This is a genomic window from Mycobacterium sp. NGS63, assembly GCF_059812295.1.
Map to the genome: position 1 here is coordinate 514,056 of NZ_JCALCJ010000002.1, position 230,686 is coordinate 744,741.

Consider the following 230,686-nt stretch of genomic DNA (forward strand, 5'->3'; position numbering starts at 1 on the left):
GGCCCGCCACCGCCACCACGCCCAGCGCCAGGCGACCAGCGTGGCGTGGGGCTACTGGCAGGCGCCCAGCGGCATGACCGCACACCTCAGCACCGCCGACCTGACCCGCCTCACCGGCGCGGGGCTGACGCCGATCACCAGCGCGCAAGGCCTGGCCCTCTTCGACGCCGCGCTCGCCGGCCAGCGGCCGAACGTGCTGGCCAGCCCGATCAACGCCGCCGCGTTGGCCCGCCACGCGCGGCAAAACCGGCTGGACCCGATCCTGTCGGCGCTGACGCATGTCCGGCGCCAGGCCGCGGCCGGCAGCCCCCGCACGCTGGCCGCCCGGTTGGCCGGCCAGAGCCCCGAACAGCGGCTGGACACCCTGACCAAGATGGTCACCGCGACCACCGCGGCCGTGCTGGCGCACCCCGACCCGGCGGCCCTCGATCCCGACCGCCCCTTCAAGGACCTCGGCATCGATTCGCTGACCGCCCTGGAGCTGCGCAACAGCGTCAACCAGCACACCGGGCTGGCCCTGCCGGCGACCCTGGCCTTCGACCACCCCACCCCGGCCAAGCTCGCCACCCACCTGGCCGGCCTACTCACCGACAGCGCCGCGCCGGCCGTCCCGACCGGGGCCGCGGTGACCGCCCGCGAGCCGGTGGACAACACGCTCGCCTACCTCGACCAGGCGGCGTTCCTCGCGCTGCGGGCGGTGCACGGCGCGCTGATTCAGGTCACCTGGATCTACGACCGCGCCGTCAACCTCGACGGGTTGCGGCGCTTCCAGCGCAACCTCGGGCGCGGGCTGCTGGGCCGCCGGATCGAGCGGTCGCCGGTGCCGTTCGCGCGCGATCACTGGGTGTCGGCCCCGGCACCGGAGGATATCGACATCGCCGCGCCGCGGCCACGCGCCGAGGTGAACGCCTGGGCCGACGAGCGGGCCCGGCTACCCATCGACCCCGAGTGGGGGCCCGGCTGGCATCTCGGGGTGCTGCCGCTGCAGGACGGCGGGACCGCGGTGAGCCTGGTGGCGTCGCACATGATCGTCGACGCCATCGCGTTCGGCCAGGCGATCTCCGATGCCGCCGAGGGCAGGACGCCCGATCTGGGCTACCTGCCGGCGGGATCGCGCGCCCTCGGGCGCGCGGTGCGTGAGGACCTCCGGCAGACCGCCAGGGACCTGCCCGACGTGGCGCACGCGTTGCGGGCCGTGGCGCGACGGGCCCGGCGCGACCGCGCGGAACTCAGATCGTCGATCAAGGCGGCGCCGCCCGCCCCGAGGGCCGCCGGCGACGATCAGGTCGTCGAGGTGCCCGCCCTGACCGCGTATATCGATCTGGCGGAATGGGATGCCCGCGCGAAAAGCCTTGGCGCAAGCAGCAACTCGCTGGTCGCGGGAATCGCCTGCCGGCTCGCGGTGCGGGTGGGGCGCGTGCAGGACGACGGGAAGGTCACGCTGCGCTTCCTGGTCTCGCTGCGCACCGAGGGCGACACCCGAGGCAACGCGCTCACCAGTGTCGACGTCGCGGTGGACCCGACGCACGCGGCGACCGAGCTGGGAGACATGCAGGGCACGATCACCCAGGCGATCCTCGCGGCGATGGAGGACCCCGACAACGAGTGGCTGGCGCCGCTGCCCCTGGCGGCGATGACGCCGGTGTGGGCGGCCAGGAAGGTCGCCGGGATGGCGGCCGGCGGCGGCAGCCTGCCCGTCACGTGCTCCAACGTGGGCGACCTGTCGCCGGCGGCGAACCGGCCCGACGGCACTGACGCCGACTACGCCTACCTGAGGAACCTCGAGCCCGACATCAAGAGGAGCACGCTCGAGGCCATGGGCGGGCAGCTGTTCCTGGGTTCGGGGCGCGGCCGCGACAAGATGTTCATCCGGATCTCCGGCTATTTCCTCGGCCGGGCCAACACCAAAGACGAACTGCGGGAAGATGTTTCGCGCACCTTCGCCGAATTCGACCTGAACGCGGAGATCGACTGCTGACGGCGGTTCTCCTGACCGAAGTGCCGTGCTAGATTCCCGGACTATCGGACTCGGGGGTTGTGCGGAGGCGCACCATGGTTGTCGCTAGGCGCTGGAACGAGTCGGACGACGCCAAGGCCGGCTACGTCAAGGATCTGTTTTCGGCGCTGGCCAAGCGCTACAACGTGATGACCGATGTGTGGACGCTTGGGCTGCATCGCCTGTGGAAGCGTCAGGCCATGAAGCTTGCCGCTCTTTCGCCGGGCGAACGGGTGCTCGACGTCGCCACCGGGACGGGCGATCTGGCGTTCATGGAGGAGGCGGCCGTCGGGCCGCAGGGCCAGGTCGTGGGCGTCGACTCTTGCGTGCCGATGCTGGAGGTGGCCCGGCGGCGGCAGCACGGGACCGTCGACTTCCGCGAGGGCGACGCGATGAACCTGCGGTTCCCGGACGCGTCGTTCGACGTGGTCACGATCGGCTTCGGGTTGCGCAACGTCGCCGACCGTGTTCAGGCGCTGCGAGAGTTCCGGCGCGTCCTGCGGCCGGGCGGCCGCCTGATGGTGCTGGATTTCAGCAGGCCGACCTCGAAGGCGCTGGCAAGGTTGCACGATCTGCTCTACTTCGGCGTGATGCCGGTCGCGGGCCGGGCGGTGGCCTGGCATCGCGACGCCCATCACTACACCGCCGATTCGATCCGCACCTGGCTGTCGCGCGACGAGCTGCGCGAGGCGATGGCGGAGGCGGGCTTCGCCGATGCCCGCTACACCTCGCTGAGCACCGGGTTCGCGACGGTCCATTGCGGTTCCCGGGCGGCCGGCGAATAACTGGGCTCGCGTCAGAGATGGCTCGCCACGAAAGTGGCTGCCTGACCGGGCATTCCGGACTGCGCGTAGGACTGGTGCGCCGGGGAAAGCATCTCGTCGTGCGTGGGCAGCGTCAGCAGCGCGCCCGGAGCGCACACCGGATCACCGGGCGCGCACAGGTCGACGGCCTTTGCCCCGTACCACGGGCTGAGCTCAGGTATCGGCGCTCCGAGAAACCGGCCGGACGGATTGCCGAAGGTGGCCAGCGCCGCGACGTGGTCGGCCTCGTCGGCGGTGAGAATGTCGGGGACCATGCCCGCAATCGGTGCCCGGGCGATGGTGGTCATGTCGATCACGCCCGCCCCTTGGGAATATCCACCGAGCACGAGCTTGGTGTTCGGGCAATTCGCGATCGTGGACCGCACGTGGGCGTGCGCATCGTTGGCGCCGGCGGATACGGACGGGCCGATGTCGTCGCCGGCGGGGTAGTTGACCGGATACACCGCGAGGGAGCGGCCGCCCAGCTGCGAGCGCAGTAAATCGACAAACGCCGTGCCGACCCCGCCGACGCCCGGCGCCTCGGAGGTGCCGCGCGCGAACGTCACTTCGACGTCGGGGCAAGGGGCGGCCGAGGCGGGCGGGGCAAACAGGTTCGGCGCGCTCATCAGGACCGTCGAGGTCGTCACCGCCGCGGCAGCCAGTGAACGAGCGAACAGTCGTGCGTTCACGCCCCAATGCTGACACATCGCGCGCGAAACGCACCCGCCGGATTTGGGCGACTATGCGGCCGAGCGCTTGCCTTATATACATGCAGCCTGTATCTTCATACATACCGCATGTATCTATAGGAGGGTTGAATCGTGAACAGCGCATTGAGGGCCATCGAAGAGGACCGCGCAGCGTTCTTGTCGTTGTGCCGGCAGATTCCAGAGCCGATGTGGGCCAAGGAAAGTGGCTGCCCGGGCTGGTCGGTGAAGGACCTCGTGTCGCACATGGCGTGCAGCTTCTGGCTGGCCGTCGACCCGAGTGCGCTGCCCGATCCGGCGGGCTTGCCGGCCGAGCGCGCGGCGGATCTCTACGTCGACTCCCGTCGCTCGATGACGCCCGCAGAGGTGGTGGCCGACTATGAACAGGTCAGCCGCAAGGGTCTTGAGATGCTGGCTGCGGTCGCGGACCAAGACTTCGAAGTCCCGCTGGGCGATGTCGGCACCTATCCCGCGTCAGTGGTGCCGGCGGCGTTCGCCTTCGAATCCTTCATCCACATTCGGTACGACCTGTTTTCCCCGGACGGGCCGTTGGAGGGGGATCCGCCGCCCGCCGACGAGGTACGGCTCGGCCCGACGCTCGACTGGATCGAGGCGGCGCTGCCGCAGCAGAACGCGAGCCTGCTCGACGCGATGGGGAAGCCCGTCGAGGTGCGTGTCGACGGACTGTGCGCGCGAACGCTGCGCATCGGCGGCGGCGCGGACGTGGCCGCTCACGTCACGACCGACTCCGTGGCGTTCGTGCGGTGGGTGACGCAGCGAGGCACCTGGGAGGACTTGGGTGTGCGCGCCGAAGGGGACCCGTCGACGCTGGAAATGGTCCGCAAGCTCAAGGTGTTTTGACGGGCGACGCGACGGGTCGCGATCTGCCGATGCGCCGTTTCCGTTCGCGGCATGCGGTATGTATGAACCCGTGGCTCCGATGCCGGATAAGCGGCGCACGCAGGCCGAACGTGCGGCCGAGACGCGCGACGCGCTCATCGCCGCCGCGCGCCCCTTGTTCGCGTCGCCCGGCTTCGCCGACGTGGCCATGGAGACGATCGTGCGCGACGCGGGGGTGACCCGCGGCGCGCTCTACCACCATTTCGCCGACAAGACGGAGTTGTTCGCCGCGGTGTTCGAGCAGGTCGAGGGCGAGATGGCCACACGAATGGGCGAGGCGATCGCCGCCGCCGGGGAGACGGACCCGGTGGAAATCATGCGCCTGGGCTCGGCGTTTTGGCTGGACGCGTGCGCCGATCCCGAGGTCCGGCGCATCGTGCTGATGGACGCCCCCGCGGTGCTGGGGTGGGAACGCTGGAGCGAGATCGGCCAGCGCTACAACATCGGCCTGGTGAAGGGGCTGATCAGCGCCGCCATCGAGTCGGGAAGCATTCCGCCGCAGCCGGTCGAGGCGACGGCGCTGACCATGCTGGGAGCGCTGCGCGAGGCGACGCTCTACATCGCCCGCGCGGAGGATCGGCAGCAAGCCCGCGACGACGCCGGCGCGGTGATCGACCGGCTGGTCGATGCCCTGCGCGCCACCTGAGCAAGCGGTCGGCGCGCTCAGTTCGCGGCGGCGAGCGAGCGGGCGTAATTCACTTGCTGCGTAACGCTGAACAGCGCCTGGGGTCCGCCCGCTGGAACCAGTGCCGAGTGGAAGAACCCGCTGCCCTGCACGGTGACTTGGATGTAGCCCCCGTACCGGCGTTCCTTCATCAGCAGGAAGAGCAGACCCAGCAGGCAAAACCAGACGAAGATGATGCAGAGGACCACGCCGGTGGTGGAGATGCCTTCCGAATAGTGCGACATGTCGGTCACGGTCCACACCGTGCCCTTCAGCGGGTGCACGCCGGTCGGCGTCGCCACCCAATGCTGCGAGAAAGAAATGTCGCCGATGGTCGCCAGCCACTGTTCAGGCTCGCCGGCTTGGTAGTTAACAGGTTGCCCCACTGCGCGATTAAAGCACCGATGCGCGCCGAAGCACGGATGGTTGCCGAGATCAGCGGGGTTGCGTGGGGCTGGTGTCAAGGATCAGCCGAAGTAACTGTCAAGGATCAGCCGAGGCAATACAACGGTGTCACACTTACGTCATGGCCGACAGCGCAGAAAACCGCTGGGGGGGGGCTGGTGCCCAGCAGCGAGCGGACGAACTCGCCGCGCGACTGAAAGAGCTGACGGCCCGCGGGCGTTCGTCGGCAGATTCCGCCAAGGCGGCTCGCCGGCACGCACATGAATCGCGGCAACGGTCCGCGAAGGCACATCGTTCAGCCGCAAACCTGCATCGGAAAGCGATCTCGGTCCACGAGGAAGCCGCCCGCCTTCACGAACAGGCGGCAGCGGAAGGCATCGGCGATATTGCCGAGCACGAACGAGCCGCCGCACGGCACCGCTGTGCTGCCGAAGCCGACCGTCAGGCAGCGCTAAAGGCCGATGCGGCCGCCGAGATGGACGAGCAGCACCAAGTGGTCTTTGGCCGCCCCGGCGCCGAAAGTGCGTCGGAACAGTGAGCTCGAACGCCTGAGCGAAGCCGCCGCCTGTGGAGACGGCGTTGGCGTGGAATCTCGGTCAGTGCCCCCGGCACGACTCGAACGTGCGACCTAGGGATTAGAAGGCGGTCCTACCTGGGCTTTTGCAAAAATGGGCAATTTTGGAGAGGTGTGGGTAAATCCGGGTAATCGCTTGTGCTGCAGCAGATTCGACCGTTGGTGATAGTGGGCATGCATGGGGTCCGGCGTAGCGCGCTGCGGACTGGCTGCGGACTGGCTGCGGACTGGTGGCATTGCGAACCGTCGCCATCATCTAGAGTCCCATTGCGTGAGCATGCCAGACGTGACGCACGTCTTTGTGCAGCGTTTCGTTGACACAGCGTATTTCTACACGGCGGCATCAATAACCGCGCATTTCGCGATCCCCGGACCAGGTGGCTTCGAGCTTGAGGAGCTGGGCCCCAAGAGCGGTACAGCCTTCATCGTGCGCAGGCGAGACGCTATCTACTTCGTCACCAACCGGCACGTACTCGACTGGAACTACGGACAGAGGAGTGAGGACGTTAGACCGGGGGCACAGCTTCAGTCAGTGGAAATTCGCGGCTACACGCAGCCAGACGATCTGACTCAGGCTCCGATCCCGTGGACCTATGCCCACGGAGCGTCAGGCATCAATTTTGACACCGACCCGTCGACTGACCTTGCCGCAATTGGTCTCGTATCAGACACATTCCAAGTCCCAATTGTTGATGGCCAGGCGCGGCTCAACTTCTACGAATTTGACTTACTTGCAACGAGATCCGAAATTGACCTGCTGATGCCAGGCGAGGAAGTTTTCATTGTCGGATACCCCGGCATCACGGTGGCAAGCGAACGTCCAGTCCTTGTCACTGGGATCATCTCTAGTGATCCCCGGTACCCAGCAAGCTTTGGCCGAACCGAGCTGGGAGATTCTGTGCTTTGCCAGTCCTTCAGTTGGGAAGGCATGTCAGGCGCTCCGGTGTTGTGTTTCTCGGAAGTGCTCGGCAGGGGCAAGCTTGTCGGCATCAACGCTGGGCACGTGAAGGACTCGACTTACTACGCAGGTGGAGTCATTTCCCACTTCGTACGGTCAAGCGCGCTAATCGCTCTCCTCGAACGGCTCTAGGGCACAAGCGAAAGCCCCCCGGCAACGGCTGACGAAACCACCGGGGGGCCTTCTGGTGGTGCGCGGAGAACGCACCCGCTGAGACGCGCTGGCTGGGGCCTTCAAATCCCATCGACCCGTCGCAGCGTTGCTCTATGAAGTTGTTGGGGTGGCCTACCGCCAGGAGAGACACCCCCGCCAGTGCAGCAGGTTCCTACGCTGCTCCGCTGGCGTTGCTCCTATTGCGCCCGAACGCGATAGCGGTTCAACACAGCCAGCTCGGCCAGCGTCCACCCGCTAAATCCATCGAAGAACGCCACTGACTCCGGGCCCCTGGTTTCGCTGTAGCGGACCTGTCCGGGGTGGGCGTGTAGTCGGGCCGTAGCCATCAGGATCGCTGCCCGGACGTCCGGCTCAGGAGTGCCATCGCTGGCGAATCCCTGACCGCGTGTGTAGCTGCGGGCCATCGCGGTCACGATCTCCACCTCGGCGGCTCCACGCTCCGGCTCAACCGTGTAGCGGCCATCCAGCAGAGCCGCGAGGTCTGCATAGGTTGGCGCTGGCATGATTACGCCTCGGTCAGCAGCGTGACAGCCTGCGGCGCAAGCAAACCGACGTCGAATCGGGCAGTGACGCGAATTCCGACCGTGTCGTAGTCGCCAAACGTCTGGTCGAGCACGGCCACGGTGGGGTTCTGGTCGCGTGCGACTACAACCTTGCTGAAGTCGACGAGGGCCACGCGTGCCTTACCGGGTGCGGTGCCGGTGTTGGTGATGTAGTCGGTGATGATGACCGGGAGGCCGAAGAGATGGAACGAAACGCCATCTTGGATGGTCGTCGGCTCGATGACGTAACGCTTGTCATCCGAACCGACCTTCACCTTGCGGATGGCGGCGAAGCTGGCCGGAGTCATCACCCAATGGGTTGGGGCTACATGGTTGCCCTGTGCAGCGGCCAGGCCGTCAATGAGGCTGTCGGGGTCGGTCAGATCCAGTGCGCCGGTGGTGATCCCGGGCTGACGGAGGATTCCCTTGATGGTGTCGCTGGTGCCGGTGCCGTCGTAGAGGGCGGCGTCCAGCACGTTCGACACGTCGGTCACCAGGCGAGTGGATACCACCTGATCCAAAGCGCCCACGGTGTGGCTCGCCTCGCGAATCAGCTCATTGCTGAGCTTGGTCAATGACTTGATGCCCTTCAATGTGCTTGGCAGCAAGCTGATTTCATCAAAGGAAACGTTTCCCTCGGAAATCTGGGCACCTGCGGCGACGAAGGCGGCGGATGCTCCCGACGCGATACGCGGCACGCGCAAAGGGCCAGCGGTGTCGATGATCTGGGGGCCCGCCGACAAAAACGAACTCTGCTGCTCCAGTGGAGCCACGAGCAGACTCGCTACCTCGGCGGCGGTAAGGGTCGGCTGGGTTGCCGGGGTCTGAATGGTCATGACGAATGTCCTTAAATAGCAACGGATTACCGCTGTCATCAGGACAGAAGTCAGGAATGGGCATCAGGCCCGGAAAAGCTGAGATAGGTTGCGAATCAATCGCTTTCCTACCTTCGATTCTACTAGACGGATCGCTGCAAACGGCCTAGAAGAGAGAACGGTTCCTCGCGGGTGCCGGTCACGCCCTGCCCGATGGAACCGCCGACACGACGGCTGGCGAGATGGGGCTTGCGGGACAGGAGATCATCAATCGCGGCTGTAAGGGCCTCAGAATCGTCCAGATGCTGCGGGGTGAACGGAAGGTCATCGGAGTCCTGAAGACGTCCTGTTGCGGCAACGAGCGCCGAATGGAGCCGCTTGCTGAGGTCTTCCACCCGACTCTCAGCCGTCTTGGCCCTGTCGCGGTAGCCCGCCGATTCACGGCGTAGCTTCTCGACGTACTCGCGTGGGAATGTTTGCGCGTCGTCGTCCGGTTCGGTTGTCGGCTCGTCGTCGGGCTGCTCAAAGTCGTCGGGCTGCTCGTCGGTGTCGTTGGTGATTACTTCGGTCACGTCGGCGTCTGGCACGGCGGACTCCTCTCGGATAGATGTTTAGGCGGCGGGCCGCAGGTCACGCATGACCCTTCCAAGCCGAATATCGGAGCCGAGCTGAGCTTCCCTCTCGGAGGCGGCCATCTCGGCAGCGATCTCGTCCTCACTGAAGCCCAATCGCTTCAAAGTTCCTTCACGGGACAAGATCCCAGCGGAGTAGAGCTTTACCGCGTAGTCGGCTTCCTGGGCCTGACTCCTCGTATCGGCGGGACTCCACACCACGCGGGCGGTCACGCTGCCCGGGTCAACTCCATCACGGATGGCAACCAGGAGGCGGGCCACCGCTTCCCAGCCGACGCCGTACTCCCGCTGCTTCGCTTCGGCCCTGCTGACGAGGGCTGCCTCAGCGGCCCTTAGTGCATCAGCCGAAGTGACCGAATCCTGTAGCAAGCCAACGTAATGCGCCGGAAGTCCGCTGACCATCATCGCTTGGCTGATCAGTACCCGAATGCCGGACTCGAATGTCTTGAGGTCTGCGGCTGGCAGGGCACCGAAGCGACTGTTGGCGTCCTCGGACACCATCATTCGGTTTTCCTCGGGGAAGGGATTGACAGCCTCAGTCACCACTTCGCCGGTATCGGGGTCCGTGACCGGCTCGCCCGTCTCCTCGTCAATGACAGGTACCTCTCGGAGTTCGATGCCGCTGGCATACCTCCTGGGGCGGCCAGCGTATTCGCTGCTGATGAGGGCGTCCAAAAGGAGCTTGTTGATTCCGTCTTGCAAGCTGAGGAGATCGGCAATCACGCTCTGCTCGTCTTCATCACCGATAGCCACCACAGGAACGACACCCAGGCTATGTGGAATCGTCTGCACCAGTGCATATCCCGCGTTGCCCGAGCGAGGCGAATTACTGCGCCAATGCTCAACACGGTCCGCGAAGTAAGCCCACGCTTCAGTGGTGGTCTTGGTCCTCACTCGCTTGACTGCCGAGATAATCTCCCGGGTAACGGGGTCGCGCAAGACAGTCACTTGCTTGGGGCTTTCCACCGTCGCTCGCGGCTTCCCGGTAGCGTCAGTCCAGCACAGCACGTAGCCGACGCCGTACAGCAACGCATCCCTATGCACCCGTGCGGCGAGCAAGTCCAGGTCGGAGTACTCGAACAGCGGCCATGCGTCGGCACCGGTCACGCCCGAAAGCCGAAGACGTTCCTGCAGCGAAACCACGGCAGTGCGGCACAGGTTAGAGCTGATCTGGTCGAATTTCTGCAGCGCAATCTTCGCCTCACGGCTCAGGAAGCTGAGCGGACTTGCGCCGTCGAAGTAGCGGTCCAGAAGCCCGTAGCGGTGCTGAGGTGCATCCAGTGCCTCTAGCAGTGCGATGAGTTCATCAGTCATGTTTGTCCTATGCGAATGATGCTGCGCGGTAACGCTTCTTACGGTGTGTTGCGCGCCAGTAGGCCCTTGAGTAGCCCATCACTGCTGTCACGGCAGCGTCGATCCTGCCTGCGTGCCTGCTCCTCGACGCCTTCACTATGCGGCCTCCCCGGTTGTCTTCCGTGAGGACCGCATTGTTGAGATGGTCGCGGAGGATCGGGTGCCCGCTGTGGCTGAGCTGCCCATTACGGCAGGCAGTCAGAAACTCTGACGTCGCCGCCGACATACGCGAAATCGACTGCGGGAATTCCACAACCGGCAATCCCTCAGCCTGCAAAACGGCCAGCGACCTTTGCCACCTATACGGGTCGGCGGCAATCTCTGCGACTCGCCATCGCTGACACGCAAGCCGGATCTCGTCCTCGACCTCAAGAATCGGTACCCGCCACTCCGTGTCCCTCGGGTCGGGCCGCTGCCACACCCGCACGACGTCAAGGTGAGGCGTCGGGCTAACCGATGCCGCCATCAGCACCGTTGCGTCGGTACCGCTGTAGCTGCCGTCGAACGCCAGAACCACATCAGCGCCACCCGGGATCCCCTCACCGGTTGACAAGCCATCCCACACGCCCGGAGGCAGAACAGGCTCCGTGTTTCCCGTCACCCACTGCACCAAACGGGCACGCCTGAAATGACTTTCGCTCATCTTCGGCGGCTGCAATGCCGTCAATGCGTCACGGAACAAGAAGTCATCAAGCGCAGGGTTGGCGAGGGACCAGCAGTGCTCACAGTCCGTTGGGTGATCTTCAAACCCCGCCGCGCTGAACTCCCGGTAGACCTGGCTGCGGTCTTCAGGGAACTCCAACGCATGCTGCCGAAACTGCGCCAGGACGTTCCCAGGGTCCGGCCCTGGCGTGCCAATGAGAAGGACTAGGCTCCGTGCCTTCTTCCCGCTCGCGAGGGCTACAACCTCGTATACCTCAGGGGAGATCCTTCCCCCCTCATCGCAGATACACAGATCAGGGTTGCGTCCCTCAAGGGCCGCCGCACTCGCCGGTAGACATGCCAATTCAGCTCCCCGACTGGGAATTACGAGCCGATCCTTGAACACCTGTACGCGGCTACTCAGCGCAGGGCTGCGCTCAACGAACCGAGCGCACATCCCGAACACAATGCCCGCCTGACGCTCATCAACGGCCACCACATCCACCGACGTGTCAGCACCGCCCGTGGCGAACACATACACGGCCATAGCGGCGGCAAGTGTGGATTTCGCGTTGCCCCTCGCCAAGGCCCACGCCGCCAAACGCGGACGCTGATCACCCCACACCGACGCAACCAAGTCGCGCTGCCAACCCCGCAGAATCAGCGGCTTGCCGTTCCCCAGGCGAAGGAAGGTCCGACAGAACTGAGCGAACCTCTCGACCTCCGAGCCACGCGGACGCCACGGCAAAGGCGACGGGTCAACCGCCTTCTTTGGACCGGCGTGCAAGTTAAGCTCCTGAGGTGGCAAGTTTTGAAGTCATCGCCGCATATGTCGGCTTTGGACTGGGAATTTTGAATTCCGCTGTCGGACTGGGCAACTTATGGCGTGACGCGAGAAAAGCGTTTCGCGAAGATCAGCGGAAGCTCCGCCAGCGGTTACGCGAAATATTGATGGATGTCCACCAAGAATGCGACGATGCCTTCTGGGAACTATCGCGTGGACTAGGCGTCCAGCGGTTCCCGCCCCCCGAGCTACGCGAGGGCATGAAGAAGATTCAGTCCCTCCGCAGAGAGCACATGTTGATCTCGCCTAACGACACTCATCTGGAGCTTATGCACAACACTATCCGGCAGCTTTGGAGTGCTTGGTACGACATCAAAGAAGCGCACGAGGCCGGGGATGATGGGAAGCTCCAGCTTGCCGAGCGTTCCCTCAAAGATCCACTCACCGATGTGATCGAGCTGATCGACATCTATTTGCTTGGCTTGGCTGCAATTGACAACAACTCGTACCTGACATATCGCCGCTTCAAGCGCATCAGCTTCACCGACGATAGGCCCCTAATCTACGAAAGCCGCTGGCGAAAGCTCCGGCAATCTGGCGGCGAGGAGTAATCGCCCCCGCGCTGTTGCCTGGGTGTCCGGCAGCGCCGCAGGTGGGGGCTACCCCCCGGGTCATACAGACGTCAAGAATGCAAGCCTGTGACCTGCGTAAACGCGAGCCGGCCACGGGCCGACTCGCGCGACCCCGGCAAGCCGCGCCTTCCGTGCCGCGATGGCAGCCACGACCGCCTGATACTCGGCCTCCGTGCAGCGGTCCTGACGTAGCCCGTTGTGATACCGGCACAGCACGCGACAATTCAAGGGTTCTAGCGCCAGCTCCGGGGCCACTGACAGCGGCACGATGTGGTCGACAGTCAGATCCGTTTGGTTGCCGCACTGTTCGCAGAACGGTGAAGCCTTGCGGAGTCGCGCCGAGAGGCGGTCCCATGCGCTCGTGCGGTGGCGTTCTCTGCGGCTGGGCTGCGCCCTGTCCGGCTTGCGCTTGTGGTCGGCACAGCGGCTCTGGGGGCTTAGTTCGCCGCATTCGATGCATGGCTTGAGAAGCCCAGCGGTCATACCCCGAAGTGGTGCTCTAGGGCTGCGTGCTGACGGGTTCGCATGTCCTCAAGCAGGTTTGCGTACTGGCCTGCAGTGAAGGCAAGCCACGGCGAGTGCGTGCCATCGGGCAGGGAGACGCGGAGTAGCTGGACCGTCTCGGCACCGTCGCCTTGGTTCGCCACCGTGGCTAGGTCGTAGTCCTGAATGCGGGCGACGCGGAGCTTTACGTCACTAGTCATGCTTCTGTCCTTGCGTGGCGGGCATAGTACCGGTGGGCATTCAACAGATCAGCCCAGTGTTCGGGCACTTCGAAGCACACCGAGTCACTGAGGTCCCCGGCGCACTGGGCGTGGTTGCAGTGCCAGACTCCGACCTTCTTGGAGTGCAGGTAGCCCGTACCGGGACGCACTGGCTTTCGGCACGTCTCACAGATGTAGGTGCTCACTGTCTTGCTCCTTGTCCTAAGCCCGGGGAGCGAAGCGACCCAACAGGCTTCGCACTTCCCGCCCACCCCATCGCGTACTTCGTTGAGTAACGCCTTGGGCGGGAGCTTCCTTGCCCCCCATGGGCCTGCGGCGGGCACTTGATCACAAACTCTTGCGACTCCTCAGGCTGCAGGTTGGAGAGTCATTGTGTATCAATCTGATTCAGTATCCAGGTGCCTCACTCGCCCTGGCCGTGCCCTCACTCGTCCGGTTCCCGGATTGACCCCGATCCAACGGGGGGCAGCAACACCACTGCTCTTCAGGGCACAGGGAATTTTCCCCCTCTGCCTTCTTCAAGCTCGCCGTCTTTGTGCGGTCTAGCTCCCGCCGTCTACGTGACCGACGTTCGCGCTCTTCAGGATCTCCGGATGTATCAGCAGGGCTGGCTTCTGTCATCCCGACGATGCTCAGTACTCCTGCTCAGGGTTGGGTACCTGACCCCGGGTGCTAGCCGTGGGTATTCCCCTGTATCCGCGACGGCGGCGTCTATGCACCTGGTTGCGGTTCGGGGTGAGGAATGGCGGGCGGCAAATGCGTCACCGTAAGATCCGCCCATCGGATGAGGCATATCGCCTCGCGCTTTCACCTACATTGTCCCACGCGTCCAGGACGCATAACCGGGCCAGCGACCTGTGAATTTTTTCACTCTCTGAAATACGTTGTGCAAGATACTAATTCATTTTGCAGCATGCCTAGCGGCATCAAGTACGCCTTCGGCAAACGTGATTGCATCATTGGGGCTGAGTTCAAGCCAGACGTTCTCGTCTTCGCATTGGGCGACGATAACTACGCACTTGGAGGCCACGATTCCGCTGCCGTCGTTTGCGGCGATAAGGCCGCAGGCCCCGTTTGGGGACTCGAAGCTGACACCGAGATAGGTGAATGAAACGTTCACTTCACACCACCTCGCGCAGTCTCGTCCTCCTGTGCCGCAAGCCATTCCAGTACGTCCGACTCGCGGTATCGCACGCGGCGACCCACCTTGAAGCTCTTGGGGCCGCGTCCCATTGCGCGGTACCACTGCAGCGTCGGCTCAGGTATTTGCGTCAATCGGGACACTTCCGGCGTGAAGTAGATCCGGTCGCGTGTCGTTGGGGGCGCTTCGGTTTCGCTTGGCATGAACGGAAATTCTAGCGGCGATTATCGGTCAGACTGATAATGAGTTGGCGCCAGCGGCGGCCCGTGCCGCTGCATCCATCGCAGTGGCGAGAACGTCGAAATCGTCAGGCAGGATATGCGAGTACACGTCCAAGGTGGTGCTGGCCTTCTGGTGCCCAAGCAACTGTTGCGCAACCGGCACCGTGGCACCCGCCTTGAGGGCTAGCGAACCGGCTGTATGCCGCAAAGTCTTGATGCTCACGCCCGTCACACCCGCTGCCTTGCAAGCGTTCTCGAATCGCCAGCGGAAGTAACTGTTACGCATGGGCCCGCCATCCGGGGACGGAAACAAGTACTCCGCGGCCTCACGGCCATCGGTAATCGCCTTGAGGGTGTTGGAGAGCTGGGTGGTGAGTATCGGAACCTTGCGTATCTGGTGGGTCTTGGGCAGATCCTCAACCAGGCCCTTGCCGGTCACTTGGCTGATGGCCTTGTCGATGTTGATCCGCCGCGCTGTGAGGTCGACATCACCGACACGCAGAGCGGCGCACTCACCGAACCTCAGCCCGGTATAGGCCAGCGTCAGCAGCATGGGTCCGGCGTCCCCGGCTGCGTTGACCATCGCGGCAACCTGATCGTGGTCGAGTGCCTGATCCCGCTTGTGGATGACGCGAGGTCTGGCGATGCCGTCAGCCGGGTTAGCCGCGAGGCGTCTAGTACGGACCGCGTACGCCAGGATCTGCTTCACGATTCCGTGCGCCTGCACGGCCCGACGCGGCGACAGAGGCTTGCGGCTCGCGTTCTTGACCTTGTCCGTGGTCCTGGGCTGCCGCGCCTCTTTGTTCGTCGTCAGCCATACCACCCATGACTGAACGTCGGCGTGCGTGATTTCCGCCAGCCTCACATCACCCCAGCGGGGAAGCACGGTGTTGCGAAGAATGCTCTCGTCCCCGGCGAAGGTGGAAGCCTTGACGCCGGTACGCCGCGATGCCATCCACTCGTCGGCGATGGTGCGGAACGTCGCCCCGGACTTGCGGCTGTCCACATAAGTGTTGGTCACCATGTCGGCGGTGACCTGATTGACGCGGGCCTGAGCGTCGGCTTTGCGTTCGAACGCTTGTGTGCGTTCCTGGCCGTCGCCGTCGACCCACCTGGCTAGCCACCGCCTGCCCGTGCCGTGGCGTCCCGTCGTCACGAGGGTGCCGGGTGTGCCGTGTTTCGGATCCACGCACCACACGCCGGTCAGAGTGTCGGGTAGATCGGCAGGGTAGGGCACCTGCTCGCCTTTGCGGGCTGACCTGTGCCAACGGTCCTCTACACCCGCCCTTTGTCCGCGTTTCATAGCGAGTGATTCTAGCGGTCTGCGGACTGGCTGCGGACTGGAAGCCCGCCGTGTCATCAAAAATACCTTCTGACCAGTGCCCCCGGCACGACTCGAACGTGCGACCTAGGGATTAGAAGGCCCTTGCTCTATCCACCTGAGCTACGGAGGCAATGTGCAGGTCAGTCTATCGAACGAGGCTCACAGGACGACTCGCCGAGCGCGACGCGCCCGAAAAGCCTTCCCGCGCCGCGCAAATCGGTTATCGTGTGGACCTCGACACACGTACAACATCGGTTGGTAAACAACCGTTAACCGCAACGACGCGTGTGCCTACCGTCGAGGGGTGGCGTTTTCATGAGCGTGGCCTTGAACCTGACTTCGCGGTGCTCGCAGGCCGGTGCCCACGCGCTGCGTCTGGCCGCCGACGCCCGGGACACCTACCGGGCCGGTGCCCTCCTGCTGCGCGGCTCGCCGTTCGCGCTCGGCTGGGTTGCCGGCTGGCTCACCACCGAATTTCCCCCGCACGTGCTCACCGGGCACGCGTTGTCCCGCGTGTCGCCACCCGCCATCGGGCGCGTCGGTACCTCATGGGCCGCGCAGAAGGCCGATCACGCCCTCACCGCCGCACTCGAGGACGCCTTCGGCCCCGACTTCCGCGACCAGGTGCGCCACCCGGCCTGCGCCGAGACGCCGTGTGCCCCGCGCGGCGGGCTGCTGCGCCGGCCCGGCCCGCACAAGCGCTACGCCGCGCAGACCTCCGACATTCCCTACGGCCCGGGCGGCGTCGCACACCTGCTGGACATCTGGCGGCGCCACGACATGACGCCCGGCCGGCGCGCGCCGGTGCTCATCCAGGTGCCCGGCGGGGCGTGGGCCGTCGGCGACAAGCGCGTGCAGGCCTACACGCTGATGAGCCGGATGGCCGAACTCGGCTGGATCTGCGTGTCGATCAACTACAGCAAGAGCCCCCGCTGCACGTTTCCCACCCACCTCATCGACGTGAAGCGGGCCATCGCCTGGGTCCGCGAGAACATCGCCGACTACGGCGGCGACCCCGACTTCATCGCGATCACCGGCGGCTCGGCCGGCGGGCACCTGGCGTCGCTGGCCGCGCTCACCCCGAACCAACCGGCGTTCCAGCCCGGCTTCGAGGACGCCGACACCACCGTGCAGGCCGTCGCGCCGTATTACGGCGTGTACGACTTCACCGACTTCGAGAACATGCACGAGCTGATGCTGCCGTTCCTCGAGCAATTCGTCCTCAAGAGCCGCTACGCCGAAAACCCCGAGCGGTTCCGGGCGGCCTCACCGATCGCCTACACGCACCGCGACGCCCCGCCGTTCTTCGTGCTGCACGGCGAGAAGGACGAGCTGGTGCCCAGCGGCCAGGCGCGGGCGTTCTGCGCGGCGCTCAAGGAGGCCGGCGCCGCCACGGTGGCTTACGCCGAACTCGCCAACGCGCACCACGCTTTCGACATCACCCCGACGGTCCGGTCGCGGTTGGCCGCCGACGCCGTCTCCGACTTCCTGGGCGTCGTCTACGGGCGCCGCGCCGGCTTCCTGGCGGATTCGCTGCCCCTGCCGGCGACTTCGGCCAGCTGAACACGCGCCTTTCACCAGCGCGGCAACCCGACTAGCGTTGGGTGGGCAATCAGTTTCGCGGGGTCCGAAGCAGGAGGCTTGGTCGACGGTGACAACGTTGGCGCGTCGAGTTCACGATCATGGCTGAGTCAACCGAGGCCGTTAAATTGTCCGACGAGCTTGGACCGGTCGACTACCTCATGCATCGGGGGGAGGCGAACCCCCGGACCCGCTCGGGGATCATGGCGCTCGAACTCCTCGACGCGACGCCGGACTGGGAACGCTTTCGCACCCGCTTCGAAAACGCGTCCCGACGGGTGCGGCGGCTGCGGCAGAAGGTCGTCGTCCCGACGCTGCCGACTGCGGCGCCGCGCTGGGTGGTCGACCCCGACTTCAACCTGGACTTCCACGTGCGCCGGGTGCGCGTCTCCGGCTCCGGCACGCTGCGCGAGGTGTTCGACCTCGCCGAGGTGATGCTGCAGTCGCCCATGGACATCTCGCGGCCGCTGTGGACGGCCACCCTGGTCGAGGGCCTGGCCGACGGCAAGGCCGCGACGCTGCTGCACGTCAGCCACGCGGTCACCGACGGCGTCGGCGGCGTCGAGATGTTCGCCGAGATCTACGACCTGGAACGCGACCCGCCGCCCAGGTCCACGCCGCCGCAACCGGTTCCGCAGGACCTGAGCCCCAACGACCTCATGCGCCAGGGCCTCAACCGGCTGCCGCTCGCCCTCGTCAGCGGCGCCGTGGGCGCGGTGTCCGGGGCGGTGTCGGCGGCCGGGCGGGCGATGCTCGACCCCGTCTCCGCCGTCGGGGGAGCCGTCGGCTACGCCATGTCGGGCATGCGGGTGATGAACCGCGCCGCCGAGCCATCGCCGCTGCTGCGCCGGCGCAGCCTGGCCACCCGCACCGAGGCGATCGACATCCCGCTCTCCGATTTGCACCGCGCCGCCAAGGCCGGCGGCGGATCGATCAACGACGCCTACCTGGCCGGACTCTCGGGCGCCCTGCGCCGCTATCACGAGGCCTTCGGCGTGCCCATCAGCACCCTGCCGATGGCGGTGCCGGTGAACCTGCGGGCCGACGCCGACACCGCCGGTGGCAACCGGTTCACCGGCGTCAACCTGGCGGCGCCGCTGGGCACCGCCGATCCCGTCGCCCGCATGCGCAAAATCCGCGCCCAGATGACGCAGCGCCGCGACGAGCCCGCGATGAACATCATCGGTTCCATCGCGCCGGTGCTTTCCGTGTTGCCCACCCCGGTGCTGGAGGGGCTCACCGGCTCGGTGATCGGTTCGGACGTGCAGGCCAGCAATGTCCCGGTCTATCCCGGCGACACCTACATCGCCGGCGCAAAAGTCTTGCGGCAGTACGGCATTGGTCCTTTGCCCGGTGTGGCGATGATGGTGGTGCTGATCTCCCGCGGTGGCTGGTGCACCATCACCGTGCGCTACGACCGGGCCGCCGTGCGCAACGAACCGCTGTTCGCGCAGTGCCTGCTGGAGGGTTTCGACGAGATTCTGGCGCTGGCCGGCGACCCGGCGCCCCGCGCGGTGCCCGCCTCGTTCACCGAGCCGGCCGTCTCGTCGCGATCGGCGTCGGGCTCGTGAGCGCCTCGGAGGAGCGCGGCGCGCCAAAGCCCGCGGCCGACATGCGGCTGCCCGGGTCGGTCGCCGAGATCATGGCCAGCCCACCCGGGCCCAAGATCGGCGCGTTCTTCGACCTGGACGGAACGCTGGTCGCCGGCTTCACCGCCGTGATCCTGACCCAGGAACGGCTGCTGCGCCGCGACATGGGCGTGGGGGAGCTGCTCAGCATGGTGCAGGCCGGCCTGAGCCACACCCTGGGACGCATCGAGTTCGAGGACCTCATCGGCAAGGCGGCCGCGGCGCTGACGGGGCGGCTGCTCGACGACCTGGAGGAGATCGGCGAGCGGCTGTTCGTCCAGCGCATCGAGTCGCGGATCTACCCGGAAATGCGCGAGCTGGTGCGCGCCCACGTGGCCCGGGGCCACACCGTGGTGCTCAGCTCGTCGGCGCTGACCATCCAGGTCAACCCGGTGGCGCGCTTCCTCGGGATCTCCAACATGCTGACCAACAAGTTCGAGACCAACGAGGACGGCATGCTCACCGGCGGGGTGCAGAAGCCGATCCTGTGGGGGCCGGGCAAAGCCGCTGCGGTGCAACGGTTTGCCGCCGAGAACGGCATCGATCTCAAGGACAGCTACTTCTACGCCGACGGCGACGAGGACGTCGCGCTGATGTATCTGGTCGGCAACCCCCGCCCGACCAACCCCGAGGGCAAGATGGCCGCCGTCGCCAAGCGCCGCGGCTGGCCGATCCTGCGCTTCGACAGCCGCGGGCGCGTCGGCCTGCGCCGGCAGCTGCGGACGCTGGCCGGGTTCGGTTCGCTGTTCCCCGTCGCGGCCGGCGCGGTGGGCATCGGTGTGTTGACCCGCAGCCGGCGGCGGGGCGTCAACTTCTTCACCTCTACCTTCTCCCAGTCGTTGCTGGCGATCGCCGGCGTGCAGCTCAACGTCGTCGGTGAGGAGAACCTGACTGCGCAGCGCCCGGCGGTGTTTATCTTCAACCACCGCAACCAGGTTGACCCGGTCATCACCGGCGCGCTGGTGCGCGACAACTGGACGGCGGTGGGCAAGAAGGAACTGGCCAAAGATCCGATCATGGGCACCATCGGCAAGGCGATGGACGCCGCGTTCATCGACCGCGACGATCCTGTCGCCGCCGTGGAGTCGCTGCATCAGGTCGAGGAGCTCGCCCGAAAAGGCCTGTCGATCGTGATCGCCCCGGAGGGCACCCGGATGGACACCACCGAGGTCGGGCCGTTCAAGAAGGGCGCGTTCCGCATCGCGATGGCCGTGGGCATCCCCATCGTGCCGATCGTGATTCGCAACGCCGAGCTCGTCGCCGCCCGGAATTCCAGCACCATCAATCCGGGAACCGTCGACGTCGCGGTGTTCCCGCCGATCTCGGTGCAGGACTGGACGATTGAGACGCTGCCCGAGCGCATCGCCGAGGTCCGCCAGCTGTATTTGGACACGCTGGCCAACTGGCCCCAAGAACCGGGCGAACTGCCCAAGCTCGGCCTGTACGCGGCGGCCAAAGCGAAGAGGGCCCCCGCCAAGAAGGCGGCTGCGAAGAAGGCCCCCGCCAAGAAGGCCCCCGCCAAGAAGGCGGCTCCGAAGAAGGCGGCGAAAAAAGCCGCGAAGAAACCACCACCGCCCCGAGGGCGGCCGTGACCAAACCGGCCGCGGATGTCAGCGCAGTCCTCGCCGCGCAAGACGCGCTGATATTGGCGTCCATGACCTCACCCGTCGAGCGGGAGTTGGTCATGGCCTGGGTCGACGAGCAGCGAGCCGGCAACTCCGCATCGAAGTTCGAAGTGCTGACGCTGCCGGAACGCCACGCGCCCGCGGCGGCGCTGACCGCGCTGGCCGAACAGCTCGAGTCCGAATCCAACGAGGAATTCGGGGGAGACCGTTCGATCGTGCCGGTGCGGGTGTTCTGGCTGCCGCCGGCCAACCGCGGCCGCGTCGCCAAGCTGGCGGGGCTGATCCCCGGCCGGGATCCCTACCACCCCAACCCCCGTCAGCAACGACAGATCGTGCACGGCGACCCGCAACGCGCCCGGGTGGTGGCCGGCGAACCCGCCAAGGTCTCCGAACTGCGCCAGCAGTGGCGCGACACCACCGTCGGAGAGGACAAGCGCGACTTCGCGCAGTTCGTCACCCGTCGCGCCATCCTGGCGATGGAGCGGGCCGAATACCGGATGCTCGGCCCGCAGTACAAGTCGCCGCGGCTGGTGAAGCCGGAGATCCTGGCCTCCACGCGTTTTCGCGCCGGTCTCGACAAGATCCCGGGCGCCACCGTCGAGGAAGCGGCCAAGATGCTCGACGAGCTGGCCACCGGGTGGAGCCGGGTGTCCGTCGACCTGGTCGGCGTCCTGGGCCGGGCGCTGAGCCGTGGCTTCGAACCGGAGATCGACTACGACGGGTATCAGGTCGCGGCCATGCGGACCGCGCTGGAGGCCCACCCGGCGGTGCTGCTGTTCTCGCACCGGTCCTACATCGACGGCGCGGTGGTGCCGGTGGCGATGCAGGAGAACCGCTTACCGCCGGTGCACGTGTTCGCCGGGATCAACCTGTCGTTCGGGGTGATGGGCCCGCTGCTGCGCCGTTCCGGGGTGATCTTCATCCGCCGCAACATCGGCGGCGACCCGCTCTACAAGTACGTGCTGCGCGAATTCGTCGGCTACATCGTCGAAAAGCGGTTCAACCTGAGCTGGTCCATCGAGGGCACCCGCTCGCGCACCGGAAAGATGTTGCCGCCCAAGCTCGGCCTGCTGGCCTACGTCGCCGACGCCTATCTGGACGGCCGCAGCGAGGACATCCTGCTGCAGCCGGTGTCGATCAGTTTCGACCAGCTGCACGAGACCGCCGAATACGCCGCCTACGCCCGCGGCGGCGAGAAGACCCCCGAGGGCATCGGCTGGCTGTACAACTTCATTCGGGCACAGGGCGAACGCAACTACGGCAAGATCTACGTGCGCTTCCCCGAGGCGGTGTCGATGCGGCAGTACCTCGGCCCGTCGCATGGCCCCCTGGTGCAGGACCAGGACGCCAAACGCCTTGCGCTGCAAAAGATGTCGTTCGAAGTTGCGTGGCGGATCCTGCAGTCGACGCCGGTGACCGCCACGGGTTTGGTGTGCGCGCTGTTGCTGACCACCCGCGGCGCGGCGTTGACGCTCGACCAGCTGCACCACACGTTGCAGGATTCGCTGGACTACCTCGAACGCAAAAACATCCCGGTGTCGACCAGCGCGTTGCGGCTGCGCACCCGCGACGGCGTGCGCGCCGCGGTCGACGCGCTGTCCAACGGGCACCCGATCACCCGGGTCGACGGCGGCCGCGAGCCGGTCTGGCTGATCGGGCCCGACGAGGAACACGCGGCGGCGTTCTACCGCAACTCGGTGATCCACGCCTTTTTGGAGACCTCGATCGTCGAGCTCGCGCTGGCGCACGCCAGGCGGGCCAAAGGCGATCGCATGGAGGCCTTTTGGGCCCAGGCGATGCGGCTGCGCGACCTGCTGAAGTTCGACTTCTACTTCGCCGACTCGGCGGCGTTCCGCGACAACATCGCCGAAGAGATGGCCTGGCACGACGATTGGGAAGCCCACGTCGCCGCCGGGGGCGCCGAGATCGACGCGATGCTGTTCGCCAAGCGTCCGTTGATGGCCGACGCGATGCTGCGGGTGTTCTTCGAGGCGTACGAGATCGTCGCCGACGTGCTGCGCGACGCACCCGCCGACGTCGGGCAGAAGGAACTCACGGAGTCGGCGCTGGGCGTCGGCCGCCAGTACGTGGCGCAGACCCGGATCCGCAGCAGCGAATCGGTGTCGACCCTGCTGTTCGCGACCGCCTACCAGGTCGCCGTCGATCAGGACCTGGTCGCGCCCGTCGCCGACAACCTCGCCGAACGGCGCAACGCGTTTCGGCGCGAGCTGCGCGACATCCTGCGGGACTCCGATCACGTCGGGCGGATCGCCCGCGAGCAGTTCGTCGCGCGCGAGTCCGAGGCCCGTCGGGGCCGGCTGGACAGCCGAACTCGGTAGTCGCCCGTCGGGCTCATACGCTGGACGCATGACAGTTGCCCAGCCGGTACGCGCGCGCCGCGTGTGGGTGTGGCCGCTGCTGATCGCCGTCGCGGCGCTGGCAGGCTGCACGGCCGCGGGGATCGGCGCACTGTCGCTGGCGGGCGCGCTGACCGCCACCGGTCTGCCCGATCCCGGGCCCGCGACCACGCTGGGGCTGCCGTTCGTCCGGGCCGCGGGGGAGATCGCGGCGGTGCTGGCCGTCGGTTCGTTCCTGTTCGCCGCGTTTTTGGTGCCGCCGCAAGACAGCGGCGTCCTCGACGCGGCCGGCTACCGCGCGCTGCGGGTGGGCACGGTGGCGTCGGGGGCGTGGGCGGTGTGTGCGGCGCTGCTGGTCCCGCTGACCATCTCCGACGTGTCCGGCCAGCCCGTGGTCAACCACCTCAACCCGGTCACGCTGTGGTCGTTGGCCGGGGTGATCAACACCGCCTCCGCCTGGCGCTGGACGGCGATCCTGGCCGCGGTGGTCACCCTGGCCAGCGCGTCGGTGCTGCGGTGGTCGTGGACGCCGCTGCTGCTCGCCGGATCGCTGGTGACGCTGATTCCGCTCGGGCTGACCGGTCACTCGTCGGCCGGCGGTTCCCACGACCTGGCGACCAACAGCCTGCTGATCCACCTCGTCGCGGCCGGCCTGTGGGCCGGTGGCCTGCTGGCCCTGCTCGCCCACGCGCTGCGCAGCGACGACCACACCGCCCTGGCCGCGCGACGGTTCTCCGTGGTGGCGCTGTGGTGCTGGGTCGCGATGGCGCTCAGCGGGGTGGTGAACGCGTTGGTGCGCGTCTTGCCGTTGGACCTGCTGACCACCGGCTACGGGCGGCTGGTGGTCGCCAAGTTCGTCGCGCTATGCGCGCTGGGCGTCCTCGGCTGGCGTCAGCGGCGCTCCGGAGTGGTTGCGCTGCAAGCGAATCCGGGCGGGCGCCGGGTGCTGGTCAAGCTGGCGTTGGCCGAGGCCGCGGTGTTCGGGCTCACCTTTGGCATCGCCGTCGGGCTGGGCCGCACCGCGCCGCCCCCGCCCCCGGCACGGCTGCCGTCGATCGCCGAGGCCGAGATCGGCTACGACTTCGACGGCCCGCCCACCGTGGCGCGCATCCTGTTCGACTGGCGGTTCGACCTGATCTTCGGCACCGCCGCCATCGTCCTGGCCGGGCTGTACGTGGCGGGGGTGGTGCGGCTGCGCCGCCGCGGCGACAGCTGGCCCCCGGGGCGGACCCTGGCCTGGCTGCTGGGCTGCGTGGCGATGCTGTTCGTGACGTCGTCGGGCGTCGGCCGCTACATGCCGGCGATGTTCAGCATGCACATGGTCGCCCACATGGGCCTGTCCATGCTGGTGCCGATCCTGCTAGTGCTGGGCGCCCCGGTCACCCTGGCGCTGCGGGCGCTGCCGGCCGCCGGCCGCGACGATCCGCCCGGCCTGCGCGAATGGCTATTGGCCGCGCTGCACAGCCACGTGTCGCGGTTCCTGACCAACCCCGTGGTCGCGACCGTGCTGTTCGTCGCCGGGTTCTACGGGCTGTATCTGTCCGACCTCTTCGACACCACGGTGAGCAGCCACGCCGGGCACCTGGCGATGAACCTGCACTTCTTGCTCAGCGGCTACCTGTTCTATTGGGTCGTCATCGGGGTGGACCCCACGCCGCGGCCGATCCCGCCGCTGGCCAAGGTGGCGGTGGTGTTCGCGTCGCTGCCGCTGCACGCCTTCTTCGGGGTGGTGCTGATGGGCACCAAAACCGTGCTGGGCGCCGACTTCTACCGCTCGCTGGGGCTGAGCTGGCACACCGACCTGATGGGCGACCAGCACCTGGGCGGCGGGATCGCCTGGGCGGCGGGCGAAGTGCCGCTGGTGATCGTGATGCTCGCGCTGCTGGTGCAGTGGGCGCGAAGCGATCGGCGCACCGCCCGGCGGCTGGACCGCGCGGCCGAACGCGACGACGACGCCGAGCTGGCCGCCTACAACGCGATGCTGGCTCAGCTGGCGCGGCGCGAGAGGTCGCTTGGCGTTGATTCTGCGTCCACGGCGGAAAAGTACGAGTAAGCCCCGCCCTGGACGCAGAGTCAATGCCCCGCGGGCGCGCGTCCCGCGTCCGACGTGATCTCGACCGACGTCGGCTCGTACCTGCTTGATGAGACGAAGCAGGTTCTTGCGCGCCTCAGCGCGGTCACCGCCACCAGGACATCCTTGCTGGTTGTTCAAGAAACGGTACCGCCCGCTCGCTCCGACCGGCGCTCTTATCCACAGTCACGCTTGTGTCCACAGGACAGCGAGCGAGACCCGTCTTGAGCCTCTTTTTGCGCGGATCCCGTCGGTACCGCCGGGCTAAATGCAGCCAGATAGGGCGGTGACGCGGTCACCAGCCAGAGAAATGCAACAGAGAAGGGATCAACCCATGTTCGAAACACCGCTTACCGTCGTCGGCCACATCGTCAACAACCCGGAGCGCCGCCAGGTCGGCAATCAGGAAGTCATGAAGTTCCGCGTCGCCAGCAACTCGCGCCGCCGGACCGCCGACGGCGGCTGGGAGCCGGGCAACTCGCTGTTCATCAACGTCAACTGCTGGGGCAGGTTGGTCACCGGCGTCGGCGCGGCCCTGGGCAAGGGCGCGCCGGTGATCGTGGTCGGCCACGTCTACACCAGCGAGTACGAGGACCGCGACGGCAACCGCCGCTCGTCGCTGGAGATGCGGGCGACGTCGGTCGGACCGGACGTGTCGCGGGCGATCGTCCGGATCGAGAAGCCCGGCTACACCGGCCCCGACACCGACCAGAGCACCGCCGCCACGCCGGCGGGCACCGAGGAGGCCACCGCGGCCGCCGAGGACGCGTCGGCCGAGGCCGACGCCGAACCCGCGGGGCTGCCGCTGTCGGCTTAGCTGCGGGAAAGGGGCCGCCGCGCGGTGCCTAGGATGGTCCGGGGGATACCCCCGACAACTCCGTAACACCAGAAAGGCAACACCGCGGCAATGGCTGAGTTCATCTACACGATGAAGAAGGTCCGCAAGGCGCACGGCGACAAGGTCATCCTGGACGACGTCACGTTGAGCTTCTTCCCGGGCGCCAAGATCGGCGTCGTGGGCCCCAACGGCGCCGGCAAGTCGAGCGTCTTGCGGATCATGGCCGGCCTGGACAAGCCCAACAACGGTGACGCCTTCCTGGCGACCGACGCCACCGTCGGCATCCTGCAACAGGAGCCGCCGCTGAACGAGGAGAAGACCGTTCGCGGCAACGTCGAAGAGGGGCTGGGCGACATCAAGGTCAAGCTCGACCGCTTCAACGAGGTCGCCGAGCTGATGGCCACCGACTACTCCGACGAGCTGATGGAGGAGATGGGCCGGCTGCAAGAGGAGCTGGATCACGCCGACGCGTGGGACCTCGACTCGCAGCTGGAGCAGGCCATGGACGCGCTGCGCTGCCCGCCGCCGGACGAGCCGGTGACCAACCTGTCCGGCGGCGAGCGCCGCCGCGTGGCGCTGTGCAAGCTGTTGCTGTCCAAGCCGGATCTGCTGCTGCTCGACGAGCCGACCAACCACCTCGACGCCGAAAGCGTGCAGTGGCTCGAACAGCACCTGGCCGCCTACCCGGGGGCGATCCTGGCCGTGACCCACGACCGCTACTTCTTGGACAACGTCGCCGAGTGGATCCTCGAACTCGACCGCGGCCGCGCCTACCCCTACGAGGGCAACTACTCGACCTACCTGGAGAAGAAGGCCGAGCGGCTCGCGGTGCAGGGCCGCAAGGACGCCAAGCTGCAGAAGCGGTTGACCGAGGAGCTGGCCTGGGTGCGGTCGGGAGCCAAGGCGCGGCAGGCCAAGAGCAAGGCCCGCCTGCAGCGCTACGAGGAGATGGCCGCCGAGGCCGAGAAGACGCGCAAGCTCGACTTCGAGGAGATCCAGATCCCGGTCGGGCCGCGGCTGGGCAACGTCGTCGTCGAGGTGGAGCACCTCGACAAGGGCTACGACGGGCGCACCCTGATCAAGGACCTGTCGTTCACGCTGCCGCGCAACGGAATCGTCGGTGTCATCGGCCCCAACGGCGTGGGCAAGACCACGCTGTTCAAGACCATCGTCGGCCTCGAGCAGCCCGACAGCGGCAGCGTCAAGGTCGGCGAGACCGTCAAGCTCAGCTACGTCGACCAGGCCCGCGCCGGCATCGATCCGAAAAAGACCGTGTGGGAAGTGGTTTCCGACGGCCTGGACCACATCGTCGTCGGCCAGAGCGAGGTGCCGTCGCGGGCCTACGTGTCGGCGTTCGGCTTCAAGGGGCCCGATCAGCAGAAGCCGGCCGGTGTGCTGTCGGGCGGTGAACGCAACAGGCTGAACCTGGCGCTGACGCTCAAGCAGGGCGGCAACCTGATCCTGCTCGACGAACCGACCAACGACCTCGACGTCGAGACGCTCAGCTCGCTGGAGAACGCGCTGGAAAAGTTCCCCGGCTGCGCGGTGGTCATCTCGCACGACCGCTGGTTCCTCGACCGCACGTGCACGCACATCCTCGCCTGGGAGGGCGACGAGGACAACGAGGCCAAGTGGTTCTGGTTCGAGGGCAACTTCGGGGCGTACGAGGAAAACAAGGTGGAACGGCTCGGCGAAGAAGCCGCCAGACCGCACCGAGTGACCCACCGCAAGCTGACGCGCGACTAGTGTCGGATTAGCCGCGCCCGGTGACGGGCGAGGCGATCGGCGCAGCTGGCAACCGTCGCGAGTTGGGAGCAATCGGCATGACGATCGATCCCGGTGCTAAGCCTGATTCCCAGCCAGATTTCAAGCCCTGGACCGCGTTCGCCACCAGTGACGACATTCCCGACTGGATCGCCGACGCCTACGTCGAGAGCTATCGCGGCCCGCGCGGCGACGAGCCCGGCGCCACCAAAGCCGGGGCGGCCGACCCCGGGGACATGGTGACCCCCGCCATGTTGCGCGCGCACTATCGGCTCGGCCAGTGCCGCCCGGAATGCCGAAGCTGCGTCTGTGTGCACCCCGCCGACGATCCCGACGGATTCGGGCCCGCGCTGCAGGTCGTCACCGACCACGGCGGCATGCTGCTGGACTCCGTCACCGTGCTGCTGCATCGGCTCGGCGTCGGTTACGCCGGCGTCATGACCCCGGTGTTCGACGTGCGCCGCAACGCCGACGGCGAGCTGCTCAGCATCGAGCCGAAAGCGCCCGGGTCGTCGCAATACGACGGCGAGGCATGGATCTACGTCCCGCTGTCCCCGTCCGTCGACGGCGCGACCCTCGCCGAGGTGGAGCGGCTGCTGCCCAAGGTGCTCGCCGACGTCGAACAGGTCGGCACCGACGCCGCGGAGATGATCACCACGCTGAGCGATCTGGCCGCGGCCGTCCAGGATAACGCCGACGACCACTTCTCCGCGCCGGACCGCGAGGACGTCGCCGGGCTGCTGCGCTGGCTGGGCAACGGCAATTTCCTGCTGCTGGGCTATCACCGTTGCCTGGTGCACGACAACCTGGTCTCCGGCGAAGCGGCGACCAGCCTCGGCGTCCTGCGCACGCGCACCGGTTCGCGCCCGCGGCTGACCGACGGCGACCATCTGCTGGTCCTGGCCCAGTCCGTTGTCGGCAGCTACCTGCGCTACGGCGCCTACCCGTACGTGATCGCGGTCCGCGAATACAGCGACGACGGCCTCGTGGAGCACCGCTTCGTCGGGCTGTTCACGGTCGCGGCCATGAACGCCGACGTCCTGGACATCCCGATGATCTCGCGGCGGGTCCGCGAGGTGCTCGCGATGGCCGAGACCGACCCCATCCACCCCGGCCAGCTGCTGCTCGACGTCATCCAAACCGTCCCGCGCTCCGAGCTTTTCACGCTGAGCGCCGAGCGACTCCTGACGTTGGCCAAAGCGGTGGTCGACCTGGGATCGCAGCGCCGCGCGCTGTTGTTCCTGCGCGCCGACAGCCTCCAGTACTTCGTCTCGTGCCTGGTCTATGTGCCCCGCGACCGCTACACCACGGCGGTGCGGCTGCAGATCGAGGACATCCTAGTCCGCGAATTCGGCGGGACGCGACTGGAATTCACCGCCCGGGTCAGCGAATCACCTTGGGCACTCATGCATTTCATGGTCCGGCTGCCGCAGGAGGAGGGGGCCGTCCCCGCCGCCGCCCCGGTCGACACGTCGGAAGCCAACCGGATCCGGATCCAGGGGCTACTGAGCGAGGCCGCGCGCACCTGGGGCGATCGCCTGATCGCCGCCACCGCGGCGGGCACCCCCGCGCACGCCGACGCCGAGCACTACGCCGCCGCGTTCAACGAGGTCTACAAGCAGGCGGTCACGCCCGCCGACGCGATCGAACACATCGCGATCATCAACGAACTGTCCGAGGGTTCGGTCAAGTTGGTGTTCTCCGATCGCGGCGAGGACGGCGCCGCCCAGCTGACCTGGTTTCTGGGCGGTCACGCCGCCTCGCTGAGCCAGCTGCTGCCGATGCTGCAAAGCATGGGGGTCGTGGTGCTCGAGGAGCGGCCGTTCACCGTCGCCCGCCCCGACGGGCTGCCGGTGTGGATCTACCAGTTCAAGATCCAGCCGCACCCCACGATCCCGTTCGCGACGACCGCGGCCGAACGCGATTCCACCGCAGAGCGATTCGCCGACGCGGTGACCGCGATCTGGCAGGGCCGCGTCGAGATCGACCGGTTCAACGAGCTGGTGATGCGCGCGCGGCTGACCTGGCAGCAGGTCGTGCTCCTGCGCGCCTACGCGAAATACCTGCGGCAGGCCGGGTTTCCGTACAGCCAATCGCACATCGAGTCGGTGCTCAACGAACACCCCTCGACGGTGCGGTCACTGGTCACGCTGTTCGAAGCGCTCTTCGACCCCCGGGAGTCGGGGCCGTCCAGTCGCGACGCGCAGGCGGCCGCGGCCGCGGTCGCCGCGGACATCGACGCCCTGGTGAGCCTGGACACCGACCGCATCCTGCGCGCGTTCGCGTCGCTGGTGCAGGCCACGCTGCGGACCAATTACTTTGTGACGCGCGAGGGTTCGGCCCGGGCCCGCGATGCGCTGGTGCTCAAGCTGGACGCGCAGCTGGTCGACGAGCTTCCCCTGCCGCGGCCCAAGTTCGAGATCTTCGTCTATTCGCCGCGCGTCGAGGGCGTGCACCTGCGGTTCGGCCCGGTGGCGCGCGGCGGCCTGCGCTGGTCGGACCGGCGCGACGACTTCCGCACCGAGATCCTCGGCCTGGTCAAGGCGCAGGCGGTGAAGAACGCCGTCATCGTGCCCGTCGGCGCCAAGGGCGGCTTCGTCGTCAAGCGGCCGCCGCTGCCCTCGGGTGAGGCCGCCGCCGACCGCGACGCCAGCCGCGCCGAGGGCGTCGCCTGCTATCAGCTGTTCATCTCCGGGCTGCTCGACGTCACCGACAACGTCGACCACGCCACCGGAAAGGTCAGCCCGCCGCCGCAGGTGATCCGGCGCGACGGCGACGACGCCTACCTGGTGGTGGCCGCCGACAAGGGCACCGCCACCTTCTCCGACATCGCCAACGACGTCGCCAAGTCCTACGGGTTCTGGCTGGGCGACGCGTTCGCGTCCGGCGGGTCGGTCGGCTACGACCACAAGGCCATGGGCATCACCGCCAAGGGCGCGTGGGAGGCCGTCAAGCGCCACTTCCGCGAGATGGGCGTCGACACCCAGTCCGAGGACTTCACCGTCGTCGGCATCGGCGACATGAGCGGCGACGTCTTCGGCAACGGCATGCTGCTGTCCAAGCACATCAGGCTGCTGGCCGCCTTCGACCACCGGCACATCTTCCTCGACCCCAACCCCGACGCCGCGGCCTCCTGGGAGGAACGCCGGCGCATGTTCGAGCTGCCGCGGTCGAGCTGGGACGACTACGACGCCTCGCTGATCAGCGAGGGCGGCGGGATCTACAGCCGCGAGCACAAGGCCATCCCGGTCAGCCCGCAGGTCCGCGACGCGCTCGGCATCGCCGGCGAGGTCACCGAGATGTCCCCGCCGGAGCTGATCAAGGCGATCCTGCAGGCCCCGGTCGACCTGTTGTTCAACGGCGGGATCGGCACCTACGTCAAGGCGGAATCCGAGTCCGACGCCGACGTGGGCGACCGCGCCAACGACCCGGTGCGCGTCAACGGAAATCAGGTGCGCGCCAAGGTGATCGGCGAGGGCGGCAACCTCGGCGTGACGGCGCTGGGCCGCGTCGAGTTCGACCTGTCGGGCGGGCGGATCAACACCGACGCGATGGACAACTCCGCCGGCGTGGACTGCTCGGACCACGAGGTGAACATCAAGATCCTGATCGACTCGCTGGTCACCGCGGGCAAGGTCGAGGCCGACGAGCGCAAGGAGCTGCTGGAGTCGATGACCGACGAGGTCGCGCAACTGGTGCTCACCGACAACGAGGACCAGAACGACCTGATCGGCACCAGCCGCGCCAACGCGGCCAGTCTGCTGCCGGTGCACGCGATGCAGATCAAGTACCTCGAAAGCCGCGGGCTCAACCGGGAATTGGAGGCGCTGCCGTCGGAGAAGGAAATCCAGCGGCGCACCGACGCCGGGATGGGGCTGACGTCCCCCGAGCTGTGCACGTTGATGGCCCACGTCAAGCTGACGCTCAAAGAGGACATGCTGACCACCGAGCTGCCCGAGCAGGACGTGTTCGCATCCCGGTTGCCGCAATACTTTCCGGCCCCGCTGCGCGAGCGGTTCACCCCGGAAATCCGCACGCACCAGCTGCGCCGGGAGATCGTCACCACCATCCTGATCAACGACCTGGTGGACGCCGCGGGCATCAGCTACGCGTTCCGGATCACCGAGGACGTCGGCGTCGGGCCGATCGACGCGGTACGCACCTACGTCGCCACCGACGCCATCTTTGGTGTGAGCCAGATCTGGCGGCAGACCCGCGCCGCGAACCTGCCCGTCGCGCTGTCGGACCGGCTCACCCTGGACACCCGCCGGCTGATCGACCGCGCCGGGCGCTGGCTGCTCAACTACCGCCCCCAACCGCTGGCCGTCGGCGCCGAAATCAACCGATTCGCCGCCAAGGTCAAGGAACTGACGCCGCGTATGTCGGAGTGGCTGCGCGGCGACGACAAGGCCATCGTGGAAAAGGAAGCCGCCGAATTCGCGTCGCAGGGCGCGCCGAAGGACCTGGCCTACATCGTCGCCGCCGGCCTGTACCGCTACAGCTTGCTGGACATCATCGACGTCGCCGACATCACCGAGATCGACACCGCAGAGGTAGCCGACACCTACTTCGCCCTGATGGATCGGCTGGGCACCGACAGCCTGCTGACCGCGGTCTCCGAGCTGCCCCGCCATGACCGCTGGCAGTCGTTGGCGCGCTTGGCGATTCGCGACGACATCTACGCCTCGCTGCGGTCGCTGTGCTTCGATGTGCTCGCCGTGGGAGAGCCCGACGAAAGCGGCGAAGAGAAGATCGGCGAGTGGGAGCACATCAGCGCATCGCGCGTCGAGCGGGCGCGCCGGACGCTCACCGAGATACAGGAAAGCGGCGCAAAGGATCTCGCGACGCTGTCGGTGGCAGCGCGGCAGATCCGTCGGATGACACGCACCAGCGGGAGAGGATCGTCGAGTTGAGCGTCGGGTACGTCGCGCCGGTGCCGGTGCGCTGGTCGGACATCGACATGTACCAGCACATCAACCACGCCACCATGGTCACGATCCTCGAAGAGGCGCGGGTGCTGTTCCTCAAGGAACCGTTCGAGGCCGACATCACCACCATCGGGCTGCTGATCGCCGACGTCCGGGTCACCTACAAGGGTCAACTGCGGCTCACCGATTCGCCACTGCAGGTGACGATGTGGACCAAGCGGTTGCGGGCCGTCGACTTCACGCTCGGATACGAGGTGCGGTCGGTCAACGCCGATCCCGGGTCGAGGCCCGCCGTCATCGCCGAGACGCAGCTGGCCGCGGTCCACATCGAGGAGCAGCGGCTGGTCCGCCTGTCGCCACAGCATCGGGAGTACCTGCAACGGTGGATCCGGGACTAGACACGGCGACCGAGCGCGGGCTGTGGGTCCGCGAAGTCGCACACCGCAAGGACCTGGCCGCGTTCGTCGATCACGCGATGCGGCTGGACGACGCGGCGGTCATCCGGCTTCGCGCCCGCTCCGCGGGGCAGCTGAGCGCCTGGGTGGCAACGGGTTTCGACGTGCTGGCCAGCCGGGTGGTGGTCGGCACGGTGCGGCCCGACGACCTGACCGTGGCCGCGGACGCCCTGGCGCGCGGCCTGCCCGCCGCCGACGCCTCCGGCTACGTCGAGCCGGGCTTCGCGATGGACTCCGCGTGGCGGGCGGCGTTGCCGCCGGAATCAGGCTTCACCCACCTCGACGACGTGCCCGCCCGGGTGATGCTGGACCTGGCGCAGCAGGGCGCGCGAATCGCCAAGGAACACGGCAGCGCACACGGCCCGCCGGCCTCGCTGCTAGACCAGGAGGTCGTCCGGGTCAGCTCCGGAGACGTCAGCGTCGGGCTGCCCATGCGCTGCGTGTTCGCCCTGTCCGCCATGGGTTTCCTGCCGCAGTCGCCCGAGGCGATCGGCGCCGACGAGACGGTGCGGGTCCGGATCCTGCCGTCCTGGCTGCGGATCGACGCCAAGTTCGGCTCGGTGTACCGCCGCCGCGGCCACGCCGCGCTCGTGCTGCGCTGAGCTCGGGTCAGACCAGCCAGGCCGCCGCGTCCGGCGGCAGCTTGCCGTCGACCAACGGCGCGCTGGCCAGGATCGGTTCGCCCGGCGGCAGGGCCATCGCGCGGCGGCCGGCGTTCAGCGCACACACCAGGCCCCCGCCCCGCCGGAACACGACGGCGCCGCGTGGCGCGCTCTGCCACTCGATGTCCGAACCCGCGAATTCGGCTCGCTCCCTGCGGATCTCGAGCGCTCGGCGAAAGAACGACAGCGTCGAGTCGGGGTCGTCGCGCTGCTTTTCGACCGTCAGCGCGGCCCACTCGGCGGGCATCGGCAGCCAGGTGTCCGCGTTGGTGGAGAACCCGAACGGCGGTTCGGCGCCCGACCACGGAAGCGGAACCCGGCACCGGTCGCGGCCGCGTTCGGTGTGCCCGGATCGTTCCCACGTCGGATCCTGGAGCACCTCGTCGGGCAGGTCGACGTCGGGCAGGCCGAGTTCCTCGCCGTTGTAGATGAACACCGCGCCGGGCAGGGCCAGCAGCACCATCGCCATGGCCCGCGCCCGGCGCAGCCCGGCCTCGCCGCCGCCGTAGCGGCTGACCTCGCGGCCCACGTCGTGGTTGGACAGTGTCCACGTCGGGGTGGCGTCCTCGATGGCGGTGGCCGCCAGCGAGTTGGTGATCGCGTCGCGGATTTCGCTTGCGCTGAAGCCGATTTGGGCGAGCCGGAAGTTGAAGCCGAGATGCAGCTCGTCGGGCCGCAGGTACTCCGCCCAGCGGGCGTTGTCGGTGACCCACACCTCGCCGACGGTCACCGCCCCGGGGTAGTCGTCGATCACCGCGCGGATGCCGCGGTGGATCTCGTGCACGCCCGGGTCGTTGAAGCGCGGGTCGTCGTCGTCGTGGCGCAAGATCTTGGCCAGGCCCTGCGGTGCGTCGGGCAGGTCGGCCGGCTTGGCCATCCCGTGCGCCACGTCGATGCGGAAGCCGTCCACCCCGCGCTCCAGCCAGAACCGCAGCGTCTTCTCGAAGTCGTCGAAGACGTCGGGGTGTTCCCAGTTCAGGTCCGGTTGCTCGGCATCGAACAGGTGCAGGTACCACTGCCCGGGAGTGCCGTCCGGTTCGACCACCCGGGTCCAGGCCGGCCCGCCGAACACCGACAGCCAGTTGTTGGGGGGCCGCTCCCCGCCGGGGCCGCGGCCGTCGCGGAAGTAGTAGCGCCCGCGCGCGTCGCTGCCCGGCCCGGCGGCCAGCGCCGCCGCAAACCACGGGTGCTGCGAACTGGTGTGGTTGGGCACCACGTCCATCGTGACCCTGATGCCCCGTTGGTGTGCCGCGTCGACCAGCCGCTCGAACGCGGCCAGCCCGCCGAACAACGGGTCGATGTCGCGGGGATCGGCGACGTCGTAGCCGTGGTCGGCCATGGGCGAGACGGTGACCGGATTGAGCCAGATGGCGTCGACGCCCAGGTCTTGCAGGTGGTCCAGCCGGGCCGTCAGGCCGTCCAGGTCGCCGACCCCGTCGCCGTCGCTGTCGGCGTAGGACCGCGGATACACCTGGTAGAAGACCGCGTTCGCCCACCACGGCCCGGGGCTCCTGCTGCTCGGCATCAAAACGCCGCGTTGACCAGCGAGTCCGCGGCCATCTCGAGGTAGTCGAGCAGCTCGCGACGATGTTCGTCGTCCAGGGTGCGCGCGTCGATGGAGGCGACGGCGGTGTGCATGCACCGCAGCCAGGCGTCGCGCTCGATGGGGGTGATGCGGAACGGCGCGTGCCGCATCCGCAGCCGCGGATGCCCGCGCCGCTCGGAGTAGGTGCGCGGGCCGCCCCAGTACTGCTCGAGGAACATGCGCAGCCGCTCCTCGGCGCCGGCCAGGTCGTCCTCGGGATACAGCTGGCTCAAAACCTCGTCCTCGGGGACCTGCTCGTAAAAGCGGGACACGATCGCGTCGAAGGTCTCGGCGCCGCCGACGGCCTCGTAGAAGCTCACCTGATTCATCGCCTCCATTGTGGTGCATCGGTCTGTTCACCCGATCGACACGCCTCGCACCAGCAATAAGGGTGCGATCGGCGCCGAATCATGGTGGACTATCCGCGGAGGATCCATGGCGCATGGCAAGAGACGCCGCAGCCACCGCAGTTCCGGTGCCGCGGCAGGGTTGACCGGTCCCGCAACCGCGTCACCACTGCATAGCGTCGACATCCATCCCCCCACCCGCCACGACAGCGCATCGATCTGGAGCCGGCGGCGGGTGTTGCTGCTCAATTCCACCTACGAGCCGCTGACCGCGCTGCCGATGCGGCGCGCCATCGTCATGGTGATCTGCGGCAAGGCCGACGTGGTGCACGACGACCCTGCCGGACCGGTCATCCACTCGGCGACCAGGTCGATCGTGGTGCCGTCGGTCATCCAGCTGCGGTCCTACGTGCGGGTCCCGTACCGGGCGCGCGTGCCGATGACCCGCGCCGCGCTCATGCACCGCGACCGGTTCTGCTGCGCCTACTGCGGGGCGAAGGCCGACACCGTCGACCACGTGGTGCCCCGCAGCCGCGGCGGCGACCACAGCTGGGAGAACTGCGTCGCCTGCTGTTCGACCTGCAACCACCGCAAGGGCGACAAGCTGCTCGCCGAGCTCGGCTGGGCGCTGCGCCGCGCGCCGCTGCCGCCGACGGGACAGCACTGGCGGCTGCTGTCGACGGTCAAGGAACTCGACCCGGCCTGGGCGCGATACCTCGGCGAAGGCGCGGCCTGAGTCTGGGATACGGTTTGCGTCGTGAGCCTTCTGCAGATTCACCTGTTCTTCATCGGGATCCCGCTGCTGATCGTCGCCGTGCTGTCGACACTCATCTGGTCGCACAAGGGCCCCCACCCCGCCACCTACAAGATGTCGGAGAAGTGGACGCACCCGCCGATCCTGTGGGCCGCCACCGACGAGGACGTCGGCGGCGCGCACGGACATGGCACGTCGGAGTTCTCGGTGGGAGGTGGCGCCAGTGGCACGTGGTGAGGTCGCGACGATCGAGCCCAGCGAGCTGCCCAAGGGTTCGGTGATCACCACCAGCGGACGCATCTCGGGGGTCACCGAGCCCGGCGAGCTGTCGGTGCACTACCCGTTCCCCACCAGCGACCTCGTCGCCATCGACGACGCGCTGAAATACGGCTCGCGGCAGTCGCGGGCGCGCTTCGCCATCTATCTCGGGGACCTGGGTGGCGACAGCGCCGCGCGGGCCCGCGCGATCCTGGCCAACGTGCCGACGCCCGACAATGCCGTGCTGCTCGCGGTCTCGCCGGACCAGAACGTCATCGAGGTGGTCTACGGGTCGGCGGTGCGGGGCCGCGGCGCCGAGTCGGCCGCGCCGTTGGGGGTGGCCGCCGCCGCGTCGGCGTTCGAGCAGGGCCATCTGGTCGACGGGCTGGTGAGCGCGATCCGCGTGCTCAGCTCGGGAATCTCCCCGGCCTAGCCTCGCAGCTCGTCGAGACTGCGCCCAGAGCGCCGATCGGCGCGATTTCGCGCGCTGAGCGCAGGATCGATCAGGCCGCGTCGAACGCGCGGGCCCGCAAAGCCCGCTTCACGCCGGCCTGGCCCTCCACCACCAGCCGCCGCAGCGCCGGCGGAACCGCCGGGTCGCTCAAAAACGCGTCCGCCGCCGCGATGCCGGCCTCGCTGATGTCCCAGTGCGGGTACAGCCCGATCACCACGGTCTGGGCGACCTCGCTGGACCGCCGCTCCCACACCCCGGGGATCGCCGCGAAGTAGCGCGCGGTGAACGGCGTGAGCAGCTCGTGCTGTCCCGGCGGCGCGATGCCGGCGATGATCGAGCGGGCCGTGATGTTGGCCAGGGTGTCGTCCTCGACCACGGTGGTCCAGGCCTCCTCCTTGACCCGCAGTTGGGGCCGTGCCGCGGCCGCTTGGGCGCCGTGGCGTTGGCCGGCGGCGGTCGGGTCGCGCCGCACCTCGGCGTCGATGGCCGGTGTCGCGGTCCCGTCGGCGTCGATCTTGCCGGCGGCGGCCAGCGCGGTCACGATGCGCCAGCGCAGGTCGGTGTCGATCTGAAGGCCCGCCAGCCCCAGGTCGGCCGGCTCGCCGCCGAGCAGCGCCGCCAGGGTCGTCACGTGCGGCGGCGACAGCACCGACGAGCACAGCGTGTTGACGAACGCGAGCTGGTGATCCGATCCGGGCTCCGCGGCGCGCGCCAATTCCAGCAGCCGGTCGGCGAATTGCGGCCAGCCGGTCTCACGCGCCCAGCCGGGCTCGGCGTAGGACGTCAGCGCGATCTGGGCCTGCAGCAGCAGCCGTTGGGCCACCCCGACCTCGGTTTCGGCCTGCACACCCGCGGACACCAGTGCGACGAAGTCGCGGGCGCGCAGCTCGGCCTCGCGGGTCATCTCCCACGCCGCCGACCACACCAGCGAGCGCGGCAGCGGCTCGGCGATGTCGGCGATGCGCTCCAGGGCGGTCTGCAGCGACTGCCCGTCCAGCCGCAGCGAGCAGTAGGTCAGGTCGTCGTCGTTGACCAGGATCAGCTTTCCGCGCGAAACCCCAACCAATGCAGGCACTTCGGTGACCGGTCCTTCGACGTCGAGCTCCTCGCGGTGCACCCGGACCAGCTTGCCGGAGCGGTCCTCGTCGTAGATGCCCACCGCCAGCCGGTGCACCCGGGTTTCGCCCGCGCCGGGCTCGGCGCCGCTCTGGGTCACCGCGAACCGGGTGAACGTGCCGTCCGCGTCGACCTCGAAATCGGGTCGCAGTGTGTTCAGCCCGGTGGTCTTCAGCCACTGCTGGCCCCAGTCGGACAGGTCGCGGCCGGACGCCTGCTCCAGCGCGGCGATCAGGTCGCCGAAGGTGGCGTTGCCGTACGCGTGCGCGCGGAAGTAGTCGCGCAGCCCGGCCAGGAAGTGCTCCAGCCCGACGTAGGCGACGAGCTGCTTGAGCACCGAAGCGCCCTTGGCGTAGGTGATTCCGTCGAAGTTCACCTCGACGGCGGCCAGGTCGGGGATCTCGGCGGCGATCGGGTGCGTCGACGGCAACTGGTCCTGGCGGTACGCCCACGACTTCTCGACGGTGGCGAACGTGGTCCACGCCTCGGTGAATTCGGTTGCCTCGCTTTGGCACAACACCGACGCGAACGTCGCGAACGATTCGTTGAGCCACAGGTCGTCCCACCACTGCATGGTGACCAGGTCCCCGAACCACATGTGGGCCATCTCGTGCAGCACCGTCTCGGCGCGCCGCTCGTAGGAGGCGCGGGTGACCTTGCTGCGAAAGACGTAGTCCTCGAGGAACGTCACCGCACCGGCGTTTTCCATTGCGCCGGCGTTGAACTCGGGGACGAACAGCTGGTCGTACTTGCCGAACGCGTAGGGCAGGCCGAAGTGCTTGTGGTAGAAGCCGAATCCCTGCTTGGTCTGGGTGAACAACCGATCGGCGTCCATGTGTTGGGCCAGCGAGGCGCGGCAGTAGATGCCCAGCGGGATCTCGCCGTGCTCGTCGGAGTAGGAGTCCTTCCACTCGGCGTACGGCCCGGCGATCAGGGCCACCAGGTAGGTGCTCATCCGCGGGGTGGTCGCGAAGGTGTGCGCGCCATCTTCGACAGACACCGTCGCGCCGTTGGAGATCACCTTCCAGTGCTCGGGGGCGACCACCCGCACGTCAAACGTCGCCTTGAGGTCGGGTTGGTCGAAGCAGGCGAACATCCGCTTGGCGTCGGCGGTTTCGAATTGCGAATACAGGTAGGCCTCGTCGTCCACCGGGTCGACGAAGCGGTGCAGGCCCTCGCCGGTGTTGGAGTAGCGGCAGTCGGCGTCGACGACCAGGACGTTGCGCTTCGCCAGCCCGCGCAGCGGGATGCCCGTCGATTCGTCGTAGCCGGACACGTCCAGTTCGCGGCCGTTGAGGGTGGCGCCGCGGACGGCGTCGGCGGCGATGTCGATGACCGTGTCGGCACCGGGCAGCGCCTCGAAGGTCACGGTGGTGACGGACCGGAAGGTCCGCTCGCCGGCCGTGACATCGAGGTTGATCTGGTAGCTGTCGACGGTGACCAGGGCGGCGCGTTCGACGGCCTGGTCCCGGGTCAGGTTAGGAAGGGCCACGCGTCCAACTTAAAGCGTGCCGGGCCCGCCGCGCAGGGCGGGAACACGCGGCCGGTGACTACGGTTGTGCACAGCGGTGTTGTGACCGTTTGTGACTCTGCAGGAGAGGACTGCGCTATGCCCGAGAAGGCCGCCGTGCGAAACCAAGCCGATTTCTGGTTCGACCCGCTGTGTCCGTGGTGCTGGATCACGTCGCGCTGGATCCTCGAGGTGGAGAAGGTCCGCGACATCGACGTGCACTTCCACGTCATGAGCCTGGCGATCCTCAACGAGAACCGCGAAGGCCTGCCCGAGAAGTACCGGGAGAACATGAAGAAGGCGTGGGGTCCGGTGCGGGTGGCGATCGCCGCCGAGCAGGCACACGGCGCCGACGCGCTGGCCTCCCTGTACACGGCGATGGGCACCCGGATTCACAACGAGGGCAACAAGGAGCTCGAGGAGGTCATCAAGCTGTCGCTGGCCGACGCGGGCCTGCCGGCGGAGCTGGCCAAGGCCGCCGACAGCGAGGCCTACGACGACGCGCTGCGCAAGAGCCACCACGCCGGGATGGACGCGGTCGGCGACGACGTCGGCACGCCGACCATCCACGTCAACGGGGTGGCGTTCTTCGGGCCGGTGCTCTCGAAGATCCCGCGCGGCGAGGAGGCGGGCAAGCTGTGGGACGCGTCGGTGACGTTCGCGGCCTACCCGCACTTCTTCGAGCTCAAGCGGACGCGCACGGAGGCGCCCGAGTTCGACTGAACGTGTCGGGCAGAATATCCGGCATGCGCGTCTACCTGGGTTCCGACCACGCCGGCTACGAGCTCAAGCAGCAGATCATCGATCACCTCAAGGAATCCGGGCACGAGCCGATCGACTGCGGCGCCTTCGGTTACGACCCCGACGACGACTATCCGGCCTTCTGCATCGCCACCGCCACGCGCACGGTGGCCGACCCGGACAGCCTGGGCATCGTGCTGGGCGGGTCGGGCAACGGCGAGCAGATCGCGGCCAACAAGGTGCCGGGCGCGCGCTGCGCGCTGGGGTGGAGCGTCGAGACCGCGACCCTGGCGCGCGAACACAACAACGCCCAGTTGATCGGCATCGGCGGGCGCATGCACACCACCGCCGAGGCGCTGGCGATCGTCGACGCCTTCCTGAGCACGCCGTGGTCGAAAGCCGAACGCCACCAACGGCGCATCGACATCCTCGCCGAATACGAACGCACCCACCAGGCACCGCCGGTGCCCGGCGGCGCGCAGTAAGGGCCGCGCGTGCCCGAAGGGCATACCCTGCACCGGCTGGCCCGGCTGCACCAACGCCGCTTCGGCGGGGCGCCGGTGCGCGTGTCCAGCCCGCAGGGCCGGTTCGCCGAACCGGCGGCCGTGGTGGACGGCCGGGTGCTGCGGCGCACCAGCGTGTGGGGCAAGCACCTGTTTCACCACTACGCCGGCGGCCCGATCGTGCACGTGCACCTCGGGCTCTACGGCGCCTTCACCGAGTGGCCCGTCCCCGCAGGCCCGGACGGCGTGGTGCTGCCCGAACCGGTCGGGCAGGTGCGGATGCGCATGGTGGGCGCCGACTACGGCACCGACCTGCGCGGCCCGACGGTCTGCGAAGTCATCGACGAGGGGCAGGTCAGCGACGTGCTGGCCAGGCTCGGCCCCGACCCGCTGCGCAGCGACGCCGACCCCTCGTGGGCGTGGGCCCGAATCACCAAGTCGCGCAGGCCGATTGGCGCCCTGCTGATGGACCAGACCGTCATCGCCGGGGTGGGCAACGTCTACCGCAGCGAGTTGCTGTTCCGCCACCGCATCGACCCGTTCCGGCCCGGCCGGGGGATCGTCGAGGCCGAGTTCGACGCGGCGTGGACCGATCTGGTGGCGTTGATGAAGGTCGGCCTGCGCGGCGGGAAGATCGTCGTGGTGCTGCCCGAGCACGACCACGGCGGCCCGTCGTACCGGCCCGACCGGCCGCGAACCTACGTCTACCGCCGCGCGGGCGAGGCGTGCCGCCTGTGCGGGGAGCCGATCCTGACCCAGGTGCTCGAGGGCCGCAACGTGTTCTGGTGCCCAAGCTGCCAGCGGTGACCGCGGAGACGTTTGAATTCAACTCGCGTGGGCATTGTTAGCGAGATGAAGCATTTCACTCGCGTAGCAGCAACGGTTTCGGCCGTCGCGGGTCTCGGGCTGGCCGGTCTGGGCGTTGCGACCGCCGCGCAGGCACAACCCGGTCCGTTCCCACAATGGTGTCCGGGTGAGCGATGGGATCCCGGCTGGGGCAATAACTGGGACTGGAACAACTGCCACGACTGGCACCGAGATGGCTGGGGGCCCGGCGGTCCGGGTGGCCCGGGCGGACCGGGTGGACCCGGTGGGCCCGCCGGTCCCGGTGGTCCGGGTGGCCCCGGCGGCGGTGGACCTGGCGGCGGCGGTGGAGCCGGCGGCGGGGGCGGCGGGGGCCACTAACCCCGCGGCGCCACGCTGACGCCCAGCGCCGCGTAGACCTCGTCGCTCAGCGCGACGCTGCGCGGGTCGGCGTTGGCCTTGGTGGCGTCGAAGCGGTTCGCGACGTACGCGTAGCCGATCCGGTGCTCGAGGTCGACGAACCCGAACGAGCCGCCCAAACCGCCGTGCCCGAAGATGCGGCGGTTGGGCCCGTTGACGCCGCGCTGGTTGAGCATGTAGCCCAACCCCCAGCCATGGTCGGCGACCCGCGGTCCCAGGACCAGATCGGTGTCGAAGCCGCCCTGCGACACCCGGACCAGATCCATGTGCTCGCGGCTCAGCAGTTTTTCCTGCGCGAGCGCGTTGTAGAAGGTCGCCAACCCCAGCGCCGACACCTGGCCGTTGGTGCCCGGGAACTCGAGTTCGCGCCACAGCTCGAGGTCGTGGGAGCCCAGCTCGTCGTCCGGGGCGAACCCCATCGAAATCGACAGCGCCGCCTTGGGGTGCTCGCTCAGGCTGGTGGGGTAGCCGGGGGCGTTGACCTCGGCGAGCAGGTCGCGTGCGTGCGGCTTGTTGACCCGCTCGGCGCAGCGGCGCTGCTCGGCCCGGGACAGCCCGATGTGGACGTCGGCGCCGAGCGGTTCGGCGATCTCGGTGCGCAGGTACTGGCCGATGGTGCGGCCGGTGACGCGGCGGAACACCTCGCCGAGGATGAAGCCGAACGTGGTCATGTGGTAGCCCTGGGCGGTGCCCGGCTCCCACCACGGTTCCGCGGCGGCCAGCTGCTCGCAGACGTAGTCCCAGTCGGCGACCGACTCCCAGCTCATCCGGGTGCGCGGCCCGATAACCCCCGAGCGGTGGCCCATCACCATGGCCAGCGTGATGGCCTCCTTGCCCGCCTGCGCGAACTCGGGCCAGTAGCGCGACACCGGCGCCTGCAGGTCCACCTCGCCGCGGTCGGCCAGTTGGTGCATGCAGGTGGCGGACAGCCCCTTGGTGCCGGACAGCACGGTCGTGAGGGTGTTTTCGCGCCAGGCCCGGGTGCGGGCGGCGTTGGCCCAGCCACCCCAGAGGTTGACGACGAGGTCTCCGTCGACCCATACCGCGACGGCCGCGCCGACCTCGCTGCCCAGCGCGAAGTTGCGTTCGAACGCGTCGCGCACGCCAACGAACTCCGGCACACACGTGCCTTTCGGTTCGTCCCCCCGCATGGCGCCTTTCTGCGAGCAGATAGTTAGCCTGAGCGGGCGACGGGAATCGAACCCGCGTAGCTAGTTTGGAAGACTAGGGCTCTACCATTGAGCTACGCCCGCACGTTTTAGTCGAGCGAGACTGTATCTGGCGGCGAACATCAAATCTAATCGAAGCGGTTCCGTGATCGCTCCGTGAGGTCTCGAGGCGGCGACGAGCCGGTGCCGGACCCGGCGTTGACGGGCCGTAGGATCGCGAGGTCAGCGCGGGGTGTAGCGCAGCTTGGTAGCGCATCCGCTTTGGGAGCGGAAGGCCGCAGGTTCAAATCCTGTCACCCCGACCATGCCCGCCCCGCACCGCAACCGGCCACCGATCACCCGGAACGACCATCGAGGAGCACACCCGTGAAGAGCAGCGTCGAACAGTTGAGCCCCACCCGGGTGCGGATCAACGTGGAGGTGCCGTTCACCGAACTGGAGCCCGATTTCCAGCGGGCCTACAAGGAGCTGGCCAAGCAGGTGCGGCTGCCTGGCTTCCGCCCCGGCAAGGCGCCGGCCAAGCTGCTCGAGGCCCGGTTCGGCCGGGAGGCGATGCTCGACCAGGTCGTCAGCGAGGCGCTGCCCGCCCGCTACGGCCAGGCGGTCGCGGAGTCCGAAGTGCACCCGCTCGGGCAGCCCGACATCGAGGTCACCAAGAAGGAGTACGGCGAGGAGCTGGCGTTCACCGCCGAGGTCGACGTCCGCCCCAAGATCGAGCTTCCGGACCTGAGCGCGCTGAAGGTGTCGGTGGACCCGGTCGACGTCGGCGACGAGGACGTCGACGCCGAGCTGGAGTCGTTGCGGCAGCGGTTCGGCACCCTCACGGGGGTGGACCGGCCGGTGGCGCTCGGTGACTTCGTCTCCATCGACCTGTCGGCCACCGTCGACGGCGCGGAGGTGCCGAACGCGGCCGCCGAGGGGCTGTCCCACGAGGTCGGTTCCGGCCGGCTGATCGCGGGCCTGGACGACGCGCTGGTCGGCCTGTCCGTCGACGAGTCCAAGGAGTTCACCGCGCAGTTGGCGACGGGTGAGCACGCCGGCAAGGACGCGCAGGTGACCGTCACCGTGAGGTCGATCAAGGAACGCGAGCTGCCCGAGCCCGACGACGAATTCGCCCAACTGGCCAGCGAATTCGACACCATCGACGAGCTGCGGGCCAACCTGCGCGACCAGGTGGGTCAGGTCAAGCGCGCCCAGCAGGCCGAGCAGATTCGCGACGCCACCATCGAGGCGCTGCTCGAACAGGTCGACGTGCCGCTGCCGGAGGCGATCGTCAAGGCCCAGGTCGACGGCGCCGTGCACAACGCGCTGCACAGCTTCGACCACGACGAGGCCAAGTTCGCCGAGGCGCTGCGCGAGCAGGGCAAGTCGCGCCAGCAGTTCGAGGTCGACGCGCAAAACGCCGCCGAGTCCGACGTCAAGCGGGGGCTGTTGCTGGACGCGGTGGCCGACGACCTGGACATCCAGGTCGGCCAGGAGGACCTGACCGAGCGGCTGGTGATGACGTCGCGCCAGTACGGCATCGAGCCCCAGCAACTGCTGGCCTACCTGCAGGAGAACAACCAGCTGCCGGCCATGTTCGCCGACGTGCGCCGCGGGCTGGCGATCGCCGCGGTGGTCGAGGCCGCGACCGTCACCGACACCGACGGCAACGCCATCGACACGAGCGAGTTCTTCGGCTCGCGCCGGGATGCCGACGAAACCGCCGCAGTCGACGCAACCGACGAGGCCGATGACGCGGACGACGAAGCGGAGTGACCCCTCGCCGATGACGCTGTGAGCGAACGCGGCATGCGTGGCCGCCCCACAGCGGGTTGGGTTGGTTAGGGTCGAACCAGAAGTACTCGAGGAAAGCAGGTATCCCAGTCGTGACTGACATGCGTTTGAACTCGCAGGGTCTCAACCTCACCGACTCGGTCTATGAGCGCTTGCTCTCCGAGCGCATCATCTTCCTGGGTTCGGAGGTGAGCGACGAGATCGCCAACCGGCTGTGCGCGCAGATCCTGCTGCTCGCCGCCGAGGACGCCACCAAAGACATCTCGCTGTACATCAACTCGCCGGGCGGATCGATCAGCGCCGGGATGGCCATCTACGACACCATGGTCCTGGCGCCCTGCGACATCGCCACCTACGCGATGGGCATGGCCGCCTCGATGGGTGAATTCCTGCTGGCGGCCGGGACCAAGGGCAAGCGTTACGCGCTGCCGCACGCGCGCATCCTGATGCACCAGCCGCTGGGCGGGGTGACCGGCAGCGCGGCCGACATCGCCATCCAGGCCGAGCAGTTCGCCGTCATCAAGAAGGAGATGTTCCGGCTCAACGCCGAATTCACCGGCCAGCCGATCGAACGCATCGAGGCCGATTCGGACCGCGACCGCTGGTTCACCGCCCAGGAAGCCCTGGAATACGGGTTCGTCGACCACATCATCACCCGCGCCGCCACGATCACCAACGGAGAAGCCCAGTGAACGCCCAGCACCCCCAGATCCAGCCCCAGGCGCGCTACATCCTGCCGTCGTTCATCGAGCACTCCAGCTTCGGCGTCAAGGAGTCGAACCCGTACAACAAGCTGTTCGAGGAGCGCATCATCTTCCTCGGCGTCCAGGTCGACGACGCGTCGGCGAACGACATCATGGCCCAGCTGCTGGTGCTCGAGTCGCTGGACCCCGACCGCGACATCACCATGTACATCAACTCGCCCGGCGGCGGGTTCACCTCGCTGATGGCGATCTACGACACCATGCAGTACGTGCGCGCCGACATTCAGACGGTGTGCCTGGGCCAGGCGGCCTCGGCGGCGGCCGTGCTGCTGGCGGCCGGCACACCGGGCAAGCGGATGGCGCTGCCCAACGCGCGGGTGCTGATCCACCAGCCGTCGCTGTCGGGCGTGATCCAGGGCCAGTTCTCCGACCTGGAGATCCAGGCCGCCGAGATCGAGCGGATGCGCACGCTGATGGAGACCACGCTGGCCCGCCACACCGGCAAGGACGCGTCGGTCATCCGCAAGGACACCGACCGGGACAAGATCCTGACCGCCGAAGAGGCCAAGGACTACGGGATCATCGACACCGTCCTGGAGTACCGGAAGCTCTCCGCGCAGACCGCGTAGCCCCTTTCGCCGAACGTGTTGTCAGGGCGACTTTTCGGCTGAATTCCCGCCCAGGTTGCACGCTCGGCGCACGGCGGCGATCTCGGCCGGCCCGACCCGGCAGCAGCCGCCGATGATGCGCGCGCCGGCCGAAACCCACTGCGCCGCGAGCGCTGCCGAGAACCGCGATCGCCCGGTCCAGCCCCGACCGTCCCAGCGCTCACCGCTGTTGGGGTACACGATCACCGGCTTGCCCGTCGCGCCGGCCATCTCGATCGCGGGCAGCACGTCGTCGGGCGCGCAGCAGTTGACCCCGACCGCCATGATCTCGTCGACCCCGGCGGCCACCGCGAACGCGTCGGCCAGCGGCTGCCCGGCGCGGGTCCGGGTCCCGTCGATGGTGTAGCTCAGCCACGCCGGCACGCCGGCGGAGCGCACCAGGCCGACCAGCGCCTCGGCCTCGTCGACATCGGGCACGGTCTCGCACGCGAGCACGTCCGCGCCGGCGCCGGCCAGGATCTCCAGGCGCGGCCGGTGCCAGCGCGCCAACGCCGCGACGGACAGGCCGTAGCGCCCGCGATACTCCGAGCCGTCGGCCAGCGCCGCGCCGTACGGCCCGACGGACGCCGCCACGACGAGACCGTCCACACCCGCTTCGTCGCGCGCGTCCCGCGCCAACTCGACGCTGCGGCGCAGCAAAGCGGCGGCGTCACGCCGGCCGATCCCGTGGGCCGCGAAGCCCTCGAACGACGCCTGGTAGCTGGCCGTCGTCGCGATCGCGGCGCCGGCCCGGAAATACGCGGCGTGCACAGCGACGATCTCCCGCGGCGCGTCCGCCAGCAGCTTGGCCGACCACAACGGGTCGGACAGGTCGTGCCCGCGCGCCTCCAGCTCGGTGGCCAGGCCGCCGTCGCTGATCAGCGCGGATCCGGTGGGGCCCCAAAACCGGCCAGCCAATCCCACCCGGTAACTGTAGGGTTGTTGCAGCGTCCAGACTCGATCGGGTAACGACCGCGACACGCCAAAGGCACGTAATGCGCGTCTCCGCGAGTGACGGGCGCCGTCTGCCTATATGTTTCATTCAGACGACACCAATGAATACCAACAACGCGATTCGACGTAATGGTCGCGAGGGGCCCGAGCAAGCGGGTAGCGTCGGGGAAAACACGCGGCATAGCACGACGAACAGGCGACAAGGAAGTAGGCCCTCAGCACCATGGCGCGCATCGGAGACGGCGGTGACCTGCTTAAGTGCTCGTTCTGCGGGAAGAGCCAAAAGCAGGTCAAGAAACTCATTGCTGGCCCCGGTGTGTACATCTGCGATGAGTGCATCGACCTCTGCAACGAGATCATCGAAGAGGAGCTCGCCGACGCCGACGACGTCAAGCTCGACGAGCTGCCCAAGCCGGCCGAGATCCGGGACTTCTTGGAGGGCTACGTCATCGGGCAGGACACCGCCAAGCGGACGCTGGCCGTCGCGGTCTACAACCACTACAAGCGGATCCAGGCGGGGGAGAAGGGCCGCGACTCGCGCTCCGAGCCCGTCGAGCTGACCAAGTCCAACATCCTGATGCTCGGGCCCACCGGCTGCGGCAAGACCTACCTGGCGCAGACGCTGGCCAAGATGCTCAACGTGCCGTTTGCCATCGCCGACGCCACCGCGCTGACCGAGGCGGGTTACGTCGGCGAGGACGTCGAGAACATCTTGCTCAAGCTCATCCAGGCCGCCGACTACGACGTCAAGCGCGCCGAGACCGGCATCATCTACATCGACGAGGTGGACAAGATCGCCCGCAAGAGCGAGAACCCGTCGATCACCCGCGACGTCTCCGGGGAGGGCGTGCAGCAGGCGCTGCTGAAGATTCTGGAGGGCACGCAGGCGTCGGTTCCCCCGCAGGGCGGCCGCAAGCACCCGCACCAGGAATTCATCCAGATCGACACCACCAACGTGCTGTTCATCGTCGCCGGTGCGTTCGCCGGGCTGGAGAAGATCATCTACGAGCGGGTCGGCAAGCGCGGCTTGGGCTTCGGCGCCGAGGTGCGCTCCAAGGCCGAGATCGACACCACCGATCACTTCGCCGAAGTGATGCCGGAGGACCTGATCAAGTTCGGGCTGATCCCCGAGTTCATCGGGCGCCTGCCGGTGGTCGCCTCGGTCACCAACCTGGACATGGAGTCGTTGGTCAAGATCCTGTCCGAGCCGAAGAACGCGTTGGTCAAGCAGTACACCCGGCTGTTCGAAATGGACGGCGTGGAGCTGGAGTTCACCGACGACGCGCTGGAGGCCATCGCCGACCAGGCGATCCACCGGGGCACCGGCGCCCGTGGCCTGCGGGCGATCATGGAAGAGGTCCTGCTGCCGGTGATGTACGACATCCCGAGCCGCGACGACGTCGCCAAGGTCGTGGTGACCAAGGAGACCGTGCAGGACAACGTGCTGCCGACGATCGTGCCACGCAAGCCGTCGCGCAGCGAGCGCCGCGACAAGACCGCCTGACACGTTGAGGCTTTCGGCCTCCTGACGCTTTGACTGCCCCCGACGCGGTTCCGCCGCGATTGGCGCGCGCGCTGGACCTGCTGAACTTCCTGTTGGCCGACGTGCGCGACGGGCTGGGTCCGTACCTGTCGATCTATCTGCTGCTGACCCACCATTGGGACCAGGGGTCGATCGGTTTCGTCATGGCCGTCGGCGGCATCGGGGCGATCGTCGCGCAGGCGCCGGCCGGCGCGCTGGTGGACAGGACGACGGCCAAGCGGGCGGTGATCATCGCGGGCGCGCTGGCCGTCACCGCCGGATCGCTGGCGATGCCTCTGTTCCCGCGGTTCGCGTCGATCTCGGTCCTGCAGGCGTGCACCGGGATCGCCGGCTCGGTGTTCGCGCCGGCGTTGGCCGCGATCACCCTCGGTGTGGTCGGCCCCCGCCACTTCGCCCGCCGGATCGGGCGCAACGAATCCTTCAACCACGCGGGCAATGCCTCGGCCGCGGCTGTCACCGGCGGCCTGGCCTACTTCTTCGGACCGGTGGTGGTGTTCTGGGTGCTGGCGGCCATGGCGGCCGGCAGTGTGGTTGCGACGCTGCGCATTCCGGGCGACGCGATCGACCACGACGTCGCCCGCGGCATGGACCACGCCCCCGGGGAGCCGCACCGGCAACCGTCCCGGCTGTCGGTGCTGCTGCACAACCGCAAGCTGATGATCTTCGCCGCGGCGGTCATCGCCTTCCACTTCGCCAACGCGGCGATGCTGCCCCTGGTCGGGCAGCTACTGGCGTTGCACAACAAGGACATTGGGACCGCGCTGATGGCGGGCTGCATCGTCGCCGCCCAGGTTGTCATGGTGCCGGTGGCCTACGTCGCCGGGGCCAAGGCCGATTCGTGGGGGCGAAAGCCCATCTTCCTGGTCGGCTTCGCGGTGTTGGCCGCCCGCGGATTCCTCTACACGGTGTCGGACAACTCCTACTGGCTCGTCGGCGTGCAACTGCTCGACGGCGTGGGAGCCGGCGTGTTCGGTGCGCTGTTTCCGCTCGTCGTGCAGGACGTGACGCACGGGACCGGTCGCTTCAACGTCAGCCTGGGCGCGGTGACCGCCGCGACGGGCATCGGCGCCGCGGTCTCGAACCTCGTCGCGGGCTCGATCGTGGTGGCGGCGGGCTACGACGCCGCGTTCGCCTCGCTCGGCGCCTTGGCGGCCGCGGGTTTGCTGTGGTATCTGATCGCGATGCCGGAGACCGCCGGCCTGCTAGACGTGACCAACACCACAGTTTGAATTGTGGGCGTCTAATTTCGTCGCTGACTTCGGCGTTAGCCGCAAAACCGCTGCGTGCAATGCTTTCGAGACGCCCATGCTCGCCTAAAAGGAGTGCCATAATTGGTACTGCTAGTGACACACAAGCTCGAGGCCGCGGGAGTCGCTCCGATGGCGCGTACCCTAAAGCTCCAGCGGAGTGCCTATCCGGATAGCGAATGGAAGGCGGATACGTGGATCCGAACGGCAGCGGGGCCGGGGCTGATTCCCATCATGGCTCGTCTCGGAATGGTTCCGAGCGTCAGCGTCTAGAACAAGTCGTCATCCGATTCGCCGGGGACTCCGGCGACGGCATGCAGCTGACCGGCGACCGGTTCACCTCGGAGGCGGCGCTTTTCGGAAACGACCTGGCGACCCAGCCGAACTATCCGGCCGAGATCCGCGCCCCCGCAGGCACATTGCCCGGGGTCTCGTCGTTCCAGATTCAGATCGCCGACTACGACATCCTGACCGCCGGCGACCGGCCCGACGTCCTCGTCGCCATGAACCCGGCCGCGCTCAAGGCCAACATCGGCGACCTGCCGCGCGGCGGGATGGTGATCGCGAACTCCGACGAGTTCACCAAGCGCAACCTGACCAAGGTCGGTTACGTCACCAACCCGCTGGAGTCCGACGAGCTGTCCGACTACGTCGTGCACTCCGTGGCCATGACCACCCTGACGCTCGGCGCCGTCGAGGCGATCGGCGCGTCGAAGAAGGATGGCCAGCGCGCCAAAAACATGTTCGCGCTTGGACTTTTGTCGTGGATGTACGGCCGGCCGATCGAGGCCAGCGAGAGCTTCATCCGGGAGAAGTTCGCCCGCAAGCCCGACATCGCCGAGGCCAACGTGCTCGCGCTCAAGGCGGGCTGGAACTACGGCGAGACCACCGAGGCGTTCGGGACCACCTACGAGGTGTCCCGGGCGACCCTGCCGGCGGGGGAGTACCGCCAGATCTCGGGCAACACGGCGCTGTCCTACGGCATCGTCGCGGCCGGGCAGCTGGCCGGCATCCAGGTGGTGCTCGGTAGCTACCCGATCACGCCGGCGTCGGACATCCTGCACGAGCTGTCCAAGCACAAGAACTTCAACGTCATCACCTTCCAGGCCGAAGACGAGATCGGCGGCATCTGCGCGGCGATCGGGGCCTCGTACGGCGGCGCGCTGGGCGTCACCAGCACGTCGGGGCCGGGCATCTCGCTGAAGTCGGAAGCGCTGGGCCTCGCGGTGATGACCGAGCTGCCGCTGCTGGTCATCGACGTGCAGCGCGGCGGGCCGTCCACGGGGCTGCCCACCAAGACCGAGCAGGCCGACCTGCTGCAGGCACTGTACGGGCGCAACGGGGAGTCCCCCGTGGCGGTCGTCGCGCCGCGGTCGCCGTCCGACTGCTTCCAGACCGCCATCGAAGCGGTGCGCATCGCGGTGTCGTACCACACCCCGGTGATCGTGCTGTCCGACGGCGCGATCGCCAACGGCTCGGAGCCGTGGCGCATCCCGGATGTCGGCTCGCTGCAGCCGATCACGCACGCCTTCGCCAAACCCGACGAGCCCTTCCAGCCCTACGCGCGCGACCCGGAGACGCTCGCCCGCCAGTTCGCGGTTCCCGGCACGCCCGGGCTCGAGCACCGCATCGGCGGCCTGGAAGCCGCCAACGGCTCCGGCGCGATCTCCTACGAGCCGGTCAACCACGACCTCATGGTCCGGCTGCGCCAGGCCAAGATCGACGGCATCGCGGTGCCCGATTTGGAGGTCGACGACCCGACCGGCGACGCCGAGCTGCTGCTGATCGGGTGGGGCAGCTCGTACGGCCCCATCGGCGAGGCCTGCCGGCGCGCGCGGCGCAAGGGGATCAAGGTCGCCCATGCCCACCTGCGCCACCTCAGCCCGTTCCCGGCGAACCTCGGCGACGTGCTGCGGCGCTACCCGATGGTGGTGTGCCCGGAGATGAACCTCGGCCAGCTGGCGCTGGTGCTGCGGGGCAAGTACCTCGTCGACGTGCAGTCGGTCACCAAGGTGCACGGCGTCGCGTTCCTCGCCGACGAGATCGGGCGCATCATCCGCGCCGCGCTGGGCGGCACCTTGGCCGAAATCGAGCAGGACAAGAAGATGGTCGCCAGAATGGCGGCAGCAACGGTTGGAGCTAGCGCGTGACTAACACGATCGGTGATCTGGCGGGCACAGACCTCGGCTTGACTCCGAGGCTGAAGAAGAACGACGGCGTGCCGACGCTGTCTGCCGAGGACGCGCCGCAAAAGGGCAAGGACTTCACCAGCGACCAGGAGGTGCGCTGGTGCCCGGGCTGCGGTGACTACGTCATCCTCAACACCATCCGCAACTTCCTGCCCGAGCTGGGGCTGCGCCGCGAGAACATCGTCTTCATCAGCGGCATCGGCTGCTCGAGCCGGTTCCCCTACTACCTCGAGACCTACGGGTTCCACTCGATCCACGGCCGCGCGCCGGCCATCGCGACCGGCCTGGCGCTGGCCCGCGAGGACCTCTCGGTGTGGGTGGTCACCGGCGACGGCGACGCGCTGTCGATCGGCGGCAACCACCTGATCCACGCGCTGCGCCGCAACGTCAACATCACCATCCTGCTGTTCAACAACCGGATCTACGGCCTGACCAAGGGCCAGTACTCACCCACCTCCGAGGTCGGCAAGGTCACCAAGTCGACGCCGATGGGTTCGCTCGACCAGCCGTTCAACCCGGTATCGCTGGCGCTGGGCGCCGAGGCCACCTTCGTCGGTCGCGCGCTGGACTCCGACCGGGCCGGGCTGACCGAGGTGCTGCGCGCCGCCGCCGAGCACCGCGGCGCCGCCGTCGTCGAAATCCTGCAGGACTGCCCGATTTTCAACGACGGCTCGTTCGACGCGCTGCGCAAGGAGGGCGCCGAGGAGCGGGTGATCAACGTCCGCCACGGCGAGCCGATCGTGTTCGGCGCCAACGGCGAATACTGCGTGGTGAAGTCGGGCTTCAGCCTGGAGGTGGCCAAGACCGCCGACGTGAAGGTCGACGAGATCGTCGTGCACGACGCGCACGCCGACGACTCGGCCTACGCGTTCGCGCTGTCGCGGCTGTCGGATCAAAACCTGGACCACACCGTGCTGGGCATCTTCCGCAACATCAGCCGGCCCACCTACGACGACGCGGCGCGCTCCCAGGTGCGCGCCGCCCAGGAGTCGAAGCCGTTCGACTCCGCCGCGCTGCAGTCGCTGCTGCGCGGGCGCGACACCTGGACCGTCGACTGACGTGGCCGACGCAGTGCCGGACACAGCACAAGCCGGGTTGCTGGCCGGGGTGGTACTCGCGGGAGGCGAGTCGCGGCGCATGGGCCGCGACAAGGCCACCCTGCCGGGCCCCGGCGGCGCCGCCACGATGGCCGATTACGTCGTGGGCGTCGTCGCGCAACGCTGTGAGCCGATCTTCGTGGTGGCCGCCCCGGGACAGCCGCTGCCGGCGCTGCAGGCCCGCGTCCTGCGCGACGACGCGCGGGGGATGGGACCGCTGCCCGCTACCGGGCGCGGGCTGCGCGCGGCCGCCGAGGCCGGTGCCCGGTTCGCCTTCGTCTGCGCCGTCGACATGCCGCTGCTGACCGCCGGACTGATCGACGACCTCGTGCGCCTCGCCCGGGAGACCAACGCGGAAGTGGTGTTGCCGTGGGACGGACGCAGCCACTACCTCGCCGCGGTGTACCGCACCGACCTGGCCGAGCGGATCGACGCGCTGGTCGCCGGCGGCGAGCGCAGGATGAGCGTCCTGATCGACGCCTCCGACGCCCAGCAGATCGTCCTGCCGGATTCGCGCCCCCTTACCAACGTCAACACCGACGCCGAGCTGCGCGCGGTGGTGTGACGCCCGTTCGGGCGAATTCGCGTTAAAAGAGTTTCGTTATAGAAACTCGCCGCAATTCATGAATTCGCGGCTTTCGCGACGAATTCAGCCATTTTCGCACTGGAAATAGGCGTCTCGCTTGTATCCGCCCGGGGCCCGGCGCTCCATCCTGACCGGATCCGTTGGCGCCGAACGGCTTTCGGGCGCGCCACCACGACTTCGGTTGCGGCCCGCCATAACTGCGGGCACGCGGTGCACCCCGGTGGGATGAGCCAAAATAGGTTGGCGTGCATACTGATTCACGTAGTCGAATCCAAAATGCGTGTCGCGCTGAGCTTTTCGAAGGGCAGCCGGACCGATTCGTTCGCTGCGGCGGGTCGGATGCCGATCGAGCGGATCCTGTTGTATTGTGCGCCGGTTCATCACCGCGTGTTTGCGGCCGGTAGCGGCCGCTTCCGCCCGGCCGCGGCGTCGCGATCGCGTGGGCCAGCTCACAAAATGTGCGTGATTCGGCTCACGATCCGATTGTTTTCCGGCGCGCCGGGCACCGCCGGAAAACACGCGCCTGACCTGTACAAAGCGCGGGGCGACCGCGCCGTGATCGGCCCGTTACCGAACCGAGATAGCGAATTTCTCAAGATGACGAATGCGATCCGGTTTCGTACGGTCCGTGTTGGCCCGAAACGGGTTAAGCGAAAAGTAATCGAAAAGTGAATCCACGGACCCGCGTGCGAGCGGGGCTGCGGGCGGCGACGAGGTAAGCGCCGGACCGCGGCCGGCGGGTAGCACTACCCCGTCGGGCACCTCGAGCCCGCCGCTGTCGTGCCAGAACGAGACGGCACGTCCCAGAGCACTCATTACGCACCAACCAAGCCCCTGGCCCACCCCGGTGGGTCTGCTTTGGCGCGCGCGCACCGCGAAAGGAAGAAATTTGAAGAACGTCCGCAAGACGCTCATCCTCGCCGCGATCACGGGCACGCTGGTGACGGTGCCGTCCGCCACCGCCACCGCGGAACCGATGGGCCTTGACCCGAACGTTCCCCCCGCCGGGGCCCCTGACGCGCCCCCGCCGCCGGCCCCGGACGCCCCCGCGCCCGCGCCCGTCGGCTTCGACCCGAACGTTCCCCCGCCGCCCCCGGCCCCGGACGCTTTGGCGCCGGTCGACGTGCCCCCGGCACCGGTGGGCTTCGACCCGAACGTTCCCCCGCCGCCGGCTCCGGACGCCCCGCCGCCCCCGCCGGCTCCCGTGGGCTTCGACCCCAACCTTCCGCCGCCGCCGGCGCCGGACGCGCCGCCTCCGCCGGTGCACAAGGCGTACAGCGTCAACTGGGACGCGATCGCGCAGTGCGAGTCGGGTGGCAACTGGGGGATCAACACCGGCAACGGCTTCGCCGGTGGCCTGCAGTTCACCTCGAGCACCTGGCACGCCAACGGCGGCTCGGGTTCGCCCGCCAGCGCCAGCCGCGAGGAGCAGATCCGGGTGGCCGAGAACGTGCTGCACTCGCAGGGCATCGGCGCCTGGCCGGTCTGCGGTCGGCGCGGCTAGACCGACGCCTCAAACGGGTAATGCCGGGCCTCGGGCCCGGCATTACGCGTCTGCGGGTGGGGTAGCGTCGGCCCGGTGACCGCAACGCCGCGCGAGTTCGACATCGTGCTGTACGGGGCGACCGGCTTCGTCGGCAAGCTGACCGCCGAATACCTGGCCCGCGCCGGGGCGGGCGCCCGGATCGCGCTGGCCGGCCGGTCGCCGGACCGGCTGCGGGCCGTGCGCGACACCCTGGGCGAAGCCGCCCAAGACTGGCCCGTACTGACCGCCGACGCCCAGACCCCGTCGACGCTGGACGAGATGGCCGCCCGCACCCGCGTCGTCGTCACGACGGTCGGGCCCTACACCCGCTACGGCCTGCCGCTGGTGGCGGCGTGCGCCGCGGCCGGCACCGATTACGCCGACCTGACCGGCGAGGCGATGTTCGTCCGCGAAAGCATCGACCTGCACCACAAGCAGGCCGCCGACACCGGAGCCCGCATCGTGCACGCCTGCGGCTTCGACTCGGTCCCGTCGGATTTGAGCGTGTACGCGCTGCACCGAACGGCCCAGGGCGACGGCGCCGGGGAGCTCGGTGACACCCACCTGGTGCTGCGCTCGTTCGCCGGGGGATTTTCCGGCGGCACCATCGCGTCGCTGCTGGAAGTGCTGGACACCGCCTCGAACGACCCCGAGGCGCGCCGCCAGCTCGCCGACCCCTACACGCTGAGCACCGACCGCGGCGCGGAACCCGAGCTCGGCCGCCAGCCCGACCTGCCGTGGCGTCGCGGCCGCTACATCGCGCCGGAACTGTCCGGCCTGTGGACCGCGGGATTCATAATGGCCCCCTACAACACGCGAATCGTGCGGCGCAGCAACGCCCTGCTGGACTGGGCGTACGGCCGGCGGTTCCGCTACGAGGAGAACATGAGCGTCGGGTCGTCGGTCGTCGCGCCGGTGGCCTCGGCGGTCGTCAGCGGCGTCGGCAGCGCGACGTTCGGGCTGGGCAGCCGGTTCTTCCGGTTCCTGCCGCGCCGCCTGATAGAGCGGGCGCTGCCCAAACCGGGCACCGGCCCGAGCGAGAAGACCCGCGAACGCGGCTTCTACAAGATCGAGACCTACACCACGACGACGACGGGCGCGCGGTACGTGGCCCGCATGGAGCAGCGCGGAGACCCCGGCTACAAGGCCACCTCCGTGCTGTTGGGGGAGTGCGGCCTGGCGCTCGCCCTGGACCGCGACAAGCTCTCCGACCTCGTGGGTGTGCTGACGCCCGCCGCCGCGATGGGTGACGCATTGCTGGCGCGATTGCCGGCCGCCGGTGTCTCGCTGCGGACCGACCGCCTGGCCGGGTAAACGCGGGTCACCTGCGGCTTTGGGCGCTTACACACCGGTAAACGGCGCTCCCTAGAATTGACCGGTGACCGCCAGCCCACGCCCCGCCCCCGACCTGCCCAAGTCGTGGGATCCGGCTGCGATGGAGGGCGCGATCTACCGGAAATGGCTGGACGCGGGCTACTTCACCGCGGACGCGACCAGCACCAAGCCCCCCTACTCGATCGTGCTGCCCCCGCCGAACGTGACCGGCAGCCTGCACATGGGCCACGCGCTGGAACACACCATGATGGACGCCCTGACCCGCCGCAAGCGGATGCAGGGCTACGAGGTGCTGTGGCAGCCGGGCATGGACCACGCGGGCATCGCGACGCAGAGCGTGGTGGAAAAGCAGCTGGCGGTCGACGGCAAGACCAAGGAGGACTTTGGTCGGGAGCTGTTCGTAGACAAGGTGTGGGACTGGAAGCGTGAGTCCGGCGGCGCCATCGGCGGGCAGATGCGCCGGCTCGGCGACGGCGTGGACTGGAGCCGCGACCGCTTCACCATGGACGAGGGGCTCTCGCGTGCCGTGCGCACCATCTTCAAGCGGCTCTACGACGGCGGGCTGATCTACCGGGCCGAGCGGCTGGTGAACTGGTCGCCGGTGCTGCAGACGGCGATCTCGGACCTCGAGGTCAACTACCTCGACGTCGAAGGCGAGCTGGTGTCGTTCCGGTACGGCTCCCTCGACGACTCCCAACCCCACATCGTGGTGGCCACCACGCGGGTCGAGACGATGCTGGGCGACACCGCCATCGCCGTCCACCCCGACGACGATCGCTACCGCCACCTGGTCGGCACCACGCTGCCGCACCCGTTCGTCGACCGCGAGCTCGTCGTCGTCGCCGACGAGCACGTGGACCCCGAATTCGGCACGGGCGCAGTCAAAGTCACGCCCGCCCACGACCCGAACGACTTCGACATCGGGCTGCGCCACGAGCTGCCGATGATCTCCATCATGGATACCCGCGGCAGGATCACCGACACCGGAACGCAATTCGACGGGATGGACCGCTTCGAGGCCCGCGTCGCGGTGCGCGAGGCCCTGGCCGCGCAGGGCCGCGTCGTCGAGGAGAAGCGACCCTACCTGCACAGCGTCGGGCATTCCGAACGCAGCGGCGAGCCGATCGAGCCGCGGCTGTCGCTGCAGTGGTGGGTCCGGGTGGAATCGCTGGCCAAGGCCGCCGGCGACGCGGTTCGCAACGGCGACACCGTGATTCACCCCGCCAGCCTGGAGCCGCGCTGGTTCGCCTGGGTCGACGACATGCACGACTGGTGCATCTCGCGCCAACTCTGGTGGGGCCACCGCATCCCGATCTGGTACGGGCCCGACGGCGAACAGGTATGCGTCGGCCCGGACGAGACGCCGCCCGAGGGCTGGGAGCAGGACCCCGACGTGCTGGACACCTGGTTTTCCTCGGCGCTGTGGCCGTTCTCCACGCTGGGCTGGCCGGAGAAGACCCCGGAGCTGGAAAAGTTCTATCCGACAAGCGTTCTGGTCACCGGCTACGACATCCTGTTCTTCTGGGTCGCGCGGATGATGATGTTCGGCACGTTCGTCGGCGGCGACGACGCCATCACCCTTGACGGCCGCCGCGGCCCGCAGGTGCCGTTCACCGACGTCTTCCTGCACGGGCTGATCCGCGACGAATCCGGCCGCAAGATGAGCAAGTCCAAGGGCAACGTCATCGACCCGCTGGACTGGATGGAGGCCTTCGGGGCCGACGCCCTGCGATTCACCCTCGCCCGCGGCGCCAGCCCCGGCGGTGACCTGTCCGTAGGCGAGGACGCGGTCCGCGCGTCGCGCAACTTCGGCACCAAGCTGTTCAACGCCACGCGCTACGCGCTGCTCAACGGCGCGAGCCCGGCGCCGCTACCCGCCCCGGCCGACCTGTCCGACGCCGACCGCTGGATCCTCGGGCGGCTGGAAGAGGTTCGCGCCGAGGTGGATTCGGCACTCGACGGCTACGAATTCAGCCGGGCCTGCGAATCGCTCTACCACTTCACCTGGGACGAATTCTGCGACTGGTACGTCGAACTGGCCAAAACCCAGCTCGCCGAGGGGCACGCGCACACCACCGCCGTGCTGGCCGCGGTGCTCGACACGCTGCTGCGGCTGCTGCATCCGGTCATCCCGTTCCTCACCGAGGCGCTGTGGCAGGCGCTGACCGGTCGGGAGTCGCTGGTCATCGCCGAATGGCCCAAGCCGTCGGGCATCGCCCTGGATCACGTTGCGGCGCAACGCATCAGCGACATGCAGAAGCTCGTCACCGAGGTCCGCCGGTTCCGCAGCGAACAGGGATTGGCCGACCGGCAGAAGGTGCCCGCCCGCCTGGCCGGCGTGGCCGACGCCGACCTGGACGGCCAGGCGGCCGCGGTGAGCTCGCTGGCCTGGCTCAGCGCCCCCGGCGCCGATTTCCGGCCGTCGGTGTCGCTGGAGGTCCGGCTGGGCCCCCACACCGACCGGACCGTCGTCGTCGAGCTCGACACCTCGGGCACCATCGACGTCGCCGCCGAGCGCCGCCGCCTGGAGAAGGATCTGGCCGCCGCGCACAAGGAGCTGGCGTCGACGGCCGCGAAGCTGGGCAACGCCGACTTCCTCGGCAAGGCGCCCGAACACGTCGTCGCCAAGATCCGCGACCGCCAGCGCGTGGCCCAGGAGGAAACCGACCGGATCACCGCGAGGTTGGCCGCGCTGCAATGACCTTGCCGCCCACACCGGACGAGATCGCGTCCCTGCTGCAAGTCGAGCACCTGCTCGACCAGCGCTGGCCCGAGACGCGCATCGAGCCGAGCCTGACCCGGATCAGCGCGCTGATGGACCTGCTGGGCTCGCCGCAACTCGGCTACCCGTCCATCCACGTCGCGGGCACCAACGGCAAGACCTCGGTGGCGCGGATGATCGACGCGCTGGTGACCGCGCTGCACCGGCGCACCGGCCGCACCACCAGCCCGCACCTGCAGTCGGCCGTCGAGCGCATCGCGATCGACGGGCAACCGATCAGCCCCGCCCAGTACGTGGCGACGTACCGGGAGATCGAGCCGTTCGTGCAGATGGTCGACGCCCAGTCACAAGCCGAGGGCGGGCCGGCCATGAGCAAGTTCGAGGTCCTCACCGCGATGGCGTTCGCGGCGTTCGCCGACGCGCCGGTCGACGTCGCGGTGGTCGAGGTCGGCATGGGCGGGCGCTGGGACGCCACCAACGTCGTCACCGCGCCGGTGGCGGTGATCACCCCCGTCGGCATCGATCACGTCGACTACCTGGGCGGCGACCTCGCCGGGATCGCCGGCGAGAAGGCCGGCATCATCCACCGGGCGCCCGACGGCGCGCCGGACACCGTGGCCGTCATCGCGCGCCAGGCGCCGGAGGCGATGGAGGTGCTGCTGGCCCAGTCGGTGCGCGCCGACGCCGCGGTCGCCCGCGAGGATTCCGAGTTCGCGGTGCTGGGCCGCCAGGTCGCCGTCGGCGGACAGCTGCTGCAGCTGCAGGGCCTCGGCGGCGTGTACGCCGACGTCTTCCTGCCGCTGCACGGCGAACACCAGGCGCACAACGCGGCGGTCGCGCTCGCGGCGGTCGAGGCGTTTTTCGGCGCCGGCGCCCAGCGCCAGCTCGACGTGGACGCCGTGCGGGCCGGCTTCGCCGCCGTCACCAGCCCCGGCCGGCTGGAGCGCATGCGCAGCGCCCCCACGGTGTTCCTCGACGCCGCGCACAACCCGGCCGGGGCGGCCGCGCTGGCGCAGGCGCTGACCGGCGAATTCGACTTCCGCTTCCTGGTGGGGGTGCTCAGCGTGCTGGCGGACAAGGACGTCGACGGCATCCTGGCCGCGCTCGAGCCGGCGTTCGATTCCGTCGTCGTGACCCATAACGGCTCGCCCCGCGCGCTGGACGTCGAGACGCTGGCCCTGGCCGCGCGCGAGCGGTTCGGAGCCGAGCGCGTGACGACCGCCGAAAACCTGCGCGACGCAATCGATGTCGCGACCGCCCTGGTCGACGAGGCGGCCGCCGACGGGGAGGCGGGGGAAGCCTCGGGCACCGGGATCGTCGTCACGGGCTCGGTCGTCACCGCCGGGGCCGCGCGGACGCTGTTCGGGCGGGACCCGGCGTGACCGACCAAAGTCCCGCCCCGGCCGACCCGTGGAAGAGTTTCGGGGCGGTGATGGCCGCGACGCTGGTCCTCGAGGCGATCGTGGTGCTGCTGGCCATTCCGGTGGTGGGCGCCGTCGGCGGCGGCCTGACCGCCGCGTCGCTGGCCTATTTGATCGGCCTGGCCGCGGTGCTGATCCTGCTGGCCGGGGTGCAGCGCAGGCCGTGGGCGATCTGGGTGAACCTGGCCGTGCAGGCGGTCCTGCTCGCCGGGTTTGCGGTCTATCCCGGCGTGGGATTCATCGGGGTGCTGTTCACCGGGGTGTGGGCGGCGATCGCCTATTTCCGGGCCGAGGTCAGGCGCAGGCAGCGGTGATCCGGCGGTTGACGCCACCTGGTTCTGTACGCTGTCGCCCGTGACCGAACGGACCCTGGTACTGATCAAGCCCGATGCCGTCGAGCGGCACCTGATCGGCGAGATCATCAGCCGCATCGAGCGAAAAGGGCTCACCATCGCGGCGCTGGAGCTCCGGCACGTCAGCGAGGAGCTGGCCGGCCAGCACTACGCCGAGCACGAGGGCAAGCCGTTCTTTCCGTCGTTGCTGGAGTTCATCACCTCGGGTCCGGTGGTGGCGGCGGTCGTGGAGGGGCCACGCGCGATCGCGGCGTTTCGGCAGGTCGCCGGGGGCACCGACCCCGTGGAGAAGGCCACGCCAGGCACGATCCGCGGCGATTTCGGGCTGGAGACGCAGTTCAACCTGGTGCACGGGTCCGATTCGGCCGACTCGGCCAAGCGCGAGATCGCGCTGTGGTTTCCCGGGGCTTAGCCCGGTTTGCTGAACCCTTCGCATTCGGGCGTGGATGGGCACGCCCAGTGATGTGGGATACTGGCTGCGGGTGAACGTCGCCATACCGACGTCGGACACCCGAATGAAGACTTAGACAAGCGCGAACATCGCCATTCCGCGGTGTTGCGCCGCATGTCAGGCCGACATTCAGCACGGCGCCGAGTGGGTTCACCTTGAGCCGCCCGGGGCGAGACCATCACAAGCCTGGGAGAGACCCGGGCGCATAGCGAAGCCCTCGCGTGGCCGCGTCGAAAGCGACGCGCCCGGGGGCTAAAGGAGAATACGTGGTAGACAGTGCCCCACCCACAGACCCATCGCACGAGCCGGGCCGGCACGAGGACCTGCCGGACCGCCTGAGGGTCCACCAGCTGGCCCGAGCGTTGGGCAGCACCAACACCGAGGTGCTCGAGGCGCTCACGACGCTCGACGGGCGGGTCCGCAGCGTGCACTCCGGCGTGGACCGCGAGGACGCCCTGCGCGTGCGCGACCTGATCTTCGCCAAGCCCCTCAAGCACATTCCGGGCTTTTCCAGCGCCCCGGTCCCCGTCACCGTGCGCCACGCCCCCCGGCCCGCGCCGGGGTCCGCGAGCGACCCGCCGCAGTACATGCCACTGTTCGTCGCGCCGCAGCCCAGGGACACCGACGCGGGCGGCGACGGCGACGACGAGGACGGCGCCGACGACACCGCCGACACCGGCGACGATCAGGACGACCAGACCGACCGCCCGGCCAACCGGCGGCGGCGTCGCGGCCGCCGCGGGCGGGGCCGGGGCCGCGGCGAACAGGGCGGGGCCGACGGCGAGGACTCCGGTGACGACGACGACGAGGACGCCGACGAGGCCGATGACTCCGACACCGACGACGACGGCTCGGCGGAGGGCGGCAACCGCCGCCGCCGGCGCCGCCGGCGGCGCAAGTCGGGGGCCGGCGACGACAACGACGAGGGCGCGTCGCCCGACGACCCGCCGAACACCGTGGTGCACGAGCGCCCGGCGCGGGGCGGCAAGAACGGCGACGACGGCTCCGGGACCGCCGAGATCAAGGGCATCGACGGCTCCACCCGGCTGGAGGCCAAGCGGCAACGCCGCCGCGACGGCCGCGACGCCGGGCGGCGCCGCCCGCCGGTGCTGACCGAGGCCGAATTCCTGGCGCGCCGCGAGGCCGTCGAACGGACGATGATCGTGCGCGACCGGGTCCGCACCGAACCGCCGCACCCGGGCGCGCGCTACACCCAGATCGCGGTGCTCGAGGACGGCATCGTCGTCGAACACTTCGTGACCTCCGCGGCCTCGGCCTCCCTGGTGGGAAACATCTATCTGGGGATCGTGCAGAACGTGCTGCCCTCCATGGAGGCGGCGTTCGTCGACATCGGCCGCGGCCGCAACGGCGTGCTCTACGCCGGCGAGGTGAACTGGGAAGCCGCCGGGTTGGGCGGGTCCGACCGCAAGATCGAACAGGCCCTCAAGCCCGGCGACTACGTCGTCGTCCAGGTCAGCAAGGACCCGGTCGGCCACAAGGGCGCCCGGCTGACCACGCAGGTCTCCCTGGCCGGCCGCTACCTGGTCTACGTGCCGGGCGCGTCGTCGACCGGGATCAGCCGCAAGCTGCCCGACACCGAGCGCCAGCGGCTCAAGGAGATCCTGCGCGAGGTGGTGCCGTCCGACGCCGGGGTGATCATCCGCACCGCGTCCGAGGGCGTCAAGGAGGAGGACATCCGCGCCGACGTCGGCCGCCTGCAGGAACGCTGGCAGCAGATCGAGGCCAAGGCCGCCGAGACCAAGCAGAAGGCCGCCGGGGCCGCGGTGTCGCTCTACGAAGAGCCCGACGTGCTGGTCAAGGTCATCCGCGACCTGTTCAACGAGGACTTCGCCGGCCTGATCGTCTCCGGCGACGAGGCGTGGAACACCATCAACGAGTACGTGAATTCCGTTGCCCCCGAACTGGTTTCGAAGCTGACCAAGTACGAGCCCGCCACCGGGCCGGACGAGGCGAGCGGGCCGGACGTGTTCGCCGTGCACCGCATCGACGAGCAACTCGCCAAGGCGATGGACCGCAAGGTGTGGCTGCCGTCGGGCGGCACGCTGGTGATCGACCGGACCGAGGCGATGACGGTGATCGACGTCAACACCGGCAAGTTCACCGGGTCCGGGGGCAACCTCGAGCAGACCGTCACCAAGAACAACCTCGAGGCCGCCGAGGAGATCGTGCGCCAGCTGCGGCTGCGCGACATCGGCGGCATCGTGGTCATCGACTTCATCGACATGGTGCTCGAGTCCAACCGCGACCTGGTGTTGCGCCGGCTGACCGAGGCGCTGGCCCGCGACCGCACCCGCCACCAGGTATCGGAGGTGACGTCGCTGGGCCTGGTCCAGCTGACCCGCAAGCGGCTGGGCACCGGCCTGATCGAGGCGTTCTCGTCGTCGTGCCCGAACTGTGGCGGCCGCGGCATCCTGCTGCACGGCGACCCCGTCGATTCGGCACCGGCGAACGGGCGCAAGTCAGAATCCGGCGGGCGCCGCAGCCGGCGGTCGAAGAAGAAGGGGGCCGAAGAGCCGGCGGTGGCCAAGGTGCCCGCGCACGCTCCCGGCGAGCACCCGATGTTCAAGGCGATGGCCGCGGCCGGCCAGGGCGACCAGGGTGAAGAGGAATCCGACGAGTCGCCTGACGAGGTCAGCGCCACGGCCCGCGAGGCCGACGAGGCCGAGGAGCAGGCCGCCGCCGGGGTCGAGGACACCGACCAGGAGGACTTCGAGGACACCGACGAGGACGACCTCGACGACGAAGACCTCGATGACGACGACGAGGACCTCGGCGACGACGAGGACCTCGACCTGGACGGCGACGACGACGATGACTCCGACGACACCGACGATGTCGACGATCTGGACGACGATTCCGACGACGACTCCGCGCGGGAGGGTGACGGGTCGCCGTTTGGCCGGCCCCGTCGCCGCCGCGCTGCGGGCCGGCCGGCGGGCCCGCCGATCCACGTGGACTGAGCTGCGGACCGGGGCCGGTTTGACCCTGTAGCCGCTGGTCACGTACCCTTGGACAGTTGTCGTCGGGCTGAGTTCACCCCGGCGAGCGGGACACAGGGACCCGCACCCAGACCCACCACGCGCGCCGCAGGTGGCACGCGCGTGACGCGAGAAAGAGGCAGGAGCAGCGATGGCGACCTACGCAATCGTCAAGACCGGCGGTAAGCAGTACAAAGTCGCCGTCGGAGACGTCGTCAAGGTCGAGAAGCTCGACTCCGAGCCGGGCTCGAACGTGACGCTGCCGGTCGCCCTGGTCGTCGACGGCGCCAAGGTCACCAGCGACGCCGCGGCGCTGGCGAAGGTCGCGGTGACCGGCGAGGTGCTCGAGCACACCAAGGGCCCCAAGATCCGCATCCACAAGTTCAAGAACAAGACCGGCTACCACAAGCGTCAGGGCCACCGTCAGCAGCTGACGGTCCTGAAGGTCACCGGAATCAAGTAGTAGGGGCGACAAGATGGCACACAAGAAGGGCGCTTCCAGCTCGCGCAACGGTCGCGATTCCGCCGCGCAGCGCCTCGGCGTGAAGCGGTTCGGCGGACAGGTCGTCAAGGCCGGCGAAATCCTGGTCCGCCAGCGCGGCACGAAATTCCACCCCGGCACAGGCGTCGGGCGGGGCGGCGACGACACGTTGTTCGCCAAGGAGTCCGGCGCGGTCCAGTTCGGCGTCAAGCGCGGGCGCAAGACCGTCAGCATCGTCGGCGCGTCCGACTGAGCGCCGCGAGCGTGCACCCACTGCGATAATTCGAGGCGAAACTCGCGGTAGCTGCACGCTCGGCGAGCGAGACGGGTGAGAGGATCCCCGATGCCCCGGTTTGTCGATCGCGTCGTCGTCCACGCGCGGGCGGGTTCCGGCGGGAACGGCTGCGCGTCGGTGCGCCGCGAGAAATTCAAGCCGCTGGGCGGCCCCGACGGCGGCAACGGCGGCCGCGGCGGCAGCATCGTCCTAATCGTCGACCCGCAGGTGCACACGCTGCTGGACTTCCATTTCCATCCGCACATCACCGCGGCCTCGGGCAAGCAGGGGATGGGCAACAACCGCGACGGCGCCGCCGGCGCCGACCTGGAGGTCAAGGTCCCCGACGGCACCGTCGTGCTGGACGACAACGGGCGGCTGCTGGCCGACCTGGTCGGCTCGGGCACCCGCTTCGAGGCCGCCGCCGGCGGCCGCGGCGGGCTGGGCAACGCCGCGCTGGCCTCGCGCGCGCGCAAGGCGCCGGGCTTCGCGCTGCTCGGCGAGCCCGGCCAGGCGCGCGACCTGACGCTGGAGCTCAAGACGGTCGCCGACGCCGGGCTGATCGGGTTCCCCTCGGCCGGGAAATCCTCACTGGTGTCAGCGATCTCGGCGGCCAAACCCAAAGTCGCCGACTACCCGTTCACCACGCTTGTGCCCAACCTCGGTGTGGTCTCGGCGGGCGAGCACACCTTCACGATCGCCGACGTGCCCGGCCTGATCCCGGGCGCGTCGCAGGGCCGCGGCCTTGGGCTGGAATTCCTCCGGCACATCGAGCGCTGCGCGGTGCTGGTGCACGTGGTGGACTGCGCCACCGCGGAGCCGGGCCGCGACCCGATCTCCGACATCGACGCGCTGGAAGCCGAACTCGCCGCGTACACCCCCACATTGCAGGGCGACGCGGCGCTGGGCGACCTCGCCGAGCGGCCACGAGCGGTGGTGCTCAACAAGATCGACGTGCCCGAGGCCCGCGAGCTCGCCGAGTTCGTCCGCGACGAGATCGCCGGGCGCGGCTGGCCCGTGTTCCTGGTGTCGACCGTCGCGCGAGAAGGGCTGCAGCCCTTGACCTTCGGGCTCTGGCAGATGATCTCGGACTACAACGCCGCGCGGCCGCCGATCGTGCCGCGGCGCCCGGTGATCCGCCCGGTGCCCGTCGACGACAGCGGCTTCGCCGTCGAACCGGACGCCCACGGCGGGTTCGTCGTCACCGGCGCGCGGCCCGAACGCTGGGTGGGCCAGACCAACTTCGACAACGACGAGGCGGTCGGCTACCTCGCCGACCGCCTGGCGCGCCTCGGCGTCGAGGAGGAACTGCTGCGGCTGGGCGCCCGACCGGGCTGCGCGGTCACCATCGGGGAGATGACGTTCGACTGGGAGCCGCAAACCCCTGCGGGACAACACGTTACGCTGTCGGGCCGGGGCACCGATGCGCGGCTGGAGCGCAGCGACCGCGTCGGCGCCGCCGAACGCAAGGCCGCCCGCCGGCAGCGCCGACAGCAGGGCCCCGAAACCGGTGGGACCTCGTGAGCGCCCAGCGCGACGCCATCCGGACCGCGCGCAGCCTGGTGGTCAAGGTCGGCACCAACGCGCTGACCACACCGTCCGGGATGTTCGACGCCGGCCGGCTGGCCGGGCTGGCCGACGCCATCGAGGCGCGGATGAAGGCGGGCACCGACGTCGTCATCGTGTCGTCGGGCGCCATCGCCGCCGGCATCGAGCCGCTCGGTTTGACCCACCGCCCCAAGGATTTGGCGACGAAGCAGGCCGCCGCCAGCGTCGGTCAGGTCTCCCTGGTGAACTCGTGGAGCGCGGCGTTCGCCCGCTACGGCCGCACCGTCGGCCAGGTGCTGCTGACCGCGCACGACATCTCCGTGCGGGCCTCACACACCAACGCCCAGCGCACCCTGGACCGGCTGCGCGCCCTGCACGCGGTGGCGATCGTCAACGAGAACGACACGGTGGCCACCAACGAGATCCGGTTCGGCGACAACGACCGGCTCTCGGCGCTGGTGGCCCACCTCGTCGGCGCCGAGGCGCTGGTGCTGCTCTCCGACATCGACGGCCTCTACGATGCCGACCCACGAAAAACCAAGGGCGCCACCTTCATCCGCGAGGTGTCCGGCGCGGCGGATCTGGACGGCGTGGTCGCCGGCCCGGGCAGCGACCTGGGCACCGGCGGGATGGCCTCGAAGATGTCGTCGGCCCTGCTGGCCGCCGACGCGGGGGTCCCGGTGCTGCTGGCCGCCGCGGCCGACGCCGCGACCGCGCTGACCGACGCCTCCACCGGCACGGTGTTCGCCGCACGGCCGCAGCGGATGTCGGCGCGCCGGTTCTGGGTGCGTTACGCGGCCGAGGCGACCGGTTCGCTGACGCTGGACGACGGCGCGGTGCGCGCCGTGGTGGGCCAGCGCCGCTCGCTGCTGCCCGCGGGCATCACGACCGTGTCGGGCCGCTTCTACGCCGGGGACGTGGTCGAGCTGCGCGGACCGGACGCGGCCATGGTTGCCCGGGGCGTGGTGGCCTACGACGCCGCCGAGCTGGCCACCATGATGGGCCGCTCGACCTCCGAGCTGCCCGGCGAGCTGCGCCGCCCGGCCGTGCACGCCGACGACCTGGTCGCGGTATAGCGCCCTTACCCGGCCAGCAGACATAGAATCGCACGATTCGTTCCTCGAACGTGCGATTCTATGTCTGCTCGCGCTCCTGCCGCGCTTCTGCGCTCAGCCGGACATCGGCTTGAGATACAGCGCGCCCCAAATGATTTGGGCCAGCGCCTCGGCGAGCTCGGCGTCGTAGGACTCGGGGGCCGTCGGAAGGTTTTGATGACACGCGCGCTCGACCATCCAGGTCAGCGCGCTGGCCGTGGCGGTCGCGGGCAGCTCGGGGCGGATGGAGCCGTCGGCCTGGCCGTCCTCGATGACGCGGGTGACCCGACCGCTGATGGCGGTCAACAGGTTTCGATAGGTCGCCCCGACCAGGGGGTCGTAGCCGGCCATCTCGTTCAGCGCGACGAGCACCGGTTGATGGCGCCGGTAGCCGGCGACGATGGACGTCGTCGCGGCGCGGACGTCGTCGGGGTCGTGCCGCCACGCCACGCTCCACCAGCGGTCGGCGCTGTCGGCGAGGTCGGCGAACACCTGGCCGGCCATCCGGCGCAGCAGGTGACCCTTGTCCTCGAAGTAGATGTAGAAGCTGGCGCGGGAGATGCCGGCCTCGCTCGACAGCCGGTCGACGCTGAGCTCGGTGAAACTGGCACCGTCGCGCATCAGCCGCTCGGTGGCGTCGAGCAGCCGGCGCTCCATCTGCTCGCGGCGCTGCTGGCGGCCTCGTTCGCGAGCCTGCGCCTTGCGGGTCACCGACGGCATTCGCCCAGCATAACGGCTTGTGCGACATATTGACTAGACATAGTGTCTAGGCATAGGGTCAGGTTTGGCTTCACCCGTGGGGAGGGTTCCTATGACAGCCATGACCGGCACCGCTCGCGCCTACGACGCGATCGACCTGTCCTCGCGCGCGTTCTGGTCGACGACGGCCGCCGACCGCGAGCGCTCGTTCGCGGTCCTGCGCGCCGAGCGTCCGGTGAGCTGGCATCCCCCGGTGGAGGACGCGCTGCTGCCGGATCCCGACGACCCCGGCTATTGGGCGGTCACCCGCCGCGCCGACATCGTCTCGGTCAGCCGCAACAACGAGGTGTTCCTGTCCGGCCGGGGCGTGATGTTCGAGAGCGTTCCCCAGGAGTTGCTCGAGGCGTCGCAGTCGTTTTTGGCGATGGACCCGCCGCGGCACACCATGCTGCGCAAGCTGGTCAGCGCCGCGTTCACCCCGCGGCAGGTCCGCCGCATCGAGGATTCGATCCGGGCGAATGCCCGGCGCATCGTCGAGGAGCTCGTCGCGGCCGGCAGCGGCGCGGATTTCGTCGAGCACTGCGCCAAGGAGCTGCCGATACGCACGCTGTCGGACATGGTCGGCATCCCGGAATCCGAGCGCGAGCGGGTGGCGCACGCCGCCGAGGCCGCGGTGTCGTGGGCCGACCCGGAGTCGATGCGGGGGCGCAATCCGCTGGAGGTGCTGGTGGAAAACCAGCTCTACCTGCATCAGGTCGCCGGCGCGCTGGCGGCCGAGCGCCGCGAGCACCCTGGCGACGACCTGTTCAGCGGCCTGGTCAACGCCGAGGTCGACGGCGACCGGCTCACCGACGCCGACGTGGCCGCGTTCTTCGTGCTGCTCTCGGTGGCCGCCAACGACACCACCCGGCAGACCACCAGCCACGCGCTGAAGGCGCTCACCGACTTTCCCGAGCAGCGGGCCTGGCTGATGGACGATTTCGACAACCGTATCGGCACGGCGGTCGAGGAGTTCATTCGCTGGGCAACCCCGGTGATGACCTTCCGCCGCACGGCCGCAACGGATCTCGAGCTGGGCGGCCAGCCGATCCGGGCCGGCGAGAAGGTGGTGATGTTCTACTCGTCGGGCAACTGGGACACCGACGCGTTCGAGCGCCCGGACCGTTTCGATCTGAGCCGCAGCCCCAACCCGCATCTCGGCTTCGGCGGTGGCGGGGTGCACTTCTGCCTCGGGGCGCACGTGGCCCGCGCGCAACTGCGCGCGATCATCGGCGAGGTGCTCCGGCAGCTACCGGACATCCAGGCGGGCGAACCGTCTTATGTGGCGGGCAATTTCATTCACGCAATCCGCAGCATGCCCTGCACCTTCTAGACGGACGCGCCGGCCAACTCGCACGCGATCAGCGTCAGCAACTCCGAACAGCCGCCGTCGACCTTGACGGTGGCCAGGTCGTCACCGCGGGTGCGGCCGCGGTTGACGACGGCGATCGGCAGGCCGCGCGCGGCGGCGTGCCGCACGAACCGGTAACCGGAGAACACGGTCAGCGACGAACCCGCCACCAACAGCGCGTCGGCTCTCTCGACTACTGAATACGCCGATGCCACAACATCTTTGGGCACGCTTTCGCCGAAGTAGACGATGTCCGGCTTGAGCATGCCGCCGCAGCGCGGGCAGTCCAGGTACCGGAACGACGTGGTGTCGGCGATGACGGCGTCGGCGTCGGGGGCCACCGCCAGCCCGCCCACCGCCTCCGCCCGCTCGATAAAGCCCGGGTTGAGCGCCTCCAACCGTTCGGCGAGGGCGGCGCGGCTCATGCCGCGGCCGCAGCCCAGGCAGACCACGTGGGCGTAGGTGCCGTGCAGGTTGACCACGTTGCGGCTGCCGGCCTTCGTGTGCAGCAGGTCGACGTTCTGCGTGATCACCCCGGTGACCACCGACGCGCGCTCGAGCGTGGCCAGCGCCCGGTGCCCGGCGTTGGGCAGGGTGTCGTCCATGTGCCGCCACCCGACGTGGTTGCGGGCCCAATACCGCTGCCGGAACACCGGATCCGAGGTGAACTGGCGGATGGTCATGGGATTGCTCGGCGGCGAATCGGGTCCCCGGTAGTCGGGGATGCCCGAGTCGGTGGAGATCCCCGCACCGGTCAGCACCGCAACCCGTCGCCCGGTCAGCAGCGCGACGAGCTCGGGCGATTCTGCGCGACGAGTCACCCGTCCGAGGGTAGCCGCCACCACCAGGGCGCGTAGCCCACCACCGCGAGCGGCCGTGTTTGCACGGCGACACGCCGGCAAAGCTGGCAGTTTGCGGGCGCTCGCGGTGCATCGTCAGCCCAGGCAGTCGGCCGCGGTGGTGAGCTCGGCGGACATGTTCTGTTCCATCATCTTCAGCGCCGCGGCGCCCAACTCCGCGTCGATGTGCGCGACGGCATCGGTCGGGATCACCACGTTGAAATGGCGGACGTAGGCGTCGAGCGCGGTGTACAGGATGCACTGCTCGGTGACCTGGCCGGTCAGGATCAGCCGCTTGGTCTCCAGCCGGCTGAGCAGATACGCCAGCGCGGTGGCATAGAACGCGCTGTGGCGGACCTTGGTCAGCACCCGGCAAGCCTCCGTGGGCAGGATCGGCTTGATCAGATCCGGGCGGGCCCCGTGCTGCGCCGAGCGGACGATGTCGGAGAACTGCGCGGTGAAATCGCCATAGTTGTCGTTGGCGTAGATGAGGTCGACACCGTTGGCGTCGCGGGCGCGGCGGACCAGTTCGGCCAGCGGCTCGATGATTTTCTCGACATTGGGTATCAGTTCTTCAGCGTCGGGATGCTGATAGGTGTTCATCATGTCGACCACGACGACGGCGGTATCGCTCATGCTGGTGGGGATACCCGGCGGCGACAACTTGACAACCGTCAGGCGACAATGGAAGGGCCATGAATTCTTCTCAGGACTTCTACAACAGCTACGGCCAGGGTTTTGTCCGGGTCGCCGCGTGCACGCACCACACCACGATCGGTGACCCGGCGGCCAACGCGGAGTCGGTGCTGCGGTTGGCCCGCGAATGCCACGACGACGGCGTCGCCGTGGCCGTCTTCCCCGAGCTGACGCTGTGCGGGTACTCCATCGAGGACATCGTGCTGCAGGACCTGTTGCTCGACGACGTCGAACGCGCCCTCGCCGACGTCATCGCGTCATCGTCGAAATTGCTGCCGGTGTTGGTCGTCGGCGCGCCGCTGCGCCACCGGCATCGCATCTACAACGCGGCCGCGGTCATCCACCGCGGCGCGCTGCTCGGCGTCGCGCCCAAGTCGTACCTGCCCACCTACCGGGAGTTCTACGAGCGCCGCCAGATCGCGCCCGGCGACGACGAGCGCGGCTTCATCCGCATCGGCGATGTCGAGGCGCCGTTCGGTCCGGACCTGTTGTTCGCCGCCTCCGATCTCCCGGACTTCGTGCTGCACGTGGAGATCTGCGAGGACATGTTCGTGCCGATCCCGCCCAGCGCGGAGGCGGCGCTGGCGGGGGCGACGGTGCTGGCGAACCTGTCCGGCAGCCCGATCACGATCGGCCGCGCCGAGGACCGGTGCCTGCTGGCCCGCTCGGCGTCGTCACGGTGCCTGGCCGCCTACGTCTACGCCGCCGCCGGCGAGGGCGAGTCGACCACCGACCTGGCCTGGGACGGCCAGACCATGGTGTGGGAGAACGGCGTGCAGCTGGCCTGCTCCGAGCGCTTCCCGAAGGGGGAGCGGCGCAGCGTCGCCGACGTCGACTTGGAGCTGCTCCGCTCGGAGCGGCTGCGGATGGGGACCTTCGACGACAACCGGCGCCACCACCGGGCGTCGGCGGAGTCGTTCCGGCGCATCGAGTTCCGGCTCGACCCGCCGGGCGGCGACATCGGGCTGCGCCGCGAGATCGAGCGCTTCCCGTTCGTGCCCGCGGATCCCCAACGCCTGGAACAGGATTGCTACGAGGCCTACAACATTCAGGTCGCGGGGCTCGAGCAGCGGTTGCGGGCGCTGGATTACCCGAAGGTGGTCATCGGCATTTCCGGCGGTCTGGACTCGACGCACGCGCTGATCGTCGCGGCGCGCGCCATGGACCGCGAGGAACGCCCGCGCAGCGACATCCTGGCGTTCACGCTGCCCGGCTTCGCGACCGGGGATCGCACCAAACGCAACGCGATCGAGCTTTGCCGCGCGCTCGGCGTCACCTTCTCCGAGATCGACATCACCGAGACCGCGCAGCTGATGCTCAAGGAGATCGACCACCCGTTCGCGCGCGGCGAGAAGGTCTACGATGTCACCTTCGAAAACGTGCAGGCCGGCCTGCGCACCGATTACCTGTTCCGGCTGGCCAACCAGCGCGGCGGCATCGTGCTGGGCACCGGCGACCTCTCCGAGCTGGGGCTGGGCTGGTCGACCTACGGGGTCGGTGACCAGATGTCGCACTACAACGTCAACGGCGGCGTGCCGAAGACGCTGATCCAGCACCTGATCCGGTGGGTGATTTCGTCCGGCCAATTCGAATCCGATGTGTGCGAGGTGCTGCAGTCGGTGCTGGACACCGAGATCACGCCGGAGCTCGTGCCCAGCGGGGAAGAGGAGGAGCTGCAGAGCAGCGAGGCCAAGGTCGGGCCCTTTGCCCTGCAGGACTTTTCGCTGTTCCATGTGCTGCGCTTCGGATTCCGACCGTCGAAGATCGCCTTCTTGGCATGGCACGCCTGGAGCGATCCCGAGCAGGGCAACTGGCCGCCGGGATTTCCCGAGGACAAGCGGCCGTCGTACTCGCTCAAGGAGATTCGGCACTGGCTGCAGGTGTTCGTGCAGCGGTTCTACTCGTTCAGCCAGTTCAAGCGCTCGGCGCTGCCCAACGGCCCCAAGGTGTCGCACGGCGGCGCGCTGTCGCCGCGCGGCGACTGGCGCGCGCCGTCCGACATGTCCGCGCGCATCTGGCTCGACGAGATCGACCGCGAGGTCCCCGAGGACTAGACAGGGTCTACGCCCTCGCGCGGCGCCAGCCCTGGTACTGCAGCTCGGCGAACAACAGCGTGTAGGCGCCGGAGGCCAGCATGATGACCACGCCGGCGGCGGTCAACGGAAAGACGTCGGCGAGCACGAGGACGACGGCGCCCACGGTGTAGAGCAGGTTGGCGACGATCACCGCCATGCCGGCGCGGCGCACCGACGGCAGCGCGGCGAGGCCGAACACCACCACCCCGTAGGTGATCAGGAACGCGGCCATGCCGTATTCGAAGGATCTGGTGGTGCCTGACAGCCGCGCCAGCCAGCCGGCAAAGGGCACGCCGGCGAGGCCGCCGACCCCGCTGATGGCGGCGTCGGCGCGCATCGCCAGTCGAAGCAGCCCGTCGCGGGTTCCGGTGCGGTCAATGGTGGTGGCGGACATGGTTTTCCTTTCTGTCCTTGATCGCTGACACCGCCGAGGCTGGTCACAAACCGCTGCCAGATCGATGCCGCGCGCTGCCAGTTACTGCCAACCGCAGGTCAGCGGCCCGCGGTGGCGAGGCGGACAAACGTCAGCGAATGAGTCCCACGCCCGGGACGAACCGCCCCACACTGGCCGTGTAGGCGCGATAGGCGTCGCCGTGGGTCCGCAACAGGTACGGTTCCTCGACGCGGCGCACCTGCAACTCGATCGTGGTGACGAGCAGGACGAGGCCGGCGAGGGCAACGACATTCGGGGTCACCAGGGCGATGCCGATGCCGAACGTGAACATGGCGGTGTAGATCGGGTTGCGGATGCGCCCGAACACCCCGGTGTGCACCAGCGTGGTCGTCTCCTTCGTGTCCACGCCGATCCGCCAGGAATCACCCATCTCCAGTTGCGCGTACACCGTCGCCGCGATGCCCACCGTCGCCACCACGATGCCAAAGGTCTGGACCCAGACCTCGTTCAGCGGGCGGACGGGCTCAACGACCTTGAGCTCCTGCAGGATTGGGGCGCTCACCGCCACCGCGAGCGCGACGACGAAGCCGACCCCGGCGACGCGCTCCAGAAAACCGCCCGCGCTGATGCCGCGAAAGCCGGTGGAGCCGGTGCGCCGATACTGCAGCCAACTGCGCCAGCCGAACCCGAGCACGCCGAATATCGCGAAAAGCACGAGGGCCATGTCGGCGGCGGCTGTTGCTGGCATGCAGGTTCCCATGGCCTTTCCCATGACCGAAGTCATCGCGTGCGAGGTTACCTCAGCGGCTTTGCTCACCGGAAGCGTCCCGCAGCGCCGCGTCGATCGCCGCGGCGCGCGGTGCGCAGTCACCGGCGCCGGGCGCCAGGGTCGCCAGCGCGCCCGCGGCGCAGGCGCGCCGCAGCGCGGCCAGCCGCCCGGTCCGTGCCCCCGGATCGCCGCCGCCCTCACGCGGCCAGTGCGCGGCCAGCACCCCGGCGAACACGTCGCCCGCGCCCGCGGTGTCCACCGCGGTGACCGCCGGTGCCGGGACGGCGAACTCGCCGTCGGCGCCCGCGTAGCGGGCCCCGCGCGCACCCAGCGTGATCACCAAGTGGGTTGGCCGCCACGGCCATTGTGCGGCCTCGGCCTCGTTGGCGATCACCACGTCCGCGACCGCGGCCAATTCGGACAGGTGGTCGCGCTCGCCGCCGGCGGGTGAGGCGTTGACGATGACGGTCACCCCGGCCGAGTGGGCAGCGCGCGCCGCCGCGACCGCCGCCTGCACCGGAATCTCCAACTGGGTCAACAGCACATCGCAGTCGGCGATCACCTCGTGCGCGGCGGCGCCCAGCGTCAACCGCGCGTTCGCCCCGGGGGCCACCACGATGGCGTTCTCGGCGTCCGCGCCGACCACGACGACCGCCGTCCCGCTCGGCCCGGGCGTCGCCACCGTCGCGTCGAGCCCAACCCCGTTGGCCCGCAGGTGAGCCCGCAACAGGTCGGCGGCCGCGTCGTCGCCGACCGCGCCGACGAATTGGACGAGCGCGCCCGCGCGCGCCGCGGCCACGGCCTGGTTGGCGCCCTTGCCGCCGGGCGCGGTGGACAACGACGACGCGAGCACCGTCTCGCCCGGACGCGGTAGGGCGCCGACACCGAATGTCAGATCCATGTTCACGCTGCCGACCACGCAAACCCGCGCCATGGCGTCGACGTTAGTCGGGCGGCTGGACCGCTTTTGGCTGATCCTTTTGCTGCAATCGCCATTTTCGTGATCTTCGCGCGTTAGTCTGCTGCGTAATCGGTGCTAAATCCCGTAACGGGAAGGGAAAGCGATTGACATCGAGCGACCTGAAAGACGCCGAACGCGCCGCCGAAATTACCGCGCAAACCGCCCCGCAAAACGTTCCGGCAAGCGCGCCCGAATCCGCCCCCGCCGAAACGACTCTCAGGAGCCCGCGGCGGCCATTGCTGTGGCACCGTTTCCGGTTCGGTATCCAGTCCAAGATCCTGGTGGCGATGCTGCTGTCGGGCGTCCTCGGTGTGGGCGTGATCGGCCTCATCGGGGCGGTGTCGGGCCGCAACGCGTTGCGGGAAGTCGAGGCCGAGCGGCTGATCGAGTTGCGCGAGTCGCAAAAGAGGCAGATCCAGGCGCTCTTCCGGGAGGTGACGAATTCCCTGGTCGTCTATAGCGGCGGGTTCAGCGCGACCGAGGAGACGGCGGCGCTCACCGCCGGCTTCGGTCAGTTGGCCAACGCGACCATCAGCCCGGCCCAACAGCAGTCTCTGGTCGACTATTACGAGAAGCAGATGCTCGAGCCGATCAAGCGGACGACCGGCAACGTCATCGACCTCAACGCGGTCCTGCCGAGCTCGCCGGCGCAGCGGTACCTGCAGGCGTACTACACCGCGCCAGCCCGGCCGGCCAACGACTCGTTGCCCGTCGCGGACGCGGGCGACGGCAGCGCGTGGTCGGCGGCCAACGCCCGCTTCGACTTTTACATGCGCGGCATCGTCACCCGCTTCGACTATCGCGACGCGCTGCTGCTGGATTTGCAGGGCAACGTCGTCTACTCCGTCATGAAGGGGCCAGACCTCGGGACCAACATCCTCACCGGCCCGTATCGCGAATCCAATCTGCGCGACGCATACCAAAAGGCGCTGCGCTCCAACGACGTCGACTTCGTCTGGATCACCGACTTCCAGCCGTACCAGCCGGCGATCGACGCGCCCACGGCGTGGGTGGTGTCGCCCGTCGGGATGAACGGAAAGATCGACGGGGTCATGGCACTGCCGGTGCCGATCGCGAAGATCAACAAGATCATGACCGCCGACAAACACTGGCAGGCCGCCGGCATGGGTGCGGCCACCGAGACGTATCTGGTCGGCCCCGATGACCTGATGCGTTCGGATTCACGGGAATTCCTGGAAGACCCGCAGGAATACAAGCGCGACGCCATCGCCGCCGGCACCCCGCCGGACGTGGTGGAGAAGGCGATCCGGCTGGGGGGCACGACGTTGGTGCAACCGGTGCCGACCGCGGGCCTCAAGGCCGCCCAGCGCGGGGAAAGCGGCACCGTCAGCGCCACCGATTACATGGGCAATAGGGAGCTGGAAGCCTATGCCCCACTGGATATTCCGGACTCCGACCTGCATTGGTCGGTGCTGGCGACGCGCGACGACTCCGATGCCTTCGCGCGGCTGGGCAGGTTCAGCAAGACCCTCGTGATCGCGATCACCGCGCTGGTTTTCGCCATCTGCGTGGCCTCGATGATGATCGCGCAGGCGGCGGTGCGGCCGGTCCGGCGCCTGGAGGAGGGCACGCGCAAGATCAGCTCCGGCGACTATGACGTCAACATCCCGGTGATGGCGCGCGACGAAATCGGCGACCTCACCGCGGCGTTCAACGAAATGAGCCGCAACCTCGCGATCAAGGAGGAGCTGCTCAACCAGCAGCGCGGCGAAAACAACCGCCTGCTGCTGTCGCTGATGCCGGAGTCCGTCCTGCAGCGCTATCGCGAGGGCGAGTCCACCATCGCGCAGAAGCACCAGGACGTGGCGGTCATCTTCGCCGACATCGTCGGGCTCGACGAGCTGTCCAACGACCTTTCCGGCGACGAATTGGTGGGCATCGTCGACGAACTGTTCCGGCAGTTCGATTCCGCGGCCGAAGCCCTTGGCGTGGAACGCATTCGCACATTCCACAACGGCTACCTCGCCACCTGCGGGGTGATCGCCCCGCGGCTGGACAGCATTCACCGCAGCGTCGACTTCGGCGTCGAGATGCGGCATATCATCGACCGGTTCAACAGCCAGACGGGCCACGAGCTCGGCCTGCGGGTCGGCATCAACACCGGCAACGTCATCAGCGGGCTGGTGGGCCGGTCCAGCCTCGTCTACGACATGTGGGGCGCCGCGGTGAGCCTGGCCTACCAAATACACCGGGGCGCACCGCAGCCCGGCATCTACGTCAGCGCCCCGGTGTACGAGGCGATGCGCGACGTGCGGCAGTTCACGCCCGCCGGCACCATCTCGGTCGGCGGCGCCGACCAGACCATGTACCGGTTGTCGGAGCGATGATGAACGCCTGGCATTCGTCCTGGTTCTACTGGGCGGTCGGGATCGCCGTCGGGCTGCCGGTCGTGCTGATCTTTCTCACCGAGCTGCACCACACGCTGGCCCGCCGCAACAGCCGCCTGGCCCGTCAGGCCGGCCTGCTGCGCAACTATCTGGTGCCGCTGGGCGCGCTGCTGCTCCTGCTGGTCAAGGCCTCCCAGATCCCGGCCGGTGACGTCCCGGTCCGCCTGCTGACCACCGTGTTCGGCTTTTTGGTGCTGGTGTTGTTGCTCTCGGGACTCAACGCGACCGTATTCGAGGGCGCGCCCGAAGACAGCTGGCGCAAGCGGCTGCCGGCGATCTTCCTCGACGTGGGACGCGTCGCGCTGATCGGCGCGGGCCTGATGCTGATCCTGTCCTACGTCTGGGGGGTCCGGGTCGCCGGCCTGTTCACCGCGCTGGGCGTGACGTCGGTGGTCATCGGCCTGATGCTGCAGAACTCCGTCGGCCAGATCGTGTCCGGGTTGTTCATGCTCTTCGAGCAGCCCTTCCGGCTCAACGACTGGGTGGACACCGGGACGGCGCGGGGGCGCGTCGTCGAGGCGAACTGGCGGGCCGTGCACATCGACACCGGCGACGGGATGCGGGTCACGCCGAACTCGGTGCTGGCCACCACGGCGTTCACCAACCTCAGCCGCCCCCCGGGCAGCCACAAACTGGCGATGACAACCACGTTTTCGCCCGCCGACCCGCCCGACCAGGTGTGCGCGGTGCTCTCGCGCGTCGCGCTCGGGCTGCCGCAGCTCCGAAGCGACAGCGTGCCCCGCACGGTGCCCATCGGCGGCGGCGAGTACCGCACCTCCGTCGGGCTGAACTCGCCCGCCGACGACGGCGCCGCACGCGCGACGTTTCTGCGCTGGATCTGGTACGCCACGCGGCGCGAGGGACTGCATCTGGACAACAGCGACGACGACTATTCGACCCCCGAACGCGTGGAAAAGGCGGTGCGCACGGTGGTGGCGCCGGCGCTGCGGCTCAACGCCGACGAGCAGCGGGCGCTGTATTCCTGCGCGAAACTGGTGCGATTCGGCACCGACGAAACCGTGGAGTACCCCGGTCAGGTGCCCACGGGAATGACCTTCCTGATCGCCGGGCGCGTGCAGCTGACGGCCGCGGCCGACGATGGGTCGGTCGTGCCGATCACCACCCTGTCCGAGGGCTCGTTCCTGGGGCTGACGGCGCTGACCCGTCAGCCCAACACCGCGAGCGCCTACGCGCTCGACGAGGTCACCGCGCTGGTGATCGACCGCGAACACCTCGAACACCTGGTGATGCGAGAACCGTTGCTGCTGCAGAACTTCGGGCACATCCTCGAGGAGCGGCAGAGCAAGGTGCGCAAGGCCCGGCGCGGCGAGCTGGTACGCTGACGCGCCCCGGCGCGCGTGCGGTGCAGGGGCAGCCCAACTCGGCCGGCCGCGGACCGATACCCTGGTTCAATGAGTCTGCAAGCCCCATCGCGTCCTGACCTGCGCCGGGAGGTGCACAACGCCGCGCGCCGCGCCCGGGTCGCCGCCCGCTCGCTGGCGTTGCTGCCGACCGTCGCCAAGGACGTGGCGTTGCAGTCCGCGGCCGACGCGGTCGGCGCCCACCCCGAGCGCATCCTGGCCGCCAACGCCGAAGACCTCGAGGCCGCCCGGGCCGCCGGCACCCCGGCCGCGATGCTCGACCGGCTGGCGCTGGACGCCAAGCGCGTCGACGGCATCGCCGCCGGCCTGCGGCAGGTCGCCGGGCTGCCCGACCCGGTCGGCGAGGTGCTGCGCGGCTACACCCTGCCCAACGGGCTGCACCTGCGCCAGCAGCGGGTTCCGCTGGGCGTGGTCGGGATGATCTACGAGGGGCGGCCCAACGTCACCGTCGACGCGTTCGGCCTGGCGCTCAAGTCCGGCAATGCCGTGCTGCTGCGCGGGAGTTCGTCGGCGGCCAAGTCCAACCAGGCGCTCGTCGACGTGCTGCGGGCCTCGCTGGTCAGTGAGGACCTGCCCGCCGACGCGGTCCAACTGCTCTCGTCGGCCGACCGCGCCACGGTCACCCACCTGATCCAGGCCCGCGGCCTGGTCGACCTGGTGATCCCGCGCGGCGGGGCCAGCCTGATCGACGCGGTGGTGCGCGACGCCCAGGTGCCCACGATCGAGACGGGTGTGGGCAACTGCCACGTCTACGTGCACGAGGCCGCCGACCTGGAGGTGGCCGAGCGGATCCTGCTGAACTCCAAGACCCGCCGGCCCAGCGTCTGCAACGCCGCCGAGACGCTGCTGGTCGACGCGGCGATCGCCGGGGAGGCCATGCCGCGGCTGGTGGGCGTCCTGCAGGACGCCGGGGTGGCCGTGCACCTCAACCCCGACGAGGCCGACCTGCGCCGCGAATACCTGTCGATGGACATCGCGGTGGCGGTGGTCGACGGCGTCGACGCCGCGATCGACCACATCAACGAATACGGCACCGGGCACACCGAGGCCATCGTGACCACCAACATGGCCGCGGCGCAACGGTTTACCGACGGCGTCGACTCCGCCGCGGTGATGGTCAACGCCTCGACGGCGTTCACCGACGGCGAGCAGTTCGGGTTCGGCGCCGAGATCGGTATCTCGACGCAGAAGCTGCATGCGCGCGGCCCGATGGGGTTGCCGGAATTGACCTCGACCAAGTGGATCGCGTGGGGAGACGGGCACACCCGCCCGGCCTGACGACACCCAAAGCTTTAGGAGAACCCAGATCGTGACTGTGCCCGCCCGGCCCGCGCCGCTGTTCGCCGACATCGACGACGTCTCGCGACGGTTGGCCGAGACCGGTTACCTACCCGACACTGCCACCGCGACGGCGGTGTTCTTGGCCGACCGGCTCGGCAAGCCGTTGCTGGTGGAGGGCCCGGCCGGGGTCGGCAAGACCGAGCTGGCCCGCGCCATCGCCCAGGCCACCGGCTCGGGGCTGGTGCGCCTGCAGTGCTACGAGGGCGTCGACGAGGCGCGCGCGCTGTACGAGTGGAACCACGCCAAGCAGATCCTGCGCATTCAGGCCGGTTCGGGGGACTGGGACCAGACCAAGGACGACGTGTTCAGCGAGGAGTTCCTGCTGCAGCGCCCGCTGCTGACCGCCATCCGGCGCACCGACCCGACGGTGCTGCTCATCGACGAGACCGACAAGGCCGACATCGAGATCGAGGGCCTGCTGCTCGAGGTTTTGAGCGACTTCGCGGTGACCGTTCCCGAACTGGGCACCATCACCGCCGAGCGGACGCCGCTGGTGGTGCTGACGTCCAACGCCACCCGGGAGCTGTCCGAGGCCCTCAAGCGCCGCTGCCTGTTCTTGCACATCGACTTTCCGAGCCCCGACCTGGAACGCCGCATCCTGTTGTCCCGGGTCCCCGAGCTGCCCGCGCACCTGGCCGAGGAGCTGGTGCGCATCATCGGCGTGCTGCGCGGGATGCAGCTGAAGAAGGTGCCGTCCATCGCCGAGACGATCGACTGGGGCCGCACCCTGCTCGCCCTGGGCCTGGACACCATCGACGACGCGGTGGTCGCCCAGACGCTCGGTGTGGTCCTCAAGCACCAATCCGACCAGCAGCGCGCGGCCGGCGAGCTCAGGCTGAACTAGATGGCCGCCCGCCGCATCCGCCCCAGCCGCCCGCTCGCCCCGCACGGGCTGCCGGGCCACCTGGTCGGTTTCGTGGAAGCGCTTCGCGGAGCGGGGATCTCGGTGGGCCCGTCGGAGACGGTGGACGCCGGGCGGGTAATGGCCACCCTCGGCCTGGGCGACCGCGAGGTGCTGCGCGAGGGCATCGCCTGCGCGGTGCTGCGCCGCCCCGATCACCGCGAGACCTACGACGCCATGTTCGACCTGTGGTTCCCCGCGGCGCTGGGCGCAAGGGCGGTAGTCACAGAAGCCGAAGCCGACGAGTCCGGCGAGGCCTCCCTGCCGGCCGACGATGTCGAGGCGATGCGCCAGATGCTGCTGGACCTGCTCACCGAAAACCCCGAGCTGGCCGACATGGACGAGCGGCTGGTCGCGATGATCGCCCGGATCGTGGAGGCCTACGGCAAATACAGCTCGAGCCGCGGCCCGTCGTTCTCGTCGTATCAGGCGCTCAAGGCGATGGCGCTGGACGAGTTGGAGGGCAAGCTGCTCGCGGGGCTGCTGGCCCCCTACGGCGACGAACCCACGCCCACCCAGGAGCAGATCGCCAAAGCGCTTGCCGCGCAGCGGATCACGCAGCTGCGCAAGATGGTCGACGCTGAGACCAAGCGCCGCACCGCCGAGCAGCTCGGCCGCGACCACGTCCAGATGTACGGCATCCCACAGCTTTCCGAGAACGTCGAGTTCCTGCGCGCCTCGGGCGAGCAGCTGCGCCAGATGCAACGGGTCGTGGCGCCGCTGGCCCGCACCCTGGCCACCCGGCTGGCGGCGCGGCGGCGCCGCTCGCGGGCCGGGACGATCGACCTGCGCAAGACGCTGCGCAAGTCCATGTCCACCGGGGGCGTGCCGATCGACGTGGTGCTGGCCAAGCCCCGCCCGGCGCGCCCCGAACTGGTGGTGCTGTGCGACGTTTCGGGTTCGGTCGCCGGGTTCAGCCACTTCACCCTGCTGCTGGTGCACGCCCTGCGCCAACAGTTCTCCCGCGTCCGGGTGTTCGCGTTCATCGACACCACCGACGAGGTGACGCACATGTTCGGGCCCGAAGCCGACCTGGCCGTGGCGATCCAGCGCATCACCCGGGAGGCCGGCGTCTACAGCCGCGACGGGCACTCCGACTACGGCAACGCGTTCGTCTCGTTCCTGCAGGCCCACCCGAACGCGCTGTCGCCGCGCAGCTCGCTGCTGGTGCTGGGCGACGGGCGCACCAACTATCGCGACCCGGCCATCGACGTGCTGGCCGACATGGTGACCGCCAGCCGGCACGCGCACTGGCTCAACCCCGAGCCACGGCACCTGTGGGGCAGCGGCGACTCGGCGGTGCCGCGCTACCAGGATGTCATCGCGATGCACGAATGCCGCTCGGCCAAGCAACTGGCCGCCGTGATCGACCAGCTCCTGCCGGTGTGAATTCTGCCGCGAGAGTGCAACTGCAGACGGTGCCTCTCGGGGAATGCGTCGTCAGTGGCACTTTCGCGGTCGGCGCTCACCCAAGCAGCTCGACGTCCACTTCGAGCGTGCGATAGACCTCCATGGCGCGTCGGTCGCGGGTCGCGAGCGTGAGCCGATGCTCGTTCGCGACGGCGCCGACAAGTGCGTCATACACCGAGCCACCGGCGATGCCTGCCGTTCCGAGCGTCCCCAGGAGCGACGCGGCGGCAGCGGGGCGGAGGAACTTCGTTTCGGGGAAGGTGTTGGCAAGCAAGTGCGCCACCGTAGCCGGAGTCCGGCGAGCCGGCGGCGGCAGGCGTGTCAGCACGGAGAACGTTTCGAATGCGGCGTGGCCGGCCAGCCCCAAGGTCCGGCCGCGCAGCGCCTGGAAGGCGTCTTCGTGATGGTCGTGATCGGCCACCACCAGTGCGACGGCGACGCTCGTGTCAACGAGCACCGTTGCGGTTTTACCGCTGGTCGGCATCGCGCAGTGCCCGCACAAGGTCGTCGTTGATCTCCGCACCGCCGGCAGGTATGACGAAGCGCCCCTCGCGCTCTTCGAGCGAGTCGCCTGCGAGCGGCTCGACGCGCAGTGCCGCACCATCGGTCGTTACTTCGACCTCACCCGGCCGGAGTCCCAGATGGTCACGCAGCCGCTTAGGGATAACCAATCGTCCTGCCTTGTCAATGGTTGCCCGCATGCCTAAAACCTACCATCCATGCCACGGCTGACTACTCCAGTAAGCTGGCACATCGTGCAAAAGCGGCTGCGCAGGCTGGGAGTGATGGGCGGGACGTTCGATCCCATCCATTACGGCCACCTGGTCGCCGCCAGCGAGGTCGCCGACCTGTTCGACCTCGACGAAGTGGTGTTCGTGCCCAGCGGGCAGCCCTGGCAGAAGGACCGGAACGTCTCGGCCGCCGAGGACCGGTATCTGATGACGGTGATCGCCACCGCGTCCAATCCCCGCTTTTCGGTGAGCCGCGTCGACATCGACCGCGCCGGGCCGACCTACACCCGGGACACGCTGCGCGACCTGCACGCGCTGAACCCCGACTCCGAGCTGTACTTCATCACCGGCGCCGACGCGCTGGAGTCCATCCTGTCGTGGCAGGGCTGGGACGAGCTGTTCGCGCTGGCGCGTTTCATCGGCGTCAGCCGGCCCGGCTACGAACTGCGCCGCGAACACATCACCGCCGTGCTGGGCGAGCTGACCGAGGACGCGCTGACGCTGGTCGAGATTCCGGCGCTGGCGATCTCGTCGACCGACTGCCGCCGGCGGGCCGAGCAGCACCGCCCGCTGTGGTACCTGATGCCCGACGGCGTCGTGCAGTACGTCTCAAAGCGGCGGCTGTACACCAAGCCCGGCGGCGAGGGGTCCGCGTGAGCGCCACCCGGGAGGCGATCGACATGGCGACCGTCGCCGCCGGCGCGGCCGCCGCGAAACTCGCCAACGACGTCGTCGTCATAGACGTCTCGGGCCAACTGGTCATCACCGACTGCTTCGTCATCGCCTCGGCGTCCAACGAGCGGCAGGTCAACGCCATCGTCGACGAGGTCGAGGAGAAGATGCGCAGGGCGGGCTACAAGCCGGCGCGGCGCGAGGGCGCCCGCGAGGGGCGCTGGACCCTGCTGGACTACCGCGACATCGTCGTGCACATCCAGCATCAGGACGACCGCAACTTCTACGCGCTGGACCGGCTGTGGGGTGACTGCCCGACGGTGCCGGTGGACCTCGACGAACCGGGGGCGCCCGACGGGTCGGTGGGCGCGCCGTGAGAATCAGACGGCTGGTGATGCTGCGCCACGGCCAGACCGACTACAACCTCGGCAGCCGCATGCAGGGCCAGCTGGACACCCAGCTGAGCGAGTTGGGCCGCGCGCAGGCGGTCGCCGCCGCCGAGGTGCTGGGCAAGCTGCAGCCGCTGCTGATCGTGTCGTCGGATCTGCGGCGCGCCTACGACACGGCGGTCAAGCTGGGGGAGCGGACGGGCCTGCAGGTCCGGGTGGACGAGCGGATCCGGGAGACGCACCTCGGCGACTGGCAGGGCCTGACGCACTTGCAGATCGACGCGGAGGCACCCGGCGCCCGGCTGGCCTGGCGTGAGGACGCGACGCGGGCGCCGCATGGCGGCGAGAGCCGCGTCGACGTGGCCGCGCGGAGCCGGCCGTTGATCGCCGAACTGGTGTCCGGGGAGCCGGATTGGGGGGATTCGCAGCACCCGGATCGGCCGGTGGTGCTGGTCGCCCACGGCGGGTTGATCGCCGCGCTGTCGGCGGCGCTGCTGGGGCTGCCGGTGGCCAACTGGCCGATCCTGGGCGGCATGGGCAACGCGAGCTGGGTGCAGCTGTCCGGGCACTCCGACGATCGCGCCGACCTCGACGGCATCCGCTGGCGCCTCGACGTGTGGAACGCCTCGGCCCAGGTGGCGAACGATGTCCTCTGAATCCCGGCCGACGCTGCTGATATTCGCCGATTCGCTGTCCTATTACGGACCCACCGGCGGGCTGCCCGCCGACGATCCACGCATCTGGCCCAATATCGTTGCCGCCCAACTGGGTTGGGATGTGGAGCTGATCGGTCGGATCGGCTGGACCTGTCGCGACGTGTGGTGGGCGGCGACGCAGGACCCGCGGGCGTGGGCGGCGCTGCCCCGGGCGGGCGCGGTGATCTTTGCGACCGGCGGGATGGATTCGCTGCCGTCGGTGTTGCCGACCGCGCTGCGCGAGCTGATCCGCTACGTGCGCCCGCCGTGGCTGCGGCGCTGGGCCCGCGACGGCTACGCCTGGCTGCAGCCCAGGCTCTCGCCGGTGGCGCGGTCGGCGCTGCCGCCGCACCTGAGCGCCGAATACCTCGAACAGACCCGCGGCGCAATCGATTTCAACCGCCCCGGCATCCCGATCGTGGCGTCGCTGCCGTCGGTGCACATCGCCGAGACGTACGGCATGGCCCACCACGGCCGCGCGGGGACGGTCGCCGCGATCACCGACTGGGCGCACCAACACGACATTCCGCTGGTGGATCTCAAAGCCGCTGTGGCCGAACAGGTGATGAGCGGGCGCGGTAACCCCGACGGCATCCACTGGAATTTCGAGGCACACCAGGCGGTCGCGGAGCTGATGCTCAAGGCGCTGGCCGAAGCTGGGGTGTTCAACGAGAAGTCGCGCGGGTAGCGCTCGTGACTGTCGTGGTGGTGACCGATGCGTCGTCGCGGCTGCCCGCCGAGCTGCTCGAAAAGTGGGCGATCCGGGTCGTTCCGCTGCACATCCTGCTCGACGGCCACGACCTGCGCGACGGTGTGGACGACATTCCGGAGGACATCTACAAGCAGAACGCCACCACCGCGGCGGCCACCCCGGCCGAGTTGGCCAACGCCTACCAGCAGGCGCTGGCCGACAGCGGTGGCGACGGCGTTGTGGCGGTACACCTTTCGGCCGCACTGTCGGGAACCTGCGGCGCGGCCCAGCGGACGGCGGCCGACCTCGACGCCCACGTGCGGGTGATCGACTCGCGGTCGACCGCGATGGGCACGGGCTTCGTCGCGCTGGCCGCCGCCCGCGCGGCGGCCGCGGGTGGTGATTTAGACGCCGTCGCCGGCGCCGCGGCGTCGGCCGTGTCGCGCGGCCGCGCGTTCGTGGTGGTGCACCGGCTGGATAACCTGCGCCGCAGCGGGCGGATCGGCGGGGCCAAGGCGTGGCTGGGCACCGCGCTGTCCCTCAAGCCGCTGCTGCGCATCGACGACGGGAAACTCGTTCTGGCCCAACGGGTCCGCACCGTCACCCACGCCACCGCGGCGATGATCGACCGGGTCTGCGAGGCCGTCGGCGACGGCCCGGCCGCGCTGGCGGTGCACCACGTCGCCAACCCCGACGGCGCCAAGGAAGTGGCGGCGACGCTGGCGGAGCGGCTACCGGCGTGTGAGCGGGCGATCATCACCCCGCTAGGGCCGGTGCTCGCGCTGCACGTCGGCGCGGGGGCAGTGGCGGTCTGTCTGGAGCTTCCGGACGCCTAGGCCGGTACCGCGCGCCGCGCGTTGTCACCGCGCGGGTGCACGACCTGCGGCCACCAGAACCACCGCCCCAGCAGCGTCGCGATCGACGGCATCAGCAGCGTCCGCACGATCAGCGTGTCGAGCAGCAGGCCGATGCAGACCGTCGATCCGAACTGGCCGAGCACGCGCAGGTCGCTGCCCAGCATGGACGCCATGGTGAAGGCGAACACCAGGCCCGCCGCCGTCACCACCCCGCCGGTGCCGGCCATCGACCGGATGATCCCGGTCTTGAGGCCGGCGTGGATCTCCTCTTTGAACCGGGAGACCAGTAGCAGGTTGTAGTCGGAGCCGACGGCCAGCAGGATGATCACCGACAGCGCCATCACGATCCAGTGGATCCTGATGCCGAACAGGTCCTGCCAGATGAGCACCGACAGCCCGAACGACGCGGCGATCGAACTGGCCGCGGTCCCGACGATCACCAGCGCGGCGACCACGCTTCGGGTCAGCAGCAGCATGATCATGAAGATCAGCGTCAGCGACGCGATCACCGCGATCATCAGGTCGTATTTCTCGCCGTCGGCCATGTCCCGGAAGGTCGGGGCGGTGCCACCGAGATAGACCCGGGCGTCCGACAGCGACGACTGCTTGAGCCCTTCCTGGGCCGCCGTGCGCTCCGCGTCGACGCGCGAAATGCCTTCCGGCGTCATGGGATCGCTCTGGTGGGTGATGAAGAACCGCGCCGACTTACCGTCGGGGGACAGGAACATCCGCAGGCCGGTCTGGAAGTCCGGGTTGTCGAAGGCCTCCGGCGGCAGGTAGAAGAAGTCGTCGTTCTTGGAGGCGTCGAAGCTCTGGCCCATGACGATGGCGGTGTTGCTCATGGCGTCCATCTGGTTGAGCATCGCCGAGAACGTCTGGTACAGCGTCAGCGTGATGCCCTTGGTGGTCTTCAGCGTCGAGATCATCGTGGGGATGATCACCAGCATCTCGTGGGTCGCGGCGGCGGTGCGGTTGATGTCCGCCGACAGCTCGTGGAACTTCCCGGCGAGCTCGTCGAACCCGTCCAGCGAGTCCCACAGGGACCGGATCGACCAGCACATCGGGATGTCGAAGCAGTGCTTCTCCCAATAGAAGTACGACTTGATCGGCCGCCAGAAGTCGTCGAAATCGGCGATGTGGTTGCGCAGTTCGTCGGTGATCTGCGACGTTTCCTCCGTCGTCTTGGCGCTGTCGTCGGCGGCACTGGACAGGTCCTTGGTGATCGCGTACAGCCGCTCGGTGTAGTTGATCTGGACCTGCAACTCGTCGGCCATCTTGAGGATGTCGCCCATGCGGTCCTTGAGGAAGGACATGTTCTGCATGGTCGTCTGGCTTTGCATGCTGTTCTGGAACGGGATCGAGCTGTGCTGAATCGGAATGCCCAGCGGCCTGGTGATGTCCTGGACCATGGCGATGCCGAGCGTGCGCATCTCGTTCTTGGCGACGCGATCCAACACCAGCATGTCGGCCGGGTTGCGCATGTCGTGGTCGGACTCGACCATCAGCATGTCGGGGTTCATCCGGGCCTGCGAGAAATGCCGGTCCGCGGCCGCCTGCCCGAGATTCGACGGGGCCGAGGTCGGCAGGTAGTAACGGTCGTTGTAGCTGGTCTTGTAGCTCGGCAGCGCGACCATGCCGACCAGGACGACGGCGGCGCTGACGGCCAAAACCGGTGCGGGCCAACGCACTACCGCGGTGCCCACCCGTCGCCACAGCCCGCTTCGCTTGACCGCCCGTTTGGACTCGAAGAGATGGAAGCGGCTGCCGATGAAGACCACCGCGGGCCCCAGCGTCAGCCCGGCCAGCACCACGACCAGCATCCCGATCGCCACCGGGGCGCCCATGGTGTTGAACCACGGCAGCCGCGTGAAACTCAGGCAGTAGGTCGCGCCGGCAATGGTCAGGCCCGAGCCCAACACCACCGGGGCGACGCCCTTAAACGTGGTGTAGTACGCGGTTTCTCGGTCCTCGCCGGCGCGCAGCGCCTCCTGATAGCGGCCGATGAGGAAGATCCCGTAGTCCGTCCCGGCCGCGATCGCCAGCATGGTGAGGATGTTGGCGGCGAACGTGGTGAGCCCGAATGCGTTGTGATACGCCAGAACCGCGACGACGCCTCGTGAGCAGGCCAGGGCGACAAAGGTCATGAACAGCTGGACGAGCGTCGTGACGATGGACCGGTAGACCAGCAGCAACATGATGGCGATCGCGCCCAGGGTGAACAGCGTGATCTTGGCCAGGCTGGCGTTGCCGATGATGTGCATGTCGTCGGACAGGGCCGCGGGACCGGTGACGTACGCCTTCACGCCGGGCGGCGCCTTGTTGTCGTCGATCACCTTGCGCACCGCGTCCACCGACTCGTTGGCCAGCGTGGTGCCCTGGTTGCCGGCCAGGTTGATCATCACGTAGGCGCCCTTGGCGTCCGCGCTCTGCGCGCCGGCCGCGGTGAGCCGGTCGCCCCAGAAGTCCTGGATGTGCTGGATGTGCTTGGGATCCTGGCGGAGGTCTCGAATCAGCTTGTCGTAGTAGCGGTGTGCGTCTTGGCCCAGGGGCTGTTGGCCCTCCAAGACGATCATCACCGTGCTGTTGGAATCGAATTCGTGGAAGTTGTGGCCCAGGCGCATCATCGCCTTCATCGACGGCGCGTCCAGCGGGGTCATCGGCGCCGAGTGCGCCTCGCCGACCTTTTCCAGCGTCGGAACGATGACGTTCACCAGGACCGTCACGAACACCCAGACCAGGATGATCGGGATCGCGAAGATGCGGATCGCATGGGGCAGGTAGGGGCGGTGGCCGCGCTCGGCCTTGGACAGGCCCCGGGTGCTGATCGGGCCCGTGTCCGCGGTGCTCACGTCGCGGTCCATCTTGTTGATCTCGGTCATGCGGACTTCACCAGGCAGAAGGTCTGGGCGTTATGGCCGTCGGAATTCTGGTGGTCGCGGACCACACCGTCCACGATGATCTTGCAGTCGATCCGGCTGCCGTCGCTTTGCGCCATGATGTTGGCGCTCACCGACGGCAGCGTGGTCGAGATCGTGGTCGACCACGGCAGCGGGACGTTGTTGATCTGATGGGTGTTCGCGTTCTCGTCCCAGTAGTTGATGTTGGCGGTGGCGCCGGGCGGGCCGGAGATCTCGTAGACGACGACCTTCGGGTTGAACTGCACGATCTCGATCCCCTTGCCGGCGTTTGTGTTGAGGTCCTCCGAGCCGAAGAGCTTGTGCAGCCGCGACACGACCAATCCCGACACCGCCAGCACGACCACCAGCACCAGCGGTATCCAGGCCCGCTTGACGGCGCGGGTCATGGCGCCGGCATTCGGTTTAGCCACCTGACCGCCTTCCCCTCGCCGCTGCGCGGCCCCGCCGTCGCGTTGCCGGCAGAACCTTTGCTCAGCTAAGCATCGTAGACCTTAAGGCACGAAGCCGTTCCTCCGGGGGCGCCCGTCTAGCGCGGCACCCGGCCGGTGACCGGCGGCAAATCGGCGAGCGTCACGATCCCCGGTCTGGCCGCCACCACCGCCGGAACTGCATTGGTAACCGGCATCGCGGTGTAGATCATTCCCAGTCCCATGAATCCGGGCTCCGTCCAATCCTTCGGCGGCAGGCAGTGCAGGACGGTGCGCATGTTGGGCAACCCGAACACCTGGATGACGTGGCCGTGTTCGAGGGGCTTGGGCGGAACCACGTGGCTGCCCATGGTCCAGTTGAACCCGACGCTGACGACGTTGCGGTCCCCCTCCCAGCCGCGGTGGTAGCCGTAGACGCTGCCGACCGTTCCCGCGGGGATCTTCATGAAGCCGAGGTCGGAATCGGCGGTGGCCGCGGTGAAGGTGACGTCGAAGGTCATCCGGTCCAGCTTGGCGCCGATCGCGTCGGCCATCATCGCCGCCGACTCCGCGAACACCTCGCTTTCCCTTCGGACGCTCTCGGCCAGCCCGGGGGTGTCGGGATCCTGCGAGAACCCCATCGCCGTCTGGGTTTCCGCCGACTCGTAGGTCGAGCAGTCCACCGACTCGGTGATGCGGATCTCGTCGACGCGCTCGCAGGAGGCGGACAGCACCATGCCGACCATGTTCGTCATGCCGGGATGCGCGCCGCTGCCGAAGATCGTCGAACCGCCCCGCCGGCAGGCGTCCTCGATGCGCTTGCGGTCCTCCGGTGTCTGCTTGCCGCCGGTGATCCAGGCGGCGCTGGTGCACACATTGACGCCCGACTCGAGCAGCAGCACGAGTTCGTCAAGGTTGGGCCACAACGGGTTATAGCAACACGCGTCCGGCCGCAGGGCCACCAGCGCGTCGATGTCGTTGGTGGCCTTGACTCCCGTGGGCTCGGGCCAGCCGGCAAGCTCGGCGGCGTCCACGCCCACCTTGTCCTGGCCGTGGGCGTAGACGCCGACGAGTTCCATGTCCGGCCTGCCGATGATGGCGTGCAGCGACCGCCGCCCGATGTTGCCGGTCGTCCACTGGATCACACGAAACGGTCGGTCTGCGCTGCTCATCGGGGGCTCCTTTGCCGGTGCGGTTGACACATTATGAGCAACCGGGGTTGCCGTGCACGCGAGCCGGGCGCTCCCAGCGGCGGGATCAGGCGTCCAAGCGGGTGAACTGGTCCTGACGGTACTGCTCGACGCAGGCGGCGCGCCGGATCTTGCCGCTCGTCGTGGTGGGGATGGATCCGGGCTGCACCAGCACGAGGTCGCCGACGTTCAAGCCGTGCGCGTTGGAGATCGCGGAGGTGACGTCGCTCTTGACGCAGGTGAGCCAGCGCGTCGCGTCCTCGTCGGAATCGCCGCGCTTCTTGAGCTCGATGACGGTGACCAGCTTCTCGGTGCTGTGCACCGGAACCGAGATCGCCGCGACCCGCCCGCCGGTGATCTCCTGGACCGTGGCCTCGATGTCCTCGGGGTAGTGATTGCGCCCGCGGATGATCAGCAGATCCTTGATGCGCCCGACGATGTACAGCGCGCCCTCGCAGAGGAAACCCAGGTCGCCGGTCCTCAGCCAGGGCCCGTCCGGGGTGCCCGGCGACGGGTCCATCAGCCTTGCGCCGAAGCAGCGCTGCTCCTCCGGCGGTTTGCGCCAGTAGCCGTCGGCGACGTTGGGCCCCGCTATCCAGATCTCGCCGACGGAGCCCGGCGGCAGCTCGCGATGGGTGTCGGCGTCGACGATCCGCAGCGTGGGTGATTGCGGCACTTGGTATTTGACCAACTCCGTGCCGGTCCCGCCCGGACATCGCCGGGCGCGGCCCGCGGACAGCTCCTCGAGATCGAAACGTGCCGCGTCCGCTGACTCGCTCCACATGCCGGCCGTCACGAAGACGGTCGCCTCGGCCAACCCGTACGAGGGACGCATCATGTGGTCCCGAAAGTTGAAGTGGGCGAACCGATCAACGAAACGGTGCAGCGTGGCCGGCTCGACCCGTTCGGCGCCGCTAATGATGCCCACCACCCCACCGAGGTCGAGGCCGTCCAGGTCGTGGTCGGTGGTCTTGCGGGCCGCCAGGGCGAACGCGAAATTGGGCGCCGCCGACCACGTAGACGGGCTTCCGGCCAACGATCGCACCCATCTGGCCGGCCGTTCCAAGAACGCGACGGGGCTCATCAGTTCACCGCGGTAGCCGCCCAGGATCGGCGCGCAGACCCCCAGCACCAGACCCATGTCGTGGTAGAAGGGCAACCACGAAACGATGGTGAGGTTCGCGGGGGCCTTGACGTGGGAGTCGGCGAAGAAGCTGCGCATCAGCTGCTCGAAATTGACCTTCAGATTGCGGTGCGAGATCATCACCCCGGCCGGCAGCCGGGTCGAGCCAGAGCTGTACTGCAGGTAGGCGATGCTGGGGAAATCGGCTGTGGGACCGGCCATTCCGCCGTCGGCGTCCAGGTTCATCGAGTCGACCTCGACGATCGTGGGCGCGGTTTCCAGGCCCGCCCGGTCCACGTATTCGCGGATGTCCTCCGCGACCGCCGACGTGGTGAGCACCACCGCGGGCGACGCGTCGGCGAGCACCGCACCGACGCGCTCGTGGCTCGAGCCGCGGTGCGGCAACGGGAGCGGAACCGCGATCAGCCCGGCCTGCATGGATCCCAGGAACGCCACGATGTAATCGAGGCTCTGGGGAGCCAGGATCACCGCCCGGTCTCCGGCCGATCCGTGCAGGGCGAGCCCGCGTGCGAGGTTCAGCGTTCGGCGCGACAGCTGCGACCACGTCAGCTCCTCGCGGACCCCCTCGGGGTCCTCGGCGTAGTCGATGAACGTGAACGCGACGTCGTTGGGCCGCAGGCTGGCACGTCCGTGCAGCATCGACAGGATGGATGAATGGGGCGCAGGCGTCACGTTACGTCCGTACTCGCTTGGTCGAACAGGTCGGTTCTTCGGTCAGTGGTCCGCTTGGCCCGGGGCGTGCGACAACACGGACAACGCACCCGCGAGGATCTGCGAGAACGGGTCGGCGCCGCCACCGAAGGTCGCCTGGTTGGCCGGCGCGGTGACTTCCGCCGGATCGAAGCCGTGCACCGGGTCGACCTGGATCGGGGCGGTCGACGGGTCGTCGTTGCGCGAATAGCCGGCGTTCACGCGGGGGATCAGGATTGCGTCGAGCTTGTTCAGCGTGTCCTCGGGGATCCCGATGTATTTCAGCGGCATCACCAGCGGCAAGTGCTTCTCCGGGACCATGATCGTGGTGTCTTTCGCGCCCCTGGAGTTGATCGTGGACCTGATGTTCTGGGGCGGCACCATGCTCGGGTTGGTGAAGGCCACCGCGGTGTGGCCGGTGGCCAGGCCCATCAGCGTGTTGGCGAACGCGAACAAGTTGTCCGGCCGGTCGGGGAAGTCCGCGATCGAGTCGTATGCGGCGACGAACCTGTTGGTGTCGTACTGGCTCTCGTAGGGCGGCGGCATGGTGTAGTCCAGCGCGGGAACGGTGCTGCCGACCGGGAACATGGCGGTCAGGAAACTCTGGCCGAAGGCGTGATGCCCGATCGGGTCACCGAACGTGGCGAAGTTCAGCGTGTTCGGCGGCGGAGCGGTCGGATCGGTCGCCAGCCGGGCCTGCGCGCCGTCGACCACGAACCCGCCCTCGGACAGCCCGATGGCCGTTCCCGGGCGACCGGTCTTGATCGCGGCAACCAGGTTGTCCACTCCCACGTCGACCGACTCGCCAACGCTGGGGCCGTCCAGACCCAAACCGGGGAAGATCTCGTCGCCGACCTTGCCGATGCCGGGGAAGAGCCGCTCGAGGACGTGGCCCTGAACCTGCCCCGCCGGGTAGCCGATGATTTCGCGCTTCTGGCCGGGGAACCACTGGGCGCCCTCCTGGCGGATGTACTCGTCGTAGGGGATGCCCAGGACGTGCGCGCCGCCGAGGGCGAACGCGGTCTGGTCGCCCGGCGCCCCGGGGGTCGGCGGACCGCCGATCGGCGTGTCGTCGGCCGTCGCGGTGTTCACGCCGAAACACCCTGTGGCGCCGACAGTTACCAACGCAGTGACTCCTGCGAGGAGTTTCCTCATCCCTACCCCTGACCGATCGGCTTCTCTAGTTTCACATACGTCATGGGCGCCCGCTAATCCGGCTGCGACGGGACGGCCACCAGTTCGCGCGCCCGATCAGCGCGGCCAGCGCGGGAACCGTGATGGTGCGCACCAGGAAGGTGTCCAGCAGGATCCCCACGCCGATCACGAAGCCGCCCTGGACCACGGTGCCGATGCTGGAGAACAAGAGCCCGCACATCGAGGCGGCGAAGATCAGGCCCGCGGCGGTGATCACCCCGCCCGTCGACCCCAGGGTGCGGATGATGCCGTAGCGCAAGCTGTTCGGAGACTCGTCACGCATGCGTGACACGAGCAGCATGTTGTAGTCGGCCCCCACCGCGACCAACACCACGAAGGCCAGCGGCGGCACGCTCCAATGCAAATGCTGGCCCAGCAGGAATTGGAACACCAGCACGCCGATGCCCACCGCCGACAGATACGAAATGACCACGGAAGCAACCAGATACAACGGCGCGACGACGGCGCGCAGCAGCGCGACCAGGGTCAGCAGCACGACGAGCAGGGTCACCGCGATGATGAACCGGATGTCGTGCTGGTAGTAGTCGCGCGTGTCCTTCAGCCCGACGGTGTATCCGGACATCGACACCGTGGCGTCCGCCAACGCGGTGTTGGCCTGGGCTCCCCGGGCGGTCGCGGTGATCGCGTTGACCTGGTCCATGGCTTCGGTGCTGAACGGGTTGAGCTTGGTCTGGACCAGATACCGCACCGTGTGGCCGTCCGGCGAGATGAAAACCTTGGCGGCCTTCTGGAACTCCTCCAGATGCAGCAGCTGGGCCGGGATGTTGAACCCGGCCATCGCCGGTTGCGCGGCGTCCCGTTTCAGCGACAGCAGGAATGCCGCCGACTCGCTGAGCCCGGCGCCGAGCTGTTTGACCTGGTCGACGAGCTGGGCCACGGCGTCGGCCACCTCCCGGCTGCCCCCGGCGAACCGGTTGGCGCCGTCCTGCAGCTTGTCCAGGTTCGCCTGCAGCCCGCCGGGCTGGTCCATCCCCAGGGACCGCAGCACGTTGGTGAGCTTGGTCAGCGCGGCACGCAGGCGGTCCGTCGACGCCTTCAGCGCCCGCTTGTCCGGGTAGTCCTGCAACTGGTGGGCCAGATCGTCGATCGCGTCGAGGTCTGCCTGGTCGCGCCCGCCGGTCAGCCGCTCGAAAGTCCCGCGGGTGGCGGCGCACGACGCGTCGGCATCGCAGATCGGGTTGCCCTGCAGCGCGGCCAGCACCGGGCCGATCCAGGCGAACAGGTTCTTGCCGGCCGAGAAGTTCCAGCCCATGGCGTTGCTGAGCGAGTTGACGTGGTCGATGAGTTGCGCCGCGAGGTCGACCTCCTTGACCAGCGCGTCGCCGCTGTACTGGTTCTTCGCCGAGGAGAAGGCGTTCTCCAGTTCCTGCACCCCGGCGGCGAGCTGGTTGACCTTGCCGCGGACGTCGCCGAGGTTGTCGGCCAGCGTGCCGGCCCCGGCGGCCAGCCGGTTGAGGTCGCTGGTGTGGTCGTTGATCATGGTCGACCCGGTGGCCAACAGGGAGCCGATCGCGCCCGCCTGATAGGTGGCCCGGAACTGCTCGGGCACGTTCCCGGTGGGACGGGTGATGCCGCTGACCGCGGCGATGTTCGGCAGCTGGCTGACCCGGTCGGCCATCTGCTCCAGGTCCGCCAGGGCGTGCGGCGTGCGCAGGTCATGCGGCGACTGGACGAGGATGTATTCCGGGATGGACTGGTTGACCGGGAAGTGGCGGTCCAGCGCGGCGTATCCGATCGAGCTCGGAGCCGAGGGACGCAGGGCCTTGCGGTCGTCGTAGTTGTAGCGCACCAGGCCCGAGCAGCAGGCCAGCAGGATCAACACCAGCACGCTGGCGACCAGGTGGACCCTCGGGCGGCGCGCGATGCGGATGCCCGAACGCCGCCAGAACCCGGCGGTCAGTTCCCGCCGCGGCTTGACCCAGCCGCGCGGCCCGGCCACCACCAGGATCGCCGGCAGCAGCGTCACCGCCGCCAAAAAGGCCACCCCGATCCCGATCGCCGACGACGCCCCGACCGTCTTGAACACGCCCATCCGGGCGAAGCTGATCAAGAGGAAGGTGATTCCGACGGTGGCCGCGGACGCGGCGATCACCTTGCCGATCGAGATCATCGCCCGCCGGACCGCCTGGTCGTGGCTCGCGCCCGAGCGCAGATAGTCGTGATAGCGGCTGATCAGAAAGACCGCGTAATCCGTTCCGGCGCCGGCCATGATGGCGCTGAGAAACACGATGGACTGGTTCGAGACCCCCGAGCCGGTCAGCTGCGAGTAGCCGGCCACCAGCGCCTGCGCGATCACCAGGGACAACCCGATGGTGATCAGCGGCAACACCATGGTGACCGCGCTGCGGTACACCACCAGCAGGACGATGAGAACCAGCACGCCGATCGCCAACTCGATCGGAAGCCGATCGCGGTTGCCGGCGACGGTCAGGTCGGCGACGGTCGCCGCGGGACCGGTGAGATTCACGGTGAGGTGCGAGCCCGGCGGGGCGTGCTCCAACGTGTGTTTGACGACGTCGGCGATCTGGTTGAAGGCGGCGTACGACTGCGGCGTGCCCAATTCGCCGGCCACTCCGACCGGCAGCACCCACGCCTTGTTGTCCTTGCTGGTCACCACCGAGCGCAGGGCCGGGGTGCTGACGAAGTCCTGCACCATCACGACGTTTCGGGCGTCGCGGCGCAGCGCGTCCACCAGGTTGCGGTAGGCGGCCTCGTCGGCGGGGCCGAGCCCCCGGTCGTCGGTCAGGACCACCAGCAGGAGGTCTTCGGAGCCCGATTCGTGAAACGCCTCGGCCATCTTGCGGGCGGTGACGCTCGACGGCGCGTCGCTGGGCAGGATGGCGAGCGGATGTTTCTGGGCCATCTCGTTCAGGGAGGGCAGCGTCAGGGGGGCCGCGACCGCGATCGCGATCCAGATCCCGATCACCGCCCACGGCCACCGCACCACAAAATCGGTTAGCCGTCGCATATCGCCCTCACCCCGGGGCCGGCCCAGTCTCTCGAAGCCATCGAACTACTCCACGCTACGCAACGCGTCCCCAATGCCCGCTGTCGGCGACCCGTGCGCACACCGACCTCATCGCCTCGATATAGCGGACAACCGATTTCTGGGCGACCGGATTGTCGGGATACATGATCGCCATCGCCGTCCCCTCGCCGTACCGGAATACATAGATGGTCAGTTGGTAGGAAAACCGGCCGTCGGAGTAAATCCCGAGGTTGTTCGCGTAACCCAGGTCGGCGGCGGCCAGGACCGCATTGAGCGGAGCGGCGCCGCCATGCAAAAAGTTCGACACCGGGAAGTTCGGCTGCGGCCAGTTCAACCACGGCGCCAACTCCAATACCCGGTAATACGGCACCTTCGACAGGTCCAGGCCCGAATCGAAGGACGCCTGGGCCGCCCAAGCGGCGTCGCCGAACGAGGCCGCGGCGATCGGCACGGTGATCGGGACCAGGCCGGTGAACCAGCCCTGCGTCATGAAGTTGTCCGTGGTTCTGCGGGTGTCCCTCGGCGTCAGCCCGTAATACGTGAGGGCGCCCGTGAATTCGTGCTCGACCAGGGCGAAGCAGGCGAAGAGGCCGCCGATGAAGCGCGCGCCGACCGCCGTGCAGGCCGCTTCGAAGCGCTCCGTCTGCGCCGCGTCCATGAGCAGTTCGGAGACCATGTCACTGTCGCTGGGCTCTAGCGGGTTGCCGAGCGGAAGGGGGAATTCCGGAAAGCCGCCGTTATTGTTCTCGGCGAAATCGATCCACGCGCGCACCTGTGGCGAATCCAGGGTCAGCGTCGACACATATTGGCGCTCGCGGGAGCAGAACTCCTCGAAGCTGCCGGCGTCGGGCAGCGCGAGGGGTTCCCCGCCCCCGCTCAATGCCGCGTACATTCCGTTGGCCTCGAGCATGGTGGTGCCGATCAACGTCGCGTCACCGTGGACGTGATCCATGGCGGCAAAGAACGTGAAGTGGCCCTCGTTTTGGACGATCCCGAAGGTGAAGCACCCCCACTCCAATGGATTCGGGATGGCCACGACGTGCGCGCGTATTTCGTCGACGGTCATTTGCCCGTGGTCGATCGGCGCGAATTCGATGTCGGCGGGATCGCGCAGGGTATGCCTGACGAATTCGCCGTCGCCCGTGTGCTCGAACCAACTGCGAAACGTGTCGTGCCGGCGCAGGTAGGCGTTGACCGCGTGGTCCATGGCCGAAATGTCGCACTCGCCCGGCACTTCACAGGTGGCGATGATTTGCCGCGAAAAGTCCAGCCCGGCGCCCGTCCGCTCGTGGTAATTGCGAAGATGCTGGCCTTGCATGTAGCTCACCGGCACCGAGCTGACCGGCGCCTGACGGACCTTGTCGACCGCCGCCGCCGTCGGGTGCCAGGAGATGACCGACCCCGGCGACGGGTCCCAGTCGCCGAGCGAGCCGATCCGGATCTTCCCGATGCGCAATCTTTTCTCCTCGATCTGGACGGTTGCGGTGGGCCCCGCTGGTAGCGACACCAAGATAGCCTTCTTAACTATCAGCGGCGCCGACATGCGCGGATAGGCCCGCGGTCGCTCATCGGCACTGCAAGTGCCCCCGTGACGCAGCGGCCCGGCGTCGACGCCACGACCGACGATACTTGCGTCATGCGCCCCGCGAGCCACCCATAGTTGGCATACTTGCCGTCGGAGGTGATTCGGCTGCGGCAACCGGTCCGGCATGTGTACATTCGCCACGACGGTCGCTGCAGGGAGTACGCCGGGGGGATTCCGCCAGGTCTGGTCCTGGGTGCGCGAAATGAGCGGCCTGCGACGCGGTTCGGAGCGACCACGCCTCCGGCGCCGCAAGGCCCGCGGGCATCGAATCTTCCGATCGAAACAGGGAGGATAACCGCATGACATCCGTCGAAGACCCGAAGCGTGGGGCTTCGAGTGCCGAGGGTTTCGCGGGGTTCGCGATCGTCGGCTACGCGGCGCGGTTTCCGGGCGCCGCCGATGCCGACGAGTTCTGGCAGGTGCTGGCCGAGGGCCGGGACGCGATCTCCGAGGTGCCCTTCGACCGATGGGATGCCGACGAATTCTTCGACCCCGACCCCGACACCCCCGGGAAGGTCGTGACCCGTCGGGCGGGCTTCGTCGACGACGTGGCCGGCTTCGACGCGCCGTTCTTCGGCATGTCGACGCGCGAGGTCAGGTTGATGGACCCGCAGCACCGGCTCCTGCTGGAGACCGCGTGGCGGGCCGTCGAGCATTCGGGCACCGCGCCAACGGCTTTGGCGAACACCAACACCGGCGTGTTCGTCGGTTTGGCCACCCACGACTACCTGGGAATGGCGTCCGACGAGCTGACCTATCCCGAGATCGAGGCCTACATGGCGATCGGGACGTCCAACGCCGCGGCGGCGGGCCGGATCAGCTACCGGCTGGGGCTACAGGGCCCGTCGGTCGCCGTCGACACGGCGTGCAGCTCGTCGCTGGTGGCGATCCACCAGGCCTGCCAGGCGCTGCGCCTCGGTGAATGCGACCTCGCGTTGGCCGGCGGCGCGAACGTGCTCCTGACCCCGGCGACCATGATCACGTTCTCCCACGCGCACATGCTCGCGCCCGACGGGCGATGCAAGACGTTCGACGCGGCCGCGGACGGCTACGTGCGGGGCGAGGGCTGCGGCGTCATCGTCGTGAAGCGGCTCGAGGACGCGATCCGCGACGGCGACCGGATTCGCGCCGTCATCCGCGGCAGCGCGATCAACCAGGACGGGGCGTCGGGCGGGCTGACGGTGCCGAACGGCATTGCCCAGCAACGGGTTATCGCCGAGGCGCTCAAGCGCGCCGGGATCGCGCCCGGCGACGTCGGATACCTGGAGGCCCACGGGACCGGGACATCGCTGGGCGATCCGATCGAGGCGCAGGCCGCGGGCGCGGTGCTGGGCGCCGGCCGCGAGTCGGACCGGCCGCTGTTGATCGGTTCGGTGAAGACGAACATCGGGCATCTGGAAGCCGCCGCCGGCATCGCGGGCGTCATCAAGGTAATCCTGTCGCTCGAGCACGAGGTCTTGCCCCAGCACCTGCACTTCCGCAACCCGTCGCCGCACATTCCCTGGGACCGGCTCGCCGTGCAGGTGGTGCAGGAGCCCACCGCCTGGGAACGCAACGGCCGGCCGCGCATCGCCGGCGTCAGCTCGTTCGGGTTCGCCGGGACCAACGCCCACGTCATCATCGAAGAAGCCCCATCCCCGGTCGAAGCGGCCCCCGAGCCCGCGGTGGTGCCGAGCCCGGTCGAGGCGCCCGCGGACGGGCGGTTCAGCGTGCTGCCGCTGTCGGCGCGCACGCCCGCCGCGCTGGTGCAGATCGCCGATCACTACCGCAGCTGGCTGCGTGCGCACCCGGAGGCCACCCTGGCTGACCTGTGCTTCACCGCCGGGGTGGGGCGGGCGCACTTCGAGCACCGGGCCGCGCTGGTGGTCAATTCGATGGAATCCGCCCGGGAGTTGCTCGGCGCGCTCGCCGACGACCGCCCCGCACCCGGGCTGGTGCGCGGAACGTCCGACGACACGCCGAAGACCGCGTGGCTGTTCACCGGTCAGGGCAGCCAGTACGCCGGCATGGCCAGGGAGCTGTACGACACCGAGCCCGTGTTCGCCGAGACGCTGGACCGCTGCGCGGCGGCGGTCGCCGACGTTCTCGAAAAGCCTTTGCTGGACGTGATTTTCGACCTGGACGGCCCAGCCGCTGAAGAGACGCTACGGCAGACCACCTACGCCCAGCCGGCGCTGTTCGCGGTGGAGATGGGCCTGGCCCGCCTCTGGCAGTCGTGGGGCTTCGAACCCGACGTGGTGCTGGGTCACAGCGTCGGCCAGTACTCGGCGGCCTGTGTGGCCGGCGTGTTCAGCCTCGAGGACGGGGCGCTGCTGATGGCCGAGCGTGGCCGCCTGTTCGGCAGTCTGCCGGCGGGCGGTCGGATGGTCGCGGTGTTCGCCCCCGCCGAGCGGGTCGAGAGTCTCACCGACGAGTTCCCCAGCCTGTCGGTTGCCGCCTACAACGGCGCCAACACCGTGCTGTCGGGACCCGCGCAGGATCTGGACCAGGCGGTGGGCCGGCTGACCGCCGACGGCGTGCGCTGCGACTGGCTGGACACCAGCCACGCCTTCCACTCGGCGCTGCTGGACCCCATCCTCGACGAGTTCGAGGCCTACGCGAACCGCTTCGATTTCAGCCCGCCGCAACGGATCCTGGTGTGCAACCGCACCGGCGCCGCGCTGGGCCGCAGCGTCAAACTCGACGGCTCCTACTGGCGTCGCCACGCGCGCCAACCGGTGGAGTTCGCCAAGAGCGTGCGCACCCTGGCCGACCTCAGTTGCAAGGTGTTGCTGGAGATCGGCCCGCAGCCGGTGCTGACCGCGGCGGCCCTGCGGGCCTGGCCCGACCCGGCCACCGCGCCGCGGGCGATCGCGTCACTGCGGCGCAACACCGCCGACCACCGGCAGATCACCGAGGCGCTGGCCGACGCCTACGTCCTGGGCCACGTGCCCGACTTCGGCGCCGTCTCGGGGCCTGCGCGAAAGCTCGACCTGCCCACCTACCCGTTCCAGCACCGCCAGTACTGGTACCGGGACAACCGGGAACGCCCCAACCAGCAACAGAACATGCCCGTGAGCAGCGAGACCGTCCGCCTGCTCGAGGACGGCCGGATCGAGGAACTCGCCGCGCTGCTCGACGGCGCGAGCGGCAATCCGCAGACCGTTGCCGTGCTGACAAAGCTTGCCGCGCAACACAACCAACACCGCAGCTCCCGCTCCATCGCCGACGACCGCTACGAGATTCGCTGGGACAAGTCGACCGCCGCGGTCCCGGACGCGGAAGCCGACGAGGGATCGGCCTGGCTCCTCATCGGCGATGACGCCGAAGCGGTGGCGCCGTTGGTCGACGCGCTGGCCGCGCTCGGGCACCGGCACCAGCTGCTCGGGTTGCCGGCCTCCGACGCGGACGAGGAAGGGCTCGAGGCCGCGCTGCGCGGTGCGGTGGCCGACGATCCGGGGCTGCGCATCCTGCACGTCGCGGCCCTGGACTCCGACACCGCGTCCTCGATGCGCTCGCTGCTGCGGATGCAACACCGCGTCTTGGGCGGAACCCGGCGACTCTTCCGCGCGGCGGCCGCGGCCGAACTGCGCACACCCATCTGGGTGGTGACCCGCGGCGCGCAGCGGGTCACCGACTCCGACACCGTGTCACCGGATCAGAGCTGCCTGTGGGGATTCGGTCGCGCGGCCGCGCTGGAGCATCCGCAGGTGTGGGGCGGACTCGCGGACCTGGCCGAGGGGACCACCGACGAGTGGTCACGGCTGATCACCCGGCTGGCGGCGGCACCGCGCGCCACGGCCGTCAGGGAAGACCAGGTCGCGCTGCGCGATCAAGCGGTCTACGTCCCGCGGCTGGTGCGACGGGCCGGGCCGCCGGCCGCGACACCGCCGGCCGTGCGCGACGACGCCACCTACCTGGTGACCGGGGGACTGGGTTCGGTCGGGCTGGAGATCGCGGGATACCTGGCCGCCCACGGCGCAAAGCATCTGGTGCTGACCGGGCGGCGCGCGCCCAGCGACGCCGCGCAGGCGCGCATCGACGCGCTGCGCGATCAGCACGGCTGCGATTTCCGGGTCGTCGCGGCCGATGTCGCCGACGCGCACGACGTCGCGCGCCTGTTGGCCACGGTGCGGGCCGAGTTGCCGCCGCTGGCCGGCATCGTGCACGCCGCCGGCGAGATCGGCACCACGCCGCTGCGCACGCTGGACGACAGCGAACTGGATCGCGTGTTCGCCGGGAAGGTTTGGGGCGCCTGGCATTTGAGTGAAGCCGCGGCTGACCTGCAGCTGGACTTCTTCCTGAGCACGTCCTCGATCGCGTCGGTATGGGGCGGGTTCGGCCAGACGGCCTACGGCGCGGCCAACGCGTTCCTCGACGCTCTGGCCTGGCGGCTGCGCGAGCAGGGCATCCGCGGGATCAGCGTGAATTTCGGTCCCTGGTCGGCGGGCATGGCCGACGAGCAGGCGCGCGCGCGCCTGGCGCAGCGCGGCGTGCGGACGTTGTCGCCCGCCGACGCGCTGGCGGGCATGGCCGAGCTCCTGGCCACATCCGCGCCGGAGGCGGCGCAAGGACCCGTTCAAGGGGTCGTCGCCCGCATCGACTGGGCCCGCTTCCTGCCGCTCTACCAGCAAGCCGGGCGGCGCTCCTTCCTGGCGGAGCTGGAGCGCGAGGTGCCCGAGTCGATCGCGGCGCCGTCGTCCGGCGCGACCGGCACGACCCAACTGGTCGAACAGCTCGCCAACGCCCCGGTGCAGCGGCGCAAGAAGCTCGTCACGGACTACCTGCGGGAGGCGGTGGCGGAGGTGACGCGCGTCGACGCCGCGGAGATCCGCGAGGACGCCGGCTTCTTCGACCTCGGCATGGACTCGCTGATGGCCGTCGAATTGCGCCGCCGCATCGAGCAGGCGGTGGGCAAGGAGGTCCCCGCCACGCTGGCGATGGACTACCCGCGCCTGTCCGACGCGGCGGACTACCTGCTCGGCGACGTGCTCGGGCTGGGCGAACAGGCCGACGTCGCGGGCCGGCCGGCCACGGTGGTGACGGCGCGCACGGACGAGCCGATCGCGATCGTCGCGGTGGCGTGCCGTTTTCCCGGCGCGCCCGATCCCGAAGCGTTCTGGGAGGTGCTGTCCGGCGGGGTCGACGCGATCCGGGAGGTGCCGGAGGACCGCTTCGACATCGACGAGTTCTACGACCCGGACCCGGAGACCCCCGGCAAGATCTACAGCCGCTTCGGGGGATTCCTCGACGAGATCGACGGCTTCGACCCGGAATTCTTCGGCATTTCCCCCCGCGAGGCGGTGTGGATCGATCCGCAGCAGCGGCTGATGCTGGAGACCGCGTGGGAGGGCCTCGAACGTGCCGGGTACTCCCCGGGCGCGTTGCGCGGCAGCCGCAGCGGCATCTTCGTCGGGGTGGGTGCCAACGAGTACTCGCATCTGCTGTCGTCCGACTCGGTCGACAAGCTCGAGCCGCACTTCATCACCGGCAATGCGCTCAATGCGATTTCGGGCCGGGTCGCCTTCGCGCTCGGGTTGGAGGGACCGGCGGTCGCCGTCGACACCGCGTGCAGCTCGTCGTTGGTGGCCGTCCACCAGGCTTGCCAGGCGCTGCATTCCGGTGACTGCGACCTGGCGCTGGCCGGCGGGGTCAACGTGCTGCTGAGCCCGGTGTCCGTCATCGCCGCGTCGCGCGCGAGGATGCTCTCGCCCGTCGGGCGCTGCAAGACCTTCGACGCCTCGGCCGACGGGTATGTGCGCAGCGAAGGCTGCGGGATCCTGGTGCTCAAGCGGATGAGCGACGCGCTGCGCGACGGCGATCGCGTGTGCGCGGTCATCCCGGGCAGCGCGGTCAACCAGGACGGCGCCTCCAGCGGCCTGACGGTGCCCAACGGCGGTGCGCAGCAACGGCTTATCACCGCGGCGCTGGGCCGCGCGGGTCTGACCGGCGGGGACGTCGACTACCTCGAGGCCCACGGGACGGGCACCGCGCTGGGTGACCCGATCGAGGTGCAGGCGGCCGGGGCCGTCTACGGCGCCGCGCGCGATGCCGACCGGCCGTTGCTGATGGGCTCGGTGAAGACCAACATCGGGCACCTCGAGTCGGCATCCGGCGTCGCCGGCCTGATCAAGGTCGTGCTGTCGCTGCAGCACGAGATGCTGCCGCAAAGCCTGCACTTCGAGACGCCGTCGCCGCACATCCCGTGGGACTCGCTGCCAGTGCGGGTCGTGGACCGGGCGGTGCCGTGGCAGGCCAACGGCAGGCCGCGGCGCGCCGGCGTGAGCTCCTTCGGGTTCACCGGCACCAACGCCCACGTGCTGATCGAGGAGGCGCCGTCGCAATCGGCGACCGCCGACGAGTACTCGACGGGCGCCCCGCTCGCCGACGCCGCCGAGGCACTGCCGTCGGGCGAGCAGGGCGAGCCGGTCGACGTGCTGCCGCTGTCCGCGCGCTCACCGCAGGCGCTGGTGGCGTTGGCGCAGCGTTACGGGGACTGGTTGAACGCCCACCCCAAGGTCGACATCGCCGAGGTGTGTTACACGGCCGGGGCCGGGCGTTCGCATTTCGAGCACAGGGCCGCGCTGGTGGTCGATTCGGTCCAGAGCGCCCGCGAGGGCCTGGCCGAGCTGGCCGAGAACCGGGCGCGGCCGGGCGTCCTGCGCGGCGAGTGCGCCGACCCGCCGACGACGGCGTGGCTGTTCACCGGGCAGGGCAGCCAGTACCCGGGGATGGCACGCGAATTGTTCGACGCCGAGCCCGTATTCGCCGACGCGGTGACCCGCTGCGCCGACGCGATCGGTGCGATGTTGCCGCGCCCGTTGCTGGACGTGATGTTCGCCACCGGCGGTGAGGCCGGAGAAACGTTGCGGCACACCTCGTTTGCCCAGCCAGCGCTGTTCGCCGTCGAGATGGGCCTGGCCCGGCTGTGGCAGTCCTGGGGCATCGAGCCCGACGTGGTGCTGGGGCACAGCGTCGGCCAGTACGCGGCGGCCTGCGTGGCCGGGGTGTTCAGCCTCGAGGACGGGGCCCGGCTGATGGCCGAGCGCGGCCGGCTGTTCGGCAGCCTGCCCGAGGGCGGGCGAATGGTGGCGGTGTTCGCCGACGCGAAGTACGTCGAGGAGATCGCCACCGAGTGCCCCCGCGTCTCCGTCGCCGCCTACAACGGCCCCAACACGGTGCTGTCGGGTCCGGGTGAGGACCTCGAACAGATCGTCGGCAAGTGCGGCAACGACGGGGTCCGGTGCAGCTGGCTGGAAACCAGCCACGCATTCCATTCGGAGCTGCTGGAGCCGGTGCTCGATGAATTCCAGTCATACGCGGCCGGCCTGCAGTTCGGGGTGCCGACGTTGCCGCTGGTGTGCAACCGCACCGGCGCGGTGCTCACGGCCGAAACCCCGCTGGACGCGCAGTACTGGCGGCGGCATTCCCGCCAGCCGGTGCAGTTCGCCGAAAGCGTGCGCACCGTGGCGGCGCTGGGCTGCTCGGTGCTGATGGAGATCGGCCCGCAACCGGTGCTGACCGGGGCCGCGGTGCAGATCTGGCCGGAACACCTGGCCGCGCCGCGCGCGATCGTTCCGCTGCGCAAGGGCGTCGGCGACCGCCGCCAGATCGCCGAGGCGCTGGGCGCGGCCTACGTCAGCGGCCATCGGCCCAAGTTCGCCGCGCTGCAACGCCTGCCGCGCCGCAGGCTCGAGCTGCCCACCTACCCGTTCCAGCGCCGTCGCTTCTGGCCGAGGAGTGCGGGCGTCAGCGGCATCGCCGTGGACGGCACCGGCGTATCCGGAATCCTCGGTGGCGCAAAGGATCTCGCGTCCGGCGACTCCGTCTACACCAGCCGGCTGTCGGTCAAGTCGCAGCCGTGGCTGTCCGATCACGTCATCTACGGCACCGTCGTGGTTCCGGGCGCGACCTACGCGGCGATGGCGCTGGCCGCCGTGGGGCCGCCGGCTCGGGTCCAAGACGTCTTCTTCTACGAGCCGATCATCTTGCCCGAGAAGAGCTCCCGCGAGGTGCAGCTGACGCTGCATCCCCTCGAAGACGGCGGCTGGAGCTTCCGGGTGCACAGCCGCCCCTACGGTGTGCGTGACGCCGAATGGTCGCTGAACGCCGACGGCACGGTCATCGCCGGCGTCGCCGATGACGGGGACGGGCCGCAGGCCGAGCCGGAGGACTCCTTCGACGCGGAGATCGAGCGGATGGAGCGCCTGCGTCCGCAGCAGCTGTTCGAGACCTTCGCCGACATGGAGCTGGCCTGGGGGCCCGCCTGGTCGAATTCGCTGAAATCGCTGTGGGTCGGCGAGGGCGAGGCGATCGGCGATGTCACCGTCGGCGAGGAACTCACCGAACACCTTGGGGCCGAGCCGATCCACCCGGTTCTGCTCGACCTGTGCACCGGGGTCGCCTTCCCGGCCTTCCCGGCGCTCCTCGCCGCCGAGCAGGGGGTCAGCGACCTGTTCCTGCCGCTGCGGTACGGGCGGGTCGAGCTGACAGAGAAGATGCCCCGGCGGTTCTACTGCCGCGCGAGGTGGCACACCAGCGGCCTCGACAGCGAGACCCAGGTCTTCGATCTCGACTTCGTCGACCGAAATGGCCGCCGCCTGGGCGGGATCCGCGAGTTCACGGTGAAACGCGCGCCCCGCGAGGCGTTGCTGCGCGGACTCGGCGGCGATGCCACCCGGCTGCTGTACGCCCTGGGCTGGCACGAGGTGCCGCTGCCCGCCCCGAGCGGTGAGGACGGGGCCGCGCTCGGCACCTGGCTGGTCGCCGGATTCGACGAGCTGGCGGCCGAGCTGCCGGGCTGCATCCCCTTCGACCGGGCCTCGAAGGTGGGGCAGCTGCTGGCCGACGCGCACGAGCGCGGGATGCCGTTCTCCGGCATCGTGTGGCGCGGCGCTGGGCCGGGCGCGCACGAGTCGAGCGCCGATTCCGCCGCGCGCCTGGAAACCGAGATCGCCCAGCTGCTCGACGCCGTGCACGCGCTGCAGGCCGACGGGGCAGTCAAGCTTCCCGGTGGGCTGTGGATCGTCACCGAGCGGGCCGTGGCGACCGAATCCGGCGAGCCGGTCGACCCGGTGCAGGCGGCGCTGTGGGGGCTGGGGCGCACCATCGTCAACGAGGAACCGGCCCTGCGCTGCAAGCTGGTTGATTGCGACGGGTCGCCCGAGGCCGTGCGCCTGCTGGCCGGGCTGCTCGGCGCGCCCGTGGACGAACCCGAACTCGCGCTGCGGCAAGGGAAGTTCCTGGCATCCCGGTTGCTGCAGTGGTCGCGCAGCGGTCAGCTCGCGGTACCGCGGGGAACCGACTACGCCCTGGCGCCCACCGAACGCGGGGCGATCGACAACCTGCGGCTGACCGAGGCGGAGGTGCCGCCACCGGGCGAGGGCTATGTGCAGGTCCGGGTGGAGGCCGCCGGCCTGAACTTCCGCGACGTGCTCAACGTGCTGGGCCTCTACCCGGGCGACCCGGGGCCGATCGGCGGCGACTTCGCCGGCACCGTCACGCAGTTGGGTGACGGTGTCACGGGGCTCGAAATCGGCCAGCGCGTCTACGGTTTCATGCAGGGCGCGTTCGCCAGCCGGTTCAACGTGCCGGCGCAGCTGCTGGCGCCGATTCCCGACGGGGTGAGCGCGGTTGCCGCGGCGACCATTCCCGCCGCGGCGCTGACGGCCCGGCTCGCGTTCGACTGGGCGCAGCTGAAGCCCGGCGACCGGGTGCTCATCCACGCCGCCAGCGGCGGGGTCGGATTGGCCGCCATCCAGATGGCCCAACAGCACGGTGCGATCGTCTTCGCCACCGCCAGCACCTACAAGCGCGCGACGCTGCGCAAGCTGGGCGTGGAATACGTCTACGACTCGCGCAGCACGGATTTCGCGGACCAGATCCTCGCCGACACCGAGGGCGCCGGCGTGGACGTGGTGCTCAACAGCCTGACCAACGAGGGGTTTGTCGAGGCGACCGTGCGGGCCACCGCCCAGAATGGCCGCTTCGCCGAGATCGCCAAGCGGGACATCTGGACTCCGGAGCAGATGGCCGCGGCGCGTCCCGACATCGCCTACGAGATCGTCGCGCTGGACACGGTCACGTTCTGTGAGCCCGAGCGCATCCGCGCTCTGCTGGGCGAGGTTTCGGACGGGTTGGCCAAGGGTGAGTGGACGCCGCTGCCCGCCGAGATCTACCCGCTGACGCAGGCGAAGACGGCGTTTCGCCGGATGCAGCAGGCGCGGCACATCGGCAAGATCGTGCTGCAAATGCCGAATCCGCTTTCACCCCGCGGCGATCGGAGCTACCTCATCACCGGTGGGCTCGGCGCGATCGGCCTGCACACTGCCGCGTATCTGGCCCAACTCGGTGCCGGTGACATCGTGTTGACGAGCCGGCGCGCGCCCGACGCGGACGCGCGGCGGGCCATCGACGACATCACCGAGCGCTACCGCTGCCGCATCCACACCTTCTCGGCCGACATCGGCGACGAGTCCGAGGTCGCCACGCTGCTGGAGCGGATCCGCGCGGAGTTGCCTCCGCTCGCCGGGGTGGTGCATCTGGCCGGCGTGCTCGACGACGCGCTGCTGTCTAAGCAGAGCGTGGAGCGGTTCCGGACGACGTTGGCGCCCAAGGCGTTCGGCGCCTGCTACCTGGACCGGTTGACGCGGGACGACGACCTCGACTTCTTCATCGTGTCCTCGTCGGTGTCGAGCCTGCTGGGTTCGCCCGGCCAGGCCAACTACTCGACCGCCAACGCGCTGCTCGACGGGCTGGTGGCGCAGCGACGGGCGCAGGGCCTGCCGGCGACCGGCGTCAACTTCGGTCCCTGGGGCAAGGGCGGCATGGCGTCGTCGGAGGCCGCGCGCGCCAATATCGGTGCGCAGGGCCTGATTCCGTTGGAACCCTCGGCCGCGCTCAGCGCGCTGGCCGAGGTCGTCGCCAACGGCGCCGGGCAGGCCACCGTCATCAAGGCCAACTGGCAGCGTGCCGCCAAGGTGCTGGGCGCTTCCCGCCCGCCGATCCTCGACCTCGTCTTGCCGAGCGAGATGACGGAGGCGACCGGCGACAGCGAGTTGCTGCGGCAGCTGCAGGAGATACCGGTGGCGCAGCGCGCCAGCTTCATCACCGAATTCCTGCAGCGCGAAGTGCAGGGCTTCCTGCGGCTCGCGCAGCCGCCCGCCGCGACCAGCCGGTTCTTGGACCTGGGCACGGATTCGCTGATGGCGGTCGAACTCCGCAACCGGTTGCACAGCCAGTTCGGTGGCGCGTTCACGATCAACGCCACCGCGGTGTTCGACTACCCGACGATCGGTGGGCTCGGCGAGTATCTCGCGAGCCAGCTGCCCGAGCCGGAATCCGATGCGGGGCAGGCGGAACCCGAGTCGGAACCCGAGTCGGAGCCCCCGGCGGAGGCCGCGACGGAAGCTGCCGGCGCGCCCGAAGCGGCCGGCGAGGAAGTCAGTCGCTGATATCGAATCCGGTGATGACCTTGGTCGGGCGCACGCGCACTACCAGCTCACCGGGAACGGCGTTGCGGCGGCCGAACTCGTCGGCGCGGTCGGCGCCCATGTAGCGCGCGCCGGTGCGCGTTGCGACGTCGAGCACGTCCGCGGGATCCTCGCTCACCGCCGCCACACCCTGCACCTGCACGAACGAGTAGGGCGGGTGCGGGTCGTCGACGCACATCACCACCCGCGAATCACGGGCCAGCGCACGGCCTTTCGACGTGTCCCGGCCGGTGTTGAACGCCAGCCGGCCATCGTCGACCACGAACCACACCGGCGCCACCAGGGGCCTGCCGTCGGCGGCGACATAGCCGAGCATGCCGGTGCGGGTGCCGGCCGACAGAAACTCGACGACCCGGTCCGACAGCTCGGCCATCGTCAGAGCCGGGCCAGGTCGTAGTCGCCGAGGTGGTCGATCAGGTTGTGCAGGTGGTCGCCCGAGGTGCCCAACGTGTGCTCGATCGCGGTGAGCCGCGCCGCGTAGTGGCTGACCGGATATTCCGCGGTCACACCGATGCCGCCGTGCATCTGGATCGACTCCTGCGCGATGTGCCGGCCGGACCGGCCGATCTGCACCTTGGCGCGCGAGGCGATCAGCGGGTCCAGGGTGCCGTCGGCGATGGACATGGCGGCGTACAGGCTCATGCTGCGCGCCAATTCCAGCGACACGTACATGTCGGCGGCCCGCTGGGTGAGCGCCTGGAACTTGTTGAGCGTCACGCCGAACTGCTTGCGGGTCTTGAGGTAGTCGGTGGTCAGGCGCAGCGCCTCCTCCATCGCCCCGACCGCCTCGGCGCACAACGCCGACTGGATGCGGATGACCGCGTCGCGGATGGCCGCTGATGCATCCGAGCCGTTTCCGAGGGGCTCCGCGGGCGCGGAGTCCAATTCGACCTGTGCGCCGCGTTGTCCGTCGAAGGTCCGGTACGGATGCCGGGTCACTCCGCCGGTCTCCGGGCCGGCGTCGACCAGGAACAGGCCGGTCCCGCCGTCCGGCAACGCGGCGCTGACCACCAGCGCGTCGGCGCAGTCACCGGCCAGCACCGGGTTCTTTTGCCCGCTCAACGTCCACGAATCGCCTTGCCGCACAGCCTGAGTCGTGACCGCGGCCGCCGGCGTGCGCTGGCCGGGTTCCAGGTGGGCGAAGGCCAGCAGGCGTTGGCCGGCGGCGACCTCGTCGAGCTGCTGCTTCTGTTCGTCGGTACCCAGCCCGGCGATCAGCGCACCCGGCGCCAGCGCGGCGTGCAGGATCGGCTCGGGGGCCAACCGGCGCCCGACCTCGGTGAGCACCACCGCGATCTCGATCTGGCCCGCCTCGTCCGGTTCGAACCCGAGGCCGAGAATCCCGGTGTCGGCGAGCTGGCTCCACACCTCGCGGCTCCAGCCGAGATCGGTGGCGATGACCTTGTTGCGGCTCTCCGGGTCGTAGGTGCGCGACAGCAGGTCGCGGGTGGTGTCGCGGAGCAGTGCCTGCTCGTCGCTCAGCTGAAAGTCCATGGCTGCCTCACAATCCGAGAATGGTGGACGCGATGATGTTGCGCTGCACTTCGCTGCTGCCGCCGTAGATCGACGTCTTGCGATAGTTGAGATAGTGCGGGGCACTGGTTTGCGCCCAGCCCGGCGACGCAATGTCCTCCCCGTTGGCGGGCAGCGCGTCCGGGCCGGCCACCTCGACCAGCAGCTCGGTGGCGATCTGCTGCAGCTGGCTGCCGCGCAGCTTGAGCACCGACGACGCGGGGTTAGGCTGCCCGTCGGCGGAGTCCGAGACCACCCGCGACTGCGTGAGTTCCAGGGCCAGCAGCTCGTTTTCGGCTTCGGCCAACCGGGCCGCGAACAGCGGATCGCCGAGCACCCCGGTCGCCGCGGCATACTTTTTCACCTCGGCCAGGCGCACCTTGGTGCGGCCCACCCCGGCGATCCCGGTGCGCTCGTTGCCCAGCAGGAACTTCGCGTACGTCCAGCCCTGATTCTCTTCCCCCACAAGCTGGTTGGCCGGCACCCGCACGTCTTCGAAGAAGACCTCGTTGATTTCCTGGCCCCCGTCGATCGTCTTGATCGGCCGCAGCGTGATGCCCGGCGTGCTCATGTCGAAGAGCAGAAACGAGATCCCGGCCTGCCGCTTGGGCGCCTGCGGGTCGGTGCGCACCAGGCAGAAGATCCAGTCCGCGTACTGCCCGAGCGTCGTCCACGTCTTCTGGCCGTTGACCACGTAGTGCTCGCCGTCGCGGACCGCGGTGGTGCGCAGCGAGGCCAGATCCGAGCCGGCCTCGGGCTCGGAGAAGCCCTGGCACCACCAGATGTCGAGGCTGGCCGTGGGCGGCAGGAAGCGCTGTTTGATTTCCTCGGAACCGAATTCGGCGATCACCGGGCCGACCATCTTGGTGTTGAAGTTCAACGGCTCGGGCACGCAAGCCAGTTGCATCTCGTCGGCCCAGATCTGATGCTGGGTGGGCGTCCAGTCCTTGCCGCCCCACTCCACCGGCCAGTTCGGCACGGCCAGGCCGTGCTCGTGCAGGATCTTGTGGCTGGTGACGATGTCCTCGCGGCGCACCGACGCCGCGCCCCTGCGCATCCGCTCGCGCAGCTCCTCGGGGATCTTGGTGGTGTAGAAGGTGCGCAGCTCGTCGCGGAACGCGGCTTCCTCGGGTGTGAGCGCCAATTGCATGGCAGCCTCCTTCGTCTGGGGGTGAGCGCGGCGACCCGCCGCGGATGAGGGTGCCCGGTCCCGGTCGAACGCTTCGTCTTCCATCTTGACCCATCGCGTTCGGCGGTTGTGCACAGCCTCGGATTAGTCCACACACCGGAGCCCCGAACCCGTCGCGGGGGCCGTCCTGGCGGTCGGCGCGCCTACGGTCGGCGCATGCGAACAGAACTGCCCGCCGAGCGGCTGCACCGCCGGCTCGGCGCCGACCCCGACACCGATGCGCACGCCGACGACGATTCCGACGGTGCCGCGGACGAGGACCAGAACTCGCTGCTACCGCGGTGGCTGCCCGACGCCGCCGAGGGACGCGGCTGGGTGGCGAGGCTGCGCGCGGACCCCGGTCGCGCAGGCACCATCGCGCTGGCGGTCGTCGCCGCCCTCGCCGTCCTGGTCACGGTGTTCACCCTGCTGCGTGACCGGCCAGCGCCGGTGATGTCGGCCAAGCTGCCGCCGGTGGAGAAGGCGCACACGGCGGACCCGAGATCGTCCGCGAGCCCGGGAGCCGGGCCGCCGGCCGGACGCGACGGGCCGGTCGTGGTCAGCGTGGTCGGCCTGGTGCGCACCCCGGGGCTGGTCACCCTGGCGCCGGGCGCGCGCGTCGCCGACGCGCTGCAGGCCGCCGGGGGCCCGGTCAACGGCGCCGACACCATCGGCCTGAATATGGCGCGACCGGTCGGCGACGGCGAGCAGATCGTGGTCGGGCTCGCCCCCGCGCCGGGGCAGCCGACGGCGCTGGGCAGCTCGGTGGGCGCCGGCACGCCGGCGACGTCCCGGGCGCCCGGACCGGCGGGCCCGGTGTCGGGAACCGGGAAGCCCAAGGCCGGAGAGGTGGTCGACCTCAACACCGCGTCCGTGGAGCAGCTGGACGCCCTGCCCGGGGTCGGACCGGTCACCGCCGCCGCGATCGTGGCCTGGCGGCAGGCCAACGGCAAGTTCACCAGCGTCGATCAGCTCGCCGACGTCGACGGCATCGGCCCGGCGCGGCTGGAAAAACTGCGCCCGCTGGTCCGTGTCTGACACCGGTGCGCCAGGCGGCCCATGGCGAATCGGTTTCGCACGTCGACGTGCGGTTGGTGCCGGCCGCGCTCACCGGCTGGGTCGTCACCGCCGCCGGGATCTGGTGGCCGGTGGGACGGGCGGTGGCGGCCTGCTGCGTGCTGCTGGCCGCCGCCGGCGCCGCGCTGGCCTGCTCCGCGCGGAGCCGGCGCGGCCGCACCCGGCGGCTGCCGGCCGTCGCCGCCGGCCTGGTGGCGGTCGGCGTGGTGGGGGCGGGGTTTGGGCTGGCGATCGCGCTGCGCTCCGACGCGGTAGGTCGCCACCCGATCACCGCGGCGTTCGGCATGGCCGTCCCGGTGACGGTGACGCCCACCGAGAGCCCGCTGCCCTTGGGGAGCAGCCGGCTGATGTTCCGGGCCACCCTGCGGCGCCTTCGCGACGAGGAGGTGTCGGGCCGGGTGGTCGTGTTCGCCCGGGCCGCGGATTTCGGCGACCTGATGGTGGGCCGGCCGGTGCGGTTCACCGCGCGCGTCGGCCGCCCGACCCGCCGTGACCTGACGGTCGCGGTGCTCAACGCGTCGGGCCGCCCGACCATGGGCACCGCCGGCGCGGTGCAGCGGGCCGCTCATGCCGTGCGGGGCAGCTTCGCCCGTACCGTCCGCGACACCTTGCCCGCCGACGAGGCGGCCATGCTGCCCGCGCTGGTGCTGGGCGACACCTCGGCGGTCACCGGCGAGACCAGCCGCGACTTCCGGGCCGCGGGCATGACGCACCTGACGGCGGTGTCGGGGGCCAACGTCACGATCGTGTGCGCGGCAGTGCTGTTCTCGGCCCGGTTGATCGGCCCGCGCGCGGCCGTCGCGCTCGCCGCGGTTGCACTCGTCGGGTTCGTCATCGTCGTGCAGCCGACGCCCAGCGTGTTGCGGGCGGCGGTGATGGGCGCCATCGCGTTGACGGGCGTGCTGTCTTCCCGTCGGCGGCAAGCGATTCCGGCGCTGTCGGCCACCGTGCTGCTGTTGCTGGCGGTGGCCCCGCACCTGGCCGTCGACGTGGGGTTCGCGCTGTCGGTGCTGGCGACCGCGGCGCTGATCGTCATCGCGCCGGTCTGGTCGCGCCGCCTGGTCGGCCGGGGCTGGCCCAAGCCGCTGGCGGACGCGGTGGCCGTCGCGTGCGCGGCGCACGCGGTGACCGCCCCACTGGTCGCCGGCATCTCGGGACGGCTCAGCCTGGTGGCCGCGGCGGCCAATCTCGCGGTGGCACCAGCGATCGCGCCGATCACCGTGCTCGGCAGCGCGTCGGCCGCGTTGTGCATGCTCTGGCCGGCCGGGGCGCAGCTGTTGATCCGGTTCACCGGGCCCGAACTGTGGTGGGTCTTGCGGGTGGCGACATGGTCGGCGCGCGTGCCCGCGGCGACGGTGCCCGTCCCGGCCGGGGCGGCCGGCGTGGTGGTGGTCGGCGCGGGCACGCTGGCGGTGTTTGCCGGGGGTGCGCTGCTGTGGCGGTGGCGCTGGTTTCGCCGGGCGGCCGGGCTGGCCGGAGCCGGCGTCGTCATGTGCGCGGTGGCCTGGTCTGTTTCGCTTCTCGTCGCACCCGCGTGACACCATCGTGGGGTGAGCGACATTGCGCAGCTGCACCTGGTCCTGGGAGACGAGGAGCTGCTGGTCGAGCGGGCCGTGGCCGACGTGCTGCGGGCGGCGCGCACGCGGGCCGGTGGCTCGGAGAACCCGGACGTCCCGGTCAACCGGATGCGCGCCGGCGACGTCGACGCCTACGAGCTCGCCGAGCTGCTGAGCCCGTCGCTGTTCGCCGACGAGCGCATCGTCGTGCTCGAGGCCGCCGCCGAAGCGGGCAAGGACGCCGCCGCGGTGATCGCCGCGGCCGCCGCCGACCTCCCGACGGGCACGGTGCTGGTGGTGGTGCACTCCGGCGGCGGCCGGGCCAAGGCGCTGGCCACCGAGCTGCAGTCGCTGGGTGCGGAGGTGCATCCGTGCGCGCGCATCGGCAAGCTGAGCGAGCGCATCGACTTCATCCGCAAGGAGTTCCGCGCGCTGCGGATCAAGGTGGACGAGGAGACGGTGACCGCCCTGCTGGATGCCGTCGGCTCCGACGTGCGCGAGCTGGCCGCCGCGTGTTCGCAGCTGGTCGCCGACACCGCCGGCGACGTCGACGCCGCCGCGGTGCGGCGCTATCACAGCGGCAAGGCCGAGGTGAAGGGCTTCGACATCGCCGACAAGGCGGTGGCCGGCGACATCGCGGGGGCCACCGAGGCGCTGCGCTGGGCGATGATCCGCGGCGAGCCGCTGGTGGTGCTGGCCGACGCGCTGGCCGAGGCCGTGCACACCATCGGCCGCGTGGGCCCGCTGTCCGGCGACCCCTATCGCCTGGCCTCGCAGCTGGGGATGCCGCCCTGGCGCGTGCAGAAGGCCCAAAAACAGGCCCGGCGCTGGTCGCGCGAGACGGTGGCGACCGCGATGAAGGTGGTGGCCACGCTCAATGCCAACGTCAAGGGGGCCGTCGCCGACGCGGACTACGCGCTGGAATCCGCGGTCAGGCGGGTCGCCGAGTTGGCCGCCGACCGCGGCCGCTGAAGCAGCCGCTCAGAGCTTGTTGAGGGCCCGCGCCAGGGCCGACTTCTTGTTCGCCGCCTGGTTCTTGTGGATGACGCCCTTGCTGGCCGCCTTGTCCAGCTTGCGGTTGGTCGACAGCAGCAGCTCGGTGGCCTTTTCCTTGTCGCCGGCGTGGGTGGCCTCGCGGAACGCGCGCACGGCCGTGCGCAGCGACGACTTCACCGCCTTGTTGCGCAGTCGGGCGCGCTCGTTCGTCCGGTTGCGCTTCTGCTGCGACTTGATGTTGGCCACGCGTCAGTTCCTTCTTCGAATCCGTGCTTGCGGTGTTTTCGGGGGCGTCCCACACCCGATGGCGACTGCCCAGGTTATCAGCCGCCCGCGCGTTCTCCCAAAAAAGGGGCGCGTGGCCTGCCGATACGCGGGCATAGTTCACCCATGAAGCACGCGCGGCCCCTGGCGTTGCTCGCCGGGCTGTGCGTGGGCCTGCTCTTCGGCGGGATCGCCGTCGGGGTCGCGGTGGGCGGCGTGCCGGCGTTGCCCTACGGGCCGGCCGCCGCGGTCACGGCGTACGTCCGTGGGCACCCGGTCGCGGTGCAAGTCATCGCCACCGCCACGTTCGCGTCGTCGGTGCCGCTGGCGATCTACGCCGCGGCCGCCGCCACCAGGCTGCGACGGCTCGAGGTCACCGGGTGCGGGCCCGCGATCGCGCTGACGGGCGGCACCCTGGCCGCCGGTTCGCTGGGCCTGGCCGGGCTGCTGGCCTGGACGTTGTCGCGAGCCGACGTCAGCGCCGACGCGACGGCGGTGCGCGCCCTGTACTTTCTGGTCTTCCTGGTCGGTGGCCCCGGCCACATCGTCGCCCTGGGCCTGCTGGTCGCCGGCATCGCGGTTCCCGGTCTGGCCGCGGGGGTGCTGCCGCGGTCCCTGGCCCGGGTCGGGTTGGCGACCGCCGCGCTGGCCGGGTTGGCGACGCTGGTCTTGGTGTGGCCGCCGTTCGGGGTGATCCTGCCGATGGCGCGGGTGTTGGCGCTGGGCTGGCTGGTGGCCGCCGGGGCGTTACTGCCTCGGGTGCACCTCGACCCGGTGTAGGTCGTCGCCGAGTTCGATGCGCCCGCCGAACTCCGCGGCGGCCAGCGCGCGCCACTGTTCTTCCTGCCCGGGCACCAGCGCCGGCACATAGTGCGTCATCACCAGGGTGCCCACCCCCGCGCGGGCCGCGGTCGCGGCCGCCTGCTCCACCGAGGAGTGGTAGTCGCAGATGTCCTGCAGCCGCTGCTGCGGGATGTTGGCGACGATATCCTTGCGAATCACGGTGTGCACCAACGCATCCGCGCCGCTCGCCAATTCGTCCAGGCCGGCGCAGGGCACCGTGTCCCCGGCCAGCACCACCGACGCCGCCTCGGACTCGATGCGGAACCCGATGGTCGGCGTCACCGGTCGGTGATCGGTGGGCGCCACCCGGATCGACACGCCGTCGCGGTCCCACACCGGGCCGTCGGTCTGTTCGTGCACCTCGACCGCCGGCGGCGCGTTCAGGTCGGCGTGATGGGCGATGCGGTAACCGATGTCGTGGCGGAAGGCGTTCAGCGTGGCCTCCACCACCTCGGCGGTCCCGGGCGGTCCGATGATCGGCAGCGGCGCGGGCTCGGGCGCGAAGGTGGTGATCCACCGCGTGATCAGCAGGTCGCCGAGGTCGCCGATGTGGTCGCTGTGCAGGTGGGTGAGCAGCAGCGCCGACAGCCCGGCGGCGCCCACTCCCACCGCCGCCGCGCGCTGCAGCACGCCGCGCCCGCAGTCCACCAGGAAGACCTGGCCGCCGGCGCGCACCAGGGTCGCCGGCCCGGCGCGGTTGGGGTCGGGGATGGGACTTCCGGTTCCCAGCAACGTGATCTCGATCATGGCCCCATCCTCGCAAGCCGCGCCGGGGTGCCGCGCCTATTCGGCACCGCGTGTTTGGGGCGCGGCGCCGGGGGTATGGGAGCGCTCGGTTGCCGGTTTTCGCGTTGGCTTTCCCGCCGCGCGAGTTAGCCGTAGCCTGGTGTGAAGCGGATCACAACCGGCTGGAGGCCTTTGATGCGGATCGCGGACGTCTTGCGGAACAAGGGTGCGGCGGTGGTGACGATCAACCCCGATGCAACCGTCAAGGAGCTGCTTGCCGGGCTCGCCGAGCAAAACATCGGCGCGATGGTGGTGGTGGGCGACGAGGGCGTCGTCGGCATCGTCTCCGAGCGCGACGTCGTGCGCCAGCTGCACACCCACGGCGCCAGTGTGCTGTCCCGTCCGGTCGCCAAGATCATGACCGCCAGCCTGGCCACCTGCACGAAATCCGACACCGTCGACTCGCTGAGCGTGCTGATGACCAAGAACCGGGTGCGTCACGTGCCGGTGCTGGACGGCAGGAAGCTGATCGGCATCGTCAGCATCGGTGACGTGGTGAAGACCCGGATGGAAGAGCTCGAGGCCGAGCAGCAGCAGCTGCAGTCCTACATCACGCAGGGCTAGCCTCCGGCTTCGCCGAACGTGTAACTACGGCGAAAAAACTGTCGAAAAATCGCCGTGGCTGCACGCTCGGCGAGCGGTTAGCTCCAGGCGTAGTCCGCGCGCAGCCGGGCCGCCACCGCGTCGAACAGTGCGCGGTCCAGGATCGCGCCCTCGCGGCGGATGCTCTCCTCGGGCACGTCGAGCACCCGGTCGAGCCGCACCCAGCTTTCGCGGCCCTCGTAATCCCAAGCGCCGGCGCCGATTCCGATCCAATCCCGGTCGCCGGCGTGGCGCTCCTGGCTGGACACCATCAGCCCCAGCAGCACGCGGCGGTCGCGCCCCACCACCAGGACCGGGCGATCCTTGCCGCGGGTCGGGTCGTCCTCGTAGACCACCCACGTCCACACGATCTCGCCGGGATCGGCGCGGCCGTCGAGGTTGGGGGCGTAGACCAGCTTGCGCGCCCGCTGGGCGGTGGGGAAGCTGGCGCTGGTCACCGGGCGGCCCGTGGTGATCGCGCTGGGTGGTTGCGGTGCGGCGGCGGCGATCACGTTGGCGGTCAGCTTCACGGCGTGCTGGAGCTCACGCAGGACGGTCTGCGAGTTCTGTACCTGTCGCACCAACCGCGGAGCCCGATCGAAAACCAGGTTCTCCGCGAACCGCTGAAACGTCTTCCACTGAGATCTCCGGGCAGACGCCATATTCGCAGCATAGACGCGCCAATTGTGTCCGGCCCGCAACGCGTGGATACGCTTGACGCAGCACCGAACCGCCACTCGACCAGGAGATTCCCATCAGCAGTTTCGCCGACAAGACCTTCACCGCGCCGGCGCAGATTCGGAATTTCTGCATCATCGCTCACATCGACCACGGCAAGTCGACGCTGGCGGACCGGATGCTTCAGCTCACCGGCGTCGTCGACGAGCGCTCGATGCGGGCCCAGTACCTCGACCGGATGGACATCGAGCGGGAGCGCGGGATCACCATCAAGGCGCAAAACGTGCGGCTGCCGTGGGAGGTATCCGGGGGCCAGGCCCCCGAAAACAAGTATGTGCTGCACCTCATCGACACCCCGGGCCACGTCGACTTCACCTACGAGGTGTCCCGCGCGCTGGAGGCATGCGAGGGCGCGATCCTGCTGGTGGACGCCGCCCAGGGCATCGAGGCCCAGACCCTGGCCAACCTGTATTTGGCGCTGGACCGCGACCTGACCATCATCCCGGTGCTCAACAAGATCGACCTGCCGGCCGCCGACCCGGACCGTTACGCCGGAGAAATCGCCCACATCATCGGCTGCGAACCCGGCGACGTCTTGAGGGTGTCGGGCAAGACCGGCGAGGGGGTGGCCGAGCTGCTCGACGAGGTGGTCCGCCAGGTGCCGCCCCCGCAGGGCCGGGCCGACGCGCCCACCCGCGCCATGATCTTCGACTCGGTCTACGACATCTACCGCGGCGTGGTGACCTACGTCCGCGTGGTGGACGGCAAGATCACCCCGCGCGAACGCATCGCGATGATGTCCACCGGCGCCACCCACGAACTGCTCGAGGTCGGCATCGTCTCGCCCGAACCCAAGCCCAGCGAGGGCCTGGGCGTGGGGGAGGTGGGCTATTTGATCACCGGGGTCAAGGACGTGCGCCAGTCCAAGGTCGGCGACACCGTGACGACCGCGCGTCACGGCGCCACCGAAGCGCTGACGGGCTACCGCGAGCCCAAGCCGATGGTGTACTCCGGGCTCTATCCCGTCGACGGCAGCGACTACCCGGACCTGCGCGACGCCCTGGACAAGCTGCAGCTCAACGACGCCGCCCTGACCTACGAGCCGGAGACCTCGGTGGCGCTGGGCTTCGGGTTCCGCTGCGGATTTCTGGGTCTGCTGCACATGGAGATCACCCGGGAGCGCCTCGAGCGCGAGTTCGACCTGGATCTCATCTCGACGTCGCCGAACGTCGTCTACCGGGTGGTGAAAGAGGACGACACCGAGGTGGTGGTGACCAACCCGTCGGACTGGCCCGAGGGCAAGGTCCGCACCGTCTACGAGCCCGTGGTGAAGACGACCATCATCGCCCCCAGCGAATTCATCGGCACCATCATGGAACTGTGCCAGTCCCGCCGCGGCGACCTCGGCGGCATGGACTACCTGTCGCCCGAGCGGGTGGAACTGCGCTACACGATGCCGCTCGGCGAGATCATCTTCGACTTCTTCGACTCCCTGAAGTCGCGCACCCGCGGCTACGCCAGCCTCGACTACGAGGAGGCCGGCGAGCAGGAGGCCCAACTGGTCAAGGTCGACATACTGCTGCAGGGCGAGGCGGTCGACGCGTTCAGCGCGATCGTGCACAAGGACTCGGCGTACGCCTACGGCAACAAGATGACCACCAAGCTCAAGGAGCTGATCCCGCGCCAGCAGTTCGAGGTGCCGGTGCAGGCCGCGATCGGCTCCAAAATCATTGCGCGCGAGAACATCCGGGCGATCCGCAAGGACGTGCTGTCCAAGTGCTACGGCGGTGACATCACCCGCAAACGCAAACTTCTGGAAAAGCAGAAGGAAGGCAAGAAGCGGATGAAGACCATCGGCCGGGTCGAGGTGCCCAACGAGGCGTTCGTCGCCGCGTTGTCCACCGACGCCGGCGGGGACAAGGGTAAGAAGTAGCCGTGCGGATCCTTCGGCCGGTGGCGGCGTTGGCGGTGGTCGCCGCGTTGGCGGCGGGATGCGGCACCGTTGTCGAGGGCACCGCGAAGCCGGCGCCCAACCTGAAACCGCGACCGCTCTTTGGGGCGACGGTCAAGCAGGTGCTGCTCGACGGCGCCGCGCTGTCGGGGATGCTCGGCCAGCCCTTTGTATCCCGCAAGCCGGCCGATTTCGGCGGCCCCGACAAGCTCTACACCTCGTTGCCGCCCGACAACTGCCTGGGTGTGACCGCGATGCTGCAGCAGAGTGTCTACCAGTCCGCCCAGGTCAAGGACGTCGCGTCGGCGGCGTGGTGGAACAACGGCGAGCCGGCGCAGGTGATCAGCGTCATCGAGGGCGTGGTCAGCCTGCCGTCGGCCGCGCAGGCCGAGGCGCTGTTCGCGAACTTTTCCGAGCAGTGGCAGCGGTGCACGGGCACGACGACGACGGAACGCAACGGCCCGATCACGACGACGAACGCGATCAGCGACGTTCGCGTCGCCAATTTCGTTGTCGCGGCGACCAATACGGCGACGTCGGTGTTGCCGAACATGCCGGCGTTGCGGCCCACGCCGCAGGCGCGGGCCATCGGCGTCCGGCTGAACTGCCTGGTCGAGGTCGAGGTGGTCTTCTTCGGGGAGCGGCGCTCCTCCGACCCGGGGACGGCCACCGTGGACGCCGGCGCCATCGACGTCGCGCACGCGATGATGGACAAGGTCAGCGCGCTGGGCTGACTCCGAGGTCGAACGGTTACCTACCGGGGATCGACGCGCGCGCTGCGGAAACTTAAACTCAGGGTGAACAAAAAGTGAACCCGAGGGATGGAAGCATGGGATTTGGCGCGCCGGGCCGGGGAAGCCGCTGGCTTCCCGCGGTCGCGCTTGCGGCGATGCTGACGGCCGGCTGCGCCGCGGCCGTCGGCGGCACCGCGCAACCGGCGCCGAGCCCGGCGCACCGGTCGCTCACCCGGCAGACCGTTCACCACGTGCTGCTGGGCGACGCGGCGTTGGCGCGAATCCTCAAGCAGCCGTTGGACATTGATACGCGTTTCCCGCCGCGATTCGGCGGCCCCGAGGAGCTACAGGACGCCGGAACGGCGCTGCCGGACGGCTGCCTGGGCGTTGCGGCGATGCTGCAGCAAAACGTCTACCCGGTCAGCGACGTCCAAGAGGTCGCGATGGAGACCTGGCGGCACACCACGGTGCCCGCGGCGGTGACCAGCGTGCGGCAGGCGGCGGTCAGCCTGCCCACGGCCGCGGACGCCAACGCACTGTTCGCGACGTTTTCCCAGCAATGGCAGAAATGCGAGGGCGCGACGACGTCCCTGCCGGCCGGCGTATTCCGGCTCAAGGGCACGATCAGCCACGTTCAGGTCTCCACTTCCGTTCTCGCGGCGACGGTTTCGGTGGGGTGGACGACCTCCAAGCCGGACCCCAAGCCCGACCCGGACGCGATCCGGACCCTGCGTGCCGTCGGCGTGCGGAACAACTGCCTCGTCGAGGTCGAGGTCGACGTCTTCAGTCCCGCGAAAACCCCGGGTCAGTCGCATGAGTTCGACAACAGCGCCACCGACATCGCGAGCGCCATGATGGAGAAGGTCGACGCGCTGATCTGACCGCCGCTCTGACCGCGAGCAGACGCAAAAGTACCCGACACGCCGGGGATTTCGGGGCTTTTACGCCTGCTCGGCCTTGAACCCCGCCCTTACATCGGCGCGTTGGCGGGCTGGAAGCCCCCGGTGCTGTCGGCCTCCTCCTCGGCCCGGATGACGTGGACCACCGCGTTGATCAGCGCCAGGTGGGTGAACGCCTGCGGGAAGTTGCCCAGGTGCCGGCCGGTGCGCGGCTCGATCTCCTCGGCGTAGAGGTGCAGCGGGCTGGCGTACGACAGCAGCCGCTCGCACAGCCGCTTGGCGCGAGCCACCTCGCCGATCTCCACCAGCGCGGACACCAGCCAGAACGAGCAGATCGTGAACGTGCCCTCCTCGCCGGACAGCCCGTCGTCGGTCTCCTCGACCCGATAGCGCAGCACCAGGCCTTCCTCGGTGAGCTCGTTGGCGATCGCCAGCACGGTGTTGCGCACCCGCGGGTCGTCGGGCGGCAGGAAGCGGGTCAGCACCACCAGCAGCAGCGAGGCGTCCAGCGCGTCGTTGCCGTAGCGCTGGGTGAACACGCCGCGCGAGTCCACCCCGTGCTTGAGGATGTCGGCCTTGATCTCCTCGGCGATGGCGCGCCACTGCTGGGCGTAGCTGCGCTCGCCCTGCCGCTCGGCCAGCTTGGACCCGCGGTCCAGCGCCACCCAGCACATCACCTTCGACGACGTGAAGTGCTGCGGCTCCCCGCGCACCTCCCAGATCCCGCGGTCGGGCTCGCGCCAATGCTTGATCGCCTCCTCCACCTGCTTCTTGAGCACCGGCCACAGATTCTCCGGGACCTGTTCGCGCGACTTGGCGTGCAGGTAGAACGAGTCGAGGATCGAGCCCCAGATGTCGTGCTGGACCTGGTCGTAGGCGCCGTTGCCGATGCGCACCGGGCGCGCGTGGTCGTAGCCGGACAGGTGGTGCAGGTCCTCCTCGACCAGGCTGCGCTCGCCGCCCACGCCGTACATCACCTGCAGCGGATGGCGCTCGTTGCTGTTGGCTCCCGACACGTCGGCGATGAACGCGAAGAAGTCGTCGGCCTCGCGGTCCAGCCCCAGCGTGTACAGCCCCCACAGGGCGAACGTCGAGTCGCGAATCCACGCGTACCGGTAGTCCCAGTTGCGTTGGCCCTGCGGGGTTTCCGGGAGCGACGTGGTGCTGGCCGCGAGCAGCGCCCCGGTGGGCGAATAGGTCAGCCCCTTCAGCGTCAGCGCGCTGCGCTGCAGGTACGCCCGCCACGGGTGGTCGGGGAAGTTGCCGATGTTGATCCACTGCCGCCAGCACTCGGTGGTCTCCCACATCTTGTCGGCGGCCTCGGCGTAGGTCTGCGGCGCCGGGTGCTTGGTCCAGCTCAGCGCGACGAACACGTCGTCGCCCTCCTTCATCCGGGTGCGCGCGCGTGCTTCGCGGCCCTCCAGTCCGATCCGCAGGTTGGTGGTCAGCCGCAGCGTCGGGTGGGCGTCGGGGTCGCGGCTGGCGCGGGCGATGGCCTCGCCGTAGGCGTTGGCCGAGTATTCCCAGGTGGACCCGACGCGGTGGTAGTCGAACGCCGGCTCGCAACTCATCATCAGCTCGACGGTGCCGCTGACGCAGCGCACGGTGCGCAGCAGGATGTGCTCGGCGTCCCAGTCCATCGGGGTGCGACGGTGCGTCCGCGACCGGCGTTCGATGTCGTGCCATTTGCCCATGACCAGCGCGTCGCGCACGATCAGCCACCCCGTGTGGGTCTGCCAGGTGGTCTCCATGATCAGGCTGCCGGGCAGGTAGCGGCGCGCCGAGGGCACCGACACCCCGTAGGGGCCGAGCCGGAAGTGACCCGCGCTGCGGTCCAGGATCGCGCCGAACACACTGGGCGAATCCGGCCGCGGCACGCATAGCCATTCCACCGAGCCCGCGGGGGAGATCAGGCACGTCGTCTCCCAGTCGGACAAGAACGCGTAGTCGGCGATCGGGGGGAACGGGTTGCGCATCACCCCGGTGGGCCCGAGCGGGGCCGGCGCGTTGAAATCGATCGGCGACGGCAGCGCCGTCTCGGGAGCCGGACGGAACGCCTCCTCGGGAACCCCGTCGGTGGGCTCGGCGTGCAGGACCATGCCGACATCATCGACCGTCGACGTGCCCCGCGTCCATTTTTTGCGCAGGTGTCGCGTCCTCCGGGGGGCGCCGCGAAACTCCCGCGGGAAAGCCGGCCCGGGTTTCCCTCACCGTGACTTCTATCCCCGCGCCTGCCCGAATAGTGTGAACCGGGTGAGTGGGTTCCTGAATTGGTGGGACGGCAACGAGCTGTGGCTTTCCGGCTTGCCGTTCGTGCTGCAGGCCCTGATCGTGATGCCCGTCGTCTTGGTGGTCGCCTATATCACCGCGGTGGTGCTCGACGGCCTGCTCGGCAAGAGCATCACCCTGATGCGCCGCATCCGGCACGCCGATGGGGCGTCCGGGTAGCGCGCATGCCTCGCTCACACGTGACGCTGATTCTGATTGCGCTCGTCGTGCTCGTCATCGCCGCGTGGCTGCTGACCCGCTGAGGCCACGCCGTCCGGTGGCGGCCCAGCGAATTCCTGTTAGGCTTCGCCACATGCGCGCGGCATCCGGTGTTTTCGAATGCGTTGTCTTCGTGCACTGTTGTCGCTGACTCCCCAACCCCTGCGCGGTCCGGTGTGGAGTAGTGAATTCTCCTGACGTTGTAGGCGCCTTTCCAGCCTGGTTCGCGGCCACGGGTTACCAGTCCCACAAGTCCCGCAAGCACTGAACCGCACCGAAAGGCCACCAATGCCCAACGACATCGGCAGCGCACCGCGCTGGCGGCCGGCGCGGTGCGCCGGGGCGCTCGCCCTGACCGTCGGTGTGGTCGCGGCGTGCCAGGGCGGCGCCAGCGACGTCGTCGGCGGCGGCGGTCTGGCCAACGCGCACACCAGCATCACCCTGGTCGCCTACTCGGTCCCAGAACCGGGGTGGAGCAAGGTGATTCCCGCGTTCAACGCCTCCGAGGAGGGCAAGGGCGTGCAGGTGATCACCTCCTACGGCGCCTCCGGTGACCAGTCCCGCGGCGTCGTCGACGGTAAGCCGGCCGACGTCGTGAACTTCTCCGTCGAACCGGACATCGCGCGATTGGTCAAGGCCGGCAAGGTGTCCAAGGACTGGAACACCGACGCCACCAAGGGAATCCCGTTCGGGTCGGTGGTGACGCTGGTGGTGCGCAAGGGCAACCCGAAGAACATCAAGGACTGGGACGACCTGTTGCGGCCCGGCGTCGAGGTGGTCACGCCCAGCCCGCTGAGTTCGGGGTCGGCGAAGTGGAACCTGCTCGCCCCGTACGCCGTCAAGAGCCAGGGCGGCGCCAACAGCCAGGCCGGCGTCGACTACATCAGCAAACTGGTGACCCAGCACGTCAAACTGCGGCCCGGGTCGGGGCGGGAGGCCACCGATGTGTTCGTCCAGGGCAGCGGCGACGTGTTGATCAGCTACGAGAACGAGGCCATCGCCACCGAGCGGGCCGGCAAGCCCGTCGAGCACGTCAACCCGCCGCAGACCTTCAAGATCGAGAACCCGGTGGCGGTGGTGACCACCAGCGGCCACCTGGATGCCGCGGTCGTGTTCAAGAACTTTCAGTACACCGCGGCGGCGCAGAAGGTGTGGGCGCAGGCCGGGTTCCGGCCGGTCGATCCGGCCGTCGCCGCGGACTTCCGCGACCAATATCCCGCGCCGGTCAAACTGTGGACGATCGCCGACCTCGGTGGTTGGGGGACAACGGATCCGCAGTTGTTCGACAAGAGCACGGGCAGCATCACCAAGATCTACACGCAGGCCACCGGATGACCGAGACGATCACCCCCGACCCCGAGGCGATCCGCCCCGAGCTCGACAGTGACACCCTTCACGGCCTGGCCGGCGCATGGCGGCCGCGCGGCGGCGGCACGCCGCTTCGGCTCGGCGTTGCGACGCTGTGGCTTTCGGTGATCGTGTTGCTGCCGCTGGCCGCCATCGCGTGGCAGGCCGCGGCCGGCGGCTGGCAGGCCTTCTGGCTCGCGGTCACCTCGAACGCCGCGCTGGAGTCGTTCCGGGTGACGCTGACCATCTCCGCCGGGGTCACGGTCCTCAACCTGGTGTTCGGCCTGCTGATCGCGTGGGTGCTGGTGCGCGACGACTTCGTCGGCAAACGGCTCGTCGACGCGATCATCGACCTGCCGTTCGCGCTGCCGACCATCGTGGCCAGCCTGGTGATGCTGGCCCTGTACGGCAGCAACAGCCCGGTGGGCCTGCACCTGCAGCACACCGCGTGGGGCGTGGCGGTGGCGCTGGCCTTCGTCACGCTGCCCTTCGTGGTGCGTGCGGTGCAGCCGGTGCTGCTGGAAATCGATCGGGAGACCGAGGAGGCGGCGGCCTCCCTGGGCGCCAACGGCCCGAAGATCTTCACCTCGGTGGTGCTGCCGTCGCTGACGCCCGCGTTGTTATCCGGTGCGGGGCTGGCGTTCTCGCGCGCGATCGGGGAGTTCGGGTCGGTGGTGCTGATCGGCGGCGCGGTCCCGGGCAAGACCGAGGTGTCGTCGCAGTGGATCCGGACGCTGATAGAGAACGACGACCGCACCGGCGCCGCCGCGATATCCATTGTGCTGCTCGCGATTTCGTTCGTCGTGCTGCTGATCCTGCGGGTCGTGGGTGGGCGCGCCGCCAAACGGGGGGAGTTGGCCGCATGACGTCGCCCTCCCGCGTGCGCTACGTGCTGCGGTTCACCGCGCTGGCGTACATCTTTGCGTTGCTGGTCGTTCCGGTATCGCTGATCCTGTGGCGGACGTTCTCACCCGGGCTCGGCCAGTTCTTCGACTGGGTCAGCACCCCGGCGGCGATATCGGCGCTGAACCTGTCGCTGTTGGTGGTGGCCATCGTCGTGCCCCTCAACGTGGTCTTCGGCATACCCACCGCGTTGGTGTTGGCGCGCAACCGGTTTCGCGGCAAGGGCGTGCTGCAGGCGATCATCGACCTGCCGTTCGCGGTTTCGCCCATCATCGTGGGCGTGGCCTTGATCCTGCTCTGGGGATCGGCCGGCGCGCTCGGCTTCGTCGAACGCGACTTCGGGTTGAAGGTCATCTTCGGCCTGCCCGGGATCGTGCTGGCCAGCATCTTCGTCACCCTGCCGTTCGTGGTGCGCGAGGTGGAGCCGGTGCTGCACGAACTGGGCACCGACCAGGAGGAAGCGGCGGCGACGCTGGGTTCGGGCTGGTGGCAGACGTTTTGGCGGATCACCCTGCCGTCGATCCGGTGGGGTTTGACCTACGGCATCGTGCTAACCATCGCGCGTACCCTCGGTGAATACGGCGCGGTGATCATCGTCTCGTCCAACCTGCCGGGGCAGTCGCAAACACTGACGTTGCTCGTCTCGGACCGCTACAACCGCGGGGCGGAGTACGGCGCCTATGCGCTGTCGACGCTGCTGATGGGAGTGGCCGTGTTGGTTCTGATCTTCCAGGTGGTTCTCGACGCCCGCCGGGCACGAGCGACCAAATAGGCCCGGCAAGGAGACTTCTGCATGACCGACAACGCAACCCCACGCGGCGACCTCGCGATCATCGTGCGCGACGCGTACAAGCACTACGGCGACTTCGTCGCGTTGGACCATGTGGACTTCGTCGTGCCGAAAGGGTCGCTCACGGCGCTGCTGGGCCCCAGCGGTTCGGGCAAGTCGACCCTGTTGCGGGCCATCGCGGGGCTCGACCACCCCGACAGCGGCACCGTCACGATCAACGGCCGCGACGTGACCGGGGTGCCGCCGCAGCGCCGCGGCATTGGGTTCGTGTTCCAGCACTACGCGGCGTTCAAGCACCTGACCGTGCGCGACAACGTCGCCTACGGGTTGAAGATTCGCAAGCGGTCCAAGGCGGAGATCAAGGAGAAGGTCGACAACCTGCTCGAGGTGGTGGGCCTGAGCGGCTTTCACGCCCGCTACCCCAACCAGCTCTCCGGTGGTCAGCGACAGCGGATGGCGCTGGCCCGCGCGCTGGCGGTCGACCCCCAGGTGCTGCTGCTCGACGAGCCGTTCGGGGCGCTGGACGCCAAGGTCCGCGAGGACCTGCGGGCGTGGTTGCGGCGCCTGCACGACGAGGTGCACGTCACCACGGTGTTGGTCACCCACGACCAGGCGGAGGCGCTCGACGTCGCCGACCGGATAGCCGTGCTGAACAAGGGCCGCATCGAGCAGGTCGGCTCCCCGAGCGAGGTGTACGACGCCCCGGCGAGCGCGTTCGTCATGTCGTTTCTGGGCGCGGTGTCCGAGCTCAACGGTGCGTTGGTCCGCCCGCACGACATCCGGGTCGGCCGCAGGCCCGACATGGCCATCGCCGGCGGGGACGGCAGCGCGGAATCGATCGGCGTGGTGCGCGCCACCGTCGACCGGGTGGTGGCGCTGGGCTTCGAGGTGCGCGTCGAACTGACCAGCGCGGCCACCGGCGGTTCGTTCACCGCGCAGATCACCCGCGGCGACGCCGAGGCGCTGGCCCTGCGCGACGGCGACACCGTCTACGTCCGGGCCACCCGGGTGCCGCCGCTGCCCGACGGCCTGGCCGGCGCGCGCGACGGGGAAGTCGGGGGCGCCAACACCGACAGGAGCACGCTGACGTCGGCGTGAGCCAGGGGCGCACTACTGATGAAGACGCAGGCCGCTATTATCAGTTGTCTATCTAAGTGATGATACGATGGCCTCGTGTCATCAGTTAGCTCGGGCACCGCAGTGGGGTACGAAACCCTCACGTGGGATGCGCCGACCGAAGCGGGCTACCAGCTCGCCGACCTGCGGGCCGCCCAGCGCCAGTCCGGTGGCTATCAAGCCGCCATCCCCGCGGAGATTGCCGCTCTGGACGTCAGCCTCCCGTCCCATGTTCTGGCTGTCGCCGAGGAAGCGGGTCAGGAGATCGCGCGGTTCGATACAGAACTCGGGGGCGAGATCGCGCCATTCGCTGCAGTGCTACTACGGACCGAATCGGCCGCCAGCTCCAAAATCGAGAACCTGACTGCAAGTGCGCGTGCGATCGCCGAAGCCGAATCACTGGGAAACACCAAGCACCGCAACGCCGCGATGATCGTCGCGAATACACGGGCGATGCAGGCAGCCATCGACTTAGCCGACCAGATCGGCGACGAGGCCATCCTGGCCATGCACGACGCGCTGATGCGCCAGAGCGAACCGAGCATTGCCGGCAAATGGCGCGCCGTGCAGGTGTGGATCGGCGGAGGCAACCTCGGCCCTCGGGGCGCCGATTTCATTGCGCCGCACCAGGGCCGGGTCCCGGATGCCATCGCTGACCTCATCCAATTCGCGAAGCGCACCGATATCGCGGTCCTTCCGCAAATCGCAATTGCCCATGCACAATTCGAAACCATCCACCCGTTTCCCGACGGCAACGGACGCACCGGCAGGGCCCTGGTCCAGTCGATGTTGCGCAACAAGCGACTCACCCGTCAGGTCACGGTCCCCGTCTCCGCGGGACTGCTCACCGACCCCGGCGCGTACTTCCAGGCATTGACCGCTTATCGAGAGGGCGACCCCGCCCCGATCGTCGAGCGACTGTCCGAGGCGTCGCTCCTCGCCGTCGTCAACGGCCGACAACTGGTCTCCGATCTGCAAACAATGAGAAGACAGTGGGAATCGAAGATCACGGCCCGGCGCAACTCGGCCATCCACCGGGTAGCGGACTTGCTCATCAATCGCCCTGTGGTCAACGCGCAACTAGTCAGCGAGCAGCTGGGCATCGCGATCAACAACGTCTACCGATACCTGTACCCGCTTGCCGAGTCCAAGATCATCGTCGAGTTCACCGACCAGAGTCGTAACCGTGCGTGGCGCGCCCCGGAAGTTCTCGGCGCGCTGGACGCTTTCGCCGAGCGCGCGGGCCGCCGCGCGTTGCTCGCTTGACGTGCCGAACCCTCAGGCCGCGACGCGCCCGGCCAGCGCCTGATCGAAGCGATCCAGCACCGTCTCGGCCACCAGCGGGTGCGACCCCAACGGCGCCGCCATCGCGATGCCGGCGTCGTCGGCGAAACGTTGCACCCGGTCGGGTAGCCGCCCCGGCGCCAGGAACCACGGCGCGATGACGACTCGCCGGGCGCCGCGGCGGCGCAGCAGGTCGGCGGCCTCGGCCAGCGACGGTTCCGGCCGTGTCACGAATGCCGTTGTGGCAGAAGACCATCGGGTTCCCGTCAACAGTTGCGGCGCGACCGCCGCGGTGCGCGCGTTGGCCACCGGATCGGACGATCCGATCGCGGCCACCAGCACGCCGACGCCGTCGTCGAGCCGGGAAACGCCCAACTCGGCGACCCGCCGGCGCAGCAGCGCAACCAGGCGGGGATCCTCGCCGAGCGCACCGGCCTGCCGCACGCCCGCGAAACCCGCGATCTGGCGCGGGATGTCGATGCGGGCGTGGTAGGCGTCGGCCAACAACAGCGGGGTCACCACCGCACCCGGCTCGAGCACGTCGGCCAGGCTGGGCGTATTCAGCTCGCAGAACGCCAGCCGCACGTCCAGGCCGGGCCGCATACGCGCGACCCGGTGCGCGACGGCCCGGGCGTTGGCCGCCGAACGTGGATCCTTGCTGCCGTGCGCGGTCAGCACGAGGGCGGTCACGACGCGTGCAACCCGCATTCGGTCTTGGACAGGCCCTGCCAGCGCCCACTGCGCGGGTCGGCGCCCTCGGCCGGCTTGGCCGTGCAGGGGGCGCACCCGATCGACGGATAACCGTCGTAGACAAGGGGATTGACCAGCACGTCGTGCTCGTCGATGTAGTTCTGCATGTCGTCGTCGGTCCACGCCGCCAGCGGGTTGATCTTCACCAGCTTGTATCCCTCGTCGAAGGTGACCAGCGGGGCGTTGGCGCGGGTCGGCGCGTCGCTGCGGCGCAGCCCCGTCACCCACGCCGAGTAGCCACGCAGCGCCTTGCCCAGCGGCTCGACCTTGCGCAGCCGGCAGCACTCGCTCGGGTCGCGCGCGAACAGGTCCTTGCCCAGCATCCGGTCCTGCTCGGCCACGGTGTGCTCGGGCGTGACGTTGACCACCCGGATGTCGTAGACGGACTCGATCGCGTCGCGGGTGCCGATCGTCTCCACGAAGTGATATCCGGTGTCCAAGAACATGACCGGGACACCCGGTCGCACCTTGGCGGCCAGGTCGATCAACACGGCCTCCTGCATGCTGGACGCCACCACGTAGTTGCACGTCGCCCAGCTGCGCGGCCCGTTGACGCCGCCGAAGTTCTCGTCGGTCCAGCGCAGCAGGTCCGTGGCGCTGGCGCCCTGCAGCTCCGCCGCGCCGCGCGCGGCCAATTCCCGCAGCTCGTCCTCCGTCGGCCTCGTCGCTTCCCCCCTCATCGCAGGTCGCCTTCCTCGGCGCGAACGACCCACTGCGCGAATCGCTCACCCTCGTTGCGGTGCTTGACGAAATTGCGTACCACCCGATCGATGTAGTCGCCCAGCTCGTCGCTGGTGACCTTGTGCTGGCGCAGTTTTCGGCCGAACCCGCTGTCCAGGCCCAGGCTGCCGCCCAGATGCACCTGGAAGCCCTCGACCGAGCCGCCGTGGCCGTCGTCGACCATCTGGCCCTTGAACCCGATGTCGGCTACCTGTATTCGCGCACACGAGTTGGGGCAGCCGTTGATGTTCACCGTCACCGGCACGTCCAGCTGCGAATTGATGTCCTCCAGGCGTCGCTCCAGCTCGGGCACCAAATCCTGTGCCCGGCCCCGGGTTTCGGCGAACGACAACTTGCAGAACTCGATCCCGGTGCAGGCCATCAGGTTTCGCCGCCAGTGCGACGGGCGGGACCGCAGGCCCAACGCCTCGACGCCGGCGATCAGCTCGTCGAGCTTGTCGTCGGGCACGTCGAGGATGATGAGCTTCTGGTAGGGGGTGAACCGGACCCGGTTCGAGCCGGCCCGCTCGGCCAGGTCGGCCACCTTCGACAGCACGGTCCCGGACACCCGCCCGGCGATCGGGGAAACCCCGAGGGCGTTGAGCCCGTTCTTCAGCCGCTGCACCCCGACGTGATCGATCGGATGCTTGACCGGCTCAGGGGCCGGACCGTCGATCAACGGGCGCTTGAGGTACTCGGTTTCGAGAACTTCGCGGAACTTCTCGATACCCCAGTCCTTGATCAGGAACTTCAGCCGCGCCTTGGAGCGCAACCGCCGGTAGCCGTAGTCGCGGAAGATCGACGTCACTGCCGCCCACACCTCGGGCACCTCGTCCAGCGGAATCCAGGCGCCCACGCGCTGGGCCAGCATCGGGTTGGTGGACAGGCCGCCGCCCACCCAGAGGTCCAAACCGGGGCCGTGCTCGGGGTGCTCGACGCCGATGAACGCGATGTCGTTGATCTCATGCGCGACGTCCTGCAGGCCCGAGATGGCGGTCTTGTATTTGCGGGGCAGGTCGGCGAAGTCCGGCTTGCCGATATAGCGGCGCACGATCTCCTGCAGCGCCGAGGTGGGGTCGATCACCTCGTCGAGCGACTCACCGGCCAGCGGCGAGCCCAGGACCACGCGCGGGCAGTCGCCGCACGCCTCGGCGGTCTGCAGCCCGACCCCGTCCAGCCGCCGCCAGATCTCGGGAACGTTCTCCACCTCGACCCAGTGGATCTGCACGTTCTGCCGGTCGGTGATGTCGGCGGTGTCGCGGCCGAACTCGGCGGAGATCTGGCCCACGGTGCGCAGCGCCTCGGTGGTCAGCGCGCCGCCGTCGCAGCGCACCCGCATCATGAAGTACTTGGCCTCGAGTAACTCGGCGTTCTCGTCGCCGGTGAACGACCCGTCGTAGCCCTGCTCGCGCTGGGTGTAGAGGCCCCACCAGCGGAAGCGGCCGCGCAGATCGCTCTTGTCGATGCTGTCGAATCCGCCCTTGGCGTAGACGTTTTCGATGCGTTCCCGCACGTCGAGCGGGGCGCCGGCCTGCTTCATCTCTTCGTTGGGGTTCAGCGCCTCGCGATTTCCCAGCGCCCACTGGCCCTCGTTGCGGGGCTTGGCGGGAGGGGCTGTTGTCATTCCGGACTTCTCCTTCGCGGATGTCAGCGGATTTCCGTGGCGTCAAACAGCGCAACTCACCGGTTTATTTCGGCGGCGCAGATCCGACGGCCGCTGAGGTACAGGGGGCGGGTCTACGAGATCAAGGCAGACAGCAACAGCTGCAGACGCGCTTGAGATCAATGTGCCGCCGCGCCACGAGGGCAGTGCGCAGGCTGCGGTTGGCGGTCACGGCTGCCATTCTGCCATGGACTCGGAGGGGGGTTGCGAGCAGGTCATATTTTTTCTCACGCTGACCCAAACTACCGAGCGACCCTGGGCGTCCGGGCACACGGAGCCGGGAACTCCCTGGGAACGTGCTCGACCGCCGCGGCGCCGGTCTCGGCCGCTTGACCAGCCGTTATTCGCGCGCACCGGCGGCGCCGTGGGAGTATTTGGCATGCCACTTCGCGAGGCCCCGGCCGAGCTGCCCGCCCTGCGCCCGACCCCCGGGCGCCCGTTCGGGCTGTACGTTCACGTCCCGTTCTGCATCACCCGCTGCGGCTACTGCGACTTCAACACCTACACCCCGGCCGAACTGGGCGGGGTCAATCCCGACGCCTGGCTGGCGGCGCTCGGCACGGAGCTGGCGTTGGCGGCCGCCCGACTGGGCGGACCGACCGTCGACACCGTGTTCGTCGGCGGGGGAACGCCGTCGCTGCTGGGCGGCGCGCGCATGGCCACGCTGCTGGGCATGGTGCGCGACCAGTTCGCCCTGGCGCCCGGCGTCGAGGTCACCACCGAGGCCAACCCGGAGTCGGCCTGGCCGGACTTCTTCGCGGCCATCCGTGACGCCGGCTGCACGCGGGTGTCGCTGGGCATGCAGTCGGTGTCGCCGCGGGTGCTCGGGGTTCTCGAGCGGATTCACACCCCGAACCGGTCGGCGGACGCGGCCCGTGAGGCGCTGGCAGCCGGCTTCGAGCACGTCAGCCTCGATCTGATCTACGGAACCCCGGGCGAGTCCGACGACGACCTGCTGCGCTCGGTCGACACGGCCGTCGAGACCGGGGTCGACCACGTGTCCGCCTACGCCCTCGTCGTCGAGGACGGCACCGCGCTGGGCCGCCGGGTCAGGCGCGGGGAGCTGGCCGCCCCCGACGACGACGTGCTGGCCCACCGCTACGAACTGGTCGACGCCCGGCTGTCCTCGGCCGGGATGACCTGGTACGAGGTGTCCAACTGGAGCCGGCCCGGGGGAGAGTGCCGACACAACCTCGGCTACTGGGACGGCGGCCAGTGGTGGGGCGCCGGCCCCGGCGCGCACGGCCATGTCGGCGACACGCGGTGGTGGAATGTGAAGCACCCCAACGCCTATGCGACTGCGCTGGCCGACGGCGCGCTGCCGGTGTCAGGTTTCGAGCAGCTCGACGCCGACGCCCTGCACACCGAGGAGGTGCTGTTGAAAACCCGTCTGCGCCAAGGGCTTCCGCTCGACCGGCTGAACGCGGCCGAACGCCGACGCGCCGAAACCGTGGTGGCCGACGGGCTGCTCTCGCGCGAGGGTGACCGGCTGGTGCTCACCGACCGGGGCCGGCTGCTGGCCGACGCGGTGGTGCGGACCCTGCTGGACTAAGTGCCCGGGAACCAGTGCCCGACGAGGCGGACGATCTCGATATAGAGCGGGATGCCGATCGTGACGTTGTAGGAGAACGTCAAGCCCAGCGATGCGGCCAGCGGCAGCGTCGGGCTCGCCTCCGGGATCGCGAGGCGTTGCACCGCCGGCACCGCGATGTAGGACGCCGCACCGCACAGCACCGCGAACAGCACGTACGTGCCCGTCTTGAAGTCGCTGTGGGTGAGATAGGCATAGGTGTACGCGACGAAGATCCCCAGCGTCGCGAAGATGTTGGGCGCCAGCAGCCCGTAGACGATGAAGCCCGGGCCCGCCGCGCGGAGGTCCTTCAGCTTTCGGGCTGCCGTCATGCCCATCTCGAGCAGGAACAGGCACAGCACGCCCTGGAACGCCATGACGAAGAACTTGTCGTCGTCGGCGACGACCTTCTGCCCCTGCAGGCCGCTGACCAGGCCGATGACGATTCCGCCGAACAGCAGAACCAGCCCGGGGTTGAGGAAGACCTCTTGCAACAGGTCGCGGGAGAACAGCGGCATCCGCTTGCCCTTCGGGGGGCGCGGCGTTTGGTCGGGCTCCCAGTCGGGGCGGTCCAGCTCGTCCAGCGCGACCTCCAGCTCCTGCTCGAGGCTCTGCCCGTGTGGGGGCTGTGCCGCGGCGCCGGGTCCGACCCCGACCCGCGCCGGCGGCGTGTAGCCGGGCTCGTCGGGCATGTACCCCGCGCGGTCCAGCCCCCGATGCCGCAGCCGCGCCACCAGATACAGCGCGACCAGGCAGCCCGGAATCTCCATGACGGCCAGCATCACCGGCATGAAGGCATCGAACGTGATGTTGACGGCGGCCAGGACGGCCACGCAGGTGGCGAAGGTGCCCGCCGAGTCCGAGCCGTAGTAGCCGGCGACGGTCGCCCGATCGACCCTTCGCAGTGAAGTCAGCAGGTTCAGCAAGAGGTAGGCCAGGCCGCCGATGACGAAGTTCAGGACGAAGCCCAACACCATGAAGCCCACGATGGCCCCGACGCTGGAGGCGTTGACGTTGGCGAGTTCCTCGCCGCCGTGCCACCCGATGGCCAGCAGCAGATACATCGTCAGGCCCTGGTAGAGCACGTAGGGAAATTCGAACCGCACCTTCAGGGTCGGGATCAAAAACCCGAAGTAGAAAAACAGCAGCAGCGGCTTGAACAGGTTGTGGGTGAAGTTGTTCCAGAACTCGTGCAGCATGGGCGCCTCTCTGTTGAAGCGGTGATCCGGCTCCTGCCAGCCCGAGATCGTGCAGAAACGTAACTTGGGCGCCGGGCGTCCGCCACTCAGACACGCCCGGGAAAAGCCCCTGCTCAGCGTCGATGCGCCCGAGTGCGGAGTTTTGCTGTCGCCGGCGGGCGCAGCTTCGCTGGTCGAAGCGCCTCGCGGACACTAAGCGTGAATCGGCTGTGTCTTTTCTGGCGATTAACTGTGGGGATGACGGGAGTTTGACGCATGGGGAAATCAAGTATGGCCAGGGGGCGAACGTTCGGGTATTGGTGCGATCGATACCGATGACCAAGGGCACGAGGTGATTTCGCGGCGGGCCACCCGCGCGAGGGGCTCAACCGCACGCGCCGCGGTGCCCGTCCCTCCCGGCGCCGTGTGGTGAGTGGACCGCGCCACGGCTCTCGGAGCCGGGGCATTTGGCCGAAGACCAGTTGCCGTCCCCGGCGGGCGCGGGCCGGCGCGGGCAGAGTTTGCTATCGAGGGACGGAACCGGGGCCGTTAAGGTCTTGTTAAAGCTGCGCGGCGATTGTGTCGCGGGGGTGCTCGGTGGTTTGCTGCGGGCCCGGTGAATCACCTCGCGGAGCCCGGTTGCGCGAAATAACATAGGTTAGGCTACATTTACTAATCGTGACCGAGGTCAGCTTCGAGACGAGTCCCGTCGGCTCCACGTCACCATCGTTTCCCCTGCCTCCCAATCTTCACCCGGCCGACCTGGCCGCCGAGCTGGCCGCGGCGCTGCCCGAGCGACTCGGCGAGGAGTACCTGCTCTACGAGCACGACGGCCAATGGGTGCTGGCCAGCGGCGTGCAGGCGATGGTCGAGCTGGACAGCGACGAGCTGCGGGTCGTCCGCGACGGCGTCACACAGCGGCAACAATGGTCCGGCCGGCCGGGACCGGTCCTGGGCGAAGCCATCGACCGGCTGCTGCTGGAGACCGACCAGCTGTTCGGCTGGGTCGCCTTTGAATTCGGCGTCTACCGCTACGGGTTGCAAGAGCGGCTGGCGCCGCGGACACCGTTGGCGCGGATGTTCTGGCCCCGCACCCGCATCGTGGTAACCCCCGAGGCGGTTCGCCTCGACGGCGCCGACGCCGGGCATCTCGACGCGGTGCGCGAGCTGGTGGGCGACGGCCTGCGCGGCGTGCCGGATGCGCGCGCGGTCGACGTGACCGACGACCCGTCCGGCTACCGCGATCGGGTCGCGATTGCGGTGCGAGAGATCGCGTCGGGCCAATACCACAAGGTGATCCTGTCCCGTTGCGTCAAAGTCCCCTTCCCGGTGGACTTCCCGTCCACCTACCGGCTGGGCCGCCGGCACAACACCCCGGTGCGGTCGTTCCTGCTGCGGCTGGGCGGGATGCGCGCCGTGGGCTACAGCCCCGAACTCGTGGCGGCCGTGCACCGCGACGGCGCCGTGGTGACCGAGCCGCTGGCCGGCACGCGCGCCCTCGGTCGCGGTGCGGTGCGGGACCGCCAGGCCCGCGACGAACTGGAGTCGAACTCCAAAGAGATTGTCGAGCATGCGATTTCGGTGCGCAGTTCGCTGCAGGAGATGACCGAGATCGCCGAACCGGGCACCGCGGTCGTCGCCGACTTCATGACGGTGCGGGAACGGGGCAGCGTGCAGCACCTGGGCTCCACGGTCACCGGGCGGCTGGACCCGTCGAGCGACCGGATGGACGCGCTGGAAGCCCTCTTCCCGGCGGTCACGGCGTCGGGCATCCCGAAGGCCGCCGGCGTCGAGGCGATCCTGCGCCTCGACGAGAGCCCGCGCGGCCTGTATTCCGGTGCGGTCGTGATGGTTTCGGCGGACGGCGGCCTGGATGCGGCGCTGACCTTGCGCGCCGCCTACGAATGCGGCGAACAGACGTGGCTGCGCGCGGGCGCCGGCATCATCGAGGAGTCCGAATCCGAGCGCGAGTTCGAGGAGACCTGCGAGAAGCTGTCCACGCTCGCCCCGTACCTGATCGCGCGGCAGTAGCCTCCGGCCCGGCCGTCGGGGACTTTGTGCCCTAGTTGCGCCGTGCCCAGCGTGCCATCTTGGTGTTACTGGATGACACACATAGCTGGGAGGGTTCCGTGTCCGATGGCTTGACCAACCTGCAGCTACTGCGCGAGCTCGAGCCGGTGGTCGAGCGGCTGCTCAACCGCCACCTGTCGCTGTTCAAGGAATGGAACCCGCACGACTACGTGCCGTGGTCGGACGGCAAGAACTTCTACGCGCTCGACGGCCAGGACTGGGAGCCCGGGCAGAGCCGGCTCTCCGACGTGGCGCAGGTCGCGATGGTGCAAAACCTGTTGACCGAGGACAACTTGCCGTCGTATCACCGCGAGATCGCGATGAACTTCACCATGGACGGGCCCTGGGGACAGTGGGTGAACCGGTGGACCGCCGAGGAGAACAGGCACAGCACCGCGCTGCGCGATTACCTGGTGGTCACCCGCGCGGTCGACCCGGTCGAGTTGGAGAAGCTGCGCATGGAGCAAATGACCCGGGGATTCAGCCCGGGCCAGAATCATCAGGGCGACATGTTCGCTGAGAGCCTGTTCGACTCGGTCATGTACGTGTCGTTTCAGGAATTGGCCACCCGCGTCGCCCACCGCAACACCGGCAAGGCCGCCAACGACCCGATCGCCGAACAGCTGATGGCCCGGGTGTCACACGATGAGAACCTGCACATGATCTTCTATCGGGACGTCAGCGCCGCGGGCCTCGACATCGCGCCCGACCAGGCGATGCGCTCGGTGCACCGAATCCTGCGCAACTTCAAGATGCCGGGCTTCACGGTTCCCGAGTTCCGGCGCAAGGCCGTGATCATCGCGGTCGGCGGCGTGTACGACCCGCGCATCCATCTCGACGAGGTGGTCATGCCGGTGCTGCGGAAGTGGCGCATCTTCGAACGCGAGGACTTCACCGGCGAGGCCGCGCGGATGCGCGACGATCTCGCCGTGCTGATCAAGGAACTCGAGGCCGCCGGCGACAAATTCGACGAATCCAAGCAGCGTTACCTTGAGCGCGAGGCCCGCAAGGCCGAGAAGATCACCGCGGACAAGGTGCTGAAAACCCAAGGGACGCTGACGCTCAGCGGCCGGTAGCGCTCACTTGACCTGCCGCAACTGCGGCTCGCTTTCGGTGGTCTGGTGCAGGTAGTCGGCCAGGATGCGGCTGACCAGGGACTCGATGCTCGATTCGATCGACGACGCCAGGGTGGCGGTGACCGTCGCCACGGCCTGGGTGCGGAACCGCACCAACATGGTGATCAGCTCGGCGATCTCGGCGTCCGGCGGCAGCGGCTCGCCCGGCTTGATGCGGTCGATGACATGTTCGGCCCCGGCGCGCACCAGCAGGTCGCTGATCTTGTCGATCTCGGGCACGATCTGCTCGTGCAGGTCGATGAGTTTGTCCAATTCGACACCGTAGCCGCGGATTTCGTTGAACGCCTCGATGAGCTTGGGCCGGGTGACGGTGGCCCGCGCGCCGTCGACACGGATCACCTGCAGCGCGACCAGCCGCTCGAAGGCGCGCGGGTCGTCGACGAGCCGCTGGGCGTCGGCGAGCGGCATCGTCTCCGGCTTCTCGGTGGTCCAGGTGCCCACGATGGCCGTCTCCAGCCCCAGCACGTCGCCGAGGTTCTTGCCTTCCTCCCAGGCGCTGAGCATTTCCCGCACGTGGGCGATGTTGTACCCGCGGTCGAGCATCGACGTGATCAGCCGCAGCCGGGTCAGGTGGGTGTCGTTGAACAGCGCGATGCGGCCGACGCGCCGCGGCGGCGGCAGCAACCCACGGTCGCGGTAGACCCGGATGTTGCGGGTGGTGGTGCCGGCCAGCCGGGCCAGGTCGTCGATGCGGTACTCGCCCGAGGCCGCGAGACCCTGCGGGTGGCGCGCCGCCGCGTCGAAAAGCTGTGCCACCGCGGTCTCGATGAAGTCGCGCGATTGGCGCCGCACGCGCTTGGGTGCGCGCCGCACGTTGTGCAGCACGCTGGCGATGGTGCCGGGTTCAGGCGGACGAGACGGCATACGACTGGGCGTGGCGGGCCACCGCCTGGTAGTCCTCGAACCGGAAATCCCTCATCTGGCGAAGATACTGCGTCGCAAACCCGGGGTACATGGACCCGTTGTACCCGTCCTTGGTGAGATACCAACTGCGGCAACCCGACATCCAGGTGGTCTTGGTGAGCCGACGCTGGATGTGTTCGTTGTGGCGGCGTTGGACGCCCTCGCGAACATCGAGATAGCGCAGGTCGTTGCCGAGGATGGTGGTGATGGCGCGCACGGCATAGTCGAGCTGGCCCTCGATGTAGACGAGCAGCGAGTTGTGGCCGGGCCCGGAGTTGGGACCGGTCATGAAGAACAGGTTGGGGTAGCCGTGGGCGTTGATGCTCTTGTAGGCCTGCGCGCCGCCGGCCCATTCGGCGGCCAGCGAGCGGCCACCGAGCCCGGTGACTTCGAACGGCGGCCCGGTCAGGTGCACGTCGTAGCCGGTGGCGAACACGATGGCGTCGAGATGGTGCTCGATGCCGTCGCTGGTGCGGATGCCCGCCGGGCTCAGCGTCGCGATCGGCCAGTCGATGAGCTTGCAGTTGTCGCGCTGCAGCGCGGGATAGTAGTCGCTGGACACCAGCATGCGCTTGCACCCCGGCCTGAAGTCCGGCGTCAGCTGGCGCCGCAGCCACGGGTCTTTGACCTGTGCGCGCAGGTGCGCCCGCCCCAGCCGGGCGACCAACGACGTCAGCGGGGTGTCCCACACCAGTGCCGTGGCGCTGGCCTCGTGGCCCCAGAACAGCGCCTGGCGCGCAAGCTGTTGGGCGGCGGGGACTTTCGCGAACAGGGCCTGCACCGCCGGAGGCGTGGCGGTGTCCAGGCGCGGCAGCACCCAGCACGGCGTGCGCTGGAACACCTTGACGAACCCGGCCCGCTTGACCAGTTCGGGGATGATCTGGATGGCGCTGGCGCCGGTGCCGATGACGGCGACGCGCTTGCCGGTGAGGTCGTAGTCGTGGTCCCAGCGGGCGCTGTGGATCTTGTGTCCCGCATAGCTGTCCAGCCCGCGGATGTCGGGGAAGCTGACGTCGGACAGCGGGCCGGAGGCCAGCACGACGGTGCGGGCACGAAACTTCTTGCGGTTCTTGGTCGTCGCGGTCCACACGCCGGCGTCCTCGTCGAACGTCAGGTCCTTGACCTCATGCCCGAACCGGATGTCGCGGCGGAGGTCGAACCGGGTGGCCATGTCCTCGAGGTGGCGGCAGATCTCCGGGGCCGGCGAGTAGGTGCGCGACCACCTCGGGTTCTTGACGAACGAGTACGAGTACAGCAGCGAGGGCACGTCGCAGCTGGCCCCCGGATACGTGGTGTCGCGCCAGGTCCCACCGACCCGGTCGGAGCGCTCCAGCACCACGATGTCGTCAACTCCGGCGTCGCGCAACCGGATTGCCGCCCCGAGACCGGTGAAGCCCGCCCCGACGATTAGCGCCGCGTGGGTGTGCCCGCTGGCCATGGTCACGCCGCCGGCTTGTAGGTGAGCTCTTTGAACCAGCTGGGCACCGGCTTGAGCAGCGGCCTGGGGTAGCGCTCCGACAGCCACACCATCGAGTTGGCCAGCAGCTGATACGGGTGATGGGGATTGACCACCATGGCGGCGTGCCGCTTGAGAAGCTGATACGCGGGCACCCGCCGGGTGCGTTCCCCCCGTTCGCCGAGTTGCTTGAACCGCCTGACGGAGTTGTAGAGCAGCTCGGCGTCCATGCCCATGCCGGCCATCTCGTTGCGCACCCGGGTCAGCAGCGGGATGTACATCAGGGAGCCGATGATCACGCCCGGCGAGGCGATGGTGGTGACGAATTCGATGGCCAGCCGGCGCGCCCGGGCGTGGCCGATCATGTTCAGCACCTCGAAATCGACGGCGATATGGCGTGATTCGTCGTTGTTGATCTTTTCGAACACCTGGTGGCACACCGGATCCTCCACGGAGTCCAGCAGGAACTTCAGCAACGCGCCGTCGAGGGCGACCTCGAGCATCGGGATGACGGTGCCCAGCACCGACAGCGGCATGTCGTCGGAGTAGGTGTCGAGCCAGTCGATGGCCAGCCGGATGTTGACGTTCGGCTTGGGGAGCTCACCGTCGTCGAGCATGCCCCACCGCTTCATCAGCGCCATCTCGGCGTTGGCGTGGCGTTGCTCCTCGGCGTGGAAATACCGGTAGATCTCGGCCAGCGTGGGGTCGGGCGCCTTCTTGGCCAGCGCGGCGAAGCCGCGGGCTCCGACGTTTTCGATCCAGCACAAATCGGCCATGAACGCCTTGAGCTTCGGCCGGAACTCGGGCCGGATCGTGTCGGCGCCCGGGGCGTCCCAGTCGATGTCGGCGAGCGCCCATTGGCGATCCTTGATCTTGGCGAGCATGGCTTCCATGTCGATGGCCATCGCGGGCCCCCTTTCGGTGGGTTGATCAGGGCAGGTTGATCCGGGAGACCAGGCCGGCCGCACGTGTATAGGTTTGCGGGGCAAGGCGTTTGATGTTCCAGCCGATTTTGGCGTCGAGCTGCGGCATGCAGTACAGATCGCCGCGGTCGTGGGCGTCCAGGCACACCCGGGCCACCTTCTCGGGTGAGAATCCGGCAAAGCGCATCAATTTGGCGGCCAGCTCGCTGGATTCGGTTGTGATGCGGCCGGATTCGACTCCTGACTCGACGATGTTGGTCCTGACGAAGGTCGGGCACAGGACGGTGACGTTGATTCCGGTCCCGGACAATTCGGCGGCCAGCGTCTCCGACAGGGACACCACGCCGGCCTTGCTGACGTTGTAGGCGGACATGCCCGGCGCCGCGCCGAATGCCGCCGCGGACGCGACGTTGATGATGCCCCTCGGCGCGGGTCCGGCCTCGCGCAGGATCGGGGCGAACACGTGGCAGCCGTGGATGGGCCCCCACAGGTTGACGCCCAGCGTCGCGACCCAGTCCTCCAGCGGCACCTCGCCGATGGCCTCGCCGCCGGCGCCGACGCCGGCGTTGTTGATCACCAGCGTGGGCGGCCCTTGAAACCACTCTTGTGCCCGCGCGGCGAGCGCACTCACGTCGTCGAATCGGGCGACGTCGCAACGCATCGCGGTTGCCTTGGCGGCGATTTCGGTGATCGCGTCGACGGTGCGCTGGGCGGCGGTTTCGTCGATGTCGCTGCACACCACCGCGCCGCCGCGGCAGGCGAGTTCTAGCGCGAACGCGGCCCCGATGCCGCTGCCGGCGCCGGTCACCACCGCGGACGCGCCACGGCTGGGTTTGGACCTGTTGAGGAGTCTGTCCAACATGTCAGTGGGCCTCCTTGGTCAGGACGCGCACACCCTGCAGCGCGTGCGTGACGAACCGCGCGACGTAGGCCATCGCCTTGGCCGCCTCGGGCGTCATCCGCGGCAACGCCTGGAAGACGTGCACCTGGTGCGGCCAGATCTGCAATTCGCATCTGCCCCCGGCGGTTCGGACGTCGGCGGCGAGTTGGCGCGCGTCTTCCTGCAGCATCTCGGCGCCGCCGGCCTGGATGAGGGTCGGCGGAAGCCGTTGCCCGCCCGCGACGTTCAGCTTCAGGCGCTCGTGGGTCGGTTCGACGCCGGCGTGATACAGGCTGACCAGTCGGATGGCATCGGCGGCCCGGATCGCGGGGTCGCGACGTATCCGTTCGCGCGCTTGGCACAGGGCGAACGAAAGGTCGTACAGCGGGGAGAACAGCACCAGCGCGGCGGGCTGTTGCGCGGCGACCTCCGGTTGCAGCAACATGTCGACGGTCAGATGGCCACCGGCCGAATCCCCGGCAATCACAGTCTGCTTCGGCGACACACCGCAGGTGTCCACCAGCCAGTCCCAGCCCGCGCGCACGTCGTCGGCGGCGGTGGGAAAGCGATGGCGCGGTGCCAGCCGGTAGTCGATCGAGAACACCGGCAGGCCGGTCAGCGACGACAGCCAGGAGGTCAGCCGGCGATGGGTTTTCGCCGAACACACGGCGTAGCCGCTGCCGTGTACGTAGTAGATGACGCCGGCGCCGGTAGACGATTTCGGGGTCTCGCTGGTGGGGGTGCGCGGCCCGTAGACCCATTCGCCCTTGACGCGGCGCCCGTCGGACAGTTTGGTGTCGACCTGCTCGACGCGGGTGCCCGCCAGCGACGGGCCGAACGTGGCCATGATCCGCGCGATGATCTGGCGCGACAGCCAGATTCCCCACGCCCGCTCGGGCGGTATCACGCCGCTGATCGGCCGCAGCGTGAACGCACTGACCGCTGCCGCGCCGCGGGAGCGCAGTGACCCCCGGGCCGGAACGACGCCCGTCATGCCATGAAGTCAATATCAAATGGTGACATTCGTCAATGGCAGTTTTGGCCGGCTTGCGCCGCGCTGAAAGCCCGACTGCCAGTTCTCGAATGAGATGTGACTGTCTCAATCAATCTGCGTGTCATCCGATGTCGGTCATGACATGAATATCTGACTGGCCTCAGACGGCACAGCCGTCTCCTTCGCGACAACCTCGACCCGAGGTCAGGGCATCATGTGGATGCTATCATGATAGCATCGCTGCCATGGCGCAGATCCTTATTCGTCAACTTGAGGACGACACCAAGGCCAAATTGCAGCGGCTGGCCCGTCAACACGGTCGTAGCACCGAGGAGGAGGTGCGCGAGATTTTGCGAAACGCAGTGCGGAGCGTCGATGCCCCGGCTGGGCGACTAGGGTCTCGCATCGCGGCACGCTTCAAAGGAGTGGGCCTGACCCAGGACATCCCCGAACTACGCGGACATCCCGTCCAACCGGCTCAGTTCGACGAATCATGATCGTGCTCGACACCAATGTGCTCTCCGCCTTGATGCGTGACACACCCGATCCGGCCGTCGTGCAGTGGCTCGACCAACAGCCCACCGAATCGATCTGGACAACATCGGTCACAGTATTCGAGATACGCACGGGTATTGAGCTTTTGACGCCCAGCCGCCGACGTAAGCGTCTCGACGAAACCTTTTCTCAACTCCTCGCCGAAGACCTCGACGGCAGGGTGCAACCCTTCGACCTGACCGCTGCGGTCGCCGCGGGGAACATCGCCGCCAGCCGACAACGAGCCGGCCGTGCGGTGGAGATTCGTGACGTGCAGATCGCCGGCATCGCCGCGTCCCGGCACGCAACTGTGGCTACCCGCAATATTCGCCACTACGACGACGCCGGCGTTGAATTAGTCAACCCCTGGGACTGATTGCCCCAGATGCGCGACGTGAAGTGACGATACGTCGATCCGCGCAACGACGGGGTTCGCCGCGAACACCGCGGCGATCGCGGGATGACGCTTGGTCACTCGAACGCGATGACGCCGCGGATGTTCTTGCCGGCGCGCAGGTCTTTCATGGCCTCGTTGATGTCGTCGAGCTTGTACTTCTGCGTGACCAACTCGTCGAGCTTGATCAGGCCGGCCTCGTACATCGACAGCAGCTTCGGCATCGCCTCGCGCGGGTTCATCTCGCCGTAGAGCACGCCTTTGAACGTCTTGCACGAGCTGACCATGTCGGTGAGGACCATCGGCACCATCAGGTCGGTGATCTTGGGCATCCCGGTCAGCACGCACGTTCCGCCCTTGCGCACCAACATCATCGCCATCATGATCATGTCCGCGGGCACGACCCCGGGGGTGAGCACGACCCGGTCGGCCATCACGCCCCAGGTGATCTCCTTGACCAGCTCCAGCGCCGCACCCGCGTCGATGGCCGTATGGGTGGCGCCGAACGTCGGCGCGACCTCGCGCTTGAACTCGTTGGGGTCGACCGCGACGATGTGCTTGGCGCCCGCGACCTTCGCGCCCTGCACGGCGTTCATGCCGATCCCGCCGACTCCGATCACGACGACGGTATCGCCCACTTCGGTACCCGCGGCGACCGAGCCGGAGCCGAATCCCGTTGTCACACCGCAGGACACCAGCGAGGCGGCCTCCAGGGGGATCCAGTCGTGGACTTTGACGAGCGAGCGCTCGGAGGCCACCACGTACTCGGAGAAGGTTCCGACCTGCATCATCGCCATCAGGTCCTCGCCGCCGAGGTGGCGACGACGGGTGCCGTCGGTGGTCATCGCCTTGCTGTAGATGTCGGCGCCCACGTCGCACAGGTAGGTGTAGCCGGTGGCACACCACCGGCAGCTACCACAGGCGGGAAAGAACGAGATCGCCACGTGGTCACCGGGCGTCAGCGTCTTCACCTCGGGACCGACCGCTTCGACGACCCCGGAACCTTCGTGCCCGCCGAGCATCGGGAACCATTCGGGCACCGGGAGCCCGGACGCCCGCATCATCTCTTCCATCTCGGCGGTCGGCACGCTGTCACCGGTGTAGAAGTGCTCGTCGGAGTGACAGATCCCGGCGTAGGCCATTTTGACCAGCACTTCGCCCGCGTGCGGCGGGTCGAGCTCCACTTCGGTGACTTCCCAGTCCACACCGACACCGCGCAACACCGCTGCTTTGCACTTCATTCGTGTGCCTTTCCCTCACCGGCGAGCTGCATCTTGTGGCGACCCGATTCCTTGTCGAACTCGGTTTGACCTCCTTCCGGGTATGCGGCGCCGAGGCGGGCGAGTTGTTGGGGCGCCGAACCGAGGGAGAGCTCGATCTGCTTGGCCCACAGGAAATACCGATGCAACGGGTAGGTGATGTCGATGCCGATGCCGCCGTGGACCTGTTGGGCTGAGGCGGCCACCCGGGCTCCGGCTTCGGCCGCCCAGAACTTGGCGATGGCGGCCTCGCGGGCCGCGGGCCGGCCCTCGGCTATCAGCCACGCCGCGTGCCAGGTGGTCCAGCGGATCGCCTCGACGTCGATGAATGCGTCGGCCAGCCGCTGCTGCACGGCCTGGAACGAGCCGATCGGTCGGCCGAACTGTTCGCGTTCGCTGGTGTAAGACGCGGCGAGCTTCAGTGCGCGTTCGGCCACCCCGACCTGCATCGCGCACAGCCCGACGAGTGCCCTCGTGTACGACGAACCCACCGCGTCCGCGCCGCCCAGCCGCTGTCCCACGGCGCCGGAGAGCTCGATGTCGGCGTAGGGCTCGCCGTTCGTGGTGCTCGCCGGCGTGACCGCTACGCCCTCGGTTGCGGTGTCGACGACGAACAACGCAGGGCCGTCGTCAGCCTGTGCCGAAACGACGACGGCGTCGGCCAGCTGTGCCGCCGGCACGAGTTCCTTGCTGCCGGTGAGGGTCCACGTGTCGCCGTCGGCCCGCGCGGTGGTGCGCGGAGCGGCCGGATCGGAATTTCCCGGTTCGGCGAGCGCACCGGTCAGGATCGCGCTGCCGTCCACCACCTTCGGCAGGTACCGCTGCTGGATGGCCGAGTCGCCGTGCCGCGCAATGGTATCCGCGCCGAGGAGCAGCGTCGCATAGACGGGAACCGGCGCGACGCTCCGGCCGACCTCGGCGAGCAGCACGCCGAGTTCTAGGAAACCGGCGCCGGTTCCGCCGACGGACTCGGGCAGCGCGATGCCCAGCAAATCCGACGATGCCAGCTCGGCCCACAGCGCCGGATCATGGCGTGGCCCAACCGATTCCAGGGCGGTGAGGTGTTCGGCGGTGGCGCGGTGCTCGAAGAGCTGGCGGGCCACCTTGCCGACGGTCTCTTCTGCTTCGGTGAAGGAAAAGTCCATGCTCGCGTGACACCTCGTCAGTCAGCGCGTGAGCCGGAACTGGTGCGGCACCAACTCGTCGCCGCCCGGGATTGCCCCGAACTGCTGTCCGGTGCTGGTGGGTTTGCCGATGAGCGCATCGAGACGCTCGCGCACTTCGTCTTTCGTTGTCCCGGTCACGAGTTGGAGCTTCCTTTCCCGGATGCGCCGGCCCGCATGTCGCGGGGTGCGCGCGGCATCCCGAGGCCGGCCATGGCGATGATGTCGCGTTGCAGCTCGTTGGCCCCGCCGCCGAAGGTGTTGATGACCGCCAGGCGGTAGGCGCTCTCCAACTCGCCCTTGAGCGGGGCCGCCGAGTCCTTGCGCATGCCGGCCTGCCCGACGACTTCGAGCAGTTCGCGGGCGACCTGTTGGGTGAGCTCGGTCCCGAATACCTTTGCCGCCGAGGCCTCGCCCATCCCGAGCGCACCCGAGCTCATCGTCGCGTTGACGCGCAGGTTCAGCAGTCGGTAGGCGGCGACCTGTGCTTCCACCCGGGCCAGCGCCTGTTGCACCCAGGGCTGATCGATGGCCCTGCCGTCGTCGAGCGGTGTGGTGGCCGCCCAGTTGAGCGTCTTGTGAAAGAGCGGCTCCAGCGCACCGAGATTGCCCAGGGCGGCGCGTTCCAGGTTGAGCTGGTTCGTCACGAGCGTCCAGCCCTGGTTCTCGCCGAGCACGATTGCGCTCTCGGGCACCCGGACGTCGTCGTAGAAGGTGTAGTACGTGGACACCCCGGGCATGGTGGGCAGCGGCTTCCAGGAGAACCCCGGCGAGTCCGTCGGCACGATGAACACGGTGATGCCCTTGTGTTTCTTGACGGTCGGATCGGTGCGCGCCGCCAGCCAGACGTAATCGGCGAACTCGGCGCCGCTGGTGAACATCTTCGAACCGTTGATGACGAACTCGTCGCCGTCGCGCACCGCCGTGGTACGCAGCGACGCGAGGTCGCTGCCGGCGCCGGGCTCCGAGTATCCGATCGCGAAATCCACTGTGCCCTTGAGGATTGCGGGCAGGAACTTCGCCTTCTGCTCCTCGGTGCCGTACTGGATGAGCGTGGGGCCCACCGTGTTCAGGGTGACAAAGGGCAACGGCGCGCTCACCCGGCGCGCTTCCTCGGAGAAGATGTACTGCTCCAGCGCGCTCAGCCCCCCACCGCCGTATTCCACCGGCCAGGCGACGCCGAGCAGCCCGGCCTCGCCGAGCGCGCGCCGGCACTCGGTCATCGCGGCGCCACCCTCCATCAGGCCGGCGACGGCGGCGCGGCGCTCCGGGGTCATCACCGCCTCGAGGCGGGCCCGGTAGTCCTTTCGCAGCTGCTCCTGTTCGGGCGTGTAGTCGAAGTCCATCAGTCGCCCGCTCCAAGCCGGATCGGCATGCGCTTCACACCGGGCACCATGGTGGCGCGAAGCCGCGTCACGTCGCCGGTGAGCTCGATCGAGGGAAAGCTGCCCAGCAGCACCTCGAACATCACCCGGGCCTCCAGGCGGGCGAGTTGTGCGCCGAGGCAGGCGTGCTCGCCGGCCCCGAAGGCGATGTGCGGGTTGGGGTTACGGGTGATGTCGAACTCTTCACAGGTGGACCCGAAGATCTCCTCGTCGCGGTTCGCGGCACCGTAGAGCATGACCACGGTGTCGCCGGCCTTGATCCGCTGGCCGCGGATCTCGACGTCCTGGGTGGCGCAGCGGGACATGTGCGTGACCGGGCTGGTGAACCGCAGCATCTCCTCGACCGCGCTGGGCAGCAGCGACGGGTTGGAGCGCAGCAGCGCGAACTGGTCGGGATGATCGATCAGCGCCAGCGTGCCCAGGGCGATGAGGTTGCGGGTGGTTTCGTTGCCCGCGACCAACAACAGGAACGAGAAGTTGAGCAGGTCGGCGTCGGTGAGACGCTCACCGTCGACCTCCGCGGCGGCCAGGATGCTCAGCAGGTCATCCTGCCCGCTGACCTCGCCGGAACGCCGCGCCGCGATGAGCTTGGTGAAGTATTCGTAGAGCTCACCCAGCGCGACCATCGGGTCCAATTCGATGTCCGGATCGGCAGTGCCCACCGCCGCGTCCGACCAGGCGCGGAATTGTTCCCAGTCTTCCGGTGGGGCGCCGAGCATCTCGGCGATCATCCGGGTGGGAAGGGGAGCGGCGATCTCCTCCGCGAACTCGTACTCCCGCGACGGGTCGACGCCATCCACGATGCCCTTCACGATCTGGCGCACCTTGGGCTCGAGCAACTGCACCTGGCGGCGGGTGAAGCCGGAGTTGATGAGCTTGCGGAGCTGCCGGTGACGCGGCGGATCGGTGAAGATCAGGTTTCCCTCCTGGACCGGCTCGGGCTGAGCGGGATCCGGGATCGAAATGCCCTTCGTCGACGAGAAGGCCAACGGGTGGCCCGAAACATACCGGACGTCCTCGTACTTCAGCAGCGCCCAGAAATTCGTGACGTCGTTCCACACGACGGGCGTCGTGTTGCGAAGCTCCCGGTAGGCCGGATAGGGATCGCCCGAGTAGAAGTCCGGTGAGTGCAGGGGAACCGTGGTGGTGGGCACCGCATGCCTTCCTGGGCGGATTAGAGCATGGTCAGACAGATTACACAAAAATGTCCGCTTCCCAGGTGTCTACCGCAGACTTGGCGCACCTGTCAATGACGGCGTATTTGACCCGTAACCCCGGCTAATTCCCCGTTGACGACGTCACGGCCGCCGGTGTACACACAGTTGGACTATGTAGTTCTCGTGGCGGCGCTCGGTCCGGGGCATGGTCATGCAGTCGGGAAGGCAGGCAGGGTGACGGGGCTGCGGGTCTACGTGGTGCCCAAGGCAATCGGGGCGCCCGCGTGACCGGATCGTTGGCGGGTTTGCGCGTGGTCGAGTTGGCCTCCGGGATCGCCGGACCGTACTGCACGAAACTGTTCGTCGACCTCGGTGCCGACGTGTGCAAGGTCGAGCCCCCGTCGGGCGACCCGCTGCGCCGGTGGGGCTCGCGGGGTGGCCTGTTCGAGTACCTGAATGCCGGAAAGCGGGGCACCACACTCGATCTCGCACACCAAACCGACATCGCGGCCCTCCACCAAATCGTCACCGAAGCGGATGTCCTGGTCGAAGACCTGCCCGCGGCCGCGTCCGAGCGCCGCGAATGGGGGCTGGACGCGGACACGCTAAAACGGATCACCCCGAATCTCGTGGTGGTCCGAATCTCGAGCTTCGGTCAGGACGGGCCGCTGCGCGACCGGGCGACGACCCCGCTGACCCTGCAGGCGGCGGCGGGCTGGGTCAACGTGCGCGAGCCCGGGCGGGCGCCCCTGCAGGCCGGCGCCCGGATCCCGGAGTACGTCGCGGGTGGATACGCGGCGCTCGGCGCGCTGACGGCGCTGCGGATCGCCGCCGGCGAAACGAACCGGCCGGTCGAGGTCGACGTCTCGATGTTCGAGTCGATGCTGTCGACGCTGCCCTATCCCATGCTGATGGCGGCGCGCCTGAAAAGCCTTGGCCTGCCAGGCAATTCCAAAGCCGCACCGATGCTTGGCATCGTGCGCGCCGCCGACGGCTGGATCGGGATCAACTGCCTGACCGGCCAGCACTGGCTGGACGTGTGCGCGATGGTCGGGTTGCCGGAGTTCGGCGATCATCAGCTCGCGATCATGCTGGGCGGCCCCGAGCGCGACGCGTTTTTCGCCAAGGCACAGCCGTTCCTCGACTCGATGTCCGTGGCCGACCTGGTCGACTTGAGTCAGGCCATGCGGATACCGGCGGCCCCGGTCACCGAGGGCGACACCATCCTGGCCTGTCCGCAGTACGCCGAGCGAGGGTTTTTCACCGAGGCGGCCGCCGCAGCGGGGCGATTCACCAGACCGGGCGCACCATTCCGGCTGTCGAAGACGCCGGTGCCGGCGCCGCGGCCCGCGCCCGCGCCGCGAACCGGTGCGGTGCCGGCATGGGGCCAACGCGGCGCACCCGGCCGGGGGCACGACATGCCCGATGTGTCGCTGCCCTTCGCCGGGTTGAAGGTGTTCGACTTGAGCACCTTCTGGGCGGGCGCATACCTCACGTGCTACCTCGGTGCGTTCGGCGCCGACGTGATCAAGGTCGAATCCATCCAGCGCCCCGACGGGCATCGCTACTCGGGCTCGCTACTGCGTGAGGGCGACGACTGGTACGAGCGCGGGCCGCTCTGGCAGGGGACCAATCTCAACAAGCGCGACATCACGCTGGATCTGACCTCGGCCGCCGGCCGCGAGCTGGCGCTGCGATTAGCCGCGCAGGCCGACGTGGTGGTGGAGAACTTTTCGCCGCGCGTGGTCGAGCAGTTCGGGCTGGATTACGACTCCATTGTCAGCATCAACCCCGACGTGATCATGGTGCGGATGCCCGGATTCGGCTTGGAGGGGCCGTGGCGCGACTACGTCGGCTGGGCGCTGAACATCGAACAGGTGTCGGGCATGTCAGCCGCGACGGGATACCCGGACGGGCCACCGTGCAATCTGCAGGGGCCCGCCGACCCGATCGCCGGCGTACACGCAGGTATCGCGTTGCTGGCCGCGCTCGAGCACCGGCGGTCCGCCGGTGAAGGTCAGCTCATCGAGGTCGCGCAGATCGAGGTTGGCGCGGCGGTGACCGCCGAACCCGTCATCGAGTACTCGCTGACGGGAGCGGTCCGGCCGCGCGAGGGAAACCGCCACCGCGAATACGCGCAGGGCGTCTACCCGACCAACATCGCCGACGAGTGGGTTGCCCTCTCGGTGCGCGACGACGCCGACTGGCGTGCGGTACTGGACGCCATCGAGCGCGACGATCTGCGCGACGACCCGAGGTTCGCGACCGCAGCGGCCCGGCGGGAAAACCATGACGAATTCGACGAGGTACTGGCGAACTGGACGTGCAGGCTTCCCGCGGACGCGCTCGTGGCAGCGCTCGGCCGCCGTGGGGTTCCCGCCGAGCGGCTACTTGCGGCCGACCGGATGTATGACGTCGCGCAACTCGACGCGCGTGGCTTTTACCAGGATCTGAACCATTCGATCACCGGGCGAGAAAGGTTTCCCGGCTGGCCATTTCGCTTCTCGCCGGGTCCCGCGCACCATCATCGGACCGCCGCCCCGACACTGGGCCAGCACAACGCCGAGGTGCTTGGGGAGCTTGGACTCTCCGACGAGGAGATAGCCGTACTGCGCGAGCAACGCGTTATCGGGCAGCGGGTGCTGAACGCTTAGCTTCAACGGCTTTGCGAATCGACTTCTGTAGCGATGACTATCAGCGGTCGAGATCGGCGGTTCGCACTGCGTCATGGCCCGGCTCAGACGAGGCGGTAGCCGATTTCGGCGGCCGCGGCGCGTGCGAGGGACCAGACCAACGGTTGGGTGAGGGGTCGCGAAAACGATGGCGTCGCGGGCATCGCGTCGGCGCCGGAGGTCCACACAACCACGTTGATGCGACCGGTCATGGCGGAGGGCGCTTGCAGACCATCGAGTTCGGTCCAGGTTGCGTAAATTGCGCGCGCCCAGCGCCGACAGGTGGATCGCGGCGCGGCGAGCAGCGCGGCCGAGGCCCCGTTGCGGAGCAGCCAGGTCCCCGACAAGTCCAGCAACTGCAGGCGACGCGTGGGCTCCCACGCGGTGAGCCTCGGAGCGCCGGCGTGCGTATCGATAACTCGTGTCGATTGATAAACCTCGGCGAGGGCGGTGGCTACGTCGGACGCGGCATAGAGGACGCCGTCGCGATGGTCGGCGGGTCGTGGACCTGGACGGGGGTCCCAGCGGCTCGAGGGCAGCGGGCCGTAGGTGCGTAACTCGTTCCAGGGCCGCACGTGTGCACCCGTGGTGCGGTGGACTCGCCACAATGTGCCCGTGCAGCCGACAACGTCACCCGGTTCTTTGGTGAGCCGTTCGGGCGGTGTTCGCGGGGCTTTCGGCTCGGACCGACTCACCAGCGCGTGAGATCCGATACGAAGTCGGCGATCAGCGTGGCGTCGCCGCCGGCGGCGAGGTATTCGATCGGTGTGCGGTCGCCGAAATCTGGCTGCGGGGTTTTCATGAACGCTTCCACGGCCGCGGGGGTCGCGTCGCGCGGTATCGCGGGCACGATCACGTCGAGGCCAGGAAGTAGCTTTCTGCCGAGGAACTGCCAGCGAGGGATGCGGCGGCTTGCGTTGATATCGAACGCCCACAACGCTTTTCCGGTGAGGCGCCGAGACACGCGGGACCGGTCGATTTCCAGCAGCGCGGCGGCTTCCTTGATGCTCATCGAGCCGGAGAGGGCGTCACCGAGCTGCTGTACCGCCAAGTGCGCGCGGGCGTGGCGTTCCCGTTCGCCGGACCAGTTGTCGATCACCGCCGTTGCACCGGCACCCGCGTGTGCGCGAAGGAATTGCACTTCATCGGTTGAGAGAGGTGCGGCATCGGCACCGGGGATCGTCGCGAAAGCCGAGTCCAACTGGTTTAAGACGTCTTCGCTGGTCATATCCACCTGGTGCTTTTCCAGCAGCGCATCCAGCCCGCTCAAACCCGAGCTACCCATAGCGCACATTCTAGCATGGTAATGCGCTTGTATGCGGATGGCCCCGAGCCGTAGCTCTTGCCCTAGTTATTGCCGAGGTGTGTCCCGCCCGTGACCTCGCCGCGACGGTGACCAAGAACGCTCATCGTCATGACCGTGCTCGCCGCGATCGCGGCCGTCGCGCTGGCGGCATGCGTCGGCTATTACTTCGGGCGGCGCGCGGGCGCGGCGCCGTTGACCTGGAGGCGGCGCACGAGCAGGATCGCGCTGGGGAAGCTGGCGATCGGCCTGCTCGTGTCGTTGACCGCGCGCCGCATCCGGCGGAGCTTCCGCGTCGACCGTGTTGCTCCCCTCGAGCTGCTGCGGGCGTCGGTGCTCGCCAGGAAGGAACTGGTATGGCGGCACTAGACGGCAAGGTCGCCCTGGTGACCGGCGCGTCGTCGGGCCTGGGCGCCGAGACGGCGCGGCTGTTTTCCCGCCAGGGCGCAAGGGTTTTCGGCGTCGCGCGCGACGCCGGGCGCCTGGCCGACGTCTTCGCCGACGTGGAACGTGGCTCGTACGCATCGGTGGACATCGGGTCGGCGCAGGCCTGCAGGGACGCGGTCGAGCGGTGCGTCCGCGAGTTGGGCGGACTGGATGTCCTGGTCAACATCGCCGGGCGACACCAGATGCGCCGGACGGAGTCGATGACCGACGACGACTGGGCGCAAGACCTGGCGGTCAACCTCAACGGGCCGTTCTACCTGTGCCGGGCCGCGCTGCCCCATCTGCTGGAGCGTGGCGGCAACATCGTCAACGTCAGCTCCATCGCCGGGGTGGAGGGTCAGTCCTACTCGGCCGGCTACTGCGCGGCCAAACACGGGCTGATCGGCCTGACCCGCGCGCTGGCGGTGGAGTACACCGCGGATCGCTTGCGCGTCAACGCCGTTTGCCCCGGCGGCATGCTGACTCCGCAAATCGAACAGTTCAGCGCGCCGGAGAACCCGAACTACGACCTGATCCTGCGCACGGCCTCGCCGCGCGGCATGATGGCGCCCCTCGACGTCGCCAACGTGATCGCGTTCCTGGCCAGCGACGCGGCGGCCGCCGTGCACGGCGCCGTCTACCGCGTCGACAACGGCAAGGGCGCCGGCTAGGGACGAAACACCTGCCGACCGTGGCGGATACGTACGTCGACCACCGCGAATCCGTACACAACGCCCACGCTCGGCGCGCAGAGGAGGCCGAGGAGCCGGCTAGGTCGCGGCCGTCCGCAGCGGGCGCGACCGGACCAGAGTCGGCCACCAGAACCACGGCCCGAGGATGCGCAGAATGCACGGCACGACGAACGACCGCACGATCAGCGTGTCGAGCAACAGGCCGATGCACACGGTCGAACCCACCTGACCGATCGTCCTGAGATCGCTTGTCAGCATTGCCAGCATCGTGAACGCGAACACCAAGCCCGCGGACGTCACCACGCCACCGGTCCTGCCCAGCGCACGGATGAGGCCGGTGTGCAGCCCGGCGTGCAACTCCTCCTTGACCCGCACGATCAACAGCAGGTTGTAGTCCGATCCCACCGCCACCAGGATGATGAACGTCAGCGGCAACACCAGCCAGTGCAGGGGCAGGCCGATGAGGTGCTGCCAGACGAGGATGGACAGGCCGAACGCGCCGGCGTAGGAGAAGGCCACCGTGCCGGGAATCACCAAGGCGGCCATCAGACTTCGCGTCAGGAACAGCATGATCAAGAAGATCAGCACGAAGGCGGCGATCGCCACGATCAGCAGATCCGATGCGGCGTATTGCTTGATGTCCTTGTCGTTGGATCCCGAACCGCCGATATAGACCCGCGCGCCGGCCAGCGAGGTCTCCTTCAGCACCGTGGTGATGGCCCCGGGGAACTGCTCGACGTGCTGCACGCCCTCGGGGCCCATGGCGTCGCCCTCGTGGGTGACGATGAACCGTGCGGCCTTGCCGTCCGGTGACATCATGAGCTGCATGCCGGTCTTGACGTCGTCGTTGTCGAAACCTTCGTGGGGGATGTAAAAGAAGTCGTCGCTGCGGGCCCGGTCGAAGTCGAGCCCCACGTTGATCAGGTCGTCGAAAGTCTGGTCGGTCTGGGTGGACTGCAGCGACGACTGCCCGTACGTACTGACCAGCAGCGCGGCCAACGCCTCCGAGTCGTCGGCGGTGAGCTTCAGCTGGGTGATGACCTGCGGCAGGATCCGGTCGACGGCCTCGAGGGAGGTTTTGGCGTCCTTGATGTCGGCGGCCAGGTGGTCGATGTTGTCCAGCCCGTCGAACAGCGACCGGAACGCCCAGCAGATGGGGATGTCGAAACAGTGCTTCTCCCAATAGAAGTAGCTCTTGACCGGCCGGAAGAAGTCGTCGACATTCGAGATCTCCTGGTTCATCTCGTCGGTGATCCGTTGCAGATCCTCGACGGTGAGAACCGTCTTGTGCAGCTCGTCGGACATGTCCTGAAAAAAGCCGATCTCCTTGCGCAAGACCGCGACCGAGTGTGTCGTGATCTCCGCCTGCTTGTCGGTGTTGGCGTTTTGCCGCTTGTTGAACGGGAGTTGTTGGCCGTTGCCGCTGCCCTGCGTGGTGAACAGGTAGGGGATGGTGGCGTGTTCCAACGGGCGGCCCAGGGGCCGGGTGATGCTTTGCACCATCGCGACACCGGGCAGGCGGATGAGGCTCTTGGCCGCCCGGTCCAACGAGATGAAGTCGGCCGAGTTGCGCATGTCGTGATCGGTCTCGATCATCAGCATCTCGGAGAACAGCTTGCTCTTCGGGAAGTGCCGATCCGCCGCGGCGAAGCCCTGATTGGCGGGGGCACCGGCCGGCTGGTAGGAACGGTCGTCATAGTTCTGCCGGTACGTCGGCACGAAGATCGCCCCGATCATGACGACGGCGGCGCTGGCCGCCAGGATCGGCACCGGCCAGCGCACCACGCTCGCCCCGATCCGCCGGTACAGATGCGCCTTGGCCGCGCGCCTCGGGTCGAAGAGCCCGAACAGGCTGCCCACGGTCAAGATCGCGGGGCCCAGCGTCAGCGCTTCGACGATCGTGATCACCATGCTGATGGCGACGGCCGGCCCCATCGTGTGGAAGTAGTTGAGCCGCGCGAACGTCAGGCAGGCGCACGCCGCCGCGATGGTCAGCCCCGACCCGATGATGATCGGCGTGACGCCCTTGTACGCGATGTAAAACGCGTCCTCCCTGCTTTCGCCGGCCTGCCGCGCCTCGTGATAGCGGCCCATCAGGAAGATGCCGTAATCCGTTCCGGCGCCCAGGGTCAGCGCGACGACGATGTTCACGGCGAACGACGAGAGCTCGATGTATCCGAGGTGCCCGAGGGTCGAGATCACCCCCTTCGCGACGAGCATCTCGATGAGCACCCCGAGCAGCGGAACCAGCACGGTGGGCAGCGAGCGGTACACCAGCAGCAACATCACCACGATGAGGCAGACCGTCACGATGGTGATGTCGTTCAGGCTCGAATTGGCAATGGCGACGGTGTCGGACGCGAGCGGAGCCGCGCCGCTGACGTAGACGCGTAGCCCGGGCGGCGCCGGGTCGTTCGCGACGATGTCCCTAACGGCGGCGACCGACTGGTTCGCCTGCATCTGGCCGATGTCGCCCGCGAGACGCAACAGCACGTACGCGGCCTTGCCGTCGACGCTCTGCGCGCCCGCCGCGGTGATCGGCTTGCCCCACAGGTCCATGACGTACTGCACGTGCGTGGTGTCGCGCTTGAGTCGGCGCACCAGATCGTCGTAGTAGCGATGGTCCGCGTCGCCCAGCGGCCGGTTGGCCTCCAGCACCAGCATCGTCAGGTTGGTCGAGTTGGACTCGTGGAACTTCTCGCCGATGTGCAGCAGCGCCCGCTGCGAGGGCGCGTAGTGCGGGACCATCGGTCCGGCGAGTTCCTCGGCGACCCTTTCCACCTGAGGCATGAACGTGTTGGTCGACACGGCCAGCAGCGCCCAGAACACGATGATCGGGATGGCGAGGACCCGCACCATCCTGGGCACGAACGGTCGTTTGATTCGCGGCTCGGTCATGCGGATTTCACCCGGCACATAACGTGCGCATCCCCGTGCGTGTCGGACTGTTCGTCGCGGACAACGCCGTTCACCAGCATCCGGCAGCCGACGTGCCCGCCGTGAACCTGCGCCGAGACGCTGCCCGACACCACGGTGAGCGTCGTCGTCTCGGTGTGCGACCACGGTAGGTCGGTGACGTCGACCTGATGCGGGTGTCCGTCGATGTCGACGTAGACGAGCATGCCGCCGTCCCCGACCGAACCGAACACCTCGTAGGTGAGCTGTTTGGGCGTGGTCTGCTCGGGTGCCGCCGGGCCGTTGACGGTGGGGACGGGCGCCGGCGCGGAGGACTGGTGCACCTTCCACATGCCGACCGCGCCCACCCCCAGCGCGATGACGGTGACCAACGGCATCCAGACGCGCGCCAAGACAGTCCTGCCGACTGAACGAGGGCTCACCGGATCACCTTTCGCACCACACCCGTCATATATCAACTAGATTGACATATGGTCGCGAAAAGACTATCACCCGCCGATGCTGTCGACAAAGCGGGCCCGCCACGCCAAAACCTTTGTGCTGCTTCAAGACATTTTCCGCAGCCGGCCTTTCAGCCGGGCGCTGCGGAGAATCTGAAGTGCCTGGATGGTGGCGGCAAACATTGGAAAGCCGCCGAGAAAGGTCCGCTCGGAGGGCGTCGCCCCATGCAGGTGGTAGAGGCTGCCGAACACATAAAAGCAACCGATCATAAATAGCGTGCCGGGGATGAAGAACGCCATCGGAGAACTACGGATAGCGACGATTTGCTTTGCATAATCCAACTCGTCGGGCGACATGGCTTCGCGTTTGCGCACCTTGTACACGACGGCCTTGGCGGCGCCGATTCCTTCGCTGATCGGCGGCGTCGGCCGGCTCTCCAGCCGCTTCACATACACCGCCGCGAAGGCCGCGAACACCAGTGCCAGCGCGAGGGTGAGGACGGTCAGATAACCCCATAGACCCGATACCAACGTTCCGCTCACCGAGAATTCCTCACGGTCGGCCATCGAAGACTGGTGCAAACGCTACCGCAACCGGGTCGGTAACGGTTCGGGCACGTTTCGGTTGTCCCCGCGACACGTCGCGCGGCGCCGCGGCCCGGTTGCCCGACAATGCGGGACATGACGCAATCGCGGGAGCCCGACATTGGCGCGTGAGATCTCGCGGCAGGCGTTTCTGCGGGGCGCCGCCGGGGCGCTGGCCGCCGGCGCGGTTTTGGGATCGGGCCGGGTCGGCATGGTCCGCGCCGGCGCCGCCCCGAACGCGTCGGGCTGGGAGGGTCTTTCCACCGCGTTGGGCGGGAAGGTGCTGCTGCCGGACAGCCCCCAATTCGCCGGGGCCAAGCAGGTTTTCAACACCAACTACAACGGTCTCACGCCGGCGGCGATCGTGACGCCGACCTCGGCGGCCGACGTGCAGAAGGCCATGGCCTTCGCCGCCGCCCACAACCTCAAGGTGGCCCCGCGCAGTGGCGGGCACTCCTACATCGGTGCGTCCACGGCCAACGGAACCATGGTGCTCGACCTGCGCCAGCTGCCCGGGGATGCCCACTACGACGCCTCCACGGGGCAGATCACGGTGACGCCGGCGACGAGCCTGTACACGATGCACCGCACGCTGGCCGCCGTGGGCCGCGGTGTCCCGACCGGGACCTGCCCGTCGGTCGGGGCCGCCGGGCACGCCCTCGGTGGGGGGATGGGCGCCCAATCGCGGCACGCGGGGCTGCTCTGCGACCAGCTGACGGCGGCGTCGGTGGTGCTGCCCAACGGCCAGGCCGTTACCGCGTCGGCGGCCAGCAACCCCGACCTGTTCTGGGCGCTGCGCGGCGGCGGAGGCGGCAACTTCGGGGTCACCACGGCGCTGACCTTCGCCACGTTCCCCACCGCCAACGTCGACGCCGTGAACCTCAATTTCGCGCCGCAGTCGTTCGCTCAGGTCCTGGTGGGCTGGCAGAACTGGCTGCGCACCGCCGACCAGAACAGTTGGGCGCTGGCCGACGCCACCGTCGATGGTATGGGCACGCATTGCCGAATCCTGGCGACCTGCCCGGCGGGCTCGGGCAACAGCGTGGCGGCCGCGATCACCAAGGCGGTGGGACTGCAACCGACCGGCACCGAGAGCCACACGTTCAACTACCTGGACCTGGTGAACTATCTCGCGGTCAACAACCTCAACCCGTCGCCGCTCGGCTATGTCGGCGGGTCCGATGTCTTTACGACGATCACCCCTGCGGCGGCCCAGGGGATCGCCTCGGCGGTCGAGGCCTTTCCCCGCGGCGCGGGCCGGATGCTCGCGATCATGCACGCCCTCGACGGCGCGCTGGCCACTGTGGCGCCGGGAGCCACCGCGTATCCGTGGCGGCGCCAGTCCGCGCTGGTGCAGTGGTATGTCGAGACCGGCGACCCGGCCGCGGCGACCGGCTGGCTGCAGACGGCTCACCAAGCGGTGCAGGCCTATTCGGTCGGCGGTTACGTCAACTACATCGAGGCCAATCAGCCCGCCTCGCGCTACTTCGGGCCGAACCTGGCCCGGCTGACCGCAGTGCGGCAGAAGTATGACCCGAACCGGGTCATGTTCTCCGGGCTGAATTTCTAGCCGGCGAGCTCACGGGCGATCGCCTTCTTGTCGACCTTGCCGATCGGCGTGGTGGGCAGCGCCGCCATCGCCACCAACGTGTCGGGGCGGGCATGGGCGGCCACGCCGCGCTCGTCGAGGTGGGCGTTCAGCTCCGCCAGGGTCAACGCGGGCCCCACGAAAACCACCGCGGCACAGACTTTTTCACCAAGGTAGGGATCGGGCAGCGGGACCGCCGCCGCCGAATGGATCGCGGGGTGGCTCAGCAGGTGCTCCTCGAGCTCCGGCGCGGCGATGGTTTCACCGCCGCGGGTGATGACGTCCTTGACCCGGCCGGTGACCACCAGGTAGCCGTCGTCGGTGCGGCGGACCAGGTCGCCGCTGCGGTAGAAGCCGTCGGGATCGAAGCTGCGCTGGTTGTCGCGCTCGGCGCGAAAGTAGCCGTTGATCGTGTACGGCCCGCGCACCAGCAGCTCGCCCTCTTCGCCGGGCGCCGCCGGCTCGCCCGCGCCGTCGACGATGCGCAGTTCGTCACCGGCGCACAGCGGCCGGCCCTGGGTGTTCTCGACGACGTCCGGCGGATCGCCCGGCCGGGTGAAGCACAGCAGGCCCTCGGCCATCCCGAACACCTGCTGCAGGCCGGGTGTCAGCGCGGCGCGCACCAGGCGGGCGTCGGCCGCCTCGAGCCGGGCTCCGCCAACCTGCAGGAGCCGCAACGACTTTGGCGTTACCGGCTCCCAGTCGCAGGCCTGCGCCCACAGCTTGGCCAGCGCCGGCACCAGCGCGGTGACCGTGACACCGTGCCTGTCGATGGCGGCGAACGCGGCCTCGGGGCTGGGGTCGGCGCCGAATACCGTCGTGGCGCCCACCGCCATCGCGCCGAGCAGGCCCGGGCACGCCAGCGGGAAGTTGTGGCCGGCGGGCAGCACAGCCAGGTAGACGTCGTCGGGACGGAGCCCGCAGACCTCGGCGCTGGCGGTCGCGTTGAACACGTAGTCGTCGTGGGTGCGGGGGATCAGCTTGGGCATGCCGGTGGTGCCGCCCGAAACTAGCAGCAGCGCAGGCCCTTCCGGATCGGCCGACGGCGCGGGCGCGTCGGCGGGAGCGCTTTCCAGGTGCGTCCACGCGGTGAACGGACCGGGGTCGCCGTCGACGACGACGTGCCACAGCGCGGGGTGGTCGTCCACGAGGTCGCGCGCCATCGCCCGGTAGTCGAAACCGCCTGCGGCATCGGGGATCACGAGCGCGGTCGCCTCGCTGAGCGCGGCGAAGTGGCCGAGTTCGGCGGCCCGGTGACCGGGCAGGCACATCACCGGGATCGCCCCCGCCCGTAACAAACCGAACAGCGCCGCCGCGAATCGGCAGCCGTTCGGCAGCTGCAGCAGCACCCGGTCGCCCGGCGCGACGCCCAGGCGCCGCAGCCCGCCCGCCACCCGGTCGGCCCGCTCGTCGAGTTCGGCGTAGCTCAATCCGCGATCCGCCGCCGCGTCGATGACGGCGGTGTGGCCGGGCCGGCGCCGCGCGGCGTCGGACAGGATCGTGTCCAGCGTTCGCCCGGCCCAGTAGCCCGCCGCCCGATAGGACGCGGCCCGCTCGGCGGGGAACGGCACGAAACCCGCGTGCGTGGCGTCGGGGGTCATCTGTCTCCAAAGTCGTGGCGGGGGCCGGTGGCGGCGGCGTAGGGATCGAGGATAGGGTAACCAAGCAAGTTAGGGCAGCCTTTGCTAATTCAGGAGGATTCGTGGTGCGTGCCCCGGCGTGCTCGGAGGACATCCGCGCGGAGGTGGCCGAGCTGCTCGGCGTGCGCACCGACGCCATCCACCCAGGTAGCAACCTCATCGGCCAGGGCCTGGACTCCATCCGGATGATGACGCTGGCGGGTCGCTGGCGCCGCCACGGCATCGCCGTCGATTTCGCCACGCTGGCCGCCGCACCGACGATCGAGGCCTGGTCCGAGCTGGTGACCGCGGCCCCGGAGCCCGCGGGGACCGAAGCGCCGGCACCGGCCCCAGACGGGGCCTCCGACGCGTCAGAGCCGTTTCCGCTCGCGCCGATGCAGCACGCGATGTGGGTCGGCCGCCAGGACAACCAGCAGTTCGGCGGCGTGGCCGGGCACCTCTACGTCGAGTTCGACGGCGGCCCGATCGACCCCGACCGCCTGCGCGCGGCGGCCACCGCGCTGGCCCGCCGCCACCCGATGCTGCGAGCGCGGTTTTTGCCCGACGGCACGCAGCGCATCGCCGCGCCCGGCGAATGCGGGGACTTCCCGGTCACCGTCGAGGACCTCCGTGGGGACGATGATCTCGTCGATGCGCGCCTGGCGGCCCTGCGCGACGCCAAATCGCACCAGCAGCTCGACGGCGCGGTGTTCGAGCTGGCGTTGACGCTGTTGCCCGGCGGGCGGTCCCGGCTGCACGTCGACCTGGACATGCAGGCCGCCGACGCGATGAGCTACCGCACCCTGATGGCCGACCTCGCCGCCCTCTACCTCGGCCACGAACTCCCCGAATTGGGCTACACGTACCGCGAATACCGCCAGGCCATCGCGAGCGCGGAGGCCCGGCCGCAACCCGACCGTGACGCCGACCGGGACTGGTGGGCGCGGCGCATCCCGCAGCTGCCGGACCCGCCCGCGCCGCCGACGACCGGCGGCCGCGACTCACGCACCAGCACCCGGCGCTGGCATTGGCTGGACCCGGCCACCCGCGACGCGCTGTTCGCCCGCGCCCGCGCGCGCGGCGTCACCCCGGCGATGGCGCTGGCCGCGGTGTTCGCCAACGCGCTGGCGCGCTGGTCCAGCTCGCGGTTCCTGCTGAACGTCCCGCTGTTCGGGCGCCAGGCCCTGCACCCCGACGTCGACTCGCTGGTCGGCGACTTCACCTCCTCGCTGCTGCTCGACGTCGACCTCACCGGATCCGGCACCCCGGCCGAGCGGGCGCACGCCGTGCAGGACGCCATGCGGACCGCCGCCGCTCATTCCGCCTACCCCGGGCTGTCGGTGCTGCGCGACCTCAGCCGCCATCGCGGCACCCAGGTGCTGGCGCCGGTCGTCTTCACCAGCGCGCTGGGCCTCGGGGAACTGTTCAACGCCGACGTCACAACGCAATTCGGCACCCCCGCATGGATCATTTCGCAGGGACCCCAGGTGCTGCTCGACGCGCAGGTCACCGAGTTCGACGGCGGGGTGCTGGTGAACTGGGACGTGCGCGACGGCGTCTTCGCGCCCGGGGTCGTCGACGCCATGTTCGCCCACCACATCGACGAACTGCTGCGGTTGGCCTCCGCCGACGACGCCTGGGACGCCCCCGGGCCGCCGGCGCTGCCCGACGCGCAGCGCGCGGTGCGTGAGGCCGCCAACGGCCGCACCGCCGCGCCCAGCGGGGAAGCCTTGCACGACGGGTTCTTTCGCCGCGCCGAGCGGCACCCCGACGCGCCGGCGGTGTTCGCCGGCTCCGGCGACCTCACCTATCGGCAGCTGCGCGACCAGGCCCTGGCGGTGGCCGCGGCGCTGCGCGGCAACGGGATCGGCGCCGGCGACACCGTAGCGGTGATGGGCCCGAAGACGGCCGAACAGGTGCCGGCGCTGCTGGGGATCCTGGCCGCCGGCGCCGTCTACCTGCCGATCGGCGTCGACCAGCCACGCGATCGCGCCGAACGCATCCTCGACACCGGCGGGGTGAGCCTGGCGCTGGTGTGCGGCGGGCGCCCGCTGCCGCTACCGGTGCCGGGCCTGGGGCTCGCCGACGTGCTGCGAAACGCGGCCGGCCCCGAGATCACGCCCGCGGCAACGGATCCCGCGCGGCTCGCCTACGTGCTGTTCACCTCCGGGTCGACCGGCGAGCCCAAGGGCGTCGAGATGACACACGACGGCGCCATGAACACCGTGGAGTTCATCAGCCGCCACTTCGACCTCGGCGCCGCCGACCGGTGCCTGGCCCTATCGACGCTGGAATGCGACATGTCGGTGCTGGACGTCTTCGCCACCCTGCGCGCCGGGGGAGCGATCGTGGTCGTCGAGGAGGCGCAGCGCCGCGATCCCGACGCGTGGGCCCGGCTGATCGACACCCACCGGGTCACCGTGCTGAACTTCCTGCCGGGCTGGCTGGAGATGCTGGTCGAGGTCGGCGAGGCCTCGTTCGAGGGAAGCCTGTCGTCGCTGCGGGTGGTGCCCACCGGCGGCGACTGGGTGCGCCCCGGCCTGGCCCGCCGGCTGCGGGCGCAGGCGCCCGGCGTGCGCTTCGCCGGGCTGGGCGGTGCCACCGAAACCGCCGTCCACGCAACCATTTTCGAAGTCTCGGCGGATCTGCCGGACGACTGGACCGCGGTGCCCTACGGCAAACCGTTTCCCAACATCGCTTGCCGGGTCGTCGGCGACACCGGCGCCGACTGCCCCGACTGGGTGCCCGGCGAGCTGTGGGTGTCCGGACGCGGCATCGCCCGGGGTTACCGCGGGCGCCCCGAACTGACCGCCGAGCGCTTCGTCGTCCACGACGGCCGAACCTGGTATCGCACCGGCGATCTGGCCCGCTACTGGCCCGACGGCACCCTCGAGTTCGTCGGCCGCGCCGATCACCGGATCAAGGTCAGCGGGTACCGCGTCGAGCTCGGCGAGATCGAGGCGGCGCTGCGACGCCTGCCCGGCGTGCGAGCGGCGGTGGCCGCCGCGGTGCCGGCGCCTGGTGGCGCCGAGGTGCTGGCCGCCACCGTCCGCCTCGACGGCCCAGCGCCGAGCGCCGCACGCATTCGGGAGCTGCTCGCCGATCTCGTTCCCGCGCACATGATCCCGCGGCACGTGTCGGTGGTCGAGCGCATCCCGTTCACCGACGGCGGCAAGATCGACCGGCGCGCCGTCGCCGCGCAGCTGACGGCCGCGGTGGCCGAGCAGCCCGGCGAACAGGCGGCGCGGCACGAGGCGCCGCGGACGCGGCTGGAGCGCGCGCTCTGCCACATCGTCGCGAACCTGCTGAACCGCGACACCGACGCCGTCGGCATCCACGACGACTTCTTTTCCCTCGGCGGCGATTCCGTGCTCGCGACGCAGGCCGTCGCCGCGATCCGGCAGTGGCTCGATTCCCCGAGCCTGATGGTCGCCGACGTCTTTGCCGCCCGCACCGTCGCCGCGCTGGCCCGCTTGCTCGGCGACCGGGAGGACGACCCCGGCCGGCTGGAGCTGGTGGCCGACGTCTACCTGGAAATCGCGGAGATGTCGAGTTCGGAGGTGCTGTCCGCGCTCGACACGAGCGAGCCGGTGCGACGGGAGTTCCAGCCCTGGGTCAAGCGGTTCACCGGTGACACCGCGCGCGGCTCGGTGGTGGTTTTCCCGCACGCCGGCGGCGCCGCCGCCGCCTACCGGTCGCTGGCGAAAGCGTTGTCGTCCAACGGAGTCGACGCCTACGTGGTGCAGTACCCGCAGCGGGCCGACCGGCGCAATCACCCCGCGGCGGACACCGTCGGCGCGCTGGCGCTGGACCTCTTCGAGGCGGGCGACTGGGCTTCGGCGGCCCCGCTGAGCCTGTTCGGTCACTGCATGGGGGCGGTCGTCGCCTTCGAGTTCGCCCGCGTCGCCGAAGCCAACGGGGTGCCGGTGCGGGCGCTGTGGGCTTCGGCCGGGCAGGCCCCGTCGACGGTCGCCGGGTACGGGCCGCTGCCGACCTCCGGCAGCGGCGTGCTCGAGGACATGATCGACCTCGGCGGCACCGACCCCGAGCTGCTGGAGGACGAGGAGTTCGTCGAACTTTTGGTGCAGGCGGTCCGGGCCGACTACCGGGCGTTGAACGCCTACTCGTGCGCGACGGATGTGCGCATCGGCGCCGACATCCACGCGCTGGGCGGCAACCGCGACCACCGGATCGGCCGGGAAATCCTGGCCGGCTGGGAAACCCACACGTCCGGCCGGTTCACGGTGTCGGAGTTCGACGGCGGTCACTTCTACCTCAACGATCACCTCGACGCGGTGGCGCGGATGGTGAGCGCCGATGTCCGATAACGACCCGATCGTGATCGTCGGGATGGCGGTCGAAGCGCCGGGAGGCGTCGAAACCGCCGACGACTTCTGGGCGCTGCTGGCCGAACAGCGAGAGGCGCTGGGCCCGTTCCCCACCGACCGGGGGTGGGCGCTGCGCGAGCTGTTCGACGGGTCACGGCGCGACGGCTTCAAGCCCATCCACGACCTCGGTGGATTCCTTTCCAGCGCAACCACATTCGATCCCGAGTTCTTCGGCATCTCCCGCCGGGAGGCGGCGGCCATGGACCCCCAGCAGCGCGTCGCGCTGCGAATGGCCTGGCGCAGCGTGGAGAACAGCGGCATCAACCCCGACGACCTGGCCGGGCACGACGTCGGCTGCTATGTCGGCGCCTCCACCCTCGAATACGGCCCCGCCCTCTCCGAGTTCTCCGAACACACCGGGCATCTGATGACCGGGACGTCGCTGGGCGTCATCTCCGGCCGCATCGCCTACACGCTGGACCTGGCCGGCCCGGCGCTGACGGTCGACACCGCATGCTCGTCGGCGCTGGCGGCCTTTCACACCGCGGTCCAGGCGATCCGGACCGGCGACTGCGACCTCGCGCTGGCCGGCGGTGTCTGCGTGATGGGCACCCCGGGCTATTTCGTCGAATTCTCCAAGAAGCACGCGCTGTCCGACGACGGCCACTGCCGGCCCTACAGCGCGCACGCCAGTGGCACCGTCTGGGCGGAAGGCGCGGCCATGTTCGTGCTGCAGCGGCGGTCCCGCGCGGTGGCCGACGGGCGCCGCATCCTCGCCGAGGTGCGCGCCAGCTGCCTGAACTCCGACGGGCGCAGCAGCGGGCTGATGGCGCCCAGCGGCGACGCGCAGCTGCGCCTGTTCCGGCGCGCCATCGCACAGGCCGGGGTCGACCCCGTCGACGTCGGGATGATCGAGGGGCACGCCACCGGCACCCGGCTCGGCGACCGGACCGAATTGTCGTCCTTGGCGGCCAGTTACGGCACGGCGCCGGCCGGGCGCGGACCGCTGCTGGGATCGGTGAAGTCCAACATCGGGCACGCCCAGGCCGCGGCGGGCGCGCTGGGTCTGGCCAAGGTCATCCTGGCCGCCGCACACGCCGCGATCCCCCCGACCCTGCACGTCGACGAACCCAGTCGCGAAATCGACTGGGACACCCAGGGTTTGCGGCTGGCCAAGAAGCTGACGCCTTGGCCGGCCCGCGAGGGATGGCGAATCGCGGCGGTGTCCGCGTTCGGGATGAGCGGCACCAACACCCACCTGATCGTCGCGATGCCCGACACCGCGCCCGGAGTCGCTTGATGATTCCGAAACGATTGCCCGACGGGCGGATCCCGGTGGCGCTCAGCGCGCACGCCGGCGAACTCGTATCGGCGGATGCGCGCGCGATCGCGGACTACCTCGACCGCCGCCCGGAAACGACGGTGGCCCAGGTGGCTTGGCAGCTGCGCGGGACCCGGCGGCCCCGCAGGCACCGGGCTGTCGTCCGCGCCGCGGACCGAATCGAGCTCGCCGACGGGCTGTGGGCGCTGGCCGCCGGGCGCGAGCATCCGCTGGTCGCCACGTCGGCGCTGGATTCGGCGCCGCGCCTGGCGTTCGTGTTTCCCGGCCAGGGCCGCCACTGGCCGGGCATGGGCGCCGCCGCCTACCGGGAGCTCCCGGGCTACCGGACGGCGGCCGATCGCTGCGCCGCCGCGTGCGTGGCCGCCGGCGTCGAGTCGCCGCTGCGCTACCTGACGGCCGGGGACCCGCCGGGCTTTTCCGAGATCGAGGTCCAGTGCGCGCAATTCGTCCACGCCGTGGCCTTGGCGGCGGTGTGGCGATCATGCGGCATCGTTCCCGATCTCACCGTCGGACAGAGCCTCGGGGAAGTCGCCGCGGCCGTCGTCGCGGGCAGCGTCGCGCTACCGGACGCCGTCGCCGTGGTCGCGGCGCGGGCCCGGGTGGTCGATCGCCTGCCGGGCCGCTACGCGATGGCGACGCTGGGGATCGGCGCCGGGGAGGCCGCGTCGCTGATCGCGGCCACCGACGGCTGGGCGGAGCTGTCCGTGGTGTACTCCGCCTCGACCGTCGCGGTGTCGGGTGACCGCGACGCGGTGCTGGCCATCGTCGACGTGCTCCGCTCCCGCGGGCAGTTCGCCCGCGAGATCACGGCGGGCTTCCCGGGCCACACCAGCCTGCTCGAGCCGCTGCGCGACGAACTGCGCGCACAGCTGCCCGTTGCGGAATTCGCCGAGACGCCGGTCCAGTTCATCGGCGGCGCCACCGGCGACGTGGTGGCCCCGGGCACGCTTTTCGCCGACTACTGGTATGCGAACCTGCGCAACACGGTGCGCATGGACCGCGCGGTCGAGTCGGCGATCCGTTGTGGCGCGCGGTCATTCGTCGAGCTGTCGGCGCATCCGGCGCTGTTGTACACGATCGGGCAGGTCTTCGAGGCCGGCCTGTCGGACGACCCGGCGGTGCTGGTCGGATCGGCGCGCACGGACCAGCCGCTGGCCGACGCGCTGTCGGCCGCCATCGTGACCGCCGCGGTGACCGACCCCGGCTACGCGTGGGATGGGTACCTGGAGGGCCCGGCCGACGGCCCCGTCCACCTGCCGGGATTCCCCAACGCGCCGATGCGCGCGATTTCCCTGTGGGCACACCCCGCAGCACTCGGGACCGCGCCCGACCCCGGCCTGACCACTGCCGTCGAGCACTGGGAACCCATGGCGCCGTCAGCGCCCGGGGCGCCCGTGGCTTGCGCGGTGCTCGATCTCGGCGATGGCGGCGCGCTGGCCCAAACACTCAGCGCCGCAATCGAATCCCGCCCCGGGGCCAGAATCGGCCAACCGGGGGACGCGGAGATCGTCGTGGCGATCGCGCCGGCGCTGGAAGCCGCGCGGGTCGTCGACGCCCTCGGCGAGCACATCGGCGCCGGCCTGCTCGAGTACGCGCACCGGCTCGGTCCGCGCTGCCACACACTCTGCTTGGTCACCGTGGGCGCCGAGCGGGTCACCGCCGGGGACCCGCCGCCGTCGCCCGGCCACGCGGCGCTGGCCGCGATGCACCGCAGCATCGGATTCGATCATCCCCAACTGGCTTTCACCCACCTGGACCTGCCGTCGCGGGACTTGGCGCCGACCGCGGCCGACACAGCCGTCGCGGGTCTGCTGTCCGGCTCCGCTGAGCTGGCGCTGCGCGAAACCGCGGGCGGTTTCGTGGTGTTCGAGCGCTCGTTCCGCGACGCGCCCGCCCCGCCGCCATGGTCTCCGGACTCCGGGGCGCTCGACGACGTCGTGATCACCGGCGGTGCCGGCGTCATCGGTCTGCACTATGCCCGCGTTCTCGCCGAACGGGGCGCGCGGCGCATCGTCCTGCTGAGCCGCCATCCGGCCGACCCCGGCGTGCTGACGGGCCTGACTGCCACCTACGGCACCGAGCTGGTGTCGCCGCCGTGCGACATCACCGATCCGGCCCAATTGGCGCTCGTGGCGGCGGAATACGGCGGTGCCGGCGCCTCCCTGATCGTGCACGCGGCGGGCAGCGCCACCTTCGGCACGGCGGCGCTCACGGCGGCGGCCGCCATCGACACTTTGGCCGCCAAGGTGACCGGGCTCGCGCGGATGGCCGACCTGTGGCCGGTCCGCCCCGGCGCTCGAATGCTGTTGTGCTCGTCCGTATCCGGCGTCTGGGGCGGGCGCGGGCATGCCGTGTACTCGGCCGCCAACCGGCTGCTGGACGTGACCGCGGCGCGCCTGCGCGCCCGGGGTAGGCACTGCGTCGCGGTGAAGTGGGGCCTGTGGCGGGGTCCGGCCGATGGTGAATCGGGCCGCGGCATCGCGGATTCGGCCGGGATCGCGGACATCGAGCGGGCCGGGCTTCGCCAGATGGCGCCGCGGGACGCGATCGAGGCGAGCCTGCGCGAATGGCGCGACGACCCGCTGGTGTTCGCCGCGGACGCGGCCCGGTTGCGCGTCTTCCTGGACCGCGGGCATCGGCGAGCGCAGGAAGTGGCCGCGCGCCATCCCACCGGCGCCCAGGTGCCCGTGATCGATGCGGTGCGCGGCGAATTGGCGGCCGTGCTCGGAATCGCACCCGCCGAGTTGAACCTGCAGGACTCACTCTTCGACCTGGGCATCGACTCAATGCTGGCGCTGGACCTGCGCAAGCGCCTCAAACGGACGATCGGCCGGACGGTGTCCCTGGCCACGCTGATGGACGAGATCAGCGGCGACGAACTTGTCGAACAACTCGAGGGCTCCGAAACCGCACAGAAGGTGGACATTTCGCGTGACTGATATCGCCGACACGGGCGCCCGGCTGGAGCTGCTTCGCCGCAGGCTCGCCGAACGAGGTCTCTCGGGTGACACCGAGGAGCCGCGCGCCCTCGCCGACGACCGGCTCTCCGACGGTCAGGCCCGGATGTGGTTCGTCCAGATGGCCGACCCCAGCGGTGCCCTGCTCAACGTCTGTGTGTCCTACCGGATCACCGGCGACGTCGACCTCGACCGGCTGCACGGCGCCGTCGACGCCGTCGCGCGTCGCCATCGGGTGCTGCGCACCACGTACGCCCTCAGTGAGGAGGGCGACCCGCGCCCCACCGTGCACGACGACCTGCGCCCGGGGTGGGCGCAGCACGACCTGGCCGACCTGTCGGAGCGCGCGCGCCGGCTTCGGCTCGAGGTGCTGGCCCAACGCGAATTCTCCGCCCCCTTCGACCTTTCCACCGACGCGCCGCTGCGAATCACCGCCGTGCGCACCGCACCCGGTGAACACGTGCTGCTGCTGGTCGCCCACCACATCGCCTGGGACGACGGCTCCTGGCGGGTATTCTTCGCCGACCTCACCCGCGCCTATGGGGGCGCCGAACTCGGACCCGAACGTCACCCGTCCGACCCGCCCGGACCGGACACCACCGAGGCCGACCTCGACTACTGGCGCGCCGTCATGGCCGATCCGCCGGAACCGCTGGAGCTGCCGGGACCGGCCGGCACGGCGATGCCGACCAACTGGCGCGCCGCCCGCAGCACGCGGCGGCTGCCCGGCGACACCACCCAATGGGTGACGGCGCTGGCGCGCGACGCCGGCTGCACCCCCTACATGGTGCTGCTCGCGGCGTTCGGGGCCCTGCTGCACCGCTATACGCACAGCGACGACTTCCTCGTGGCCACGCCGGTGCTCAACCGCGGCGCCGGAACCGACGACGCGATCGGCTATTTCGGCAACACCGTGGCGATCCGGCTGCGGCCGCGACCGGAGATGAGCTTCCGGGAGTTGCTGAAATCCACCCGCGACATGGCGACCGGCGCGTTCGCCCACCAACGGGTCAGCCTCGATCGCGCGGTGCGCGAGTTGAACCCCGATCGCCGGCACGGCGCCGAACGAATGACCCGCGTCAGCTTCGGATTCCGCGAGCCCGACGGCGGCGGCTTCCGCCCGCCAGGCGTCGCCTGTGAACGCTACGACCTGCGCGGCAACCTCACCCAGCTGCCGCTGGGATTCATGGTCGAATTCGAGGGCACCGGTGCGCTGGTCGAGGCCGAGCACCTGCTGGAGATCCTCGAACCCGCTCTGGCGCAACAGATGCTCGAACACTTCGTGGTCCTGCTCGGCGACGCCCTGGCCCGACCGGACACGCCGCTGTCCGGGCTGGCGCTGCTGGGCGGGGCCGACGCCGAGTGGCTGCGTGAGATGTCGCGCGGCGATGCGTTCGACACCCCTCCCAGGACGCTCGCCGACCTGGTGTCCGAGCAGGCCGCGCGGACCCCCGACGCGGTTGCCGTCGTCTACGAGGGCAGCCGGCTCACCTATCGCGACATCAACGAGGCCGCAAACCGTGTGGCGCACTGGCTGATCGGGCAGGGGATCGGCGGCGAGGACCGGGTCGCCGTGTTGCTCGACAAGTCACCGGAGCTGGTCGTCACCGCCCTGGGCATCGCCAAGGCCGGCGCGGTCTATGTGCCCGTGGACCCCACCTACCCGCAGGACCGTCTCGAGTTCATCCTCGACGACTGCGACGCGAAACTCGTGCTGCGCGAACCGGTGACCGACCTGACCGCGCACCGCGCCGACGACCCGACCGACGCCGACCGGGTCCGCCCGCTGTGGCCGGACAACACCGCGTACCTGATCTACACGTCGGGAACCACCGGGTTGCCCAAGGGCGTCGCGGTGCCGAACCGCCCGGTCGCCGAGTACTTCGTCTGGTTCAAGGGCGAATACAGGGTCGACCACACCGACCGGCTGCTGCAGGTCGCCTCACCGAGCTTCGACGTGTCGATCGCCGAGATCTTCGGCACCCTGGCCTGCGGGGCACGGATGGTGATCCCGCGGCCGGGCGGGCTCAACGACATCGGCTATCTCACCGCCCTGTTGCGCGACGAGGGCATCACGGCAATGCATTTCGTGCCGTCCCTGCTCGGGCTGTTCCTGTCGCTGCCCGGGGTGAACCAGTGGCGCACGCTGCGGCGGGTCCCCATCGGCGGTGAGCCGCTGCCCGGCGAGGTGGCCGACAAGTTCCACGCCACCTTCGACGCGCTGCTGCACAACTTCTACGGCCCGACCGAAACCGTGATCAACGCCAGCCGCTACATGGTGGAGGGCCCGCAAGGCACCCGCATCGTGCCGATCGGCCGGCCCAAGATCAACACCGCGATGTACCTGCTCGACGATGCGCTGCAACCCGTACCGGTCGGCGTCATCGGCGAGATCTACCTCGGCGGAACGCATCTGGCGCACGGATACCACCGCCGCGCCCGGCTCACCGCCGAGCGATTCGTCGCCGACCCGTTCCGCCCCGGCGCACGGATGTATCGCACCGGGGACCTCGCGCGCCGCAACGCCGACGGCGACATCGAGTTCGTGGGCCGCGCCGACGAACAGGTCAAGATCCGCGGTTTCCGCATCGAGCTGGGCGACGTGGCCGCGGCCATCTCGGTCGATCCCACGGTCGGCCAGGCCGTGGTGGTGGTCAGCGACCTGCCCCGGCTGGGCAAGAGCCTGGTCGGTTACGTGACGCCCGCGGCCGGCGACGCCGAGACGGCCGATGTTGATCTCGGCCGCATCCGCGCCCGGGTGGCGGCGGCGCTGCCCGAATACATGGTGCCCGCGGCATACGTTGTGCTCGAAGAGATTCCGATCACCGCACACGGCAAGATCGACCGCGCCGCGCTGCCGGAGCCGGAGGTCGGTTCCGGCGCGGAGTTCCGCGAACCCGAGACGGCGACCGAGCAAGGCGTCGCCGAACTGTTCGGCGAGCTGCTCGGTCGCGACCGGATCGGCGCCGATGACTCGTTCTTCGACCTCGGCGGTCACTCCCTGCTGGCGACCAAATTCGTTGCGGCATTGCGCAACACGTTCGGTGTCGAGGTCGGCGTGCGAGAGATCTTCGAGCTTGCGACGGTCGCGCGGATCGCCGAACACATCGATACGGTGGCCACGCTGAATCCGGGTCCGGCGCGGCCCCGCCTGGTCCCGGCACGCCACGACGGGCCGGTGCCGCTGTCGTCGTCGCAGCTGCGCAGCTGGTTCACCTACCGCTTCGACGGGCCCAACGCCGTCAACAACATCCCGTTCGCGGCCGCGCTGCGCGGCCCGTGCGACGCCGGGGCACTGGTGGGGGCCATCACCGATGTGGTGGCGCGGCACGAGATCCTGCGCACCACCTACCGCGAAATCGACGGTGTGCCATACCAGGTCGTCCACCCGTCCGCCGAAGTGCCGGTGCGCCGCGCCGACGGACCCGACGAGGCGTGGCTGCAGACCGAACTGGATGACGAGCGGCGCCACGTCTTCGACCTGGAGGCCGACTGGCCGATCCGGGTGGCCCTGCTGCGGGTGCCGGGACAGCACGTGCTGTCGTTGGTGGTCCACCACATCGCGGGCGACCACTGGTCGGCCGGCGTGCTGTTCACCGATCTGCTGACCGCCTACCGGGCCCGCAGCGGTGGTCAGGCCCCGTCCTGGGAGCCGCTGCCGGTGCAGTACGCCGATTACGCCGCGTGGCAGGCGCGGCTGCTGGACGCCGAGGCCGGGATCGCGGGCCCGCAACGCGAGTACTGGGTGGGCCAGCTCGAGGGCCTAGCAGGCGAAAACGGTCTGCGCCCGGACTTCCCGCGCCCGGCCTCGCTCACCGGCGCCGGCGACGTCGTCGAGTTCGGCTTCGGGTCGGCCACCCGCGGCAAGCTGTCCGCGCTGTGCCGCGAGCTCGGCAGCACCGAGTTCATGCTGCTGCAAGCCGCCGTCGCGGTGGTGCTGCACAAGGCCGGCGGCAACGCGGACATCCCCGTGGGCACCCCGGTGGCCGGCCGCAACGAAGCCGAGCTGGACCGGCTGATCGGGTTCTTCATCAACATCCTGGTGTTGCGCAACGACCTGCGCGGGAACCCGACCCTGCGCGAGGTGCTGCGGCGGACCAGGGAGATGGCGCTGGCCGCCTACGCGCACCAGGACCTGCCGTTCGATCAGGTGGTGGACGCGGTCAGCCCGGCGCGCTCGTTGTCGCGCAATCCGCTCTTCGACGTCGTGGTGCACGTTCGCGAACACTTGCCGCAGGACAATGTCATCGACAGCGGACCTGCCGGCGACACCACCTTCACCGCGCTGGAGCCGACGTTCGACGTCGCGCACGCCGACATGTCGGTCAACTTCTTCGCCTCCGACGACGGATACCGGGGCCACGTCATCTACCGTCCCGAACTGTATCGGCGCAGCACCGCCCAACGGTTCGCCGAATGGCTGGTGCGCGTCATCGAGGCGTTTGCCCACGACCCCGACCGGCCGCTCCGGGAGGTCGAGCTCGCGAGCACCCAAGAGCGACAACGCATTCTGGACCGCTCCAACGCGGCGCGGGTATACGTGCTCGATGCCGCGCTGGACCCCGTCCCGGTGGGCGTGGTCGGCGACGTCTACTACGGCGGCGGCCCGGCCGGAGCCGCCCGGCTGGCGACACCGTCGGCGACCGCCACCCGCTTTGTCGCCGATCCGTTTGCCGCGCAACCGGGTTCGAGGCTGTACCGCAACGGCGAGCGCGGCATGTGGACGCACGACGGCCAACTGGAGCTGCTGGCCGGCACGCAACCGCCCTCGACGCCACCACCACCGGCGGCGGCAGACGCCGGCCTCGCCGCCGCGCCGGACACCGCCACCGAGCGGGCCCTGGCGACCATCCTCGCCGGCGTGCTCGACGGCGCGGACGTCGGGCGCAACGACGAATTCTTCGCCCTCGGCGGCGACAGCATCCTCGCGGTGCGGGTGGCCGCCCAGGCGCGCGACGCCGGGCTGCCGCTGACCCCCCGGATGGTTTTCGAACATCCCGTGCTTCACGAGCTCGCCGCCGCCGTCGACGCCAAGGCGCAAGAAGCCGAGGCCGAACCCGCGCACGACACGCATCACGCGCCGATGAGCACCTCGGGGCTTTCCGCCGACGAGCTGGCGGATCTGACCGCATCCTGGGGCCGGCAGCCGTGACCCGGGCCGACGCGCGACCGGCCATCGAGGACGTGATGGCGCTCAGCCCCTTGCAGCTGGGGTTGTTTTCGATGGCGGCGCTGTCGGACGAATCCGGCGACGTGGACCCCTATGTCATCGCGATGGCCGCCGACGTGGCGGGCCCGCTCGACGTCGGCCTGCTGCGGGAGTGCGCCGCGGCAATGCTGACGAGGCACCCGAACCTGCGGGCCAGCTTCGTGCACGGCAACCTGAGCCGGCCCGTGCAGGTGATCCCGAGCGGCGTCGAGCTGCCGTGGCGGTGCGTGCGCGCCACACCCGACGAGGTCGAGGCGCTGGAAGCCGAGGAGCGTCGGCGCCGCTTCGACCTGGGCCGCGGCCCGCTGATCCGGTTCCTGCTCGTCGAATTGCCGGACCAGCGTTGGCGTTTGGCCGTGGTCGCGCACCACATCGTCATCGACGGCTGGTCGTTGCCGCTGTTCGTCTCCGAACTGCTCGCCCTGTACCGCGCCGGCGGCGACACCGCCGCGCTGCCCCCACCGCCGCGGCCCTATCGCGACTACATCGGCTGGCTGGCCGGGCGCGACCAGACGGGCAGCCGGGCGCTGTGGGCCCAGCACCTGCGAGGCCTGGAGGGCGCGACCCTGCTGTCACCGGCGCTGACCTCCACCCCGCCGCGCCCGGGCATCCCGCGCCGCACCACGCTGCGCCTCGACGCCGAGGCCACCACCGCGCTCGCCGAGGCCGCCCGTGGTCGCGGGGTCACGCTCAACACCGTCGTCCAGTTGGCCTGGGCGACAATCCTTTCGGCGTTCACCGGCCGCGCCGACGTGTCTTTCGGGGTGACGGTGTCCGGTCGGCCCGGCGAACTGTCGGGCGTGGAGGCCATGGTCGGCATGTTCATCAACACCGTGCCCTTGCGGGTGCGGCTCGATCCCCGCGAGACGGTCGGCGCGCAATGCCTTGCCCTGCAACGCGAATCCGCCGCCCTGCGCGACCACAGCTATCTGGGGCTGGCCGAATTGCGCTCGATCGCCGGCGTCGGCGAGATGTTCGACACCTTGCTGGTGTACGAGAACTTTCCGCCCGGCGAGGTGGTGGGGGCCAACGAGTTCGCCGCCAACGGCGCGACCTTCCGCCCGGTGGCGCTGGAGAGCGTGTCGCATTTCCCGGTGACCGTCGCCGCGCACCTGAGCGCCGGGGAGCTCACGGTGCTCGTCGAGGCGCTCGACGGAGCGCTGGGCGCGACGGCGCCCGAATCGCTCGGCGGGCGGCTGCTGGCGGTGGCGCAGCGCCTGGTGGCTGCGTGGGAGCGGCCGCTGCGCGAGCTCGACGTCCTGCTCGACGGCGAGCGCGACCCGAGCGCCGCCGCGGCGCCAAGCAGCGGCAGGCCGGGCGACGCCGTGCACGCCCGGTTCGCGGAAGTCGCAGCGAAACAACCGGATTCGGTCGCGCTGAGCTGGGCCGACGGCCGGCTGACGTACCGCGAGCTCGACGCGCTCGCCGACCGGATCGCCGCGGCCCTGGGCAACCTGGGCGTGCGACACGAGACGCCCGTGGCGGTCCTGCTGTCCCGCGGTCCGAGCTACGTGGCCGCGATGCTGGCCATCCTCAAGGCCGGCGGCATGATCGTGCCGCTGGACCCGGCGATGCCCGACGAGCGCGTCGCGGAGGTGCTGCGGCAGACGTCGGCCCCGATCGTCGTCGACGAGGAATGGTTGGCCGCAACCGAATCCACCGACGCCGCGCCGGACTGCCGCGCGGCCGCGGTGCCGCCCGAGCACGCGGCCTACGCGGTGTTCACCTCCGGCACCACCGGAACCCCGAAGGGCGTCATCGGCACCCACCGGGCGCTCTCGGCGTACGCCGACGACCACATCGAGCGCGTCCTGCGCCCGGCGGCCGCACGCGCCGGGCGACCCCTGCGGGTCGCGCACGCGTGGTCGTTCACCTTCGACGCGGCGTGGCAGCCGCTGGCGGCGCTGCTCGACGGCCACTCGGTGCACATCGTCGACGACGAACGCCAGCGCGACGCCGAGGCGCTGGTCGAGACCATCGACCGGTTCGGCCTGGACATGATCGACACGACGCCGTCGATGTTCGCCCAGCTACACCACGCGGGCCTGCTGCACCGGGTGCCGCTGGCGGTGCTCGCGCTCGGCGGCGAAGCCCTGGGCAGCGCCGCATGGCAAGCGATCCAACAGGAATGCGCCCGCACGGGCATGACCGCCTTCAACTGCTACGGCCCCACCGAAACCACGGTCGAGGCCGTCGTCGCCGCCATCGACGAGCACGCGCGACCGACCATCGGGCGCCCGACCCGAACCACCCGCGCCTACGTCCTGGACGCCTGGCTGCGGCCGGTGCCCGACGGAGTCGCCGGCGAGCTGTACCTGGCGGGCGACCAGCTGACCCGCGGCTACCTGGGCCGGGCCGCCGAGACCGCCGCGCGGTTCGTCGCCGACCCGCACGGCCGCGGCGGCCGGATGTACCGCACCGGAGACGTGGTGCGCCGCATGCCCGACGGCGGCATGGAGTTCCTCGGCCGCAGCGACGACCAGCTCAAGATCCGCGGTTTTCGCGTCGAGCCGGGCGAGATCGCCGCGGTGCTCAACAGCCACGACCGGGTGCGCGGCGCCCACGTCACCGCCCGCGCCCACGCGCACGGCCCCCGGCTGACGGCCTACGTGGCCGGCGGGGCGCACCCGCCGGCGGCCGGCGAGCTGCGCTCGATGCTCATCGATCGGCTGCCCCGCTACCTGGTGCCCCATCACATCGTCGTGCTCGACGAGCTGCCGCTGACCCCGCACGGCAAGATCGACGAAAACGCCTTGGCCGCAGTCGGTCTCGGCGAGGGCGCGTCGACCCCACCCGAGACGCCGACCGAGCGCGAGCTGGCCGAGGCCTTCACCGACGTCCTAGAAACCACGGACGTGGACGTCACGGCCGGCTTCCTGGAAATGGGGCTCGACAGCATCGTGGCCCTGTCGGTGGTGCAGGCCGCCCGCCGTCGCGGCATCGCGCTGCGGGCCCGGTCGATGGTGGAGTGCGAAACCATCCGCGAACTCGCCGCGGCCATCGACGCCGACAACCACCGGCACGCCTCGCCGAACATGACCGAGCCCGGCGGCCCAATCCCGTTGCTGGCAGGCGCCCATTGGCTCTACGAACACGGCGACCCCCGCCGGCTCGCCCAGACCGAGGCCATCCGGCTGCCCGCCACCGTCACCCGCGAGCAACTGCGCGCCGCGCTGGCGAGCATCGTCGACGGCCACGAGGTACTCCGCACCCGGCTGGACCGCCCCGCCATGACGCTGGTCGGCCGGCCCGCCGCCGACGTCCTCACCGAAGTCGAGGTCGACGATCCGGACGCCGCGGTCACCGCCCACGCCGCCGCGGCCGTCGAGCGCCTCGACCCCGAGCGCGGAACGCTGCTGGCGGCGGTGTGGCTGCGCCCGCCGACCGGGCAGAGCGTGCTGCTGCTGAGCGCCCACGTGCTGGCGATGGACCCCGCGTCGTGGCGGGTGGTGCTCGGCGAACTCGACGCCGCCCTGCGGGCCCTGGCGGCCGGCCACCCGCCCGCGCCGGTGCGCGAGCACACCAGCCACCGGCGCTGGGCCGCCGCGCTCACCGACCGCGCCCAAAGCCTGGACACGGTCGGCTTCTGGCGCGCCCAACTCGAGGGCGACGATCCCGACCTCGGGGCCCGGCGGCTGCGGCCCGGCCATGACCTGGCCGGCGACCTGGTCGTCCGCACGGCCTTCGTCGACGCCGACGTCAGCGGTCGGCTGCTGAATTCCGGTGTGCCCCTGCCGGAGCTGCTCGTCGCCGCGACCGCGGTGATGGTGACGCGCTGGCGGCAGGCACGCGGGCAGGCCACCCCGCCGCCCCTGCTTGCGCTCGAAACCCACGGCCGCGCGGACGGATTGGTGGACGGCCCCGGCGGGCGCGACATCGACACCGGCGACACGCTGGGGCTGCTCAGCTCCATCTACCCGGTGCGGGTGGACCCGGCCCGAGACGCGGGCGAGCAGCTCGCCGCGATCCCGGGCGACGGGATCGACTACGGGCTGCTGCGCTACCTGCGCGCCGACACCGCCGAGCAGCTCGCCGGCTACCCGGGCCCGCAGCTGCTGCTGAACTATCTCGGCGCCGCCCATACCGGCGGCGGCACCGGCCTCCAGCTCGACCGCGACCTGCTGGCCGGCCTGTCGCCCGTGCCCGAGCCCAATTTGGCGGTGCGCCACGAGCTGACCATCCTGGCCGTCGTGCTCACCGTAGGGGAGCAGCGGGTCCTCGCGGCGCAGTGGCGCGCGCTGCCCGACATCCTCGACGACGCGGATATTGCCGCGCTGCAACGGCTTTGGGCCGACAACCTGCGGGAGATGACGACATGAGCACACTGGCGGTCCTGGGCGCCGGGGCCAAGGCGGTCGCCGTGGCGGCCAAGGCATCCGTGCTGCGGGGCATGGGCGTGGAGGTACCCGACGTCATCGCCGTCGAGCGCATCGGGGTCGGCGCCAACTGGCAGGCCAGCGGCGGCTGGACCGACGGGGCCCACCGGCTGGGCACCAGCCCGGAAAAGGACCTCGGGTTCCCCTACCGCTCCGCGCTGGTTCCGCGCCGCAACGCCGAACTCGACGAGCGGATGACCCGCTACAGCTGGCAGTCCTACCTCATCGCCACCGCATCCTTCGCCGAATGGATCGACCGCGGGCGGCCCGCGCCGACCCACCGCCGGTGGAGCCAGTACCTGGGCTGGGTGGCCGACCAGGTCGGCCTCGAGGTCGTGCACGGCGAGGTGGAACGGCTCACCGTCAGCGATGACCGCTGGAGTTTGCACACCCACGAAACCGCCGTGTCCGCAGACGCTTTGATGATCACCGGCCCCGGGCAGGCCGAAAAGTCGTTGCTGCCGGGCAATCCGCGCATGCTCTCGATCGCGCAGTTCTGGGACCGCGCCGCCGGCGACGACCGGATCAGCGCCGAACGCGTGGCGGTGATCGGCGGCGGCGAGACCGCCGCGTCGATGCTCAACGAGCTCTTCCGGCACCGGGTTTCGACGATCACCGTCATCTCCCCACAGGTGACGCTGTTCACCCGGGGCGAGGGCTTCTTCGAGAACTCGCTGTTCTCCGATCCCACCGACTGGGCCGCCCTGACGCTGGACGAACGCCGCGACGCGCTGGCCCGCACCGACCGCGGGGTGTTCTCGGCCAACGTGCAGGAGGCGCTGCTGGCCGACGACCGCATCCGCCACCTGCGCGGCCGGGTCGCCCACGCCGTAGGCCGCGACGGCCAGATCCGGCTGACGCTGTCGAGCAACCGGGGCAGCGAAAACCTGGAGACGGTGCACGGTTTCGACCTCGTCATCGACGGCTCCGGCGCCGACCCGCTGTGGTTCACCTCCCTGTTCAGCCAGGACGTGCTCGACCGGCTCGAGCTCGGGCTGGGCGGCCCGCTGACCGCCGACAGCCTGCAGGAGGCGATCGGCTACGACCTGGCCGTCACCGACGTCGCCCCGAAGCTGTTCCTGCCCAACCTGTCCGGGCTCACCCAGGGTCCGGGCTTCCCCAACCTGAGCTGCCTCGGGTTGCTGTCCGACCGGGTGCTGGGGTCCGCCGTTGCCGCCAAGCACCGAACGATGAGGAGAAGCGATGAGCACCAACCCCTTCGATGACGACGACGGCGCGTTCTACGTGCTGGTCAACGACGAGGAGCAGCACAGCCTGTGGCCGGCGTTCGCCGACATCCCGGCCGGCTGGACCGTCGCGCACGGCGACGCGAGCCGCGCGGAGTGCCTGGACTACGTCGAACAGAACTGGGCCGACACCCGGCCCAGGAGCCTGCGCGAGGCGATGGCGCTCACACAGCGGACGCACAGATAACTCAACGCTCGCGCACATAGCGTGTTCGTAATGTGATGCGCCTGAGACACAAACGCCCGTCGCAGGGCGCACACTTACAATTCGTCGCAATCGCGACTCGAAGGGGGAGGGCTATTCCGTGCGAGCCAAATCGATCGCCTATTTCGTCGCCGGTGTGGCGGCGCTGGGCGCCCTGGGCGCGGCCGTCGGCGCCGCCCCCGTTGCGTCCGGCCCGGCCCAGCTGCGGCTGGCCGCCGTCGGCGCGCCCGTGCCGCAGAGCCCGCCGGCCCCGGCCCCGGGCGACAGCCTCCCGTCGGCGGCGCAGCTGACCGGCCTGCTGAACAGCCTCGCCGACCCGAATGTTCCGTTCGCCAACAAGAGCAACCTCGTCGAGGGCGGCATCAGCGGGACCCAGGCGCACCTCGCCGACCACGAGCTGAAGAAGGCGGCCAAAAACGGGGACCTGCCGTTGGCGTTCAACGTCACCAATATCCAACAGGGCGCGCCGAATTCGGCCACGGCCGACGTCGCGGTCTCCGGCCCCAAGATCCCGACCCCGGTCACGCAGAGCGTCACGTTCGTCAACCAGGGCAGCTGGATGCTGTCGCGCGCCTCGGCTATGGAGCTGTTGCAAGCCGCCGGACACTGACTCACCCAGGTCACATCACCAGTAAGGGGAAACCGTGAAATCCGTTGCTAGCAGCGTGGCAGCGTTCGCCCTCATCGGCGGCGTCGCCGGCTTTGGTTCCGTCGCGGGCGCCGTCACACCGCCGAGCCCTCAGGTGCAACTGGCCGCGATCGGCGCGCCGATGCCGCAAGACCCGCCGCCGGCGCCCGGGCAAAACCTGCCCACGCCGGAGCAGTTGTCCACCCTGTGCAACCAGGTGACCGACCCCGGCGTGTCGTACACGACCAAGACCAACCTGGTCCAGAACGGGATCGCTCCCGACGAGGGCCACGTCGCCGACCACGACCTGCGAAAGGCCTACCGCAACGGGAACTTTCCGGAGCAGTTCGCCGTGACGAACATCCAGCCGGCCGGACCGAACGCGGCCACCGCCGAGGTGGCGATCTCCGGCCCGAAGTTCGCCGGGCCCGTCAGCAAGAACCTGGCGTTCGTCAACCAGGGTGGCACCTGGGTGCTGCAGCACGACGCCGCGATCGCGCTGATCCAGGCGGCGTCGGCGACGAACTAGCCCTGCGCACTGGGCGCGGGCCGCGCATCGATTGTGAATCCACGGCTTTGGGTGTGAGCGCAGGGCGGCCGGACCGGCCCGGATCGCGCCCACGTTTCACAATCGACGCCCACGATTCACAACCGATGACAGGGTCGGCGCGCCGGCTCGCCAACTAGGCCAGCCGCGCGACCCGCTCGGGATCGGCCAACACGTCGATCGCGGCGATCCGCCCGCCGCGGACGACGAATCCCATGACGGCAGTTGGCCGTCCGGCGACGACGATCACCGCGCCGGCGGCCCCGTTGACGGTGGCGGTGCGCACCTCGCGCTCGGGCCCCGCGTAGCTGCGGGCCAGCTTCGCGACCGCGGCCGCGCCCTCGGCGCGGAACAGCGGGGCGGCGGGGCCGAAATCGCCGCGCAACACGACGTCGGGATCCAGCACCGAGACCAGCCGGTCGAAGTCGCCGGCGCGCCCGGCCGCGAAGAAGGCGTCGACGGCCTCGCGCTGCGCGGCGACGCCGCCGTCGGAAGAAGGATCGGCCCGCTGGATGCGCCGGCGCGCCCGGCTGGCCAGCTTGCGCGTCGCCTCCGGCGTGCGGTCGACGATCGGGGCGATCTCGTCGAACGGGACGGCGAACACGTCGTGCAGCACGAAGGCCAGCCGCTCGGCCGGCGGCAGCGTGTCCAGCACCACGAACAGCGCCAGCCCCACCGCGTCGGCCAGCATCGCCCGGTGTTCGGGATCGAATTCGCCGTCGGCCTCCACGATCGGGTCGGGCAGCCGCCCGGCCAACTCCTCCCGGCCGCGACCGTGCCGGTTGCGCAACGTGTTCAGGCAGATCCGGGCCACCACCGTGGTCAGCCACGCGTCCAAATTCGCGATTTTCTCGGTGCTCCCGGCCAGCCGCAGCCACGCCTCCTGCACGGCGTCCTGCGCGTCGTCGACCGAGCCCAGCATGCGGTAGGCGATGGCGCCGAGCCTCGGCCGCGCCGCCTCGAAACCCTCGGACAGTGCCGCAGTCACGTGCCGCCCTTCTCGGGCAGGGCGCACACCCGGTCGCCGGAGAAGCCGGAGGACCCGATGTCGAGGGCGATGTTGAACCGCGCGCGCAGGTTGCCCAGCGTGATGACGTGGGTGAGCCCGACGAGCTGTGGCGTGTCGAAGTGGGCGCGCAGCGCGTCGAAGAGCCGATCGCTGACCTCGACGGGGGTGCGGCTGATCGCGGTGGCGTACTCGAGGATCAGCCTGTCCACGTCGGAGAAGCAGGGCGCGTTGCGGTAGTCGGACAACGCCAACAGCTCCTCGTCGGTGATCCCCCACTGGCGCGCGATCTGGGAACCCAGGTCGATGCAGTACTCGCAGCGCACCGTGGTCGCCGCCTTCAGCTCGGCCAGCGCGCGGTGACGGGGGCTGAGGATGTCCAGTTTCGACTCCGCCTGCTCGAGCCTGCCGTAGGCGTTGAGCAGCCGGGGGATCTGCGCGTACATGCGCAGCGGTTCGAGCATCCCCGCGGTCTGTAGGCCGGCCATCTGCGCGAGCTTGCGGCGGGTGAAGAAGAAGGCGATCTTGGCCCCCAGGCCGGCGTCGCGGTCGGAGACTCCTTGCAGCCGAGGCATGGCGGGTACCTCCTTGAAACACGGTCTTTCTACGTCGACACCTGGCGACGCGGAAACGTGACCGCGTTACGTCGGCTGGCCCAGCGGCATGTCCATGTCGAACACCCGCGCGTGCAGCACGGTGCGATTCCGCAGCGCCGCGCGCACCGCGCGGTGCAGGCCGTCCTCGAGGTAGGTGATGCCCCGCCACCGCACGGCATGCGGGAAGAGGTCGCCGTAAAAGGTGGAGTCCTCCGACAGCAGGCGGTCCAGCGCGAGCACCGTCGTCGTCGTGACCAACTCGTCGAGCCGGATCTGCTGCGGCGGGATCTGGGACCAGTCCTTGTAGGACAGCCCGTGTTCGGGATACGGCTTGCCGTCGCGCACGCCCTTGAAAATCATCGGCCGGCCATCCGTGACGCGTCGCCCAGGCCCGACCGGTACATGGTGGACAGGCTAGTCCGGAGCCCCGCCGTCGTCGCCGCCAGACGGCCGCTAATGGCGATTGGCGTCGGCGCGACCCCGTAAAATGGACGCGATCTAGGAGGTGGACGCCGATGGGAAGCGCCGACGACCGTCGCTTTGAGGTGCTGCGCGCCATCGTCGCCGACTTCGTCGCCACCAAGGAACCGATCGGTTCGAAGTCGTTGGTGGAGCGGCACAACCTGGGCGTGTCGTCGGCCACGGTGCGCAACGACATGGCGGTGCTGGAGGCCGAGGGCTACATCACCCAGCCGCACACCAGCTCCGGGCGGGTGCCCACCGAAAAGGGCTACCGCGAGTTCGTCGACCGGCTCGACGACGTCAAACCGCTGTCGTCGGCCGAGCGCAGCGCGATCCAGACCTTCCTCGAGTCCGGCGTCGACCTCGACGACGTGCTGCGCCGCGCGGTGCGGCTGCTGGCGCAGCTGACCCGCCAGGTGGCGGTGGTGCAGTACCCGACGCTGTCGACGTCGACGGTTCGCCACCTGGAAGTGATCGGGCTGACGCCGGCGCGGCTGCTGATGGTGGTCATCACCGACTCCGGGCGGGTGGACCAGCGCATCGTCGAGCTCGGCGACGTCATCGACGACCACCAGCTGGCCCAGCTGCGCGAGATGCTGGGCCAGGCGCTGGTGGGCAAGAGGCTCGCCGCGGCGTCCACCGCCGTCGCCGACCTGGCCGGGGAGCTGCACGGGCGCAGCGGGCTGGCCAACAACCTCAGCGACGCCGTCGGCCGTTCGGCGACGGTGCTGCTGGAGTCGTTGGTGGAGCACTCCGAGGAGCGGCTGCTGATGGGCGGCACCGCCAACCTGACCCGCAACGCCGCGGATTTCGGCGGCTCGCTGCGGTCCATCCTCGAGGCCCTCGAGGAGCAGGTGGTGGTGCTGCGGCTGCTGGCGGCCCAGCAGCAGGCGGGCAAGGTGACGGTGCGCATCGGCCACGAGACGGCCGCCGAGCAGATGGCCGGCACCTCGATGGTGACCACCGCCTACGGCAGCTCCGATACCGTGTACGGCGGCATGGGTGTGCTGGGGCCCACCCGGATGGACTATCCGGGAACTATCGCCAGCGTGGCCGCGGTTGCTCTTTACATCGGCGAAGTTCTGGGTGCCCGATGACCGTGCACCCGCCAGCACCCTTTGCATGGACGGCCGCGTAACCGCGGCTCGAGACCTTTCAGGAGAAAACGGCGTGGCACGCGACTACTACGGGCTGCTCGGCGTGAGCAGAAACGCCAGCGATGCGGAGATCAAGCGCGCCTACCGCAAGCTGGCGCGCGAGCTGCATCCCGACGTCAACCCCGACGAGGCCGCGCAGGCAAAGTTCAAGGAGATCAGCGCCGCCTACGAGGTGCTGAGCGACCCGGAGAAACGCCGGATCGTCGACCTGGGCGGGGACCCGCTGGAAAGCGCGGCGTCGGCCGGGGGCGGGTTCGGCGGCTTTGGGAACCTGGGCGACGTCTTCGAGGCCTTCTTCGGCGGCGGCTTCAGCGGCGCGTCGGGCTCGCGCGGTCCCGTCGGGCGGGTCCGGCCCGGCTCGGACTCGCTGCTGCGCATGCGGCTGGACCTCGAGGAGTGCGCGACCGGCGTGACCAAGCAGGTCACCGTCGACACCGCGGTCCTGTGCGACCGGTGCCAGGGCAAGGGCACCAACGGCGATTCGGTGCCCGTCCCGTGCGACACCTGCGGGGGCCGGGGGGAGGTGCAGACGGTGCAGCGGTCGCTGCTGGGTCAGATGGTGACGTCGCGGCCGTGTCCCACCTGCCGCGGCGTGGGAACCGTCATCCCCGACCCGTGCCACCAGTGCATGGGCGACGGCCGGGTGCGCGCGCGGCGCGAGATCAGCGTCAAGATCCCGGCCGGCGTCGGCGACGGCATGCGGGTCCGCCTCGCCGCCCAGGGCGAGGTCGGCCCCGGGGGCGGGCCGGCCGGCGACCTGTACGTCGAGGTCCACGAGCAGGCCCACGACATCTTCGTCCGCGAGGGCGACGACCTGCACTGCACGGTGTCGGTGCCGATGATCGACGCCGCGCTCGGCACCACCGTCACCCTCGACGCCATCCTGGACGGCAAGAGCGAGATCACCATCCCGCCCGGCACGCAGCCCGCGTCGATCATCACGCTGCGCGGCCACGGGATGCCCCACCTGCGCTCCGGCGCCCGCGGCAACCTGCACGTCCACGTCGAGGTGGTGGTCCCCACCCGGCTCGATCACCAGGACGCCGAACTGCTGCGCGAGCTGAAGAACCGCCGCAGCCGCGACGTGGCCGAGGTCCGGTCGACGCACGGCGGCGGCGGGCTGTTCAGCCGGTTGCGCGAAACCTTCACCGGGCGCTAGTTCCAGGGGCCCCGCGCATGGTGGCGACGCTGTTCTACGTCGACGCATTGCCCGACACCGGCGCGCTGGCCGTCGTCGACGGCGACGAGGGCTTCCACGCCGCCACGGTGCGCCGCATCCGCCCCGGCGAGCAGCTGGTGCTCGGCGACGGCGCCGGCGGGCTGGCCCGCTGCGAGGTCGAGCACGCGGGGCGCGACAGCCTGCGCGCGCGGGTGCTCGACCGCTGGAGCGTCGCGCCCGGCCGCCCCGCGGTGACGGTGGTGCAGGCGCTGCCCAAGTCGGATCGCTCGGAGCTGGCCGTCGAGCTGGCCACCGAGGCCGGCGCCGACGCGTTCGTGGCCTGGCAGGCGGCGCGCTGCGTGGCGAGCTGGGAAGGCGCGCGGGTCGACAAGGGCCTGCGCCGGTGGCGCGCCGTGGCCCGCTCGGCGGCCCGGCAATCCCGACGGGCGCACATCCCGCCCGTCGAGGGCGTGCTGTCCACGACGGCTTTGACTCAGCGCGTTCGCGACGAGGTGGCGGCCGGATCGGCGGTGCTGGCCCTGCACGAATCGGCGGCCGATCGCCTCGCGGATACCCATGTGGCGCAAGCCGATTCGGTGCTGCTCGTGATTGGGCCCGAGGGCGGCATCGCGCCGGACGAGCTGGCCGCGCTGACCGGGGCGGGCGCGGTGGCCGTCCGGCTGGGCCCGCAAGTGCTGCGCACGTCGACCGCGGCCGCGGTGGCGCTGGGCGCGCTGGGCGTGCTGACCCCGCGCTGGGACGGCTCGTCGAGCCTGTGATTTTCCCTGTACGGCCGCGGCCGCGCGGAGTTATCTTGCCCAGATGGCAGAGACTGCCCACGATTTGAGCGCGATCTTCGACGAGCACGTCGCCGACGAGTTCGTGGCCAAGGACGTCGCCGCCACCATGGCGACGATGACGGCGCACGCTTTCGTCAACCACGTGCCCACCATGATGGGCGGGGTCGGCGCCGACGAGGTCGCCGAGTTCTACGCCAAGTACTTCATCGGCCACTGGCCGGCCGACACAGCGATCATCCCGGTCTGCCGCACCGTCGGCGCCGAGCGCGTCGTCGACGAGATGATCATGTCGTTCACCCACGACATCCCGATGCCGACCTTCCTTCCGGGGGTGGCGCCGACGGGACGCGCGGTGTTGCTGCCCGTGGTGGTCGTGATGGGGTTCGACACGGCGTCGGGGCCGCCCAAAGTGGCCTACGAGCGCATCTACTGGGACCAGGCCTCGCTGCTCGCACAGGTGGGGCTGCTCGACCCGGCGCTGCTGCCGGTCACCGGCGTCGAGCAGGCGCACAAGGTGCTCGACAAGACTTCGGCCGGCGGCGAATAGCCCGACCGCTTTTGGGCACCCCGCGGGAATGGGCCTTGCAACTCGAATGGTCTCCACCCCGGCGTGGAAGCTTTTCGCGAAGTACTACTACCCCTTCATCACCCGCCACGGGGCCGACGACGTGGCGTTTCTGAACCTGGGCTATGAAGAGGACCCGCCGATGGCCGTGCCGCTCTCGGAGTCGGACGAGCCCGACCGGTACTGCATCCAGCTCTACCACCGCACGGCGACCCAGGCCGACCTGGCCGGCAAACGCGTGCTCGAGGTCAGCTGCGGCCACGGCGGCGGGGCGTCCTATCTGACCCGCACGCTGCGACCCGCTTCCTACACCGGCCTGGACCTCAACCCGGCCGGCATCGAGGTCTGCCAGCGCATGCACAACCAGCCCGGGCTGGACTTCGTCCAGGGCAACGCCGAGAACCTCCCGGTCGACGACGACTCCTTCGACGCGGTGATCAACATCGAGGCGTCGCACTGCTACCCGTCGCTGCCGCGGTTCCTCGTCGAGGTCGCCCGGGTCCTGCGCCCGGGCGGGCATCTGCTGTACGCCGATGTCCGTCGCTGCGACCACATCGCCGACTGGGAGGCCGAGCTCGCCGACGGCCCGCTGCAGATGCGCTCGAAAGACATCATCAACGAGCAGGTCGTGCGCGGGCTGCGCATGAGTTTGCCACGCTCGCAGCACATGTTCACCCGCCGCACCCCGGCCATGCTGCGCGGCGCGGTCCGGGGTGCGGTGGCGGCGTCGGTCTCCAAGCTGTGCGACGGGCTGGAAAGCGGCGAGAGCTCCTACCGGATCTATTGCTTCGAGAATGCCTGAGACACCGGACACCTTCTGGATCACCCGCAACCCGGTCGGGCGCGCCCGGGACGCGCTGCGGTCGCGGCGCCGCCCGCACCACGCGCCGCGCCCACCCGGTCCCCGCGGACACCCCTTCGTCGGCGTGCTGCCCGAGCTCAAAGCCGATCCGTTCGGCTACCTGCGGCACCTCGGGGACGTCTACGGCGACGTCTACCGGCTGCCGCTGCCGCTGTACGACGTGGTGGTGCTGAACCACCCCGACCACGTCCGCCACGTCGTCAGCCACCGCAACGGCGAGTACAGCCTGATCGGTCCCGCCGCCGGCGCCGCCAGAAAGCTGCTGGGTGCCTCCATGCAGATGATGGAGGGAAACGAGTTCCGGCGCCGGCGCAAGCCGCTGACACCGATGATGGGCCGGCAACAGCTGACGCGGGTGGCCGCCGTCGTCGCCGACGAGTTCGCCGAGCGGTTGGCGAAATGGGATCGGTTTGCCCAGACGGGTGAACCGGTCGACCTGCAGCGCGAGATCAACGACGTGGTGATCCCGGGTTTCATGCGGGCGATGTTCAGCCTGAAGCTGTCCGACGCCGAGCTGCACCGGCTCGACATCGACGTCCGGACCCTGATGCAGAGCGCGTCGTCGCCCCTGCTGCTCGGCGCCCCACCGCGCCTGCTGCCGGGGGACGGCAACCCCGTGCAGGCGTGGCTGCGGATGCGGCGCTGGGTGAAAAGGCGGGTCGAGGAACGACTGGCCGACCCCGGGCCCTACGACGACCTGCTGCAGATGCTCCTCGACGCCCGGTACGAGGACGGCACCCCCATCAGCAGGCGCGACGCCATCACCGAGGCCATCATGCTGATCGGCGGCGGCTACGAAACCGTCGTCGCCGCGCTGGCGTGGACGCTGGCGTTCCTGCCGCAGAATCCGCAGGCCCAGCGGCGACTCTACGACGAGGTCGGGGGGCTCGACGGGGCACCGCCCACCTACGCCGACCTGGACAGGCTGGAGTGGGCAAAGGCGTGTTTCGACGAGGGCCAGCGCCTGCAGGGGCTGCTGCTCCAGCCGCGGTTCGCCATGATCGACGACGTCGTCGGCGGCTATCGGATCCGGCGCGGGACGCTGGTCGGGCTGCCGATCTACGCGCTGCAGCGCGACCCGCGCTGGTGGGGTCCCGACGCCGACAGCTATGAGCCGATCCGGTTCTACGACAAGGGCCTCGCCGCCGGGCGGCCAAACCTGGCGTTCATGCCCTTCGGCGCCGGCCCGCACCGATGTTTCGGCGCGGCTATGGGTTATCTCGAGGCGCAGTTCCTGCTCGCACAGATTCACCAGCGGTTCCGCATCCACACGCCGGCCGGCTGGGCACCCGAGCACGACCCGAGCCTCCCGTGGCCGGTCAAGGGCGGCGTGCCCGCCGTCCTGACCAGTGCCTCCGCCGCCTGACGGGGTTGGGCCGACTCGGGCGGCATTGCGTCCTGCTGGCGGTAGACTTGGCTACCGGCTGTCGTCGCTCGAGAACACAGAAAGCAGGAATCAGAAACCACGTGACGCCCCGCGAAACCAAGGCTGCTGCCCCGTCATCAACCTCTGCTCAGGTTCGCAGCAGCATTGACGTTCCGCCCGACCTCGTCGTGGGTTTGTTGGGTTCCGCCGACGAGAATTTGCGTGCCCTCGAGCGCGTGTTGACCGCCGACCTGCACGTGCGCGGCAATACCGTCACCCTCTCGGGCGAACCGGCCGACGTCGCGCTCGGCGAGCGGGTGGTCTCCGAACTGGTGGCGATCGTCGGCCGCGGCCAGCCACTGACGCCGGAGGTGGTGCGCCACAGTGTGGCCATGCTGGTCGGCACCGGCAACGAGTCGCCCGCCGAGGTGCTGACGCTGGACATCCTGTCGCGCCGCGGCAAGACGATTCGGCCCAAGACGCTCAACCAGAAGCGTTACGTCGACGCCATCGACGCCAACACCATCGTCTTCGGGATCGGCCCGGCCGGCACCGGCAAGACCTACCTGGCGATGGCCAAGGCCGTCAACGCGCTGCAGACCAAGCAAGTCAGCCGCATCATCCTGACCCGCCCCGCAGTGGAAGCCGGTGAGCGCCTGGGCTTTCTGCCCGGCACGCTGAGCGAAAAGATCGACCCGTATCTGCGCCCGCTGTATGACGCGCTGTACGACATGATGGACGCCGAGCTGATCCCAAAGCTGATGTCCGCCGGGGTCATTGAGGTCGCGCCGCTCGCATATATGCGGGGCCGGGCGCAACCGGTCTTTACAAAAGTATTGACTCCCAACGGGTTCCGGGCGATCGGGGAACTCCGGGTAGGGGATTTTGTGATCGGCTCCGACGGTATGCCGACCGAGGTCCTGGGCGTCTACCCGCAGGGCTTCAAGGAGATCTACCGCGTCTACTCCCAGGACGGCTCGTCCACGCTCGCATCGGGTGACCATTTGTGGTCGGTGTACACCAGAAGGGATCGCAGTACTGGAAAGCCGCCGCGCGTGCTGCAGACCAAAGAGATGATCGGTAATCTCCGTGCGGCGCACTACCATCGGTACGAATTGCCGCTGTTGAGCGCGCCGGTGAGCTTCGCAGCACGGCCGGTCCCGCTCGACCCGTACGCTCTAGGTTTGCTTCTGGGAGATGGCTGCTGTTCCTGCCAGGCGACGCCCAGTTTCGCGACCGCTGATCCCGAGCTGGCGGAATCCCTGGAAAATCTCATCCCCGGAATCCGGCTACGTCGTAGATCCGAAGTCGACTACATACTGAACAGGGTCACCCGTCCCGGTGAAGTCATCACCATCGAAAACCCGGTCACTGGCGCCATGCGCCGATTGGGGCTCGCGGGCACGCGATCAAGCACCAAATTCATACCTGAGGATTACCTGTTCAATTCGCCCGATGTGCGGCTGGGTGTCCTTCAGGGCCTCCTGGACTTTGACGGCGGTCCGGTGATCCAACAAAGCCGGACCTGTCGGATTCAGTTCGCGACGGTTTCCGCACGGCTACGCGATGACGTGGTGTTCCTGGTTCGGTCCCTGGGCGGCGTCGCCTATTGGCGCACGAGGCCGGCCGAAGGACGAAAGCCCGGACTCGCCCGCGGCCACGACGTGCACCACCGATCCGACGCGCACATCCTTGACATCCGCTTGCCCGAGGGCGTGGTGCCGTTCCGGCTGACTCGCAAAGCCGCCAAATACGAAGCGACCGGCGGCGGACGTCCGATGCGTTTCGTCGACCGTATCGAGCCGGCCGGCACCGCGGAGGCGGTGTGCATCAAGGTCGCGGCAGCAGACTCCCTGTATGTCACCGAGGACTTTTTGCTGACGCACAATACGCTCAATGACGCCTTCATCATTCTCGACGAGGCGCAGAACACCACCGCCGAGCAGATGAAGATGTTCCTCACCCGGCTCGGCTTCGGCTCCAAAGTCGTTGTCACCGGCGACGTTACACAGATCGACCTGCCCGGCGGTGCCCGGTCCGGGCTGCGCGCGGCGGTCGACATCCTCGACGGCATCGACGACATCTACTTCGCGGAGCTGACCAGTGTGGACGTGGTGCGCCACCGGCTGGTGTCCGAAATCGTGGACGCCTACGCCAGATTCGAGGAACCCGGCCTGACGATGAACCGGGCGGCCCGGCGGGCCTCCGGTGCCCGCAACCGGCGGTGATCTCGTGAGCATCGAAGTTTCCAACGAGTCGGGCGTCGACGTCTCGGAGGCCGAACTGGTCAGCGTCGCGCGGTTCGTGATCGCCCGGATGGACGTCAACCCGAGCGCCGAGCTGTCGATGGTGCTGCTGGACACCGCCGCGATGGCCGACCTGCACATGCGCTGGATGGACCTGCCCGGGCCCACCGACGTGATGAGCTTTCCGATGGACGAGCTCGAGCCCGGCGGCCGCCCCGACGCGCCCGAGCCCGGGCCCGCGATGCTCGGCGACATCGTGCTGTGCCCGGAGTTCGCCGCCGAGCAGGCCGCCGCGGCCGGCCACAGCCTCGGACATGAGTTGGCGCTGTTGACGATTCACGGTGTGCTGCACCTGCTCGGCTATGACCACGGCGAGCCCGACGAGGAACGGGAGATGTTTGCCCTGCAGGACCGGCTGCTCGAGGAGTGGGTCGCCGAACAGGTCGAGGCCTACCAGCTGGATCGCCAGGAGGAACGCGACCGCCGGTTGCTGGACAAGTCAAGGTATTTCGACAATTGACCGGGCTTTCCCAGCTGCTCGGCGCGATCGCGCTGATCGCGCTGGGCGGACTTTTCGCGGCGATCGACGCGGCCATCAGCACGGTGTCGCTGGCCCGGGTTCAGGAACTGCTGCGCGGCGAGCGTCCCGGCGCCGGGTCGCTGTTCAAGGTGATGAACGAGCGGCCCCGCTACATCAACCTGGTGGTGCTGCTGCGCATCATCTGCGAGATCACCGCGACCGTGCTGCTGGTGGTGTTCCTCTACGACAACTTCGGCATGCGGTGGGCGTTGTTCGGCGCGGCGACCATCATGGTGGTGACCAGCTTCGTCGTCATCGGGGTGGGGCCGCGCACCCTCGGCCGTCAGCACGCGTATTCCATCTCGTTGGGGACGGCCCTTCCGCTGCGGGTGATTTCGTGGCTGCTGATGCCGCTCAGCCGGCTGCTGGTGGTCCTGGGTAACGCGCTCACCCCGGGCCGCGGGCTGCGCAACGGGCCGTTCGCCTCCGAGATCGAGCTGCGCGAGGTCGTCGACCTGGCCCAGCAGCGCGGCGTGGTCGCCGCCGACGAACGCCGGATGATCGAGTCGGTGTTCGAGCTCGGCGACACCCCGGCCCGCGAGGTCATGGTGCCGCGCACCGAGATGATCTGGATCGAAAGCGACAAGTACGCCAGCCAGGCCACCAACCTGGCCGTGCGCAGCGGGCATTCCCGCGTTCCGGTGATCGGGGAGAACGTCGACGATGTCGTCGGCGTGGTGTACCTGAAAGACCTTGTCCAGCAGACGTTCCTGTCGCCCGACGGCGGCCGGGACACCAAGGTGTCGCAGGTGATGCGCCCGGCGGTCTTCGTGCCCGACTCCAAGCCGCTGGACGCGCTGCTGCGCGAGATGCAGCGCGACCGCATCCACATGGCCCTGCTGGTCGACGAGTACGGCGCGATCGCCGGCCTGGTCAGCATCGAAGACGTGCTGGAAGAGATCGTCGGCGAGATCGCGGACGAGTACGACGAGGCGGAGACCGCGCCCGTCGAAGACCTGGGCGACAAACGCTTTCGGGTCTCCGCGCGGCTGCCGATCGAAGACGTCGGCGAACTGTACGACGTGGAATTCGACGACGACCTCGACGTCGACACGGTGGGCGGGCTGGTGGCCCTCGAATTGGGCCGCGTGCCGCTGCCGGGCGCCGAGGTGGTCTCGCACGGGTTGCGGCTGCGCGCCGAGGGCGGCCCCGACCACCGCGGCCGGGTGCGGATCAACACCATCCTGCTGAGCCCCGCCGAAACCGACGGGCACCCGCTATGACGCCGAACGTGCACTCATGGCGGAAAAAACGCCCGAAAGTCGCCCTGAGCGCACGCTCGGCGATCGGCCGGGCGCCATGACCGAATTCCGTTCCGGCTTCGTGTGTTTGGTGGGCCGGCCCAACACCGGAAAGTCGACGCTGACCAACGCGCTGGTCGGCACCAAGGTGGCGATCACCTCGACGCGGCCGCAGACCACCCGGCACACCATCCGCGGGATCGTGCACCGCGACGACTTCCAGATGATCCTGGTCGACACCCCGGGCCTGCACCGGCCGCGGACCCTGCTGGGCAAGCGGCTCAACGACCTGGTCCGCGACACCTACGCCGAGGTCGACGTGATCGGGTTGTGCATCCCCGCCGACGAGGCGATCGGCCCGGGCGACCGGTGGATCATCGACCAGGTTCGCGCGGTCGCCCCCAAGACCACCCTGCTGGCCATCGTCACCAAAATCGACAAGGTCCCCAAGGACCGGGTGGCCGCGCAGTTGGTCGCCGTCAGCGAGCTGGTCGGCGACGGAACCGACATCGTCCCGGTGTCGGCCGCCACCGGCTCGCAGGTCGACGTGCTCGTCGATGTCCTGGCCGCGGCTCTGCCCCCCGGCCCGGCCTACTACCCCGACGGCGAGCTCACCGACGAGCCCGAGGAGGTCCTGATGGCCGAGCTCATCCGCGAGGCCGCGCTGGAAGGGGTGCGCGACGAGCTGCCGCATTCGCTGGCGGTGGTGATCGACGAGGTCGAGGCCCGCGAAGGCAGGGACGATCTCGTCGACGTGCACGCCATCCTCTACGTCGAGCGCGACAGCCAGAAGGGCATCGTCATCGGCAAACGCGGCGCGCGGCTGCGGGAGGTGGGCACCGCCGCGCGGGTCCAGATCGAGAAGCTGCTGGGCACCAAGATCTACCTCGACCTGCGCGTCAAGGTCGCCAAGAACTGGCAGAGCGACCCCAAACAGCTTGGTCGGCTGGGGTTTTAGCGGGCCTTTCGCCGGCACGTTTCGGGGCATCGGCGGCGGGTAGCCGTCCCGGATGACCGAACCACAGTTAGCGTTGGTGACCGGCGCGTCCAGCGGCATCGGGTTCGAACTGGCCAAGCAGTTCGCCCAACACGGCTACGACCTCGTCGTGGCCGCCGAAGACGACGCCATCAACGACGTGCCGGACAAGCTTTCCGCCTCCGGCGCCGCCGTGCAGGCCGTGCAGGTGGACCTGCGCACCCCGGACGGGGTGGAGCACCTGTACCGAAGCGCGATCGAATGCGATCGCGTGCTGGCCGCCGCGGCACTCAACGCGGGCATCGGCCGCGGCGAGATGTTCCTCAAGAGCGAGCTGGCCGACGACCTCAGCATCGTCGACCTCAACGTGCGCTCGACCGTGCACCTGGCCAAGCTGGTGCTGCGCGACATGGCCAACCGCGACACCGGCAAGGTGCTGTTCACGTCGTCCATCGCGGCACAGATGCCGGGCTCCTATCAGCCGGTGTACAACGCGTCGAAGTCCTTCGTCCAGTCGTTCGCCGAGGCGCTGCGCGACGAATTGCGCGACACCTCAATCACTGTCACCGCGCTGATGCCCGGCCCGACGGACACCAACTTCTTCGGCCGCGCCAAGATGGTCGACTCGCTGATGGGCAAGATGCCCAAGGACGACCCCGCCCAGGTCGCCCGCGAGGGTTTCGAGGCGCTGATGCGCGGCGATCAGAAAATCGTCGCCGGCTCGGTCTTGTCGAAGGCGATGGGCGCGGCCAACCGCGTGCTGCCCGACGCGGTCAAAGCCGTTGGCAACCGGATCATGTCGATGCCCCGCGGGAGCTAAGCCACCACGCGAATCGTCTGCAGCGACGGGTCCGCCGCGTCGGGCACGTTCATGCCGGCGCGCACACCCGAACACAAGTAGTCCAGCACGGCCTCGTTGAGCCGCTCGCCGGGCACGACGGCGGCAATGCCCGGGGGATACGGCGTGCACTGCTCGGCGGAGACCCGCCCCGCGGCCTGGTCGGTGGGGATCTCCTCGACCTTCCCGAAGAACGCGTCGCGCGGCAGGCACACGGTCTCCAGCTGCAGCTCCTCCGGCGACGGCAGGTCGATCTGCGGCGGCGGATCGAAATCGCTTGCCGCCCTGCGCCATTCCGCCAGTGCCTCGGTCAGACGACCCGCGGTCGTTTCGTCGTCGGCGAAGGACAGCGTCGCCAGGATGCGGCGGTGATCACTCATTCCGATGTCGATGTGAGCGTGCGCGCGCAGCCAGTCGGCGGCCTGATAACCGGAGGTGCCCGTGGCCGAGACGTCCATCATCACCTGCATCCGGTCCAGGTCGTGGGACGCCTCCACGCCGAGCAGCTCCTCCTCGAGGACCCGCACCTCCGGCACCAGTTCGATGTCCTTTCGCAGCCGAGACGCCAAATCCAGAGCCGCGCCAAGCAAGTCGTGGCCGTGTTCGACCATCTGCCGGCGCCACCCGTCCATCGCGGCATACAGCAGCACGCTGGGGCTGGTGGTCATGAGCAGATCCGCGCAGGCCGACAGGCGATCGCGGTCGATCCGGTCGCCCCGCACGTGGAACACCGAGCCCTGCTCGAAACCGGCCCCCATCTTGTGCACGCTGACCACGCAGACGTCCGCGCCGGCGTCCATCGCCCACGTCGGCAGGTCCTCGTGGAACGGCAGATGCGCCCCCCAGGCCTCGTCGATGATCAGCGGCTTGCCCCGCGCATGGCACACCTCGGCGATGCCGGCGATGTCGGCGCAGGTGCCGTACGGGCTCGGGCTGACGATGAGCGCGCCGGCGGCATCCGGATGCCGCGCCCAGGCTTCTTCCACCTGCCGCGGCGAGGGCGGGTGCGAGAAGTGATGCTCGGCGTCCCAGCGCGGCGTGATCCAGCGCGGCTGGACGCCGGAGAAAATGAGGCCGGCCACGATCGACTTGTGGCTGTCGCGGCTCACCAGCAGGCTGCCACTGGAATCTCCGCCGCCGGCCACGGCCATCATCGCCGCCCGCACCGACAGCGAGCTGCCGCAGGTGGAAAACCAGGCCACGTCGGCACCCACGGCGTCGGCCATCAGGTCCTCGGCGCGCTTCAGGTAGTTGTTGCCGGCCTTGCGGTCGTCCAGCCCGCCGTTGGCCAGCACGTCGTCGAGGAAAGGTTCGCGGCCCAGCACCGCCAGGACCCGGTCGTCGACGCCGCGACCCTGCCGGTGTCCGGGCGGCGTGAACCCGTACCGGTTCTTGTCGCGGTAGTCGGCCAGCGCGTCCAGAAGGGGAGCCTCGGATTGATCCATGGCAAGGATGTACCCGGGTTCGGGCGGCGCGTCACCTCATCCGCGCGGTGGCGGCGCGCCGGCCGACGGGGCGTCGGTGCCGGCGTGCCACCAGACCGTCGGCTGCCTGGCGGCCCAGCCGCAGACGGCCTCCAGCTCGGCGGCCAGCGAGATCAGCAGGCCCTCGCTGTTTGCCGGGCCCATCAACTGCACGCCGATCGGCAAACCCTCCGAGGTGAAGCCCGCCGGCACGTTGATCGACGGCCAGCCCAGCACGTTCCACGGCCACGTCAACGGGCACGCGGCGATCATGGTGCGGTCGGTGGCCAGGCCGCTCAGCCGGTCGAAGGCGCGCGCCAGCGGCGGCGGCTGGGCGGTGGTCGGCGCCAGCACGACGTCGACGATGTCGAAGATCGAGCCCACCCGCCGCTGGTCGGCCCCCTCGTGGCGGCGCGCGCTGCGCAGGATCGCCTGCCCCAGCACCTGGCCCATGCGCAGGTTGGCCAGGGTGCGCGGGTCCAGGACCACGCCCTCGCCGAGCCGCTCCTCCCAATCCAGCAGCCCCGCGGTGGACCGGGCCAGAAAGTCCCACGACAGCCGCAGGCCGTAGTCGGGATTGCCGGGCACCACGGTGTGGCCGAGCAGCTCGAGTTGCTTGGCCACCGCGCGCGTCGCGGCCAGGATCTCGGGGTGCAACTTGGCCCGAAAACCGGTGTACGGGAACCGGGTTGACAGCGCGATGTTCAGCGGCCCGGGTGCCTTGCCGACGTAGTCCGACGCCGTGATCGGGGGCGGTTTGTGCCGGTCGCCCTCGACGTTGCCGGACGCGGCGTCGAGCACCAGCGCCGCGTCGGCCACGGTGCGGGCCAGCACGCCGTTGACGGTGATGCCGTTGAACGCCTCCGGCAGCGGCCAGGTGGAGATGCGGCCGCGCTGCGGCTTGATGCCGACCAGGTGCGTCCACGCCGCGGGGATCCGCACGCTGCCGGCGCCGTCGGAGCCGATGGCCGCGGTGACCAGGCCCGCGGCCACCGCGGCCGCGCTGCCCCCCGACGATCCGCCCGGGGTGTGCCGGCGCGACCAGGGGTTGCGGGTGTGCCCGAAGCCTGGCCCGCTGGTGAACGGCCACTGGCCCAGCTCGCAGGTGTTGGTCTTGCCGACGATCACCGCGCCGGCAGCCTTCAGGCGGCGCACCACCTCGGCGTCGTGGGTCGCCGGCGCGACGTACCCCTCGGTGCCGAAGGCCGTCGGCACCCCGGCGACGTCGACGTCGTCTTTGACCGCGATCGGGACGCCCAGCAGCGGGGCGGTGTCCCCGGCCGCCCGGCGCCGGTCGGCCTCGGCGGCGTCGGCCAGCGCCGACTCGGTGAGCACCACCCGGAACGCGTTGAGCGTGGACTGGCTGGTGTGGATGGCGTGCAGGGAGCGGCTGACCAGTGTGGTGGATGTCACTGCGCGGCTGGCCAATTGATAGAGCAGGTCAGTCAGTGTGGGCAGGCGCTGGCTGCCGGATCCGGAAATGGACCCGACTCCCGACCCAGAAGCGCCAATCACGGGGTACGAGACTAGACGGCGCGGATACCCGGATTGTCGCGGCGGGGTGCAAAACTATGGTGATGCGGCTATATCGAGACCGGGCTGTTGTGCTGCGCCAGCACAAGCTCGGCGAAGCCGACCGGATCGTCACCCTGCTGACCCGCGATCACGGGCTGGTCCGTGCGGTGGCCAAGGGCGTCCGTCGCACCCGTAGCAAATTCGGTGCCCGGCTGGAGCCGTTTGCTCACATCGACGCGCAGCTGCACCCCGGCCGCAACCTCGACATCGTCACCCAGGTGGTGTCCATCGACGCGTTCGCGACCGACATCGTCAGCGACTACGGCCGGTACACGTGTGGGTGCGCGATGCTCGAGACCGCCGAACGCCTCGCCGGCGAGGAGCGCGCCCCGGCGCCGGCCCTGCACCGGCTCACGGTGGGCGCGCTGCGCGCGGTGGCCGACGGGCGCCGGCCCCGCGACCTGTTGCTGGACGCCTACCTGCTGCGCGCCATGGGCATCGCCGGTTGGGCGCCGGCCCTCACCGAGTGCGCGCGGTGCGCCACGCCGGGCCCGCATCGGGCGTTTCACGTGGGGGCCGGGGGCAGCGTCTGCCCGCACTGCCGCCCGGCGGGTTCGACCACCCCACCGCCGGGCGTGCTGGACCTGATGGCGGCGCTTCACGACGGCGACTGGGAGGCCGCCGAGGCGTCGCCGCAGTCGCACCGCAACCACGTCAGCGGATTGGTGGCCGCGCACCTGCAATGGCACCTGGAGCGGCAACTCAAAACGCTGCCGCTGGTGGAACGGACGTATCACGTCGACCGCACCATCGCCGAACGGCGCGCCGCGCTGATCGGGCAGGATACGGCCTGTGGCTAAAGCTGAGCGCAGGCTGAAGTCCACCGACTTCCCGCAGTTGCCCCCCGCGCCCGACGATTACCCGGTCTTTCCCGACAGGTCGACGTGGCCGGTGGCCTTCCCGGAGCTGCCGCCGTCGGCGGGCGGCGGCCCGAGCCGGCCCCCGCAGCACACCTCGAAGGCGGCCGCGCCGCGGATTCCGGCCGACCGGTTGCCTTTTCACGTCGCCATCGTGATGGACGGCAACGGCCGCTGGGCCACCCAACGCGGGCTGAGCCGCACCGACGGACACAAGGCCGGCGAGGCGGTGGTGATCGACATCGTCTGCGGCGCAATCGAACTCGGGATCAAGTGGCTCAGCCTCTACGCCTTCTCCACCGAGAACTGGAAGCGTTCCCCCGAGGAGGTCCGTTTCCTGATGGGGTTCAACCGCGACGTGGTGCGCATGCGCCGCGTGAACCTCAACGCGATCGGGGTCAAGATCCGCTGGGTGGGCTCGCGGCCCCGGCTGTGGCGCAGCGTCATCAACGAGTTGGCCATCGCCGAGGCGATGACGGCCGGCAACGACGTCATCACCGTCAACTACTGCGTGAACTACGGCGGGCGCGCCGAGATCGCCGAAGCCGCAAAGGATATCGCCCGGCTGACCGAGGCCGGCCGGCTCAATCCGGAGCGCATCACCGAGGCGACGATCTCGCGTCACCTGCAGCGGCCCGACATCCCCGACGTCGACCTGTTCCTGCGGACGTCGGGCGAACATCGGTCCAGCAACTTCATGCTGTGGCAGGCGGCCTACGCCGAGTACGTCTTCCAGGACAAGCTGTGGCCCGACTACGACCGGCGCGACCTGTGGGCGGCCTGCGAGGAATACGCCTCGCGCAATCGGCGGTTCGGGAGCGCCTGATGCCCTCGCTGGCTGAGCGTCTGGCGTCGATACTGCGCGACGTCCTGGCCGTCGACGAGGAGCCCGACGGCGCGCTGACCGTGCGCCACAACGGAACCCTGGCCTCGCTGCGGGTGGTGAACATCGCCGAGGACCTGGACCTGGTATCGCTGACGCAGATACTGGCCTGGGATCTGCCGCTGACCAAGAAGATCCGCGACCAGATCGCCAAGCAGGCCCACGACAGCAACTTCGGCAGCGTGACCGTGGTCGAGAAGGTCAATCAACAAGCCGTGCAACGTAATTCGGGCAAGGCCGCGTCCAAGACCGCCGACGTGATGCTGCGCTACAACTTTCCCGGCGGCGGCCTGACCGACGACGCGTTGCGCACCCTGGTCCTGCTGGTGCTGGACACCGGCGCCGAGATCCGCCGTGCACTGACGGGTTAGGAGCCGGTGCGCGGCAACTCCTGGTCGTGGCCGGCCGGCCGGGTCGAGTCGATGAACCGCTCGACGACCTCGACGAAGCGATCGGGGTGGTCGCGAAACGGCATGTGGCCGGACTTTTCGAAGATCTCCAGGCGCGAGCCGGGGATCGCCGCCTGGGCCGTCCGGGCGTGGTCGACCGGGATGATCAGGTCGTCGTCGCCCCAGATGATTTGCACCGGCACGGATTGCATGAGGTGGACCCGGTCGAGCATCGTGACGTACTGGCCGCGAGCGTCCACCACCGACCGCAACGTGCGCGCGAACGCCGACAGCGCCCGTCGGTCGCGGAAGCCTTGCAGCAGGTCCACGACGTCGGCTACGTCGCGCCCGAAGCTGGTCGAACCCAGCCCGGTCTTGACGGCGCGGCCCAACAGCCGGATCGCGGGCATCACGCCCGGGACGCGCAGGACGCCCAGCGCCTCGCTGCCCATCGGCATGGCCGCCATCCGCAGCGCGAGGCTCACGTCCTTGGCGACGCCGCCGGCGCTGACCAGCACGATCCGCTCGACCAGTTGCGGGTACTGATAGGCGAATTGCATCGCGACGCCGCCACCGAACGAGTGCCCCACCACGGTGACGCGGTCGATGCCCAGCGCGGCGAGCAGGTCGCGCATGCCGTTGGCGAAGGCCGGCAGCGAGTAATCGGCGCGGGGCTTGTCCGACTCGCCGTGGCCCAGCAGATCCGGCGCGATGACGGTGAACCGTTGCGCGAGCTGGACGTGCACGGGCCCCCAGGCGGTGGAGTTGTCACCCACGCCGTGGATCAGCAGCAGGGCCGGACCCGACCCGGCGACCCGGTAGGCGCGGCGGTAGCCGTGGATGGTCCGGAATTGCAGTGACGGGGCCGCGACGTCGCGTACCGGCCGCAGGTGGTTGCGCATGGCGTTCTCACTTCCTGGGTGCTCCTTCGGCCCGTGGCCGCTCATGGGTAGGAGCACGCAGGGGGTCCCTGCCGGACAACTTTGTGAAAACTTTTTCGGGGCGCAGCTCAGGAGCCGCACTGCGCGCACGTGCCGAAGATCTCGATGGTGTGGCTGACATCGGAGAAGCCGTGCTTGGCGGCCACCTGCGCGGCCCACTGTTCGACCTCGTGGTCGCCGACCTCGACGGTGCAACCGCACCCGCGGCACACCAGGTGGTGGTGGTGATGCTCCGAGCACCTGCGGTAGACCGACTCGCCGGTGTCGGTGCGCAACGTGTCGAGCATCCCGGCCGCGGCCATCGACTGCAGGGTCCGGTACACCGTCGTCAGGCCGATGTTCTCGCCGCGGCGGCGCAGCTCGTCGTGCAGCTCCTGGGCCGAGCGGAACTCGTCGAGCGTCTCCAACAGCGTGAAGATCGCCGCCCGCTGACGGGTCGACCGCACACTGGTGCCGGTCATACGGTGTCCTCGCTCGCGTGCGCCACCGCGTCCACCACGATGTGCGCCAGGTGGTGGTCGGCCAGCCGGTAGAGCACCTCGCGCCCGGATCGCTCCCCGGCCACCACACCGGCGGCCTTGAGGATCTTCAGGTGCTGGCTGACCAGCGGCTGCGGCACCCCGAGCGCGTCGACCAGCTCGTGCACGCAGCGCTGCGATTCGCGCAGCTGCAACACGATGGCGATCCGCACGGGCGCGGCCAGCGCGCGCAGCAGCTCGCCGGCGGCGTCGAGGATCTCCCGCGGCGGCGGGTCGGGGTAGTCGGGGAAATCCGGGTGGTCGCCGGGCCCAGCCGCGCCGTGCTCGTGGGCCTCGACGCCCAGGTCGGACCCCATGTCGTCACCGGCGGTCGTCGATGTTGAGGGGGACATCGCCATGGGAGTGTCATCACCTCGAAAAGTGCCGGATAGGGGAGCGCCCGCCGTCGAAGCGGGCCACCTCCCACTGTCACATGCGTGATGACGCATGTCAAAGTTCGCGGCGCTGGTCGATACCATGGCTGGGGTTTTGCGGGCGGTTCGCCGCCCGCCCTGCGTCCGATCTTCGAAAAGGAGTGCACCGCCCCGTGGCGTCCGTCATCGACACCGTAGTCAACCTGGCCAAACGGCGCGGCTTCGTCTTTCCCTCGGGCGAGATCTACGGCGGCACCAAATCGGCCTGGGACTACGGCCCGCTGGGCGTGGAGCTCAAGGAGAACATCAAGCGTCAGTGGTGGCGCGCGGTGGTCACCGGCCGCGACGACGTGGTGGGACTCGATACGTCGATCATCCTGCCGCGCCAGGTGTGGGTGGCCTCCGGCCACGTCGAGGTCTTCCACGACCCGCTCGTCGAGTGCCTGAACTGCCACCACCGGCACCGCCAGGACCACATGCAGGAGGCCTACGCGGCGAAGAAGGGGATCGCCGACCCGGATTCGGTGGCGATGACCGAGATCGTCTGCCCCGACTGCGGCACCAAGGGCCAGTGGACCGAGCCCCGCGAATTCAACATGATGCTCAAGACGTACCTCGGGCCCATCGAAACCGAGGAGGGGCTGCACTACCTGCGCCCCGAGACCGCGCAGGGCATCTTCGTCAACTTCGCCAACGTGGTGACGACGGCGCGCCGCAAGCCGCCGTTCGGGATCGGCCAGATCGGCAAGAGCTTTCGCAACGAGATCACCCCGGGCAACTTCATCTTCCGCACCCGCGAGTTCGAGCAGATGGAAATGGAGTTCTTCGTCGAGCCGTCGACGGCCAAGGAATGGCACCAGTATTGGATCGACACCCGCCTGCAGTGGTACCTCGACCTGGGCATCGAGCGGGACAACCTGCGGCTGTACGAACACCCCGCGGACAAGCTGTCGCACTACTCCGACCGCACCGTAGACATCGAGTACAAGTTCGGCTTCGTCGGCAACCCATGGGGCGAGCTGGAAGGTGTCGCCAACCGCACCGACTTCGACTTGTCCACGCACGCAAAGCATTCCGGTGCCGACCTGTCGTTCTACGACCAGATATCCGACACCCGGTACACGCCGTACGTCATCGAGCCGGCGGCGGGCCTGACGCGGTCGTTCATGGCGTTTCTGATCGACGCCTACCACGAGGACGAAGCCCCAAACGCCAAGGGCGGCATGGAAAAACGCACGGTGCTCCGGCTCGACCCGCGCCTGGCGCCGACCAAGGCGGCGGTGCTGCCGCTGTCGCGCCACGCCGACCTGAGCCCCAAGGCGCGCGACCTGGCGGCCGAATTGCGTAAATGCTGGAACATCGAGTTCGACGACGCCGGCGCCATCGGTCGCCGCTACCGGCGCCAGGACGAGGTCGGTACGCCGTTTTGCGTGACGGTGGATTTCGACTCGCTCGAGGACAACGCGGTGACCGTGCGCGAGCGCGACGCCATGACCCAGGAGCGCGTCGCGATCGGCGCCGTCGCCGACTACCTGGCGGTTCGGCTGAAGGGCTGCTAGCCGCACGGGCGTCATGAGATTCGCCTCGGCGACGCGCGGCTCCGGGGTGTTCGTCTCCGGCGGCGGAGCCTCCGGTTTCTTCACCAAAATTTTTAGCGGTTTCTGGGCGTTCGCGGCCCCGTGTGCGGGGCGCTCCGAGGCCCGTGGAAATGCCACAAAATTTGTGCGGGTTTTTGGCGTCCGGGCGATGCATCCGCAGGCATCGCTACCTGGACAGTTGTCCGGTTCAGGGGGGTGCGTGAGCGCGTCTCGCCGGCTCCTGCCCGAGACGCGGAATGATTTCGCGAAATCGCCTATTTTCGGTGGCCGGTTGACTTACGATCCAGCGGTGGCGGCAGGCGTGTGTAAAACCGCCGCAAGTGAACGTTAGCTACATGGTTGTCGGAGCCGCCGCGGCGGCTGGATGTGTCGAGGTTGGAATGATTCCTGGCTTTACGTTCTTCCCCCCGGAGATCAACTCGGCGTTGATGTACGCCGGTGCGGGCTCGGGACCGTTGCACATGGCGGCGACGGCCTGGGAGTCGCTGGCGTCGGACCTGTCGGGGGCGGCGTCATCGTTTCAATCGGTGATCACCGGGCTGACCGACGGACCGTGGGCGGGCCCGGCGTCGATGTCGATGGCCGCGGCGGCGACGCCCTACGTGGGGTGGTTGACCGCGGCCGCGGGGCAGGCCGAGGCCGCCAGCGTGCAAGCCCGGACCGCGGCGACGGCGTTTGAGACCGCCCTGTCGGCGATCGTGCCCACGCCGGCGGTCACCCAGAACCGGGTCACGCAGCTGGCGTTGATCGCGACGAACATCCTGGGCCAGAACACCCCGGCGATCTTCATGAAAGAGTTCGAGTACATGGAGATGTGGGCCCAGGACGTGGGCGCCATGGTCGGCTATCACGGCGGCGCCACGGCGGTGGCCGCGGCGCTGCCGGCTTTCAGCGTTCCGCCGTTCCTGAGCGGCCTGGCCGGGTTGCTGACCAACCCGTTGGCCGGGGTGGCCTCGCAGGTCGGCAGCGTGGGAGCGGCGCTCGGCGGCTTGGCCGCCGTCGGCCCACTGGGGGTGGTCGAGGACGTGGCCACGAGCGGGTTGTCGACGGCGATGGGGTTGGCGTCGGCAGCGCCGGTGTCGTCGATCATGCAGGTCGCCCAGATCGCGATGTACCCCGCGAGCATGATGATGTCGCCGATCATGATGGCGGCCCAGGCCGGCATGAGCGCCGCACACCCGGCCGCCCTGGCCAGCGACGTGACCGGCGCCGCCGACTCGGCGAAGTTCGTCAGCAGCGCCGTTCCGAAGGGCCTGGGCGGCGGTGCGGGCATGGGCGGCCTGGGCGCCGCCTCGGCCGGTTTGGGCAAGGCACGCCTGGTCGGTGCGATGTCGGTGCCCCCGACGTGGCAGGGATCGGCGCCGTCGCGCATGGTCAGCGCGGCGATGTCGGGGATGGGCGAGATGCCCGCCGCCGCCGCGGCAGCCGGTGCACCCATGGGCGGCGGCATGCCGATGATGCCGATGCCGATGGGCATGGGCGGTGCCGGCGCCGGCATGGGTGGCGGCATGCTGGGCCGTGGCGGGGCCAGCCCGAACCACGTGGTGCAGTCGCGGCCCAGCGTCGTTCCGCGCACCGGAGTCGGATAGACCGAGTAAAGCCACCAAAGGCGCGGGTGACACCCCGGGGGGATTATGGTGTTGCCCGCGCCTTCGGCGTGTCATCCCCGTCTACCGAAAACCTTGGCGGCCGACGCTTTGCGCGTCGCACATCAATTTTCGAATAGCCGGAATGGCTCCAGCAAATCGCCGGGTGAAATAGATAAAACGAACGGGACACCCCGACGCGGGTTGGGGCTGATCGGCGCCGCGATTATTACCGTGATGTGGAAAACGTGGGCGACGGGCCCGCGCGAAGGGCGCGCGATGGGCCCGCAATCTGGTCGACGGCATGTCGCGTCGCGAGTTTTCCGCCACGCTTGCAATCACGACCTGCACCGGGGCATTGACTGGCGTTGGCCGGCCCGGGATCGAATATTCATGCGGGACCGAACGACGTCGAACATTTCGTGTTGTTAATGCAGGAGAACCGTTCATTCGATCACTATTTCGGGACGCTCGCGGGCGCCGACGGCTTCAATAGCCCGTCGCCGGCTTTCCAGCAAAAAGGCCGAAACCCGGTTACGCAGGCGCTCGACCCCGATGGCGTCACGATCCCTAACCGTCTCGACACCACCCGGGGACCCATGGTGGATGCCGAATGCGCCAGCGATCCCGGCCGCGACTGGATCACCATGCACCGGGCGCGGAATAACGGGCACAACGACGCGATATTGGGCTCGACCAGCAAGACGTCAATCCCTTATCGTTTGCCGTATCAGCAGACGAAGCCGACCCAGGAAACCGGGCCACCCGGCGGGGTCTGCTGACTGCCCGTTCGGGCCGGATCCGCGCCCGGCCGCCCGGCGGTTTCCCACCCTTCGGCGCGCGCGCGTTCTAAAAGGAGCGAAATCGCTCAAACCCGGATATTGTCCTCAGAATTGACTTACGATGCTGTGTACCTGGTGGCGATTAGTTCGCGACCAGGTGCGAAATGTACGAAGACGGCTAGTGGAAGGGGGCAAGGTGCTTTTGCCTCTTGGTTCGCCGCTGCCGGATGACGCAGTGGCGGCGAAGCGTGGCGAGTCGGGGATGCTTGGCGGCTTATCGGTTCCACTGAAGTGGGGTGTGGCCGTGCCGCCGGATGACTATGACCACTGGGCGCCGGAGCCGGAAGACGGCGCCGAGCCCGGTGACACGGTGAGCGACGGGCTGAGCCCGGAGGTCGCCGACGAGAGCATGGACGAGTGGAACGAATGGAGCGAATGGAGCGAGTGGCAAGGCGAAGCCGAGCCCCGCTTCGACATGCCGCGGACTAGCAGCGTGGTACCGCATTCTCCGGCGGCCGGGTGAGAGACGGCAGCCGCATGCGTGTCACACGTGATCGGCGGCGCAGGTAACCGCGTAGCAGCCAGCTACGAAGGCCCACCTGCAGAAAGTCCAACAAACAATCCAGAAGGAGAAAGGCAACATGGCAACACGTTTTATGACTGACCCGCATGAGATGCGGGCAATGGCGGGCCGTTTTGAGGTCCACGCGCAGACGGTGGAGGACGAGGCGCGCAAGATGTGGGCGTCGTCGATGAACATCGCCGGTGCGGGCTGGAGCGGCCAGGCGCAGGCGACCTCCTACGACACCATGGGTCAGATGAATCAGGCGTTCCGCAACATCGTGAACATGCTGCACGGGGTGCGGGATGGTTTGATCCGCGACGCCAACAACTACGAGCAGCAAGAGCAGACCTCGCAGCAAATCCTCGGCAGCTAGCGCCGGGCCTAGAGACTTTCTATTTCAGGAGGACGCAAACATGACCATCAATTACCAGTTTGGCGATGTGGATGCCCACGGTGCGTTGATTCGCGCCCAGGCCGCGTCGCTGGAAGCCGAGCACCAGGCCATCGTGCGCGATGTGCTGGCCGCTGGTGACTTCTGGGGTGGCGCCGGTTCGGTGGCCTGCCAGGAGTTCATCACCCAGTTGGGTCGCAACTTCCAGGTGATCTACGAGCAGGCCAACGCCCACGGCCAGAAGGTGCAAAGCGCCGGCAGCAACATGGCCAGCACCGACAGCGCCGTCGGGTCCAGCTGGGCCTGACGCAGTAACGCAAGGCCGATCCCCGGGCACCCGGTGCCCGGGGATCGGTTTGTCTATACCGGTTTCAGAATCGCCCGCCGCCGCCCATCATGCCGCCGCCGGACGGGCCGAAGGACGTCGGGCTCCAGCCGCCGAACCCGCCGCGCATGCCCCCACCGAGCAGGTCGCCGATGATGATGCCGCCGATCATCGCGCCGGTGTCCCCGCCGCCGCGGCGGGCGTAGGCGCGCTGGGCCGCCACCACGTCGGCGTTCGCCAGGGCCTGGGCCTGGGCGGCCAGCGTCGACGCCGCGTTAGCGTGCGCGATCGCCTCGGTCACGTTGGTCGATCGCTTGTCGCGCGCCGCCTGGAGGTGCCGGCCGGCTTCGGCGAGCCGGGTCCGGGCCTCGGGGCCGATGCTGCCCCGGCGGGTGTCGATGTATTCCGAGACCCCGCGCACCCGCGAGTCCGCGGTGAACAGCGTCTGATCCAGCGAGCGGTTGAGCCGCTCGGCGTTGGCCTGCTCCTGGGCCACGGCGGCCAGGGTCCGGTCGAGGTCGGCGTCGGCCTTGGTGAGCCGGGCGAACGCGCCGAGCGGATCGGGGGAACCGCTGCCGCGGGCGCTCGCGAGGGCGGCGGCCGCGGCGTCGCGCGCCGCGGCCAGTTGGGCGGTATGGGCCGACGCCGGCTTGCGCGCCTGCTCGTCGGCGCGCCGCAGGCCCGCCTGGACGTCGTCGATGACCGCCGGCAGCGTGGCGATGGCGTGCCGGATGTCGTCGGCCGCGGTGTCCACGGCGTCGAGCAGCGAGCCCGCCTGCCCGAGCGCGGACTCGGCGGCATGGTAGGCATCCACCAAACCGGACTGCTTGCCGCTCTCGGCGCGGCCGGCCAGGCCACGGGCCGTGCCGATGTTGCGGTCGGCGAACGCCAACCGCTCCTTGGCGGCGGTGACGTTGCCGGCGACCGAACCCAGTGCCGCGCCGTCGAATTCCGTGTGCAATTCGGCCATCCGCTGTTCGGCCGCGGGGATGCGACCGGTCAGTTCGACGTACCGCTGGGTCAGCCCGTCCAGCCGGGACGCGGCATTGATGACCAGATCCCGCAGCTTCTCGAACGCCTCGGTTTGTGACTCCAGCTCGCGGTCGGCGTTCGCCGCCGACACGATCACCCGGGTGAGCAGCTCGCGCTGTTCCGCTGGGGTTTCGGGCACGCTGTCGTCGAGCTGGTGACGGACGGTAAAGGCTTGGGACAGCGCCGCTTTGGCCTTGCTCACCGCCTGGGTGAAGGGCTGGGTCCGCTCCGCGCCGAACTCATCGATGGCCAGCGCCAGCTCGTTGGCGCTGGTGCGCACGGCGTTGTCGACGTCCACCACCATCGAGCGGGACAGGTCGTCGAGGGCCTCCAGCGGCACGCCGGCCAGCGCGTCGGCATCGGTGGGGTCGACGCGACGGGCGGCGGCCAGCGCGGCCGCGCGCCGTCGCCCGCGGCGATAGCGCATCACCAGCAGCAGGACCGCGACGGCGATCGCGATGACACCCAGCGCGACCAGCAGGAACACCCGGCCCGACGCCGGCGGCGGCGCGTCGAGCCCGTTGGCCGCGGCCACCGCGGCGCCGCTCCAGTCGCCGTTGTGCAGCGCGGGTTCGATCTTGGTGCGGCGCAGCTGGTCGACTTGGCTCCTGTTGATGCTCTTGACCGCATCCGGCACCAGGAAGGCGTAGGCCCGCCCGGTGGTCGCCACCGCCAATATTGCGTCGTAGTCACCCAGGTCGCTGACGCTTCGGGTGCTCGTCGCCCAATCCACCGGCGCCGCCCCGGAGAAGTCGTCGACGTAGACCACCCACAGCCGGATGTGGCGGTCGCCGTAGAGCTTGTCGATGGCCGACGTCACCGTGGCGCGACCGGAATCCGACAGGACATTCGTCCGGTCGGTGACCTGATCCGGCAGCCGGAACGGGGGTTGCGCGGCGGCCGTTGGCGCCGACAGTAGCCCCCCGCACAGGCCCCCGAGGATCGCCAGCGTCGCGCCGAGGAGGCGGACAGTGCGCATACGTCAATGTAGCCCGCGTTCCCTGGCAGACTGTGCTGCGGTGACTAAGGAGGCGACCACGAATCAGCACGACCCCTACGACGACTTCGACCGTCAGCGACGGGTACCCGAAGCGCCGAAGACCGCGGGTCTGCCGGGCACGGAAGGCCAGCACCGCACCGACTTCGCACGCGACCGGGCCCGGGTTCTGCACAGCGCCGCGCTGCGCCGCCTGGCCGACAAGACCCAGGTGGTCGGGCCGAGGGAAGGCGACACCCCGCGCACCCGGCTGACGCACTCGCTGGAGGTGGCCCAGATCGGGCGGGGCATGGCCGTCGGGCTGGGCTGCGACCTCGACCTCGTGGAGCTGGCCGGGCTGGCCCACGACATCGGGCACCCGCCCTACGGACACAACGGCGAGCGAGCGCTCGACGAGTTCGCGGCCGCGCACGGCGGCTTCGAGGGCAACGCCCAGAACTTCCGGATCCTCACCGGCCTCGAGCCCAAAGTCCTTGACGCGCAAGGCAATAGCGCCGGGCTCAACCTGACCCGCGCATCCCTGGACGCGGTCACCAAGTACCCGTGGACCCGCCGCCAGGGTAGGCGGAAGTTCGGCTTCTACGACGAGGACCGCGATCAGGCGGCCTGGGTGCGCCAGAGCGCGCCGGCGGATCGGACATGCCTGGAGGCACAGGTGATGGACTGGGCCGACGACATCGCCTACTCGGTGCACGACGTCGAGGACGGCGTCGTCTCGCAACGCATCGACCTGCGGGTGCTCGCCGACGACGACGAGGCGGCGGCGCTGGCCAAGCTGGGGGAGAGCGAATTCTCCCGGGTCAGCGCCGACGACTTCATGGCAGCCGCGCGACGGCTGTCGGGGCTGCCCGTGGTCGCCGCGGTCGGCAAGTACGACGCCACCCTGGCGGCCTCGGTCGCGCTCAAGCGGTTGACCAGTGAACTGGTGGGCCGGTTCGCTTCGGCCGCCATCGCCACCACCCGCGCGTCCGCCGGCCCCGGGCCGCTGGTGCGCTACCGCGCCGACCTGCAGGTGCCCGACCTGGTGCGCGCCGAGGTCGCCCTGCTGAAAATCCTGGCGCTGCAGTTCATCATGTCCGACCCGCGGCACCTGGAAACCCAGGCCCGGCAACGCGAACGCATCCACCGGGTGGCGCAATGGCTGTACTCCGGGGCGCCCGGCACGCTCGATCCCGTGTTCGCGGCCGCGTTCAACACCGCGGCCGACGACCGAGCGCGGCTGCGGGTCGTCGTCGACCAGGTCGCGTCCTACACCGAGGGCCGGCTGGAGCGCATCGATACCAGCCCCGCGATCGGTAGTGGCGATCACAAGCGCGGCGGCGCCGGGCGCCGTGGGTCGCCACCATCGAGTTAGCGCTACGCTCCCGGCATGATGAAATTCAGCGGCGTCGCCACCCTCCTGCTGTCGATTCCCGTCGTGGCCGTGAGCGCCTGCAGTTCACCGCAGCATCCGAGCAGCCAGCCCGGCACCACGCCGCCGGTGCACAACGAGCCGCTGCAATCGACCGGGACCACCAGCGCGCAGCCCGCCCCGGGATCGCTGTCGGCGCAGCTGAAGGCGCCCGACGGCCGGGAAGTGGCCACGGCCACCTTCGATTTCGGCAGCGGTTACGCGACCGTCACCATCAAGACGGTCGCCGGCGGGATCCTGGCCCCCGGTTTCCACGGCGTGCACATCCACGCGGTCGGCAAATGTGAGCCCAACTCGGTCGCCCCCACCGGGGGCCCGCCCGGAAACTTCCTGTCCGCCGGCGGGCACTTCCAGGCGCCCGGCCACACCGGGATGCCCGAGAGCGGCGACCTGTCCACGCTCGAGGTGCGCCAGGACGGTTCGGCCTACCTGGTGACCACCAGCGACGCGTTCACCAGGGACCAGCTGCTCGCCGGGGAGAAGACCGCCCTGATGATCCACGGCGCCGACGGCAGCGACAACGCGATGGAGCGCGTCGCGTGCGGGGTCATCGGACCGACTGGCTGAACGAGGCGAGCGTTTTAGACTGTGCCGATGGCCGGCCGGATCTCTGATCGCGACATCGCCGCCATCCGCGAGAAGGTCCGCATCGAGGATGTCGTCGAGGACTACGTCCAGCTGAAACGCGCCGGCGCCGACTCGCTCAAGGGCCTTTGCCCGTTCCACAACGAGAAGTCGCCGTCGTTTCATGTCCGCCCCAACCACCGCCAGTTCCACTGCTTCGGCTGCGGCGAGGGCGGCGACGTGTACGCGTTCGTGCAGAAGATCGAACACGTCAGCTTCGTGGAGGCGGTGGAGGCGCTCGCCGACCGGATCGGCTACACCCTCACCTATACCGGTGCCGCGGCCACCAACGTGCAGCGCGACCGCGGCAGCCGCAGCAGGCTCGTCGCGGCCAACGCGGCCGCGGCCGAGTTCTACGCGGCGGCACTGGAGTCCGACGAGGCGGCGCCGGCCCGCCAATACCTGGCCGAACGCAACTTCGACGGGCAGGCCGCCAGACATTTCGGCTGTGGGTTCGCCCCGTCCGGCTGGGACTCGCTGACAAAACACCTGCAGCGCAAGGGTTTTGAGTTCAAGGAGCTGGAGGCGGCCGGGCTGTCCCGGGAGGGGCGCCGCGGCCCGATGGATCGCTTCCACCGGCGGCTGTTGTGGCCCATCCGCAGCTCGGCCGGCGAGGTGATCGGGTTCGGGGCCCGGCGGATCTTCGACGACGACCCCATGGAAGCCAAGTACATCAACACCCCCGAGACGCTGCTGTACAAGAAGTCGTCGGTGATGTTCGGCATCGACCTGGCCAAGCGCGACATCGCCAAGGGCCACCAGGCCGTCGTCGTCGAGGGCTACACCGACGTGATGGCGATGCACCTGGCCGGGGTCACCACCGCCGTCGCCTCCTGCGGCACCGCGTTCGGTGACGAGCACCTGGCCATGCTGCGCCGGCTGATGATGGACGACAGCTTCTTTCGCGGCGAACTGATCTACGTGTTCGACGGCGACGCCGCCGGGCGCGCCGCCGCCCTGAAGGCGTTCGGCGGCGAGCAGAACCTGGCCGGGCAGTCGTTCGTCGCCGTCGCCCCGGACGGCATGGACCCCTGCGACCTGAGGCTGAAGTCCGGCGAGGCGGCGCTGCGCGACCTGGTCGCGCGGCGAACCCCGTTGTTCGAGTTCGCCATCCGCAGCGCCATCGCCGAGATGGACCTGGACAGCGCCGAGGGCCGGGTCGCGGCGCTGCGCCGCTGCGTGCCGATGGTGAGCCAGATCAAGGACCCGACCCTGCGCGACGAGTACGCCCGCCAGCTCGCCGGCTGGGTGGGCTGGGACGACGTCGCACAGGTCATCGAGAGGGTGCGTGGCGAGGCGAAGAAGTCGAGGTCCCCGGCCCGGGTCGGCGACGCGCCGGGCCGGTCGGCGCAGGAGGTCAGAGCCAAGCCCGCGGAGTCGCGCGTCGCGCGCCCGGACCCGCGCGACCCGATCCTGTGGCCCCAGCGCGAGGCGCTCAAGTCGGCGTTGCAGTACCCGGCGTTCGCGGGCCCGGTGTTCGACACGCTGACCGTCGAGAGCTTCACCCACCCCGGGTACGCGGCCGTCCGCGCGGCGATCGACGCCGCAGGCGGCACCTCCACCGGCGTCACCGGGGCGGAGTGGATCGAGGCGGTGCGCCAGCAGACCACCTCGGCGCTGACGGCCGGGCTGATCAGCGAGCTGGGGGTGGAGGCGATCCAGGTCGACGACGAGAAGCTGCCGCGCTACATCGGCGGGGTCCTCGCGCGCCTGCAGGAGGTCTGGATGGGCCGGCAGATCGCCGAGGTCAAGTCCAAGCTGCAGCGCATGTCACCCATCGACCAGGGCGACGAGTATCACGCCCTGTTCGGCGACCTGGTCGCCATGGAGGCGTACCGGCGCAGCCTGCTGGAGCAGGCTAGCGGCGACGATCTGACGGTGTGAGGACCACGTCGGCTCCGTTTTCTACGCGCTCCTGGATGGCCGTCTGGGCATCGATCTCCGCGACGGTCACGAATCCGGCGTCCGGGGAGATCCGGTTCGCGATCTTGCGTCGCCCCCCTTCGATCACCGATTTGGCCATCGGACTGCTGGTCAGCGCGCGATAGGTGCCGACGATCTGCTCGTAGCGGCGGCGACCCGCCTTCGAGCCCAGCACGTAACCCAGCCCCAGCACCACGACATACCGGATCAAAGCGTTCCTCCCGACGATCGATGGCTCCATCCTGCCTCACCCGGCCGCGTGTGTGCGCGGTTGATGCCGGTACGCTAGAGTCGTCCCGCGATCGGGTTAGTCCCCTGTAGCTCAATTGGCAGAGCATTCGGCTGTTAACCGAAGGGTTGGTGGTTCGAGTCCACCCGGGGGAGCCAGGCCGTTCAGTGTGAATCGTGGGCTTTCATTGTGAAGCCTTGGCGGGAAAATCGCCCCGGATCGCGCCACCGGCTCACACCCGAAGCCCTCAGCTCACACCCGATGCCCCGTCAGTCGTAGACCGGTCGCCACATCGCATCGAGCACGGCTTGCCGCGCATCGTCATGCGTCCGGGTGGCCACCCCGTCCTCGACCGCGGCGCGGTATACGGCCTCGGCCACCGCGGCCGAGATGTCGCGCAGGTTCCGCACGTCGGGCAGCAGCGAATCGCCGGGCTCGGCCGGATTGGCTTGACGCACAACGGCTCTCGCCGCCGCTTGCAGCATGCCCCGGGTGACCAGCCGGGCCCGCGCGACCACGATGCCCAGCCCGATGCCGGGGAACACCAGCACGTTGTTGGCCTGGCCGATGGTGTAGGTGGTGCCGTCATGGTCGAGCGGGGCAACCGGGGTGCCGGTGGTGATCAACGCCCTGCCCGCCGACCATCGCAGCAGGTCAGCGGGCATCCCCTCCATGCGCGAGGTGGGGTTGGACAGCGGAAAGATCATCGGTCGTTCGCACGAGGCGGTCATCGCCTCGACGACGTCCTGGCCGAACGCGCCGAACACGGTGGACGAACCCAGCAGCACGGTGGCCGAGGCCAGCTTGATCGCGTCGACCAGCCCGACCCGCTGCCCGGCGCCCACACCCAGTCGCCGGCGGTTCTTGGCGTAGGGCACCTGGAAACCGCGCAGGTCGTCCATGTCGTCGAAGAGGAGGCCCTGCTTGTCGATCGGCCAGATCTGCGACCTGGCCTGCTCGACGCTGGCGCCGTCGGCGACCATCGCGTCGCGGATCTGGTCGGCGATGCCGATCCCGGCGGTCCCCGCGCCGAAGACGACGACGTTCTGGTCGCGCAGCGGCGTGCCCGTGACGTGGCACCCGCCGTATATCGCGGCCACGACCACCGCGCCGGTGCCCTGGATGTCGTCGTTGAACACGCAGTAGTCGTCGCCGTAGCGGTGCAGGATCTGCCGGGCGTTGAGCGGCCCGAAGTCCTCGAAGTGCAGGATCGCGTGCGGGAACATCCGGTGGGCGGTCTCGACGTAGCGGCCGATGAACTCGTCGTAGTCCTGCCCGCGGTGGCGGGGGTGGCGATTGCCGAGATAGAACGGGTCGGCCAGCAGCTGTTCGTTGTCGGTGCCGACGTCCAGCGACACCGCGATGCAACGGCGGGGATCGATCCCGCCGCCCGCGGTGTACAGGGCCAGTTTCCCGACGGCGATCTGGATTCCGCCCACGCCCCAGTCGCCGATGCCCAAGATCGCTTCGGCGTCGGTCGCCACGATCAGGTCGACATCCTCGGGCCCCAAACCGAAGGTGTCGAAGGCCTCGGCGATCTCGTCGGGCTCGTCGATGCTCAGGAAAAGCCCGCGCTGCCCGCGGTATTCGTCGGAAAAGCGTTGAATGGCCTCACCGACGGTGGGCGTGTAGACCACCGGCATCAGCTCGGTCAGGTGGTCCTCGAGCACCTTGTAGTACAGCAGCTCGTGGCGGTAGTGCAGCTGCTCGAGCAGCAGGTTGCGGCCCAGATCGGTTGCCAGGCTTTGCAATTGATGCCATACCCGGTCCGCCTGCTGGTCGAGGGTGAGCACCGCCGAGGGGAGCCGGCCGGTGAGCCCCAACCGCCGGCGCTCCTCGTGGGTGAAGCCGACGCCGCGATTGAGGCTCGGCGCGGCCAGCGCCGCCGGGATGCGCGGCGCGCAGGGGTCGCTCATCACCACCTCCAGGGTTCGTCAGCTCACGGTAGCGCCAGCGCGTCGCAGGGCTTCGGCGGCCAGCCGCCGGCCCAGCTTGAGGGGGGCGACCGAGCGCTCCATCTTCGAGCCCACCAGCGCGCCGTCGTAGAGCAACTGGATTTCGCGCGCGACGCTCGCGGCCCCGGAAACGCCCGCGGCGGCCAGCAGCGCCGCCAGCGTCGAACGCACCCACCGCCGGTGCGCGCGGACCGGCTCGAGCTCGACGCCCGGAAACTCACCGGCCGCGTTGGCGTACAGACAACCGCGGTAGCCGCGCTTGGGCGCGCCGGCGATGGCGACGTCGAAGAACGCGAGGATCTTGTCGGACGGGTCGCTCAGGGCGGAAGCCGCTTCGTTCCACCGCTTGCGATCGGCCTGATCCAAATCGTCGAGGTAGGCCAGCACGAGCGCGTCCTTGGAGCCGTACCAGCTGTACAGGCTGGCCTTCGCCACCCCGGCGTCGCGCAGGATCTGATCGATCCCCACAGCCTTGATGCCTTGTGTGGCAAAGAGATTCGAGGCGACCCGCAGCAGTCGGTCCGCCGGCCCGGGCGCGTGTGGGCCGTCGACCGCCGGGCGCCTGGCCGACGTCGGCGATGAGCTCATGGCGGTAGCCTAACCCACCCCGCCGCATAGACAGATCGGTCTGTCTATGCGAGCGTCGCTGCGTAGCCGCCCATCCACGAGGGGATTTGCCCGTGAGCCTGTACCTGTACGAGATCGCCGCCGCCCGAGCCGACCGCACCGAGGCGGTGCACCTGATCAAGGAACTCGACGCGCACCTCTACGCCGCCGGCGGCGAACTGATCGAGGCCCAGGTGACCCGCCACCCGCACCGCATCTTCGCGGTGGCCGAATTCCCCGCCGCCCCACCGCCGCAACTCGACGCCGCGGCGCTCGGCGCGGACGACGTCCACGGTCCCGACGAGGTGCAGCTGGTGGGCGCCGAGCTGGCCGAGCTGAAGGCGGCCCGGCCTGCGGCGGGCTACCTGGTGGAGTGGGACCTGCCGCCCGGGCTGGACATGGCGACCTACCTCGACCGCAAGAAGGCCAAGGCCCCGCGCTACGCCGACGTGCCGGAGGTCAGCTTCCTGCGCACCTACGTGCGCGTCGACATGCACAAGTGCCTGTGCTTCTACGACGCGCCCGACGAGTCGGCGGTGCGCCGCGCCCGCGACGCCGTCGACACCCCGGTCGACCGGCTGCACGGGCTGGAAGGCCCGCAGCGATGACCCTGGCGCTCGGCCGCGACACCGACGCCGCGCTGGAACACGTCGCCGCCTCGGTCGCGGCGCGGGCCGGGGCGCTGGACGAGGCAACCACCGACGTCCGCGCCGATCTCGCCGCGCTCGGAGCGGCCGGGCTGTTCGAGCCCGGCCTCGACCGCGTGGTGCGGGTCATCGAGGAGGTGTCGGCGCACAGCCTGGCCGCCGGGTTCTCCGCGTGGGCCCACCGGATGACACTCGAGTACCTGCACCACGCCCCGCCCGCCCTGCGCGACCGGCACACCGCAGCCCTGCGCCGCGGCGCGCGCCCCGGGGTGACCGCGATGGCGCCTGCCTTCAAACAGATCGCCGGGCTCGGCCGGATCCCGCTGAGCGCCGCGGAAACCGATCGCGGCCTGCGGGTCAGCGGCCCAATCCACTGGGCCTCCAACGTCTTCGACGACGCGCTGATCGTCACGGCCGCACGGACCGCCGGCGGCGCCACCCACATCGTCGTCGTCGACGCCAACGCGCCCGGCGTCGAAATCCACCCCGCCCCCCGGCTGATGGCCCTGGGCGCCACCGCGTCGACGTCGCTGCACCTGCACGACGTCGAGGTCCCCGACACCAACGTGGTCAGCACCGACCTGCGTGCGTTCGTGACGCGGGTGCGCCCGGCGTTTCTGTTGCTGCAGAGCGCATTCTGCACGGGGCTCGCGCGGGCCGCGCTGTCGGGCGCCGATGCCTCGGGGGACAGAACCGCGGCGCAGTTCGCCAACGAGTCCGCGGCGCTGGCACGACAAAGCGAACAGCTGCGGGAGCGGTTGTATCGCTTTGCCGCCGATCCGTCGGCCCCGCCGGTGCCGGAGCTGATCCGGCTGCGGCTGTCCGCCGCCACGCTGGCCGTCGCGGCGACCCGGCTGGAATCCACGCTGAGCGGCGGCGCCGGCTACGCGGTGGGCAACGCCGCCAACCGACGCTTTCGCGAGGCGGCGTTCCTGCCGATCCAGTCACCCTCGGAAGGACACCTGCGGTGGGAACTCTCGCAGTACGAATAGCCAATGGACACAAGCGGTTCGGCGCGACACCGGTGCTCGCCGACATCGACCTGAGTGTGAGCATCGGCGAGGTCGTCGCGGTCCTGGGCCGCAGCGGCTCCGGCAAGTCGACGCTGCTGCGGGTGCTGGCCGGGCTGGAGACGCTGAGCTCCGGCGCGATCACCTGGCCCGCCGACGGCGCACGGCCGCAAACGGGAGTGGTATTTCAGCGGCCGCTGCTGATGCCCTGGCTCACCGTCGCCGACAACGTCGTCTTCGCCAAACGCTTCGCCGCACACCGGAAAACGTTCGACGCGCGCTACGCCACCGAGCTGATCGGACGGTTCGGGCTGGACAACCTCGCCGACCGGTATCCCGAGCAGCTCTCGGGGGGACAGGCGCAACGCGTCGCCATCCTGCGCGCGGTGGCCACCAAACCCCGCCTGCTGCTGCTCGACGAGCCGTTCAGCGCCCTCGACCCGGCCACCCGCGCCGAGCTGCAACGGTGGCTGGCCGACCTGGCGGCCGAGCTGGCGGTGACGGTGGTGCTGGTCACCCACGACGTCGACGAAGCCCTGGCCCTGGCGCGGCGCGTCGTGCTGCTGGGCGAGGACGGGCGCATCCGCCGCGAATGGCTGGTGAACGAGGTGCTCGACCGCGCCGATCTGCGACGCGACGTCCTCGACAACTACCGGCTCGCCGCGACGGTGTCGCCGTGAGCGGCCCGCTGCTGTCACGGCGGCGGCTGGTCGCCGGCGCGGTCGGATTGGCCGGCGCCGGCGGGCTATTCGGCATTGCCGACCTGGCCCGCGCCGCGGCCGTCGACCCCGCGAACGTCACCGGCCGGCTGCGGGTGGGCTACCTGCCGATCACCGATGCGGCGCCGCTGCTGATCGCCCACGCCCAGGGCCTGTACCCGCCCGGCGCGGTCAGCTCCGCCAAGCCGGTGCTGTTCCGCAGCTGGGCATCGCTGGCCGAGGCGTTCATCAGCCGCCAGATCGACGTCGCCCACCTGTTGATGCCGATGGCGGTGCAACTGCGCTACGGCCTCGGCAGCGGCGTGCGCGTGCTGGGCTGGAACCACACCAACGGCTCGGCGCTCACGGTGGCGCCGCACATCGCCGACCTGGCGGACCTGGCCGGTACCCAGGTCGCCATCCCGTTCTGGTGGTCGATCCACAACGTCGTGTTGCAGCAGCTGTTGCGCGCGCACGGACTGCGTCCGGTGTTGCGCCGCAACGCGTCCCGCGCGGGCCGCACGGTCGAGCTGATCGTGATGAGCCCGTCGGACATGGTGCCGGCCCTGGCCAACAAGTCGATCGGCGGCTACGTGGTCGCCGACCCGTTCAACGCCGCCGCGCAGCTGAAGAAGATCGGCCGCATCCACACCTTCCTCGGGGACGTGTGGCGTGACCACGCCTGCTGCGTGCTGATCACCCGCGACGACGTCATCGAGGGCCGGCCCGAGGCGGTGCAGGCGCTCACCGACGCCGTCGTCGCCGCGCAACTGCGCATCGACGCCAACCGCCGCGGCGCCGCGGCGGCGCTGACGGGCGGCAAGTACCTGCCGCAACCCGAACCGGCCGTGCGGCTGGCCCTGACGTACCCGACCCCGCCATACCGCTACGTCCACCCGGAGTGGTCGCCACAACGGGTCGGCTATCAGCCGTTTCCCTTTCCCAGCTTCACGCAGCGGCTCATCGAGGCGATGAACGAGACCGTCGTCGACGGCGACCGGCGCTTCCTGAACCGCCTCGACCCGGCCCGGGTGCACGACGAACTCGTCGACGACGCGTTCGTGCGCAAATCCCTTGACCGCCATGGCGGCCCGCAGGCCTTCGGCCTCGCCGCCGACCCCGCCCGAACCGAACAGGTGCAACCACTATGACGACCACCCGCGATGTCACGACGGCGCCGCACGGGCTTGCCGACAAGCCTGGCCGGCCAAGGGGTTTCGGCCGCACCGCCCCGGCGCGGGTGCTGCCGCCGCTCGCCGCGGCGGCGGGCGCGATCGCGCTGTGGTGGCTGACCACCACCGTGCTGTCCGAATCGCACTCGCTGCTGCGCCAGACCGCCCCGCAAAAGGTGGTGCCCGCGCTGGCCGACCTGTTCGGCCGCAGAGTGCTGACCGATGACATCGGGATCAGCCTGTGGCGCTTGCTGATTGGCTTGCTCGCCGCCGCGGTGCTCGGGATCCCCGCGGGCCTGCTGCTGGGGTTGAGCGCACGGCTGGATCGGGCGGTGCTGCCGTTGGTGCAATTCGTCCGGATGATCTCGCCGCTGTCCTGGGCGCCGATCGCGGTCGCGGTGTTCGGCATCGGCAACCAGCCGGTGATCTTCCTCATCGCCGTGGCCGCCGTCTTTCCGATCCTGCTCAACACCGCCGCGGGCGTGCACGCCATCGAGCCGGGCTATCTGCACGTGGCGCGGTCGTTTCACGCCACCCGCCTCGAGCTGCTGACCGCCGTGGTGTTGCCGGCCGCGCGCGGGCACGTGCTCACCGGCCTGCGCGTCGCGCTGGGCATCGCCTGGGTGGTGCTGGTTCCGGCCGAGATGCTGGGCGTGCGTTCGGGACTCGGCTACCAGGTCCTCAACGCCCGCGACCAACTCGCCTACGACCAGGTCGTGGCCGTGATCGTGGTCATCGGGGTCCTCGGCTTCGGGATGGACCTCGTCGCGCGGCGGCTCTTGGCTCCGCGCTCGTGACGGCTCAGATCGAGAAGTCCTCGCCGTGCCACACGCCGGCCTCCGGCGGGCGGATCACGCGGCCGTTCTGCGGGCCGTTCGGCGGGACCTCGTTCAGCGCCTCCAGCTTGGCCACGCGGGTGAGCAGCGACTGCAGGCTGACACCCACCAGATCGGGCATCATCGAATCGTCCGGCGTGCCGCGGCCCGCGCGGCTGATCACCTGACCGGGCACCCCGATCACCACCGAGCTCGACGGCACCGGCTTGACCACCACGGCGTTGGCCCCGATCCGGCTGTCGTCGCCGATCTTGATCGCGCCGAGCACCTTGGCGCCCGCGCCGATGGTGACGCGGTCGCCGACGGTCGGGTGGCGCTTGCCGGTGTCCGCGCCGCTGCCGCCGAGGGTGACGCCGTGGTACAGCGTGACGTCCTCGCCCACCTCGGCCGTTTCCCCGATCACCACGCCCGTCGCGTGGTCGATGAACAGCCCGGGGCCGAGCTCCGCGCCCGGGTGAATGTCGACCCCGGTGAAGATGCGGGTGATCTCCGCGAAGGTCCGCGCGGCCAGCCGGGCGCCGCGCCGCCACAGCCAGTGGCTGATCCGGTGGCCCCAGATCGCGTGCACGCCGGGATAGGCGAGGACGACCTCCAGCGTCGTCGGGGCGGCCGGATCGCGCTCCCTGGCCGCCCGGATGTCGCGCCGGATGGTCGCCAACACGGTCAATCCGCCACGTCGGCGAACAGCGGGGTGCTCAGGTACCGCTCGCCGAAGTCGGGCAGGACCACGACGACGAGCTTGCCGGCGTTCTCCGGCCGGCGGGCCACCTGCAGGGCGGCCACCGCGGCCGCGCCGGAGGAGATGCCCACCAGCAGGCCCTCCTCGGCGGCCAGCCGCCGCGCCAGGTTCAGCGAGTCGTCGTTGCCGACGGTGATGACCTCGTCGACCAGGTCCATGTCGAGGACCGGCGGGACGAAGCCCGCGCCCAGGCCCTGGATGGGGTGGGGCCCCTTCTGCCCGCCGGACAGCACCGGCGACGCGGCCGGCTCCACGGCGACGAATTGCGCCGACGGCTTGCGCTCCTTGATGACCTGGGCGACGCCGGTTATCGTTCCGCCGGTGCCGACCCCGGACACGAAGATGTCGACCTTCCCGTCGGTGTCGCGCCACACCTCCTCGGCCGTCGTGGCGCGGTGGATCGCCGGGTTGGCCGGGTTCTCGAACTGCTGCGGGATGAAATACCTCTGGTCGGTCTTGGCCAGCTCCTCGGCCTTGGCGATGGCGCCCGGCATGCCGTCCGGACCGGGGGTCAGGACGAGCTCGGCGCCGTAGGCGCGCAGCAGCATCCGCCGCTCGACGCTCATGGTCTCGGGCATGGTCAACACGCATCGATAGCCGCGCGCCGCGCACACCATCGCCAGCGCGATGCCGGTGTTGCCGCTCGTCGGTTCGAGGATGATCGTGTCGGGCTTGATCAGCCCCGCCTGCTCGGCCGCGTCCAGCATGGCCACCCCGATGCGGTCCTTGACGCTGTTTCCGGGGTTGAAGAACTCCAGCTTGGCGACGACGTCGGCGACGGCGCCTTCGGTGACCCGGCGCAGCCGGACCAGCGGCGTGTTCCCGATTACTTGGGTGACGTCCTCGGCGATGCTCATGGAAACTTCCTTACGCGGTGTCGGTACAGGGCTCGTGAGTCGGCCACGTGATGTCGAATTCGACGGCTCTAGGCCGAACTTGAACGTCGGATGGCGTCAGGAATCAACAACAACAACGACGACAACAGGCATCCACGGCGGGGCGGCGCTTAAGGACGAGGCGCGGCGATGTGGCCTGTTGCATAGCCCCACTATAGGACATGCGCACGTCGGGGCTGTCCGGCTCGTTTGCGCTCAGCTCCGGATTTCGCAGACGCAGGGCTGCGCGCCGCCGCCCGGCCACAGCCGGCTGCCCTGCCGGCGGATCAGGTGCTGCGCGTACACCTTGTCGCGTTGCTCGCGGGAGAACACCAGATCCAGGTTGGCGCGCAACCCCGCCCAATCGACGTCGCCGTTCGCCGCGTCGTGCCGCCGCCGGCACTGCAATGGGCAACCGGGCCTCATGCGCCGATCCTGCGCCGGGGATGTTTCGGCGGCGGATGCGCGACGTTTCCGTCGCATTACGGGCTTTCGTGTGCGCGTCAGTACACGTCGCGGTGGTAGCGCTTGTCGGCGCTCAACTGCTGCACGTAGGCCGTCGCCGCGTCCGGGTCGAGGCTGCCGTGCTCGGCGGCGATCTCGCAGAGGGCGCGGTCGACGTCCTTGGCCATCGGGTCGGCGGTGCCGCACACGTACAGTTGCGCGCCGTCCTGCAGCCAGCTCCACAGCTGCGCGCCGCGCTTGCGCATCAGGTGCTGCACGTACACCTTGTCGCGCTGGTCGCGCGAGAACGCCAGATCCAACTCGGTCAGCAGCCCGTCGTCGCGCATCTGCTCGATCTCGTCGCGGTAGTAGTAGTCGGTTTCGGCGTGCTGCTCGCCGAAGAACAGCCAGTTGGGCCCGGTGTGGCCGAGCGCGCGGCGTTCCTGCAGAAAGCCCCGGAAGGGCGCGATCCCGGTGCCGGGGCCGATCATGATCATCGGTGTGTCCGGGTCGGCGGGGGGCCGGAAGTTGCTCGACGGCTGCAGGTAGACGGCGACCCGGTCGCCGGGGGAGCGGTCGGCGAGGTAGGTCGAGCACACCCCGCGGCGCGGGACGCCCCGGAAGTTGTAGCGCACCGGCGAGACGGTCAGGTGAACCTCTTCCGGGTGCACCTTGGGGCTGGACGAAATCGAATACAGCCGCGGCCGAAGGCGTTTGAGGACCCGCACCCACTCGTGGGCCGATGCCGAGACCGGATGCTGCGCCAGCAGGTCGATCGACTGGCGCCCCCACGCCCAATCGGCCAGGGCGGCTTTGTTTTCCGGCTTGAGCAGCTCCGCGAGCGTCGCGTCGCCGGTGCGCTCCTGCACGAACCGCACCAAATCCCGGCTGATGTGGGCGATCTCGATGCGCTCGGTCAGTGCCGAGCGCAGCGACATCAGGCCGTGCTCGCCGACCTCGACGGGGGTCTGCGCGTCCAGTCCGGTGACCGACAGCCATTCGTCGACGAGCTGGTCGCTGTTGCGCGGCCACACGCCGAGCGCGTCGCCGGCCTCGTAGCTCACCGTTTCCTCCGGCAGGCTGAAAACCAGCTGCCGCACGTCCTTTGCCGATTTCGGCTGGCTCAGCACCGTGTTGCGGACCACGCCGGTGATCAGCGGATGCTTCTTGGTGTAGGCGCCCGCGGCCGGCCGGTTCGGGGCGGACGGCGCCCTAGCCACCGTGGGTTCCGCCGCCCGCCCGTCCTGCCCGACGGAGCTGGGCGTGCGGGCCAGGGCCGCGACGACGCCGCCCAGCCACTTCGCCGCCGCGTCGTCGTAGTCGGGTTCGCAGTCGAGCCGGTCGGCGAGGCGCTTCGCCCCGAGCTCGGCGAGGCGCTCGTCGAGCCGGCGCCCGTGGCCGCAGAAGTCGTCGTAGTTCGAATCGCCCAGCGCGAGAACGGCATAGCGGGTTCCGGCCAGACGCGGGGCGCCCTCGGCGCTCAGTGCCCGCCACAGCCCGGCCCCGTTGTCCGGTGGGTCGCCGTCGCCGGTGGTGCTGGTGATCAGCAGCAGTTCCCGCGTCGCCGTCAGCGCGGACACCGGGAAGTCGTCCATGCCGTGCAGCGCGACCGCCAGTCCGGCCTCGCCCAATTGCGCGGCGACGGCGGCGGCCAGCTCCTCCGCGTTTCCGGTCTGCGAGGCCCACAACACCACGACCGGCGCCGGTTTCGGTCCGCGGGATTCGATCGTCGGTTCGGCGACGGCGGGCGCCGGAGCGGGAGCCTCGATGCGGGAGAACAGCCCGGCGAGCAGGCCGTCCACCCAGAGCCGGGTGCGGGTGTCGAACGGCGCGGTGCGGGGCAGGGTAGGCACCCCGGCCGCGCGGCGACCGGCTTCCGAGCGCAGCCCGGTCAGCATCCCGGCGAGGTAGGAGCGGCCGGGCTCGTCGAACTCCGGCACGGGTTGGGCTGTCAGACCGAGTATTTCGGCGAACGCCTCGAGCGGCGACACGCCGATTTCCGCGGCCTGCGCCGGCGCGGGATCCGGTTGGGCGACGGCGATTTTCGTCAGGGTGACGGCGCACGCCTTGAATTCCGGCTGGCTCGACAGCGGGTCCACCGCATCGTTGGTGACCGCGTTGATCGACAGGTATTCGCCGAACGCGTCATTCCAGTGAAAGGGCGCAAAGCAATTGCCGGGACGCACCCGGTCGGTGACCACCGCGGGCAGCACGGCGCGCCCGCGCCGCGAGGCGATCTCGACCGGGTCGTCGTCGCGAACCTGCAGCCGCTGGGCGTCGTCGGGGTGGATTTCGACGAATGGGCCGGGGTTGAGCTTGTTGAGTTTGGCGACCTTGCCGGTCTTGGTCATCGTGTGCCACTGGTGGGGCAGGCGCCCGGTGTTCAACAGGAACGGGTAGTCCTCGTCGGGCATTTCGTCGGGCGGCAGGTGCGGGCGGGCGAAGAACACCGCCCGGCCGGTCGGGGTGGGGAAGGCCAGTCGCGGCACGCTGCCGTCCTCGCGCACCAGCCGGGTCTGGCTGACGCCGTCGTTGAGGTAGCGGATCGGGTTGCGGTCGGCGCCGTCGGGCGGGCACGGCCACTGCAGCGGGCCCGCCTGCAGCCGCGCGTAGCTGACCCCGCGCAGGTCGTAGCCGGTCTTCGGGTTCGAAAATCCCTTGATCTCTTCGAAGACCTCTTCCGCCGAGTCGTAGCTGAACGCCTCCGAAAAGCCCATCTCGCAGGCGATCCGGGCGATGATCTGCCAGTCCGGCAGCGCCTGACCGGGCGCGGTGAGCGCCGGCCGGAACAGCGTCATGTTGCGCTCGGAGTTGACCATCACCCCTTCGGATTCGGCCCACAGGGCTGCCGGCAACAGCACGTCGGCGTACTCGTTGGTCTCGGTCTCCAGGTACGCGTCCTGGCCGATCACCAGCTCGGCGCGTTCCAGCCCGGCCAGCACGGTGCTTCGATTCGCCACGGAGGCAACGGGGTTGGTGCAGACGATCCAGCAGGCCTTGATCTTGCCGTCGGCCATGCGGGAGAACATGTCGACGGTGCCGGCGCCGACGTCGGCGCGCAGCGTCCCGCGCGGGACGCCCCACCGGTACTCGACGAACCCGCGGTCGTCGGCCGATGCCACCGACCGCTGCCCGGGCAGACCAGGTCCCAGGTAACCCATTTCGCGCCCGCCCATCGCGTTCGGTTGCCCGGTCAGCGAGAAGGGCCCGCTGCCGGGCTTGCAGATCGCGCCGGTGGCCAGGTGCAGGTTGCAGATGGCGTTGGTGTTCCAGGTGCCGCGGGTGCTCTGGTTGAGGCCCATCGTCCAGCAACTCACGAAGGTGTCGGCCTCGCCGATCATGCGGGCCGCCGCGCGGATGTCTTCGGCTGGGATGCCGGTGATTTCGCTGACCCGGTCGGGGCTGTACTGCGCCAGGAAGCTGGGCATCACCTCCCAGCCCTCGGTGAACTCGGCGACGAAATCGGGGTCGGTGTGCCCGTTCTCGACGATCAGGTGCAGCAGCCCGTTGAGCAGCGCGAGGTCGGAGCCGGGGGCGATCTGCAGGAACAGGTCGGCCTTCTCGGCCGTGGCGGTGCGGCGCGGGTCCACCACGATCAGCTTGGCGCCCGCCTTGACGCGATCCATCATGCGCAGGAACAGGATCGGGTGGCAGTCGGCCATGTTGGCGCCGACGACGAAGAAGACGTCGGCCCGGTCGAAGTCCTGGTACGAGCCGGGCGGCCCGTCGGCGCCCAGGGACAGCTTGTAGCCGGAGGCCGCGCTGGCCATGCACAGCCGCGA

Annotated in this window: 189 protein-coding genes, 4 tRNA genes and 5 pseudogenes (2 of these 198 only partly in view); 121 read left to right on the forward strand and 77 right to left on the reverse strand. The window is 69.3% G+C overall.

Annotated features, from left to right (window positions below):
* Both AC5Y4Z_RS05690 and AC5Y4Z_RS05695 read left to right on the forward strand, forming a co-directional pair.
* A protein-coding gene (locus AC5Y4Z_RS05690; RefSeq protein ID WP_499961340.1) for a fatty-acid--AMP ligase crosses the window boundary here: on the forward strand, nt 1-1,978 show its end. It extends 7,613 nt beyond the left edge of the window; the window shows 1,978 of its 9,591 coding nt (coding positions 7,614-9,591); the start codon falls outside the window, past its left edge; it ends in the stop codon at nt 1,976-1,978.
* Between the two features lie 74 nt (nt 1,979-2,052).
* On the forward strand, nt 2,053-2,781 hold the full coding sequence (locus tag AC5Y4Z_RS05695; RefSeq protein WP_499961341.1) for a class I SAM-dependent methyltransferase: 729 nt from the start codon (nt 2,053-2,055) through the stop codon (nt 2,779-2,781).
* A gap of 11 nt (nt 2,782-2,792) precedes the next feature.
* On the opposite strand, the gene AC5Y4Z_RS05700 is transcribed toward AC5Y4Z_RS05695, so the two are convergent.
* The gene (locus AC5Y4Z_RS05700) at nt 2,793-3,488 is read right to left on the reverse strand and encodes a cutinase family protein (RefSeq protein ID WP_499961342.1); all 696 of its coding nucleotides are present in this window, start codon (nt 3,486-3,488) and stop codon (nt 2,793-2,795) included.
* Between the two features lie 144 nt (nt 3,489-3,632).
* Between AC5Y4Z_RS05700 and AC5Y4Z_RS05705 the strand changes: the two genes are divergently transcribed.
* Both AC5Y4Z_RS05705 and AC5Y4Z_RS05710 read left to right on the forward strand, forming a co-directional pair.
* Nucleotides 3,633-4,367 carry a maleylpyruvate isomerase family mycothiol-dependent enzyme gene (locus AC5Y4Z_RS05705; protein ID WP_499961847.1) on the forward strand — a complete coding sequence of 245 codons (735 nt, stop codon included), beginning with the start codon at nt 3,633-3,635 and terminating at the stop codon, nt 4,365-4,367.
* A 79-nt stretch (nt 4,368-4,446) separates the two neighbouring features.
* A complete protein-coding gene (locus AC5Y4Z_RS05710) occupies nt 4,447-5,052 on the forward strand; it encodes a TetR/AcrR family transcriptional regulator (protein ID WP_499961343.1) in 606 nt (201 codons plus the stop codon).
* Nucleotides 5,053-5,069: 17 nt separating this feature from the next.
* Here the strand turns inward: AC5Y4Z_RS05710 and AC5Y4Z_RS05715 are convergent, their stop codons facing one another.
* Entirely contained in the window at nt 5,070-5,456 is a 387-nt protein-coding gene (locus AC5Y4Z_RS05715) for a hypothetical protein (RefSeq protein WP_499961344.1), read from the reverse strand.
* Nucleotides 5,457-5,596: 140 nt separating this feature from the next.
* Between AC5Y4Z_RS05715 and AC5Y4Z_RS05720 the strand changes: the two genes are divergently transcribed.
* On the forward strand, nt 5,597-6,013 hold the full coding sequence (locus AC5Y4Z_RS05720; RefSeq protein ID WP_499961345.1) for a hypothetical protein: 417 nt from the start codon (nt 5,597-5,599) through the stop codon (nt 6,011-6,013).
* 313 nt (nt 6,014-6,326) lie between these two features.
* Nucleotides 6,327-7,139 carry a S1 family peptidase gene (locus tag AC5Y4Z_RS05725; RefSeq protein ID WP_499961850.1) on the forward strand — a complete coding sequence of 271 codons (813 nt, stop codon included), beginning with the start codon at nt 6,327-6,329 and terminating at the stop codon, nt 7,137-7,139.
* 218 nt (nt 7,140-7,357) lie between these two features.
* Here the strand turns inward: AC5Y4Z_RS05725 and AC5Y4Z_RS05730 are convergent, their stop codons facing one another.
* The 5 genes from AC5Y4Z_RS05730 to AC5Y4Z_RS05750 form a co-directional block, all read right to left on the reverse strand.
* On the reverse strand, nt 7,358-7,684 hold the full coding sequence (locus AC5Y4Z_RS05730; RefSeq protein WP_499961346.1) for a hypothetical protein: 327 nt from the start codon (nt 7,682-7,684) through the stop codon (nt 7,358-7,360).
* A gap of 2 nt (nt 7,685-7,686) precedes the next feature.
* Complete coding sequence (locus AC5Y4Z_RS05735; protein ID WP_499961347.1) at nt 7,687-8,559, reverse strand: phage major capsid protein; 873 nt, start codon at nt 8,557-8,559, stop codon at nt 7,687-7,689.
* Nucleotides 8,560-8,681: 122 nt separating this feature from the next.
* Entirely contained in the window at nt 8,682-9,125 is a 444-nt protein-coding gene (locus tag AC5Y4Z_RS05740) for a hypothetical protein (RefSeq protein WP_499961348.1), read from the reverse strand.
* Nucleotides 9,126-9,149: 24 nt separating this feature from the next.
* A complete protein-coding gene (locus AC5Y4Z_RS05745) occupies nt 9,150-10,484 on the reverse strand; it encodes a phage portal protein (protein ID WP_499961349.1) in 1,335 nt (444 codons plus the stop codon).
* Nucleotides 10,485-10,491: 7 nt separating this feature from the next.
* Complete coding sequence (locus tag AC5Y4Z_RS05750) at nt 10,492-11,973, reverse strand: terminase large subunit domain-containing protein (protein ID WP_499961350.1); 1,482 nt, start codon at nt 11,971-11,973, stop codon at nt 10,492-10,494.
* Here AC5Y4Z_RS05750 and AC5Y4Z_RS05755 point away from each other — a divergent pair.
* Nucleotides 11,967-12,560, forward strand: coding sequence for a hypothetical protein (locus AC5Y4Z_RS05755; protein WP_499961351.1), 594 nt, complete (start codon nt 11,967-11,969; stop codon nt 12,558-12,560). The genes AC5Y4Z_RS05750 and AC5Y4Z_RS05755 overlap by 7 nt on opposite strands.
* A 60-nt stretch (nt 12,561-12,620) precedes the next feature.
* Here the strand turns inward: AC5Y4Z_RS05755 and AC5Y4Z_RS05760 are convergent, their stop codons facing one another.
* The 5 genes from AC5Y4Z_RS05760 to AC5Y4Z_RS05780 form a co-directional block, all read right to left on the reverse strand.
* Nucleotides 12,621-13,064, reverse strand: coding sequence for an HNH endonuclease (locus tag AC5Y4Z_RS05760; protein WP_499961352.1), 444 nt, complete (start codon nt 13,062-13,064; stop codon nt 12,621-12,623).
* Between the two features lie 1,143 nt (nt 13,065-14,207).
* Nucleotides 14,208-14,426, reverse strand: coding sequence for a hypothetical protein (locus tag AC5Y4Z_RS05765; RefSeq protein WP_499961353.1), 219 nt, complete (start codon nt 14,424-14,426; stop codon nt 14,208-14,210).
* Nucleotides 14,423-14,650: a helix-turn-helix transcriptional regulator gene (locus AC5Y4Z_RS05770; RefSeq protein WP_499961355.1), complete on the reverse strand. Its 228-nt coding sequence runs from the start codon at nt 14,648-14,650 to the stop codon at nt 14,423-14,425. Before AC5Y4Z_RS05770 ends, AC5Y4Z_RS05765 begins: the two co-directional genes overlap by 4 nt.
* Nucleotides 14,651-14,678: 28 nt before the next feature.
* Nucleotides 14,679-15,905 carry a tyrosine-type recombinase/integrase gene (locus AC5Y4Z_RS05775; RefSeq protein ID WP_499961356.1) on the reverse strand — a complete coding sequence of 409 codons (1,227 nt, stop codon included), beginning with the start codon at nt 15,903-15,905 and terminating at the stop codon, nt 14,679-14,681.
* Nucleotides 15,906-16,048: 143 nt separating this feature from the next.
* Nucleotides 16,049-16,122 (reverse strand) — tRNA-Arg (locus tag AC5Y4Z_RS05780).
* A gap of 185 nt (nt 16,123-16,307) precedes the next feature.
* Here AC5Y4Z_RS05780 and lipQ point away from each other — a divergent pair.
* The 10 genes and pseudogenes from lipQ (at nt 16,308) to AC5Y4Z_RS05830 (ending at nt 33,841) form a co-directional block, all read left to right on the forward strand.
* Nucleotides 16,308-17,555, forward strand: coding sequence for an esterase LipQ (gene lipQ / locus AC5Y4Z_RS05785; RefSeq protein WP_499961357.1), 1,248 nt, complete (start codon nt 16,308-16,310; stop codon nt 17,553-17,555).
* A gap of 119 nt (nt 17,556-17,674) precedes the next feature.
* Nucleotides 17,675-19,144, forward strand: coding sequence for a WS/DGAT/MGAT family O-acyltransferase (locus tag AC5Y4Z_RS05790; RefSeq protein ID WP_499961358.1), 1,470 nt, complete (start codon nt 17,675-17,677; stop codon nt 19,142-19,144).
* Nucleotides 19,145-19,185: 41 nt separating this feature from the next.
* A pseudogene (locus AC5Y4Z_RS05795) lies at nt 19,186-20,790 on the forward strand (HAD-IB family hydrolase); the annotation flags it as partial.
* Nucleotides 20,790-23,165: a glycerol-3-phosphate 1-O-acyltransferase gene (locus tag AC5Y4Z_RS05800; RefSeq protein ID WP_499961359.1), complete on the forward strand. Its 2,376-nt coding sequence runs from the start codon at nt 20,790-20,792 to the stop codon at nt 23,163-23,165. The pseudogene AC5Y4Z_RS05795 and the gene AC5Y4Z_RS05800, both read left to right, overlap by 1 nt.
* A 28-nt stretch (nt 23,166-23,193) precedes the next feature.
* Nucleotides 23,194-25,236 (forward strand): bifunctional copper resistance protein CopD/cytochrome c oxidase assembly protein, encoded by a 2,043-nt coding sequence (locus AC5Y4Z_RS05805; RefSeq protein ID WP_499961361.1) that lies wholly within the window; start codon nt 23,194-23,196, stop codon nt 25,234-25,236.
* A gap of 352 nt (nt 25,237-25,588) precedes the next feature.
* Nucleotides 25,589-26,071 (forward strand): single-stranded DNA-binding protein, encoded by a 483-nt coding sequence (locus tag AC5Y4Z_RS05810; protein WP_499961362.1) that lies wholly within the window; start codon nt 25,589-25,591, stop codon nt 26,069-26,071.
* Between the two features lie 90 nt (nt 26,072-26,161).
* Nucleotides 26,162-27,838, forward strand: a complete 1,677-nt coding sequence (gene ettA / locus AC5Y4Z_RS05815; protein ID WP_499961363.1) for an energy-dependent translational throttle protein EttA — start codon at nt 26,162-26,164, stop codon at nt 27,836-27,838.
* A 77-nt stretch (nt 27,839-27,915) separates the two neighbouring features.
* Nucleotides 27,916-32,769, forward strand: coding sequence for an NAD-glutamate dehydrogenase (locus AC5Y4Z_RS05820; RefSeq protein ID WP_499961364.1), 4,854 nt, complete (start codon nt 27,916-27,918; stop codon nt 32,767-32,769).
* Nucleotides 32,766-33,182 (forward strand): acyl-CoA thioesterase, encoded by a 417-nt coding sequence (locus AC5Y4Z_RS05825; RefSeq protein WP_499961365.1) that lies wholly within the window; start codon nt 32,766-32,768, stop codon nt 33,180-33,182. The genes AC5Y4Z_RS05820 and AC5Y4Z_RS05825 overlap by 4 nt, the downstream gene beginning before the upstream one ends.
* Nucleotides 33,167-33,841 (forward strand): DUF8010 domain-containing protein, encoded by a 675-nt coding sequence (locus AC5Y4Z_RS05830; RefSeq protein ID WP_499961366.1) that lies wholly within the window; start codon nt 33,167-33,169, stop codon nt 33,839-33,841. The genes AC5Y4Z_RS05825 and AC5Y4Z_RS05830 overlap by 16 nt, the downstream gene beginning before the upstream one ends.
* A 7-nt stretch (nt 33,842-33,848) precedes the next feature.
* Here the strand turns inward: AC5Y4Z_RS05830 and AC5Y4Z_RS05835 are convergent, their stop codons facing one another.
* Together AC5Y4Z_RS05835 and AC5Y4Z_RS05840 are read right to left on the reverse strand one after the other, a co-directional pair.
* Nucleotides 33,849-35,426: a glycoside hydrolase family 13 protein gene (locus tag AC5Y4Z_RS05835; RefSeq protein WP_499961367.1), complete on the reverse strand. Its 1,578-nt coding sequence runs from the start codon at nt 35,424-35,426 to the stop codon at nt 33,849-33,851.
* Nucleotides 35,426-35,815 carry a globin gene (locus AC5Y4Z_RS05840; protein ID WP_499961368.1) on the reverse strand — a complete coding sequence of 130 codons (390 nt, stop codon included), beginning with the start codon at nt 35,813-35,815 and terminating at the stop codon, nt 35,426-35,428. The genes AC5Y4Z_RS05835 and AC5Y4Z_RS05840 overlap by 1 nt, the downstream gene beginning before the upstream one ends.
* Nucleotides 35,816-35,921: 106 nt before the next feature.
* Here AC5Y4Z_RS05840 and AC5Y4Z_RS05845 point away from each other — a divergent pair, with 106 nt between their 5' ends.
* From AC5Y4Z_RS05845 to AC5Y4Z_RS05855, 3 genes are read left to right on the forward strand one after another with little or no spacing between them, the layout of a single operon-like run.
* Nucleotides 35,922-36,569 (forward strand): HNH endonuclease, encoded by a 648-nt coding sequence (locus tag AC5Y4Z_RS05845; RefSeq protein ID WP_499961369.1) that lies wholly within the window; start codon nt 35,922-35,924, stop codon nt 36,567-36,569.
* Between the two features lie 30 nt (nt 36,570-36,599).
* Nucleotides 36,600-36,824 (forward strand): aa3-type cytochrome oxidase subunit CtaJ, encoded by a 225-nt coding sequence (gene ctaJ, locus AC5Y4Z_RS05850; protein ID WP_499961852.1) that lies wholly within the window; start codon nt 36,600-36,602, stop codon nt 36,822-36,824.
* Nucleotides 36,811-37,278 carry a DUF5130 domain-containing protein gene (locus AC5Y4Z_RS05855; protein WP_499961370.1) on the forward strand — a complete coding sequence of 156 codons (468 nt, stop codon included), beginning with the start codon at nt 36,811-36,813 and terminating at the stop codon, nt 37,276-37,278. The genes ctaJ and AC5Y4Z_RS05855 overlap by 14 nt, the downstream gene beginning before the upstream one ends.
* Nucleotides 37,279-37,348: 70 nt before the next feature.
* On the opposite strand, the gene pepN is transcribed toward AC5Y4Z_RS05855, so the two are convergent.
* Nucleotides 37,349-39,907: an aminopeptidase N gene (pepN, locus tag AC5Y4Z_RS05860; RefSeq protein ID WP_499961371.1), complete on the reverse strand. Its 2,559-nt coding sequence runs from the start codon at nt 39,905-39,907 to the stop codon at nt 37,349-37,351.
* A gap of 117 nt (nt 39,908-40,024) precedes the next feature.
* Here pepN and AC5Y4Z_RS05865 point away from each other — a divergent pair, with 117 nt between their 5' ends.
* The 5 genes and pseudogenes from AC5Y4Z_RS05865 (at nt 40,025) to AC5Y4Z_RS05885 (ending at nt 42,373) form a co-directional block, all read left to right on the forward strand.
* Nucleotides 40,025-40,648 carry a mycothiol-dependent nitroreductase Rv2466c family protein gene (locus AC5Y4Z_RS05865; protein ID WP_499961373.1) on the forward strand — a complete coding sequence of 208 codons (624 nt, stop codon included), beginning with the start codon at nt 40,025-40,027 and terminating at the stop codon, nt 40,646-40,648.
* A 23-nt stretch (nt 40,649-40,671) separates the two neighbouring features.
* Nucleotides 40,672-41,151, forward strand: coding sequence for a ribose-5-phosphate isomerase (locus AC5Y4Z_RS05870; RefSeq protein ID WP_499961374.1), 480 nt, complete (start codon nt 40,672-40,674; stop codon nt 41,149-41,151).
* A 9-nt stretch (nt 41,152-41,160) separates the two neighbouring features.
* Nucleotides 41,161-41,976 (forward strand): Fpg/Nei family DNA glycosylase, encoded by an 816-nt coding sequence (locus AC5Y4Z_RS05875; RefSeq protein ID WP_499961376.1) that lies wholly within the window; start codon nt 41,161-41,163, stop codon nt 41,974-41,976.
* A gap of 45 nt (nt 41,977-42,021) precedes the next feature.
* Nucleotides 42,022-42,153: pseudogene (locus AC5Y4Z_RS05880) on the forward strand (hypothetical protein); the annotation flags it as partial.
* Nucleotides 42,154-42,208: 55 nt separating this feature from the next.
* The gene (locus tag AC5Y4Z_RS05885) at nt 42,209-42,373 is read left to right on the forward strand and encodes a hypothetical protein (RefSeq protein WP_499961903.1); all 165 of its coding nucleotides are present in this window, start codon (nt 42,209-42,211) and stop codon (nt 42,371-42,373) included.
* Here the strand turns inward: AC5Y4Z_RS05885 and AC5Y4Z_RS05890 are convergent.
* On the reverse strand, nt 42,351-43,544 hold the full coding sequence (locus AC5Y4Z_RS05890; protein WP_499961377.1) for a serine hydrolase domain-containing protein: 1,194 nt from the start codon (nt 43,542-43,544) through the stop codon (nt 42,351-42,353). The genes AC5Y4Z_RS05885 and AC5Y4Z_RS05890 overlap by 23 nt on opposite strands.
* Nucleotides 43,545-43,575: 31 nt before the next feature.
* Nucleotides 43,576-43,646: transfer RNA gene (locus AC5Y4Z_RS05895), tRNA-Gly, on the reverse strand.
* Nucleotides 43,647-43,790: 144 nt separating this feature from the next.
* On the opposite strand from AC5Y4Z_RS05895, the gene AC5Y4Z_RS05900 reads away from it, so the two are divergent.
* The 4 genes from AC5Y4Z_RS05900 to clpP2 all read left to right on the forward strand — a co-directional run bounded on the left by AC5Y4Z_RS05900 (nt 43,791) and on the right by clpP2 (nt 46,671).
* A tRNA-Pro gene (locus AC5Y4Z_RS05900) sits at nt 43,791-43,867 on the forward strand.
* 61 nt (nt 43,868-43,928) lie between these two features.
* Entirely contained in the window at nt 43,929-45,320 is a 1,392-nt protein-coding gene (tig, locus tag AC5Y4Z_RS05905; RefSeq protein ID WP_499961378.1) for a trigger factor, read from the forward strand.
* 101 nt (nt 45,321-45,421) lie between these two features.
* Nucleotides 45,422-46,030, forward strand: a complete 609-nt coding sequence (gene clpP1, locus AC5Y4Z_RS05910) for an ATP-dependent CLP protease proteolytic subunit ClpP1 (RefSeq protein WP_499961856.1) — start codon at nt 45,422-45,424, stop codon at nt 46,028-46,030.
* Nucleotides 46,027-46,671, forward strand: a complete 645-nt coding sequence (clpP2, locus tag AC5Y4Z_RS05915) for an ATP-dependent CLP protease proteolytic subunit ClpP2 (protein WP_499961379.1) — start codon at nt 46,027-46,029, stop codon at nt 46,669-46,671. The genes clpP1 and clpP2 overlap by 4 nt, the downstream gene beginning before the upstream one ends.
* A gap of 21 nt (nt 46,672-46,692) precedes the next feature.
* Here the strand turns inward: clpP2 and mmuM are convergent, their stop codons facing one another.
* Nucleotides 46,693-47,607 carry a homocysteine S-methyltransferase gene (gene mmuM / locus AC5Y4Z_RS05920; RefSeq protein ID WP_499961858.1) on the reverse strand — a complete coding sequence of 305 codons (915 nt, stop codon included), beginning with the start codon at nt 47,605-47,607 and terminating at the stop codon, nt 46,693-46,695.
* 259 nt (nt 47,608-47,866) lie between these two features.
* Between mmuM and clpX the strand changes: the two genes are divergently transcribed.
* The 17 genes from clpX (at nt 47,867) to proB (ending at nt 68,490) form a co-directional block, all read left to right on the forward strand.
* The gene (gene clpX / locus AC5Y4Z_RS05925; RefSeq protein ID WP_499961380.1) at nt 47,867-49,147 is read left to right on the forward strand and encodes an ATP-dependent Clp protease ATP-binding subunit ClpX; all 1,281 of its coding nucleotides are present in this window, start codon (nt 47,867-47,869) and stop codon (nt 49,145-49,147) included.
* Between the two features lie 29 nt (nt 49,148-49,176).
* Nucleotides 49,177-50,415, forward strand: coding sequence for an MFS transporter (locus tag AC5Y4Z_RS05930; protein WP_499961381.1), 1,239 nt, complete (start codon nt 49,177-49,179; stop codon nt 50,413-50,415).
* A 212-nt stretch (nt 50,416-50,627) separates the two neighbouring features.
* A complete protein-coding gene (locus AC5Y4Z_RS05935) occupies nt 50,628-52,583 on the forward strand; it encodes a 2-oxoacid:acceptor oxidoreductase subunit alpha (protein ID WP_499961382.1) in 1,956 nt (651 codons plus the stop codon).
* Nucleotides 52,580-53,680, forward strand: coding sequence for a 2-oxoacid:ferredoxin oxidoreductase subunit beta (locus AC5Y4Z_RS05940; protein ID WP_499961383.1), 1,101 nt, complete (start codon nt 52,580-52,582; stop codon nt 53,678-53,680). Before AC5Y4Z_RS05935 ends, AC5Y4Z_RS05940 begins: the two co-directional genes overlap by 4 nt.
* A 1-nt stretch (nt 53,681) precedes the next feature.
* Nucleotides 53,682-54,284: a molybdenum cofactor guanylyltransferase gene (gene mobA / locus AC5Y4Z_RS05945; protein WP_499961384.1), complete on the forward strand. Its 603-nt coding sequence runs from the start codon at nt 53,682-53,684 to the stop codon at nt 54,282-54,284.
* Nucleotides 54,285-54,581: 297 nt separating this feature from the next.
* Nucleotides 54,582-54,977: a hypothetical protein gene (locus AC5Y4Z_RS05950; protein ID WP_499961385.1), complete on the forward strand. Its 396-nt coding sequence runs from the start codon at nt 54,582-54,584 to the stop codon at nt 54,975-54,977.
* Nucleotides 54,978-55,194: 217 nt separating this feature from the next.
* On the forward strand, nt 55,195-55,809 hold the full coding sequence (locus AC5Y4Z_RS05955) for a transglycosylase family protein (RefSeq protein WP_499961386.1): 615 nt from the start codon (nt 55,195-55,197) through the stop codon (nt 55,807-55,809).
* A 75-nt stretch (nt 55,810-55,884) separates the two neighbouring features.
* Nucleotides 55,885-57,144: a saccharopine dehydrogenase family protein gene (locus tag AC5Y4Z_RS05960; RefSeq protein ID WP_499961387.1), complete on the forward strand. Its 1,260-nt coding sequence runs from the start codon at nt 55,885-55,887 to the stop codon at nt 57,142-57,144.
* 64 nt (nt 57,145-57,208) lie between these two features.
* Entirely contained in the window at nt 57,209-59,866 is a 2,658-nt protein-coding gene (locus tag AC5Y4Z_RS05965; RefSeq protein ID WP_499961389.1) for a valine--tRNA ligase, read from the forward strand.
* Entirely contained in the window at nt 59,863-61,269 is a 1,407-nt protein-coding gene (folC, locus tag AC5Y4Z_RS05970; protein WP_499961391.1) for a bifunctional tetrahydrofolate synthase/dihydrofolate synthase, read from the forward strand. Before AC5Y4Z_RS05965 ends, folC begins: the two co-directional genes overlap by 4 nt.
* Nucleotides 61,266-61,622: a DUF4233 domain-containing protein gene (locus AC5Y4Z_RS05975; RefSeq protein WP_499961393.1), complete on the forward strand. Its 357-nt coding sequence runs from the start codon at nt 61,266-61,268 to the stop codon at nt 61,620-61,622. The genes folC and AC5Y4Z_RS05975 overlap by 4 nt, the downstream gene beginning before the upstream one ends.
* A gap of 40 nt (nt 61,623-61,662) precedes the next feature.
* Nucleotides 61,663-62,073 carry a nucleoside-diphosphate kinase gene (gene ndk, locus AC5Y4Z_RS05980; RefSeq protein ID WP_499961396.1) on the forward strand — a complete coding sequence of 137 codons (411 nt, stop codon included), beginning with the start codon at nt 61,663-61,665 and terminating at the stop codon, nt 62,071-62,073.
* A gap of 305 nt (nt 62,074-62,378) precedes the next feature.
* The gene (gene rne / locus AC5Y4Z_RS05985) at nt 62,379-65,093 is read left to right on the forward strand and encodes a ribonuclease E (RefSeq protein WP_499961399.1); all 2,715 of its coding nucleotides are present in this window, start codon (nt 62,379-62,381) and stop codon (nt 65,091-65,093) included.
* A 169-nt stretch (nt 65,094-65,262) separates the two neighbouring features.
* Entirely contained in the window at nt 65,263-65,574 is a 312-nt protein-coding gene (rplU, locus tag AC5Y4Z_RS05990; protein WP_067007977.1) for a 50S ribosomal protein L21, read from the forward strand.
* A 13-nt stretch (nt 65,575-65,587) separates the two neighbouring features.
* Nucleotides 65,588-65,845 carry a 50S ribosomal protein L27 gene (rpmA, locus tag AC5Y4Z_RS05995; protein ID WP_499961402.1) on the forward strand — a complete coding sequence of 86 codons (258 nt, stop codon included), beginning with the start codon at nt 65,588-65,590 and terminating at the stop codon, nt 65,843-65,845.
* 90 nt (nt 65,846-65,935) lie between these two features.
* Nucleotides 65,936-67,390 (forward strand): GTPase ObgE, encoded by a 1,455-nt coding sequence (obgE, locus tag AC5Y4Z_RS06000; protein WP_499961405.1) that lies wholly within the window; start codon nt 65,936-65,938, stop codon nt 67,388-67,390.
* Complete coding sequence (proB, locus tag AC5Y4Z_RS06005; protein WP_499961407.1) at nt 67,387-68,490, forward strand: glutamate 5-kinase; 1,104 nt, start codon at nt 67,387-67,389, stop codon at nt 68,488-68,490. Before obgE ends, proB begins: the two co-directional genes overlap by 4 nt.
* 93 nt (nt 68,491-68,583) lie before the next feature.
* On the opposite strand, the gene AC5Y4Z_RS06010 is transcribed toward proB, so the two are convergent.
* Nucleotides 68,584-69,228 carry a TetR/AcrR family transcriptional regulator gene (locus AC5Y4Z_RS06010; RefSeq protein WP_499961410.1) on the reverse strand — a complete coding sequence of 215 codons (645 nt, stop codon included), beginning with the start codon at nt 69,226-69,228 and terminating at the stop codon, nt 68,584-68,586.
* A gap of 91 nt (nt 69,229-69,319) precedes the next feature.
* Between AC5Y4Z_RS06010 and AC5Y4Z_RS06015 the strand changes: the two genes are divergently transcribed.
* The gene (locus AC5Y4Z_RS06015) at nt 69,320-70,579 is read left to right on the forward strand and encodes a cytochrome P450 (protein WP_499961412.1); all 1,260 of its coding nucleotides are present in this window, start codon (nt 69,320-69,322) and stop codon (nt 70,577-70,579) included.
* Here AC5Y4Z_RS06015 and AC5Y4Z_RS06020 read toward each other — a convergent pair.
* Together AC5Y4Z_RS06020 and AC5Y4Z_RS06025 are read right to left on the reverse strand one after the other, a co-directional pair.
* A complete protein-coding gene (locus AC5Y4Z_RS06020) occupies nt 70,576-71,418 on the reverse strand; it encodes an NAD-dependent protein deacetylase (RefSeq protein WP_499961414.1) in 843 nt (280 codons plus the stop codon). The two genes, AC5Y4Z_RS06015 and AC5Y4Z_RS06020, sit on opposite strands and share 4 nt — an antisense overlap.
* A gap of 114 nt (nt 71,419-71,532) precedes the next feature.
* Complete coding sequence (locus AC5Y4Z_RS06025) at nt 71,533-72,072, reverse strand: cysteine hydrolase family protein (RefSeq protein ID WP_499961416.1); 540 nt, start codon at nt 72,070-72,072, stop codon at nt 71,533-71,535.
* 59 nt (nt 72,073-72,131) lie between these two features.
* Here AC5Y4Z_RS06025 and AC5Y4Z_RS06030 point away from each other — a divergent pair, with 59 nt between their 5' ends.
* On the forward strand, nt 72,132-74,186 hold the full coding sequence (locus AC5Y4Z_RS06030; protein ID WP_499961418.1) for an NAD(+) synthase: 2,055 nt from the start codon (nt 72,132-72,134) through the stop codon (nt 74,184-74,186).
* Between the two features lie 7 nt (nt 74,187-74,193).
* Here AC5Y4Z_RS06030 and AC5Y4Z_RS06035 read toward each other — a convergent pair whose 3' ends face one another.
* The 3 genes from AC5Y4Z_RS06035 to AC5Y4Z_RS06045 form a co-directional block, all read right to left on the reverse strand.
* Nucleotides 74,194-74,601 carry a hypothetical protein gene (locus AC5Y4Z_RS06035; RefSeq protein ID WP_499961420.1) on the reverse strand — a complete coding sequence of 136 codons (408 nt, stop codon included), beginning with the start codon at nt 74,599-74,601 and terminating at the stop codon, nt 74,194-74,196.
* A 130-nt stretch (nt 74,602-74,731) separates the two neighbouring features.
* A complete protein-coding gene (locus AC5Y4Z_RS06040) occupies nt 74,732-75,349 on the reverse strand; it encodes a methyltransferase family protein (RefSeq protein ID WP_499961422.1) in 618 nt (205 codons plus the stop codon).
* Nucleotides 75,350-75,401: 52 nt separating this feature from the next.
* The gene (locus tag AC5Y4Z_RS06045; RefSeq protein WP_499961423.1) at nt 75,402-76,304 is read right to left on the reverse strand and encodes a ribokinase; all 903 of its coding nucleotides are present in this window, start codon (nt 76,302-76,304) and stop codon (nt 75,402-75,404) included.
* A 131-nt stretch (nt 76,305-76,435) separates the two neighbouring features.
* Here AC5Y4Z_RS06045 and AC5Y4Z_RS06050 point away from each other — a divergent pair, with 131 nt between their 5' ends.
* The 5 genes from AC5Y4Z_RS06050 (at nt 76,436) to AC5Y4Z_RS06070 (ending at nt 83,752) form a co-directional block, all read left to right on the forward strand.
* The gene (locus tag AC5Y4Z_RS06050) at nt 76,436-78,679 is read left to right on the forward strand and encodes an adenylate/guanylate cyclase domain-containing protein (protein ID WP_499961425.1); all 2,244 of its coding nucleotides are present in this window, start codon (nt 76,436-76,438) and stop codon (nt 78,677-78,679) included.
* Entirely contained in the window at nt 78,679-80,082 is a 1,404-nt protein-coding gene (locus AC5Y4Z_RS06055) for a mechanosensitive ion channel family protein (protein ID WP_499961426.1), read from the forward strand. The genes AC5Y4Z_RS06050 and AC5Y4Z_RS06055 overlap by 1 nt, the downstream gene beginning before the upstream one ends.
* Nucleotides 80,083-80,151: 69 nt before the next feature.
* Nucleotides 80,152-81,399, forward strand: coding sequence for a glutamate-5-semialdehyde dehydrogenase (locus AC5Y4Z_RS06060; RefSeq protein WP_499961428.1), 1,248 nt, complete (start codon nt 80,152-80,154; stop codon nt 81,397-81,399).
* Nucleotides 81,400-81,430: 31 nt separating this feature from the next.
* A complete protein-coding gene (locus AC5Y4Z_RS06065; RefSeq protein WP_499961430.1) occupies nt 81,431-82,306 on the forward strand; it encodes an AAA family ATPase in 876 nt (291 codons plus the stop codon).
* On the forward strand, nt 82,307-83,752 hold the full coding sequence (locus AC5Y4Z_RS06070; protein ID WP_499961432.1) for a vWA domain-containing protein: 1,446 nt from the start codon (nt 82,307-82,309) through the stop codon (nt 83,750-83,752).
* A gap of 76 nt (nt 83,753-83,828) precedes the next feature.
* Here the strand turns inward: AC5Y4Z_RS06070 and AC5Y4Z_RS06075 are convergent, their stop codons facing one another.
* Nucleotides 83,829-84,257, reverse strand: coding sequence for a type II toxin-antitoxin system VapC family toxin (locus tag AC5Y4Z_RS06075; RefSeq protein WP_499961434.1), 429 nt, complete (start codon nt 84,255-84,257; stop codon nt 83,829-83,831).
* Complete coding sequence (locus tag AC5Y4Z_RS06080) at nt 84,241-84,474, reverse strand: AbrB/MazE/SpoVT family DNA-binding domain-containing protein (RefSeq protein ID WP_499961436.1); 234 nt, start codon at nt 84,472-84,474, stop codon at nt 84,241-84,243. Before AC5Y4Z_RS06080 ends, AC5Y4Z_RS06075 begins: the two co-directional genes overlap by 17 nt.
* Nucleotides 84,475-84,528: 54 nt before the next feature.
* Here AC5Y4Z_RS06080 and nadD point away from each other — a divergent pair, with 54 nt between their 5' ends.
* The 5 genes from nadD to AC5Y4Z_RS06105 are packed head-to-tail and all read left to right on the forward strand — an operon-like array spanning nt 84,529 to nt 87,787.
* On the forward strand, nt 84,529-85,161 hold the full coding sequence (nadD, locus tag AC5Y4Z_RS06085) for a nicotinate-nucleotide adenylyltransferase (protein ID WP_499961860.1): 633 nt from the start codon (nt 84,529-84,531) through the stop codon (nt 85,159-85,161).
* A complete protein-coding gene (gene rsfS, locus AC5Y4Z_RS06090; RefSeq protein WP_499961439.1) occupies nt 85,158-85,553 on the forward strand; it encodes a ribosome silencing factor in 396 nt (131 codons plus the stop codon). Before nadD ends, rsfS begins: the two co-directional genes overlap by 4 nt.
* The gene (gene gpgP, locus AC5Y4Z_RS06095) at nt 85,550-86,221 is read left to right on the forward strand and encodes a glucosyl-3-phosphoglycerate phosphatase (protein WP_499961441.1); all 672 of its coding nucleotides are present in this window, start codon (nt 85,550-85,552) and stop codon (nt 86,219-86,221) included. Before rsfS ends, gpgP begins: the two co-directional genes overlap by 4 nt.
* On the forward strand, nt 86,211-86,948 hold the full coding sequence (gene octT / locus AC5Y4Z_RS06100; RefSeq protein WP_499961443.1) for a diglucosylglycerate octanoyltransferase: 738 nt from the start codon (nt 86,211-86,213) through the stop codon (nt 86,946-86,948). Before gpgP ends, octT begins: the two co-directional genes overlap by 11 nt.
* A 5-nt stretch (nt 86,949-86,953) precedes the next feature.
* On the forward strand, nt 86,954-87,787 hold the full coding sequence (locus tag AC5Y4Z_RS06105) for a DegV family protein (protein WP_499961446.1): 834 nt from the start codon (nt 86,954-86,956) through the stop codon (nt 87,785-87,787).
* Here the strand turns inward: AC5Y4Z_RS06105 and AC5Y4Z_RS06110 are convergent.
* From AC5Y4Z_RS06110 to AC5Y4Z_RS06140, 7 genes are all read right to left on the reverse strand, one after another.
* Nucleotides 87,784-90,687 (reverse strand): MMPL/RND family transporter, encoded by a 2,904-nt coding sequence (locus AC5Y4Z_RS06110; RefSeq protein ID WP_499961450.1) that lies wholly within the window; start codon nt 90,685-90,687, stop codon nt 87,784-87,786. The two genes, AC5Y4Z_RS06105 and AC5Y4Z_RS06110, sit on opposite strands and share 4 nt — an antisense overlap.
* Nucleotides 90,684-91,112, reverse strand: coding sequence for an MmpS family transport accessory protein (locus AC5Y4Z_RS06115; protein WP_499961862.1), 429 nt, complete (start codon nt 91,110-91,112; stop codon nt 90,684-90,686). The genes AC5Y4Z_RS06110 and AC5Y4Z_RS06115 overlap by 4 nt, the downstream gene beginning before the upstream one ends.
* 140 nt (nt 91,113-91,252) lie before the next feature.
* Nucleotides 91,253-92,305: an NAD(P)H-dependent amine dehydrogenase family protein gene (locus AC5Y4Z_RS06120; RefSeq protein ID WP_499961454.1), complete on the reverse strand. Its 1,053-nt coding sequence runs from the start codon at nt 92,303-92,305 to the stop codon at nt 91,253-91,255.
* A gap of 85 nt (nt 92,306-92,390) precedes the next feature.
* Complete coding sequence (locus tag AC5Y4Z_RS06125) at nt 92,391-94,139, reverse strand: AMP-binding protein (RefSeq protein WP_499961459.1); 1,749 nt, start codon at nt 94,137-94,139, stop codon at nt 92,391-92,393.
* Nucleotides 94,140-94,181: 42 nt separating this feature from the next.
* Nucleotides 94,182-95,312 (reverse strand): acyltransferase PE, encoded by a 1,131-nt coding sequence (gene pe / locus AC5Y4Z_RS06130; protein WP_499961461.1) that lies wholly within the window; start codon nt 95,310-95,312, stop codon nt 94,182-94,184.
* A gap of 40 nt (nt 95,313-95,352) precedes the next feature.
* A complete protein-coding gene (locus AC5Y4Z_RS06135; RefSeq protein WP_499961464.1) occupies nt 95,353-98,340 on the reverse strand; it encodes an MMPL/RND family transporter in 2,988 nt (995 codons plus the stop codon).
* A gap of 55 nt (nt 98,341-98,395) precedes the next feature.
* A complete protein-coding gene (locus AC5Y4Z_RS06140; RefSeq protein WP_499961864.1) occupies nt 98,396-99,817 on the reverse strand; it encodes a condensation domain-containing protein in 1,422 nt (473 codons plus the stop codon).
* Nucleotides 99,818-100,245: 428 nt separating this feature from the next.
* Here AC5Y4Z_RS06140 and AC5Y4Z_RS06145 point away from each other — a divergent pair, with 428 nt between their 5' ends.
* Nucleotides 100,246-111,378, forward strand: coding sequence for a type I polyketide synthase (locus tag AC5Y4Z_RS06145; protein ID WP_499961467.1), 11,133 nt, complete (start codon nt 100,246-100,248; stop codon nt 111,376-111,378).
* Here the strand turns inward: AC5Y4Z_RS06145 and AC5Y4Z_RS06150 are convergent.
* From AC5Y4Z_RS06150 to AC5Y4Z_RS06160, 3 genes are read right to left on the reverse strand one after another with little or no spacing between them, the layout of a single operon-like run.
* Nucleotides 111,368-111,790, reverse strand: a complete 423-nt coding sequence (locus AC5Y4Z_RS06150) for a PPOX class F420-dependent oxidoreductase (protein ID WP_499961470.1) — start codon at nt 111,788-111,790, stop codon at nt 111,368-111,370. The genes AC5Y4Z_RS06145 and AC5Y4Z_RS06150 overlap by 11 nt on opposite strands.
* 2 nt (nt 111,791-111,792) lie before the next feature.
* On the reverse strand, nt 111,793-112,911 hold the full coding sequence (locus AC5Y4Z_RS06155) for an acyl-CoA dehydrogenase family protein (protein ID WP_499961475.1): 1,119 nt from the start codon (nt 112,909-112,911) through the stop codon (nt 111,793-111,795).
* A 7-nt stretch (nt 112,912-112,918) separates the two neighbouring features.
* Nucleotides 112,919-114,079: an acyl-CoA dehydrogenase family protein gene (locus tag AC5Y4Z_RS06160; RefSeq protein WP_499961477.1), complete on the reverse strand. Its 1,161-nt coding sequence runs from the start codon at nt 114,077-114,079 to the stop codon at nt 112,919-112,921.
* Nucleotides 114,080-114,274: 195 nt separating this feature from the next.
* On the opposite strand from AC5Y4Z_RS06160, the gene AC5Y4Z_RS06165 reads away from it, so the two are divergent.
* The 3 genes from AC5Y4Z_RS06165 to holA are packed head-to-tail and all read left to right on the forward strand — an operon-like array spanning nt 114,275 to nt 117,702.
* Nucleotides 114,275-115,135, forward strand: coding sequence for a ComEA family DNA-binding protein (locus tag AC5Y4Z_RS06165; RefSeq protein ID WP_499961480.1), 861 nt, complete (start codon nt 114,275-114,277; stop codon nt 115,133-115,135).
* A gap of 47 nt (nt 115,136-115,182) precedes the next feature.
* Nucleotides 115,183-116,712 (forward strand): ComEC/Rec2 family competence protein, encoded by a 1,530-nt coding sequence (locus AC5Y4Z_RS06170; protein ID WP_499961866.1) that lies wholly within the window; start codon nt 115,183-115,185, stop codon nt 116,710-116,712.
* A gap of 30 nt (nt 116,713-116,742) precedes the next feature.
* Nucleotides 116,743-117,702 carry a DNA polymerase III subunit delta gene (holA, locus tag AC5Y4Z_RS06175; RefSeq protein WP_499961868.1) on the forward strand — a complete coding sequence of 320 codons (960 nt, stop codon included), beginning with the start codon at nt 116,743-116,745 and terminating at the stop codon, nt 117,700-117,702.
* A gap of 9 nt (nt 117,703-117,711) precedes the next feature.
* Here holA and rpsT read toward each other — a convergent pair whose 3' ends face one another.
* Complete coding sequence (rpsT, locus tag AC5Y4Z_RS06180; RefSeq protein WP_499961483.1) at nt 117,712-117,972, reverse strand: 30S ribosomal protein S20; 261 nt, start codon at nt 117,970-117,972, stop codon at nt 117,712-117,714.
* Between the two features lie 225 nt (nt 117,973-118,197).
* Between rpsT and AC5Y4Z_RS06185 the strand changes: the two genes are divergently transcribed.
* Nucleotides 118,198-118,770, forward strand: coding sequence for a hypothetical protein (locus tag AC5Y4Z_RS06185; protein WP_499961870.1), 573 nt, complete (start codon nt 118,198-118,200; stop codon nt 118,768-118,770).
* Here the strand turns inward: AC5Y4Z_RS06185 and AC5Y4Z_RS06190 are convergent.
* Nucleotides 118,738-119,580: a ribonuclease Z gene (locus AC5Y4Z_RS06190; protein WP_499961488.1), complete on the reverse strand. Its 843-nt coding sequence runs from the start codon at nt 119,578-119,580 to the stop codon at nt 118,738-118,740. The genes AC5Y4Z_RS06185 and AC5Y4Z_RS06190 overlap by 33 nt on opposite strands.
* A 174-nt stretch (nt 119,581-119,754) precedes the next feature.
* Between AC5Y4Z_RS06190 and AC5Y4Z_RS06195 the strand changes: the two genes are divergently transcribed.
* Nucleotides 119,755-120,183 carry a CBS domain-containing protein gene (locus AC5Y4Z_RS06195; RefSeq protein WP_499961492.1) on the forward strand — a complete coding sequence of 143 codons (429 nt, stop codon included), beginning with the start codon at nt 119,755-119,757 and terminating at the stop codon, nt 120,181-120,183.
* Nucleotides 120,184-120,260: 77 nt separating this feature from the next.
* Here AC5Y4Z_RS06195 and AC5Y4Z_RS06200 read toward each other — a convergent pair whose 3' ends face one another.
* Nucleotides 120,261-120,863, reverse strand: coding sequence for a type II toxin-antitoxin system PemK/MazF family toxin (locus AC5Y4Z_RS06200; RefSeq protein ID WP_499961495.1), 603 nt, complete (start codon nt 120,861-120,863; stop codon nt 120,261-120,263).
* Between AC5Y4Z_RS06200 and lepA the strand changes: the two are divergent.
* The 3 genes and pseudogenes from lepA (at nt 120,864) to AC5Y4Z_RS06215 (ending at nt 124,445) form a co-directional block, all read left to right on the forward strand.
* Nucleotides 120,864-122,812, forward strand: a pseudogene (gene lepA, locus AC5Y4Z_RS06205) (translation elongation factor 4).
* Between the two features lie 2 nt (nt 122,813-122,814).
* On the forward strand, nt 122,815-123,564 hold the full coding sequence (locus tag AC5Y4Z_RS06210; RefSeq protein ID WP_499961498.1) for a sensor domain-containing protein: 750 nt from the start codon (nt 122,815-122,817) through the stop codon (nt 123,562-123,564).
* 95 nt (nt 123,565-123,659) lie between these two features.
* Entirely contained in the window at nt 123,660-124,445 is a 786-nt protein-coding gene (locus AC5Y4Z_RS06215; RefSeq protein ID WP_499961500.1) for a sensor domain-containing protein, read from the forward strand.
* 89 nt (nt 124,446-124,534) lie between these two features.
* Here the strand turns inward: AC5Y4Z_RS06215 and AC5Y4Z_RS06220 are convergent, their stop codons facing one another.
* Complete coding sequence (locus AC5Y4Z_RS06220; RefSeq protein WP_499961503.1) at nt 124,535-126,562, reverse strand: glycoside hydrolase family 15 protein; 2,028 nt, start codon at nt 126,560-126,562, stop codon at nt 124,535-124,537.
* A gap of 154 nt (nt 126,563-126,716) precedes the next feature.
* Here AC5Y4Z_RS06220 and AC5Y4Z_RS06225 point away from each other — a divergent pair, with 154 nt between their 5' ends.
* The 6 genes from AC5Y4Z_RS06225 (at nt 126,717) to AC5Y4Z_RS06250 (ending at nt 132,372) form a co-directional block, all read left to right on the forward strand.
* On the forward strand, nt 126,717-126,911 hold the full coding sequence (locus tag AC5Y4Z_RS06225) for a hypothetical protein (protein WP_499961508.1): 195 nt from the start codon (nt 126,717-126,719) through the stop codon (nt 126,909-126,911).
* Between the two features lie 327 nt (nt 126,912-127,238).
* Nucleotides 127,239-128,285, forward strand: a complete 1,047-nt coding sequence (locus AC5Y4Z_RS06230) for a sulfate ABC transporter substrate-binding protein (RefSeq protein ID WP_499961510.1) — start codon at nt 127,239-127,241, stop codon at nt 128,283-128,285.
* Nucleotides 128,282-129,163 (forward strand): sulfate ABC transporter permease subunit CysT, encoded by an 882-nt coding sequence (gene cysT, locus AC5Y4Z_RS06235; RefSeq protein ID WP_499961513.1) that lies wholly within the window; start codon nt 128,282-128,284, stop codon nt 129,161-129,163. The genes AC5Y4Z_RS06230 and cysT overlap by 4 nt, the downstream gene beginning before the upstream one ends.
* Nucleotides 129,160-129,972 (forward strand): sulfate ABC transporter permease subunit CysW, encoded by an 813-nt coding sequence (cysW, locus tag AC5Y4Z_RS06240; RefSeq protein ID WP_499961517.1) that lies wholly within the window; start codon nt 129,160-129,162, stop codon nt 129,970-129,972. The genes cysT and cysW overlap by 4 nt, the downstream gene beginning before the upstream one ends.
* Before the next feature lie 21 nt (nt 129,973-129,993).
* Nucleotides 129,994-131,088 (forward strand): sulfate/molybdate ABC transporter ATP-binding protein, encoded by a 1,095-nt coding sequence (locus tag AC5Y4Z_RS06245; RefSeq protein WP_499961520.1) that lies wholly within the window; start codon nt 129,994-129,996, stop codon nt 131,086-131,088.
* Nucleotides 131,089-131,163: 75 nt separating this feature from the next.
* A complete protein-coding gene (locus AC5Y4Z_RS06250; RefSeq protein ID WP_499961523.1) occupies nt 131,164-132,372 on the forward strand; it encodes a Fic family protein in 1,209 nt (402 codons plus the stop codon).
* A 12-nt stretch (nt 132,373-132,384) separates the two neighbouring features.
* On the opposite strand, the gene AC5Y4Z_RS06255 is transcribed toward AC5Y4Z_RS06250, so the two are convergent.
* The 4 genes from AC5Y4Z_RS06255 to AC5Y4Z_RS06270 all read right to left on the reverse strand — a co-directional run bounded on the left by AC5Y4Z_RS06255 (nt 132,385) and on the right by AC5Y4Z_RS06270 (nt 135,704).
* Entirely contained in the window at nt 132,385-133,098 is a 714-nt protein-coding gene (locus AC5Y4Z_RS06255; RefSeq protein WP_499961525.1) for a sirohydrochlorin chelatase, read from the reverse strand.
* Nucleotides 133,077-133,820, reverse strand: coding sequence for a phosphoadenylyl-sulfate reductase (locus AC5Y4Z_RS06260; RefSeq protein ID WP_499961529.1), 744 nt, complete (start codon nt 133,818-133,820; stop codon nt 133,077-133,079). The genes AC5Y4Z_RS06255 and AC5Y4Z_RS06260 overlap by 22 nt, the downstream gene beginning before the upstream one ends.
* Nucleotides 133,817-135,484 (reverse strand): nitrite/sulfite reductase, encoded by a 1,668-nt coding sequence (locus tag AC5Y4Z_RS06265; protein WP_499961534.1) that lies wholly within the window; start codon nt 135,482-135,484, stop codon nt 133,817-133,819. Before AC5Y4Z_RS06265 ends, AC5Y4Z_RS06260 begins: the two co-directional genes overlap by 4 nt.
* A 121-nt stretch (nt 135,485-135,605) precedes the next feature.
* Entirely contained in the window at nt 135,606-135,704 is a 99-nt protein-coding gene (locus AC5Y4Z_RS06270; protein ID WP_499961536.1) for an Ms4527A family Cys-rich leader peptide, read from the reverse strand.
* A 198-nt stretch (nt 135,705-135,902) separates the two neighbouring features.
* Between AC5Y4Z_RS06270 and hemW the strand changes: the two genes are divergently transcribed.
* Nucleotides 135,903-137,075 (forward strand): radical SAM family heme chaperone HemW, encoded by a 1,173-nt coding sequence (gene hemW / locus AC5Y4Z_RS06275; protein ID WP_499961540.1) that lies wholly within the window; start codon nt 135,903-135,905, stop codon nt 137,073-137,075.
* Here the strand turns inward: hemW and AC5Y4Z_RS06280 are convergent.
* The gene (locus AC5Y4Z_RS06280) at nt 137,072-138,292 is read right to left on the reverse strand and encodes a sodium-dependent bicarbonate transport family permease (RefSeq protein ID WP_499961543.1); all 1,221 of its coding nucleotides are present in this window, start codon (nt 138,290-138,292) and stop codon (nt 137,072-137,074) included. The two genes, hemW and AC5Y4Z_RS06280, sit on opposite strands and share 4 nt — an antisense overlap.
* Nucleotides 138,293-138,949: 657 nt before the next feature.
* Between AC5Y4Z_RS06280 and AC5Y4Z_RS06285 the strand changes: the two genes are divergently transcribed.
* The gene (locus tag AC5Y4Z_RS06285; protein WP_499961547.1) at nt 138,950-140,302 is read left to right on the forward strand and encodes a salicylate synthase; all 1,353 of its coding nucleotides are present in this window, start codon (nt 138,950-138,952) and stop codon (nt 140,300-140,302) included.
* 98 nt (nt 140,303-140,400) lie between these two features.
* Complete coding sequence (locus tag AC5Y4Z_RS06290) at nt 140,401-141,417, forward strand: acyl-ACP desaturase (RefSeq protein ID WP_499961550.1); 1,017 nt, start codon at nt 140,401-140,403, stop codon at nt 141,415-141,417.
* Between the two features lie 3 nt (nt 141,418-141,420).
* Here AC5Y4Z_RS06290 and AC5Y4Z_RS06295 read toward each other — a convergent pair whose 3' ends face one another.
* From AC5Y4Z_RS06295 to AC5Y4Z_RS06315, 5 genes are read right to left on the reverse strand one after another with little or no spacing between them, the layout of a single operon-like run.
* Entirely contained in the window at nt 141,421-142,341 is a 921-nt protein-coding gene (locus tag AC5Y4Z_RS06295) for a MerR family transcriptional regulator (protein ID WP_499961553.1), read from the reverse strand.
* Entirely contained in the window at nt 142,322-143,824 is a 1,503-nt protein-coding gene (locus AC5Y4Z_RS06300; RefSeq protein WP_499961555.1) for a flavin-containing monooxygenase, read from the reverse strand. Before AC5Y4Z_RS06300 ends, AC5Y4Z_RS06295 begins: the two co-directional genes overlap by 20 nt.
* Nucleotides 143,821-144,741, reverse strand: a complete 921-nt coding sequence (locus AC5Y4Z_RS06305; protein ID WP_499961558.1) for a ferritin-like domain-containing protein — start codon at nt 144,739-144,741, stop codon at nt 143,821-143,823. Before AC5Y4Z_RS06305 ends, AC5Y4Z_RS06300 begins: the two co-directional genes overlap by 4 nt.
* 25 nt (nt 144,742-144,766) lie before the next feature.
* Nucleotides 144,767-145,621 carry an SDR family NAD(P)-dependent oxidoreductase gene (locus AC5Y4Z_RS06310; protein WP_499961560.1) on the reverse strand — a complete coding sequence of 285 codons (855 nt, stop codon included), beginning with the start codon at nt 145,619-145,621 and terminating at the stop codon, nt 144,767-144,769.
* A gap of 1 nt (nt 145,622) precedes the next feature.
* Nucleotides 145,623-146,633: an alpha/beta hydrolase gene (locus tag AC5Y4Z_RS06315; RefSeq protein WP_499961561.1), complete on the reverse strand. Its 1,011-nt coding sequence runs from the start codon at nt 146,631-146,633 to the stop codon at nt 145,623-145,625.
* A 245-nt stretch (nt 146,634-146,878) separates the two neighbouring features.
* On the opposite strand from AC5Y4Z_RS06315, the gene AC5Y4Z_RS06320 reads away from it, so the two are divergent.
* A complete protein-coding gene (locus AC5Y4Z_RS06320) occupies nt 146,879-147,130 on the forward strand; it encodes a FitA-like ribbon-helix-helix domain-containing protein (protein WP_499961564.1) in 252 nt (83 codons plus the stop codon).
* Complete coding sequence (locus AC5Y4Z_RS06325) at nt 147,127-147,543, forward strand: type II toxin-antitoxin system VapC family toxin (RefSeq protein ID WP_499961567.1); 417 nt, start codon at nt 147,127-147,129, stop codon at nt 147,541-147,543. Before AC5Y4Z_RS06320 ends, AC5Y4Z_RS06325 begins: the two co-directional genes overlap by 4 nt.
* Before the next feature lie 95 nt (nt 147,544-147,638).
* Here AC5Y4Z_RS06325 and AC5Y4Z_RS06330 read toward each other — a convergent pair whose 3' ends face one another.
* Genes AC5Y4Z_RS06330 through AC5Y4Z_RS06350 form a run of 5 tightly spaced genes read right to left on the reverse strand, consistent with a single transcriptional unit; the run spans nt 147,639 to nt 152,501 of the window.
* The gene (locus AC5Y4Z_RS06330) at nt 147,639-148,802 is read right to left on the reverse strand and encodes an NDMA-dependent alcohol dehydrogenase (RefSeq protein WP_499961569.1); all 1,164 of its coding nucleotides are present in this window, start codon (nt 148,800-148,802) and stop codon (nt 147,639-147,641) included.
* Complete coding sequence (locus AC5Y4Z_RS06335; protein ID WP_499961571.1) at nt 148,799-149,965, reverse strand: acyl-CoA dehydrogenase family protein; 1,167 nt, start codon at nt 149,963-149,965, stop codon at nt 148,799-148,801. Before AC5Y4Z_RS06335 ends, AC5Y4Z_RS06330 begins: the two co-directional genes overlap by 4 nt.
* Nucleotides 149,966-149,986: 21 nt before the next feature.
* The gene (locus AC5Y4Z_RS06340; protein WP_499961575.1) at nt 149,987-150,124 is read right to left on the reverse strand and encodes a hypothetical protein; all 138 of its coding nucleotides are present in this window, start codon (nt 150,122-150,124) and stop codon (nt 149,987-149,989) included.
* Nucleotides 150,121-151,329 (reverse strand): acyl-CoA dehydrogenase family protein, encoded by a 1,209-nt coding sequence (locus tag AC5Y4Z_RS06345; protein ID WP_499961578.1) that lies wholly within the window; start codon nt 151,327-151,329, stop codon nt 150,121-150,123. The genes AC5Y4Z_RS06340 and AC5Y4Z_RS06345 overlap by 4 nt, the downstream gene beginning before the upstream one ends.
* Nucleotides 151,329-152,501 (reverse strand): cytochrome P450, encoded by a 1,173-nt coding sequence (locus AC5Y4Z_RS06350; RefSeq protein ID WP_499961873.1) that lies wholly within the window; start codon nt 152,499-152,501, stop codon nt 151,329-151,331. Before AC5Y4Z_RS06350 ends, AC5Y4Z_RS06345 begins: the two co-directional genes overlap by 1 nt.
* Before the next feature lie 308 nt (nt 152,502-152,809).
* Between AC5Y4Z_RS06350 and AC5Y4Z_RS06355 the strand changes: the two genes are divergently transcribed.
* Nucleotides 152,810-155,179, forward strand: coding sequence for a CaiB/BaiF CoA transferase family protein (locus tag AC5Y4Z_RS06355; RefSeq protein ID WP_499961580.1), 2,370 nt, complete (start codon nt 152,810-152,812; stop codon nt 155,177-155,179).
* 83 nt (nt 155,180-155,262) lie between these two features.
* Here the strand turns inward: AC5Y4Z_RS06355 and AC5Y4Z_RS06360 are convergent, their stop codons facing one another.
* Both AC5Y4Z_RS06360 and AC5Y4Z_RS06365 read right to left on the reverse strand, forming a co-directional pair.
* Nucleotides 155,263-155,892: an RES family NAD+ phosphorylase gene (locus tag AC5Y4Z_RS06360; RefSeq protein ID WP_499961583.1), complete on the reverse strand. Its 630-nt coding sequence runs from the start codon at nt 155,890-155,892 to the stop codon at nt 155,263-155,265.
* Nucleotides 155,889-156,482 (reverse strand): helix-turn-helix domain-containing protein, encoded by a 594-nt coding sequence (locus AC5Y4Z_RS06365; protein ID WP_499961586.1) that lies wholly within the window; start codon nt 156,480-156,482, stop codon nt 155,889-155,891. The genes AC5Y4Z_RS06360 and AC5Y4Z_RS06365 overlap by 4 nt, the downstream gene beginning before the upstream one ends.
* 129 nt (nt 156,483-156,611) lie before the next feature.
* Between AC5Y4Z_RS06365 and AC5Y4Z_RS06370 the strand changes: the two genes are divergently transcribed.
* Both AC5Y4Z_RS06370 and AC5Y4Z_RS06375 read left to right on the forward strand, forming a co-directional pair.
* Complete coding sequence (locus AC5Y4Z_RS06370; RefSeq protein ID WP_499961588.1) at nt 156,612-156,869, forward strand: hypothetical protein; 258 nt, start codon at nt 156,612-156,614, stop codon at nt 156,867-156,869.
* On the forward strand, nt 156,857-157,597 hold the full coding sequence (locus AC5Y4Z_RS06375) for an SDR family NAD(P)-dependent oxidoreductase (RefSeq protein ID WP_499961592.1): 741 nt from the start codon (nt 156,857-156,859) through the stop codon (nt 157,595-157,597). The genes AC5Y4Z_RS06370 and AC5Y4Z_RS06375 overlap by 13 nt, the downstream gene beginning before the upstream one ends.
* A 99-nt stretch (nt 157,598-157,696) precedes the next feature.
* Here the strand turns inward: AC5Y4Z_RS06375 and AC5Y4Z_RS06380 are convergent, their stop codons facing one another.
* The 3 genes from AC5Y4Z_RS06380 to AC5Y4Z_RS06390 all read right to left on the reverse strand — a co-directional run bounded on the left by AC5Y4Z_RS06380 (nt 157,697) and on the right by AC5Y4Z_RS06390 (nt 161,541).
* On the reverse strand, nt 157,697-160,477 hold the full coding sequence (locus AC5Y4Z_RS06380) for an MMPL/RND family transporter (protein WP_499961876.1): 2,781 nt from the start codon (nt 160,475-160,477) through the stop codon (nt 157,697-157,699).
* Nucleotides 160,478-160,512: 35 nt separating this feature from the next.
* On the reverse strand, nt 160,513-160,956 hold the full coding sequence (locus AC5Y4Z_RS06385; RefSeq protein WP_499961596.1) for an MmpS family transport accessory protein: 444 nt from the start codon (nt 160,954-160,956) through the stop codon (nt 160,513-160,515).
* 123 nt (nt 160,957-161,079) lie between these two features.
* Nucleotides 161,080-161,541, reverse strand: a complete 462-nt coding sequence (locus AC5Y4Z_RS06390) for a hypothetical protein (protein ID WP_499961599.1) — start codon at nt 161,539-161,541, stop codon at nt 161,080-161,082.
* Between the two features lie 139 nt (nt 161,542-161,680).
* Between AC5Y4Z_RS06390 and AC5Y4Z_RS06395 the strand changes: the two genes are divergently transcribed.
* Entirely contained in the window at nt 161,681-163,129 is a 1,449-nt protein-coding gene (locus tag AC5Y4Z_RS06395) for an FAD-binding oxidoreductase (RefSeq protein WP_499961600.1), read from the forward strand.
* On the opposite strand, the gene AC5Y4Z_RS06400 is transcribed toward AC5Y4Z_RS06395, so the two are convergent.
* Entirely contained in the window at nt 163,126-164,748 is a 1,623-nt protein-coding gene (locus AC5Y4Z_RS06400) for a (2,3-dihydroxybenzoyl)adenylate synthase (protein ID WP_499961603.1), read from the reverse strand. The two genes, AC5Y4Z_RS06395 and AC5Y4Z_RS06400, sit on opposite strands and share 4 nt — an antisense overlap.
* Before the next feature lie 101 nt (nt 164,749-164,849).
* Between AC5Y4Z_RS06400 and AC5Y4Z_RS06405 the strand changes: the two genes are divergently transcribed.
* From AC5Y4Z_RS06405 to AC5Y4Z_RS06445, 9 genes are all read left to right on the forward strand, one after another.
* Nucleotides 164,850-169,094 (forward strand): non-ribosomal peptide synthetase, encoded by a 4,245-nt coding sequence (locus AC5Y4Z_RS06405; RefSeq protein WP_499961607.1) that lies wholly within the window; start codon nt 164,850-164,852, stop codon nt 169,092-169,094.
* Nucleotides 169,084-170,394 carry a beta-ketoacyl [acyl carrier protein] synthase domain-containing protein gene (locus tag AC5Y4Z_RS06410; protein WP_499961609.1) on the forward strand — a complete coding sequence of 437 codons (1,311 nt, stop codon included), beginning with the start codon at nt 169,084-169,086 and terminating at the stop codon, nt 170,392-170,394. The genes AC5Y4Z_RS06405 and AC5Y4Z_RS06410 overlap by 11 nt, the downstream gene beginning before the upstream one ends.
* On the forward strand, nt 170,394-173,375 hold the full coding sequence (gene mbtD, locus AC5Y4Z_RS06415; RefSeq protein WP_499961611.1) for a mycobactin polyketide synthase MbtD: 2,982 nt from the start codon (nt 170,394-170,396) through the stop codon (nt 173,373-173,375). The genes AC5Y4Z_RS06410 and mbtD overlap by 1 nt, the downstream gene beginning before the upstream one ends.
* Nucleotides 173,368-178,545, forward strand: a complete 5,178-nt coding sequence (locus AC5Y4Z_RS06420) for an amino acid adenylation domain-containing protein (protein WP_499961614.1) — start codon at nt 173,368-173,370, stop codon at nt 178,543-178,545. Before mbtD ends, AC5Y4Z_RS06420 begins: the two co-directional genes overlap by 8 nt.
* A 35-nt stretch (nt 178,546-178,580) precedes the next feature.
* On the forward strand, nt 178,581-182,921 hold the full coding sequence (locus AC5Y4Z_RS06425; protein ID WP_499961879.1) for an amino acid adenylation domain-containing protein: 4,341 nt from the start codon (nt 178,581-178,583) through the stop codon (nt 182,919-182,921).
* The gene (gene mbtG / locus AC5Y4Z_RS06430) at nt 182,918-184,204 is read left to right on the forward strand and encodes an NADPH-dependent L-lysine N(6)-monooxygenase MbtG (RefSeq protein ID WP_499961616.1); all 1,287 of its coding nucleotides are present in this window, start codon (nt 182,918-182,920) and stop codon (nt 184,202-184,204) included. Before AC5Y4Z_RS06425 ends, mbtG begins: the two co-directional genes overlap by 4 nt.
* Complete coding sequence (locus tag AC5Y4Z_RS06435; protein WP_499961618.1) at nt 184,182-184,412, forward strand: MbtH family protein; 231 nt, start codon at nt 184,182-184,184, stop codon at nt 184,410-184,412. Before mbtG ends, AC5Y4Z_RS06435 begins: the two co-directional genes overlap by 23 nt.
* Nucleotides 184,413-184,530: 118 nt before the next feature.
* Nucleotides 184,531-185,040 carry an MTB12 family secreted protein gene (locus tag AC5Y4Z_RS06440; protein ID WP_499961619.1) on the forward strand — a complete coding sequence of 170 codons (510 nt, stop codon included), beginning with the start codon at nt 184,531-184,533 and terminating at the stop codon, nt 185,038-185,040.
* Nucleotides 185,041-185,074: 34 nt separating this feature from the next.
* Nucleotides 185,075-185,587, forward strand: a complete 513-nt coding sequence (locus AC5Y4Z_RS06445; RefSeq protein ID WP_499961621.1) for an MTB12 family secreted protein — start codon at nt 185,075-185,077, stop codon at nt 185,585-185,587.
* Nucleotides 185,588-185,741: 154 nt separating this feature from the next.
* Here the strand turns inward: AC5Y4Z_RS06445 and AC5Y4Z_RS06450 are convergent, their stop codons facing one another.
* From AC5Y4Z_RS06450 to AC5Y4Z_RS06460, 3 genes are all read right to left on the reverse strand, one after another.
* Nucleotides 185,742-186,593 carry a sigma-70 family RNA polymerase sigma factor gene (locus AC5Y4Z_RS06450; protein ID WP_499961623.1) on the reverse strand — a complete coding sequence of 284 codons (852 nt, stop codon included), beginning with the start codon at nt 186,591-186,593 and terminating at the stop codon, nt 185,742-185,744.
* Nucleotides 186,590-187,186, reverse strand: coding sequence for a carboxymuconolactone decarboxylase family protein (locus tag AC5Y4Z_RS06455; RefSeq protein ID WP_499961625.1), 597 nt, complete (start codon nt 187,184-187,186; stop codon nt 186,590-186,592). The genes AC5Y4Z_RS06450 and AC5Y4Z_RS06455 overlap by 4 nt, the downstream gene beginning before the upstream one ends.
* 66 nt (nt 187,187-187,252) lie before the next feature.
* On the reverse strand, nt 187,253-187,567 hold the full coding sequence (locus AC5Y4Z_RS06460; RefSeq protein WP_499961627.1) for a type II toxin-antitoxin system VapB family antitoxin: 315 nt from the start codon (nt 187,565-187,567) through the stop codon (nt 187,253-187,255).
* Nucleotides 187,568-187,722: 155 nt separating this feature from the next.
* Here AC5Y4Z_RS06460 and hrcA point away from each other — a divergent pair, with 155 nt between their 5' ends.
* The 12 genes and pseudogenes from hrcA to AC5Y4Z_RS06520 all read left to right on the forward strand — a co-directional run bounded on the left by hrcA (nt 187,723) and on the right by AC5Y4Z_RS06520 (nt 199,441).
* Complete coding sequence (hrcA, locus tag AC5Y4Z_RS06465) at nt 187,723-188,766, forward strand: heat-inducible transcriptional repressor HrcA (protein WP_499961631.1); 1,044 nt, start codon at nt 187,723-187,725, stop codon at nt 188,764-188,766.
* Between the two features lie 73 nt (nt 188,767-188,839).
* Entirely contained in the window at nt 188,840-189,985 is a 1,146-nt protein-coding gene (dnaJ, locus tag AC5Y4Z_RS06470) for a molecular chaperone DnaJ (protein ID WP_499961635.1), read from the forward strand.
* Between the two features lie 17 nt (nt 189,986-190,002).
* A complete protein-coding gene (locus AC5Y4Z_RS06475; protein WP_499961639.1) occupies nt 190,003-190,764 on the forward strand; it encodes a 16S rRNA (uracil(1498)-N(3))-methyltransferase in 762 nt (253 codons plus the stop codon).
* A 43-nt stretch (nt 190,765-190,807) separates the two neighbouring features.
* A complete protein-coding gene (locus tag AC5Y4Z_RS06480; RefSeq protein ID WP_499961643.1) occupies nt 190,808-191,332 on the forward strand; it encodes a hypothetical protein in 525 nt (174 codons plus the stop codon).
* Between the two features lie 28 nt (nt 191,333-191,360).
* Entirely contained in the window at nt 191,361-192,152 is a 792-nt protein-coding gene (locus tag AC5Y4Z_RS06485; RefSeq protein WP_499961645.1) for a phthiotriol/phenolphthiotriol dimycocerosates methyltransferase, read from the forward strand.
* On the forward strand, nt 192,145-193,578 hold the full coding sequence (locus AC5Y4Z_RS06490; RefSeq protein WP_499961648.1) for a cytochrome P450: 1,434 nt from the start codon (nt 192,145-192,147) through the stop codon (nt 193,576-193,578). Before AC5Y4Z_RS06485 ends, AC5Y4Z_RS06490 begins: the two co-directional genes overlap by 8 nt.
* 101 nt (nt 193,579-193,679) lie before the next feature.
* A pseudogene (locus tag AC5Y4Z_RS06495) lies at nt 193,680-194,390 on the forward strand (PhoH family protein); the annotation flags it as partial.
* A 1,074-nt stretch (nt 194,391-195,464) separates the two neighbouring features.
* A pseudogene (locus tag AC5Y4Z_RS06500) lies at nt 195,465-195,806 on the forward strand (PhoH family protein); the annotation flags it as partial.
* Nucleotides 195,807-195,810: 4 nt separating this feature from the next.
* Nucleotides 195,811-196,344 (forward strand): rRNA maturation RNase YbeY, encoded by a 534-nt coding sequence (gene ybeY / locus AC5Y4Z_RS06505; RefSeq protein ID WP_499961651.1) that lies wholly within the window; start codon nt 195,811-195,813, stop codon nt 196,342-196,344.
* Nucleotides 196,341-197,627, forward strand: a complete 1,287-nt coding sequence (locus AC5Y4Z_RS06510) for a hemolysin family protein (RefSeq protein ID WP_499961654.1) — start codon at nt 196,341-196,343, stop codon at nt 197,625-197,627. The genes ybeY and AC5Y4Z_RS06510 overlap by 4 nt, the downstream gene beginning before the upstream one ends.
* A gap of 76 nt (nt 197,628-197,703) precedes the next feature.
* Nucleotides 197,704-198,603 (forward strand): GTPase Era, encoded by a 900-nt coding sequence (gene era / locus AC5Y4Z_RS06515; protein ID WP_499961657.1) that lies wholly within the window; start codon nt 197,704-197,706, stop codon nt 198,601-198,603.
* A gap of 52 nt (nt 198,604-198,655) precedes the next feature.
* Nucleotides 198,656-199,441: an SDR family NAD(P)-dependent oxidoreductase gene (locus AC5Y4Z_RS06520; RefSeq protein WP_499961661.1), complete on the forward strand. Its 786-nt coding sequence runs from the start codon at nt 198,656-198,658 to the stop codon at nt 199,439-199,441.
* Here the strand turns inward: AC5Y4Z_RS06520 and AC5Y4Z_RS06525 are convergent.
* The gene (locus AC5Y4Z_RS06525) at nt 199,438-200,904 is read right to left on the reverse strand and encodes an aminotransferase class I/II-fold pyridoxal phosphate-dependent enzyme (protein WP_499961663.1); all 1,467 of its coding nucleotides are present in this window, start codon (nt 200,902-200,904) and stop codon (nt 199,438-199,440) included. The genes AC5Y4Z_RS06520 and AC5Y4Z_RS06525 overlap by 4 nt on opposite strands.
* A gap of 36 nt (nt 200,905-200,940) precedes the next feature.
* Complete coding sequence (locus tag AC5Y4Z_RS06530; protein ID WP_499961665.1) at nt 200,941-202,437, reverse strand: amidase; 1,497 nt, start codon at nt 202,435-202,437, stop codon at nt 200,941-200,943.
* Nucleotides 202,438-202,499: 62 nt separating this feature from the next.
* Here AC5Y4Z_RS06530 and recO point away from each other — a divergent pair, with 62 nt between their 5' ends.
* From recO to AC5Y4Z_RS06545, 3 genes are read left to right on the forward strand one after another with little or no spacing between them, the layout of a single operon-like run.
* Nucleotides 202,500-203,297: a DNA repair protein RecO gene (recO, locus tag AC5Y4Z_RS06535; protein WP_499961669.1), complete on the forward strand. Its 798-nt coding sequence runs from the start codon at nt 202,500-202,502 to the stop codon at nt 203,295-203,297.
* A complete protein-coding gene (locus AC5Y4Z_RS06540) occupies nt 203,290-204,180 on the forward strand; it encodes a decaprenyl diphosphate synthase (RefSeq protein WP_499961672.1) in 891 nt (296 codons plus the stop codon). Before recO ends, AC5Y4Z_RS06540 begins: the two co-directional genes overlap by 8 nt.
* A complete protein-coding gene (locus tag AC5Y4Z_RS06545) occupies nt 204,180-204,608 on the forward strand; it encodes a hypothetical protein (RefSeq protein ID WP_499961675.1) in 429 nt (142 codons plus the stop codon). Before AC5Y4Z_RS06540 ends, AC5Y4Z_RS06545 begins: the two co-directional genes overlap by 1 nt.
* Here AC5Y4Z_RS06545 and AC5Y4Z_RS06550 read toward each other — a convergent pair.
* From AC5Y4Z_RS06550 to AC5Y4Z_RS06560, 3 genes are all read right to left on the reverse strand, one after another.
* Complete coding sequence (locus AC5Y4Z_RS06550) at nt 204,605-205,528, reverse strand: alpha/beta fold hydrolase (protein WP_499961678.1); 924 nt, start codon at nt 205,526-205,528, stop codon at nt 204,605-204,607. The genes AC5Y4Z_RS06545 and AC5Y4Z_RS06550 overlap by 4 nt on opposite strands.
* Before the next feature lie 107 nt (nt 205,529-205,635).
* Nucleotides 205,636-206,028 carry a Fur family transcriptional regulator gene (locus tag AC5Y4Z_RS06555; RefSeq protein WP_499961683.1) on the reverse strand — a complete coding sequence of 131 codons (393 nt, stop codon included), beginning with the start codon at nt 206,026-206,028 and terminating at the stop codon, nt 205,636-205,638.
* Nucleotides 206,025-206,444, reverse strand: a complete 420-nt coding sequence (locus AC5Y4Z_RS06560; protein ID WP_499961687.1) for an ArsR/SmtB family transcription factor — start codon at nt 206,442-206,444, stop codon at nt 206,025-206,027. The genes AC5Y4Z_RS06555 and AC5Y4Z_RS06560 overlap by 4 nt, the downstream gene beginning before the upstream one ends.
* Nucleotides 206,445-206,620: 176 nt before the next feature.
* On the opposite strand from AC5Y4Z_RS06560, the gene AC5Y4Z_RS06565 reads away from it, so the two are divergent.
* The 6 genes from AC5Y4Z_RS06565 (at nt 206,621) to AC5Y4Z_RS06590 (ending at nt 211,688) form a co-directional block, all read left to right on the forward strand.
* The gene (locus tag AC5Y4Z_RS06565) at nt 206,621-208,018 is read left to right on the forward strand and encodes a glycine--tRNA ligase (protein ID WP_499961690.1); all 1,398 of its coding nucleotides are present in this window, start codon (nt 206,621-206,623) and stop codon (nt 208,016-208,018) included.
* Between the two features lie 419 nt (nt 208,019-208,437).
* Nucleotides 208,438-209,646, forward strand: coding sequence for a PPE family protein (locus AC5Y4Z_RS06570; protein WP_499961694.1), 1,209 nt, complete (start codon nt 208,438-208,440; stop codon nt 209,644-209,646).
* A gap of 365 nt (nt 209,647-210,011) precedes the next feature.
* Nucleotides 210,012-210,425 carry an alkaline phosphatase family protein gene (locus tag AC5Y4Z_RS06575; RefSeq protein WP_499961699.1) on the forward strand — a complete coding sequence of 138 codons (414 nt, stop codon included), beginning with the start codon at nt 210,012-210,014 and terminating at the stop codon, nt 210,423-210,425.
* Between the two features lie 262 nt (nt 210,426-210,687).
* On the forward strand, nt 210,688-210,948 hold the full coding sequence (locus tag AC5Y4Z_RS06580) for a hypothetical protein (RefSeq protein WP_499961881.1): 261 nt from the start codon (nt 210,688-210,690) through the stop codon (nt 210,946-210,948).
* A gap of 118 nt (nt 210,949-211,066) precedes the next feature.
* The gene (locus AC5Y4Z_RS06585) at nt 211,067-211,363 is read left to right on the forward strand and encodes a WXG100 family type VII secretion target (RefSeq protein ID WP_499961702.1); all 297 of its coding nucleotides are present in this window, start codon (nt 211,067-211,069) and stop codon (nt 211,361-211,363) included.
* A gap of 40 nt (nt 211,364-211,403) precedes the next feature.
* The gene (locus AC5Y4Z_RS06590) at nt 211,404-211,688 is read left to right on the forward strand and encodes a WXG100 family type VII secretion target (protein ID WP_046182844.1); all 285 of its coding nucleotides are present in this window, start codon (nt 211,404-211,406) and stop codon (nt 211,686-211,688) included.
* Between the two features lie 64 nt (nt 211,689-211,752).
* On the opposite strand, the gene AC5Y4Z_RS06595 is transcribed toward AC5Y4Z_RS06590, so the two are convergent.
* Complete coding sequence (locus AC5Y4Z_RS06595) at nt 211,753-213,717, reverse strand: TPM domain-containing protein (RefSeq protein ID WP_499961709.1); 1,965 nt, start codon at nt 213,715-213,717, stop codon at nt 211,753-211,755.
* A 40-nt stretch (nt 213,718-213,757) separates the two neighbouring features.
* On the opposite strand from AC5Y4Z_RS06595, the gene AC5Y4Z_RS06600 reads away from it, so the two are divergent.
* From AC5Y4Z_RS06600 to dnaG, 3 genes are read left to right on the forward strand one after another with little or no spacing between them, the layout of a single operon-like run.
* Entirely contained in the window at nt 213,758-215,089 is a 1,332-nt protein-coding gene (locus tag AC5Y4Z_RS06600) for a deoxyguanosinetriphosphate triphosphohydrolase (protein WP_499961712.1), read from the forward strand.
* A 15-nt stretch (nt 215,090-215,104) separates the two neighbouring features.
* A complete protein-coding gene (gene sodC, locus AC5Y4Z_RS06605) occupies nt 215,105-215,713 on the forward strand; it encodes a superoxide dismutase[Cu-Zn] (protein ID WP_499961715.1) in 609 nt (202 codons plus the stop codon).
* A gap of 27 nt (nt 215,714-215,740) precedes the next feature.
* On the forward strand, nt 215,741-217,654 hold the full coding sequence (gene dnaG, locus AC5Y4Z_RS06610; RefSeq protein ID WP_499961719.1) for a DNA primase: 1,914 nt from the start codon (nt 215,741-215,743) through the stop codon (nt 217,652-217,654).
* Here the strand turns inward: dnaG and AC5Y4Z_RS06615 are convergent.
* The gene (locus AC5Y4Z_RS06615; protein ID WP_499961885.1) at nt 217,629-217,904 is read right to left on the reverse strand and encodes a hypothetical protein; all 276 of its coding nucleotides are present in this window, start codon (nt 217,902-217,904) and stop codon (nt 217,629-217,631) included. The two genes, dnaG and AC5Y4Z_RS06615, sit on opposite strands and share 26 nt — an antisense overlap.
* A gap of 100 nt (nt 217,905-218,004) precedes the next feature.
* Between AC5Y4Z_RS06615 and AC5Y4Z_RS06620 the strand changes: the two genes are divergently transcribed.
* A tRNA-Asn gene (locus tag AC5Y4Z_RS06620) sits at nt 218,005-218,080 on the forward strand.
* A 111-nt stretch (nt 218,081-218,191) separates the two neighbouring features.
* Here the strand turns inward: AC5Y4Z_RS06620 and AC5Y4Z_RS06625 are convergent.
* Both AC5Y4Z_RS06625 and AC5Y4Z_RS06630 read right to left on the reverse strand, forming a co-directional pair.
* Nucleotides 218,192-219,838 carry an NAD-dependent malic enzyme gene (locus AC5Y4Z_RS06625; RefSeq protein WP_499961890.1) on the reverse strand — a complete coding sequence of 549 codons (1,647 nt, stop codon included), beginning with the start codon at nt 219,836-219,838 and terminating at the stop codon, nt 218,192-218,194.
* Nucleotides 219,839-219,856: 18 nt separating this feature from the next.
* Nucleotides 219,857-220,465, reverse strand: a complete 609-nt coding sequence (locus tag AC5Y4Z_RS06630; RefSeq protein WP_499961723.1) for a TetR/AcrR family transcriptional regulator — start codon at nt 220,463-220,465, stop codon at nt 219,857-219,859.
* Between the two features lie 92 nt (nt 220,466-220,557).
* Between AC5Y4Z_RS06630 and AC5Y4Z_RS06635 the strand changes: the two genes are divergently transcribed.
* From AC5Y4Z_RS06635 to AC5Y4Z_RS06655, 5 genes are read left to right on the forward strand one after another with little or no spacing between them, the layout of a single operon-like run.
* Nucleotides 220,558-221,091 carry a DUF4242 domain-containing protein gene (locus AC5Y4Z_RS06635; RefSeq protein ID WP_499961728.1) on the forward strand — a complete coding sequence of 178 codons (534 nt, stop codon included), beginning with the start codon at nt 220,558-220,560 and terminating at the stop codon, nt 221,089-221,091.
* Nucleotides 221,088-222,122: an acyl-CoA dehydrogenase family protein gene (locus AC5Y4Z_RS06640; RefSeq protein WP_499961731.1), complete on the forward strand. Its 1,035-nt coding sequence runs from the start codon at nt 221,088-221,090 to the stop codon at nt 222,120-222,122. The genes AC5Y4Z_RS06635 and AC5Y4Z_RS06640 overlap by 4 nt, the downstream gene beginning before the upstream one ends.
* Nucleotides 222,098-222,820 (forward strand): ABC transporter ATP-binding protein, encoded by a 723-nt coding sequence (locus tag AC5Y4Z_RS06645; protein ID WP_499961733.1) that lies wholly within the window; start codon nt 222,098-222,100, stop codon nt 222,818-222,820. Before AC5Y4Z_RS06640 ends, AC5Y4Z_RS06645 begins: the two co-directional genes overlap by 25 nt.
* A gap of 26 nt (nt 222,821-222,846) precedes the next feature.
* Nucleotides 222,847-223,989, forward strand: a complete 1,143-nt coding sequence (locus AC5Y4Z_RS06650; protein WP_499961892.1) for an ABC transporter substrate-binding protein — start codon at nt 222,847-222,849, stop codon at nt 223,987-223,989.
* Complete coding sequence (locus AC5Y4Z_RS06655; protein WP_499961735.1) at nt 223,986-224,807, forward strand: ABC transporter permease; 822 nt, start codon at nt 223,986-223,988, stop codon at nt 224,805-224,807. Before AC5Y4Z_RS06650 ends, AC5Y4Z_RS06655 begins: the two co-directional genes overlap by 4 nt.
* Before the next feature lie 4 nt (nt 224,808-224,811).
* Here AC5Y4Z_RS06655 and cysE read toward each other — a convergent pair whose 3' ends face one another.
* The 4 genes from cysE to AC5Y4Z_RS06675 all read right to left on the reverse strand — a co-directional run.
* Entirely contained in the window at nt 224,812-225,507 is a 696-nt protein-coding gene (gene cysE, locus AC5Y4Z_RS06660; RefSeq protein ID WP_499961738.1) for a serine O-acetyltransferase, read from the reverse strand.
* A 2-nt stretch (nt 225,508-225,509) separates the two neighbouring features.
* Nucleotides 225,510-226,442: a cysteine synthase A gene (gene cysK, locus AC5Y4Z_RS06665; protein WP_499961740.1), complete on the reverse strand. Its 933-nt coding sequence runs from the start codon at nt 226,440-226,442 to the stop codon at nt 225,510-225,512.
* A gap of 234 nt (nt 226,443-226,676) precedes the next feature.
* Nucleotides 226,677-226,886 carry a hypothetical protein gene (locus AC5Y4Z_RS06670; protein ID WP_499961742.1) on the reverse strand — a complete coding sequence of 70 codons (210 nt, stop codon included), beginning with the start codon at nt 226,884-226,886 and terminating at the stop codon, nt 226,677-226,679.
* A 77-nt stretch (nt 226,887-226,963) separates the two neighbouring features.
* Nucleotides 226,964-230,686, reverse strand: the 3' portion of a protein-coding gene (locus AC5Y4Z_RS06675) for a bifunctional nitrate reductase/sulfite reductase flavoprotein subunit alpha (RefSeq protein ID WP_499961895.1). The gene runs 417 nt beyond the window's last position; the window shows 3,723 of its 4,140 coding nt (coding positions 418-4,140); its start codon lies beyond the right edge, outside the window; the stop codon is at nt 226,964-226,966.

Coding starts and splice junctions, on each gene's coding strand:
- octT (WP_499961443.1), top strand. CDS start 86,211: ATGTCCTCTGAATCCCGGCCGACGCTGCTGATATTCGCCGATTCGCTG.
- AC5Y4Z_RS06595 (WP_499961709.1), bottom strand. CDS start 213,717: ATGCGCACTGTCCGCCTCCTCGGCGCGACGCTGGCGATCCTCGGGGGC.
- AC5Y4Z_RS05720 (WP_499961345.1), top strand. CDS start 5,597: ATGGCCGACAGCGCAGAAAACCGCTGGGGGGGGGCTGGTGCCCAGCAG.
- AC5Y4Z_RS05745 (WP_499961349.1), bottom strand. CDS start 10,484: ATGACTGATGAACTCATCGCACTGCTAGAGGCACTGGATGCACCTCAG.
- hemW (WP_499961540.1), top strand. CDS start 135,903: ATGCCACTTCGCGAGGCCCCGGCCGAGCTGCCCGCCCTGCGCCCGACC.
- AC5Y4Z_RS06080 (WP_499961436.1), bottom strand. CDS start 84,474: ATGCGGGCAACCATTGACAAGGCAGGACGATTGGTTATCCCTAAGCGG.
- folC (WP_499961391.1), top strand. CDS start 59,863: ATGACCTTGCCGCCCACACCGGACGAGATCGCGTCCCTGCTGCAAGTC.
- AC5Y4Z_RS06490 (WP_499961648.1), top strand. CDS start 192,145: ATGCCTGAGACACCGGACACCTTCTGGATCACCCGCAACCCGGTCGGG.
- AC5Y4Z_RS06460 (WP_499961627.1), bottom strand. CDS start 187,567: ATGATTTTCAAGGGCGTGCGCGACGGCAAGCCGTATCCCGAACACGGG.
- AC5Y4Z_RS06435 (WP_499961618.1), top strand. CDS start 184,182: ATGAGCACCAACCCCTTCGATGACGACGACGGCGCGTTCTACGTGCTG.
- sodC (WP_499961715.1), top strand. CDS start 215,105: ATGATGAAATTCAGCGGCGTCGCCACCCTCCTGCTGTCGATTCCCGTC.
- AC5Y4Z_RS06120 (WP_499961454.1), bottom strand. CDS start 92,305: ATGAGCAGCGCAGACCGACCGTTTCGTGTGATCCAGTGGACGACCGGC.
- AC5Y4Z_RS05725 (WP_499961850.1), top strand. CDS start 6,327: ATGCCAGACGTGACGCACGTCTTTGTGCAGCGTTTCGTTGACACAGCG.
- AC5Y4Z_RS06145 (WP_499961467.1), top strand. CDS start 100,246: ATGACATCCGTCGAAGACCCGAAGCGTGGGGCTTCGAGTGCCGAGGGT.
- AC5Y4Z_RS06010 (WP_499961410.1), bottom strand. CDS start 69,228: ATGCCGTCGGTGACCCGCAAGGCGCAGGCTCGCGAACGAGGCCGCCAG.
- AC5Y4Z_RS06190 (WP_499961488.1), bottom strand. CDS start 119,580: ATGATCGAGATCACGTTGCTGGGAACCGGAAGTCCCATCCCCGACCCC.
- AC5Y4Z_RS06220 (WP_499961503.1), bottom strand. CDS start 126,562: ATGGTCCTGCACGCCGAGCCCACCGACGGGGTTCCCGAGGAGGCGTTC.
- AC5Y4Z_RS06025 (WP_499961416.1), bottom strand. CDS start 72,072: ATGAGCGATACCGCCGTCGTCGTGGTCGACATGATGAACACCTATCAG.
- AC5Y4Z_RS06295 (WP_499961553.1), bottom strand. CDS start 142,341: ATGCCGTCTCGTCCGCCTGAACCCGGCACCATCGCCAGCGTGCTGCAC.
- clpX (WP_499961380.1), top strand. CDS start 47,867: ATGGCGCGCATCGGAGACGGCGGTGACCTGCTTAAGTGCTCGTTCTGC.
- AC5Y4Z_RS06475 (WP_499961639.1), top strand. CDS start 190,003: ATGGTGGCGACGCTGTTCTACGTCGACGCATTGCCCGACACCGGCGCG.
- AC5Y4Z_RS06585 (WP_499961702.1), top strand. CDS start 211,067: ATGGCAACACGTTTTATGACTGACCCGCATGAGATGCGGGCAATGGCG.
- rplU (WP_067007977.1), top strand. CDS start 65,263: ATGGCGACCTACGCAATCGTCAAGACCGGCGGTAAGCAGTACAAAGTC.
- AC5Y4Z_RS06590 (WP_046182844.1), top strand. CDS start 211,404: ATGACCATCAATTACCAGTTTGGCGATGTGGATGCCCACGGTGCGTTG.
- obgE (WP_499961405.1), top strand. CDS start 65,936: ATGCCCCGGTTTGTCGATCGCGTCGTCGTCCACGCGCGGGCGGGTTCC.
- AC5Y4Z_RS06165 (WP_499961480.1), top strand. CDS start 114,275: ATGCGAACAGAACTGCCCGCCGAGCGGCTGCACCGCCGGCTCGGCGCC.
- AC5Y4Z_RS06265 (WP_499961534.1), bottom strand. CDS start 135,484: ATGACAACAGCCCCTCCCGCCAAGCCCCGCAACGAGGGCCAGTGGGCG.
- AC5Y4Z_RS06560 (WP_499961687.1), bottom strand. CDS start 206,444: ATGGCGATGTCCCCCTCAACATCGACGACCGCCGGTGACGACATGGGG.
- AC5Y4Z_RS06045 (WP_499961423.1), bottom strand. CDS start 76,304: ATGGCGCGGGTTTGCGTGGTCGGCAGCGTGAACATGGATCTGACATTC.
- AC5Y4Z_RS05760 (WP_499961352.1), bottom strand. CDS start 13,064: ATGACCGCTGGGCTTCTCAAGCCATGCATCGAATGCGGCGAACTAAGC.
- era (WP_499961657.1), top strand. CDS start 197,704: ATGACCGAATTCCGTTCCGGCTTCGTGTGTTTGGTGGGCCGGCCCAAC.
- AC5Y4Z_RS06640 (WP_499961731.1), top strand. CDS start 221,088: ATGACCCTGGCGCTCGGCCGCGACACCGACGCCGCGCTGGAACACGTC.
- AC5Y4Z_RS06320 (WP_499961564.1), top strand. CDS start 146,879: ATGGCGCAGATCCTTATTCGTCAACTTGAGGACGACACCAAGGCCAAA.
- AC5Y4Z_RS06390 (WP_499961599.1), bottom strand. CDS start 161,541: ATGGCCGACCGTGAGGAATTCTCGGTGAGCGGAACGTTGGTATCGGGT.
- AC5Y4Z_RS06325 (WP_499961567.1), top strand. CDS start 147,127: ATGATCGTGCTCGACACCAATGTGCTCTCCGCCTTGATGCGTGACACA.
- AC5Y4Z_RS06525 (WP_499961663.1), bottom strand. CDS start 200,904: ATGGATCAATCCGAGGCTCCCCTTCTGGACGCGCTGGCCGACTACCGC.
- AC5Y4Z_RS06305 (WP_499961558.1), bottom strand. CDS start 144,741: ATGGCCATCGACATGGAAGCCATGCTCGCCAAGATCAAGGATCGCCAA.
- dnaG (WP_499961719.1), top strand. CDS start 215,741: ATGGCCGGCCGGATCTCTGATCGCGACATCGCCGCCATCCGCGAGAAG.
- AC5Y4Z_RS05695 (WP_499961341.1), top strand. CDS start 2,053: ATGGTTGTCGCTAGGCGCTGGAACGAGTCGGACGACGCCAAGGCCGGC.
- AC5Y4Z_RS06520 (WP_499961661.1), top strand. CDS start 198,656: ATGACCGAACCACAGTTAGCGTTGGTGACCGGCGCGTCCAGCGGCATC.
- AC5Y4Z_RS06335 (WP_499961571.1), bottom strand. CDS start 149,965: ATGGACTTTTCCTTCACCGAAGCAGAAGAGACCGTCGGCAAGGTGGCC.
- cysT (WP_499961513.1), top strand. CDS start 128,282: ATGACCGAGACGATCACCCCCGACCCCGAGGCGATCCGCCCCGAGCTC.
- AC5Y4Z_RS06580 (WP_499961881.1), top strand. CDS start 210,688: ATGCTTGGCGGCTTATCGGTTCCACTGAAGTGGGGTGTGGCCGTGCCG.
- AC5Y4Z_RS06215 (WP_499961500.1), top strand. CDS start 123,660: ATGGGATTTGGCGCGCCGGGCCGGGGAAGCCGCTGGCTTCCCGCGGTC.
- AC5Y4Z_RS06075 (WP_499961434.1), bottom strand. CDS start 84,257: ATGCCGACCAGCGGTAAAACCGCAACGGTGCTCGTTGACACGAGCGTC.
- AC5Y4Z_RS05865 (WP_499961373.1), top strand. CDS start 40,025: ATGCCCGAGAAGGCCGCCGTGCGAAACCAAGCCGATTTCTGGTTCGAC.
- AC5Y4Z_RS06015 (WP_499961412.1), top strand. CDS start 69,320: ATGACAGCCATGACCGGCACCGCTCGCGCCTACGACGCGATCGACCTG.
- AC5Y4Z_RS06040 (WP_499961422.1), bottom strand. CDS start 75,349: ATGCCAGCAACAGCCGCCGCCGACATGGCCCTCGTGCTTTTCGCGATA.
- AC5Y4Z_RS06330 (WP_499961569.1), bottom strand. CDS start 148,802: ATGAAGTGCAAAGCAGCGGTGTTGCGCGGTGTCGGTGTGGACTGGGAA.
- AC5Y4Z_RS05835 (WP_499961367.1), bottom strand. CDS start 35,426: ATGCCGAGCAGCAGGAGCCCCGGGCCGTGGTGGGCGAACGCGGTCTTC.
- AC5Y4Z_RS06375 (WP_499961592.1), top strand. CDS start 156,857: ATGGCGGCACTAGACGGCAAGGTCGCCCTGGTGACCGGCGCGTCGTCG.
- mbtD (WP_499961611.1), top strand. CDS start 170,394: ATGATTCCGAAACGATTGCCCGACGGGCGGATCCCGGTGGCGCTCAGC.
- pe (WP_499961461.1), bottom strand. CDS start 95,312: ATGAGGAAACTCCTCGCAGGAGTCACTGCGTTGGTAACTGTCGGCGCC.
- AC5Y4Z_RS05890 (WP_499961377.1), bottom strand. CDS start 43,544: ATGCGGGGGGACGAACCGAAAGGCACGTGTGTGCCGGAGTTCGTTGGC.
- AC5Y4Z_RS06195 (WP_499961492.1), top strand. CDS start 119,755: ATGCGGATCGCGGACGTCTTGCGGAACAAGGGTGCGGCGGTGGTGACG.
- ettA (WP_499961363.1), top strand. CDS start 26,162: ATGGCTGAGTTCATCTACACGATGAAGAAGGTCCGCAAGGCGCACGGC.
- AC5Y4Z_RS06150 (WP_499961470.1), bottom strand. CDS start 111,790: ATGGCCGAGCTGTCGGACCGGGTCGTCGAGTTTCTGTCGGCCGGCACC.
- AC5Y4Z_RS05790 (WP_499961358.1), top strand. CDS start 17,675: ATGGCTGAGTCAACCGAGGCCGTTAAATTGTCCGACGAGCTTGGACCG.
- AC5Y4Z_RS05840 (WP_499961368.1), bottom strand. CDS start 35,815: ATGAATCAGGTGAGCTTCTACGAGGCCGTCGGCGGCGCCGAGACCTTC.
- AC5Y4Z_RS05870 (WP_499961374.1), top strand. CDS start 40,672: ATGCGCGTCTACCTGGGTTCCGACCACGCCGGCTACGAGCTCAAGCAG.
- AC5Y4Z_RS06200 (WP_499961495.1), bottom strand. CDS start 120,863: ATGGCGTCTGCCCGGAGATCTCAGTGGAAGACGTTTCAGCGGTTCGCG.
- AC5Y4Z_RS06060 (WP_499961428.1), top strand. CDS start 80,152: ATGAGTCTGCAAGCCCCATCGCGTCCTGACCTGCGCCGGGAGGTGCAC.
- AC5Y4Z_RS06455 (WP_499961625.1), bottom strand. CDS start 187,186: ATGCCTCGGCTGCAAGGAGTCTCCGACCGCGACGCCGGCCTGGGGGCC.
- AC5Y4Z_RS06280 (WP_499961543.1), bottom strand. CDS start 138,292: ATGCTGCACGAGTTCTGGAACAACTTCACCCACAACCTGTTCAAGCCG.
- AC5Y4Z_RS05820 (WP_499961364.1), top strand. CDS start 27,916: ATGACGATCGATCCCGGTGCTAAGCCTGATTCCCAGCCAGATTTCAAG.
- AC5Y4Z_RS06030 (WP_499961418.1), top strand. CDS start 72,132: ATGAATTCTTCTCAGGACTTCTACAACAGCTACGGCCAGGGTTTTGTC.
- hrcA (WP_499961631.1), top strand. CDS start 187,723: ATGGGAAGCGCCGACGACCGTCGCTTTGAGGTGCTGCGCGCCATCGTC.
- AC5Y4Z_RS05735 (WP_499961347.1), bottom strand. CDS start 8,559: ATGACCATTCAGACCCCGGCAACCCAGCCGACCCTTACCGCCGCCGAG.
- AC5Y4Z_RS05885 (WP_499961903.1), top strand. CDS start 42,209: ATGGCTGGGGGCCCGGCGGTCCGGGTGGCCCGGGCGGACCGGGTGGAC.
- AC5Y4Z_RS06570 (WP_499961694.1), top strand. CDS start 208,438: ATGATTCCTGGCTTTACGTTCTTCCCCCCGGAGATCAACTCGGCGTTG.
- AC5Y4Z_RS06630 (WP_499961723.1), bottom strand. CDS start 220,465: ATGAGCTCATCGCCGACGTCGGCCAGGCGCCCGGCGGTCGACGGCCCA.
- AC5Y4Z_RS05770 (WP_499961355.1), bottom strand. CDS start 14,650: ATGCCAAGCGAAACCGAAGCGCCCCCAACGACACGCGACCGGATCTAC.
- lipQ (WP_499961357.1), top strand. CDS start 16,308: ATGAGCGTGGCCTTGAACCTGACTTCGCGGTGCTCGCAGGCCGGTGCC.
- AC5Y4Z_RS06625 (WP_499961890.1), bottom strand. CDS start 219,838: ATGAGCGACCCCTGCGCGCCGCGCATCCCGGCGGCGCTGGCCGCGCCG.
- AC5Y4Z_RS06035 (WP_499961420.1), bottom strand. CDS start 74,601: ATGTCCGCCACCACCATTGACCGCACCGGAACCCGCGACGGGCTGCTT.
- AC5Y4Z_RS06480 (WP_499961643.1), top strand. CDS start 190,808: ATGGCAGAGACTGCCCACGATTTGAGCGCGATCTTCGACGAGCACGTC.
- AC5Y4Z_RS06270 (WP_499961536.1), bottom strand. CDS start 135,704: ATGGCAGCCGTGACCGCCAACCGCAGCCTGCGCACTGCCCTCGTGGCG.
- AC5Y4Z_RS06135 (WP_499961464.1), bottom strand. CDS start 98,340: ATGCGACGGCTAACCGATTTTGTGGTGCGGTGGCCGTGGGCGGTGATC.
- AC5Y4Z_RS06315 (WP_499961561.1), bottom strand. CDS start 146,633: ATGACGGGCGTCGTTCCGGCCCGGGGGTCACTGCGCTCCCGCGGCGCG.
- AC5Y4Z_RS05805 (WP_499961361.1), top strand. CDS start 23,194: ATGACAGTTGCCCAGCCGGTACGCGCGCGCCGCGTGTGGGTGTGGCCG.
- AC5Y4Z_RS06115 (WP_499961862.1), bottom strand. CDS start 91,112: ATGACCCGCGCCGTCAAGCGGGCCTGGATACCGCTGGTGCTGGTGGTC.
- AC5Y4Z_RS06485 (WP_499961645.1), top strand. CDS start 191,361: ATGGGCCTTGCAACTCGAATGGTCTCCACCCCGGCGTGGAAGCTTTTC.
- AC5Y4Z_RS06555 (WP_499961683.1), bottom strand. CDS start 206,028: ATGACCGGCACCAGTGTGCGGTCGACCCGTCAGCGGGCGGCGATCTTC.
- AC5Y4Z_RS05710 (WP_499961343.1), top strand. CDS start 4,447: ATGCCGGATAAGCGGCGCACGCAGGCCGAACGTGCGGCCGAGACGCGC.
- AC5Y4Z_RS06380 (WP_499961876.1), bottom strand. CDS start 160,477: ATGGTGCGGGTCCTCGCCATCCCGATCATCGTGTTCTGGGCGCTGCTG.
- AC5Y4Z_RS06155 (WP_499961475.1), bottom strand. CDS start 112,911: ATGGACTTTCAGCTGAGCGACGAGCAGGCACTGCTCCGCGACACCACC.
- AC5Y4Z_RS06055 (WP_499961426.1), top strand. CDS start 78,679: ATGAACGCCTGGCATTCGTCCTGGTTCTACTGGGCGGTCGGGATCGCC.
- AC5Y4Z_RS06545 (WP_499961675.1), top strand. CDS start 204,180: ATGCCCTCGCTGGCTGAGCGTCTGGCGTCGATACTGCGCGACGTCCTG.
- AC5Y4Z_RS06260 (WP_499961529.1), bottom strand. CDS start 133,820: ATGAGGGGGGAAGCGACGAGGCCGACGGAGGACGAGCTGCGGGAATTG.
- AC5Y4Z_RS06345 (WP_499961578.1), bottom strand. CDS start 151,329: ATGGACTTCGACTACACGCCCGAACAGGAGCAGCTGCGAAAGGACTAC.
- AC5Y4Z_RS06230 (WP_499961510.1), top strand. CDS start 127,239: ATGCCCAACGACATCGGCAGCGCACCGCGCTGGCGGCCGGCGCGGTGC.
- AC5Y4Z_RS05845 (WP_499961369.1), top strand. CDS start 35,922: ATGGCGCATGGCAAGAGACGCCGCAGCCACCGCAGTTCCGGTGCCGCG.
- AC5Y4Z_RS06655 (WP_499961735.1), top strand. CDS start 223,986: ATGACGACCACCCGCGATGTCACGACGGCGCCGCACGGGCTTGCCGAC.
- AC5Y4Z_RS06255 (WP_499961525.1), bottom strand. CDS start 133,098: ATGCGGGTTGCACGCGTCGTGACCGCCCTCGTGCTGACCGCGCACGGC.
- cysK (WP_499961740.1), bottom strand. CDS start 226,442: ATGAGCATCGCCGAGGACGTCACCCAAGTAATCGGGAACACGCCGCTG.
- mbtG (WP_499961616.1), top strand. CDS start 182,918: ATGAGCACACTGGCGGTCCTGGGCGCCGGGGCCAAGGCGGTCGCCGTG.
- cysW (WP_499961517.1), top strand. CDS start 129,160: ATGACGTCGCCCTCCCGCGTGCGCTACGTGCTGCGGTTCACCGCGCTG.
- AC5Y4Z_RS06670 (WP_499961742.1), bottom strand. CDS start 226,886: ATGAGGCCCGGTTGCCCATTGCAGTGCCGGCGGCGGCACGACGCGGCG.
- AC5Y4Z_RS06070 (WP_499961432.1), top strand. CDS start 82,307: ATGGCCGCCCGCCGCATCCGCCCCAGCCGCCCGCTCGCCCCGCACGGG.
- rpmA (WP_499961402.1), top strand. CDS start 65,588: ATGGCACACAAGAAGGGCGCTTCCAGCTCGCGCAACGGTCGCGATTCC.
- AC5Y4Z_RS06370 (WP_499961588.1), top strand. CDS start 156,612: ATGACCGTGCTCGCCGCGATCGCGGCCGTCGCGCTGGCGGCATGCGTC.
- AC5Y4Z_RS06410 (WP_499961609.1), top strand. CDS start 169,084: ATGTCCGATAACGACCCGATCGTGATCGTCGGGATGGCGGTCGAAGCG.
- AC5Y4Z_RS06110 (WP_499961450.1), bottom strand. CDS start 90,687: ATGACCGAGATCAACAAGATGGACCGCGACGTGAGCACCGCGGACACG.
- recO (WP_499961669.1), top strand. CDS start 202,500: ATGCGGCTATATCGAGACCGGGCTGTTGTGCTGCGCCAGCACAAGCTC.
- AC5Y4Z_RS05950 (WP_499961385.1), top strand. CDS start 54,582: ATGCGTGTCGCGCTGAGCTTTTCGAAGGGCAGCCGGACCGATTCGTTC.
- AC5Y4Z_RS06310 (WP_499961560.1), bottom strand. CDS start 145,621: ATGTTGGACAGACTCCTCAACAGGTCCAAACCCAGCCGTGGCGCGTCC.
- AC5Y4Z_RS06245 (WP_499961520.1), top strand. CDS start 129,994: ATGACCGACAACGCAACCCCACGCGGCGACCTCGCGATCATCGTGCGC.
- AC5Y4Z_RS06400 (WP_499961603.1), bottom strand. CDS start 164,748: ATGACCCCCGACGCCACGCACGCGGGTTTCGTGCCGTTCCCCGCCGAG.
- AC5Y4Z_RS05810 (WP_499961362.1), top strand. CDS start 25,589: ATGTTCGAAACACCGCTTACCGTCGTCGGCCACATCGTCAACAACCCG.
- AC5Y4Z_RS06550 (WP_499961678.1), bottom strand. CDS start 205,528: ATGCGCAACCACCTGCGGCCGGTACGCGACGTCGCGGCCCCGTCACTG.
- AC5Y4Z_RS06160 (WP_499961477.1), bottom strand. CDS start 114,079: ATGCAATTGGCGCTCACACCCGAGGAAGCCGCGTTCCGCGACGAGCTG.
- AC5Y4Z_RS05730 (WP_499961346.1), bottom strand. CDS start 7,684: ATGCCAGCGCCAACCTATGCAGACCTCGCGGCTCTGCTGGATGGCCGC.
- AC5Y4Z_RS06425 (WP_499961879.1), top strand. CDS start 178,581: ATGGCGCTCAGCCCCTTGCAGCTGGGGTTGTTTTCGATGGCGGCGCTG.
- AC5Y4Z_RS06365 (WP_499961586.1), bottom strand. CDS start 156,482: ATGGGTAGCTCGGGTTTGAGCGGGCTGGATGCGCTGCTGGAAAAGCAC.